This window comes from Streptomyces durhamensis (assembly GCF_000725475.1).
GTDB lineage: Bacteria > Actinomycetota > Actinomycetes > Streptomycetales > Streptomycetaceae > Streptomyces > Streptomyces filipinensis.
The window spans coordinates 1-230686 of record NZ_JNXR01000001.1 but is presented as its reverse complement, the minus strand read 5'-3'; the positions used below and the strand labels follow the sequence as shown (position 1 = coordinate 230686).

Here is a 230686-nt window from a genome sequence, read left to right as displayed (position 1 = left end):
CTGGCGCCGCGTGCGGTGCGGCGGTGCGGCGGGCGGGCGGTGACGCTGGCCGCGGTGGTGCACATCGCGGGGCTGGTGACGGTGACGGCGACCGTGCTGCTGGGCCCCTGGCCGCGGCTGAGCCCCCTGGCCCTCTCCCCCGGCCTGGTGCTGTGCGGGCTGGGTCAGGGTCTGCAGCTGCCCCTGTACTACCGGATCCTGCTGGCGGCGATCCCGGCCCGGCTGGCGGGTGCGGGCAGCGGGCTCGCGGCGACGCTCCAGCAGTCGTGCCTGGCGGTCGGGGTGGCGACGCTCGGTTCACTGTTCCTGTCCCTCGTGCCCGGTGTCGGCATACGGGAGGCGCTGGCGGTGGTGCTGGCGGTGCAGGCCGTGGGGCTGCTGGGGCTGGGGCGGCTTGGCCTGCGGCTGCCCCGGGTACTGGGATAGCCGTCGGGCCGGCCGGCCCATGATCATGCACAGTACATCAATTAGGCACACTATTAGTTAGACGCACTATCGAAATGGGCGTACGATCCGAACCATGCCCGAGTCGAGTCACCGCCGCCGTCTGCTCGTGCTCGCGATCTGCTGTATGAGCCTGCTGATCGTGAGCCTGGACAACACCGCGCTGAACGTGGCGCTGCCGTCCATGCAGCGCGATCTGCACACCACCACCTCCGGTCTGCAGTGGACGATCGACGCCTACACGCTGGTGCTCGCCTCGCTGCTGATGCTCGCGGGCTCGACGGCCGACCGCATCGGCCGCAAGAAGGTCTTCATGACCGGCCTGACGGTGTTCACCCTCGGCTCCGTGCTCTGCTCCGTGGCCCCGAACCTGGCCCTGCTGGTGGTGTTCCGCATGGTGCAGGCGATCGGCGGTTCGATGCTCAACCCCGTCGCCATGTCGATCATCACCAACACCTTCACCGACGCCCGGGAGCGGGCCCGGGCGATCGGCGTGTGGGGCGCGGTGGTCGGTATCTCCATGGCGGCGGGCCCGCTGGTCGGCGGTCTGCTCGTGCAGTCGGTGAGCTGGCGCGCGATCTTCTGGGTCAACCTCCCGGTCGGCCTCGCGGCCCTCCTGCTCACCCTCCGTTTCGTCCCCGAGTCCCGCGCGCCCAAGGCCCGCCGCCCCGACCCGGTCGGCCAGCTCCTGGTCATCGCCCTGTTCGGTTCGCTGACATACGCGATCATCGAGGCGCCGGCCTCGGGCCCGGCCGCCGTGGCCCCCTACTTCGCGATCGCCTTCGCGGCCCTCGCCGGCCTGCTGTGGTACGAGCCCCGCCGCGCCGAACCCCTCATCGACCTGCGCTTCTTCCACTCGGCGCCGTTCAGCGGGGCCACGGTGATAGCGATCAGCGCGTTTGCGGCGCTCGGCGGCTTCCTGTTCCTGTCGACGCTCTATCTGCAGAACGTCCGCGGTCTCGACGCCCTGCACGCGGGCCTGTGGATGCTGCCGATGGCCGCGCCGACGTTCCTGTGCGCGCCGCTGTCCGGCCGCCTGGTGGGCAGCCGCGGCCCGCGCCTGCCCCTGCTGGTGGCCGGTACGGCGATGACGGCGAGCGGCGTCCTCTTCGCGGCCTTCGAGGCGGAGACCGCCAACGCCACCCTCCTCATCGGCTACGTCCTCTTCGGCGTCGGCTTCGGCTTCGTGAACGCGCCGATCACCAACACGGCCGTCTCCGGAATGCCGCGCGCCCAGGCCGGCGTCGCCGCCGCGGTCGCCTCGACGAGCAGGCAGCTGGGGCAGACGCTCGGCGTCGCGGTGGTCGGCGCGGTCCTGGCCTCCGGCATCGGCACGTCCCCGTACCGGTCCGTGTTCGTCTCGGCGGCCCGCCCCGGCTGGTGGATCCTCACCGCCTGCGGCCTGGCGGTCCTCCTGCTCGGCCTGCTCACCAGCGGCCGCTGGGCCCACCGCACCGCGGAACGCACGGCCGGGAAACTGGAGTCGGCCCAGATCCCCCGGCCGGTGGAAGCGGCTCAGGACGCCTGACCGCCGCCGGACCCGTCCAGACGGAACGGGGAACCCTCGGTCGTCGGGGACCAGCCCGCGCCCAGGGCCCGCCGGACGGCCCGGGCCACCTCGGACGGGAGGACCGGGACGGCGTCGTGCCCCAGCAGGTTGCCGGGGTGGGGACGGCCGGTCGTGACGATCAGCGTCGCGCCGGGAGTGTCCGCGTGCTCGACCGCGAAGGTGCCCGCGGTCCAGCCCATGGCCTGGGCGTAGGTCGGCCTGCGGCGCACGCGCCAGCGGTAGGCCGTGCCGTCGACGACGATACGGCGGGCTCCCCCGCGAGGCAGCGCCATCGGCCGCTCAGACCCCGGCCCCGGTGGCGCGGGCGAGGTCGTACAGCCTCTCCAGCCGCTCGCGGGACTCCTCGTCGGCCGGGGTGTACGTCACCATGCGGGCGCCCAGTTCGGGGCCCAGCCACAGGTCCGTGTGCTCCAGCTTGAGGTGCCCGACGTGGGCGTTGAGGAACTCCTTGGTCTTGGAGCGGACGCCCACCACCTCGTAACGCTGCCAGTTCTCGCGGAACTTCGGGGACTCCTCCAGGCGCTTGAGCAGCATCTTCCAGGCCGGCTCGCCGAGGTGGCCGGCCAGGGACGCGCGCAGCCGGGCCGCCATCAGGCGCTGGGTCTCCTCCAGGTGCACGACCGACGCCTGCCACTCCTTGTTCGTGTACACGAGGAGCATGCAGTTGCGGTCCTGCGCCGGCAGCGCGTCCAGGTCGCACAGGAGGCGCCCGTAGGTGCGGTTGTGGGCGAGGATGTCGTACCGGCTGTTCTGGACGCAGGCCGGGATCGGCTCCAGCTGGCGCAGCATCGCGCGCAGCGCCGGGGTGACGCTCGGGCAGTTCGCGGCGGGGGTCGGATCGGTGGCGCCGGCCAGCTGGAAGAGGTGGGCGCGTTCGCTGGCGTCCAGCATCAGGGTGCGGGCCAGGGCGTCCAGGACCTGGACGGAGACCTGGATGTCCCGGCCCTGTTCGAGCCAGGTGTACCAGGTGACTCCGACCGCGGACAGCTGCGCGACCTCCTCCCGGCGCAGGCCGGGGGTGCGGCGGCGGGCGCCGCGCGGCAGGCCCACCTGCTCGGGGGCGATGCGCTCGCGGCGGCTGCGCAGGAACGCGGCCAGCTCGTGCCGCCGGATCTCCGAGCCCCTGGGCCGCGGTGCGGCGGTCTCCCGGTTCGTGGCCGTCGTCGTCATGGGTCCAGGGTGCCCGCATCCTGATCCTGTTGCCAGGTAGTTCTTCTACCAGGATCAGGACACTCTGGTACCCGTCTGGGCGGTGGCGCAGGCTCGGGGCCATGAGTCAAACCGTCACCACCCGGGCCGTTCCCGCGACGGCCGCGCCGCCCGCACTCGGCGGGCTCGGGCTGTTCACCGTTCTGCTGGCCGCGGCCCTGCCGCTGGTCGACTTCTTCATCGTCAACGTCGCCCTGCCGGCCATCGGCGCCGACCTCGCCGCGGGCGAGGCCGTGCTGGAACTGGTCGTGGCCGGGTACGGGGTCGCCTACGCCGTGCTGCTGGTGCTCGGCGGGCGGCTCGGGGACCTGTTCGGGCGGCGCCGGCTGTTCCTCGGCGGCATGGCCGCGTTCGGGCTGACCTCGCTGGCCTGCGGGCTGGCGCCCGGCGCCTGGAGCCTGGTCGCGGCGCGGGTCGCGCAGGGCGCCTCGGCCGCCGCGATGCTGCCGCAGGTGCTCGCCACCATCCAGGCCACCACGCACGGCCCGCGCCGCGCGAAGGCCATGAGCCTGTACGGCGCCACGGCCGGGCTGTCCATGGTCGCGGGGCAGATACTCGGCGGGGTGCTCGTCGCCGCCGATGTCGCCGGGACCGGCTGGCGGTCGGTGTTCCTCGTCAACGTGCCCGTGGTCGTGGTCGGTCTCGTCCTCGCCGTGCGCGTCGTGCCGGAGACGCGCTCGCCGCGCCCGGAGCCCGTCGACGGTCCCGGCACCGTTCTGCTCGCCGTGTCCCTGCTGACACTGCTCGCCCCGCTCACCGAGGGCCGGGCGGCGGGCTGGCCGCTGTGGACGTGGCTGTCGCTGGCGGCGTTCCCGTTCGCCGCCGGCGCGTTCTGGGCCGTGGAGCGGCGGGCCGACCGGGCGGGCCGGACCCCGCTGGTGCCGCCGAGCCTGCTGGCGCTGGCCTCGCTGCGGCGGGGCCTGGTGCTGATGGTGCCGTTCTCCGTCGGCTTCAGCGGGTTCATGTTCGTGATCGCGCTGGCGCTGCAGCAGGGCGCCCGGCTCGGGCCGGTGGCGGCCGGGCTGGCCCTCGCGCCGATGGCCGTGGTGTTCCTGTTCGTCTCCCTCGCCGGACCCCGGCTGATCGCCCGCTACGGCAGCCGGGCCGTCACCGCGGGATCCGTCGTGCAGGGCGTGGGCGTGCTGCTGATCGTGCTGGCCGCCTGGCGGGACTGGCCGCGTCTGGACGTCGGCTCGCTGCTGCCGGGCGCGGCCGTGGCCGGTGCCGGGCAGGCGCTCCAACTGCCCAACGTGCTGCGGATCGTGATGTCCGAGGTGCCGCCGGACCGGGCCGGCGTGGGCGGGGGTGTGATGGTCACCACCCAGCAGTCCGCGCTCGCCCTCGGCGTGGCCACGCTCGGCACCCTGTTCCTCACCCTCGTACCGCACCTCGGCATGCGGGACGCCCTGGTCACCACGCTGCTGGTACAGCTGGCCGGGATCGTGGTGACCGGCCTGCTCAGCCTGCGCCTGCCCCGCGAGGTCGGCTGAACCCGGCCGCTCGGCCGCGCCGACCCACGCGGAGGACAGCCCTGCACACGAGACCGACCGACCCGAACGGCGCGGCCGGTGCGGCCGGTACGCCGGTCGGGGGGGGCCAGCCCGCCGGGCGGCGGGTGCGGCCAGTGCGGCCGGTCCCGCCGATACGGCCTGTGCAGCCGGTGCCGCCAGTACGCCGGCACGGCCGGTGCGGCCGGTGCGGCCGGTGCGGCCGGTAGGCCGGTGCCGCTGATGCTGCCGGCACGGCCGGTGCGCCGGTAACGGCCAGTGCCGCCGGCGTGCCCGCTGCCGCCGATATGGCCAGTACTGCAGGTTGACCGGGGTGGCCGGTGCCGCCAGTACCACCGGTGTCGCTGGTGCCGGCCAGGGCCGCCAGTACAGCCGGTGCCACCGGCGTGGCCGGTACCGCCAGCGCCGCCGCTACCACCGGCATGGTCGGCGCCACCGGTGGGGCCCGTGCGGCGACACAGCCGGTACGGCCGGTGCCGCAGTACAGTCGGTGCAGCCAGCGCCGCTGGTGCGCGCGGGGCCGCCGATACGGCCAGCCCTACAGGCTCCACCGGCGTGGCCGGTACCACCAGCGCCGCCGCCACCACCGGCATGGTCGGCGCCACCGGTGGGGCCCGTGCCGCCGACACAGCCGGTACGGCCGGTGCCGCAGTACAGTCGGTGCGGCCAGTGCCGCTGGTGCGCGCGAGGCCGCCGATACGGCCAGTCCTGCAGGTTTCGCCGGGGTGGCCGGTACCACCAGCGCCGCCGCCACCACCGGCATGGTCGGCGCCACCGGTGGGGCCCGTGCCGCCGACACAGCCGGAACGGCCGGTGCGGCCAGTGCCGCCGATACAGCCGAAGCCGCCGGTGTGGCCGGTGCCGCCGATACAACCGGAACGGCCGGAACGGCCGGTGCGGCCAGTGCCGCCGATACAGCCGAAGCCGCCAGTACCGCCGGTGTGGCCGGTGCCGCCGGTACCACCGGTACCACCGATGCTGCCAGTACCACCGGTGCTGCCGAAGCACGTCGCCCCCTGGCTGGCGCCGGGCCCGCCGCCGGCCTGAGCGGTCCCACAGGGAGCCGTCCCACCGGGAGCCGTCCCACCGAGAGCGTCCCTCTGAGAGCGGGGTCCCTCCGAGAGCCGAGAGCCCTCCCGCCGGGAGCCGCCGCACCAAAAGCGCCCCTTCGAGAGCTCTCCCGCCGGGAGCCGGGGACCCTCCAGCGGGAGCCGTCCCACCGGGAGCCCTCCCGCCGCGTGGCCCGCCCGTCCTCGGAAGCGGAGTCAGGGGGCTTTCGGGCGGCCCCGGTTGGCCGAGTCCGGCGGCCCCGGTTGGAGGAGTTCGAGTGGCCCGCACCTCCGCGGGCCTTCGATACTCCTGGCAGGAGACCTTGCAATGCCTCCGACCCGCCTCTTCCTCCCGCGGGCTCACCACGCCGGGGCGCGGCAAGGGGCGTCCCCCTGTGTCTCGGCAGATCGCGGATCCCCGCCCGGGCATCGTGCGGTCGCTGCACCCTCATGGCAGGAAGGCACCAGAATGTCACTTCTGACGCATGCGGCGCGTCGTGTCCGCCCAGTCACAGCCGCCCTCACCACCGCGACAGCCCTCCTCATCGCCTGCGTCGTCCAGACGTCACCGGCGACCGCGGCGACGGCGGCGGCGACGACGACGGCATCCCGGCCGACGGGCTCGCAGGCGGACGCCCGGGCCGACGGGGGTGCGCCGTCGGGCATCTCCACCCTCTCCGACAAGTGGAACCGGCCCTGGGCCATCACCTTCCTGCCGAACGGGATGTTCGCGCTGGTGACCGAGCGCTTCACGTCCACCGTGCATCTCCTGGGACGGGACGGCTCCAAGAAGATGGTGGGCACGGTACCCAACACGGTGGTCCCCGACGTCGATCCCACGAAGGGCTCGGGCGGACTGCTCGGGGTCGCCCCGTCGCCGACCTGGAACGGCACCACGGACAAGGACGTGTTCTTCGTCCACACGGCCGCCGAAGGCACCCGGATCGTGAGGATGAAGTTCGACGGCAAGACGCTCACCGGCTACACCGTCCTGGTCGGCGGCATCAAGAGGGGCGCGGACCACAACGGCGGCAAGATCGCCTTCGGTCCCGACGGATACCTGTACGTGGCCACCGGCGACGCCCAGACCGGGAGCCTCGCGCAGAACAAGAACTCGCTCAACGGCAAGATCCTGCGCATCACCAAGACCGGCGCGGCGGCGCCCGGCAACCCGTTCGGCAACCGCGTGTACAGCCTCGGGCACCGCAACCCCCAGGGCTTCGCCTGGGACACCCGGGGCAGGCTGTGGGCGTCCGAGATCGGCGAGGCCAAGTGGGACGAACTCAATCTGATCAAGGCGGGAGCGAACTACGGCTGGCCCCTGTGTGAAGGCACCTGCGCCACGGCGGGAATGACGAATCCCAAGTTCGTCTGGAAGCCTGAGGACGGCGGCGTACCCGCCCAGGTCGCGATCGTGAACAACGTCGTCTACGTGACGACGCTGCGCGGAGAGCGACTGTGGCGGCTCCCGATCGACGGCACCGGCCAGGGGATCGGAGCAGCGAAGTCGTACTACGTCAACGCCTACGCGCGGCTGCGGGCCCTCACCAAGGTGCCCGACACCAACCAGCTGTTGATGGGCACGAGCGACCGCGGCACCGACAGGGACTTCGTCCTCAAAGTGACGATCAAGTAGCCCCCTCGCCGCCGCGAAGGGGTGGACCCCCCTCCCCGAAAGGAAGGTACCCACCATGAACGAAGTCATCGAGCAGCCGGAACAGCCGGTCAGGGCCACCGAGGCACCGGGCGACGCCGTCGTGTGGCAGACCCCGGACTACACGGTCGTCGACACCGCGCTGGAGGTCACGGCCTACTCCCTGACGGCGCGTTAGCCTGCCACCGACGGCGGCATCCCCAGTGGAACCGCGCGTGCCCCGGACGGCTCGGGGCACGCGCCCGTCCCCGAAGAGATGGTGATCGAGCAGTGTCCACGGCAGTCACCCCGGCCGCCGAGCCCTGGAGCCCCGCGGAGTTCGAGTCCCGCCTGCGCGCGGTGGGCCAGGAGCGGTACCACGACCGCCACCCCTTCAACGTGCGCATGCACACGGGCGCCCTGAGCCCCGCGGAGCTGCGCTGCTGGATCGCCAACCGTTTCCACTACCAGCGCCACATCCCCGTCAAGGACGCGCTGATCACCGCCAAGCTGGACACCCCGCTGCTGCGGCGGATGTGGCTGCGCCGGATCGAGGACCACGACGGGCGCCGGGAGGGCGAGGGCGGCATCGAGCGGTGGCTGCGGCTCGGGGAGGCGGCCGGCCTGGACCGGGAGACCCTCCTGTCCGGCCGGGCCGTCCTGCCGGGGGTGCGGCTGGCGGTGGAGGGCTATGTGAACTTCTGCCGCCTGCACGGGCCGCTGGAGGCGGTGGCCGCCTCGCTCACCGAGTTGTCCGCACCCGATCTGATGCGCCTGCGCATCGAGGCCTTCGAACGCCACTACCCGTGGATCGAGGCGGACGGACTGGCGTACTTCCGCACCCGCGTCGAGCAGGGCCGGCGCGACAGCGGCGAGGCGCTCGCACTCGTCCTGGACTGGGCGCGCACCCGCAGGGACCAGCAACGGGCGGTGGACGCGCTCTCCTTCAAGTGCGATGTGCTGTGGGCCCTGCTCGACGCCGTGCAGCAGGCCGGGCGGTCCCGGCCCGCCGACGACGGGGAACGGGACGGCCTGCGGGACCGGGTGCGATGACGGCGCCCCGGCGTGAGTGGTGCCCCGCCCTCCCCCCGGCCCTGACGCTGCGGCACGACACCGTACGCGGCACGGACCTGCTGGTCCTGCCGGAACGCGTCGTCGTCCTCAAGGGACACGCCGGCACGGTCCTCGGCCTGTGCGACGGCACCCGCACCGTACGCGGCATCGTCGACGCGCTGGCCGAACGCTTCCCCGGCGCGCCGGTGGCCGCCGACGTCCCCCTCTTCCTCGACCGCCTGCACCAGGAGGGCTGGCTCCGGTGACCGGCCCCTCGCGCCCCGAAAGCCCCGCCCCTCCCTGGGCCCTGCTCGCCGAACTCACCCACGCCTGCCCGCTGCACTGTCCGTACTGCTCCAACCCGCTGGAACTCGCGCGCCGTTCGAGCGAGCTGAGCACCGGGGAGTGGGCGGACGTGCTGCGCCAGGCAGGCGAGCTGGGCGTCGTCCACACGCATCTGTCCGGCGGTGAGCCCCTGTTGCGCCCCGACCTGGCGGACATCGTCGCCGCCGCCGAGGCCGCCGGGATCTACACCCAGCTCGTCACCAGCGGCACCGGCCTGGACGAAGCCAGGCTGGCCGCCCTCACCGCGGCCGGGCTGCGCAGCGTCCAGCTCTCCGTCCAGCACGCCGACACGCGCGCCAACGACCGCATCGCCGGGCGCCCGTCCTCCTTCGCCGCCAAGGAGGAGGCCGCGGCCCTCGTCCGCCGGGCCGGGCTCCCGCTGGGCCTCAACATCGTCCTGCACCGCGACAACCTGGACGCCGTCGGTGCCCTCATCGAGCTCGGCGTGGCCTGGGGCGTGGACCGGATCGAGCTGGCCAACACCCAGTTCTACGGCTGGGGTCTGCTCAACCGGGCGGCGTTGCTGCCCACCCGCGACCAGGTCACCCGCGCCCATGAGGTCGTCGAGGACTGGCGGGCGCGGCTCGCCGGCCAAGTCGAGCTGATCTGGGTCGTCCCCGACTACTTCGACGGCGTCGCCAAACCGTGCATGGGCGGCTGGGGGGCGGTCTCGCTCACCGTCGCCCCCGACGGGACGGTCCTGCCCTGTCCGGCCGCTGCCGCTCTGCCGGACCTCGCCGCGCCCAACGTCCGCGACCGTTCCCTGGCGTGGATCTGGGAACGGTCCCCGGCCTTCAACCGCTTCCGCGGCACCGACTGGATGACCGGCCCCTGCCGTGGCTGCCCCCGCCGGGAGGAGGACTTCGGCGGATGCCGCTGCCAGGCCTACGCCCTCACCGGCGACCCCGCACGCACCGATCCGGCCTGCGCGTTCTCCCCGGACCACGACCTCGTCCGCCGGCTGTCCGAAGCCGGCCCGGCCGAGCCCCCGCCGCCGTACACCTACCGCCGGCCCGGCGCGGCACCCGTGGCGCCGGCCTGAACCGGCCAAGGGGTGGCCGCGCGGGCCGTCCGGGCCGAGGCCACGGGTTGGACAACTCCGTGTGAAGCTCCCCCTGTTGATGTTCGTCCTGCTGCACACTCCTGTTCCGGCCGGGTGCCGGATCCGAGGAGGCGGGAGGCGTCATGCCGCAGGGCAACAGCACGAGCAAGGTCAGCCGCTGGGACCACCACGGCCGGGAGCACGTCGTCCGGGTCCTGCGCACGGGGGTGCAGCGCACCATCAGATGTGACACGTGCGGCTGGCGCCGAGGCGCCCAGTTCCTGCCGTGGCTGAAGGCGGAGGAGCATCTGGCCGAGGTCCACCAGGCGACGGTCGATCCGGCCACGGCCCGGCATTCGCCAAGGTAAGAACCTGGGCCGCCTGCACCCTGCTTGACCTGCGCTCTTACCCGACCGAGGGGCGCGCTCCGGCCCGTCTCGAGTGGCCGCTTTCCCAGAGCCGGGTCAGCCTGGGAAAGGTTCATCGAGCGACAGGAGACGAACATGACCTCGGTACTCCGCCACCACCGCTACGGCCGTACGCTGGGCGCTTGTGCCCTGTCCGTGGCGTTGCTCTCCGGCGGGACGGCCGGAGCCTTCGCCGCCACCAAGCCCAGCCCCACCGGCAGTCCCATGGGCAGTCCCACCAGCGCCATGGCATCGATCACCATCACGGCCGACAAGACCTCCGTCAAGGCCGGTGACACGGTGAAGTTCACGGGCCGCACCAAGGGCCTGAAAGTCGGTTCCCCGCTGGTGCTCCAGCATGAGAAGAACGGCAAGTGGGTCCCGCTGAAGGCGACTGCCAAGGTCAAGACCGGCAGCTCGTACGCCCTCACGGCCAAGCTCAACACGACGGGCACGGAGAAGCTGCGCGTCGCCAGCGCGACGATGCACGGAAAGGTCCACTCGCCCACCGTCACCGTGAAGGTGAGCTGAGCCCCCGTATCAGCAGGTCCACGACGGCCGTGAACTCCTCGTCGACGCCGGGAGCGGTCCATTCCCGGGCGTGACAGGGGTCGTGGAAACGGCCGGTGGCCTGGAAGACGGCTCGTGCCGCGGCGGCCGGGTCGGGCACCGGGAAGGTGCCCGACCCGGCCCCTGCCGTGATGATCCGGGTCAGCTGCGCGGTCAGGTCGGCGATGTGCTCCCCGACCACCGTGCCGTTCTCGTCGGTCAGCACCGTGTACGTGGCGAAGAGTTCGGGGTCGTCCCCGGCCTTGTGCCGCTTGGCCTCGAACAGGGCCCCGAGCCAGGCGCGCAGCCGCTTCTCGGGGCTTTCGTCCTGGTCGACGATGACCGCGAGTTTCTCCGACGTCCGGTCCAGCCAGCGCTTGGTGACCGCTTCGCGCAGGGCCGCCTTGGTGCGGAAGTGCCGGTAGACACTGCCGTGGCTGACGCCGAGCGCGCGGGCCACGTCGACCACGGTGGCCTTGGCCGGGCCGTGCCGGCGCAGCACCTCCTCGGTCGCTTCGAGGATGCGCTCGGCGGTCAGGGTCTCGCTGGTCGGTGCCATGCCCTAGACCGTACCCGCCTTCCCGGTCAGCGCTCGCTGTCGAGGTGGGCCAGCTGTGCGCTCGGGTAACGGTCGCCGGCCGCCGCGTCCGCCGGTACGGCCTCCTCGACGGCCGTCAGGTCGGCGGCGTCCAGGGTCACGTCCAGGGCGCCCAGCGACTCGCCGAGCCGCTCGCGGGTGCGGGCCCCGACGAGGGGGACGATGTCCTCGCCGCGCGAGAGCACCCAGGCGATCGCGATCTGCGCGACCGTCACGCCCTTCTGCTCGGCGATCTTGCGCAGGGCCTCGACCAGGTCCAGGTTGTGCCGGAGGTTCTCGCCCTGGAAGCGGGGCGAGTGGGCGCGGAAGTCGTTCGCGGCCAGCTGCCGGTCACGGGCGAAGTGGCCCGAGATCAGCCCGCGCGAGAGGACGCCGTAGGCGGTGACGCCGATGCCCAGCTCACGGGTGGTGGGCAGGATGTCCCGCTCGATGCCGCGGGAGATCAGGGAGTACTCGATCTGCAGGTCGGCGACCGGGGCGGTGGCGGCGGCCCGCCGGATGGTCTCGGCGCCGACCTCGCTCAGGCCGACGTGCCGGACGTATCCCTTCTCGATCAGTTCGGCGATCGCGCCGACGGTCTCCTCGATCGGCACGTCCGGGTCGAGGCGGGCGATCCGGTAGACGTCGATGTGGTCGACGCCGAGGCGCTGCAGGGAGTAGGCGGCGAAGTTCCGCACGGCGGCCGGGCGGCCGTCGTAGCCGCTCCAGTTGCCGTCCGGGTCGCGCAGGGCGCCGAACTTCACGCTGACCAGTGCCTGCTCGCGGCGGGCGGCCGGGGCGGTGCGCAGGGCCTCGCCGATCAGCATCTCGTTGTGTCCCATGGCGTAGAAGTCGCCGGTGTCCAGCAGGGTGACCCCCGCCTCCAGGGCGGCGTGGACGGTCGCGATGGACTCCGCGCGGTCGGCCTCGCCGTAGAGCGCGGACATGCCCATGCAGCCGAGGCCGAGGGCGGAGACCTGGGGGCCGGTGGTTCCGAGGGTTCGGGTTCGCATCGTCATGCCTTCACCTTGCCATGACAGCTGACAGATTTCAATATCTGTCATTCCACCTTTGTAACTCACCTGGGCGGGGCCGGGCCGGAAAAAAGCCCACCCACCCCGCCGACGAGTCGGATGGGTGGGTGGGCGAAAGACGGCTGAAGCGTTACCTCAGGCCTCAGCAGCCGAGCAGGCGCTGGGCCAGGTACCCCTCGATCTGGTCGAGCGACACGCGCTCCTGCTTCATGGAGTCCCGCTCGCGCACCGTGACGGCGTTGTCCTCCAGCGTGTCGAAGTCGACGGTCACGCAGTACGGCGTACCGATCTCGTCCTGGCGGCGGTAACGGCGGCCGATGGCGCCGGCGTCGTCGAACTCGATGTTCCAGTTCTGCCGCAGCGCCTGGGCGAGGCCCTTGGCCTTGGGCGACAGCTCGGGGTTGCGGGACAGCGGGAGGACGGCCACCTTCACCGGGGCGAGGCGGTGGTCGAGCCGCAGCACGGTCCGCTTCTCCATCTTGCCCTTGGCGTTCGGCGCCTCGTCCTCGACGTAGGCGTCGAGCAGGAAGGCCAGCATGGTGCGGCCGACACCCGCCGCCGGCTCGATGACGTACGGCGTCCAGCGCTCGCCGGCCTCCTGGTCGAAGTAGGAGAGGTCCTGGCCGGAGGCCTTGGAGTGGGCGCCGAGGTCGTAGTCGGTGCGGTTGGCGACACCCTCCAGCTCACCCCACTCGCTGCCGCCGAACCGGAAGCGGTACTCGATGTCGGCGGTGCGCTTGGAGTAGTGGGAGAGCTTCTCCTTCGGGTGCTCGTACCAGCGCATGTTCTCCTCGCGCAGGCCCAGGCCGGTGTACCAGTTCCAGCGCTGCTGCATCCAGTACTCCTGCCACTTCTCGTCCTCGCCCGGCTTGACGAAGAACTCCATCTCCATCTGCTCGAACTCGCGGGTGCGGAAGATGAAGTTGCCGGGCGTGATCTCGTTGCGGAAGGACTTGCCCATCTGCGCGATGCCGAACGGCGGCTTGCGGCGCGAGGTGGTCTGCACCTGGGCGAAGTTGGTGAAGATGCCCTGGGCGGTCTCCGGGCGCAGGTAGGCGACCGAACCGCTGTCCTGCGTCGGACCGAGGTGCGTCGACAGCAGGCCCGAGAACTGCTTGGGCTCGGTGAACTGGCCCTTGTTGCCGCAGTTGGGGCAGTTGATGTCGGCCAGGCCGTTCGCCGGGGCGTGACCCTTCTTCTCCTCGTACGCCTCTTCCAGGTGGTCGGCGCGGAACCGCTTGTGGCACGCGGTGCACTCGGTCAGCGGGTCCGTGAAGGTGGCGACGTGGCCGGAAGCGACCCAGACCTCGGGGGCCAGGATGACGGACGAGTCGATGCCGACCACGTCCTCGCGCGACGTCACCATGTAGCGCCACCACTGACGCTTGATGTTCTCCTTGAGCTCGACACCCAGCGGCCCGTAGTCCCAGGCGGCACGCTGTCCGCCGTAGATCTCACTGCACGGGAAAACCAAGCCACGGCGCTTGCTCAGGCTGACGATGGTGTCGATCTTGTCGGCGGCCACGGTGCTCTCTTCATTACGACGACGGGCGTTGAAGCGAGATGCTTCCAGCGAATGATTCAGGTTACCGGCGCGGGCTCCCCGACGACCAAATCGTCCCCCGCTCCCGCACCACCCCGGACCGTTGTTGACAACGGTTTCCATTTTTGTTGAAAATGACTGTCATGAACGTACGACGACGCCTCATATCCGCCGTCGCGGCCACCGCCGTGACCGCCCTCGGCCTCGGCACCCTCACCGGCTGCTCCGGGGGCACGGCCGCGGCCAACACGGACAGGTTCGACGTCGTCGCGTCGTTCTACCCGATGGCCTTCCTCGCCGAGCGCATCGGCGGGGACCACGTCCACGTCACCAGTCTGACCACCCCCGGCCAGGAACCGCACGACCTGGAGATCAGCCCCCGGCAGATCGCGATGCTCCAGGACTCCGACGCGGTGCTGTACCTGAAGAACCTCCAGCCCTCCGTCGACGACGCGGTGGCCCAGTCCCCGGTGCGGACGAAGATCGACGCGGCCTCGCTGACCACGCTGGAGGAGCACGGCAACGAGGTCGGCGGGCACGCGGCCGCGCACGACACCCACCAGGGCGAGGGGGCCGGCGGCAAGGACCCGCACATCTGGCTCGACCCGGTGCGCTACGCCCAGGTCGCCCAGGGGGTCGGCAAGGCCTTCGCGAAAGCCGACCCGAAGCACGCCGCCGACTACAGGAAGAACACCGCCGCCCTGGTCGCGCGGCTGAACGGCCTGGACCGGCAGTTCCGGGACGGCCTGGCGCACACGAAGACCAAGGTCTTCATCACCACCCACGCCGCCTTCGGCTATCTCGCCGAGCGCTACGGCCTGACCGAGGAGGCCATCAACGGCCTCGACCCCGAGTCCGAGCCCAGCGCCGCGCGCGTGAAGGACCTGGAGCGGACGGCGAAGGCCGACGGCGTCTCCACCGTCTTCTACGAGACGCTCGTCAGCGACAAGACCGCCAAGACCCTCGCCGACGACTCCGGGCTGAGGACGGACGTCCTGGACCCGCTCGAGGGCATCACCGCCAAGTCCCGCGGCAAGGACTACTTCACCGTCCAGCAGGCCAACCTCAAGGCGCTCCAGCAGGCGCTGGGCGCCAAATGAGCAGCACGGGAGACGAGATGACCAGTGAGCCCAGCGAACCCGTCATAGCCCTGCGCGGGGTCACCGCCGAACTCGGCGCGCGCCCCGTACTGCGCGGCATCGACCTCACCGTCGGCCGCGGCGAGGTCGTCGCGCTGCTCGGCGCCAACGGCTCCGGCAAGTCCACGGCGATCCGCACGATCATCGGCCAGGTACCGGTCAGCGGCGGCACCATCGAGCTGTTCGGCACGCCGCGCCGCGCCTTCCGCGCCTGGGCGCGCGTGGGCTACGTACCGCAGCGCACGACGGCCGCGGGCGGCGTCCCCGCGACGGTCACCGAGATCGTGTCGTCCGGGCGCCTCTCGCGCACCCGCTTCGGCATCTTCCGCAGGGCCGACCGGGACGCCGTACACCGGGCCCTGGAACTGGTCGGCATGGCCGACCGCGCCAAGGACTCGGTGAACGCCCTCTCGGGCGGCCAGCACCAGCGGGTGCTGATCGCCCGCGCCCTCGTCGCCGAGCCCGAACTGCTGATCATGGACGAGCCGATGGCGGGCGTGGACCTGGCCAGCCAGGAGGTGCTCGCCCGGACCCTGCGGGAGCAGGTGGCCGCCGGTACGACGGTCCTGCTGGTCCTGCACGAACTCGGGCCCCTGGAGCCCCTGATCGACCGGGCGGTCGTGCTGCGCGACGGCTGCGTCCTGCACGACGGGCCGCCGCCGCACGCGGTCGGCCAGCACGCCCTGCCCGGCCACGACCACGTACACCCGCACGCCCCCGTGGACACCGAACCGGTCCGCACCGGACTGCTGAGCTGATGGGCCTGTGAGCTGATGGACCTCCTGAACTACGCCTTCATGCAGCGGGCGCTCATCGCGGCCGTCCTGGTCGGCATCACCGCGCCCGCGATCGGCATCTACCTCGTCCAGCGCCGCCAGCCCCTGATGGGCGACGGCATCGGACACGTGGCGATGACCGGCGTCGGCCTCGGCTTCCTGCTGCACGCCTCGCCGGTGTGGATGGCCACTGCCGTCTCCGCGCTCGGCTCGGTGCTGATGGAGCTGATCCGCTGGTACGGCAGGACCCGCGGCGACATCGCCCTCGCGATGCTCTTCTACGGCGGCATGGCCGGCGGCGTGATGTTCGTCAACCTCGCGCCCGGAGGTTCCAACGCGAACCTGACGTCGTACCTGTTCGGCTCCCTGTCGACGGTCTCCCCGTCGGACATCACGGCGATCACGGTGCTCGCGGCGTTCGTCGTCGTGGTCACCCTCGGGCTGCGCCGCCAGCTGTTCGCGGTCAGCCAGGACGAGGAGTTCGCGCGGGTCACCGGGCTGCCGGTGCGCGCCCTGAACCTGCTCATCGCGGTCACCGCGGCCGTCACGGTCACCGTCGCCATGCGGGTGGTCGGCCTGATCCTGGTCTCCGCGCTCATGGTGGTGCCGGTCGCCGCCGCACAGCAGCTCAGCCGCAGCTTCGCGGTGACCTTCGCGATCGCCGTCGCCATCGGCGTCGGCGTGGCGATCGGCGGCACGATCACCTCGTACTACCAGGACGTCCCGCCCGGCGCGACGATCGTCCTGCTGACCATCGCCGCGTTCGTGGCGTTCACGGCCCTGGCCACCCCGCTGGCCCGCCGACGCGCCCGCGCGGCGGCCGCCGCACACCCGGCCGGGGATCCGGCCGAGTGCACGATTCCGGCCATGCGAGGGACCGGGGAGGAGATCGGCGTCTGACCGCTGACGGTCCGGACTGGCACAATGGCCGCCCGGGCAGAAGCGAGACGTGAGGAGACAACGGTGACGACCGCTGGACCGCCCGTGAAGGGCCGCGCGACCCGCCAACGGGCAGCCGTGGCGGCGGCCCTGGACGAGGTCGAGGAGTTCCGCAGCGCGCAGGAACTGCACGACATGCTCAAGCACAAGGGCGACTCGGTCGGGCTCACCACCGTCTACCGCACGCTGCAGTCCCTCGCCGAGGCCGGCGAGGTCGACGTCCTGCGCACCTCCGACGGCGAGTCCGTCTACCGCCGCTGCTCCTCCGGCGAACACCACCACCACCTGGTCTGCCGCACCTGCGGCAAGGCGGTGGAGGTGGAGGGCCCGGCCGTGGAGAAGTGGGCCGAGGCGATCGCGGCGGAGCACGGGTACGTCAACGTGGCGCACACGGTGGAGATCTTCGGCACATGCGCCGACTGTGCCGGGGGCTGATCCTCCGGCCCGGCGTCAGCCGCGCCCGAAGCACCGCTCCAGTTCGTCGAGGTCGTAGAAGGCGCTGCCTTCGGCGATCGGGCGGCATCCTGTCCTGAAGGCCGTCTCCTGCTCGTTGTAGAGCATGCGGACCAGGTACCGGTCGTCCTTCCTGAACACGTCCCACTGGATGTTCGCCCCCAGGGGAGCCACCGCCGCGCCCCGCCAGGGATTGCCGCCGTACGTGTACGGCTCCCCCGGCGTGGCTGGTTCCGTGCTGCCCGGCAGGCCCATCAGCGCGGCCAGCGGGATGATCTCCTCGGCGTGGGTGAAGCGCAGTTCGGCCCCGAGATCACTGGTCCCGGCCCGCTTGGCCTCGGCCTGCCGGAAGAAGTCGTCCAGCAGGACGTCCGCCATCCGGTAGGTGATGTCGCTGTCGGAGAACCCGGGACCCTTCTCGTAGAAGTCCTCGGCGTCGGAGAGGTAGCCGAACCAGGCCGCGTCCGAGCGGGAGACGTAGCGGTCCATGCCCCAGCCCCTGCCGTCCGGGTCGGGGCTCTCCTCGATCATCGCGGGCGCGATGGCGTACAGGTCGTAGACGGCCTGGGCGACGCCGACCTGGCCGGTGATCCGGTCGACGAAGGCGTCCTTGAAGATCCGCCGCAGCACACTGCGCGCGGCCTCGTGCGTCCGGGGCTGGTCGGTGATCGCGTTCAGGGTGTCCTTGAGGCGCTGGTCGTGGGCGATGTAGTCGCGGTACGCCGCACCACCCGCCGCCTTGTGGAAGTACAGCAGGTCCTTGTCGGTGCGGGTCGCCCCGATCAGCGGCTTCAGGGCGGGGTCGGCGGCGGCGAGGGCGCCGGTGTACTCGCTCGCGCTGTCCACGGCCCGCCCCTGCCCGGAGCTGACCACATCGATCTTCTCGCCCTGGCCGGCGATGTCCTCGAACAGCGTGGGCAGGCGCTGCTCCATGCGCGTCGCGGTGTCCCGCATCTCCTGCCGGCCGCGCCCGCTGAGGTTGCCGTACCCGACCTTCTCCATGGCTGCCGTCAGCGCCCGCACCGTCGGCCCGAACTCCTCACCCCTGCCGGTGAGTTGGCCCTCCTCCCGGGCCTGGTCCCACAGCCCGAGGACCAGGTCGCCGTCCGCGCTGTCGGTCGCCGCACGGGAGCCGTGCCGCGAGACGTTCTCGGTGAAGACGGGCTCGAAGCCGGCCGGGGGCCGCTGGTACGTGTGCCCGCTCTGCTCGGGCTCGTACGGGGCCTTGGTGCCGTAGCTCTCGCGGTGCGCGGGGCCGTCGGCGGCGTGCGCGGGCAGCGCGGCGAGCAGCAGGGCGCCGAGGGCGAGGACAGGGGTGAGACGTCTCATGAGTCCCGCATCCTCGGCTGCCCGGATGAACCCCCGGTGGCTACGAGGTGGAGTCGCCCCTCATCGCGGCTTCCATCGCGAGGAGTTCCTCGTTCGGGACGGCACCGCCGAACCGCCGGTCCCGGGAGGCGAACTCGACGCAGGCCCGCCACAGGTCACGGCGGTCGAAGTCGGGCCACAGCACGTCCTGGAAGACCATCTCGGCGTACGCGCTCTGCCAGAGCAGGTAGTTGGAGGTGCGCTGCTCCCCGCTGGGGCGCAGGAACAGGTCCACGTCCGGCATGTCCGGGTAGTACAGGTACTTCTGGATGGTCTTCTCGTTGACCTTCGCCGGGTCCAGCCGTCCCGCCTTCACGTCCTCGGCCAGTGCCTTCGCGGCGTCGGCGAGCTCGGCCCGGCCGCCGTAGTTCATGCAGAAGTACAGCGTGAGCAGGTTGTTGTCCTTGGTCTGCTCCTGGGCGATCTGCAGCTCCTTGGCGACCGACTTCCACAGCCTGGGCATGCGCCCCACCCAGCGCACCCGGATGCCGAGCCCGTCGAGCTGGTCGCGGGTCTTGCGGATGAAGTCCCGGTTGAAGTTCATCAGGAAGCGGACCTCGTCGGGCGACCGCTTCCAGTTCTCGGTGGAGAAGGCGTACAGGGAGATGTTGCGCACACCGATCTCGATGGAGCCCTGGAGGACGTCGAGCACCCGCTCGGCGCCCACCTTGTGCCCTTCCGTGCGCGGCAGGCCCCGCTCCTTGGCCCATCGCCCGTTGCCGTCCATGACGATCGCCACGTGGTTGGGGACGAGTTCACCCGGCAGCTTCGGCGCACGCGCACCGGACGGGTGCGGCTCCGGCGCCTTGTACTCGCGCCGCTGGCGACCCAGGATCCCGCGTACGACCATGTGCTTCTCGTCTCCCTCTTACTTCTCGACGTACCTGAGCGAACGCAGTCCGCGCTCCAGATGCCAGTGCAGGTAGGCGGACACCAGCCCGCTGCCCTCGCGGACGTACCGGGCCTCGCAGGCGTCCGCCGTCTCCCAGTCTCCCGTAAGCAGCGCCCCGAGCAGTACCAGGGTCTGCGGCGACGGTACGACACTCCCGGGCACCCGGCAGTCGACGCAGACGGACCCGCCCGAGGCCACGGAGAAGAACCGGTTGGGTCCGGGCATCCCGCACTTCGCGCAGTCGCCGAAACTCGGGGCGTACCCGTTGACGGCGAGGGAGCGCAGCAGAAAGGCGTCGAGCACGAGATGGGGGGCGTGTTCCCCGCGGGCGAGCGTCCGCAGCGCCCCGACGAGCAGCAGGTACTGCTGCACGGCCGGCTCGCCCTCGTGGTCGGTGAACCGTTCGGCCGTCTCCAGCATGGCCGTCCCGGCGGTGTACCGGGCGTAGTCGGTCACGATCCCGCCACCGTACGGCGCGATGGTCTCGCTCTGCGTGCACAGCGGGAGTCCGCGCCCGACCAGCTCACTCCCCCGCGCGAAGAACTGCACGTCGACGTGGGAGAAGGGTTCCAGCCGGGCCCCGAACTTCGACTTGGTACGCCGCACCCCGCGCGCCACTGCCCGTACCCGGCCGTGACCCCGCGTGAGCAGCGTGATGATCCGGTCCGCCTCACCCAGCTTCTGGGTGCGCAGCACGATGCCGTCGTCGCGGAACAGACTCATGGATCCATTCTGAACCACTCCGGGTGGCGCCCGCGCAGATCCGCCATCGCGGGCAGGAACGCGCGCAGTGCCCGCCGCACCGGCGTCGGAGAATCCTCCCGGAATTCCAGGCTGCGGTGTCCGTGGATGACGTGGGTGATGAAGGCGACGTTGTTGTCCGGCCATTGCCCCTCAGGGCCGGGCACACCGCTGGCGTAACTCCTCTGCGAGGTGGTCAGGGCCACGCTCTGCAGCTCGGAGTAGGGGATGCTCATCCGGGCGGCGGAGGACTTCAGACACAGGTCTGTCTTCGTGAAGGTCACCGCTCCCTTCTTGGCATAGCGTGAGGGGAGCTGTCCGATCAAGGGACCGCCGTCGGGCAGGACGGTGACGCCCTGCCGCGCCAGGAGCAGGCGCAGGGCGTCGACGAACTCCGTGGGCTCGGCGCGCCTCTCCTCAATGTGGGCGTCGACCTCCGCCCTGTCCCATCCCCAGAACCACCTGCCTGGCACGGTACGGAAGTGGGGTGACACGGCCTGCCAGCCGAGACGGGGGTCTTCGACCTTCGCGATGACGCCCTCCATCTGCCCCTTGACCGCCCCGATCCGGTATCCCCCGCCCTTGACGGTGGTGAACTTGAGTTCGTCGGAGCGGGCGTCCGGAGAAGGCGCCGGGTCCGGCTCGGCGGGGAGAACACGCCGAGGTGGCACGGCGGGCCGGGCGTCGACGGCGCGGTTGCGGACCCAGGGCTCTTCCGCCTGGGTGTTGAGCGCCTTGTACTGGGGCGTGGAGCCGATGCGCTGCTTCAGGACGTGCCGCCAGACGCCGTGGACGCTCAGCGTCGGGCCCGCCCCGGGGATGCCCTTCTGCAGGGCTTCGATCAGTGCACCGGTGAACAGCGGATAACTCCCGGCCGGCGTGTACGACTTTTCCGTGCCCGACGCCGACGTCATCACGTAGCCGCCGAAGTCCGTGTCGTCGCCCTCACCCGGATCACCTTCGCCCGCCCCCTGCTCGACCAGCAGGTTCGCCAGGTCGTAGCGCTCCAGGACGGCGGCGGAACCGCCGCCCATGGACGTGGCCAGGCCGCTGTAGCAGCAGTCGAGGAACATCATGCGACGGCGTGCTGGAAACTCCTCGTGCCTGACCATGTCGCGCAACGCCGCATACCGCAGCGTCCCGATCGTCAGGTGGTCCTTGTCGGCATCGGCCAGTGCCAGGTACAGCTCTTTGCTTCTGCACTCCCGCAGGCCGTGGCCCCCGAAGTAGACGAGCAGCGTCTCGGTCGCCGCCTCCCCCGCGTTCCGGACCTCCTTGAGGATGCGGCCTGCGGAGACCTCACCGCGAAGGACGGTGACGTTGTCCCGGGGCAGGCCCCAGACCGTGGGGTCGCGCAGCAGATCGGCCAGTCTGTCGACACCGAGTGCCACACCGGGCAGCGGGGTGAGGTGCTCGTAGTCGTCCACTCCGACGAGGACGGCGCGGCTTCGTCGCGGGTCAGGAAGGAGCACGGCCGGGCACCTCTCCGTCCTGCACCGGCACGAGACCCAGCTCCCGTGCCACCCGGATCGCGTCCTCCTGCGTCTCCTCGTTGATGAAGTAGCGGTTCCCGCCATGCTCCACCACGAGTCGTGCGGTCTCCCGTTCCCGCCGGGGCAGCGCGGGGCGGAACGCGACCCACAGTCCGATCACCCCGGTCAGGAAGGAACCGGAGGCCTCGGCAAAGCTGATCCAGTACATCGGGTCCGAGGACATGGCGCCGTCGGCGGGCGCGACGCGCACCCGCCGCATGACGGCCGACCGGCCGAGCCGGCGGTCCTCGGCGACCCAGTCGGCGAACGACTCCGTCCACCCCTCGGTGTCACTCCGCTCGTCGGTCACGCCGTCACCGGACGGACGGACGCGCGCGACCCTGACTCGTATCTCCATGCGTGAGCCCCCTCCACATACCCCCGGCCGCTCCCCCGAGCGGCTCGGCTCAATGTAGGGCGTGCCCGCCACACATGTCTTGATATCTGGGGAGATGGTTAGAGCAGCTCGCCGCGGCTTCGGGCGTTGGCGTGCGCGGTCGCCGCGCTCAGCCGCTCGGCGGGGGTGGCGGTGCGCAGCGCGCCCGGCTCCGCGTCCCACTCCCGCCCACCGCCGTACGGTCTCAACTGCACGTACGGCCCCTCGTGCCCCATGACGATGCCGACCCTGTCGGTACGGGTGTCCATCACGTGGCTGCCTACGGGCGGCTTCACCGCGCCATCCCCGTCAGGACGGCCGCGAGCCGCCGTGCGGTGTCCACGGAACACCGGCCCAGTTCGACCAGCGGACAGGGCGCCTCCCGCGCGAGACTCACCGGGTCCAGCCCGAGTGACGGCAGCACGATCCCGGCCTCCCCGAAAGCCGACCGCAATTCCTCCAAGGTGTCCTCCGCCTCTTCGACACACAATGCCGAGTGTGTGGTCCGTCGCGCCTTCACCGTGCTCCCCTTCCTTTCGGAGTTTCACGCTTCGCACACCCAGAGTGACTCTCCGCCACTACACTCGCCAGGAGTCTGCGCCCTACAAGCACCAGGCAGACCAAGGGGGTTGGCCATGGCCAGCGGTTCGCGGCAGGCGGTGTGGGAGTTCTTCGGCACGGAGCTGAAGAGGCGCCGGGAAGACGCCGGATTCACCCAGGTGGAGCTGGCGGCACGCGTCTTCGTCTCCGGCGCTTACATCGGACAGTTCGAGCAGGCCATTCGAAAACCTCAGCTGGATATCGCCCAGCGGATCGACGAGGTCCTGCAAACCGACGGTATTTTCGAGCGGCTGTGCAGAAAGCTGATCGACGACCGGCGGTACGCGGAGTACTTCGCGGAGGTCGTGGAGCTGGAGCGGGTGGCTACGCGGATCTGTGAGTTCGCGCCCGCGCTGGTGCCGGGCCTGTTACAGACAGCGGGGTACGCGCGAGCGGTCACTCTGGCGATGAACCCGTTTGCGTCGGACGAGTACATCGAGGACAAGGTGCAGGGCCGACTGGAGCGCCAGCACATCCTCAAGGACGCAACACGCCCCGTGTTCTGGGTGGTTCTGCACGAGAACGTGCTGCGTATTCCGGTCGGCGGCCCTGCCGTCATGGCGGAGCAACTGGAACACGTCTCGGCGCTCGCGCGGGGACGGGCGGCGCTGGTGCAGGTGCTGCCGTACGCGGCCGGGCCCTACTCGCTCATGAACGGGATGCTGAAGCTCATGGAGTTCGAGGAGGCTCCGCCAACGGCCTATACAGAAGCCGTGTATTCGGGAACCCTGCTGGACAATCCGGCTGTGGTGAAGCGTGCGTGCGCGTCATACGATCTGCTCAGGGCCGCCGCGCTGTCGCCGGAGGCGTCCCGAGCCCTGATCGAGTCGGCGGCGGAGGACTTCAGACGATGCGCGAGTACGACCTGAGCAACGCGCACTGGCGCAAGAGCAGCCACAGCGACGGCAACGGCGGCGACTGCGTCGAGGTCGCGTACGACTTCCCCGGTGCCGCCCGCTGGCGCAAGAGCACGTACAGCAACGGCGAGGGGGGCAGCTGCGTCGAGGTCGCCGACGGAGTCCCCGGTGTCGTGCCCGTCCGGGACAGCAAGGTGTCCGGTGGTGCGGTGCTCGTGATCGGGGCCTCCGCGTGGACGGAGTTCATCGGCGCCCTGGAATCCTGAGGCACACCGCGTACTTGGCCGGGCGGGCCGCCGCGGCGGGGGCGCTGGATCCCGGACGGTCTCCCGGGCATCGCTCGTGGAAGATCTGGTCACGGCCGGCCTGGTAGACGCGGGCGTTTCCGGTCGGGCCGGCGGACCGCCTCCCCTGGCCGCCATTGGTGCGACCTGTGGTGGCTACGCCATTCGTGTGCGTGCTCTTGACCACCCCTTGGGGCCCTCCTATGGTCGCTGACCAACCGGACATAGGACGTCGTACCTCCTCTCCTCCCCCTTCCCCGACCTCGCTGGAGGACCCGTGCGTGACGACGTGACCCGCGACATGCCGGCCCCGTATCGGCGGACCTTTCTGAAGGGCGTCGGCGCGCTCGGCCTGACCGCCGCCCTGCCGCCCGCGCTGGCCGCCTGCTCCGCGGGTCCGCAGTCCACGAACGACACCGGAAGCGGCGGCAGCGGCAAGGACCGGACGCTGACCGCCGTGATCGGCTACGGCAACGACGGCAGCTGGGACCCGACGCAGACGGCGTCGGCGTTCGCGATGGCCGCCAACAACCACATCTACGAGGGGCTGCTGGACACCGACCCGATCACCCGGCTGCCGTATCCGGCGCTCGCCACCGCGGCCCCGAAGGACGCGAACGCCACCAGCTGGCGGTTCACGCTCCGCTCCGGCGCGACCTTCCACGACGGCAGGCCCGTCACCGCCGACGACGTCGTGTTCGTCTTCGACCGGATCCTGGACCCGAAGACCCAGACCCTCGCCAAGGGGTTCTTCGTCAGCTGGCTGAAGGACGTCAGGAAGGTCGACGCGCGCACGGTCGAGCTCGTCCTCAGGTTCCCCTTCCCCGACGGGCTCTCCCGGCTCACCCTCGCCAAGATCATGCCGAAGCACGTCTTCTCCAGGCCCGGTGCCTGGGACGACGCCGTCAAGGGGCTGGCCGTGGGCTCGGGGCCGTACCGGCAGACCGCGCACCACCCGAAGTCCAACACCACCTTCGAGGCGTTCGCCGGCTACAACGGCCCCCGCAGGCCGGCCTTCAAGCGCATGAACTGGCTGACCATCGTGGACGCCGCGCCCCGCGTCGCGAAGATCTCCGGGACCGGCGCCGGCGCGCAGATCGCGGACAACATCCCGTACGCCAACATCTCCCGGCTGGAGCAGGGCGGGCTGAAGGTCGCGGGCGGCGCCGGGATGAACAACCTGTTCCTGATGTTCAACACGAAGCACAAGCCCTTCGACGACGTGCGGGTGCGGCAGGCGCTGCACTACGCCATCGACACCGAGAAGATGGTGAAGGTGGCGCTGAAGGGGCACGGCAGGCCGGCGTCCTCCTTCCTCGACGAGGGCAACCCGAGCTACCGGCGGGCCAGGACGGTCTACGACCACGACCCGGCCAGGGCCAAGGCGTTGCTCAAGGCCGCCGGGGTCACCGGCCTCAAGGTCGAGATCCTCGCGGTCAACGTCAGCTGGATCGTGGACTGTCTGCCGACCCTCAAGTCCTCCTGGGACGCGGTCGGAGTGGAGACCACCCTCGCGCCGCAGGAGACCACGGCCGTGTTCACCAAGATGGACCAGAAGCAGGACTACCAGGTGGTGGCCGCGGCCTCCAATCCGAACCAGTTCGGGCTCGACGCCGATCTGATCATGCATTACAACTACGGGCCGCAGAACCTGTGGATGGGGTACACCCGGTGGGCCGGCGACCCCGTCGCCAGGCGGCTCTTCACGGACATGGACCGGGCGACCAGGGAACCGGACCCGGCGAAAAAGAAGGCGATGGTCCAGGACTACATCGACGTCGTCGCCGAGCAGGCCGTGCTCTACCCGGTGGTCCACAACGAGCTGATGACGGCCTGGGACCCGCGCAAGCTCGGCGGGATAAGGGCGCAGCCGTACCCGGGCATCAACCTGCTGCAGGCCAGGTGGGTCTGACGGCATGACGGCCGTCGTACGGATCCTGCTGCGACGTCTCGCCCTGCTCGTGCCGCTCATGCTCGGGATCGTGCTGTTCGTGTTCCTGGTGATGCGGTTCTCGGACGTCGACCCGGCGTCCGCGTTCTTCCAGGGCGCCAACCCGACCCCGCGGCAACTGCACGACTTCCGGGCGCGCAACGGGCTGCTCGACCCGCTGCCGGTGCGGTACGTCCACTTCGTCGGCGCGCTGCTGCACGGCGACCTCGGCACCAGCGCCCTGACCCGTGCCCCGGTGGCCGACCAGGTCTCCACCGCGCTGCCGCTCACCCTCCAGCTGACCTTCCTGGGCCTGGCCGTGGCGGTGGTGCTGGCGCTGGCGGGCGGGGTCACGGCGGCCGTGTACCGGGACCGGTTCCCGGACCAGGTCGTCCGGGTGGTCTCCCTGGTGGGGGTGGCCGCGCCCGGGTTCTGGCTGGCGCTGCTGATGATCCAGTACCTGGCGGTGGACCGGGGCTGGTTCCCGACCGGCGGCTACATCAACCCGGCCGACTCCGTCACCGGCTGGCTGAGGACCATGGCGCTGCCCGCCTTCGCGCTCTCGCTGCCGGTGGCCGCGCAGCTCACCCGGATCGTGCGGACCTCGGTGGTGGAGGAGCTGGACAAGGACTATGTGCGGACCGCGATCGGGAGCGGGCTGCCGCCGTGGGTGGTCGTCGGCCGGAACGTCCTGCGCAACGCGCTGGTCAATCCGCTGACCGTGCTCGGGCTGCGGGTCGGCTACCTGCTCGGCGGAGCCGTCGTCATCGAGACGATCTTCTCGCTGCCCGGCATGGGCAAGCTGATGATCGACGCCGTGCAGAACGGCGATCCGGCCGTCGTCCAGGGGGTCGTCCTCACCACGGCCACCGGGTTCGTCGTCGTGAACCTCGTCATCGACATCCTGTATCTGCTGGTCAACCCACGTCTGAGGGCGGCCTGATGAGCACACGCGCGCGCCTCGCCGAGCGGCTGGCCCGGCCCGGCGTCCGGTTGCGCGGCCGGCGCCGGCTGCCCCTGCTGTCGAAGGCCGCCGTCTGCTTTCTGGCCCTCGTCGTCCTCGTCGCCGTGCTGGCTCCGCTCCTCGCCCCGAACGACCCGCTGGACCAGCAGGACCCGGTCGGTGGCAGCGGGCATCCGTCCGCAGCGCACTGGCTCGGGCAGGACAGCCTCGGCCGGGACATCCTGAGCCGGCTGATGTACGGCGCCCGCTGGTCGCTGGCGATCGGGCTGGGCGCCACCGGGCTCGCCCTGGTCGTCGGCGCGCTGCTCGGCGCCCTCGCGGCCACCTCGCGCAAGGCGGTCGACGAGACGCTGATGCGCTGTCTGGACGTGGTGATGGCGTTCCCGGGGATCGCGCTCGCGGCCGTGCTGGTCGCCGTGTTCGGCGGCGGGATCGGCGTACTGATCTGCGCGATCGCCTTCCTCTTCACGCCGCCCGTCGCCCGGGTCGTACGGGCGAACGTCCTCGATCAGTACGGCGAGGACTACGTCACCGCCGAGCGGGTCATCGGCGCCCGTACCGCGCACATCGTGCTGCGGCACGTGGCCGTCAACTGCGCCGCCCCCGTGCTCGTCTTCTGCACGGTCCAGGTCGCCGAGGCGATCGTGTTCGAGGCGTCGCTGTCGTTCATCGGCGCCGGGGTGCGGCCCCCCGACCCGTCGTGGGGCAGTGTCATCGCCGACGGCAAGAACATGGTGCTGACCGGGGGCTGGTGGGCGACCGTCTTTCCCGGGCTGCTGATCCTGCTGACCGTGCTGTCGCTGAACATCCTCTCCGAGGGGGTCTCCGACGCGTGGGCGGCACCGGCCGGGCGGGAGGTCGAGGCGCCGCGGGACCGGCTGGAGGCGCCGGAGCCCGGCAGTGGCGAGGTGCTGGAGCTGCCCGGGCTGGCCCAGGCCGCACGGCGGCTGCGGGCCCGGGCCCGGCCGCTGCCCGACCGCAGCGGGCAGCCGGTGCTCGCCGTGGAGAACCTCACCATCGGCTTCCCCGACCGGCACCGGGGCGTGGACATCGTGGCCGGGGTCGGCTTCGAGGTGTACGCCGGTGAAGTCCTCGGCCTGGTGGGCGAGTCGGGCTGCGGGAAGACGCTGACCGCGCTCACGGTCATGGGGCTGCAGCCGCGGGGCGCGCGCATCGGCGGCCAGGTGCGGTTCCGCCAGCGGGACCTGCTCACGGAACCGGTGCGGGTCCGGCGCCGGCTGCTCGGCCACGAGATGGCGATGGTCTACCAGGACGCCCTGTCCTCGCTGAACCCGGCGATGACCATCCGCGCCCAGCTGAGGCAGCTCGTCCGGCGCGGCGGCGGGCGCGGTCCGCGCGAGCTCATGGAGCTGGTCGGCCTGGACCCCGACCGCACCCTGCGCAGCTATCCGCACGAACTGTCCGGCGGGCAGCGCCAGCGCGTGCTCATCGCCATGGCGCTCTCCCGCGAACCGCGGCTGATCGTCGCCGACGAGCCGACGACCGCGCTGGACGTCACGGTGCAGGCCCAGGTGATGGAGCTGCTGTTGCGGCTGCGCGCGGAGCTGGGCTTCGCGCTGGTCCTGGTCTCGCACGATCTGGCGCTGGTAGCCGACGTCACCGACCGGGTGGTGGTGATGTACGGCGGGCAGATCGTGGAGAGCGGGGTGACCGCCGACGTGGTGGCGGCACCGGCCCACCACTACACGCGCGGTCTGCTCGGCAGCGTACTGTCGCTGGAGTCGGCCGAGGAGCGGATGACGCAGGTCAAGGGGGTCGTACCGGCTCCGGCCGACTTCCCGGCGGGCTGCCGCTTCGCCGACCGCTGCCCGCTGGCGACCGGGGTGTGCCACGAGAGCGCACCGGTTCTCGCCGGTACGGCCGCCCACACGGCCGCCTGCCATCACCCCGCGGTACCCGTGGAGAACGAGGTGGTGCAGTGAACGCCGTCGTCGAGGTCCGGGACGCCCATGTGGTGCACAGGGCCCGCAGTGGCGGGCTGTTGCGGCGTGACCGGGTGTACGCCCTGACCGGTGCCGCTCTCACCGTGGCCGCCGGGGAGACGGTCGGCGTGGTCGGCGAGTCGGGGTGCGGGAAGTCGACGCTGGCCAGGGTGCTGGTGGGCATCCAGCGGCCGGTGGCGGGGTCGGTGGCGTTCCAGGGCCGGGACCTGTGGGCGATGCCGCCGGCCGAGCGCCGGGCCACCGTCGGCGCGGGCGTCGGGATGGTCTTCCAGGACCCGTCGACCGCGCTGAACCGGCGGCTGACGGTACGGCGGATCCTGCGCGACCCGCTGGACGTCCACGGGCGTGGCAGCAGGGACGAACGGGAGGACCGGGTCAAGGAGTTGATGTCTCTGGTCGGTCTGCCCCGGGCGCTGGCCGACGCGTTGCCCGGACAGCTCTCCGGCGGCCAGCGGCAGCGTGTCGCCATCGCCCGCGCGCTGGCCCTGGACCCGGCGCTGGTCGTCGCCGACGAGCCGACCAGCGCGCTGGACGTGTCGGTCCGCGCGCAGATCCTGAACCTCCTGCTGGACCTGAGGGAACGCCTCGGCCTGGCCCTGGTGTTTGTCTCGCACGACATCCAGACGGTACGGCGGATGAGCGACCGGGTGATCACCATGTACCTGGGCCGGATCGTGGAGGAGGCCCCGGCCGACCGGGTCACCGACGCGGCCCGGCACCCGTACACACGGGCCCTGTTCTCGGCCACCCCCGGTCTGCTGGACCCCGTCGACCCGATCCCGCTGACCGGGCCGGTGCCCTCGGCGACCCGGCCGCCGAGCGGCTGCCCGTTCCGCACCCGCTGCTGGCGGGCGGACGGGTTGTGCGCCGAGGCGATGCCGGACTTCTCGGCCGCGTCACGGCCCGGACACCGCTACCGCTGTCACCATCCTGTGGAGGAGGACCAGCCGACCCGCGACCTAGCACGCCAGGAGCCCTGAATGACGTTCCCCGTCCCGCTCACCGGTGTCGTCCCGCCCGTGTGCACGCCGCTGACACCGCGGCGCGAGGTGGACGTCCCCTCGCTGCTCAGGCTGGTCGACCATCTGGTGGACGCAGGGGTGCACGGGCTGTTCCTGCTCGGGTCCACGTCCGAGGCCGCGTTCCTCACCGACCACCAGCGCAGGCAGGTCGTGGAGGCGGTCGTCGGCCATGTGGGAGGCCGGCTGCCCGTCCTCGCCGGGGCGATCGACATGACCACGCCGCGTGTCCTGGACCACGTCCGGGCCGTGACGGCGGCCGGCGCGCAGGCCGTCGTGGTGACCGCCCCGTTCTACGCCCGCACCCACCGCTCGGAGATCGTCCACCACTACCGCAGGATCGCCGCCGCGTCCGCGGTGCCGGTCATCGCCTACGACATCCCCGCCGCGGTGCACACCAAGCTTCCCGCCGACCTGGTGCTGGGGCTGGCGGGCGACGGGGTGCTGGCCGGGCTCAAGGACTCCAGCGGGGACCTGGGCGCCTTCCGCGAGGTCGTCACCGGGGCCCGGGCGCACACCGGGTTCAGCGTGCTGACCGGCTCGGAGCTGGTCGTGGACTCCGCGCTGGCGCTGGGCGCCGACGGGGCCGTGCCGGGGCTGGCCAACGTCGACCCGCACGGGTACGTCCGGCTGTACCGGATGAGCCGGGCCGGCGACCGGGAGGGGGCGCGGGCCGAGCAGGAGCGGCTGTGCGCGCTGTTCGGGATGGTCGCGGCCGGGGATCCGGCGCGGATGGGCGGCAGCTCTTCGGCGCTGGGCGCGTTCAAGGCCGCGCTGCATCTGCGGGGGGTGATCGACTGTGCGGTCACGGCCGAGCCGCAGGTGCCGTTGTCCGGGGAGGAGGTCGAGAAGGTGGGGAAGTTCCTGGCTGCGGCGGGGTTGCTCTGAGGTTTCGGGGCGCTTCAGGGCAGGGTCACCCGGCGGAACTCCACGGTGTCGTAGGGGTGGGCGGTGCCCGTCTCGTACAGGACGCCGACCGTGTCGTGGCCGAGCTGGACGAGGTCGGAGTAGGCGGCCGGGCGGTCCGAGAGGGTGAGCAGCCGGGTGAAGGTGCGGCCGGCGTCCGTGCTCCCCCACAGGGCCAGGGCGCGGCGGGCGGTCGGCACGGAGGGCGCGGAGAACACCAGCGGGGCTCCTGGGCGGAGTTGGAGCACGCTGCCCTGGACCACGGGGACGTCGCCCAGCGTGGGCTGGACGGTGTAGGGGCGGTCGAGGGTGGTGCCGCCGTCCGAGGAGTAGCTGTCGAGGCGGTTGCCGGGGGCGCTGCCGTTCTGGTCGCGGGCGGCGAAGTAGAGGCGGCCGTCGGGGAGTTGGGTGGCGCTCGTCTCGTTGGTGTTGGTCAGGCCGTCGTAGGTGGCGTCCACGAATCCGAGGTGCCAGGTGCGGCCGCCGTCGTCGCTGTAGAGGGCGTGGCCGCCGTAGTACCGGGGTTCCTGGCCGGTGTCCGGGGAGCCGGGGGGCGGGGCGGCGGAGTGGTTGGCCGGGACCAGCAGGCGGCCGGCGTGCGGGCCCCGGGTGAGGACCTCCGCGTGGCCGGGGCCGGTGGCGTACCAGCGCCAGCCGGGCCGCCGCACCTGCGCGGTGATGTCCACCGGGGCCGTGAAGTGGCGGCCGTCGTCCATGCTGCGCTGTACGAAGACCCGGCGGCCCCGTTCGTCCGGGACCTCGCCGCGCATGATCTGCGCCTCCGTCACCGAGCCGCTGTTGCCGCAGGTCACGAGGATGACGGCGCCGGTGCGCGGGTCCACGACGGGTGCCGGGTTGCCCCGGGTGTCCCCGTGGCCCGCGGCCACCACCGTCAGTGGGCCCCAGGTGCAGCCGCCGTCGGTGGAGCGGCGCAGCACGACGTCGATGTCCCCGGTGTCGCCCGCGCCGGCGTGCCGCCCCTCGGCGAAGGCCAGGACCGCGCCGTCCCCGGTCCTGACCGTGGCCGGGATGCGGTACGTGTGGTAGCCGCCCTGCCCCGCCGCGTACGGCTGTGAGGACTCGCAGCCGGAGGCGGCGTGGGCGGGTGGGCGGGCGGTGAGCGAGGTGAGGAGCGCGAGGGCGGTGAGCAGGGTGCGGCTCTTCGGTGTCACCCACCCATGGTCCCCGGAACCATCGGTCCAGATTCGCCCCGGGGAATACTCATATGGGCGATACCGGAGCGCGGGTGCCGGGCCCGGCGGCGGAAACCCCCGGTACGGCAGGTCCTCGGGCCCGCCCGGCACGCTCCCCGCCGCCGCGCGGGAACCGCTCGTTCAGGCGATCCCCGCGGTCCGGACGGGCGGGTCAGGACGGTGTGCGGGCGGCGGCCAGCAGCCGGGTGACGTCGTCGGCGCAGATGGTCAGGGCCGCGCCCACGGTGGTGAGGGCGTCGCGTTCGGCGGGGGTGTAGGGGCCGTCGGCGAGGGCGATGCGGGCGGCCTGGAGGAGCAGGGACTCGCGGCCCGCGCGGGCGAGGTGCGGGGCGAGCGGGTCCAGGGCCTCGTGCAGCTCTATGGTCAGGCTCGTGCCGCACTCGCCGCCGAGGACCCGGCCGGTGTCGGCGGCGAGGGCGTCGACGAGGGCGGCGAGCTGGTCCTCGGTGCAGCCGTCGAAGCCGGCCGCGCGCACGGCCGTCGCGGCCGTCTCCAGGGCCGTGCGGGAGGAGGTCCCGCCCGCGGCGAGCACGGCGAGGGCGACGGTGTGCACGGCGTCGCGGAGCATCGCGGAGAAGCGGCGGGTGGTGGGGTGGTCGAGCACGTCGGTGCCGTAGTGGTGGCGGCAGGCGGCGCACTCCACGACCGGTCCGGCCGTACCGCGCGGCAGCAGGGGCACCCCGAGCAGGGTGAGCCGGCGGCGCCCGGTGAGCCGCTGGTAGTTGCGGTCGCCTCCGCAGCCGGGGCAGAAGAACTCGCCGTCCCCGATCGGTGTCCACGCGGTGCGCGTGCCCAGGAAGCGCAGGGCCTGGCCGTCTCGTCCCCGTACTGGCAGCACGTCGCACCTCCGTAACCGCACGGCAACATCGCCGCGCTGGCGTGATGTTAGCCACATCACGGAGGCTGAGTCAGTACCCCGTAAGAGACCTTTCCGTGACCTCGGGGGCGCGATGGCCGATAAACGACGGTGCCCTGACCGCCGTACACAGCGGTCAGGGCACCGAAAGGGCCGGTCAGAGCCGGTCAGCGGCCCGCGCGGTTCACCGCCGAGACGACCGCCTTCAGCGACGCACGCGTCGTGTTCGCATCGATGCCGATACCCCAGAGAACCTTGCCGTCGATCGCGCATTCGATGTAGGAGGCGGCCTGCGCGGAGGCGCCCTCGCTCATCGTGTGCTCCTGGTAGTCCAGCAGGCGTACGTCGATGCCGATGGACTGCAGGGCGTCGAAGAAGGCCGAGATCGGACCGTTGCCGGAGCCGGTCAGGACGGTGTCCTCGCCATCGACGGTCGCCTCGACGGTCAGAGTGTCCACGCCGTCGGTGTCGGTGGTCGACTGGCCCGTCCTGACCTGGATGCGGCCCCAGGGGTTGTCCGGGTTGGGCAGGTACTCGTCCTGGAAGACCGCCCAGATGTCCTTCGGCGTGATCTCGCCGCCCTCGGCGTCGGTCTTCGCCTGGATGAGCTTCGAGAACTCGATCTGCATCCGGCGCGGCAGGTCCAGCTTGTGGTCGTTCTTCAGGACGTAGGAGATGCCGCCCTTGCCGGACTGCGAGTTGACGCGGATGACGGCCTCGTAGGAGCGGCCGACGTCCTTGGGGTCGATCGGCAGGTACGGCACCGCCCACTCGATGTCGTCGACGGTGACGCCCTTGGCCTGCGCGTCGGCCTCCATGGCGTCGAAGCCCTTCTTGATGGCGTCCTGGTGGGAGCCGGAGAAGGACGTGTAGACCAGGTCGCCCACGTACGGGTGGCGCGGGTGGACCTCCATCTGGTTGCAGTACTCCCACGTACGACGGATCTCGTCGATGTCGGAGAAGTCGATCTGCGGGTCGACGCCCTGGGAGAACAGATTCATGCCCAGCGTGACCAGGTCGACGTTGCCGGTGCGCTCGCCCTGCCCGAACAGACAGCCCTCGACGCGGTCGGCGCCGGCCATCAGGGCCAGCTCGGCCGCCGCCACGGCCGTACCGCGGTCGTTGTGCGGGTGGATCGACAGCACCACGTGCTCGCGGCGGGTCAGGTTGCGGTGCATCCACTCGAAGCGGTCCGCGTGCGTGGAGGGGGTCGAACGCTCCACGGTGGCGGGCAGGTTGAGGATGATCTCGCGGCCCGGCCCCGGCTGGTAGACGTCCATGACCGCCTCGCAGACCTCCAGCGCGAAGTCCAGCTCGGTGTCGGTGAAGATCTCCGGCGAGTACTGGTAGCCGAACTCGGTCTCGGGGCCCAGCAGCTTCTCGGCGTACTCCATCACCAGGCGGGTGCCGTCGACGGCGATCTGCTTGATGTCGTCCTTGGAGCCGCGGAAGACCACGCGGCGGAAGACCGGCGCGGTGGCGTTGTACAGGTGGACGGTGGCCCGCTTGGCGCCCTTCAGGGACTCCACGGTCCGCTCGATCAGGTCCTCGCGGGCCTGGGTCAGGACGGAGATCGTGACGTCGTCCGGGATCGCGCCCTCTTCCTCGATGATCGAGCGCACGAAGTCGAAGTCGGTCTGGCCGGAGGCCGGGAAGCCGACCTCGATCTCCTTGTAGCCCATCTTCACCAGCTGGTCGAACATCCGGCGCTTGCGCTCGGGCGACATCGGGTCGATCAGGGCCTGGTTGCCGTCGCGCAGGTCGGTGGAGAGCCAGCGGGGGGCTACGGTGATCCGCTGGTTCGGCCAGGTGCGGTCCGGGATGTCCACCTGCTCGTAGCGGCCGTACTTGTGGATCGGCATGGAACTGGGCTGCTGGCGGTTGGCCATGGTGCGTGGGCTCCTTGAGGGGTGTCCGGATGTCCGAGTGGACGGCCGACGACGCAACGCCAAGCTCCGCGGGGAGGGGGTCGGCCTCGACTACAGGCCCTCGCCGCGGCAGCTAAGAAGAAGCAGCCCGAAACGCATGATGCTCCGCAGCCTAGCCGAGCCGCCCCGGACTCGGGGGACGCGTATCAGTATGCGGGACCGTGACCCCAAAAGGGACAAAAAGTGCGCTGCACCACATCCCCCTATCACATCATCACGGAGCGTGGCGCTCCCTGTCCCGGTATTTCACCAATCATGGTGGCAGCTAGTGACATCGGTATCACTGAGTGCGATGGTGCGGGGCATGACGACCCACGGGGGCTTCGAGCCCGTCTTCTGCACGATCGTGCCACCGCACGTCCTCGACCAGCTCGCCCGAGCCGAGGACCCCGCGCTCTCCGGCCCGGCCCGCCGGTCCCTGGAGCACGACGCCTACCAGCGCACCAAGCGCCGCCTGACCACGGTGATCGGCGCGCCCTCCGTCGCCGCGCCCGCGGGGGCCGCGGCCGACCAGCCGCACCGCACGATCTACGACGCCCACCACACCCAGGACCTGCCCGGCGACCAGGTCCGCGCGGAAGGCTCCGACCCGGGCTCCGACGCCACCGTCAACCGCGCCTACGCCGGCCTCGGCGCCACCTTCGAGCTGTACCTGAAGGCGTACGGCCGGCACTCCATCGACGGCGACGGGCTGCCGCTGGACGCCACGGTCCACTTCGGCGAGAACTACGACAACGCCTTCTGGAACGGCGAGCAGATGGTGTTCGGCGACGGCGACAACGAGGTCTTCCTCGACTTCACCATCCCGGTCGACGTCATCGGCCACGAGCTGACCCACGGCGTCACCCAGCACACCGCCAACCTCACCTACTTCGGTCAGTCCGGGGCGCTCAACGAGTCCCTCTCGGACGTCTTCGGCTCGCTGATCAAGCAGTACACGCTCGGCCAGACCGCCGCCGAGGCCGACTGGCTGGTCGGCGCCGGCCTGCTCGCCCCGCGCGTCCACGGCACGGCGCTGCGCTCCATGAAGGCCCCGGGCACGGCGTACGACGACCCGAACCTGGGCAAGGACCCGCAGCCGGCGACGATGGACCACTACGTCCGCACCGGCAGCGACAACGGCGGCGTGCACATCAACTCCGGCATCCCCAACCACGCCTTCTACCTGGTCGCCACGGCCATCGGCGGGCGCGCCTGGGAGAAGGCGGGGCAGATCTGGTACGACGTGCTCACCGGCGGCGAGCTGGAACAGGAGGCGAGGTTCGCCGACTTCGCCACGCTGACGGTGCAGGCGGCCCGGCAGCGGTACGGCGCCGGCGACGAACTCCAGGCCGTGCAGAAGGCGTGGGAACAGGTAGGGGTGCGGACGCTGTAGTTCCGTACTAGACAGTTCCCCATGCGTATTCAAGTACGGCGCACGGGCGGTTTCGCGGGCATCGAGCGCCGGGCCGAGGTGGACATCTCGGGCCGGCCCGACTCCCCGGAGTGGCAGTCCCTGGCCGAGCGCGTCCTCGCGACCGGCCAGGGCTCCCCGCCGGCCGGTGTCCCGGACGGTTTCCGGTACGAGATCACCGTGGACGGCCGCACGGTGTACGCGGCCGACCCCCGACTGACCGAGGAGCAGCGGGAGTTGATTTCCCGGGTGCTGAAAGAGGGCGCCTGAGCACTGGTCCGTGCGGGGGCGTTGACTTCTGTTACCGGCGGTAAGGATGATCCGCCCATGGCGACTGACACAGGCGATCCGATACCCCGCTTCCCGGACGGCTTCCTGTGGGGAGTCTCGACCTCGGCCCATCAGATCGAGGGGGCGGCCGAGCAGCGCGAGCCATCGGTGTGGGACGTGTTCACGGCCGAACCGGGCCGGGTGAAGGACGGTTCGACGGCGGCGGTGGCCTGCGACCACTACCACCGCTACCGCGAGGACGTGGCCCTCCTCGCCGGCCTCGGCGTGGACGCGTACCGCTTCTCGGTCTCCTGGCCCCGGGTGAACTCCCCCGGCGGGCTGGACTTCTACGACCGCCTGGTGGACGAGCTGTGCGCGGCGGGCGTACGGCCCGTGCCCACCCTCTTCCACTGGGACCTGCCCGCCACGCTGGACTGGCTGGAACGGGACACGGCGGCCCGGTTCGCCGAGTACGTCTCCGTGGTGGCCGAGCGCCTCGGCGACCGCGTGAGCAAGTGGATCACCCTCAACGAACCCGCCGAGCACACCCTCCTGGGCCACGCCCTCGGCGCCCACGCCCCCGGCGCACAGCTCCTGTTCGACGCGCTCCCGGTCGCCCACCACCAGCTCCTCGCCCACGGTCTCGCGGTACAGGCCCTGCGCGCGGCCGGGGCGACGGACGTCGGCATCGCCAACTCCCACGGCCCCACCTGGCCCGCCTCCGCCGACCCGGCGGACGTCGAGGCGGCCGGCTTCTACGACGTCCTCCTCAACCGACTGTTCGCCGAGCCGGTCATCCTGGGCGCCTACCCCGAGGGGATGGGCGAGCTGATGCCCGGTGACGTACAGCAGGACCTGAAGGTCATCGCCGAACCCGTCGACTGGTACGGCGTCAACTACTATGCCCCCACACGCGTGGGCGCCCCGCAGGGCACCGCCACCGAGTACGGCGGCCTGCGCATGCCCGCCGAACTGCCCTTCTCCGTCCGGGAGATCGCGGGCCGCCCGGTGACCGACTTCGGCTGGCCGATCGTCCCGGAGGGCCTCACCGAGCTGCTGTGCGGCTTCCGCGAGCGGTACGGCGACCGGCTCCCCCCGATCGTCATCACCGAGAACGGCTGCTCCTACGACGGCGTCGACGACCAGGACCGCATCGCCTACCTGGACGCCCACCTCCGCGCCCTGCACAGCGCGCTGGAGGCCGGCGTGGACGTGCGCGGCTACTTCGTGTGGTCCCTGCTGGACAACTTCGAGTGGGCCGAGGGCTACGCCCGCCGCTTCGGCCTGGTGCACGTGGACTACGCGTCGCAGAAGCGCACCCCGAAGGCCTCCTACCACTGGTTCCGGGACCTGCTGCGGACCCGGGGATGACCACGGCCGGCGGGCCGGCCGCCGCCCTGGCCGAACCCGTCGAACCCGTCGGCCGGGGCTGGACGGCGGCCCTCTCGCTGGCCAACGCGGCGATCTGGGTCGGCTGGTTCGGCCCGCTGCAGATCCTGCTCGCCTCCCAGGCCAGGGACTTCGCCCCCGGCACCGGGATGCCCAAGGAGACGCTGCTGGCCTGGGTGACCGGCGCCGGCGCGGTGGTCTCCCTGCTCGCCAACCCGCTCTTCGGCGCCCTGTCCGACCGTACGACGGCCCGCCGGGGCCGCCGTACACCGTGGATCGTGGCCGGGTCGGCGGGCGGCGCGGTGTCCCTGCTGCTGCTCGCGCGGGCGGGCGGGGTGTGGTCCATGGCGGCGGGCTGGTGCCTGGTGCAGCTCACGCTGAACGCGGCGTTCGCGGCGGTGACGGCGGCCGTGCCGGACCGGGTGCCCCGGCTCCAGCGGGGCGCGGTGGGCGGCTGGCTGGGGGCGGCGCAGATCCTCGGCGTGGTCGGCGGCACGGGCCTCGCGACGGTGGCGGGCGGGGTCCGCGCCGGGTACGCGGCCTGCGCGGTGTGCACGGCGGCGGGCGTGCTGCCATACGTCCTGCGCCACGAGGATCTGCGGCTCGCGCGGCAGGACCGGCCGCGCTGGTCCTGGCGTGGGTTTCTGGCGGGGTTCTGGCTGAGCCCGCGCCGCCACCCCGATCTCGGCTGGGCCTGGCTGACCCGCTTCCTGATCAACCTCAGCAACTCCCTGGTGCTGCTGTACCTCCTCTACTACCTCCGCGACCGGCTGCACCGCCCCGATCCCGGCCAGGGGGTGCTGGTCCTGACCGCCGTCAACGGCCTCACGCTGGTGGCGACCGTGGTCGCGGGCGGCGTCTGGTCGGACCGGGCCGGCCGGCGCAAGCCGTTCGTCGTCTGGTCCGGCGCGCTGATGGCGGTGGCGACGGCGGCGCTGGCCGGCTGGCAGACCTGGCCCGGCGCGATCGTGGCGGCGGCCGTTCTCGGCGTCGGCTTCGGCGTGTTCACCTCCGTCGACTTCGCACTGATGACGGACGTCCTGCCGAAGGCGCTGGACCGGGGCAAGGACCTCGGCGTGATCAACGTGGCCAACGCCCTGCCCCAGGTCGCGGCCCCCGCCCTGGCCGCGCCGATCGTGACCTACCTCGGCGGGTACCGGGTGCTGTACCTGCTCGCGGCGGCGATCGGGCTGGCCGGGGCGGCCCTGGTGGGCCGGATCAGGGGCGTCGACTAGGGGGCCGGGCCACTCAGAGGGCTCCGGCGTCGCGGGCGGCCCAGACGGTGGGGTGGACGGGCCGGAATCCGAGGTCCCGGCGGATCCGCTCGGTGGACATGATCCCCAGCCACGGGTCCGGGTCGGTCCGCGTGTGCATGCCGGCGGGCGGCTCGACGCCGTTGAGCCGGTGCAGCTCGACCGCCGTGACGGGGGCGTCGTCGGCGATGTTGTAGACCGGGCCGCTCACCGCCGGTGCGTACAGCAGGCGCAGCAGCCCCTGGGCGACATCGGCGTGGTGGCCCATGTGCAGCCGCTGGGTGGACGCCCAGTGCGTGGCCCAGCGCAGGGACTGGGCGAGGTGCGGATCGCCGTCGCCGTAGACGAAGGGCAGCCGGCCCACACGCACCTCCATGCCCTGGAGCCCGAGCAGCTCCCGTTCGGCCGCCGCCTTGGACTCGGGGTAGGCGCCCCACATCGCGCCGCCGGGCCGGGTCTCGTCGTCCTCGGCCAGTGGGCGGCCCCGTCCGACGCCGTACACGAGACCTGTGCTGACCTGCACGAAGCGCCGCACGCCGGAGGCCTGCGCGGCCCGGCCCAGGGCCACGGCGGCGTCCCGGTTGACGGCCCACGCCTCCTCGTCCGGCACACCGCGGAAGGACGCGGCGACGTTCACGACCGCGTCCGCCCCGGCCACCGCCTTGCCGAGCGTGTCCTCGTCCCGCAGATCGCCGACGGCGACCTGGGCGCCCAGCTCCGCGAAGGCCTCGCCGCGTGCCGCGTCCCGCACCAGGACCCGTACCTGCTCCCCCGGCCGCCGCTGCGCCAGCAGCCTCGGCACGAATCGCCGGCCGACCTGTCCCGTGGTGCCCGTCACCAGTGTCAGCATGTTCCGCTCCTCTCGACCCGGTGCCACCACTGTCGGGCGGTGCCGGGCCGGCCGGGAGAGACCTCCCGATCAGGGGACCGGCACTCCCTGGATAAGCCCCGCGCGCTGCCCCACCCTGAAGGGGTGAACCGAGCCGAACTCGCCGACTTCCTGCGCCGCTCCCGTGCCCGCCTGGACCCGTCCGACGTGGGCCTCACGCCCGGCGCCCGCCGCCGTACCCCCGGCCTGCGGCGGGAGGAGGTGGCCTCGCTGGCCGGTATGTCGGTCGACTACTACACCCGGCTGGAACAGTGCCGCGGCCCGCACCCGTCCCGCCAGATGCTCACCGCCCTGGCCCGGGCGCTGCGGCTGACCGACGACGAACGCGACCACCTCTTCCATCTGACCGGCGAGGAACCGCCCCGCCGGGAGGCGGTCTTCGGGCATGTCCGGCCCGGACTGCTGCTGGTCCTGGACCGGCTGCACGACGCGCCGGCGATGGTGGTGACGGACTGCGGCGAGGTGCTGGCGCAGAACGCCATGTCGCGGGCGCTGTCGGGGGACGCGCTGGCCCGGCCGTCCCGGGAGCGCAATCTGGTCCGCCGCTTCTTCCTGGACCCGGCGGCACGCGAGCTGTTCCCGCCCGAGGACGTGCCGCACCACGCGCGCCGGCACGTGGCGAACCTGCGCGCCGTCGCCGCCGCCCGGCCCGACGATCCGCGGCCGGCCGCTCTGGTGGCCGAACTGCGCGCGGCGAGCGAGGAGTTCGCGCGCCTGTGGGACGCCCACGAGGTGGCGGTCCGGCGCGGCTCCACGAAGCGTTTCCGGCATCCGGTGGTGGGCCTGCTGGAGCTGGACTGCGAGGTCCTGCTGACCGACGACCACCACTGCCTCGTCCTCCACACGGCCCGCCCGGGCACGGAGTCCCACGAACGTCTCCAACTGCTGAGGGTGGTGGGGGTGCAGGACATGACCCCGGCCGGCACCCACCTGGAGGAGACCCGGGGCACCGCCCCGTGAAGGAGAGGAGGCGCGGGGCTAGAAGCCCAGCTTCCGCAGCTGCTTCGGGTCGCGCTGCCAGTCCTTGGCCACCTTCACATGCAGGTCCAGGAACACCGGCGTACCGAGCAGCGCCTCGATCTGCTTGCGGGACTTGATGCCGACCTCCTTGAGCCGCTTGCCCTTGGGGCCGATGATGATGCCCTTCTGGCTGGGCCGCTCGATGTAGACGTTGGCGTGGATGTCCAGCAGCGGACGGTCCGCGGGGCGGTCCTCGCGCGGGAGCATCTCCTCCACGACCACGGCGATGGAGTGCGGCAGCTCGTCGCGGACGCCCTCCAGCGCGGCCTCACGGATGAGTTCCGCGATCATGACCTGCTCGGGCTCGTCCGTCAGATCGCCCTCGGGGTAGAGCGCGGGGCCCTCGGGGAGCAGCGGGATCAGGAGGTCGGCCAGCAGGTCGACCTGCTGGGAGCCGACCGCCGAGACCGGCACGATCTCCGCCCACTCGATGCCCAGGTCCCTGCCCAGCTGGTCGATGGCGATCAGCTGCTCGGCCAGGGTCTTCGAGTCGACCAGGTCGGTCTTGGTGACGATGGCGACCTTCGGGGTCTTCCTGATCCCGGCCAGCTCCTTGGCGATGAAGCGGTCACCGGGACCGATCTTCTCGTTCGCGGGCAGGCAGAAGCCGATCACGTCGACCTCGGCCCACGTCGTGCGCACGACGTCGTTGAGCCGCTCACCGAGCAGGGTGCGCGGCTTGTGCAGCCCCGGGGTGTCCACCAGGATCAGCTGGGCGTCGGGCCGGTGCACGATGCCGCGTACCGTGTGCCGCGTCGTCTGCGGCTGGTTCGCGGTGATCGCCACCTTCTGCCCGACCAGAGCGTTCGTGAGGGTGGACTTGCCCGCGTTGGGGCGGCCCACGAAGCAGGCGAAGCCGGCGCGGTGGACGGTCTCGGCCGGCTGCTCGGATGACTGGGTGCGAACGCTCATGCCGTTCATTCTCCCTGATCCACGAGGCCCCGCCGTACCGTGAGGTTTCGGTAACCCTCACGCAACGAAACGTCACGGAAACACACTCGTGCACGACCGGAAACGCGTACCGGTGACCCTCTGACGAGCCCCCACACCGTTGGAGACGCCCGTGACCCTCGCCGCCGCGCACGTGAACACCGGCGACACCGCCTGGCTGCTCGCCGCGACCGCCCTCGTCCTGCTGATGACCCCGGGCCTGGCCCTGTTCTACGGCGGCATGGTCCGCACGAAGAGCGTCCTCAACATGCTGATGATGAGCTTCGTGTCGATCGCTCTGGTCACGGTGGTGTGGCTGGCGGCCGGCTACTCCCTCGCCTTCGGCGACGACACCGGCGGCGGGCTGATCGGAAACCTCCACCACGCCGGCATGGCGCACCTCACCCCCGGCAGCGTGCACGGCACCGTGCCCACCCTGCTCTTCGCCACCTTCCAGCTCACCTTCGCGATCATCACGGCCGCCCTGATCAGCGGGGCGGTCGCCGACCGCATGAAATTCTCGGCATGGCTGGTCTTCGTCCCCGTGTGGACGCTCCTCGTATACGTTCCGATCGCCCACTGGGTGTGGGGCCCCGGCGGCTGGATCCTCGACGGGCTCGGTGCGCTCGACTTCGCGGGCGGTCTGCCCGTCGAGATCACCTCCGGCGCCTCCGGACTCGCGCTGTGCCTGGTCCTGGGCCCGCGACTGGGCTTCAAGAAGGACGCCATGCGCCCGCACAACCTGCCCATGGTGATCCTCGGCGCCGGCCTGCTCTGGTTCGGCTGGTTCGGCTTCAACGCGGGATCCGCGCTCGGCGCGAACGGCCTGGCCGCGGCCGCGTTCCTCAACACCCTCGCCGCCGGCTGCACCGGCCTGCTCGGCTGGCTCTTCGTCGAACAGCAAAGGGACGGGCACCCCACCACCCTCGGTGCCGCCTCCGGCGCGGTGGCCGGTCTCGTCGCGATCACCCCCTCGTGCGGCACGGTCTCGCTGCTCGGCGCGCTGGTCGTCGGCCTCGCCGCGGGCGTGGTCTGCTCCTACGCCGTGAGCTGGAAGTTCAAGCTCGGCTTCGACGACTCCCTGGACGTCGTCGGCGTCCACCTGGTCGGCGGCGTCATCGGCACCCTGCTGATCGGCCTGTTCGCCGAGAAGGCGATGACCGGCTCCGCGGAGGGGCTCTTCTACGGCGGCGGACTCGCCCCGCTCGGCCGGCAGACGCTCGCCGTGGTCGTCGTGGCCGGGTACGCCTTCGCGGTGACGTACGGCCTCGGCAAGCTGCTCGACCGGGTGCTGGGCCTGCGCGCGAGCGAGGAGCAGGAGCACACCGGCCTGGACCTTACGGTGCACGCCGAGACGGCATACGATCACGGCGTCCTGGGCCACGGCGCCCCGGTCTCCTCGTCCGTCCTCGCCTCCGCCCACAAGGCCCCCTCCCAGAAGGTCGACTCCCAGGCATGAAGCTCATCACCGCGATCGTCAAGCCGTACCGGCTGGACGGGGTCAAGACCGCCCTGCAGGAGCTGGGCGTGCACGGTCTGACCGTGACCGAGGCGAGCGGCTACGGCCGGCAGCGCGGCCACACCGAGGTGTACCGGGGCGCGGAGTACCGGGTCGACCTGGTGCCGAAGGTGCGCATCGAGGTCGTGGTGGACGACGCGGACGCCGATGCCGTGATCGACGCGATCGTCAGGGCCGCGCAGACGGGGAAGATCGGGGACGGGAAGGTGTGGTCCGTACCCGTGGAGACGGTCGTCCGCGTGCGGACCGGCGAACGCGGCCCCGACGCGCTCTGACCAGCAGCACCCCGACGGCCAGGCCCGCGACGAACACCAGCGCCACGGCGAGCCACGGCAGCGCGAGGAAGGAGGCGCTCGCCGACTGGCGGGTGCCGGGCGCGCTCGCGGTCAGCGTCACGTCGCCCCGGTCGAGTTGGGGCGCCCCGTGCCAGGTCTCGGTGAGCCGGACCCGCTGTCCCGGCAGCAGCTCGGAGGGCACCCGGGTCAGCTCGCGGTCGAGCAGCGTACGGCCGAACAGGCCGCGCGCCTTCAGCTCCACCTTCGGGTCGAGGGTGACGTTCCCGGTGTTGCGCAGGGTGTAGGAGATGGTCGCCGTGCTGGCGCCGAGGCCGGGGACGAGCGGCTGGTGATGGCTGAGGTGCACCTGTCCGACGGAGAGCGCGGGCAGGGTGGGCCCGCCGACCCGGAGGTAGACCCGCGCGCCGACGGCCCGCTGCACCCCGAGGGCGAGCCTGCCGCTGCCGGGGTCGACGCGCTCGTCGAGGGCGACGACGGCACCGGGGTGATCGCCGGGGGCGGCTCCCTCGGGGACCCGCAGCGTGAACGGCACGGTGACGGTCCGGTGCCCGGGCACGGTGATCCGGGACTTCGCGGGCTTCGCCCAGGCGCCCACCCCGAGCATGTGTTCCCCGGCGGTCCGCACGGCGAACCCGCCGTCCCGGGCGGTGTTGTAGGCGTCGGCCGCGTAGAGCCGGAAGGTCAGCGGCCCGCCGGTCTTGTTCTGGACGGCGACCTTGTCGGTGAGGGTCTGGCTGGGGGCGGCGGAGAGGTAGAAGTAGGGTCGCGCGGCGACTTTCGAGGCGACCGGGTACACGGACCAGCTGCCGTTGTCGGCGGCGTGGGCCGGTGCGGCCTGCCAGCCCAGCAGCAGGCCCAGGAGGAGGACGTACAGCTTGCGCATGGGTGCGGACCCCCACGGACGGGCGCGGACGGGAGACAGGGGGACGGGCGGGTGCGGACGCCCGCGCGCTCAGGTGAGCGTCAGCGTGAGCACGCCGGAGTACCCGCCCGGAGGCGTGAACGCCGGTACGTCCAGGGAGAGTCCGGCGTCGACGGTGAACTCACCGCCGGTGAGCGTGCCGTCGGAGGTCGACGCGAGGGTCGCTCCCGATCCGCCCACCGTGCCCGCCGACCCCGCCTTGCAGGTGCTGGGGCTGCCCGGCTTGGTCGCGCAGGCCGGGGTCCAGCTCAGCTTCCCGGCGTCGATCTTGCCGCCGGGACCGGTGAAGTCGGTGACCTTGCCGGTCAGGGACCAGCCCGCGGGCCCGCCCCGGAAGTCCTGCACGGTCACGGTCTGCAGTTTGCCCTTGGAGGCCCCGCCCTTGCCGAAGTCGACCGCCGACAGTGCGACGGAGTCCCCGGCCTGGGTCATGGACAGCGTGCCCGCCTTGACGGTGGTGGTCAGCTTCTGGCTGCCGGGCGGGACGGGCGTGTTGTCGTTGACGACGTAGGCCGCGGGGCCCGCGCCCTTGTCCGCGCTCCAGGAGCCACCCTCGTAGGCCACGATCCCGGTCGTCGTCTTGTCCTTGACGACGAGGGAGCCGCTGAAGGAGCCCTGGGCGTTCGCGGTCACGGTCGCGGTGTCGGCGGTCTGGGTGCCGCCGGACCGCCCGGCCAGGGTGACGGTGGCGCCCGGGGTGAAGTTGCTGCCGGTGACGGTGACGGCGGCGCCCGGGTCACCGGAGGCGGAACCCAGCGAGATGGCGCGGGTGTTGGCCGGGGTTCCGTCGGTCGCCGTCACGGTCTGGGACACCGGGGCGGGCGGGTTGGTGACCGTGCAGGGGGTGTCCAGCTCCAGGATGTAGCTGGTGTGGATGTTGTAGTCGCCGGGCGAGAGGGTGATCCGGCCGGCCTTGGTGACGGTGAACGTGCCGGTCATGGAGAAGGACGGGAAGGCGGCCTTCCCCGGCACCGGCGGGTTCTTCTTCGGTCCGGCGACGGTGACGTCACCGGTCTGGGCGCCGCCCAGGGCGACCTTGCCGGTCGGGGTCATGATGTCGGCCGGCAGGGCCAGGTCGGTGGGATTGCTCGCGGCGGCCGTGACCACCGTGTAGGTCACGGTGACGGTGTCGCCGACCTTCGGGCTGGTGTTGTCCGCCGTGACGCTGGCGGTCGTGGTGCCGTCGATCGGCGGGATGCCCGCGACGGCGGGCGGGATGCAGTGCGTGGCGAAGTCCACGTTCGTGCCGGCGGCGCCGGCCGGACAGGCCAGCGCGCCGCCCGCGGTGACCGCGAGCGCGGTCGCCCCGAACAGTGACGCCCAGCGCCACCGTCGGGATCTTCGGGGTGTGAAGCCCATGGGCCCCCTCCTGAGGGTTGTGGGCGCAGCGGCTCATCTGCGCCGACAGGGGGCATTGATGTGGAGCGGGGGTGAGAAGTCAATGGAGATGCCGCAGAAACCTGACGGATCATCAGTTTCTGCGGCATCCGGAACAGATCGCTCAGTCGAACACGAACGGGCCGGGAGCCTGCGGACCCCTCGCGGTGCAGGTCACGGTGACCCCGAAGATCACCATCTTCAGCGAGCCGCCATAGGCGTCCAGGCGGTCACCGGAGGCGACGGTGCCGGGGAGCGGACCGACGCTGACCGGGGCACCGGCGTTCATGGCGGGGTTCTTCTTGCCGCTGAACACGACGGAGCCACCACCGGCCTTGGCCAGGGTGAGGGTGGAGGTGATGGAGTCCTGGGCCACCGCGACCGGCGCGGTGACGGCGGAGGAGGTGAGGGTGATGGTGGCCGAGGTGCCGCTCTGGGTGGCGGTGAGCGTGGCCGTACCGCCGCCGAAGATGCCGCAGCTCGCGGTGATGGTCGCCGACTGTGGGGTGACGGCGGCCGCGGTGGGCGCGAGGGCGAGTCCGGTGACCGCGAGGGCCCCGGCGACCAGCGCCGCACCCGTTGCCGTGCGCATGCCTCTCATGGGGATCCGCTTCCCTTCCCTGTGGGGAGACGTGGGGGACGCCGACGGGCGGGAGGCCTGGGCAGGCGGGTGCGGACACACTGCGTTCGGCGGTGCGGATCTGACGACCCGTCGGGACGTACGGCTTCATTGACGCGCAGGGCCGGGAGGCCAACAAGGTTGAATTCCAGCCGACCTTTCGTTCGGCCGCTGCCGGCTCCGCTCAGCGACCGGCGGAGACGGTGACCCGCACCACGCCGTCGACCCCGGCCAGCAGCACCGGCGTCCCCGCACTCCCCAGGTCGGCCACCGCGGCCAGGTCCTCGGCCGGTACCGACTCCGCCTCGCTCACCACCGCCGCCGCCTCCAGCGACGTGGCGCCCGAAGCCACCGCCATGGCCACCGCCGTGCGCAGCGCGCTCAGCTTCAGCGAGGGCAGCGAAACCGACCCGGCCACATACGTACGCCCGGTCTCGTCCCGTACGGCCGCCCCCTCCGGCACACCGTTACGGGCCCGCGCGGAACGGGCCAGGGTGACGATCTTGCGGTCCTCGGGATCCAGTGCGTTGCTCTCGGTCATGCCCAGAGCATACGAAGCCCGGGCCCGTTCACCCCGCCACGGGGTACATCGTGCCCCGCCTGCCCTCCGGAGAGGCCAGCCACTCCAGCTTCTCGGCGGTGTTCGCCTCCTCCAGCGGGGTGTGCAGCACGATGTACAGATCGGGCCGCGCCGGGACCTTCAGCACGGTGGACTCCACCACCAGCAACCCGGCCACCGGATGGTTCAGCTCCTTGCGGACCTGCCCCTGGTCCTCGATGTCCTGCTCGGCCCACAGCGCGGCGAACTCCGCGCTCACGGCCGTCACCTCGGCGAGCACCTCCCGGAACCCCTCGTCGTCGGGGCTGGCGGCGCAGGCGGCCCGGAACTGCGCCACGACCGTGCGCGCGTTCCGCTCCCAGCTCCTGCTCCGCGACCGGTACATCGGGTCGGTGAAGAAGTCCACGAGGCAGTTCTGCCGGATGTCCGCCCGCATGCCGAGCACCACCGCGGCGGCCTCGTTGTGCATCACGTAGTTGTAGTACCGGTCCATGATGTGCGCCGGATACGGCATCCACGTGTCGATCAGCCGCCGCAGCCCGTCGCACATGTCCCGCTTCTCGGGAGCCACTTCGGGCGCGGGCGGGTTCAGCCCGGCCAGCACGTACAGATGGCGCCGCTCGGCGTTGCTCAGCCGCAGCACCCGGGCGACGGCATCGAGGACCTGCGGGGAGACGGAGATCTCCCGCCCCTGCTCCAGCCACTGGTACCAGGAGGCGCCCACACCGGCGAGCACCGCGACCTCCTCCCGGCGCAGGCCGGGCGTACGGCGCCGGCCCCCGCCGACGGGCAGCCCGGCCTCCTCGGGGCTGACCCGGGCCCGCCTGCTCATCAGGAACTCGCGCAGCTCGTTGCGCCGTTCACTCCTCGTCGCCCCCGCAGCAGGCACGTACCGCTCCTCCCCCGTCGTGTCTGGTGGTGCCACCACCACCATAAGTGGCGACTCCCCACCGGTATTCCGCACACCCGAAGCTCGTGCCATGGCGATCGACACCACCACCCAGCCCACCACCCCCACGGGCACACCGCTCGACACTCCCCGGCCGCCCCGGTTGTCGACGCGTGACAAGCTCGTCCTGTTCGTCCTGTGCGCGGCCCAGTTCATGGTCGCGCTGGACTTCTCCGTCCTGAACGTGGCCCTGCCCGTCCTGGGCACCGACCTCGGTATGAGCCGCTCGGCCCTGCAGTGGGCGGTCACCGCGTTCGCGCTGCCCTCCGGCGGCTTCCTGCTCCTCTTCGGCCGCATCGGCGACCTGTACGGCCGCCGGAAGCTGTTCCTGACCGGCCTGGCCCTGTTCGGCGCGGCCTCGCTGCTGGCGACCCTGGCCTGGAACCCGGCCGCGTTCCTGGCCGGGCGTGCGCTGCAGGGCCTCGGCGCGGCGGCGATCGTCCCGACGGGCATGTCCCTGCTGACCACCACCTTTCCGGAGGGCCCGGCCCGTGACCGCGCCCTCGGCATCTCCGGCACGCTGATGTCGCTGGGCTTCACCGTCGGCATGATCGCGGGCGGCGTGCTGACGGACGCCCTCGGCTGGCGTTCCACGATGGCCCTGCTGACGGTGTTCGCGCTGATCGTACTGCCGCTGGCCCCGGGCCTGCTGCCGGAGTCGCGCACCCCGGACCGCCCGCGCCTGGACGTGCCCGGCGCGGTCACCGTCACCACCGGTCTGCTGTCGCTGATCTACGCCCTGTCCACGGCCGCCGACCACGGCTTCGGCCGCGCGGACGTCATCGCGGCGCTGATGGCCGGCGTGCTCCTGCTGGCCGCGTTCACCGCCGTGGAGTCCCGTACGGCCGCCCCGCTCGTCTCGCTGCCCATGCTGCGCCGCCGCACGGTGGCCTGGGGCAACATCGGCGGGCTGGTCACCTTCTCGATGATGTCGACGGTGATCTTCGTCCTGACCCTGTACCTCCAGGACGTCCTGCACCTGTCGGCCTTCGAGACGGGCCTGGTCTTCGGCGTCCAGGGCGTCCTGTCGGCCGTCGCCGGCTCGCTCGCCCCGAAGGTGATCGGCCGCTTCGGCGCCCGCCGCACCCTGGTCGGCTCGCTGACCGGGCAGGGCGCGCTGATCGCGGCGCTGGTCCTGCTGAACTCCCATGTCTGGTCGGTCTGGCTCGCCACGGCGGCGGTGTCCCTGGCCAGCATGTTCCACCTGGGCGCGATCGTCTCGTACGGGCTGACCGCCACCTCCGGTGTCCCGGACGAGGAGCAGGGCCTGGCCACCGGTCTGGTGACCTCCACCCAGCAGGTCGGCCTCACGGTCGGCATCCCCCTGCTGGGCGTGCTGGCCACCACCTCCGGCGACCTGCTGACCGGGGTCCGCACGACCCTCGCGCTGGACGCGGCGATCGTCCTCGCCGCCGCGGTCCTGGTCGGGCTGGGCCTGCGCCGGGGCCGGTCCGGGGTCTGAACGCTCCCGCCGCGCGCGGCCGTGTGCACCACGCGGCCGCGCGCGCCGTCGCCCGGCAAAAGGCGGGCGACGGGACTACGGCCGGTCCAGCTTCAGCCGCTCCGCCCTCGGCAGCCCGGCGACGACCAGGTCGTAGGAGTCCTCGACCAGCTCTCTCACCAGTCGCTCCGGCAGCCCGCCGTCCACCGTCACGGTGTTCCAGTGCCGTTTGTTCATGTGCCAGCCGGGGACGATCAGGCCCTCGTGGTCGGTGCGCAGCCGCACCGCGTCCTCCGGGTCGCACTTGAGATTGACCGTCAGGGGCCGCGCACCCAGGTTCGTCAGAGCGAACATCTTGCCCAGCACCTTGAAGACCGACGTCTCCGGATTGAACGGGAAGTCCTCCACCACCGCGTTGAAGCCCAGACAGAGCGCACGCAGCTCGCCGGGGGTCACTCGGGGTCCTCCTCGTCCTTCTCGGCCGGTTCGACCAGCACCGTCACGATCTTGTTCCGGCGGCCGGCCGCGGCCTCCGCGGTCAGCTTCAGCCGGCGCTCGTCGGGCAGTTCGACCTCGGCGGACGCGCCCGCGATGGGGACGCGGCCAAGGGCCTTGGCGAGCAGTCCGCCGACGGTCTCCACGTCCTCGTCGTCGTACTCCTCCAGGCCGTACAGCTCGCCGAGGTCGGTGATGTCCAGGCGGGCGGTGACCCGGAAGCGGTCGTCGCCGAGGTCCTCGACGGGCGGGAGTTCCCGGTCGTACTCGTCGGTGATCTCACCGACGATCTCCTCCAGGATGTCCTCGATGGTGACGATGCCGGCGGTGCCGCCGTACTCGTCGATGACGACGGCGACGTGGTTGCGCTCCTTCTGCATCTCGCGCAGCAGGTCACCGGCGTTCTTGGTGTCGGGCACGAAGACGGCGGGCCGCATGGCGGTCGAGGCCAGGTCGCTCTCCGCGTCCCGGCTGATGTGCGTCTTGCGGACCAGGTCCTTCAGATACACGATCCCGACGACGTCGTCCTCGCTCTCGCCGGTGACCGGGATCCGGGAGAACCCGGAGCGCAGGGCGAGGGTGAGGGCCTGCCGGATGGTCTTGAACCGCTCGATGGTGACCAGGTCGGTGCGCGGGACCATGACCTCGCGCACCAGGGTGTCGCCCAGCTCGAAGACCGAGTGCACCATGCGGCGCTCCTCGTCCTCGATCAGCGACTCCTGCTCGGCGAGGTCGACCAGCGCGCGCAGCTCCGCCTCGGAGGCGAAGGGGCCGCGCCGGAAGCCCTTGCCCGGCGTCAGGGCGTTGCCGATGAGGATCAGCAGGGACGGGATCGGACCCATGATCCGGGCGAGCGGCAGCAGCACGTACGCCGCCACGGTCGCGGTGTTCAGCGGATGCTGACGGCCGATGGTGCGCGGGGACACCCCCACGGCGACGTACGACACCAGGACCATGACCCCGATGGCGACCAGCAGGGCCTGCCAGGTGGCGGCGAACTCCTGCAGGCAGGCGTACGTCACCAGGGCCGCGGCCGCCATCTCGCAGGCGACGCGGACCAGCAGGGCCACGTTCAGATAGCGGGTGGGGTCGGCGGCGATCTGGGCGAGCCTGGCGCTGCCGCGCCGCCCGGACTTGACGGCCTCCTCGGCGCGGAAGCTGGAGACCCGGGCGAGGCCCGCCTCCGCGCAGGCGGCGAGCCAGGCGACGACGACCAGGGCGATCGCCCCGACGACGATCTGCGGACTCATAGGAGAACCGGCCCGCCTACGAGACGGTCGGCGCCGGGGACGGCCCGGTCAGCCCGTGCTCGGCCCGCCACCCGTCCACGATGGCCGCCTGGAGCCCGAACATCTCGGCCTTCTCGTCGGGCTCCTCGTGGTCGTACCCGAGCAGGTGCAGCACGCCATGGACGGTGAGCAGCTGAAGCTCCTCGTCCATGGAGTGCTGCGTCGGGGCGTCCGCCCCCTGCTTGGCGGCGACCTCCGGGCACAGCACGATGTCGCCGAGCAGCCCCTGCGGCGGCTCGTCGTCGTCCTTCGACGGCGGCCTGAGCTCGTCCATCGGGAACGACATGACATCCGTCGGGCCGGGCAGGTCCATCCACTGGATGTGCAGCTGCTCCATGGCGTCGGCGTCCACGACGATCACCGAGAGCTCGGAGAGCGGGTGGATGCGCATCCGTGCGAGCGCGTAGCGGGCGATGTCGAGGATCGCCTGCTCGTCGACCTCGGTGCCGGACTCGTTGTTGACGTCGATCGACATGGTCGTGCTGGTCTACTTCCCCTTGTGCCCGGCCTTGCCCCGGCCCTGCGTCTTGTGCGCGCCGTTCTGGGTGCCGTGCTTGCTGTCGTACTTCTCGTACGCGTCGACGATACGGCCCACCAGCTTGTGCCGTACGACATCGTGGGACGAGAGCCGGGAGAAGTGGACGTCCTCGACGCCTTCGAGGATCTCCTGCACCTGCCGCAGACCGCTCTTCGTGCCGTTCGGCAGGTCGACCTGCGTCACGTCACCGGTGATCACGATCTTCGAGTCGAAGCCGAGGCGGGTGAGGAACATCTTCATCTGTTCGGGGCTGGTGTTCTGGGCCTCATCCAGGATGATGAAGGCGTCGTTGAGCGTGCGGCCGCGCATGTACGCGAGCGGCGCGACCTCGATGGTCCCGGCGGCCATGAGCCGCGGGATGGAGTCCGGGTCGAGCATGTCGTGCAGCGCGTCGTACAGCGGGCGCAGGTAGGGGTCGATCTTCTCGTAGAGCGTGCCGGGCAGGAACCCGAGCCGCTCCCCCGCCTCCACCGCCGGCCGGGTCAGGATGATCCGGTTGACCTGCTTGGACTGCAGGGCCTGTACGGCCTTGGCCATGGCCAGGTAGGTCTTGCCGGTACCGGCCGGGCCGATTCCGAACACGATGGTGTGCTTGTCGATCGCGTCGACGTACCGCTTCTGGTTGAGGGTCTTCGGCCGGATGGTCCGGCCTCGCGAGGACAGGATGTTCTGCGTCAGTACCTGCGCCGGGGTCTCGGGCCCGTCGCTCGTCCCGTTCTCGCTCGCCTGGAGCATGGCGATCGAGCGTTCCACTGCGTCCTCCGTCATCGGCTGTCCGGTGCGGAGCACCAGCATCATCTCGTCGAACACGCGCGAAATGAGGGCGACGTCGGTGGGGTCACCGACCGCGCTGATCTCATTGCCCCGGACATGGATGTCGGCCGCCGGGAAGGCCCTCTCGATCACGCGCAGGAGGGAGTCGCCAGAACCCAGCACGGTCACCATGGGGTGCTGGGCGGGGACGGTGAGCTGCGCTCTCGCCTGCTCCTGCGCAGGGGTGTGAGCTGTGGGTGTCTGTGTCATGGGCCGGCGCTGAAGGCCTGCGCTTCCTCCTTCTCACGGCCGCGTAGCTGAGGGCGGCCTCGCGATTCCAGAGTACGACGGTGCAATGACAAGCCCGTAGGACTTTTCCACGGCGGCCGCTCGGCCCCGGGCCTCCCCGCGCGGCCGCTCAGCCGGACCGGCGGAACCCGATGGTCGGCACGGCCCGCCGCAGCGGCCACGGCCGGTCCAGTTCCTCCGGCACCAGCGACTCGAGAAACGCGTACCGTTCCAGCGCCGCCGGATCCTGCCCCGGCACCGACTGGACCCGCCGCCACCACGCCCCGATCTCCGACCAGCCCGGCGCGGACAAGGACCCCCCGAACTCCTGCACGGACAGAGCGGCGGTCAGCCCGGCGAAGGCCAGCCGGTCCGCCAGCGGCCACCCCGCCAGCGACCCCGTCACGAACCCGGCGACGAAGACGTCCCCCGCCCCCGTGGGATCCAGCGCCTGCACGGCGATCGCCGGCACCTCCGCCGCCTCCCCCGTCCGCCGGTCCACCGCGTACGCCCCCTCCGACCCCAGCGTCACCACGGCCACCGGTACGTACTCGGTCAGGGCATGCGCGGCGAGACGCGGACAGTCGGCCCCCGTGTACCGCTTCGCCTCCTCCGCGTTCGGCAGGAACGCCTCGCAGTGCTCCAGATCGGCGAGCCCCGCGAGATCCCAGGCCCCGGTCTCGTCCCAGCCGACGTCGGCGAAGATCCGGGCGCCCGCCCGCGCGGCCTGCGCGATCCAGGGCGCGCGCGTACCGGGCGTCAGCGAGGCCACGGCCGCACGCGCGCGGGACGCCCGGTCCGGGGCACCGTCCTGGACGAACACGGCCTGCGGCGGCGGCTCGTGTCCGTGGGAGACCATCGTCCGCTCACCCTCGTACGCCATGGACACCGTCACCGGCGAGTGCCAGCCGGGTACGGTCCGCGACGCGGACAGATCGATGCCCTCGCCCTGTTCCAGCGCGTCCCAGCAGTACTCGCCGTAGTGGTCGTCCCCGAAGGCCGCCGCGAGGGAGGTCCGCAGTCCGAGCCGGGCCAGGGCCGTGGCCATGTTGGCGACCCCGCCGGGGCTGGAACCCATGCCCCGGGCCCAGGACTCGGTGCCGCGCACGGGTGCCGAGTCCAGGCCGGTGAAGATGATGTCGAGGAAGACCGTGCCCGTCAGATAGACGTCCCACGGTGGGTCGCCGGGCACGCGCAGCGCGGCGAGCGGGTCGATCTGGGACCGACAGCGCGCTGCCTGGGTGAGGTGTTCCGGTTCCTCTCCGGTGAGGGTGTGCGACGGGGTCACGGGCGCTCCCTGGCGTGGTGCGGATCTGGCCAGTGTGCACCACTTGCCGGGCCGCGCAGGGAGTTACCAGCGGGGCATCACCGGTTGCCGCCACCCCGGTTCGGCCACCCGCATCGCCGCCGCGTCGTCGCGGTCCCGCAGCGCGCCGTCGTCGTCGGCCCACCGCCGGTGCAGCCGGGCCAGTTCGTCGCGGTCCAGCTCGACGCCGAGTCCCGGCGCGTCGAGGACCCCGACCCTCCCGTCGCAAAAGCGCAGCCGCTCGGTGAGGACGTCCTCGGACTGCCAGGGGTAGTGGGAGTCGCAGGCGTGGTGGAGACCCGGGACGGTGGCCGCGACCTGGGTCATCGCGGCGAGGCTGATCCCCAGGTGCGTGTTGGAGTGCATGGAGACCCCGACCCCGAAGGCGGCGCAGATCGCGGCGAGCTGCCGGGTGTTGCGCAGGCCGCCCCAGTAGTGGTGGTCGCAGAGCACGACCTGCACGGCGTCGCGTGTGAACGCCTCCTTGATCTCCCCGAAGGTGGTCACACACATGTTGGTGGCGAGCGGGACCGCCGTTCCCGCCGACACCTCGGCCATCGCGGCCGTGCCCAGGGCCGGGTCCTCCAGGTACTCCAGGACGTCCCCGAGTTCCTTCGCGACCTTCAGCGAGGTCTCGACCGACCAGGCACCGTTGGGGTCGAGGCGCAGCGGATGCCCGGGGAAGGCCTCGGCGAGGGCCCGTACGGCCGCGATCTCCTCGTCGGGCGGGAAGACACCGCCCTTGAGCTTGAACGACGTGAAGCCGTGCCGCTCCTTGAGCAGCCGCGCCTGCCGCACGACCCCGGCCGGGTCGAGGGCGGCCCCCGAGTCGTCCTGCTCGCAGGCCACGCCCGCCGGGTGGCGGGCCCACTTGTAGAACAGATAGGCGCTGTACTCCACGCTGTCCCGGACCTTGCCGCCGAGCAGGGCGTGCACCGGCAGCCCGAGGGCCTTGCCCTGGGCGTCCAGGCAAGCGACCTCGAAGGCGGACAGCACAGACAGCCGCAGCTTGTCGGCGCTCTGCACCCCGCGCAGCCCCCCGGCGTCGACCTGTCCCTCGACCCGCGACGCGTCCACGCCGAGGTCGATCCCGAACAGGCCGTTCACATCCATGACCGACCGTCCGGTGAGCCGTTCGGCCAGCGGGCGGGCCAGTTCCAGGTACTTGGTGTCGCCGTAGGTCTCACCGAGCCCGGTGATCCCGTCGGCGGTGACGAGCTCCACGATCAGCCGGGGGGTGTACGGCTGGTGCACGCCCTGGGTGTTGAGCAGCGGCGGGTCGGCGACCAGGATCGGCGTCAGCCGCACCTCGGCGATGGTCAGGTCTCGGGTCACAGGGCGGCTCCTACGAGGTCGAGTCCGGCGGTGAGCAGGGCCTTGAGGTCGGCGAGGTCGGCGGGCGCGGGGTCGGTGAGCGGGGCGCGCACGGGTCCGACGCGCTGTCCGCGCAGCCGGGCCGCCGCCTTCACCAGGGACACGGCGTATCCGGGGGCGCGGTCGCGGAGTTCGACGAACGGGACGTAGAACTCCCGCAGCAGCCTGTCGGCGCTCGCGTGGTCCGCGCCCTGGAGCGCGGCGAAGAAGGCGCCGGCGATCTCGGGGGCGAAGGCGTGCACGGCGGAGGAGTAGGCGGGGACGCCGACGGCGGCGTAGGCCCGGGCCTGGATCTCGGCGGTGGCGGCGCCGTTGAAGAAGAGGAAGCCGTCGGGGGCGGCGAGGGTGAGGCGCTGGAGGCGGTCGAGGTCGCTGTGGCCGTCCTTGAGGCCGATGACGTTCGGGACGCGCGCGATGCGCCGCAACGTGTCCACCGTGTAGGCGACTTGGCCGCGCTGGTAGACGATCAGCGGCAGCCGGGTGCGGCCGGCGAGCCGCTCCAGCTGGGCGGCGAGGCCCTGCTGCGGGGCGTCGACCAGGTAGTGCGGCAGCACGAGCAGCGCGTCGGCGCCGGCCTCCTCGGCGATCCGCGCGAACCGCGTGGCCTGCGCCCAGCCGTATCCGGTCCCGGCGACGACCGGTACCCTCCCCGCCGTCTCCTCGACGGTGATCCGGACGACGGTCCGGTACTCCTCCTCGTCCAGCGAGAAGAACTCCCCGGTGCCGCAGGCCGGGAAGAGCGCGCCGGGCCCGGCGGCGAGCCGGCCGGCGACATGGGCGCGCTGGCCGTCGGGATCGACAAGGCCGTCGTCGCGGAACGCGGTGAGCGGGAAGGACAGCACACCGCGCGCCATCCCCTCGCGCAACCGCCGCGCCACCGCCCCGGGATGGGGATCGCCGCCCACCTGACCATCTCCTCTTATGAATGACGTCTACATATGAGAACGAACCGTAGCGCCTCTTACCCGGGCCCACGGAAGGCAAACCGAAAAGTGATCCAGATCGCACCCCCCGTACTTCTGCCGGTACCGCGTGCTTGATACAACTTGCTCGCGCGTTCCTGTCCGTCGACGGTCGTCGCCTCCTCCCCTCCCCCGCACCCGTCCTTTCGCCTGCCCTGGGAACGCCCGTGTCCGCCCCCCGCCCCCGCCCCTGGCCCCTCGTCGCCCTTTTCACGGCCGGGTACCTCGCGCCGTATCTGCTGCCGACCACCGTCGGCCGGCTCGATTCCGGGCTTCCGCTCACCGCCACGCAGGCCGGAGCCATCGGCAGTGCGCTGCTGCTGGCCTCGGCGGCGGCCGGCTTCCTGCTGGCCTCACGGGTCGACCGGACCGGACCCCGCGCACTCGCCCGCCTCGGGCTCGCGCTCGCCCTCCTCGGCTACGGCGGTGCCGCCCTGACCACGCTCGTCCCGGCCGTCGTCGCGGGCGCGGTCATCGGCGGATTCGGGTCCGGTACGGTCACGGCGGTCTCCGCGAGCGGTATCGCGGCCCACCACGATCCGCACCGGGTCACCACGCTGGGGCTCCTCGGGGTGTCCGCGCTCGCGGGCGCGGTCTGTCTGGCGGTGCCGCATCTGGGGCCGGGCCACGCTCAGCCGCTGGCGGCGCTCGCGTTCACCGCGCTCGCCGCCTGGCCGCTCACCGGCCGTCTGCCCGCCCGCCGGGCCGGTGCCGGGCCGGCCCCCCGCACGGCCGCCGCCCCGGCCACCCGCCGGCGGCCCGCCGCCCGCCTTCCCCACCTCGGCTCCGGCCTGGTCCTGGCCGTCACCATGCCGTGCTGGTCCCTCGCCCAGAACGCCCTGTGGGGGATGAGCGGCCGCATCGGCCTGGCCCAGGCCGGGCTGACGGAGTCCACGGTGGGCGCGGTGTTCGCCGTCGCACTGGGGGCGGGACTGCTGGGAGTGACGGGGGCGGGGGCGATCGGCCCGCGGTTCGGCCGGGCGCTGCCCATCGGCGCCGGTACGGCCCTGATCGCCGGCTGCGTCGCGGTGAGCGCGTGCGCCACCCGTCTGACGTCCTTCGCCACGGGTGAGATCGCCTGGAACCTGCTCTACCCGATCGTGCTGTCGTACCTCATCGGCCTCGCCGCCTCGCTGGACACGCAGGGCCGTTGGGCGGTGCTCGTGGGCTCCGCCTCGTCGCTGGGCACGGCGGCGGGACCGCTGACCGGCAGCCTGCTGGCCGCACAGGCGGGCTTTCCGGTCATGGGCGCGGTCCTCGCGGCCGGGCTCCTGGTGATCGCGGCACCGATGACCGCGGTCGCGCTGCGGGCCGGGCGCAGGGCGCCGGCGGTGGTGGAGATCCCGGTGGACAGCCCGGCCGTGCCCGCCCGGCGCGCCTACGACACAGCGGCCGCCACACCCTAGAGGACTCGGCGGCCACGCGCGCTAGAACTCGTACGCCGCCACCTCGGCGAGGTAACGGGCCCGGCGCTCCTCGTCGTCCTCCAGGAAGGAGGCGAGGAAGGAGTTGCGGGCCAGCTCGCGCAGCCGGTCCCGGGAGAGCCCCAGGGTCGTGTGCACGGCCTCGAAGTTGTCGCCCGCGTAGCCGCCGAAGTAGGCGGGGTCGTCGGAGTTGACCGTGCACAGCAGCCCCGCGTCGAGCATGGCGGGCAGGGGGTGGGCGGCGAGGGTGTCGACGGTCCGCAGGCGGACGTTGGACAGCGGGCACAGGGTGAGCGGGATCCGCTCCCGCACCAGCCGCTCGACCAGCTCCGGGTCCTCCATGCAGCGCAGCCCGTGGTCGACGCGCTCCACGCCGAGCACGTCCAGGGCCTCGCGGATGTACTCCGGCGGCCCTTCCTCACCGGCGTGCGCGACGCGGCGCAGCCCGAGCGCGGCGGCGGCCTCGTACACCTCCCGGAACTTCACCGGCGGATGTCCGACCTCGGCCGAGTCCAGGCCGACGCCGGTGATCCGGTCCAGGTACGGCCTGGCGGCCTCCAGTGTCTCCATGGCCGACTCGGCGGACTCGTCCCGCAGGAAGGACAGGATGAGCCTGGTGGAGACGCCGTGGTTCTCCTCGCTGCTGCCCAGCGCCCGCCACAGCCCCTCCACGACCGTGCCCAGGGACACCCCCCGGGCGAGGTGGGCCTGCGGGTCGAAGAAGATCTCCGCGTGCCGGACACCCTGCGCGGCGGCGCGGGCCAGGTAGGCGTTCGCGAGGTCCGCGAAGTCCCGCTCGGTGCGCAGGACGGCCATCAGCTCGTAGTACAGGTTCAGGAAGGACTGGAGATCCTCGAACCGGTAGGCCTCGCGGAGCGCGTCCGTGTCGGCGTACGGCAGCCGGACGCCGTTACGGGCGGCCAGCTCGAACGCCAGCTCCGGCTCCAGAGTGCCTTCGATGTGGAGGTGCAGTTCTGCTTTCGGGAGGGGCATCAAAGCATCGTACGGGTGTTTTACCGCCGTTTCGGAACCGGCACCCGCTGCAGATCGTGCGCCACGGTCAGCTCTCCCTCGAAGCCGGCGGCCCGCGCCTGCCGTTCGAACTCCTCCGGCTCGGTGTAGCGCTGGCTGAAGTGGGTGAGGACGAGGTGCCGCACCCCGGCGTCCCGGGCCACCGTCGCCGCCTGCCCCGCCGTCAGATGGCCGTGCTCGACGGCGAGTTCCACGTCGTCGTCCAGGAACGTCGACTCGATGACGAGCAGGTCGCAGCCCTCGGCGAGCGCGTGCACGCCGTCGCAGAGCCGGGTGTCCATGACGAACGCGAACCGCTGCCCGCGCCGCACCTCGCTGACGTCCTCCAGCGCGACCTCCCCGATCCCGCCCTCGCGCTGCAGCCGGCCCACGTCCGGTCCCTTGATCCCGTGCGCGGCGAGCCGGTCGGGCAGCATGCGGCGGCCGTCGGGTTCGATCAGCCGGTAGCCGTAGGACTCCACCGTGTGCGACAGCCTGCGGGCCTCCAGCGTGTACGACGAGGTCACCGCGAGGATGCCGTCGGCGGCGACCGGTTCCTCGGTGAGCCGGACCGTCTCCCGGTAGGCCGTCGCGTAGCGCAGCCGGTCGAAGAAGCGCTGCCCGGAGCGCGGGTAGTGCGCGGTCACCTCGTGCGGCACCTGGTCGAGGTTGATCCGCTGGATGACGCCGGCGAGGCCGAGGGAGTGGTCGCCGTGGAAGTGCGTGACGCAGATCCGGTTCAGGTCGTGGGCGGCGACCCCGGCGCGCAGCATCTGCCGCTGTGTGCCCTCGCCGGGGTCGAACAGGATGCCCTGGCCGTCCCACCTCAGCAGGTAGCCGTTGTGGTTGCGGTGCCGGGTCGGGACCTGGCTGGCGGTGCCGAGGACGACCAACTCACGTACGGACACGGCTGGTCACCCGGGGGGCCACTGCATGCCGCGGCCGCCGAGGACGTGCGCGTGGGCGTGCCAGACGGTCTGGCCGGCGCCACCGCCCGTGTTGAAGACGGTGCGGTAGCTGTCGAGCTTCTCCTCGTCCGCCACGGCCTGGGTCGCCGCCAGGACGTCGGCGGCGAGTTGCGGTGCCCCCGAGGCGAGTGCGGCCGCGTTCTCGTAGTGGGCCTTGGGGATCACCAGGATGTGGACGGGGGCCTGGGGATTTATGTCCCGGAAGGCGACGGTGGTCTCCGTCTCGCGGACGATCGTCGCCGGGATCTGCCCTGCGACGATCTTGCAGAACAGGCAGTCGTCCTGCGGTTCGCCTGCCATGCGTGTGCCTCCTCACGCCGATGATCAGTACCGGGGCATCGTAGTCGTATCAGGCCGGCATTCCCGGCGGAGTTTTCGCGGGCCGCTCCTCCAGCGCCTCCAGCGCGAGCCTGACCGCCTCGTCCAGTTGGGCATCGCGGCCCTGCGCCCAGTCCTGCGGGCGCTGGACGACCTCCACGTCCGGATCCACCCCGTGGTTCTCCACGTCCCACCCCACCCCCTCCAGCCATATCGCGTACTTCGGCTGGGTGACCAGGGTGCCGTCGATCAGGTGGTAGCGGCTGTCGATGCCGATGACGCCGCCCCAGGTGCGGGTGCCGACGACCGGGCCGATACCGAGGGCCTTGATCGCGGCGTTGACGATGTCGCCGTCGGAGCCGGAGAACTCGTTGGCGACGGCGACGACCGGGCCGCGCGGGGCGTCCAGGGGGTAGCTGGTGGGGCGCATGCCGCGCGGGAGGTCCCAGCCGATGATGCGGCGCGCCAGCTTCTCGACGACCAGCTGCGAGGTGTGGCCGCCGCGGTTCTCGCGGACGTCGACCACCAGGCCCTCGCGGGCCACCTCCACCCGCAGGTCGCGGTGGATCTGCGCCCAGCCGGGAGCCTGCATGTCGGGGACGTGGAGGTAGCCGAGACGGCCGTCGGAGGCCGCGTGGACGTGCGCGCGGCGGTCGGCGACCCAGGCGTGGTAGCGCAGGGGTTCCTCGTCGGCGACCGGGACGACGACGGTGTGGCGGGGTTCGCCGCCGCCCGCCGGGGAGACGGTCAGCTCCACCGGGTGGCCCGCCGTGCCGACGAGCAGCGGACCCGGTCCCGTCACCGGGTCGACCTGGTGGCCGGCGACGGCGATGATCGCGTCGCCGGGGCGGACGGCGACTCCGGGGGCGGCGAGCGGGGAACGGGCGTCCGGGTCGGAGGTCTCCGAGGGCAGGATGCGGTCGATACGCCAACTGCCGTCCGGATGGCGGGAGACGTCCGCGCCGAGCAGACCGTGCCGGGGACCGCCGGCGCCGCCGGAGGGGATGACGTAGGCGTGCGAGGTACCGAGTTCGCCGTGCACCTCCCACAGCAGGTCGGTCAGGTCACTGTGGGTGGCGAGGCGGGCCAGGAGGGGGCGGTAGCGGTCGAGGACACCGGTCCAGTCGGCACCGCCGAGGTCGGGACGCCAGAAGTGGTCGCGCATGAGGCGGCCGGTCTCTTCGTACATCTGCCGCCACTCGGCGGCCGGGTCGAGGGTCTGCCGGACGCGGGCGAGGTCGACGGAGACGCTGGTGTCGCCGTCGTCGTCGCCGGTACGGCGGTCGCTGGGGACGATCCGGAGCCGGCCGTCGGTCCACAGCAGCACGCGTTTGCCGTCACCGCTGACCTCGAAGTGGCCGGCGTCGGAGGCCAGGTGCTCCAGGCGCCGCTGGGCGAGGTCGTAGCGCTCCAGCTCGGTGTGCGGGTCGGGGTCCTCGGGGTGGGCGCGGGCGGCGCCGAGGACGCCCTGCACGGGGTGGCGCAGCCAGAGCACGCCGTCCTTGGCGGCGCGGAGAGTGGAGTACCGGCCGGCCTCCACCGGGAACGGGACGATGCGGTCGGCGAGGCCCTCCAGGTCGATGCGGGTGGCCGGGGTGCCCTCGCCGTCGGGGGTCTCGTCCTTCTCGGGGGCCTCGAAGGGGCGGCCGTGGCGCTGCGGGCCGAACGGCGAGGGCGTGGTGGCGGCCAGGGTGATCAGGTGCGGGCGGGCGCCGACCACGAACGCGAGGTCGAAGACGTGCTCGTCGTAGACGGGGTCGAAGGCGCGGTTGGAGAGGAACGCGAGGTGTTTGCCGTCGAGGGTGAAGGCGGGGGCGTAGTCCTGGAAACGGAGCGGGGTCGCCTCGGTGACCGAGAGGTCGGTGGTGTGGGCGATGCGCAGCTGGGAGAGCGGGCGGGGGCCGGGGTGGGCCCAGGCGAGCCAGGCGGAGTCGGGGGAGAAGGCCAGTCCGGAGACCTCGCCGTCGTCGCTGCGGTCGACCTCGCGGACCTCGCCGGTCTCCCGTTCGACGAGCAGCAGCCGGCCGTCGTGCGCGGCGACGGCGGCCCGGCCGCCGTCGGGGGCCACGGCCAGTTCCAGCACCCGGCCGAGCTGTCCGGCGGCGAGCCGGCGCGGGGTGGCGCCGGGCACGGTGCCGGTGGCCGGGGCGAACTCCAGGGCGTCGTCGCCCTCCGCGTCCGTCACCCACACCACCCACTCCTCGCCCTCCGCGCGGAAGGCGCGCGGCATGCGGGCGCGGACGCCGGGGGTGGCGGCCAGCGCGCGGGCGGGGCCGGAGCGGTGGGTGACCCAGTGGATCCCGCCGCGTACGCAGACGGCGCTGCCGCGCGCGGTGTGGTCCGGGGACGCCTCGCCGAACCAGCGGGAGGCGTCCACCGGCCGGGGGCGCAGGTCGATCCGGGGGCCGCCCAGGCGCACGTCCAGCCGGCGCGGCTCGGCACTCTCCAGGTCGTCCAGCAGCCAGAGTTCACCGGCCGAGGCGTAGACGATCCGGCTGCCGTCACCGGCCGCCTGCCGGGCGTAGAAGCCTCCCCCGCGCTCGGCTTCGGCCGAGCCGGAGGCGCCTCCGAGCGGGGTGTGGCGGCGCAGGTCGGAGCCGTCGGCGAGGGAGGAGTACAGGGCGCCGGTGCCCTCGTGGTCGGACAGGAAGGCGATCCGCTCCCCCGCCCACACCGGGCACTCGATGTTCCCGTCGACGTCCTCGTGCAGCCGGACGAACTCCCCGCTCCCGTCCCGGTCGATCCACAGCTTGCCCGCCGTGCCGCCCCGGTAGCGCTTCCAGTGGGCGGCCTCGCGGCCCATCGGCGCGGACAGCAGCACGGTGGCCGGGCCGAAGGCCACATCGCCGACCGGGCCGTACGGCAGGGTCTCGGCGGGTCCGCCGTCCAGGGGAACGGCGTGCGCCCATGTGTGCCGGGAGCTGGGGCGTCCCTGTGCACCGAGCGCGAGCACCCGCCCGTCGGCGGTCCAGCCCCTGACCTCCGTACGGCGGTTGCCCCAGTACGTCAGCCGGTCGGCGGGGCCGCCGTCGACGGGGGCGACATGCACCTCGGGCGCGCCGTCCCGGGTGGAGGTCCAGGCGAGGAACCGTCCGTCCGGGGACATCCGGGGCGTGGTCACCGGCATGTTGTCGGCGCTGACCCGCCAGGCCCGGCCGCCGTCGAGCGGCGCGAGCCACACGTCGTCCTCGGCGACGAAGGTCACCAAGTCACCGTGCAGGTGGGGGAATCGGAGATAGGCGGCACCCTGAGTCACCCCGTCACTGTACGCAGTGAACGGTGTGCCCCGCTCGCGGTTCCGATCACTTGCCCTGCACGGGCCAGCAGGTGGGGTCGCCCTTGCACCAGAGGGTCCGGGTGACGGTGACGGTCACCGTCGGCCGACCGCCGCCGGGCTGGTAGGTGGGCGGCCGGTACGTCGGCGCCGGCTTGGCGTCGCAGTCGCCGAGCCCGTCGACGTGGAAGACCTGCCTCCCGCCGACGCTGGCCGTCAGATCACCGCGCACACACGCCCCGTCGACGGCCTTGGTCACCTTCCCGGTGAGGGTGATCTTCCGCCCGTCCCTGGTCTGGCCCCGGCAGTGGACGGAGATGACGGTGCTCTCACTGGGCGAGGGTGTTCTGGCCGGCTCGGCGCGGCCGTAGTCCCCGGTGCAGGTGAGCCAGTCGACGTCGATGCGCTGCTGCTTGAGCCTGGCGGTCGCGGTGGTGTCGGTGGTGTAGGCGGCGGAGGCGGAACTGAGGCCGGTCGGCTGACAGGCCACCACGGCCCCACCGGCCCCCGCGACCAGCCCGGCGACGGCCAGGACCCGCACTCCGCGTCGATTCCCTCTCAAAACCCCCATGCAGGGCAGCGTGCCACCGGCCAGGGCACCGGGGAAGACCGCATACGGCCACTCACCCGTTCGGGGCGCGGCGCTGTGTCCGGGTCCCCGCCGGCCGAACTCCTAGCCGCGCAGCAGCAGCCACTGCTGGAGTTCGACCAGGTTGCCCTCCGGGTCCTTGAGGTGGGCCACCCGCATGCGGTCGGTCATGGGGGCCGGGCCGTGCAGCAGGGAGGCGCCGCGGGAGGTGATCTCCGCGCAGTAGGCGTCCAGGTCGTCGACGCGCAGCACGACCAGGGAACGGTGACCGGTGACGGTCTCGCCCAGCTCACCCAGGACCTCGGCCATCATCGCCCGGTCCTGCAGCGCGATCCCCGCGGAGCCGGCGTGCGGGCTGAACTTCTCGTACGGGCCCTCGGTCGCCCCGGACTGCGGCTTGAGGCCGAGGACGTCGGCGTAGAAGCCGTAGCAGGCAGCGAAGTCGCTGACCAGGAGCCGGACTTGGGCGAGTTCCACGATGTCCCCCGGGTGTGTCAGGACCAGCGGCCGGTGCGGCCCAGCAGCAGGGCCACGGCGGCGGTGCCGGCGGTGGATGTACGCAACACACTAGGACCGAGCACGCACGCCTTGGCTCCCGCCTCCTCGAAGAGCGCCAACTCGTCCCGGGCGACGCCGCCTTCGGGGCCGACGACCAGCACGATCTCGCCCTCGGCGGGGAGTTGCGCGGTGGCCAGCGGCTCGCTGACGTGCTCGAAGTCGGAGTGCAGCACCGCGGCGAAGTCGGCCTTGGCGAGAAGTGCGGCGACCTGCTTGGTGCTTGCCGCGTCCGTGACCTCCGGGAAGCGCAGCCGACGGGACTGCTTGCCGGCCTCGCGCGCGGTGGCCCGCCACTTGGCGAGTGCCTTCAGGCCCCGCTCGCCCTTCCACTGGGTGATGCAGCGGGCGGCCTGCCAGGGCACGATCGCGTCGACACCGGTCTCCGTCATGGTCTCCACGGCCAGCTCGCCGCGGTCGCCCTTGGGCAGGGCCTGGACGACGGTGATCCGGGGGCTCGGCTCGGGTTCCACGGGGAACTCGAACGGCTCGACGACCAGGTGGTCCTTGCCCGACACACTGACGACGACCCCGGCCGCGCCCCGGCCCCTGCCGTCCGTCAGCACCACGTCCTCGCCGGGCTGCAACCGCCGTACGGAGACCGCGTGCCGCCCCTCCGGGCCCTCGACGTCGACGACCGAGCCCGGGCCCACGCCCTCCAGCGAGTCGACGACGAACACCGGCGCGGTCATCACAGGCCTCCCTTGGCCGACAACGCTGTCCTGGCGGCGTCGAGTTCCTCGGCCAGGACCTCCACCAGCCGCCCGGCCGGCAGCTCGCGGGCCATCCGGTGGCCCTGGCCCGCCCACAGCGCCATGCCCTGCGCGTCCCCGGCCTTGGCGGCGGCCTTGCGCAGCGGCGAGGTGAGGTGGTGGATCTCGGGGTAGGCGGCGGGGGCGTACGGGCCGTGCTCGCGCACGAAGCGGTTGACCAGTCCGCGGGCCGGTCTGCCGGAGAAGGCACGGGTCAGCTCGGTGCGCACGAACAGCGGGTTGGTCAGCGCCTGTTTGTACACGGCCGCGGCGCCGGACTCGGGCGTGGCGAGGAAGGCGGTGCCCAGCTGGGCCGCGCTGGCTCCGGCCGCGAGGACGGCGGCGATCTGGCCGCCGCGCATGATGCCGCCGGCGGCGACGATCGGGATGCGCACGGCCTCCCGGATCTGCGCGACCAGCGAGAGCAGTCCGATGCCGGAGCCGTCGTTCTCGGCGAGGTCCCGGTGGGTTCCCTGGTGCCCGCCGGCCTCCACGCCCTGCGCGATCACCGCGTCCGCGCCGGCCCGCTCGACCGCCCGGGCCTCCTCCGCGGTGGTGGCGGTGACCAGCGTGAAGGTGCCGGCCCGGCGCAGTTTGTCGAACACCTCGCGGCCGGGCACACCGAAGTGGAAGGAGACCACCGGCACCGGGTTGTCGAGGAGCACGGCGAGCTTGGCGTCGTAGCCGTCGTCCCGGCCGCTGTCCGGGTCGCCAAGCTCGGTCTCGTACCAGGCGGCCTCGCCGGCCAACTGGTGGGCGTAGACCTCGACCGCACCGGAAGGGGGCACGGCGGCTGCCGCTCCGGTGGGGCCGGTGGCCGCGCCGGGGTACTCGGGCTGCGGCATGAACACGTTGACGCCGAAGGGGCGGCTCGTGAGCCCCCGCAGCTGCTTGATCTCCTGGTACATGCCGTCGGCGGTCTTGTATCCGGCGGCGAGGAACCCGAGGCCACCGGCCTCGGAGACGGCGGCGACGAGCTGCGGGACGGAGACTCCGCCCGCCATGGGGGCCTGCACGATCGGGTGGGGGAAGAGACCGGTCAGCGCGGAGGACATGACCGCATGTTGTCACGTCCTTCGAACAAGTCCGAATCGGGGCTTCCCGCGGCATAGGACAACGGCATACGGGGTGCCGCGGCACCCCGTACCGCACGTCCGAGCGCCCGTGGAACGCCGTCCGCCAGCCGCCGTCAGCGACCGTTGAACGCGTCCTTCAACCGCGAGAACAACCCCTGCTGCCCGGGCTGGAACTGCCCCTGGGGCCGCTCCTCGCCGCGCAGCTTGGCCAGCTCGCGCAGCAGGCGCTCCTGCTCCGGGTCCAGCTTGGTCGGGGTCTGCACCTCGACGTGCACGATCAGGTCGCCCCGGCCGCCGCCGCGCAGGTGCGTGACACCCCGGTTGTGCAGCGGGATCGACTGGCCGGACTGGGTGCCGGGCCGGATGTCGACCTCCTCCATGCCGTCCAGGGTCTCCAGCGGCACCTTGGTGCCGAGCGCCGCCGCTGTCATCGGGATCGTCACCGTGCAGTGCAGGTCGTCGCCGCGCCGCTGGAACATCGCGTGCGGGAGCTCGTGGATCTCGACGTAGAGGTCACCGGCGGGACCGCCGCCGGGGCCCACCTCGCCCTCGCCGGCGAGCTGGATCCGCGTGCCGTTGTCGACACCGGCCGGGATCTTGACGGTCAGCGTCCGGCGCGAGCGGACGCGGCCGTCGCCGGCGCACTCCGGGCACGGCGTCGGCACGACGGTGCCGAAGCCCTGGCACTGGGGGCAGGGCCGCGAGGTCATGACCTGGCCCAGGAAGGACCGGGTGACCTGGGAGACCTCACCGCGGCCGCGGCACATGTCACACGTCTGGGCGGAGGTGCCCGGCGCCGCGCCCTCGCCGTTGCAGGTGTTGCAGACGATCGCGGTGTCGACCTGGATGTCCTTGGTGGTCCCGAAGGCCGCCTCGTCCAGCTCGACCTCGATGCGGATCATCGCGTCCTGGCCGCGCCGGGTGCGCGAGCGCGGGCCGCGCTGCGACGCCGTACCGAAGAACGCGTCCATGATGTCGGAGAAGTTGCCGAAGCCACCCGCCCCGAATCCGCCCGCGCCGGCCCCGCCCGCCTGCGAGAGGGGGTCGCCGCCGAGGTCGTAGACCTGCTTCTTCTGCGGGTCCGACAGCACCTCGTAAGCGGCGTTGATCTCCTTGAACCGCTCCTGGGTCTTCGGATCCGGGTTGACGTCCGGGTGCAGCTCGCGCGCGAGCCGACGGAACGCCTTCTTGATCTCATCCTGCGACGCGTCGCGGCGCACGCCGAGAACGGCGTAGTAGTCCGTGGCCACTTACGACTCCGCCAGGATCTGTCCGACGTACCGTGCCACTGCGCGTACCGCTCCCATCGTTCCCGGGTAGTCCATGCGGGTCGGTCCGACCACGCCGAGCTTGGCAACCGCCTCGCCGCCCGAACCGTAGCCCACCGACACCACCGAGGTGGAGTTGAGTCCCTCATGGGCGTTCTCGTGCCCGATGCGCACCGTCACGCCCGGATCCTTCGCCTCGCCGAGGAGCTTGAGGAGCACGACCTGCTCCTCCAGGGCCTCCAGGACGGGCCGGATCGTGAGGGGAAAGTCATGCCCGAAGCGGGTGAGATTGGCGGTACCGCCGATCATCAGCCGCTCCTCGTTCTCCTCGACGAGTGTCTCCAGGAGAGTGGAGAGCACCGTCGAGACCGTACCGCGGTCCTCGGCCTCGAAGGCCTCCGGCAGGTCCTCGACCAGCTTCGGCACGTCCGTGAACCGGCGGCCCGCGACCCGGCTGTTCAGCCGCGCGCGCAGATCGGCGAGCGAGCTCTCGCCGAACGGCGCCGGGCAGTCGACCATCCGCTGCTCGACCCGTCCGGTGTCCGTGATCAGCACGAGCATCACGCGCGCGGGAGCGAGCGAGAGCAGCTCCACGTGCCGGACGGTGGACCGGGTCAGGGACGGGTACTGCACGACGGCGACCTGCCGGGTGAGCTGCGCGAGCAGCCGCACCGTCCGCGCCACGACGTCGTCGAGGTCGACGGCGCCCTCCAGGAAGTTCTGGATGGCCCGCCGCTCGGGCGCCGTCATCGGCTTGACGCCCGCGAGCTTGTCCACGAACAGCCGGTAGCCCCGGTCGGTGGGGATGCGCCCCGCGCTGGTGTGCGGCTGCGCGATGTACCCCTCGTCCTCCAGGGCCGCCATGTCGTTGCGGACCGTCGCCGGGGAGACCCCGAGGTTGTGCCGCTCGGTCAGGGCCTTCGACCCGACCGGCTCCTCGGTGCCGACGTAGTCCTGGACGATGGCGCGCAGTACCTGAAGCCTGCGTTCACTCAGCATTCGCGCGCACCTCCAGCACGTCGTCCCCTCTGTCCCGCGATTCCGTCCGCCTGGCACTCTTCGTATGTGAGTGCCAGCGTTCCAGCGCCCAGTGTACGGCTGTCGGGTACACCCAGGGCAAGGTCGGTACGGTCACGGGGGCTCGTGCAGCTAGCGTCGCGGTATGACGGTGACTTGGGAAGAGCTGGGGTGGGAGCGGCTGGCCGCCGGGATCGGGCGGTGCCGCCTGCCCGGCTGGGACTGCACGGCCGGACTGGTCCTCGGGGAGGGCGCGGCACTGATGGTGGACGCCGGCTCCAGCCTGGCCGAGGGGGCGCGGCTGCGGGCCCAGGCCGAGGCACTGACCGGCGGCCGTGTGACCCATCTCGCGCTGACCCACCCCCACTTCGACCATGTCCTCGGGGCGGCGGCGATGGCGGGCGCGGAGGTGTACGGGGCGGTGGGCCTGGACGCGGTCCTCACGCACGAGCGGGAGGACCTGCGCCGGGACGCGATCACAAACGGCCTGCCGGCCGCGGCGGCCGACGAGGCGGTGGACGCGCTGGCCCCGCCCCGGCACCTGGTCTCGGGCGAGTGGACGCTGGACCTCGGGGGCGGCCGCCAGGCGCTGTTGGCGAACGTGGGCCCGGGGCACACGGCCCACGATCTCGTGGTGCTCGTGCCGGGGGATCCGGAGGTGGTCTTCTGCGGCGACCTGGTCGAGGAGTCCGGCGAGCCCCAGGCGGGTCCGGACGCGGTCCCGGCCCGCTGGCCGGACGCGCTCGACCGGCTGCTGGCCCTGGGCGGCGAGGACGCGGTGTACGTGCCCGGTCACGGAGCGGTGGTGGACGCGGCGTTCGTGCGCCGGCAACGTGACGAGCTGGCCCGCCGCTTCGGCGTGTCGTGACACCTGGGTGCCGGCTTCTCCTATCGTCATCCGAATGCGCCCACCCGTCTCCCGCCACCACCCCTCCGACGGGGGCCCTTCGGGCCCGCGCCCTCGTTCGTACTCCGCCGACCTGACCCCGCCGTGGAAGAAGCAGAAGCCCGCGCCGGAGGTGGCGGCGGAGCCGGGCCTGGTGGTGGAGGAGCCCGGCACCGGGTTCTGCGGGGCGGTGATCCGCTGCGAGGCGGGCACGGTGACCCTGGAGGACCGCTTCGGCAAGCACCGGGTGTTCCCGCTGGAGCCGCGGGGCTTCCTGCTGGAGGGGCGGGTGGTGACGCTGGTCCGCCCGTCGTCCCCGGGTCCGGTACGTCCCACCCGTACCGCCTCCGGTTCCGTCGCCGTCCCCGGCGCCCGCGCCCGCGTGGCCCGGGCCGGCCGTATCTACGTCGAGGGCCGGCACGACGCCGAGCTGGTGGAGAAGGTGTGGGGCGACGACCTGCGCATCGAGGGCGTGGTGGTGGAGTACCTGGAGGGGGTGGACGACCTGCCGTCGATCGTGTCGTCCTTCGCACCGGGTCCGGACGCGCGCCTGGGCGTCCTCGTGGACCACCTGGTCCCCGGCACCAAGGAGTGGCGGATCGCGGAGTCGGTCACCAGCGAGCACGCGCTGGTGGTCGGTCACCCGTACATCGACATCTGGGAGGCCGTGAAGCCGGTCGCCCTGGGGATCGAGGCCTGGCCGAAGGTGCCGCGCGGGCAGGACTGGAAGACGGGCGTGTGCCAGGCGCTGGGGTGGCCGTCGGAGAACACCGGGGCGGTGTGGCAGGCGATCCTGAAGCGGGTGGGATCCTACAGGGATCTGGAGCCGGCGTTGCTGGGGCGGGTGGAGGAACTGATCGACTTCGTCACGGGTAGCGGTGGGGCCTGACGTCGGGGAACGTTCCGAACTCGGTGGTGTCCAGTTCGAGCTCCAGATCCTCCAGCGGCAGCGGTGCCCCGAACTTGGTGATCTGCTGCCTCTGGTAGTCGGCGTTCTCCCCCTTCCCGACGGGCCGCGTCAGCACGACACACTGCGCCATGATCGGGTCCACGATGAGGTAGACGGGGATCCCGCCTGCCGCGTAGATGGAGCGCTTGACGGAGTAATCCCGCTCGACGCTGGTCTTCGACACCACCTCAACGACCATCGTGATGAGGCCGGCCGGGAGAAGCCGTCCCGAAGCGGGCAGGATTTCGGGAGCAACGACCACGAGATCCGGGACGGGCTCACTGGCTTCGTCGACGATGTCGACGTCCTGTGTTTGAAGGCTGTACCAGTGCTCAAGAGGGATCTGCCTGCCGAGCAGCATCACGATCAGGTTATGGACCAGGTCCGGGCTGGCCATCATCACGACTTCCCCCCGCAGGAGCTCCACCTTGAGTCCGTCGGGCGGCTCGAACCCCGCGAAGAACTCTGCGACTCCACGTTCGTCCACAGCGGTCATCTCCGTGGCCTCCACATTCGCCGCGTACTGTCAGCGGCAGCCTACGAACCAGGTTAGGGACCGAACCGGCGTTCCGGGGGGATTCACCCGCCGGAGTGATCAGTCCACCAGATCCCGAACCACCGCGTCCGCCAGCAGCCGCCCCCGCAGCGTCAGCACAGCCCGCCCCTCGCCGTACGGCCCGTCCTGAAGGAGCCCCTCCCCCAGCGCGCGCCGGGACGCCGCAAGTCCTTCCTCCTTCAGCAGGGCCAGCGGCACCCCCTCCGTCAGCCGCAGCTCCAGCAGGATCCGCTCCACCCGCCGGTCCTCGTCGGACAGCAGCTCACGCCCGGCCCCCGGCGACTTCCCCGATGCCAGCGCCGCCGCATACGCCCCCGGGTGCTTGACGTTCCACCAGCGCACCCCGCCCACGTGCGAGTGCGCCCCGGGGCCCGCGCCCCACCAGTCGGCGCCGCGCCAGTACAGCTCGTTGTGCAGGCAGCGGCCCGCCTCGGAGGTGGCCCAGTTGGAGACCTCGTACCAGTCGAAGCCCGCCGCCGACAGGGCCTCCTCGGCGATCAGATAGCGGTCGGCGTGCACGTCGTCGTCGGTCATCGGGACCTCGCCCCGGCGGATCCGGCGGGCCAGCTGGGTGCCCTCCTCGACGATGAGCGCGTACGCGCTGACGTGGTCGGGCCCCGCCCCGATCGCCGCCTCCAGCGAGGCCCGCCAGTCGTCGTCGCTCTCGCCCGGGGTGCCGTAGATCAGGTCGAGGTTGACGTGCTCGAAGCCCGCCGCCCGTGCCTCGGCGACGCACGCCTCGGGGCGGCCGGGGGTGTGGGTGCGGTCGAGGATCCTCAGCACGTGCTGCCGCGCGCTCTGCATGCCGAAGGAGATCCGGTTGAAGCCGCCCTCCCGGAGCGTGGCGAGGTACGCGGGGTCGACGGACTCCGGGTTCGCCTCGGTCGTGATCTCGGCGTCCGGCGCCAGTCCGAACTCGTCGCGGATCGCTCCCAGCATCCGTACGAGATCGTCCGCGGCCAGCAGCGTAGGCGTACCGCCGCCGACGAAGACCGTACGGACCTCGCGCGGGTCGTCGCCGAGCACCTTGCGCGCGAGCCGGATCTCGTCCGTCAGCGTGTCCGCGTAGTTGTCACGGGAGGCCAGTACGCCGCCCGTGCCGCGCAGCTCGGTCGCGGTGTAGGTGTTGAAGTCGCAGTAGCCGCAGCGGGTCGCGCAGTACGGGACGTGCAGATAGAAACCGAGCGGGCGGTGGGCGGCCCCGGCGAGCGCGGATGCGGGCAGCGCGCCGTCGGCGGGGACGGGCTCGCCGTCGGGCAGGGCGGAAGGCATGTCCTCCATTGTCCAGCACCGGCGCGGTTACTCCGCCTGCAGCACCAGCAGGGCGAGGTCGTCCTCGGGCAGGCCCCCGCCGAAGTCGTGCACCATGCGGCGGATCCTTTCGGCGATCAGCTCGGCGCTGAGCCCGGCGCAGCCGGACAGGGCGCGGGCGAGGCCGTCGCCGTCGTCGAACTGGCGCGGGCCGGAACGCCGCTCGGTCACCCCGTCGGTGACGCACAGCAGGCTGTCGCCGGGCCGCAGGTCGAGCGTCTCGCTGGTGTAGGTCTCGTCCTCGACGACGCCGAGCAGGGTCTGCGGGCGGGCGGCGGTGCGTACGGTGCCGTCGGGGCCGAGGACGAGCGGCAGCGGGTGGCCGGCGGAGGCGAGCGTGCAGCGGACCCCGCCGCCCTCGTAGGGGGTCAGCTCGCCGTAGAGCAGGGACAGGAAACGGGTCTGCGGGCCGTCTCCGGGGGCCACGGGGCGGCCGCCCGCGGTGACCAGGGCGCGGGCGGCGGCGTCGGCGGCCTCGATGGCGTCGTCCAGGAGGAGCTGGTTGAGGCGGTCGAGGACGTCGGCGACGCGGTAGCCCTCGCGGGCGAGGAGGCGGAGCCAGGGGCGGGCGAGGCCGATCACGACCGCCGCCTCGGGGCCCTTGCCCTGGACGTCGCCGACGGCGAAGCACCAGCGGCCGTCGCCGGCCGGGAACAGGTCGTAGAAATCGCCGCTGGGGCCGCCCTTGTCGCAGGGTTCGTACACGAGCGCGCTGCTCACGCCCGGGATCTCGGCGACCGCGCCGGGCAGCAGGCCGCGCTGCAGGACGGCGCTGATGGTGGCCTGGCGGGCATACTGGCGGGCCGCGCCGATGGCGAGGGCGACCCGGCGGCTGAGGTCTTCCACGAGCCCGGTGACCTCGTCGGGGAAGCCGAGCGGCCCGCACCGGCCGATCACCAGCGTGCCGACCGGCCGGCCTCCCGCGATCAGCCGGAACGCCAGCGCCGTGCCGTCGCTGCCCTGCGGGCCGAGCGCGTGCCCGGGCCAGGGGTACGGCTCGGGACCGGAGCGCAGCCCGTCGCGTGGGCAGGGCGGCTCCTTGTCCAGAGCGCAGCGCAGTTCCTCGACGCCGCTCTCGCTGGCGTGCCAGACCCGGTCGGGGCCGCCCGCACCGCCCCGCACGGTCGCCTCGTCCTCCAGCCAGACGGCGCACCAGTCGGCGAGCCGGGGGACGATGAGCTGCCCGGTGAGGGCGGTGACCAGGTTCTCGTCCAGCTGCCCGGCGAGCAGGTCGGAGGCCTCGGCGAGGAAGGACAGCGCGGCCCGGCCGAGCCACTCCCGGTCGCCGTCGACGCGGGGCGGTTGCGGGGCGAGGTCCTCGGCGACCTCCAGGGCCGCGTCCGGCACCGGGGTGTCCGGGTCCTCGACACCGCCGGGGGGCAGCCGCGCCCAGACCGTCTTGGCGCCGGCGCGATAGGTGACGCCCCAGGACTCGGCGAGCGTGGTGACCAGCCGCAGGCCGCGCCCGTACTCGGGGGTGTCGTACGGCCCCTCGGTGCCCAGGGCGTCGCGCGGGGCGCGGGAGGGATGGCGGTCGCCCACCTCCACGACGAACGCGCCGGTCTCCTCCAGCCGCCAGTCGATCTCCACGTCCGTACCGGCGTGCACGACGGCATTGGTGACCAGCTCGCTGACGACGGCCATCGCGTCGTCGACGAGCCGGGCCGAGACCCCGGGCGCCTCGGCCAGCGCGGCCCGCACCAGCGCACGGGCGGACCCGGGTGCCAGGGGGCTTCCGGGCAGCGTCGTCCGCCCCCTGGTCTCCCTGGCCCGGGGCTCACTCTCCCGCTGCGTCGGTATGGCCGCCATGTCCATGCGGCCCAGGGTGACAGACCGGGGGCACGCATAAGCGGTGGGTTACCGAAATGGACAGAAGAGGGCGACTTTTGAGCGCAGGCGAGCACAATCACCCACGGGCCGCGGGGCCGTGCCGGCATACGGCCCCGCCGCGGGGGCGCGACCAGCCACGAACGGCCCGCGGCCCCCGCTCACCGCACCGTCCCCTACTTCTCCCGCGCCCCGGCGTACATCTCGTCGATGAGGTGCTTGTACTCCCGCTCCACCACGGGCCGCTTCAGCTTCAGGCTCGGCGTGATCTCCCCGTGCTCCACATCGAGGTCGCGCGGCAGCAGCCGGAACTTCTTGATGGTCTGCCACTTCTGCAGCCCCGCGTTGAGCTGCCGCACATACCCGTCGACCATCTCCACCGTCTGGGGCGCGGCGACGATCTCGGCGTACGCCCTGCCCTCCAGGCCGTTCTCCTTCGCCCAGTCCAGCAGCGCGGGCTCGTCCAGGGCGATGAGGGCGGTGCAGTAGTTCCGGTCGGCGCCGTGCACCAGGATGTTGGAGACGTACGGGCACACGCCCTTGAACTGGCCCTCGACCTCGGCCGGGGCGACGTACTTGCCGCCGGAGGTCTTGATCAGGTCCTTCTTGCGGTCGGTGATGCGGAGGTAGCCGTCGGGGGACAGCTCGCCGATGTCACCGGTGTGGAACCAGCCGTCGGACTCCAGCACCTCGGCGGTCTTCTCGGGCAGCCCGTGGTAGCCCTCCATGATGCCGGGGCCGCGCAGCAGGATCTCGCCGTCGTCGGCGATCCGCACCTCCGTGCCGGGCAGCGGCTTGCCGACCGTGCCGGTGCGGTAGGCCTCGCCGGGGTTGACGAAGGAGGCGGCGGAGGACTCGGTGAGTCCGTAGCCCTCCAGGATGTGGATGCCGGCGCCGGCGAAGAAGTAGCCGATCTCGGGCGCGAGCGCGGAGGCGCCGGAGACACAGGCACGCAGCCGGCCGCCGAAGGCCTCGCGGAGCTTGGAGTAGACGAGCGTGTCGGCGACCTTGTGCTTGGCGGCCAGCCCGAAGGGCGCCGAGTGGCTGCCGGTGCGGCGGAAGTTGTCCTGGGTGACCTTGGCGTACTCGCGGGCGACCTCGGCGGCCCACTGGAAGATCTTGTACTTGGCCGGGCCGCCCTCGCGGGCCTTGGCGGCGACGCCGTTGTAGACCTTCTCGAAGATGCGCGGCACGGCCGCCATGTACGTCGGCTGCACCACCGGAAGGTTCTCGATGATCTTGTCGACGCGGCCGTCGACGGCGGTGACGTGGCCGACCTCGATCTGGCCGGAGGTGAGCACCTTGCCGAAGACGTGCGCCAGCGGCAGCCACAGGTACTGCACGTCGTCCATGGTGACCAGGCCGGTCGAGGCGATCGCCCGCGCCATGTACGCCCAGTTGTCGTGCGGCAGGCGCACGCCCTTGGGGCGGCCGGTGGTACCGGAGGTGTAGATGAGGGTGGCGAGCTGGTCCCTGGTGATCGCGCCGACCCGCTCCTTGATCAGCTGCGGGTGCTGCTCCAGGTAGGCGGCGCCGCGCCGCTCCAGCTCGGCGAGGGTGATCACCCAGTCGCTCGTCTCGGCGCCGGCCGCGTCGATGACGACGACCTTGGTGAGGTCGGGCAGCTCGGCGCGCTTCTCCAGGGCCTTGGCGGCCTGGGCCGCGTCCTCGGCGATCAGCACCCGGCTCTCGGAGTCGGAGAGGATGAACGCCGACTCGTCCGCGTTGGTCTGCGGGTAGATGGTGGTCGTCGCGCCGCCCGCGCACATGATGCCGAGGTCGGCGAGGAGCCACTCGACGCGGGTGGAGGAGGCGAGGGCCACCCGCTGCTCGGGCTGCACGCCCAGTTCGACGAGACCGGCCGCGATCGCGTACACCCGCTCGGCCGCCTGCGCCCAGCTGAGCGACTTCCATTCGTCGGGGCCCTGGCCGGAGGCGGGCGGCACCGGGTAGCGGTAGGCCTCGGCGTCCGGTGTGGCCGCCACGCGCTCCAGGAAGAGGGCCGCCACGGACGGCGGACGGTTCTCGATCAGGGTCTGTGTGTCGCTCACGACATCCTCCGGGGGCCCGCGACGGTGCGGCTGACTCGGTGCGGCTGGGTTAACTCACGGTGGGGGTTCGAGCTGTTGTTTAACTCGCGAGTAACTATCGAGCAGGGATCAGAGTAAGCCGCGACCGGCCGCTGCGTAAGGGGCATCGGCCTGTCACTTTCCACGCAGAGCGACCCTACGCACGCGTAGGGGCCCGCCGCACTTTCGTACGACAGGCCCCCACGCGCCCGTTTTGCGGACACCAGCGGTTGTTACCGATGGTTACTTCTTGCCCTTGGCCGACCCCGCGCTGTCATCGCTGGACAGGACGGCGATGAAGGCTTCCTGCGGAACCTCCACGGAACCCACCATCTTCATCCGCTTCTTGCCTTCCTTCTGCTTCTCCAGCAGCTTCCGCTTACGGGAGATGTCACCGCCGTAGCACTTGGCGAGGACGTCCTTGCGGATGGCGCGGATGGTCTCGCGGGCGATCACCCGCGAGCCGATGGCGGCCTGCACCGGCACCTCGAAGGCCTGCCGCGGGATCAGCTCCTTGAGCTTGGCGACGAGCCGCACGCCGTACGCGTACGCCTGGTCCTTGTGGGTGATCGCCGAGAAGGCGTCGACCTTGTCGCCGTGCAGCAGGATGTCGACCTTGACCAGGGAGCTGGTCTGCTCGCCGGTGGGCTCGTAGTCCAGCGAGGCGTAGCCGCGGGTCTTGGACTTCAGCTGGTCGAAGAAGTCGAAGACGATCTCCGCGAGGGGCAGCGTGTAGCGGATCTCGACGCGGTCCTCCGAGAGGTAGTCCATGCCGAGCAGGGTGCCGCGCCGGGTCTGGCACAGTTCCATGATCGAGCCGATGAACTCGGTGGGCGCGAGGATGGTGGCCCGCACGACCGGCTCGAAGACGTCGTTGATCTTGCCCTCGGGGAACTCGCTCGGGTTGGTGACCGTGTGCTCGCTGCCGTCCTCCATGACCACGCGGTAGACCACGTTGGGGGCGGTGGCGATCAGGTCGAGGCCGAACTCGCGCTCCAGGCGCTCCCGGATCACGTCCAGGTGCAGCAGGCCGAGGAAGCCCACGCGGAAGCCGAAGCCGAGGGCCGCGGAGGTCTCCGGCTCGTAGACGAGGGCGGCGTCGTTGAGCTGGAGCTTGTCCAGGGCCTCGCGCAGTTCCGGATAGTCGGAACCGTCGAGCGGATACAGCCCGGAGAAGACCATCGGCTTGGGGTCCTTGTACCCGCCGAGGGCCTCCGTGGCGCCCTTGCTCTGGCTGGTGACGGTGTCACCGACCTTGGACTGCCGGACGTCCTTCACACCGGTGATGAGGTAACCCACCTCACCGACGCCGAGGCCGTCGGCGGGGAGCATCTCGGGCGAGCTGACGCCGATCTCCAGCAGCTCGTGCGTGGCGCCGGTGGACATCATCCTGATGCGCTCGCGCTTGTTGAGCTGACCGTCGATGACACGGACGTACGTCACGACACCGCGGTAGGAGTCGTAGACCGAGTCGAAGATCATCGCGCGGGCGGGGGCGTCCGCGACGCCAACCGGCGGCGGGATCTCCTTGACGACCTTGTTCAGCAGCGCGTCCACGCCGAGACCGGTCTTCGCGGAGACCTTGAGGACGTCGTCCGGGTCGCAGCCGACCAGGTTCGCCAGCTCCTCGGCGAACTTCTCCGGCTGGGCGGCCGGCAGGTCGATCTTGTTCAGCACGGGGATGATCGTGAGGTCGTTCTCCATCGCCAGGTAGAGGTTGGCGAGGGTCTGCGCCTCGATGCCCTGGGCGGCGTCGACGAGGAGGATGGTCCCCTCACAGGCGGCGAGCGACCGCGAGACCTCGTAGGTGAAGTCGACGTGCCCCGGAGTGTCGATCATGTTGAGGATGTGGGCCGTGCCCTGGTCGGGGCCCTCGGTGGGGGCCCAGGGCAGACGCACCGCCTGGGACTTGATCGTGATGCCGCGCTCGCGCTCGATGTCCATCCGGTCGAGGTACTGAGCACGCATCTGCCGCTGCTCGACCACACCGGTCAGCTGGAGCATCCGGTCGGCGAGCGTGGACTTGCCGTGGTCGATGTGCGCGATGATGCAGAAATTGCGGATCAGAGCCGGGTCGGTACGGCTCGGCTCGGGCACATGGTTAGGGGTCGCGGGCACGCAGGGTCCTGTCTCTTGAGGCGCCTTATGCCTCGGGTCGGATCGATACGTAGTCTCCATGGTCCCACGCGGAGGGACCGGACACCGTTTTGGGCCGCTCGCAGGGCCACTGGTACTGTAGATGGCTGTGCCTCATGCCCTCTCAGCGCGAGGCACGTCCGAGAAATTTTGGATCACCGGTACGGGACCCGCGCGGCCCCGCACCAGAACCTGAAAAGGCTCCTTCGTGGCGAACATCAAGTCCCAGATCAAGCGGATCAAGACCAACGAGAAGGCTCGGCTGCGCAACAAGGCCGTCAAGTCCTCCCTGAAGACCGCGATCCGCAAGGCCCGTGAGGCCGCTGCCGCGGGTGACGTCGAGAAGGCCACCGAGCTGCAGCGCGCTGCCGCGCGTGCGCTCGACAAGGCCGTCTCGAAGGGCGTCATCCACAAGAACCAGGCCGCCAACAAGAAGTCGGCGCTTGCTTCCAAGGTCACGACCCTCAAGGGCTGAACTCCCTTTCTGATCTGACCGCCGGAAGGACCCAGAGCGGGCCCTCTCTCATCCGCTCCCGCCCGGCACCCCGGACTCGCACGCGGCCTGCGTTCGCCACGCGGGTGCGAGTCCAACCAGCTTGAGCCGAAGGCCCCGGTGCTCCCCCTTCCCCAGGGTGGGCACCGGGGCCTTCGGCATGGGGTGAGATGGCGACGGGGGCTGGGGGTTGGGGCCGGGACCGCTAAACCGGGGGGCCGGGACCGCTGGCCGGGGGGCCGGGATCCGCTGGCCGCTGTGCAGCGAACGGTTTCCGGGGTGGGCGGGCTGGGCCTGATGGTGAATGGGGTGGGCTGGGCTCAGTGGTGGGTGAGCTGGGCCTGGTGGTGGGTGAGCTGGGCCTGGTGGTGGGTGAGCTGGGCCCGGTGGCGGATGGGCTGAGCCCGGGAATGGCTGGGCTGAGCCCGGGAATGGCTGGGCTGGGTGAGCCGGGCGGGGGCCGGGGGCCGGGTCCCTGGCCGGAGCGCCGGCGGGGTCCTGGGGCGGAGCCCCGGCGCGCCTAACCGCGCCCGCGCGACCGGGCAGCCCTAGCGATCACCACGACGACCTTCTCCAGCGCGTACTCGGGATCGTCGCCGCCACCCTTCACGCCCGCGTCGGCCTCGGCAACGGCCCGCATCGCCACCGCCACCCCGTCCGGCGTCCACCCCCGCATCTGCTGCCGCACCCGGTCGATCTTCCACGGCGGCATGCCCAGCTCGCGCGCCAGATCGGCCGGCCGCCCCCCGCGCGCGGAGGACAGCTTCCCGATCGCCCGCACACCCTGGGCCAGCGCGCTGGTGATCATCACCGGCGCCACGCCCGTCGCCAGCGACCACCGCAGCGCCTCCAGCGCCTCCGCCGTACGCCCCTCCACGGCCCGGTCGGCGACCGTGAAGCTGGAGGCCTCGGCCCGGCCGGTGTAGTACCGGCCGACGACCGCCTCGTCGATCGTCCCCTCCGCGTCGGCGACCAGCTGGGACACCGCCGCCGCCAGCTCCCGCAGATCACTGCCGATGGCGTCGCACAGGGTCTGGCACGCCTCGGGCGTCGCCGACCGCCCCGCCGCCCGGAACTCACCGCGCACGAACGCCAGCCGGTCCGCGGGCTTGGTCATCTTCGGGCAGGCCACCTCGCGGGCCCCCGCCTTGCGCGCGGCGTCCAGCAGTCCCTTGCCCTTGGCCCCGCCCGCGTGCAGCAGCACGAGCGTGATCTCCTCGGCCGGCGCCCCGAGGTACGCCTTCACGTCCTTGACCGTGTCGGCGGACAGGTCCTGCGCATTGCGTACGACCACGACCTTCCGCTCGGCGAAGAGCGAAGGACTGGTGAGCTCGGCGAGCGTGCCGGGCTGCAACTGGTCGGGGGCGAGGTCGCGTACGTCCGTGTCGGCGTCGGCGGCCTTTGCGGCGGCCACCACCTCCCGCACGGCGCGGTCGAGCAGGAGGTCCTCCTGGCCCACGGCGAGCGTCACCGGGGCGAGAGGGTCGTCATTCGCAGTCTTCCTGGCCATCGCTCACAGCATCCCACGCGCCACTGACAACGGCCCCACACCCACGGACGTCCTCACACCCTGCGGCTGCGGCCGACTCCCGGCTGCGGGCAGCGCGGGCCGGGCGCCGGGCGGCCCCGACGCGCCCCACCCCGGCCGGCCCGAACCCCGGCCACCGGCCACCGGCCACCGGCAGGACTACGGCTCCTCCCGCCACCCCTCCCACTCCCCCGCGAACGCGTCCAGCTCCACCGGATCCAGCCGCCGCTCCGCGTCCCGCAGGACCACCAGCCACTGCGCGTCCTCGGCATCGTCCTCGCCGGCCAGCGCATCCCGGACGAGCTGCGGCTCCTCGGCCAGCCCGAACCGCTCCCCGAGCGCCTCGGCCGCCTCCTCGGCGGCATCCCGGTCGGGCAGCACCAGCACGTGTCTCACATCGCTCACGGGCCCATTCTCCGACACCGCACGACAACCGAACCGCCAGGTCAGCCTCGGGCACCGTCAGAGGCTCGACTCCCGTCCCGCACCGTCGGCACGCAGTCCAGCTCGATCCCGAACCGCTCCCGGTACACCGTCAGCACCTCCTCGTCCGTCTCCAACTCCCGTGTCTCGCGCTTCCCGTCACCGGCCGTCGTCTTCAGCACACGCCCGCTGAGCGTGATCCTCCCTCCGTCCTCGGTGACCCTTGAGCAGACCAGCGACCGGGTGAAGTGCGACAGCGGCGAGGTCCTGTGCCACCAGGCCCCGGCCACGAAGTCCCCGAGCACCCGGGGCCGGGTCTCCAACCGGTACTGCGGGCTGCCGTCCCGTACGACGTCCAGGTCCCCGGCCCCCGCCGAGCCGCCACCGCGCGCCCCGGCCTCGTCCCGACCGGCCTCCACCACCCGGAACACACCACCCGGGTCGGCCTGCTCCGCGCGTTCCGCGTACCTCAGCGGGTAGTGGCTGTGGGCCCCGAACCCGACGTCCGCGAGCCACGTGTCCCCCTCCACGGTCCGCACCCGCAGGGCGAGATGGTCGTACGGGATGCCGAGCCGCCCCTCGTCGCCGTACACGCGGGCCGCGAGCAGTTCGACCTCGTAGCCGAGAGCGGCGAGCAACGCGCCGAACAGGCCGTTCAGTTCGTAGCAGAAGCCACCCCGCCCGCGTCCCGCCACCTTGTCCAGCAGCCGCTCCTCCTCCAGCGGGACCTCCTCGCCGAGGTGGATGGACAGGTTCTCGAAGGGAACGGTCCGCAGATGACACAGATGCAGCTCGCGCAGCGCCTCGCCGGTGGGCCGGTGCGGGCGCTCGGCACCGATCCGGCGGAGATAGTCGTCGACCTCGTGTGAGTCCATGGCCCCAGTCTGGGCGCGGCCGGTCAGTCTCTGGCCACCCGCACCTCCCCACCCGTCCCTCCCGTTCCGCCGACCGCGAGCTCTCCGTCCCGGTCGGTGCGCAGCACCAGCGCGCCGCCCGCCCGCAGCGCGGCCACGGTCGCCGGAGCCGGATGGCCGTACGGGTTGTCCGCGCCGCAGCTGATGAGCGCCACCCGGGGAGCCGCCAGCCGTATCAGCTCGGGGTCCTGATAGGCCGAGCCGTGATGGGCCACCTTCAGTACGTCCACACCGGCCAGCTCGGCCGCCACCGGTGACCGCGACAACGCCTGCTGGGCCGGCGGTTCGAGATCACCCAGCAGCAGGAGTCTCAGTCCGCCTGCACGGACCAGCATCGCGACGCTCGCGTCGTTCGGACCGTCCGGTGCGGGCACCGGGCCCGGCCATGCCGGGTATCCCGGGTCCGACGGCGGCCGTGTGCTCGGCGGGGGCCACAGGATCCGCCAGGAGAGCGGTCCGGTACGCCCTTCCTCGCCCGCGACGGCCCGCGTGAGCGGGATGTGCCGCGCCGCGGCCACCCTGGTGACGAACTCCGCCTGCTCAGGGGGCTCCTCGAAGCCGGTGGTCTCGATCGCGGCCACCGAACGGCCCCGCAGGACACCGGACAGTCCAGCCACATGGTCGGCATGGAAATGGGTCAGGACGAGCAGCGGGACGCGCGTGATGCCCAGCCGGCGCAGACAGTGGTCGACCAGCTCGGGATCGGGTCCGGCGTCCACGACCACCCCGGTCCCCTCGCCCGCCGCCAGTACGGTCGCGTCTCCCTGCCCTACATCGCACATCGCGAACCTCCAGCCCGGCGGCGGCCAACCGGTGATCACCCGGGTGAGGGGTGCCGGCCGCACCACCACCAGCACCAGCAGCACCGCGAGCAAGGCGGTCCACCACGGATGTCGCGGCAGCCGCCGGACGGCCAGGACGAAAGCAACGGTGACCGCCGCGAGCGCCAGCGCTCCGCGCCAGCTTCCCGGCCAGCCCACTCCCGCGCCGGGCAGCGCCGCCCCCGTCCGGGCCACCCCGGCGATCCACCCGGCCGGCCAACCCGCGCACCAGGCCAGCGCCTTGGCCGGCCCCATCGCCAGCGGCGCCCAGACGAGCGCCGCGAACCCCAGCACCGTGGCCGGCGCCACCGCCACCTCGGCCAGCAGGTTGCACGGCACCGCCACCAGGCTCACGCGCGCCGACAGCACCGCCGTGACCGGGGCGCACACCGCCTGTGCCGCGGCGGCCGCCGCCAGCGCCTCCGCGAGCCTCGGCGGCACCCGGCGCCGCCGCAAGGCCTCGCTCCAGCCCGGTGCCAGCACCAGCAGCGCGCCGGTGGCCAGCACGGAGAGCAGGAAGCCGTAGCTGCGGGCCAGCCAGGGGTCGTAGAGCACCAGCAGCAGGACGGCTGTGGCCAGTGCGGGGAGCAGTGATCTACGGCGCCCGGTGGCCAGGGCGAGCAGGGCCACCGCGCCGCAGACGGCGGCCCGCAGCACACTGGGGTCGGGCCGGCTCACGACCACGAACCCGAGCGTGAGCGCTCCGGCGAGCAGCGCGGTCCCCCGCAGCGAGAGCCCCAGGCGCGGGGCCAGACCCCGGCGCTCGGCCCGCTGGGCCAGGCCGGGCGGCCCGATCAGCAGCGCGAGCAGGATGGTGAGGTTGCTGCCGGAGACGGCGAGCGTGTGCGTCAGGTCCGTGTCCTTGAACGCCTCGTCCAGGACGGGCGTGATCCGTGAGGTGTCGCCGACGACCAGCCCCGGAAGGAGCGCCCGCGCGTCCTCCGGCAGATCGTCGGTCGCCTCCCGCAGCCCGGCCCTGAGCCGTCCCGCGAGCCGTTGCGGCCCGCTGGGGCCCGCCACGATCCGCGGCCCGGGCCGGCCGCGCACCCGCAGCACGGCCGCGGTCGGATCTGCGCCGGTCAGCGCCGGCGCCAGCCGACCGCCCACGCGCAACCGCGTGGAGGGCAACAAGCCGAGCCAGGCATCACGCGCACGCCGCGCGTCGCGGACCCCGGCTCCCGCCGTACCCCCCGCTGCCGCACCGCCGTTCCGAGCGGCACTGCCGTACGGCGCGGGGATGTCCGCGTCGACGACCAGCAGCACCGGGGTCCGCGTCCGCACGTTCGTCCCGTCGGTCCGCGCCACGCGCCGCACCTCCGCCCGGGCCAGTACCGCCACCGGCGCCGCGTGATCGCCGCGCACCCGCGGCCGGCTCAGCCAGGGATCGCCGCTCACCTCCACCTCGGCGGTCACGGTCGCGTACCGCCGGGCCAGTTCGGGCACAGGACCGCGGCGTACGTCTGCCCCGTGCAGCCCGGCAGCGGCGGCCGCCGCGGCGACGCAGAGCAGCACGGCGGCGATCGGGGCGCGGGCCCACCCGGACCGCTGGAGCGTCCGTGCTCCCTGCGCCATGCGTCCGGCCCGCCGGGTCGGCGAGGCCTCCGCGGGCCGTCCGGCCCGGCCGGAGCCGCACGCCGACAGCAGAACGATCCCGCCTGTCAGGCAGGCGATCGCGAGGACGGCTGTCCAGACCGCCGGTACGTCCAGCGTCACGGCCGCCGTGGCCCAGGCGGCGAGCGCGGGCGGCACCAGGCGCAGGTCCAGCGGCCCGGCCCGGTCGCCGTGCGCCGTCCCGTCCTCCTCACGGTCACGTACCCCGGCGTCCGCGGCCCCCCGGTCCTGCGGCCGCCGGCCTCCTCGCCCGGCATCCGCGAGCCCGCCGGGCCTTCCCCGTCCCGGCGGCCCGCCGTCGACCACTTGGCTCATGGCCGTACCAGATTCCGCAGATCGCCGAACCGGCGGTCGCCGATGCCGTTGACCTCGCGCAGCTCGTCCACCGAGCGGAAACCGCCGTGCTGGGTGCGGTATTCGATGATGTGCTGCGCGAGCACCGGACCGACTCCGGGCAAGCTGTCGAGCTGGTCCGCCGTGGCGGTGTTGAGGGAGACGGGCTGCGCAGGGCCCGCGCCCGCCGGTCCGCCGGCCGTCCCGGACGCCGGTCCGGGGCCCGGTCCGGGCGGTGCCGCCGCCCCGGTGGGCGCGCCGACGACGACCTGTTCGCCGTCGGCCAGGAACCGGGCCCGGTTGAGCCCCTCGGTGCTCACGCCCGGACGGACCCCGCCGGCCGCCCGCAGCGCGTCGGCCACCCGGGAACCGGCCGGCAACCGCCGGACCCCCGGCCTGCGGACCTTGCCGCTGACGTCCACGACGATCTGTCCGGCCGGCGTCTGCGACGCGTCCGCTCGCGCAGCGGGCTTCGCGGCATCTTCCCTGGTGGCGTAGGGAGTGTGCGCGCGCACCACTTGGGGGGCGCTCACGGACTCCGTCCGCCCGGCCCAGAAGTGCTGCACGGCGAACACCGCGGCGGCCACGAGGATCACGGAGAGCGCCACGACTCCGCGGCGCTCCACGGCGAACTGTGTCTGCAACCGCACCGGCAGCCGCTCCCGCAACGCCAGCCGGGCCCGCTCCCGCCGACCGGGACCGACACGCTCCGAGGGCGCCGACGGGCTCAAGGCGTCGGCGGGTTCGGCTTCCGGCGACGTACGTGGCGCCGGTGGCGCCGTCTGGTCCGCCGGCACAGCGTTCGGTGGCGTGACCGGGCGAGGTGCGGCCGTGGTCGGTGTCCTCGCCGGACTCGGGGCGGTGCCTGCCCTCGCCGGACCCGGAGCAGCCGCTGTCCTCGCCGGCTCCGGACCGTGCACCGGGTCCGCCGCCACCGTCTCGGCCGCCAAGGGCGCGGGATCTTCTCCGTCCGGGGGCCCGTTCCCCGACTCCCGCCACCGTACGGCCCGTTCGCCGAAGAGGAGCTCCGCGCGGCGGCGCAGTTCGTCGGCCGGTGCCGGCGCGCGACGGGAGCGGCGATGGTCGTGGCCACGGTGGTGGCGGACACGGCCGTCGGAGGTGGGCCCACGGCCGGGGCCGCTGGTCGGAGTGGCTGTGCGTGAACGTGATCGAAGTGCCATGCGAGGAGGATGGAACATCCCGCAGACTCGCGATGATCTTGGTCAATTCCCGGGGACGACGGCCCCGTTGTGGATAACTCCGCCACCCGTACGAGTGAAGGATCAGCCCGCGGGTGAGTGAAGGATCAGCCCGCGGGTGATGGATCAGCGGGGTGAGACCACCGCTCCCAGCAGCCCGGGGCCGGTGTGTGCCCCGATGACCGCCCCGACCTCGCTGACATGCAGGTCGGCCAGGCCCGGCACCCGTTCCCGCAGCCTGTCGGCGAGCGCGGCGGCACGGTCGGGGGCGGCGAGATGGTGGACGGCGATGTCGACCTCGGCGCTGCCCGCCCGGTCGGCGGCGATCTCCTCCAGCCGTGCGATGGCTTTGGACGCCGTACGGACCTTCTCGAGCATTTCGATGCGGCCGCCGTCGAGCTGGAGCAGCGGTTTGACGGCGAGCGCGGATCCGAGCAGAGCCTGTGCGGCTCCGATGCGACCGCCGCGGCGCAGATAGTCGAGGGTGTCGACGTAGAAGTATGCGGACGTGCCCGCGGCCCGCTTCTCGGCGGCCGTGACGGCCTCGTCCGCGGTGCCGCCGGCCTCCGCCGTCTCGGCCGCGGCGAGCGCGCAGAAGCCGAGGGCCATCGCGATCATCCCGGTGTCCACCACCCGTACCGGCACGGGTGCTTCGCGCGCCGCGAGGACCGCCGCGTCGTAGGTGCCGGACAGCTCGGCGGACAGGTGCAGGGAGACGATGGCACGCGCGCCGGACTCGGCGACCCTGCGGTAGGTCTCCGCGAACACCTGCGGGCTCGGCCGGGAGGTCGTGACCGGGCGGCGCTTCTGCAGCGCCTGGGCGAGCGAGCGTGTCGAGATCTCGGTGCCCTCTTCGAGCGCCCGGTCGCCGAGGACCACGGTCAGCGGCACCGCCGTGATGCCGTGACGCTCCATCGTCCGCGGCGGCAGGTAGGCCGTTGAATCGGTGACGATCGCGACATGGCGGGACATGAGCTGGAGGTTACCTGCCGTAGTGCTCGCGCGGCAGCCCGGCCCCTGCGAGGCGGGCCGGGACGGCCGCTCAGGTGGTGCTCTCGGGCCGGGGGCGCTTCTGCCAGGGGTACGCGGGGCGGGGCGATGGCGGGGGGATCGCCTGCGGCGCCTGCTCCTCGGCGGTGCGGGAGGTGCGCGAGCCGGCGTGCCTCCGCGCCGGGTCCTCCGCGGCGGACGGAGCCGTGGACGAAGCGGACGCGTCGGGCCGTTGACCGTGCGCGGGTGCGGGGCCGGCCGGGGTCCAGTGACGCAAGGCGTCGGCCTCGATGTCTATCTGGTCGCTGAGCGCTCCCAGATCGTCCTCGACGAAGCGGCGCGCCCGGTCGCGGACGGCCCAGCGCAGGGAGTCCGCGGACTTGGTGATGCGCTCGGTGCGGGCGCGCAGCTCGGGCAGCCGTGCGCTGAGCTCGGCCCGGTCCGGCTCCGACTCCAGGCGCCTGAGGTCGGCGTCCAGTTCGTGCCCGTGGGCGCTGAGCCGCTCGAAGAGGCCGAGGGACTCTTTCAACGACTCGTCCTCCGCCGCGCCCACGCGCAGCGCGTCCTGGGTGGCGCGCATGGAGGTGCGCAGCGCGAGCCGCAGTTGGGCGATCTCGGCGGCCGGGCCGGCCTGGACGAAGGACTTGGCACGCAGCGTGTGGTCCTCGACCGTGCGCCGGGCCTGCTCGATCGTCCGGTCCACGCCGCGTCTGGCGGCGCCGACCGCTTTGACCGTGGCGTAGGCGCCCAGGCCGACGAGGAGCAGGAAGAGCAGGGTGAACACGACGATCACTGCTTCCACGACGCTCCTCCTCCGGCCGGCGCGGCACTCGCCGCTGCGCTTTCCACGGTAAACGCATTGGGCAGGTTCGGAGTTCCAGAAAAACCCCGAACCTGCCCGTAGGGGACTACCCCGATACCGGTCTCACCGGCGTCCGGTCACCGGTTTCCCAGCCGTCCGGACCGGTGTCCGTCACGCCGGAACGATGTTCACCAGCTTGGGCGCCCGGACGATCACCTTGCGGATGCCCGCGCCGTCCAGCGCCGCGACGACCTTCTCGTCGGACAGGGCCACCTTCTCCAGCTCCTCCTCGGAGATGGCGGGCGGCACCTCCAGGCGGGCCTTGACCTTGCCCTTGATCTGCACGACGCAGGTCACGGTCTCGTCCACGACGTAGTCCGGGTCGGCGACCGGGAAGTCCTGGTGGACGACCGAGCCGGTGTGGCCCAGCCTGCGCCACAGTTCCTCGGCGACGTGCGGGGCCAGCGGGGCGACCAGCAGCACCAGCGGCTCGGCCACGGACCGCGGCACGGCGGTGCCGGCCTTGGTCAGGTGGTTGTTCAGCTCGGTGACCTTGGCGATGGCGGTGTTGAAGCGCAGGCCCTCCAGGTCCTGGCGGACGCCGTCGATCGCCTTGTGCAGGGCGCGCAGGGTGTCCTCGTCGGGCTCCGCGGCGGTGACGGTGACCTCGCCGGTCGTCTCGTCGACGATGTTGCGCCACAGCCGCTGCAGCAGCCGGAACTGGCCGACCACCGCGCGCGTGTCCCACGGGCGGGAGACGTCCAGCGGGCCCATGGCCATCTCGTACAGACGCAGGGTGTCGGCGCCGTACTCGGCGCAGATCTCGTCCGGGGTCACCGCGTTCTTCAGCGACTTGCCCATCTTGCCCAGCAGGCGGCTGACCTTCTCGCCCTGGTGGTAGTACGCGCCGTCGCGCTCCTCCACCTCGGCGGCCGGCACCGCGATGCCGCGGCTGTCCCGGTAGACGTAGGCCTGGATCATGCCCTGGTTGAACAGCTTGTGGAACGGCTCGGGCGACGAGACGTGGCCCAGGTCGAACAGGACCTTGGACCAGAAGCGCGCGTACAGCAGGTGCAGCACGGCGTGCTCGGCGCCGCCGACGTACAGGTCGACGCCGCCGTGCGGCTGGCCCTCGCGCGGCCCCATCCAGTACTGCTCGATCTCGGGGTCGACCAGCTGCCGGTCGTTGTGCGGGTCCAGGTAGCGGAACTCGTACCAGCAGGATCCCGCCCAGTTGGGCATCGTGTTGGTCTCGCGGCGGTACTTCTTCGGCCCGTCGCCCAGGTCCAGGGTGACGTTGACCCATTCCTCGTTGCGCGACAGCGGCGTCTCGGGCTGGGTGTCCGCGTCGTCGGGGTCGAAGGTGCGCGGGCTGTAGTCCTCGACCTCGGGCAGCTCCAGCGGCAGCATCGACTCGGGCAGCGCGTGGGCGATGCCGTCCTCGTCGTAGACGATCGGGAAGGGCTCGCCCCAGTAACGCTGGCGGCTGAACAGCCAGTCGCGCAGGCGGAAGTTGACGGTGCCCTCGCCGATCCCCTTCTCCTGCAGCCATGCGGTGATGCGGGCCTTGGCCTCGGCGACGCCCAGGCCGTTCAGCGAGATCTCGTCGTTGGCCGAGTCGATGATCTTCGCGTCGTACGACCCGAAGGCGTTCTCCCACGTCGAGGTGTCGGTGCCCCGGCCGTCGGTCGGCTCCACGATGCAGCGGATCGGCAGCTCGAAGGCGCGCGCGAACTCGAAGTCGCGCTGGTCGCCCGCAGGGACGGCCATGATCGCGCCGGTGCCGTAGCCCATCAGGACGTAGTCGGCGATGAAGACGGGGACCTGGTCGCCGTTGACCGGGTTGGTCGCGTACGCGCCGATGAAGACGCCGGTCTTGTCCTTGGCCTCGGCCTGCCGCTCGACGTCGGACTTGGAGGCGGCCTGCGCGCGGTAGGCGGCGACGGCCTCGGCCGGGGTGGCGTGTCCGCCGGTCCACACCGCGTGCGTGCCCTCGGGCCAGGCCTCGGGGGTGAACTTCTCGACCAGCGGGTGCTCGGGCGCCAGCACCATGTAGGTCGCGCCGAACAGGGTGTCCGGGCGGGTGGTGAAGACCGTGATGCGCTCGCCGTCGATCGGGAAGTCGACGCGGGCGCCCTCGCTGCGGCCGATCCAGTTGCGCTGCTGCAGCTTGATCGCCTCGGGCCAGTCCAGCTCCTCCAGGTCCTCCAGCAGCCGGTCGGCGTAGGCGGTGATGCGCATGTTCCACTGGCGCAGCTTGGCCTTGAAGACCGGGTAGTTGCCGCGCTCGGAGCGGCCGTCGGCGGTGACCTCCTCGTTGGCCAGCACCGTGCCCAGGCCCGGGCACCAGTTGACCGGCGCGTCGGAGGCGTAGGCCAGGCGGTACTCGCCCAGGACGTCGGCGCGCTCGCGGGCGCTCAGCTCGCTCCACGCGCGCGTGGTGCCCGGGATCGCGCGCTCACCGGACTCGAACCGGGCGATCAGCTCCGAGATCGGGCGGGCCTTGCGCGCCTCGTCGTCGTACCAGGAGTTGAAGATCTGCAGGAAGATCCACTGGGTCCACTTGTAGTAGTCCGGGTCGATCGTGGCGAAGGACCGGCGCTTGTCGTGGCCCAGGCCCAGGCGGCGCAGCTGGGCCTTCATGTTCTCGATGTTGGCCTCGGTGGACACGCGCGGGTGCGTGCCGGTCTGCACGGCGTACTGCTCGGCGGGCAGGCCGAAGGCGTCGAAGCCCAGGGTGTGCAGGACGTTGTGGCCGGTCATGCGCTGGAACCGGGCGAAGACGTCGGTGGCGATGTAGCCCAGCGGGTGGCCGACGTGCAGGCCCGCACCGGAAGGGTACGGGAACATGTCCATGATGAACTTCTTGGGCTTGGCGACCAGCTGCGGGTCGCCGGCCAGGTCACCCTTGGGGTTCGGCGCCGCGTAGGTGCCGTCGGCGTCCCAGAAGTCCTGCCAGCGTGCCTCGATCTCGGCTGCCATGGCGGCCGTGTAGCGGTGCGGCGCGGCCACCTCGGCGGCAGCGGGGTTCGTCTCGCTCATGATCCTCAAAGCTCCATCGATCGTCTCTGCCAGCGGCTGTGACTTCCAAAGAAACGAAAAAACCCCTCGCACAGGAGGGGAAGCCGCGCCGATGCCGACCTCGCGGTTCGACCGGGGTCGGTACTGATCAGCGCGGCCCGCTAAGCAGAAGGCGTACGGCACGCATGGCGCTAGGGTACCGCAGGCCCTGAGCAAGCCGCGACGGCCTTGAGCAAGCCGCGACGCGCTTCCGTATCCCTAGTGGACATGCCAGGAAGCCCCACCGGAACTGAACCAAGGTCAAGGAATACTTCGCGTACCGTCCGCTACGGGACACCGTCCCAGTCACATCGTCCGTTGATAACAACGCAATAACTCAAACCCCGTACTGATCGGTATGGCGCCACTTAGAGTTCGGCAGCGGGACCGCTTTCCCGAAACTGCTCGGAGTTGCCCCCATGAACCCTCGTCGTAGTACCCGCTCCCTCCCCAAGCCGGGCCGCTCGGCCTATGGGGTGGCATCGGCTGTCGTCCTGCTGCTCATACCCGTGGTCGTGCTGGTCGGAGGCAACCAGTTCCGCGACTTCCTGAACTTCGGCGCGGGCGTGCTCTCCCTCGTCTCGCTGAGCTGCTCGGTGATCTGGGGCCTGTTCGCCCAGGACCGGATCTTCCTCAACACACGGCAGCGGATCGTCGGCCAGGCGGTGCACCGGACGACGGCGGTCGCCTCGATCGCGTTCCTGCTGCTGCACATCACCACGAAGGTCGCGCTCGGCCACACCCAGCTGATCGCCGCGATCATCCCGTTCTCGCTCGGCGTCACGGGGATCGGCGGCCTGATCGGGCTGGGCTCGCTGGCCGGCCTGCTGATGATCTTCGTGGGTGTCACCGGCGCCCTGCGCAGCAACTTCGCCACCCCGGCCCCGGTCGCCGCCCGCTGGCGCGCCATGCACATGCTGGCCTACCCGGCCTGGTGCGCGGCGCTGGTCCACGGCCTCTACGCGGGTCGCTCGGCCAAGCCGGTCTTCGTGATCCTCTACAGCCTGTCCCTGCTGGGCGTGATGGGCGCCCTCGCGCTGCGCGCCGCCCCGCGCCCCGTCAAGCGCAGGGTCGCCGACCGGATGGTGGCACTGTTCGGCAGCTCCGAACGGCCAGGCCTGGAGGAGCTGGACGCCAGCCGTTCCCGGGCGGCCGAGCCGGCGCCCGCGGGCTTCGAGGGCCGACGCGAGCCCAGGGCCGCAGCCGCCCCTTCCTCGCCGCTCTACCAGTCCCCCGTCGCTCCCGCCGCGGAACCCGCGTCGGGCTTCGCCGCCGCCTATCGCGCCGTCTCCGCGCCGGGGCGCACCCGACAGTCGTACGCGGCCGGCCAGGGCGCCCGCATGGACCTGCCGATGGACCTGCAGCCCACCGAGGCCGTCCCGCGCGTGGACGGCCCCTCCAGCACATCGGGCAGCTGGCCGGTCCCGTCCCCGCCGCCGGTCGGCGAGGCCCCGCGGTCCGTGTACGACCCGCTCCAGGACACCGGGCAGACCATCCCGGTCTACGGCAATGCGGACGCCGCCGGTTACGGCGGAAGTGACATGTACGACACCCGTGAGACAAACGGCTTCTACGGCGCGTACAACCCGAGTGACACGTACAACAGCGGTCCCGCTACCGAAACGCTGCCCGGTGCGTCGTACGACGCACCGGGTTCGGGCGAACCTTGGAACATGCCGTCCGGAGGCTTTAAGTGAACGAGGCCCTGCCCGACGTCCCCGAAGTCCGCGTGGTCGGCCTTCCCCAGCTCACGTCGGGCTTCGACCTTGTGGAACGACTCGACCTGCCCATGCACCTGAAGGTGCACGGGCCGCTCGACCCGCTCGGCGGCGAGCAGCTCGCGCAGCTCGCCGAACGCATCAACCTCAAGGGCCGCGGTGGCGCGGGCTTCCCCTTCCACAAGAAGCTGCGCTCGGTCGCCGAGTCGGCGATCAAGCGCGGCGTGCGCCCGGTCGTGGTGGTCAACGGCAGCGAGGACGAACCGGCCTGCCGCAAGGACACGGTGCTGATCAACCGCGCCCCGCACCTGATCCTGGACGGCGCGCTGCTGTGCGCCGAGGCGCTCGGCGCACGGACGCTCGTGATCGGCGTCACGCGCGAGTCCACGCAGCGCTCCATGGAGGCCGCGCTCGCCGAACGCGGGCTGAGCAACAGCCGTAGATCGGCGCTACGCGCGTGGGTGCAGCGCAATCCCGTGAGGATGGTCACCGGGGCCGCCGCCTCGCTGATCCGCTCGATCGACGGCGGTCCGGCGATCCCCCCCGGCCGCAAGATCAGCGCCTCGCAGACCGGCGTGGGCGGCGCGCCCACACTGCTGTCGAACGCGGAGACGTTCGCCCAGCTGGCCATCGCGGCCCGCATCGGTCCCGAGCGCTACGGCAACACCGGCCTGTACGACGAACCCGGCACCGTCATGCTCACGGTCTCCGGTGCGGTCGCGCGCCCGATGGTGCTCGAGGTCCCCACGGGCGTGCCGCTGCGCTACGTGCTGCAGCTGGCGGGCGCCCCGCCGGTACCGCAGGGCGTGCTGACCGGTGGCTACCACGGCAAGTGGATCGACGCGGCGACCGTCAACGAGGCGATCGTCTCCCGCAACTCGCTGGACGCGGTGGGCGGTTCGCTCGGCGCGGGCGCGATCCTGCCGATCAGCCAGGAGACCTGTCCGCTGGGCGAGTCGCTGCGGGTGGCGCAGTGGCTGGCCGAGGAGAGCGCCGGCCAGTGCGGCCCCTGCTATCTCGGACTGCCCGCCGCCGCGCGCGGGATGGAGGACATCCTGAACGGCGGCGGTCCGGCCGCCCTGGAGGCGCTGAAGCAGGTCGCGAAGAACGTCAAGCGACGCGGCGCCTGTTCGCATCCGGACGGCTCGGCGATGTTCCTGGAGTCGACCATCAAGGCGTTCACCGACGACCTGGCCGCCCATGTGCTCGGAAACGGCTGCGGACGGCCCGTGGAGGGCGTTCTGCCGCTCTTCGAGGGCGGCAGGGCCCCTGCGGGCATCCCGGGCGGCGGAGAGCCCGAGGAGACCGGTTCCAGCCGCCAGAAGATCTATGTCGACTGGACGCTGTGCCGGGGCCACGGACTGTGCGCCGACATCCTCCCCGAGGTGTTCGAACTCGGCGCCGACGGTTTCCCGACCGTCGCCCAGGCGCAGGTGCCCCGGTACGCGGAGGCGAAGGCGCTGCGCGCGGTGCGCCGCTGTCCGGCACTCGCCCTGCGCATCGAGGAGGACACGCGCGGGCAGGCGCCCTCCCGGAACCTGCCGGTCGTCTCCCAGGGCCGCGGCCGGCGCGCGCTCGGCCGCTGAGCGCGCGAAAGGGGCGGGTCACCCGAGCCGGGTGCCCCCCCCTTTCGCGCGACCGGCCGTCCTTCGACGCGCGCCGCCTTTGCGCAACACGCCGAAGGCGGACCATCCATCGGATGATCCGCCTTCGATTTCTGTGGAGCTAAGGAGAATTGAACTCCTGACCTCCTGCATGCCATGCAGGCGCTCTACCAACTGAGCTATAGCCCCTTGTTTTGTTTTGTTTCGCCCGGTTCCCCCGGCGACGTCGTAAACATTACAGGCCCGGGGACGCAGCGCCAAATCGGTTTCAGGCCTGCGCCGATACGACCGCTAATGTCTGCTTTCGTGACCGTGATCGCGCCGTCAGCAGCCCACCGCCGTACGCCGGTCGCGCTGGGGGTGTGCCTGGCGTCCTTCACGGCGTTCTGCGCCGCTCAGCGGGCCGCGCACGTGTCGATGATCGACCTGATGGTGTACCGGGCCGAGGGCGCCACCGTGCGCGCCGGCGGCGACCTGTACGCGCTTCGCGCGACGGCCGCGCACCTGCCCACCACCTACCCGCCGTTCGCGGCACTGCTCTTCACCCCGCTGACCCTGCTCGACACCGCGCCCCTGCGGCTCCTGGCGACCGCCGGGAACCTCGCGCTCCTGGTGGTCTTCGTACGGCTGTCGCTGCGACTCGTCGGCCACGCGCGCGTGGACACCGTCTGGTGGGTCGCGGCACCGGCCGTGTGGTGCGAGCCGGTGTGGACGACCCTGCGCTACGGCCAGGTCAACCTGTTGCTGGCCGTCCTGGTGCTGTGGGACCTGTCCCGCCGCCGCGCCGGCCGGCACGACCGCCTGGCGGGAGCGGGGCTGGGGATGGCCGCGGCGGTCAAGTTGACGCCCGCATTGTTCCCGGTGTTCCTGCTCGTGACAGGTGTCGTGGCACGCCTGCGGGGCAGGGACGCCGGGCCGTGGCTGGGGCACGCGCGCGGGGCGGGCGTCGCGTTCGCCGGGGCGACGCTGCTGGCGGCGGCCGTCCTGCCGTACGACTCGTGGCGGTTCTGGACGGACGTAATGTTCCGCGTGGGCCGGGTGGGGCATGCCGAGGACACCGCCGACCAGGCCCTGCGCGGCGTCCTGGCCCGCGTTCTGCACACGCCCGACCCGGGAGCGCCCTGGGTGGCCGCGGCGGCCGTCGCGGCCGTCCTGGGCCTCGCGGCCGCCGTGGCGGCGGAGTTGCGGGGGCGGCGGGACTGGGCGGTGTGCGCGTGCGCCGTCACCGCTCTGCTGATCAGCCCGGTGTCATGGACGCACCACTGGGTGTGGTGCGTACCCCTCGTGCTGCTGCTGTGGTCGCACGGGCCCAGGCCCGCGGCCCTGGGCACGCTGCTGGTCTTCTGCTCGTACGCCCCCTGGTGGGTGCCACACGGCACCCGGCGCCCGGAACTGCACCAGAACATCCCGGAGTTGACGCTTTCGGCCCTCTACGCGGGAGCCGGCGTGCTCTTCCTCGTGCTGACGCGGACATCGTTGCCGCGGCGCGGCAGCGGTGCGGGCGGCGTCAAGCCGTCACAAAGGAATAGAACCGCTTGAGTGTGCAGTGCTCCTCAAGGAGGCGGCCGTAGATCGGCTCACCCTCCAGTTCCCGGTACGTCTCGATCGGGTCGCCTTTTATGATCAGCGCCCGCGCGCATTCCTCGCACCAGTACTGGTAGTCGGGATTGACCGGTTCCATGTCTCGGACGATCGGGGTACCGCTCCCGCACCAGTCGCACTTTCGCCTGTGTGCACCCATCGATCAGCTCCAGCTGTGGCCGCAGGCCGTGCACACGTAGGAGATCCCGCCGTTGTCGCCGAGAACCTGGGCGACATGCGCGGAACCACAGGAAGGGCAGCTCAGCAGCGTTGTCGTGTTCCGTATCAACGCCGCACCGAGGAGGTGGCCGACCTCCTCAAGGATGCTCGCAGGCATCGCTACTCCCTCCCGTCGGGCCGCGCCCCCTTCCGGCCGTTTGATTCTGCCACGGCCGGAGCAATACGGTCAGCGACGCCTCAGTACCAGTCCGGACACAGCCCCCGCCGCGGCCGTCGCGGCCAGCGCCCAGGCACACACCGAGAACGCCTCCGCAGAGCTATACGAGCGCACGGCGCCGAGTGACTCAAGGCGGTTCAGGAACAGTGTGCCGAAGGAGGCCACGCCGATCAGCTGGCCGAGCTGGGCGACCGTCGCCAGCAGGCCGCTGGCGTCCGCCGCGTCCTCGGGCCGCACGGTGGCGAGCGCGCCGGTGAGCGTCGGACTGAAGGCGAGCGCGAGCCCGGCGCCCACGCCGGCGTATCCGGCGTACAGGACCGCTCCCCCGTCGCCGCCCGTGTGGAAGGCCACCCCCACGACGGCCACGGACACCGCGGTCAGCGCGAACCCGGCGGGGGTCAGCACGCGCCGCAGGCCCGCGGGCCACCTTCGCCAGGTCACGCTGACGGCCCCGAAGACGGCGGCGGTCGGGGCGAAGCCCAGGCCGGCCCGCAGCGCGCTGTAGCCGAGGCCGCCCTGGACATGCAGGGTCAGGGCGAACAGGAAGCCGGCGTTGACCGACATCACGGCGAGGATGCGGAAGACGGCCAGGCCCATCCCGGGATGGCGCAGCACCCGGGGTGCGATCAGCGGGGCGCCACCGCGCCGGGCCAGCCGCGACTCGTATCCGCAGAACAGCCCGAACAGCAGCGCGGCTCCGGCCAGCGACAGCCAGGACCACACCGGCCAGTCCTCCTGCTGCCCGAGCACCAGCGGCACCGTCAGCATCGACACGGACGCGCCCAGCAGCACCAGTCCGGGCAGGTCGAGCGCGCGGGACCGCCCCTTTCCGCTCGCGCCGCCCAGCGGCAGCACGCGGCGTCCCAGTACCAGCAGCAGGACGCCCACCGGCACGTTGACCAGGAACACCGGCCGCCAGCCCGTGCCGAAGAGATCGGCGCTGACCAGCACGCCGCCCGCGATCTGCCCGGCGGCCGCGCCGACGGCGAGGACCGCCGAATAGGCGCCGAGCGCCCGGGCCCGCGCCTCGCCGGTGAACGTGCGCTGGATCAGGCTGAGCACCTGCGGGATGGCCGACGCCGCACCGGCCCCCTGCACCAGACGGAAGACGATCAGTTGGGTCGCCCCCTGCGCCAGGCCGCAGGCGAGCGAGGCCGCGGTGAACAGGGCGACGCCGGCGAGATGCACCCGGCCGTGGCCGAGGCGGTCGCCGAGCCGGGCACCGGTGATCATCAGAACGGAGTAGGAGATGGTGTAACCGGCGATGACCAGCTGCAGATCGGCGCCTGTCGCATGGAGTTCGGCACCGATGGTGGGGGCGGCGACGTTCACGATGAAGACGTCGAGGGCCGCCATGAACAGGGCGGTGAGCAGGACCGCGAGGAGCAGCCGGGGCCGGTTGTCAGTGCCGGGTGCTTCACTGTCGGTGACGGATGATTCCGCGCTGTCCGCGGTGGCGAGGTCACTGTCAGTGGCGGATGGTTCACTGATCTCAGGGTGGGGAGCGGGCCCGGTGCCCGGTCCGGACCGGGATGTCGTCGTCATGGCGTCGAGCCTGACGACGAGCCGGTACCGGTGCCGAGTGCCCGGTGATGCTGGTACTGCCAGCACCTGGCAGTACCGGGCCCGGCTGCCGACGATGGAAGACGGGGACGACGGGGGGGCTTGACGATGGCGATGGAGCCGACGGACACGACGAGGGTGGCGCGGGCGCCGAGCACGCAGCGGCGCAGGCCGGAGCTGGCCGTCTTTCTGCGGAGCAGGCGGGCGCGGGTGACACCGGCGGACGTGGGGATGCCGCCGGGCCTGCGCCGGCGCACGCCCGGGCTGCGCCGGGAGGAGGTCGCCCAGCTCTCCGGCGTGGGCGTGACCTGGTACACGTGGCTGGAGCAGGGCCGGCCGATCAACGCCTCGCCGCAGGTGCTGGACGCGGTCGCGCGCACGCTGCGGCTGGACGCGCCGGAGCGGGAGCATCTGTACCGCCTGGCGGAAGTGCCGTTCGAGGCGGCGGCGCAGGGTCTGCCCCGCCGGGTCGCCCCGCAGGTGCAGGACGTCATCGACGCCCTCGACCCGCTGCTGGCCGTGGTCTACAACGCGCGTTACGACGTCCTGGCCGCGAACCCGGCCTACCGCGACCTGTTCACGGTGCCGGAGGCCGGCGCGATCGGCGCGCCGAACGTGTTGTGGACGCTGTTCACGCTGCCGGAGGAGACGTGCCCGGTGGTGCACCGGGAGCATGAGCTGCCGGTGATGGTGGCGACGCTGCGGTCGGCGTACGGCCGGCACGTGGGCGAGCGGGCCTGGGAGGACTACATACGCGCGCTGTCGGCGGCGAGCCCCTGGTTCGCGAGACTCTGGGCGAGCGGTGAGGTGACACCGCCGGGCCCTCGGGTGAAGACGTTCCGTCACGCGGCGGTGGGTGACATGCGGCTGTCCTCGCAGTCGCTGTCCATCGACGGGATGCCCGAGTGCCGGATCGTGGTCTACACACCGGAGGACGAGAGGTCACGCGCGAAGGTCGCGGCGCTGCGGGAGCGAAGAGAGCGGCTGTGGCCCCCGACCCTGACAACAGAAAATCCCGCCCCCTGAGGGGACGGGATCCTCATCACCGATCTTTGACAACTCAACAGAGTGTCGATCTGTGGAGCTAAGGAGAATTGAACTCCTGACCTCCTGCATGCCATGCAGGCGCTCTACCAACTGAGCTATAGCCCCTTGTCTTCCCGCTCGGCGGGCCGAACAAGAAGAACTTTAGCCTGTGACCTGCCAGAAAGTGAAATCCGGGGTCCGCGAGCCTGCGACGGCTCAGTCGTCGTCGCCGAGGACGGGCTCCGGGAGGGTGCCCGCGTTGTGCTCCAGCAGGCGCCAGCCGCGGGCGCCCTCACCGAGCACGGACCAACAGCAGTTGGAGAGGCCGCCGAGGCTCTCCCAGTGCCCGGCCTCCAGACCGAGGAGCCGGCCGATGGTGGTGCGGATGGTGCCACCGTGACTGACGACGACCAGGGTGCCGTCCTCGGGGAGCTTCTCGGCGTGCCCCAGCACGACGGGTGCGGCACGGTCGGCGACCTCGGTCTCCAGTTCGCCGCCGCCGCGGCGGACCGCCTCACCGCGCTTCCAGGCGGCGTACTCCTCGCCGTAGCGGGCGATGATCTCCTCGTGCGTCAGTCCCTGCCAGACGCCCGCGTAGGTCTCGCGGAGGGCTTCCTCGCGGGTGATGTCGAGGCCGGTGAGGGTGGCCAGCTCGACGGCCGTGTTCGCCGCCCGCTGCAGGTCCGAGGAGATGATCGCGTCGGGGCCCAGGGAGGCCAGCAGCCGGGCGGCGCGACGGGCCTGGCCGATGCCGGTCTCGGTCAGCGCGACGTCGGTGCTGCCCTGGAAGCGGCGCTCGACGTTCCAGGCGGTCTGACCGTGCCGCCACAGGATGATGCGGCGGCCGCGGCTCCTGCGGTCGGACACCTCTCCGGTGGCGTTCATCACCACTCCCCGCCGGGTTCCTGCTCGCCCTCGGCAGCCTGCAGCTTGGCGTGCTCCTCGGCCTTGCCGCGGGTGGCCTTGGCGTCGGCGGGCAGCTCCAGTTCGGGGCAGTCCTTCCACAGCCGCTCCAGAGCGTAGAAGACCCGCTCCTCGCTGTGCTGGACGTGGACGACGATGTCGACGTAGTCGAGCAGGATCCAGCGGGAGTCGCGGTCGCCCTCGCGGCGCACCGGCTTGGCGCCGAGTTCCTTCTGCAGGCGCTCCTCGATCTCGTCGACGATGGCCTTGACCTGGCGGTCGTTCGGCGCGGAAGCCAGCAGGAAGGCGTCCGTGATCGACAGCACATCGCTGACGTCGTAGGCGATGACGTCGTGGGCGAGCTTGTCGGCCGCTGCCTGGGCGGCGGTGTGGATGAGCTCAAGGGAACGGTCGGTGGCGGTCACTACGAAGCTTTCGGTCGGCGGTCGCTGGACCTCAAGGGTCTCACGGACCGCCCGGCGCACCCCACGCGATTACGGTGGCACGTGGGGTGCGGGGGGCCGGGTCAGGACGCGGCGGGCCGGTAGTCCTGGCCGAGGACGACCGAGACGTCGGCGCCCGAGGAGACGGTTCCCTTGGTCACGGAGCCGGCGGACAGGCCGAGGGTCTTGGCGACCTGTGCGGCGTCCGCCTGGTGGGAGGCGTCCGAGTAGACCACCTTCGAGGCGGTCTGGGCGCCGGAGGCCGCGCCGCCCTCCAGGAAGGTGAAGCCGCCGTTGAGGAGGACCACGCGGGCCTTCTCGGTGTCGTCCTTCACACCGGTGGCATTCTGCACCGAGACCCGGACCGCGGAGCCGGCGTCGGGGCTCTTGGCGGTGCCGCCGAGGATGTTCTTCACCACGCTGTCGCTGGTCTGCGCGGTCAGGGTGCCGTCGGCCTGCACGGGCAGCAGGGCGGTCTTGTAGTCGCCGCTCTTGGCGAGGTCGGCGAGCCTGGCGAGGAAGGTGCCGAGGTCCTTGTCGGTAAGCGGCGGATCGAGGATCTGCGCGAGCGTCTGCACGGTGGTGGTGGCCGCCGACGGGTCGGAGGACAGCTTGCGCAGTACGCCCTGCATGACCTGGCCGAACCGCTCCAGCTGGACGTTCTGGGACTCGCCGGCGGCGCGGTAGGTGGCGTAGGCGACGGCCATCTTGCCGCTGAGGGTCTGGGCGCTGCCCTTGTGGACGAGCGGCTCGGCGCCCTTCTTCTTGGCGTCCGGGTCGGGCACGTCCGTGTTGGTGTCGAGGTCGATGTTGCCGACCAGGTCGACGAGGTTCTGCAGGTAGGGGGTGTCGAGGCGCCAGGTGCCCTGGATGTTGGTGCCGAGGACGGTGTCGAGCTGGTCGCGGGTGCCGGAGGCGCCATCGCCGTCGACCGACTTCGCGAGGGTCGTGGTGGAGCCGTCGTCGTCGCTCAGGGCCAGGGAGTTGGGCAGCAGTACGGTGCTGCCCTGCTGGGTGGTGGTGTTGTCCACCAGCAGCGCCGTGGAGGTGCCGCCCTTGCCGGTGTTGTGCAGGTGGACGACGATCACGTCGCGTTTCTGGGCACTGACGGGCGTGGCCGCGCCGGGCTTGGAGCCGGAGGAGGACAGGCCGGGCAGCTTTCCGGCGTACCAGAGGTAGCCGACGCCGCCGACGGCGACGAGGGCGAGGACCACGAGGAGGGCGATGATGCGGCTGCGGGCGCGGCGGCGGGCCTCCTCGCGGCGCTCGGTGCGGTTCTCGGTGAACTTCAGCCAGTCGATGACGTCCTCGGAGTCACCGTCCGGCTCCTCGACGAACGCGAACTGCTCGGTGTGGTAGTCCGGTTCCTCCTCGTCCCGCGGCTCCTCGGGCTGTGCCGGGGCGTGCGGGTGCTCCGCCGGGCCGGCCTGCTGCGGGATGTAGGCGGTCTGCTCGGTGCCCCGGGGCTGCTGTCCGCTGCCCGCGGGCTGCCCGTAGGGGTCGTAGCCGCCGCCGTGCTGGGTGCCGGCGCCGTAGGGGGCCTGGGAGCCGTACGGGTCGTACGCCGGCGCGGGCCGGCCGGAGTCGTACGAGGGCACCGGCGGCTGCTGGCCGGTGGCGTACGGGTCGTATCCGTAGCCCTGCTGCTGGGTGTACGGGTCGTAGGTCGCCTGCTGGGCCTGCTGTGCCGGGACCTGCCGGTACACGGGCTGGCCGTACTCGTCGTAGCCCACGAGTTCGTACGGGCCGGCGCCGTAGCCACCGTCACCCGCGTCGTATCGGTCGTTCACCGGTGCCCCTCTCGGCTCACTCGCCGCGGTACAGCTGGCGCTTGGCGATGTAGCGCACGACTCCGTCCGGCACCATGTACCAGATGGGGTCTGCCTTGGCGACTCTCGAACGGCAGTCCGTGGAGGAGATGGCCATGGCCGGAACCTCGACGAGGGAGACACCGCCCTCCGGCAGACCCGGATTGGTCAGGTGGTGGCCGGGCCGGGTGACGCCGATGAAGTGGGCGAGGGAGAACAGCTCCTCGCTGTCCCGCCAGGTCAGCAGCTGGGCGAGGGCGTCGGCGCCGGTGATGAAGAACAGGTCGGTGTCGGGGTTGAGGGCGCGCAGGTCACGCAGCGTGTCCACGGTGTAGGTGGGACCACCGCGGTCGATGTCGATGCGGCTGACGGAGAACTGGGGGTTCTCGGCGGTCGCGATGACCGTCATCAGATAGCGGTCCTCGGCCGGGGAGACCTTCCGGTGGGACTTCTGCCACGGCTGGCCGGTGGGCACGAACACCACCTCGTCCAGCTGGAACTGCGCGGCGACCTCGCTGGCCGCCACGAGGTGCCCGTGGTGGATCGGGTCGAAGGTTCCGCCCATGACGCCCAGGCGTCGCTTGCCCGTGTGGACGGGGCCGTTGCCCGGGCCGTACTGCGGGTGCTTCACCGTGTCGTCGGCGCTCTCGTACGCCGGACCGGTAGGCATGTCCTGCTCTCCCATGCGTGCAGACCCTACCGGCCCGGCCTGTGGCGTCCGGCCGGGGACGGGGTCCCTGCTCAGCGGTCGCGGTTGAAGCGGGTGGTGATCCACAGCAGGAGCAGCAGGATGACCAGGGCGCTGCCGCCGGTGATGGCAGGGTTGAGGCTGTCGTGGTTTCCGCCGTGCGGCTCGCCCTCGGCGGCAAGGGTGACCAACTGGGCTGCGGCGCTGTGGAAGCTCATCTTCGGCAGGACCTATCGCGTGTGGGCGGGATAAAGATGTCGGCTCATCGTAAGCGGGCGGCCGCGCGGCGATCACGCCGACTCCTCCGTCGGGGACGGCCGCCGGAACTTCTGCCGGCCGTCAGTCGTCTTTCTGCTTGTAGCCGCGCAGCAGGAACCAGGCCGTCAGTACACAGCCCAGGATCATCACGATCAGGACGATGCGGAGCATATTCCCGGACCCGTGCTGCTGGACGGCGCTCGTGGCGGCCTCGGTCAGCCGGGCGGCTGCGGGGTGGTGATCCATGCGTGGACTCCTTCGGCTGTACTGCCCGTCCACGGTATCTCCGCCTAGGCTGGGCCCCGCCTCGGGGGCACAGTGGCACTCACACGCACATGGGGGAAGACATGCCCGATGACGGCCAGCAGCAGACGGGGCACGAGCGCGTGCCGAGCAGGCAGCGCAGGCGCTTCCCGGGGATCTCCTCGCGTGCCTACGAGCATCCGGCCGACCGCTCCGCCCTGGTCGCGCTGCGCAAGCTGAGCGGGTTCGACACCGTCTTCAAGGCGCTCAGCGGGCTGCTGCCCGAGCGGAGCCTGAGACTGCTGTTCCTGTCCGACTCGGTGCGGGTGTCCGAGCGGCAGTTCCAGCATCTGCACGCCATGCTGCTGGACGCGTGTTACATCCTGGACCTGGAGAAGGTCCCGCCGATGTACGTGACGCAGGACCCGCAGCCGAACGCGATGTGCATCGGCCTGGACGAGCCGATCATCGTCGTCACCACGGGGCTCGTGGAGCTCCTCGACGAGGAGGAGATGCGGGCGGTCGTCGGGCACGAGGTGGGACACGCGCTGTCCGGGCACTCGGTGTACCGCACGATCCTGCTGTTCCTGACCAGCCTGGCCCTGAAGGTGGCCTGGATCCCGCTGGGCAACCTCGCGATCATGGCGATCATCACGGCGCTGCGGGAGTGGTTCCGCAAGTCGGAGCTCTCCGCGGACCGGGCGGGGCTGCTGGTGGGGCAGGACCTGCGGGCCTCGATGCGCGGCCTGATGAAGATCGCGGGCGGCAACCATCTGCACGAGATGAACGTGGACGCGTTCCTGGAGCAGGCCGAGGAGTACGACTCCGGGGGCGATCTGCGCGACTCGGTGCTGAAGATCCTGAACGTGATGCCCCGCTCGCATCCGTTCACCACCGTGCGGGCCGCCGAGCTGAAGAAGTGGGCCGAGTCCCGCGACTTCCAGCGGCTCATGGACGGCCACTACCCGCGGCGCGACGAGGACAAGGACACCTCGGTCAGCGACTCCTTCCGCGAGTCGGCGGCCAGCTACGCGAGCGATGTGAAGACCTCCAAGGACCCGCTGATGAAGCTGGTCACGGATCTCGCGGGCGGCGCGGGGGACCTGGGCGGCCGGGTCCGCCGAGGCTTCGAGGGCTTCAAGACCCCGCCCCCGCCGAAGGACGGCCCGGCGGACGCCGCGGAATAGAGCCGGCCCGTCACACCGTCGGCTGAGCCCTGGTGGCCAGCGTCCCGCACAGGGCCGCGGGGCTGTCCGTCTCGTAGGGGTCGGTGCCCGCGGGGGCGCCGGTGCGGGCCGTCTGGCCGGCCAGGAGCGGGCGGAGGTAGGCGGCGGAGTCCTCGGCGCAGGCGAGAGGGCCCGCCTGCACATGGGACGTGACCAGCTGGACCTGGTGGGTGCGCAGGTCGTCGCGGGTGAGGCGGAAGGTCAGCTCGCGGCGGACGGTGAACAGGGACGCGGGTGCGCTCGCCGCGGCGCCGGTGGGGCGCAGGGCGTAGACGAAGGTGTGATCGGCGGTGACCTCCAGCGCGCCCGCGTCGGCCTCGGTGGCCTGCAGGTCGCCCTGGACGCGGACGCGGTCGTCGGCGAGCTGGACGCGGGAGGGGTCGAGACGGACCAGCCAGCCGGTGGCGGCGTGCCGGCCGTCCGCCGCCGGGTGGCGGATGCTCTGATCGAACTGGTCGAGCTGGTCGGCGTCGAGGAGGGCCCGCGCGGGGTGCACCTGGCGGCCGATCAGCACCTCGGGGTAGAGCGAGGAGCGGACGATGTAGTCCTTGGCGGTGGTGAGGGCGGTCACCACCTGGCTGTCGGAGAAGTGGGCGGTGCTGCGGGAGGCCGGCAGGGGTATGCCTTCCGCGCCGATCTCGAACTGGGCGGCGGGGCTGTGCGCGTACAGGCTCTCGGCGTCGGAGGCGCCCGGCACCCTTCCCGTCGGGGCGAGCGGGATCACCGTCGTCCGCAGGGGTTCCACGGTGCGCCGGGCCTGCGGCGTGCTGTAGGGGTGGCGGACGCCCATGTAGACCGCGGTGCCGAAGGCGACGGCGATCAGCAGGACGAGGATCAGGGCCTGCCGGGTGAGTCCGCGGTGCAGGTGCGGGCGACGGCGTACGGCGGGCGCGTGGTCGGTCATCCGTTCCTCGGCGGAGTACTCCTGGAGGCGGGCAGCACGGACGAAGGACTCGTCGAACACGACGGATCGGTACTCGTCCTCTCCACCGGCGGGGCCGCCCTCGGGTGTGCCCTCCGGTGGGTCTCCAGGCCCGCCCATACTTTCAGGGTAGGTCTCGGGGGCCTCAGGTAAACGCCCTGCTACACGACAAGTTCTGACAGGTGCTCACCAAAAGCGGGGCGGGAGTTCAAGGGGAGCGCGGGATGGCCGAGGCCGCCGGCTGGGAGGTCTCGGCGGAGGCGGAGGGGGCGGCGGCGCTGCCCTGCTCCAGACCGGTCGAGGCGGGGGCGGGTATCCCGTCACGGGTGTCGGCGGAGCCGCCTCGGTAGACGGCGGCGAAGGCCAGGGCGACCATGCCGATGCCCATCACGACGGCCAGCACCCAGGCCACGGGCCGGTGCCAGCGAACCTGTCTGCCGTAGGAGCCGAAGGGGCCGTGGCGGTCGCCGAGGACATAGGTGTCCTCCAGCTCGTCGTCCGGATCTTGACCGAAATCGGTCCCCTCGGGGCCGTAGGCGTCGTCGTAGCGCTCGCCTCGGGCGTGGGCGCGGCGGGCCTCTGCCTCGGAGGCCTCGGCTCTGGCCTGGGCAGCGGCCAGGAGGCGTTCGACGGCGGTCGGCTCGTGGAACGTCGCCGCCTGTACGAAGGCCTCGTCGAAGACCACGGAGGCGAACTCTTCGTCCGACACCCCGCGGTCGTGGTCGTCGTCGGGCTCCCAGCCGTCACGGAACGGCGTGCCCCCCACGTCCTCCGGCACGGATCCAGAGTAGACCTGGGGGGTCAATTTGGGCAGACGGTATGGAAATTCATCCGCCTGATGAGACACCTTTCGGACGTGCCGCCGCACCCGGGGGCCGCACGTCGGCTGCCCCCGGGACGTACGGCCGAACGGGTGAGTCTCAGGGGCGCACGTGGCCGTCGCCGGTGACGATGTACTTGGTGCTGGTCAGCTCGGGCAGGCCCATCGGACCGCGCGCGTGCAGCTTCTGCGTGGAGATGCCGATCTCCGCGCCGAAGCCGAACTGGCCGCCGTCGGTGAAGCGGGTGGAGGCGTTGACGGCGACGGTGGTGGAGTCGACCAGCTGGGTGAAGCGGCGGGCGGCCTGCTGGGAAGTGGTGACGATCGCCTCGGTGTGGCCGGAGGTCCACAGCCGGATGTGCTCGACGGCCTTGTCGAGGGAGTCGACGACGGCGGCGGCGATGTCGTACGAGAGGTACTCGGTCTCCCAGTCCTCGGCCACGGCCTCCACGACCGTCGCCTGGGAGTCCTTGGCGTAGGCCATCACGCGCTCGTCGGCGTGCACGGTGACGCCGGCCTCGGCGAGGGCGTCGAGGGCGCGCGGCAGGAACTCGGGCGCGATGTCCTGGTGGACCAGGAGGGTCTCGGCGGCGTTGCAGACGCTGACCCGCTGGGCCTTGGAGTTGATCAGGATGTCGATCGCCATGTCGATGTCGGCGGCCGCGTCGACGTAGACGTGGCAGTTGCCGGTGCCGGTCTCGATGACGGGGACGGTGGACTCGCTGACCACGGTCTGGATGAGGGAGGCGCCGCCGCGCGGGATGAGGACGTCGACCAGGCCGCGGGCGCGCATCAGCTCGCGGACGGAGTCGCGGCTCTCGCCGGGCACCAGCTGGACGGCGTCAGCGGGCAGCCCGGCGCCGCCGACGGCGTCGCGGATGACGCGGACGAGGGCGGTGTTGGACTCGTAGGCGGAGGCGGAGCCGCGCAGCAGGACGGCGTTGCCGGCCTTCAGGCAGAGGGCGGCGGCGTCGACGGTGACGTTCGGGCGGGCCTCGTAGATGATGCCGACGACGCCGAGCGGCACCCGGACCTGGCGCAGGTCGATGCCGTTGGGGAGGGTGGAGCCACGTACGACCTCACCGACCGGGTCGGGCAGCTTCGCCACGTCCCGGACGTCGGAGGCGATGGCGCGGACCCGCTCGGGGGTGAGGGTGAGCCGGTCGACGATGGCCTCGCTGGTGCCGTTCTCCCGGGCCTTGGCGATGTCCTTGGCGTTGGCCTCGACGATCTCGCTGGTCCGGACCTCCAGGGCGTCGGCGATGGCGAGCAGCGCGTCGTCCTTCTCGGCGCGCGGGAGCGGCGCGAGGTCGGCGGCGGCGGCCTTGGCCCGGTAGGCGGCCTGGGTGACCGGGGACATCGAGTCGTACGGCGAGAGCGTGGTCATGGGGGAAGGGTAGTGCGCGGCGCGGCGCCGTTCAGCCGTCGTCCCACACCCCGAGACGCCCTAAAAGGGGCGAACGACGCCCCCCGGGCCCGGGCAGCCCTGAGCCGGCGCCCGGGCGCCGGAAAACCGCCGCTCGCTCCGGCCCCCGCCCGCTCGGAGCCGCCGTCCGGCCCGCGTGCGGCTCACGGCCTCCCGGTCAGAACGGATGCACTCCCACCGGCGTGGCCGGCGCCGGGCCGTAGCCCTCGGCGATGCGGAGGTGGTAGGTCTCGCGGTCGATGACCTCCAGGCCGACGATCTCCCAGGCGGGCAGCCCGGCGCTCTGCCGGTGCTCGCCCCACAGGCGCAGTGCCACGGCGGCGGCGTCGTGCAGGTCGCGGGCCTCTTCCCAGTACCGGATCTCGGCGTGGTCGGTGGCGTATCTGCTGGTCAGCAGGAAGGGGTGGTCATGCGCCAGTTGTTCCAGGGACCGGCGCAGGTCGGACAGGGGGACGTGCTCCCCGGAGACGCTGAGGGTGACGTGCCACAGCCGGGGCAGGTCCTTGGGCTCCTCGTAGGCGTCCCCGGCCGCGACGCTCGTCAGAGCACCGCGCGACGTCGCCCCAGGGCGCGCTCGTCTCACGACGGCCTCCTTCACGCATGGCTCGCATGGCCCCTTGATGGAACGTGTTCCTGCAACACGTCCCAGACACAAAGTTGAGCAGGCCGCAGGGCTCCGCGTGGTGGTTTTACGGAACGTCCCCCACCGGGGTCGGTCCCTACGCCCCGTTTTACGCGTGGCTTCGCGACTGTCACGCGTGCAGGAGCACCAGGTCGTCCCTGTGTACGACCTCGCGTTCGTACGCCGGGCCCAGCTCGCGGGCCAGCTCGCGGGTCGAACGCCCGATCAGCCGGGGGATCTCCTTGGCGTCGAAGTTGACGAGCCCCCGGGCCACCGCGCGGCCCGCCGTGTCGCGCAGCTCGACGGGGTCGCCGGCGCTGAACTCGCCCTCCACGGCGGCGATTCCGGCGGGCAGCAGGGAGGTGCGGCGCTTCACGACGGCGTCCACCGCGCCGTCGTCCAGGATCAGCGCGCCCTGCGGGGTGGAGGCGTGCTGCAGCCACAGCAGCCGGTCGGCGGAGCGCTTGCCGGTGGGGTGGAAGTAGGTGCCGGTGTCGCCGCCGCTCAGCGCGTCCGCCGCGTGCACGGCGCTGGTCAGCACCACGGGGATGCCGGCGGCGGCCGCGATCCGGGCGGCCTCGACCTTGGTGACCATCCCGCCGGTGCCTACCCCGGCCTTGCCCGCGCTGCCGATCTCGACCTCGGCCAGGTCCTCCGGCCCGCGCACCTGAGCTATCCGGGACGTGCCGGGCCTGCTGGGGTCGCCGTCGTAGACGCCGTCGATGTCGGAGAGGAGGACGAGGAGGTCGGCGTGGACGAGGTGGGCGACGAGGGCGGCGAGGCGGTCGTTGTCGCCGAAGCGGATCTCGTCGGTGGCCACCGTGTCGTTCTCGTTGACGATCGGGAAGGCGCCCATCGCGAGGAGCTTGTCGAGGGTGCGGGAGGCATTGCGGTGGTGGGCGCGGCGGCTCATGTCGTCGCTGGTGAGCAGGACCTGGCCGACGCGGACGCCGTAGCGGGCGAAGGAGGCGGTGTAGCGGGCGACGAGCAGGCCCTGGCCGACGCTGGCGGCGGCCTGCTGGCGGGCGAGGTCCTTGGGGCGGCGGCGCAGCCCCAGCGGCGCGAGGCCGGCGGCGATGGCGCCGGAGGAGACGAGCACGACCTCCCGCTCTCCCCCGCTGCGGCTCTTGGCCAGCACGTCGACCAGCGCGTCCACGCGGTCGGCGTCCAGTCCGCCGGCCGCGGTGGTCAGCGACGAGGAGCCCACCTTGACGACGATCCTGCGGGCCTCGCCCACGGCCTGCCTTGCCCTTGCCACCTTGTCCTCTGTTCCTTCTGCCGCTGCGCGCGGTTCCGGCTGCCCATACGGCAATCTACGCGAAGTGGATCGTCCGGCGCCCACCGGTCCAGCCTCCGGACAGGCGGTGCGTAGCGCTTCGCTCACAGTTTGTGTACGGCAAAAAGGGTTGCACTGGTCGCTTATAGAAATCTCGGCAAGCTGAGGATCCCCGTCGTGGTGCTGGGCGTCGGCGCGCAGACCGGGGTGGGCTACAGCCCGGACCGGCTCAGGCCGATGGAACAGTCGGTGCGCGCGTTCTGCGCGGCGCCGCCGAGTCGCGGATCGCGGTCAACGGTTCGCACAGCGCGGTGCAGAAGCAGGGCCTGGGCCCCCTCATCGACCGCGCCCACGCGCACTATCCCCACCTGCGGTTCATCGGCCAGAACCGCAGTGACGCACGGCAGTTGCACTGACGGGACCTCACCGACCCGAACGCCCGGGTGACCGCCATGCCGACGCACCCGGACCACCCGATGTACCGGTCAGGCCGCCGCCTTGAACTCCCTCGCCTGCATCATGCGCCGCACCTTGCGCAGCGCCCGGCGCAGGAAGGAGTTGGCGGCGGCCTCGCGGTAGCCGTGGAAGGCGCGCGCCTCGCGGGGCTCGGCGAGGTAGATGTCGTCGGGAACACCGGCCGCCTTGGACCGGAAGTGCGGGTAGACGAGGTAGACGCGGGTGCCGCGCTTCTCCAGGATCGCTGCGGCCTGCTTCTTGGCCTTGACGAACTTGACGACATCGAGCAGCAGCTCGGACCGCTGCTGGGCGACCAGGTGCAGCCGCAGCCGCTCGTGGACCTTCAGGCGGCGGGCCACGCCGGGCGTCCAGTAGGCGTCCATCAGCGGCTTGGCCAGCTCGAACTTGTGCCGGCGCACCTCTTCGCTGTCGGTGAGGAACTTCGGCCCGAACTGCGGGAGCAAGGTGATGAGGAAGGGCCGGAGCATCAGCAGGTCGCGCTTGTCGCCGGCCGGGACCATGTCCGCGATCAGCTTCATCAGGGCGCGCGCGGAGTCGAAGCGCAGGGTGTAGCTGCCGGTCTTGGTGACGTGCTTGCCGTCGTCGCGGCCGACCAGGTAGTAGCAGGGGTAGTCGGCGAGGACGGAGACGCCGTCCGCGCGCAGGTACGCCTCAAGGGTGAACAGGGCGTCCTCGCCGGTGAACAGCGATTCGTCGAACCGCATGCCGTGCTTTTCCAGCAGTTCACGGCGGAACAGCTTCTGCGCGCTCAGCGTGAACTTGATGTTGGAGGAGAAGACGTCGGTCCGGCCGAGGGTCTTGCCCCACATGGACTTCGGAGCGATGCGGTTGATGCCCTCGACCTTGCCGAGGACCACGTCCGTGCCGTTCTCGTCGCCCATGGCGACCATGCGTTCCAGCGCCTCGGGGCCGAGCCGGTCGTCGGCGTCGAGGAAGAAGACGTAGCGCCCGGCCGCCTTGCCGAGGCCGACGTTGCGGGGACCGCTGGGGCCGCCGGAGTTCTCCTGGTGGATGACGGTGACCGGCATGGGGGCGCGGGCCGCGAACTCGTCCAGACACTGCGCGGTGCCGTCCGTGGAACCGTCGTCGACCGCGATGACCTCCAGGCGCGCCGGGTCGATGGTCTGCGCCTCGACGGACGCCAGACACTCGACCAGGTACGGCATCGCTTCGTACGCCCCGATGATCACGCTCACATCAGGCTGCGGCACGACGGTCACTCTTCCCCCTTGTCAACGGAACTTTCCCGGGACATTCCCGGAATATTCCCCGCGTTTCACCTTATTGGCACCCTGTTAGACGGACGACCCGTGCAAGCGGTTGCCCTGCACGAGGCAATCAGTGGTGTACGTCACACAGGATTCGGAAAGCTGGGATCCGCTTACCGCTCCCGCCCTACAGTACGTAGGGTCGGTAAGAGACCCTCATCCCAGGTAAGAGACGCGAAAAAGGGCCGGCCCCGGGATCGCTCCCGGGGCCGGCCCTCGTGACGGCGGGCTCAGCCCGCGTTCACACCGTCCGGATCGCCGGCGGACGCGGTCCGCTGCCCGGGCACCGCGTTGGTCAGCTCGGCGGTCTCTGCGGGGTCCGCGTTCGCGGCGCCCAGCCGGGACTCCTGGCCCACGTTGCGGGCCTCGGACTTCAGGGCCAGGCCGGCCACCGCGGCGTTGAACTGGTCGATGGACCTCGGCTCGTCCGGGCCCAGCAGGTACCGCTTCAGCTCCGTGCGGGCGTCCATCAGCGGGTCGGCGGACGGGTCGCGCACGGCGTCCAGCAGGCCGCCCAGCTCGGCCGCGTCGTTGGACAGGACCACCGCGGCGCGCACGGCCGTGTTCTGCCGCCTGAACTCCTCGTGGCCGAGCTCGCCGGAGTCGGTGACCGCGTACGGCTTGCCGCTCGCGATGAAGTCGGAGACCACCGAGGAGATGTCCGAGACCATCGCGTCGGAGACGTTGAAGCAGTCGTACAGGCGCGGTTCGGCGCCCGTGATCACGCGGTGCTCGTAGGCGGGGAAGGAGCGCCAGTAGGCGGTGTTCCACTCGGTGCGCAGCCGGGCGATCTCCTCATGCCTGGCCACGTCGACGACGCCTTCGCGGGTGGCCTCGGCCTCGTCGCCCCTGTCGCCGCGGGCCGCGGCCAGCTCGGCGAGCCGCGCCTCGATCCGGGCCAGCTCGGCCTTGGCCCCGGCGATGGCGGCGCCGTCGCAGGCGAAGCGGGAGTCGGCGCCACGCTCGGCGGCGGCCTTTTCGACCAGCGCGGTGATCCGCTTGTGCGCGGCGCCGGCCTCCTTGCTGACGGTGCCGGTGAACGGGTGCGGCTTGTACAGGACGCGCACCGGCGGGTCGGCCGCGACGAGCTTGCGCACGATGTTCTCGCCGGCGAGCACGACGGAGGTGTTGCCGGGGTTGCCGTCCCAGCCCTCCCAGGTCGGTGCGTAGAGAACCGTCGGGATGCGGTCCTCGGGCACGCCCTGCCAGCTCTGGATCGGCGCGAGCTGCGGGCGGCCGACCTCCACGATGTCGTCGTCACGGACGCCGACGTCGGCGATGGCGTAGCGGTCCCGGCCGGCCCGGCCGGCGGTCCACACCTCGTCGTAGACCTTGCTGTACGGGTTGACGCTGGCGAGCTTGTCGCTGTCGCCGTGGCCGATGAAGACGTGCTTCATGGTGGGCACGCGCAGCATGTGGATGTTCTTGCCGACGTTGGCCGCGTACAGGGCGACGCGCACGGTCGACAGGTCCATGTTCATCAGGTGCACCCCTCCGGGCACGCAGATGACGGGGACCGTGGTCGGCGCGAGGTTGTTCAGGATGGCCCGCTCGCGCAGGATGATCAGCGGCCGGGTGTCCAGCTGCTCCATCGTCTCCAGCCACATGTTCACCTGGTACGCGGAGTCCTTGGAGCCGGAGAAGTAAAGGGCCGTCTCGGGCTTGTAGGAGGCCAGCCAGTCGTCGACCGCGGCGAGGACCACATCGCCCCTCGGCGGGATCTTCCGGCCGCGCACGAACGGCACGAGCACCAGGACGTACAGCACACCCAGGGCGACGGTGAGGCCGATGCCGACGAAGCCGGCGGCCGACGAGTCCAGCTCGGCGGAGATCACGATTCCGATCATCGCGAACAGGTCGAGGTGGAGCATCTTCTCCGCGCTGCGGTGCAGCAGCTTGCGCGGCGGGGCGTCCGGGATGCGGATGCGGGACTTCAGGTCGATGTTGCGGGTGGCGACCGGCATCCGGCGGCGGTTGCGGATGAGGGTGACCAGCGCGCCGTGCGGGGCCTGGAGGCCGTAGAAGGCGATGAAGCAGGCGACGGCGCCGTAGAAGATCAGGTCGTCCGCGTGCGACAGCCGGGCCAGCAGCAGGATCAGCAGCAGCTGCCGGATCAGGAAGCGGATCGACAGGCCCGCCCGGATCTTGCTGAGGCGGTTGATCAGGTAGCTGCCCTTGCGGTGCAGATAGTGGTCCGCCAGGTACGTCACGGCGGCAAGGGCCGCGAAGGCGGGCACGCTCGGGACGAGCGCGGCCAGCATGAGCGCCGGGAAGCCCAGGATCATGAGGGCCGCCGCGGTCAGCTCGGCCGCACTGCCCACCCGGGCGACGCGAATAGCGGTGGATATCACGGAGAAACCTGCTCTGGGAGGGGGAGTGCCGGTTCGCGAAAGATGTAAGAGATGTGCGCGATGTACGGATTCAGGCCTCTGCTAAACGCCCGGTGAATGAGCGGCGGCAGAGGCCTGAATTCCGAAAAGGTATTGACGAATTATTACACGCCGTCCTGGCGGTCCAGGACCGTGGCCAGGGCCTGTTCGAAACCGGAGGCCTTCGCGGCACCCGCCGTCGGGTCCTGCTGGCGGACGTCGATGACATGGCCGGTCAGTTCGGACAGCAGCACGTCCAGGGACGTACCCGCCACGGCTTCGGAGGAGAGCAGCGAACCCGCGGGCTCCTGGCCGAAGGCCTTGGTGCGCATCGGGGTGGCGGTGCGCTCGGGGTTGATGCAGTTGACGCGGATGCCGTCGCCGGCCCACTCGTCGGACAGCGCCTGGGTGAGGTTCACCATGGCGGCCTTGGTGGAGGAGTACAGGGAGTACTCGGCGCGGCCGCGGGTGTAGCTGCTGGAGGTGTACAGCAGCAGCTGGCCGTTGGTCTCGGCGAGGTACTTGTAGCTGGAACGGGCGATCTGCACCGGGGCCAGGTAGTTGACCTTCAGCGCCTCCTCGATGGTGGCGTTGTCGGTCTCGGCGAGCTTGCCGATGCGCAGCACGCCCGCGGTGTTGACGACGTAGTCGATCCGGCCGGTCTCCGCGTACGCCTTGGACAGCGCGTCGTCGACCTCCTCCGGGTTCTCCACGTGGGTGCCGGTGGTGGAGCGGCCCAGGGCGTAGACGTTCGCGCCGTAGGACCCGGCGAGTTCGGCGATGTCCTTGCCGATGCCGTAGGAACCGCCGAAGATCACGATGGTCTTGCCGGTGAGGAGCTCGCGGTAGGCCTCCTCGCCGTTCTGCTCGGGCGCGGCGGTGGAGGCGAGCTGGAACAGCTTGTCGGCGATGAAGACGTCGACCGGCTGGGTCACCTTCATGTTGTACTCGTCACCCGCGACGACGTGGATCGGCACGTCCGGCAGGTACTTGAGCACGACGGAACAGTCGTCCGTGGCCTGGAAGTTGGGGTCGCCGGCGGCGACCTCGTAGGCGCGGCGGATCGTGGACAGCTTGAACGCCTGCGGGGTCTGGCCGCGGCGCAGCCGGGAGCGGTCCGGGATCTCGGTGATGAACTCGCCGTCCTCGCCGTGGGTGCGGGTCACGATGATCGTGTCCGCGGACGGGATGGCGACGTCCACGGCCTGGTAACGCTCCAGCGCCACCACGCAGTCGTCGATGACCCGCTGCGAGAGCAGGGGGCGCACGGCGTCGTGGAAGAGGACGTTGCGGTCCTCGCCCTCGGCCAGCCCCTCACCGAGGGCGGTGATCGCACGCTCGGTGGTCTCGTTCCGCGTCGAGCCGCCCTCGATGATCTTCTTCACCTTGGTGAAGCCGGCCTTGGCGACGATCTTCTCGATGTCCGGCACATAGCCCGGTGCCATCAGCACGATGATGTCGTCGATCGAGTCGGCCCTCTCGAAGGTGGTCAGGGTGTGCTCGATGACTGCCTTGCCGGCGATCTTCAGCAGCTGCTTGGGGATCGACAGACCCACCCGCTGACCGGTGCCACCGGCCAGGATCACTGCGGTGGTACGGGGCTTGGCTATGTGCTGGGACACAGGTGACCTACCTTGGGGCGACAGGGAACCGTGAAATGGTCCCACTTTCGGTAAGCGCAGTGCAAGGTGAGCGACATCCCATGCATATGCGGGCGCAACCTGTCATTCACCTGGCACGCATGGTGATTGCGCGCGGGCCCCGCGAACACCCGTGAATTTGCTGTGAGTAAGTCCACAGGCCCCTCCCGGGGCCCTGCCCACGGCCCGTTCGGCACCGCCACAACCGCTTCGGACAGCGGCGTCCGGGCACCCGCACGCCCGGCGCGGGGTCACGATCTTCACGTCTGGGGCGTGGGGGAACACGCGTTCTTCATAGCGGGCACGGCGCCGCCCCGGACAAGGCGGTAATGCGGTTCGGCCGGCACTCCATTGCCACGGAATTCCACATCAAGATTGCGCAGCTTTTCGGTCTCGCCGGGAACAAGGGACCGCTGCGCGGTGCGGCGCGTACGAGAGCACCGCGGGACCGACGTGGGTCCCGCGGTGCTGCTGTCACCCCTGCCGTCAGACGACCTGGACGCCGGGCTCGTCCGTCTCCACCCGCAGCCGGGCCAGCGTGCTCGCCATGGCCTGCGGCCTGACGACGGTGTCGACGACGCGGACCGCCGCGTCGATGCCGTCGCAGCGGATGTCGAAGAGGTGGTAGCCGCGGTGCGCGTCGATCACCTTCCAGTGCGGGTTGTCCGCCTTCAGCGGGTCCCACTGGGCATGGAAGGCATCCTGGTCCTGGTCGCCGTTGCTGGAGATGGACGTACCGACGAACTCGGCGCCGACGACGTCGGAGTCCGGGTCGGCGAAGTCCTCCTTGAGGTCGCTGATCATCGTGAGGTGCCGGTCGCCGCTGAGGACGACCGGGTTGCGGATGCCGGCGAACTCCTCCAGCAGGGCGTTGCGTTCGGTCTGGTAGCCGTCCCAGGCGTCGTAGTACCAGAGTTTGCCGTCACCCGGCAGCAGATCGGTCTCGGCCATCATGATCTGCGAGGCGATCAGGTTCCAGCGGGCCGGGGAGTCGTGCAGCCCGTCGAGCAGCCACTGCTTCTGCTCGGCGCCCAGCATGGTCGTCGAGGGCGACTCGGCGCCCTCCTGCGTGCTCGCCTGGTCGCTGCGGAACTGCCGGGTGTCCAGCACGTTGAGCCGGGCCAGGCGGCCGAACTCCAGGCGGCGGTACATCTGGATGTGCGGGCCGTCGGGGATCGCGGAGGGCCGCACCGGCATGTGCTCGTAGTACGCCTGGAAGGCCGCCGTCAGCCGGGCCACGAACGCGTCGTGCGACTGCTTGTCCGGGTCCTGCGGGATCTCGCCGGCCCAGTCGTTGTCGACCTCGTGGTCGTCGAAGGTGACCACCCAGGGCGCGTTCGCGTGCATCGCGGCCAGGTCGGGGTCGGTGCGGTACTGGGCGTACCGGTTGCGGTACTGCTCCAGGGTGTACGGCTCCCCCTTGCCCTCGTGCCGCCGCACGGCCGTCGAGGAGGGCGCGGACTCGTAGATGTAGTCGCCGACGAAGAGGACGAAGTCGGGGTCCTGCCCGAGCATGTCGGCGTACGGCGTGAAATAGCCGTGCTGCCAGTTCTGGCAGGAGGCGAGGGCGACACGCAGAGAACCGCCCCGCTGGTGCGGGTGGGGCGCGGTGCGGGTGCGGCCGGCGGGCGAGAGCTGGCCGCCGGCCCGGAAGCGGTACCAGTACGGGCGGTCCGGGCGCAGCCCGCGGACGTCCACGTGGACGCTGTGGCCGAATTCGGGCCGGGCCTGGGCGGTGCCCCGGCAGACGCTCCGGTGGAACCGCTCGTCCTCGGCGAGCTCCCACTCCACGGGGAAGACCTCGTCGGGCATGCCGCCGCCGTCGAGCGGGTCGGGCGCGAGTCTGGTCCACAGCACGATGCCGTCGGGCAGCGGGTCGCCGGAGGAGACGCCGAGGGTGAAGACCCCGTCGGGGAGCGGGGTGCCCGCGGCGCGGGCCGTGCCCGGCAACCACAACTGGGCGGAGGCCGCGGCACCGAGGACGGCGGCCCCGGCGGTCAGAAAGCGGCGGCGATCGGGCGATGCTGCGGTCATGCTCTGACTCCCTTGCCACGGTGGCCTCTTCGGACACGGGGAAACTCCCACGGCCGGACGGTCCGCCTGCTGAACGAACTCAATCGCGAGCATGACAAATGAGGAGACAGCAGGAGATCCGTTGCGGCACGGGAACACCCTCGCTCCACAACGGATCTGACGACAGATCGGAAACGCGCCGGAGAATCAGCAACCGAAGCGGTGACCCGGCTGCGCGCCCGTGGCCACCGTGCCGAGGGTGCCGCTCGCGAAACCGGACGAGCCGGTCGGGGTGAGCCCGGCGGCGGTGCCGCGCACCACCCACACGGCCCCGGCCTTCGTGTTCTCCCCCGGCGCGCCCACGGCCAGGTCGGCGTAGCCGTCCCCGTCGAAGTCGTCGTGCAGGTGCCTGCCGCTGGGCACCGACGCGGTGGCCGCGTGGGCGGGGACCGCGAGAGCGCCGACGGCGAGGGCCACGCCGGTGGCGATCGTGAGGGCGCACCGGCGGAGACTGAGGTGGGACACGGAAGCTACGGGAGTCGTGCAGACAGGAGTGCGGCGCCGAGAGAGCTCGGCGCCGCACGGTTCGACTCACCGGGGCGGGGTGCGGTTGCCCTGGAGTGTGCCGCGGGTTCTCGCTGTGTTCCTACGACGGCGGGTCCGGGGCCTGCGGACGAGGCCGTTCCGGCCGCCGCGCCGAGCCGGGAGCGGCAGCCCCGGACGGCGACGGCAGCCGACCGCGTCCTACTCGAACGGGTCGAAGTCGTCGTACTCGCTCTGCACCTCGTCCCGCTCGGCCTGCTTGTCCCGGCGGCGCTGGGCCGCGGGCCTCGGCGCCTCGAAGCGGTGGTCCTCGCCGCGGCGGCCCAGCATCTCCGCGCCGGCCATGACCGTCGGCTCCCAGTCGAAGACGACGGCGTTCTCCTCGGGACCGATGGCGACACCGTCGCCGGACCGGGCGCCCGCCTTCATCAGCTGCTCTTCCACACCGAGGCGGTTGAGCCGGTCGGCGAGATAGCCGACGGCCTCGTCGTTGTTGAAGTCGGTCTGGCGCACCCAGCGTTCGGGCTTCTCGCCGCGCACCCGGAACAGCGCCTCGCCGCCGGCCTCCTCACGGGTGACGGTGAAGCCCGCGTCGTCCACGGCCTTGGGCCGGATGACGATCCGCGTCGCCTCCTCCTTCGGCTTCGCGGCACGCGCCCCGGCGACCAGCTCGCCGAGCGCGAACGACAGCTCCCGCAGCCCGATGTGGGCGACGGCCGAGACCTCGAAGACGCGGTAGCCGCGGGCCTCCAGGTCGGGACGGACCATCTCGGCGAGGTCCTTGCCGTCGGGCACGTCGACCTTGTTCAGGACGACGATCCGGGGCCGGTTGTCGAGACCGCCGTACTGCCGCAGCTCCTCCTCGATGATGTCGAGGTCGGAGAGCGGGTCGCGGTCGGACTCCAGGGTCGCGGTGTCCAGCACGTGCACCAGCACGCTGCAGCGCTCCACGTGCCGCAGGAACTCCAGGCCCAGGCCCTTGCCCTGGCTGGCGCCCGGGATCAGACCCGGCACGTCGGCGATGGTGTAGACGGTCGACCCCGCGGTCACCACGCCCAGGTTGGGCACGAGGGTCGTGAAGGGGTAGTCGGCGATCTTCGGCTTGGCCGCGCTGAGCACGGAGATCAGCGAGGACTTGCCGGCGCTCGGGTAGCCGACGAGGGCCACGTCGGCGACGGTCTTCAGCTCCAGGACGATGTCCTGCAGGTCCCCGGGCACGCCGAGCAGGGCGAAGCCGGGCGCCTTGCGGCGGGCGGAGGCCAGCGCCGCGTTGCCGAGGCCGCCCCGGCCGCCCTGCGCGGCGATGTACGACGTGCCGTGCCCGACCAGGTCGGCGAGCACGTTGCCCGCCTTGTCCAGCACGACCGTTCCGTCCGGCACCGGCAGGACCAGGTCCTCGCCGTCCTTGCCGGAGCGGTTGCCGCCCTCGCCGGGCTTGCCGTTGGTGGCCTTGCGGTGCGGCGAGTGGTGGTAGTCGAGCAGCGTCGTAATGGACTGGTCGACGGTGAGGATGACGTCACCGCCGCGGCCGCCGTTGCCGCCGTCCGGGCCGCCGAGCGGCTTGAACTTCTCCCGGTGTACGGAGGCACAGCCGTGGCCTCCGTTACCCGCGGCGACGTGCAGCTCGACGCGGTCCACGAAGGTGGTCATGGTTCAGTGCCTCCAGAAAAGTACGGGTATGTCCAGTTGTTAACACAGGGGTTCACGCGAACACACTGGTCAACACGCGAAAGGCGGACCCGCTTCCCGACCGGGAAGTGAGGTCCGCCTCGCGAAAGCGTTCGGTGCTGAATCAGGCGATTCAGGCGACCGGAACGATGTTCACGACCTTGCGGCCACGGTGGGTACCGAACTCCACCGCACCGGCCTGCAGCGCGAACAGCGTGTCGTCGCCACCGCGGCCGACACCGGCGCCGGGGTGGAAGTGGGTGCCGCGCTGGCGGACCAGGATCTCACCCGCGTTCACGACCTGACCGCCGAAGCGCTTCACGCCGAGCCGCTGGGCATTGGAGTCGCGACCGTTCCGGGTGGACGATGCGCCCTTCTTGTGTGCCATGTCTCCTCAGTCCCTTACTTCGCAGCCGTGGGGATCGACGTGACCTTGATCGCCGTGTACTGCTGGCGGTGGCCCTGCCGACGGCGGTAGCCGGTCTTGTTCTTGTAGCGCAGAATGTCGATCTTCTGGCCCTTGTGGTGGTCCACGACCTCGGCCTGGACCTTGATGCCGGCCAGCACCCACGGGTCGCTGGTCACGGCGTCGCCGTCGACAACGAGCAGGGTCGAGAGCTCGACCGTGTCGCCAACCTTGGCAGTGGAAATCTTGTCAACCTCAACGATGTCGCCGACAGCAACCTTGTGCTGGCGACCACCGCTGCGCACGATGGCGTACACGCGGATCTCTCTTTCGCTCGTCAGAACCGGCACCCCCGCAGGCCAGCCGCCCATGACACATGGGCGACCTCTCCCGGCCCGCCTTGCGTCCGGGAGGAAGAGGTTTACGGGGATGTGGCGCGCTCAGTGACACGCCGACGGTCAAGGTTACGGGGCACGGCCGAGGGGGTCAAACCGGGCCCCGGGGTGTGCGGCCGGTCACACGGACCAGGCCGCGACACGGCCGCACGGGTGTGCGGCCGGTCACCGGACCGGCCGCACACGGTGGGCATCAGCCCTCGTCGGCGGGGGCGGAGACCGTGGTGGTCTTCTTCGCCGTCGACTTCGCGGCGGCCGTCTTGGCGGTCTTCGCCGCCTTCTTGGCCGTCGTCTTCTTCGCGGCCGTCTTCTTGGCCACCGTCTTCTTGGCCACCGTCTTCTTGGCGGCAGCCTTCTTCGCCGTGGCCTTCTTGGCGGTCTTGCGGGCCGCCTTCTTGGCCGGAGCGGCCTCCTCCGCCGCCTCCACGGCGACCGGGGCCTCCTCCGCCGCGCCCGACGGGACGACCACGACGGCCGTTTCCTCGGCGGCGGTCGGCGCGCTGGCCACACGCACGGCACGGCGCCGCGTGCGGGCCGGGGCGGCGCTCTCGGCGGGCGCCTCGTCGGCCTGGGCCGGCGCGACGGCCCCGGGCTGTGCCACCGGTGCCTCGACCGCGGGCGCGGTCTCGGACACCGTCACCACGGCCGCCTCGGCCCCCGCGGGGGAACCCGCCGGCGCCGACACCTTGCGGGTCGCACGACGACGCGTACGGCCCTTGGGCGCGGCCTCCTCGACAGCCTCGCCCTGCGGCGCCGGAACCACCTGGTCCTCGACGGCCGCGGGCTCGGCCAGCGCCTCGACGGCCGGCTCCGGACGCACCGGGCGCGCCGCCGCCTCCTGGGCGGTGACGTCCTGCGCGGTCGGCGCGACGGCGGCCTCGGTCCTCGGGGCCTCTTCCTGAGCGGCCTCCGCCTGCGGAGCCCGGCCACGGAAGGCCTCGGCCTTCGGGGCCCGCTCCGCCTTCGGCGCGCCCGCCGGAGCGGAGGCCCGGCGGCTCGCCCGGCGCCGCGTACGGCCACGGGTGGCCGCCGCCTCCGCCTCGGCGACGCTGCTGTACAGCTCCTCGTCCGGCGTGAACTCGGGGGCCGGCAGGGCGACCGGCTCGGCGACCTCGGCGGCCACCTCGACGGCGGTCTCCACCTCGGGCTCGACGGCCTCACCGGCCTCCACGGCCACGGCGGCGGTCTCGTGCACGTGCTCGTGCGCGTCACCGCCCCTGCCGCGCTTCTTGCGCTTGCCGCCACCGCCGCCGACGGCCGTCGGCTGCTCCATGTGCACGATGACACCGCGGCCGTTGCAGTGCACGCAGTTCTCGGAGAAGGACTCCAGCAGGCCCTGGCCGACCCGCTTGCGGGTCATCTGCACCAGCCCCAGCGAGGTCACCTCGGCCACCTGGTGCTTCGTGCGGTCGCGGCCCAGGCACTCCAGCAGACGGCGCAGCACCAGGTCGCGGTTGGACTCCAGGACCATGTCGATGAAGTCGATCACGATGATGCCGCCGAGGTCGCGCAGCCTGAGCTGGCGCACGATCTCCTCGGCCGCCTCCAGGTTGTTCCTGGTGACCGTCTCCTCCAGGTTGCCGCCCTGGCCGGTGAACTTGCCGGTGTTGACGTCGACGACGACCATCGCCTCGGTCCGGTCGATCACCAGCGAACCGCCGCTGGGCAGCCAGACCTTGCGGTCCAGCGCCTTGGCGAGCTGCTCGTCGATCCGGTAGGTGGCGAAGACGTCGACCTCGGAGGTCCACTTCGACAGCCGTTCGGCGAGGTCGGGGGCGACGTGCGAGACGTACCCGTACACGGTGTCCCAGGCCTCGTCACCGCTGACGATGACCTTGGAGAAGTCCTCGTTGAAGATGTCGCGCACGACCCGGACGGTCATGTCCGGCTCGCCGTACAGCAGCGTCGGGGCGTTGCCGTTCTTCGACTTCTTCTGGATGTCCTCCCACTGCGCCTGCAGCCGCTCGACGTCGCGGCGCAGCTCGTCCTCGCTCGCGCCCTCGGCGGCGGTGCGCACGATCACGCCCGCGTCCTCGGGGACGATCTTCTTGAGGATGGTCTTCAGCCGGGCCCGCTCGGTGTCGGGCAGCTTGCGGCTGATGCCGGTCATGGAGCCCTCGGGGACGTACACGAGGTAGCGGCCCGGCAGGGAGACCTGGCTGGTCAGTCGCGCGCCCTTGTGCCCGATCGGGTCCTTGGTGACCTGCACGAGGACCGACTGCCCGGACTTCAGGGCGGACTCGATGCGGCGCGGGCCGTTGGCCATGCCCAGCGCCTCGAAGTTGACCTCACCGGCGTACAGGACGGCGTTGCGGCCCTTGCCGATGTCGATGAAGGCGGCCTCCATCGACGGCAGCACGTTCTGGACCTTGCCCAGGTAGACGTTGCCGACGTACGAGGTCGACTGCTCCTTGTTGACGTAGTGCTCGACGAGCACGCCGTCCTCCAGGACGCCGATCTGCGTGCGCTCGCCGTGCTGGCGCACGACCATCACGCGCTCGACGGCCTCGCGGCGGGCCAGGAACTCGGCCTCGGTGATGATCGGGACGCGGCGGCGGCCCTGCTCCCGGCCTTCCCGGCGGCGCTGCTTCTTGGCCTCCAGACGGGTCGAGCCCTTGATGGACTGCACCTCGTCGGACGGCTCGGCCTTCGGGCGGGGCTCACGGACCTTGACGACCGTGCGCTCCGGGTCGCCCTCGCCGGGCTCGGTGTCGACGCCGGTGTCACCGGCGCGGCGACGGCGACGACGGCGACGGCGGCTGCTGGAGCTGGAGGACCCGGCCTCGTCGTGGGCCTCCTCGGCGTCCTCTTCCTCCTGCTCGGCGGTGTCCTCGGCGTCCTGCGCGGCCTGCTCGGCGGCCAGTTCCTCGGCCTCGGCGTCCGCGCCCTCGCCGTCGCCGGCCTCGCCGCGACGGCGACGACGGCCGCCCCGACGGCGACGGCGACGCGAGCCGGACTCCTCGAAGCCCTCGGCGCCCTCCGACTCCTCGCCGTCCTCGGCCTCCTCGCCCTCGGCGAGGTCCTCGACGGGCTCCTGGGCCTCCTCCGACTCGGCGGCCTCCCCGGCCTCCTCCGGCTCTTCGGCCTGGCCGGCGCGGGTCTCCTCGGCGACGGCGGCGCCCTTGCGACGACGGCGGCGGCGCGAGCCGGACTCGGCGCGCTCCTCCGCGTACTCCTCGGACTCCGCCGGCTCGACGGCCTCCGCGGCCGCCTCGGCGGCGGCGCGCTCCGGGGTCTGGAACCTCGGCTCGGCGAACACCGGCGCCTGGAAGACGGCGACGGCGGGGCGGGCGGGCCTGCGCGGGGACCCGGCCTCGGCGCCCTCGGTCTCGGCCTCGGCGGCCGGCGCGGACTTCGCGGGCTCGGAGAACCCGAACACGGGGCGCACCGCCCGGCGCCGGGCCCGTCGCGGCGCGGCTTCCTCGGCGGGCGCCTGTGCCGCGGGAGCCTGCGGGGCCTGGGCGGCGGAGGCGGGCTCGGTGGTGTGCGTGGTGACGGGGACCTCCGGGGTGTGCGCGCCGGCGTCGGCGGACGCGGCCTCGACGGTGGTCTTCTCGGTCTCGGCGGGCGCGGACACGCGGCGCGTGGCGCGGCGGCGGGTACGGCGCGGGGCTGCCTCCTCGGCGGCACCGCTCACCTCGGCGGCCACGGGGACCTCGGCGGTGACCGCGGCGGGGGCCTCCTCAGAGGCGGCGTTCGGCGCCCCGGCGGGCGCGGACGCGCGGCGGGTGGCACGGCGGCGGGTACGGCCGGCGGGCGCCTCCTCCTCGGCAGGGGCCGGCGCCTCGGCGGCGGCAGGCTCCGGCAGGGCCCCGGCCGCCACGGACGCGGCCGGCACGACGGTCTCGGTGGCCTCCTCGGACGCGGACGCGGGCGCCCCGGCGGGGGCGGACGCGCGGCGCGTGGCACGACGGCGGGTACGGCCGGCGGGCGCCTCCTCCTCGGCAGGGGCCGGCGCCTCGGCGGCAGGCTCCGGCAGGGCCCCGGCCGCCACGGACGCGGCCGGCACGACGGTCTCGGTGGCCTCCTCGGCCGCGGACGCGGGCGCCCCGGCGGGGGCGGACGCGCGGCGGGTGGCACGGCGGCGCGTACGGCCGGCGGGAGCGGCCTCGGTGGAGGCGGCGGCCTCGACGGGGGCTTCGGCCTCCGCGGCCTCCTCGGTCACAGCGCCCCCGGCGGTCGCGGGCGCCTCCGCTGCTGCGGCGGCGCCGGTCGGCGTGGACGTGCTGCGGGTGGCGCGGCGGCGGACGCGGCGGGGCGCTGCCTCCTCGCCGACGACGACCTCGCCGCCCTCGGCGACGGCGGCGGGCTTGTCGGTCTCGGCGACGGCGGGGGCCGCCACGACGGCCTCGGCGGCCGACGGCGCCCCGGCGGGGGCGGACGCGCGGCGCGTGGCGCGACGGCGCGTACGGCCGGCGGGCGGGGCCTCTTCCACGGCCTGTGCGGTCTCCGCACTCACATCGGCCTCGGGGGCCTCTTCCGCCTCGATCGCCTCAAGGGCCTCTCCGGCCTCAGTGGCGGCCACGGCCCCTTCGGTGTCCTCGGCGATCTCGTCGGAGTCCGCGGCCGGTATGGCCGGCATCGTGACCTCGGCGGACGCCTCGGTGCCGGCCGGCGGGCCGGCGGGGCGCGAGGAGGCCCGGCGACGCCTGCGCGGCGGCAGGGTGTCGCTCGGAGTGTTCAGTTCGGAGCCCGTTGAGGACTCGGTGGGTTCGGTCGGCTCGAGCATGCGGGCGTTTCTCCCGTCAGGCTCCCGGGCGCCGCGCCTGGTCCGACGCCGGTCTCTAGGGACCGGCCGCCGTTGACGTCCGCGGCCCGCGCGATGCGCGATGGCCGCCGTCCGGGGCGCGGGCGCCGCACGGGAGCACTCTGTGTCCTGTCTCGCCGGTTCCGTACGCCTTGTCGGTACGGCCTGGCGAAAGTCTTCTGGTCGGTGCGCTGCCCGACCCAGGTGGCTCCCGAGTACAAGGGCGGCGCTACGACGTCCGTCCCTACGCGGGACCTTCCGGCGTCGGCGCCGTCGCGGCGGCGGCCGGCTGGGCCGTCAGGGCCTCGGCTGCCTCGCGGTCGGGCGCGAGCGGGTCGGTCACCGTGCCGGTCTCTTCATCGAACAGCCCCTGCGCCAGCCTGGTCACCGCTGCGGGGACCGGCGGCGCCAGGTCGGCCACGGCGCGGAGACCGGACAGGACGTCGTCGGGTCGTACGGCAGGCGTCACGTGCCGAACAACCAGCCGCAGTATCGCACAGGGCTGGTCGGTCGGCCTATCAGCCGGTGAACCGTGCGTTTCCAGGCTCACCACCGCGGGGCGGGCGTCGAAGGTGCGGACGCCGTTCTTGGTCATCCGCTGCACCTCGACGGTCTCGGCCTTCTGGAAGGCCAGGGCCGCGCGCTCGGCGTCGGCCGGGTCGACGCCGTCCAGCCGCAGCTCCCAGACGGAGGCTGTGAGCCGGTCGGCGAGGCCGGAGGTCCGCGCCTCGACCGCGTCGACGATGTCGAGCCCGGCGGGCAGCGACTCGTCGAGGAGGACGCGCAGCGTCTTTGGGTCACGCGCCGCGGTGAGCGCGATCTCCAGATACTCCGCCTCACTGCCCGTGCCGGTGGGTGCGGCATTGGCGTACGACACCTTCGGGTGCGGCGTGAACCCGGCCGAGTACGCCATGGGCACCTCGGCACGGCGCAACGCCCGCTCGAAGGCGCGCTGGAAGTCTCGGTGGCTGGTGAACCTCAGGCGGCCGCGCTTGGTGTAGCGCAGTCGGATGCGCTGCACCGCGGGTGCGGGCGGCGGGCCTTCGGGCTGTCGCTTGCCCAGTGTCCTAGTCCTTCGTGAGTGCGGTCCTACTACCACCAAGAGTACGTGTCGCGGGCCCCTGAGGTTCCCGCCGGTCCACGGGGGCCGGCCGGCGGGGTTCGCCGAACAGCATCCGCCGGAAGTCCGCGCGGGCCTGCCGTACCGTCTCGCGGGCGCCGGCCAGCGCCTCGCGCACGGCCCGGCCCACCACGCGCGCGCCCTCGGCGACGGGCCGCAGGACGGCGTCCCGGACGACATGGCCGACCGGGGTGAGGACGGTCCGGTACACCCAGCGCACCGGCTCCACGAAGATCCACCGGAAGAGGGTCCCGAGCGCCCGGCCGACGGCCCGGGAGATCCGTCCGGCGATCCGCCAGGCGTGCCCGAGGGCGTCCCCGACCTCCCGTGCCACGACGGCGAGGAACCGGCCGACGGGCGCGAGGATCCAGCGCCACAGCGCGAGGGCGGGCAGCACGAAGAGGACGCGGAGGATCCAGTACAGGGCGACTCCGATGCCGGTGGCGATCACGCCCAGCAGCCGTCCCAGCCCTCGTACGCCCCAGGCGACGGCACGTCCGACGGGCGCGAGGACCCAGTCGTACAGCCATCGCGCGGGCACGACCAGCAGGTACCGCACCAGCCAGGCGACCGCCGTGTACACGCCGATGCCCACGGCGGCCAGCACGGCGCCGATGCCCCTCAGCAGCCAGGCGACCGCGCGCCCGACCGGGAGCAGCACGCGCGCGTACACCCAGCCGAGCCCGGCGCCCACGCCGCGCGCCAGCCACGCGACGGCGTGCCCGACGGGCGTGAGGACGTGCCGGTGGAACCACACGGCCGGTACGACGACGAGCACGGTGCAGAGCCAGGCCAGCGCCTTGCCGACGGGGACCAGGACATAGCGCCACAGGCCCACGAACGGCCAGACGAACAGGGCCTTTCCGGCCCAGAGCAGCGCCCGGCCGAGCGGCCGGAACACGGTGTCCCGCAGAAACCTTCCGGCGACGACGAGCGCGTCCCACGCCATCCGCACCGGCACCACCAGCACCAGGACGACGATGCGCAGGGGGATGCGGATCGCGACGGTGAGACAGCCTTCGGGCTGCGGGGACCGGGGAGGCGGCGGCTGCAGTTCCATACAGGGATAGACGCCCCGGGCCCGCTTTCGGATCCGGCTAGGTCACCCGCGTCTTGTACGACTCCGGATAGCGCTCGGTGAACTTCACGGCCACGACCAGCAGGGCGATCGGGATGACCCAGTTGAACCAGTCGTCCTGGGAGGGGAGGAGGATCGCCAGCCAGGTGGAGATCGCCATCAGGGCGAAGGCGGTGCCCCACACGGCCGTCAGCACACGGTTGATGTGCGTGAAGACCGGCGAGTGCCACAGCTCCCGGGGAGTGGTCTCCCGGGCGTACTGCGCGGTGAAGGGGTCGGCGAACAGCGATCCGAGAGCGACGACGGCCACCAGTCCGTTCGAGATGACCTGGGCGTACGTCTCCACCCAGAGGAGCTGCCCGCGGTTCAGGGCCAGCCCGAGGACCGAGAGCACGGCGAAGAACACGATGCCGGTCATGTCGAGGATGCGGAGTCTGCCGTGCAGCATGTCCTGTCCCGACAGCACGACCGAGGCGACCAGTGCGGCGAGGGCCGCGTACTCCCAGGTACTGGGACCGGCGACCACTCCGAAGATGATCCACGGAGCGAACGAGAAGAAGACGCCGCCCCTGCTGACGGGCTTCCGGGCCGGGGCCTTCGTCGCCGTCGGCTGCACCATGGGAGTTCCTCCCGTCAGGTCTCGCGGCCGTTCCCTGCCCTCCTATCGTGCCGCCGCAGGCCCGGCCGCCGCCCGTCGGGGACCGGCCCCCGGTCTAGGGACGGCCGTCCGGTGGTGGCAGGTCCTGTTCGGTCCAGATCGTCTTGCCGCTCGGGGTGTAGCGCGTGCCCCAGTGATGGGTCATCTGGGCGATGATGAACAGGCCCCGGCCTCCCTCGTCGTCGCTGGCCGCGTGCCGCAGATTGGGCGAGGTGTGGCCGGTGTCGGAGACCTCGCAGGTCAGCGCCCGGTCGCGGATCACGCGTACCTGGATCGGACCGCCGACGTAGCGGATGGCGTTGGTGACCAGCTCGCTGACGATGAGTTCGGTGGTGAACGCCAGGTCGTCCAGGCCCCAGTCGCCGAGCTGCTTGCTGACGGCGGTACGGATGGTGCCCACCGCCGCCGGGTCCGGAAGCAGCGCCCACTCGGCGAACTGGTTCCGGTCGAGCCGTCGGGTGCGCACCACGAGCAGCGTCGCGTCCACGTCCACCGCGCCGGGCAGCAGGGTGGTCACCGCCCTGTCGCACAGCGACTCCAGTGACTCCGACGCACCGGCGAGGACCCCGGACAGCTGGGCGAGCCCGGCGTCAGGGCCGTCGGCCGCCTGGAGGAGGCCGCCCGTGAAAAGGGCGAGGAGACTGCCCGGCGCCAGCTCCACGTCCGTGCTCTGGTAGGGCACGCCACCGAGGCCCAGCGGCGGTCCGGGCGGCAGCTCCATATGTTCGACGACGCCCGGGTGCGGTTGGACGACCGCCAGCACCGACTCCCCGGCCCGCGCCATGCTGCAGCTGCCCGAGACCGGGTCGTACACCGCGTACAGGCAGCTCACGCCCAGGGCGGCGTCGGCGTGCTGCCTCCGGTGGCCCGGGTGGTGGCCGCTCCCGCTCTCGTCCGCGGTCTGGTCGACCAGGTCGTCCAGGCGGAACAGCAGTTCGTCCGGGGCCAGGTCCAGCCGGGCCAGCACGCGGACTCCCGTGCGCAGGCGTCCCATGGTGGCGGCGGCGCGCAGACCGTGACCGAGCACGTCCCCGACGACCAGGCCGACCCGGCTTCCGGACAGGGGGATGACGTCGTACCAGTCGCCGCCCACCCCGGAGCCGCTGTCGGCGGGCAGATAGCGGCTGGACGAGTCCACGGCCGCGTGCGCCGGCAGGCGGCGCGGAAGCAGGCCCCGCTGGAGCTTGAGGGCCACGCCGTGTCCCCGGGTGACCACCGGCATCAGCAGCAGACCGATCAGCAGGGCGCCCAGTCCCAGGACCGTGACCCCGCCCGTTCTGCCGATCAGCGGCAGGTCGACGCTGGTCGTGCCGTACCGGGGGTCGGCGTAGACCACGAAGGTGGCGTAGAGGAACAGCAGTGCCATGAACAGCCCGCCGAGCCCGGGCAGCACGCCTTTGAAGACCAGGTCCTTGGCGCTGCGGGTGAGGACCCTGCGGTGGTACCAGACGCAGGCGAAGCCGGTCAGTCCGTACTGGAACGCGATCGCGAGACCGACGGACTCGACCGAGTCGGCCAGGATGTTCTGGCTGAACGACGCGAGCAGGACGAACAGGGCGATCGAGGCCGCTCCCATGCCGACGGTCCCCCAGGTCGGGGTGAGGAACCTGCGGTGGACCCGGGCGAACCGGGAGGGGACCGCCTTGTGGACCGCCATCGAGAAGACGGTCCTGGCCAGGGGCAGGATGGTGGTCTCGGCGGAGGCCAGCGCGGAGGTCAGCACCATCAGGATCAGCAGTCTCGACAGCAGCAGCCCCGTGCCCTGGGCCCCGAACACGGCCGCGCCCAGTCCGGAGAGCACATCGTCCGCGTTGTGCGGGTTGCCCAGGCCGATGCCCGAGGTGCCGACGCCCGCGAAGGCCTGCGCCGAGGTGGACACCAGCCCGTACATGACCAGGAGCAGCACGGTGGACAGGACGGCGGCGCGGCCGGGGATCCGCCTGCTGTCGACGGTTTCCTCGTTGACCGAGAAGGCGGTGTCCCAGCCCCAGTAGATGAAGACGCCCGCGAGGACGCCCGAGGTCAGCGCCGTCGTCGAAGGCACCTGGAAGGGGTTGAACCAGGAGGCGGACACATGGATCGCCGTCGGCGGGGGGTCGGCGTAGACCCGGACCAGCGCGGCGACGGCGAAGAGGACCAGCATCCCCACCTCCAGGCACAGCAGCCAGCGCTGGACGGCCGCCGAGAACTCGATGCCGACGTAGCAGATCACGGTCAGCGCGGCGATCCAGCCGACGCCCGCCGCGGTGGTCCACAGCCGGCTCTCCGCCAGGCCGTCCAGGCCGACCAGCCGGAAGCCGTAGGCGGCGGCGATCGCGGCCAGGTTCGCCATGACGATGATGTTGGCGACGATGAGGCCCCAGCCGCCCATCCAGCCGGTGCGCGGCCCGAAGGCGCGAGTGGCCCAGGTGAAGGTGGTCCCGCAGTCGGCGTTGCTCGCGTTGAGCTCCCGGAAGGCGTACGCGACGAACAGCATGGGGATGAACGCCAGCATCGTGACGATCGGTGCCTGCAGTCCGACTCCGGCCACGATGATGCCCAGCGTGGCGGCCAGGCTGTACGCCGGGCCGGTGGAGGCCAGACCCATCGCCACGGAGGAGAACATGCCCAGGGCGTCGTTCTTGAGCCCTTTCCGGCCGGCCGCCGTCCCCGGAGCGGGGCGGTCGACGGACTCGGCGCCGCCAAAGTGCCTCACACTTGATTGCAACGCCGGGGCGCTTGCCTCCGCAACAGCGCGGGCGCGGCGGGGAACACCACTGAGCCCCCTCCGCACCAGGGAGGGGGCTCAGAAAGTCGCTTGTCGTCGGTCGGCCGAACTGGGTGCGGGTCCCGCACCGTCCGCCTTCGGCGCTGTCGGCGGAGGCGTCAGTAGTTGCTGGGGATGACGCAGAAGTCGATGTGGCTGAGGTCCGCGAACTTGCCGCTCGGGTTGATCGGGGCGTGCAGCGATCCGTCCATCGTGATGCCGTTGGGGAAGCCCGTCGTGCTGTCGTACGTGTAGACGTTGGCGCCGCCGGTCCCGCCCTTGGCGACCACCTTGATGGCGGAGCGGTGATCGGCCGTGGGGATGTCGAAGCTGAACACCTGTCCCGCGGTGGTGTCGGTGACGGTGATCGTGAAGTTTCCGTCACCGGGGATGTTGACGCTTCCGGTGGTGGGATCCTCCACTCGGAACCCGGTCGCGCCCGTGGGACAGGACACGGGCGGGTTGTCGTCCACTTCGATGGGCTGCACGCCTGCGTCGCTCGGCGGACCCGCCTGGGCCAACGCGGGGCTGGCGGCGATGCCGAGTGCCACGGTCGCGGTCAGACCGGCGGCGACGAGCCTCGCCCCCCATCTCGCCCGTCCCGACCGCGTCCTTGCTGGCGCTGCTACTCGCATGGGGAGAATCCCTCCTTGTTCCTCGGGTACCGGACCTCGGATACCTGATCTCGCCCACGCGGACTCTCGCTCCCTTTCCCCGGGCAGTTCGAGCTTTGAACATCAGTCCGCCGCCAGGCGCCCCAACATTCGCATGGTCGGACTGTAATTCCGGTTTACGACTCCTCCTCTTAGGCCATTCGGGCGGACCGATTCCGTGACCGCCGCGAATTCATTACCGCGAGGCCGTTTCCGGGGAATTCGCAGGACCGTTCCGAGACAGAGGGGCGCGGCCCCCGTCACCGCATATCCGGTGGCGCGATCCCGTACATCGGACAACGACTTCTCGCCAGCCGAGCAGGACAAGCGGGCACGCGGGGACGCAGGCACGCAGGCACGCAGGCACGCAGGCACGCAGGCACGCAGGCACGCAGGCACGCAGGCACGCAGGCACGCAGGCAAGACGATCACGACTCAGGCGGAAGAAGCCGCTTCCTGCCCGTCGTCTTCGTCCCGGCCGTCGTCGAAGACGAAGAGCCCGGCGGACTCGGCGGGCGCTCCGGACGAAAACGGCGCGCGGGGTCCGTGCGGCCTCCTGAGGTCCGTGCTAAGGACCGCTCGCCGCAGCGCACCGCTCTCGCGGTGCGTTCGTCATCTCACGCTACGCCGGGACCCGGAAAGATTTCCGGCGGCGGACGAGGAGGCGAAGCGACGACTGCGGCCGGCGCGGCCGCCACCTCCTCCTCGCTCACCCCGCCGGCGCCGGCGGTCTCACCCGGCCGACGGTGAACGGGGCTGGACGAAACGGGAACCGAGACGGCCGCACTCCTCACCGCGGCACCGAAGACGACCGCGGCCGGTCGCCGCAGCCACCGTCATGCGTGGAGCTAAGCTGCCTTCGGCCGCGCCGCACGTGTGCCCGGGGCGGGCTGCTGCGCGTCCTCGAACGGCAACGTCTCTTCCTCCCCGAAGGCAGGGGCCTGGAAGGGGTTTGTCGTCGGAGGCGGCGATGCTGCGGTGGAGCAGCGGGGTTGCCCGTCCGGGGCGGAGAACAGCGGCATCAGATCGATGAGAGGTCTCTCTTTCGTGACAGGCCCCTGAGGGAGCCTGGTGTGCGGCGACCGGGCACAGCGGTCCTACAGCTTGGTCATCTTGGCGTACGGGCTCAGGATCCGCATTTGCGACGAGCCGAAATCCACGAGCGCCGCGATGCCGTCCTCGATGCCGATCACCCGGCCGAGGCCGTACACGTCATGGGTCACCTGGTCGCCCACGGCGAAGTGCTTGGGAGCCGGGGAGACCGGGGCCTTGAAGGGGCTGGTAGGCAGATGACGCTTCGGTGCAGCAGGCTTTGTCATGGCTCAGTATGAGCCTACGCGGATACCCGCTCGCTGTGGCCGGCGGCACAGATCCACACGGGACCGTCCGCGCCACGCCGCTGACCTGGGCTTTCGAGATAACGGGGAGGCGAAAAATCAACCCTCCCTTCCCGTACCTGGGTCCGGCCCGCGGGCCTGCGGCGTAGTGGGAAGAGTGACCTGTGTCCGCTACCGTCGACCTACGCGGCTGGGAAGCTCCGCGCAGCAGGGGGTGGCTGAGAACCATGGTCTGGTGGCAAGCGTGCCTGTGGGGCTTAGGTGGAGCTGCGCTCGTCGAAATACGTCAGATGTGGCATCTCTGGCATCAAACTCACAGCTGGCCATGGGTGGATGAGCAAGAGCAGACCAAGGTCGCGGGATACGCGATCGCCGTCACTCTGCGCCTGATCATGGCCGTGGGCGTGAACGCCGTATACGTGGCGTCTCACCAGATCGCCGGCCCTTTCGCAGCATTCACCATCGGTGTCAGCGCACCTGTGATCCTGCAGCAGATCATGGTCCAGGCTCCCAACGAGCCCGTGTCGTCTTCACCTTCGGCGAGCCCTGTGCCGCCTCCCTCGCCGGACGGTCGACGAACGGCTCCACAGGACACAGCGCAGCCGGGGGACGTCGATGTCCGTTGACAGGCATTCGTTGCTGAGTGATGTCCGTTCCCGCCTCACCGGTCCTCGTCTCCAGGTTCTGCCTCCGGGGCAGAGTCTGTGGTCATGGGTTCGAGCTGCGCTCGCCTGGCAGCCGATCGCGCCTCACAGGCTTGGGCGGACTCAGGCAGCCTCTTCTTCGGAGGGCCGACGCGGAAGAGCGGCAAAAGAGGCGGACGGCCTTCCCGCCCGCCAGGAATCCTCCCCGCACGACTCGAACTCTGAGCTCCGCACGGATGCGGCGATTTCACTGTGCGCCGAATCGATCAAGGCGCTGAGGGGTGATCGGCGCCTGCGGAACAGGCATCTCATCCAGCCCGTGGCCGCCATGCTGAAGACGGTCGGCCAGACGTTCGCAAGTGCCACTGAAGCCGACGACGCCAGGGACGGATCCCTGGGTCAGGCCCTGGTGACGAGTTCCGATCTTGTCCGCACCATGTTCGAAGCCCACGTCCTTGGCAGTGCCGCGGTGGAAGCGGAGGTGCTCGCCGGTGCGCTTTCCGAGGCCGAACCTCTCGTCGAGGCTCTCATCGAGGCCAGAGATCACCTACGTGACCGCGCCCGCGAGCTCAAGGCCGCGATCGAGCCTGTCGAGGCGTATGTCTACAGGCCGCCCACCAGCCTCCAGCTCGACATGCCCGATTTTCATCCTCGCGACGCCCGCAACCTTCGCGTCTTCAACCGAGCGCACGAGCGCTTGCGCGCCGTGGTGGACGCGTTGATCAGCGACGTCGACGCGGCTGGTGAGCGGCTGGAAGGCGCAGCGGACGACTTCCGAGGCGCCGACCTTTCCGCGGAAGAGCTGGAGGGCGTGGATCTCGCGGGTGTGGTCTGGGACGCCACCACCCGGTGGCCGGTCGAGTGGGCGGAGCGGATCGCCCGGACCTCGGGCGAAGTACGGCCTGGGGTGCTGGTGGTCCTGCCGAGGCTGTCCGGCGACTTCACCGCTTTGGACGGGGTCGGCGTCTGACTGGCCCAGGTGTCACGGCGGCGGCGTTTTCGAGTGTCTGGTCAGGGTGCACCAGTTCATCTCGTCGGGGTCCCCTACGGTCAGACCCACCGACAAGCGCCCCTTGTCCCGGTAGAGGTCGAACGGGGTTTCCTCGTCCCCTATGGTCACATCGAGTTCCTGCTCGGCACCGGACGTGTAGATCGCCCAGGTGCCGTCCCCGCTGAGCCTTCGCGTGATCTTGCCGTTGAGGTCCGTCTCGGTGGGGATGCCGGCGGCGGAGGCCGACCGGTCCGGCCGCAAGGTCAGCGTGGTGTCGCAGTCCCGGGCGCGCCAGGTGCCGATGAGCTCAGAGTCGTGGACGTTCTTCGCCTGCGGATAGCCGCCCCATCCCATGCACGCGGAGACCGACAGCGCCATCGGGGCCGAGATCAGCGCCCACTTCCATGAGCGGCTGTTCATCGCCCGCCCCCTTCTCGTACCGGTGGCCTGATCCTAGGCCTCCGGCGGACAGGCCGGTTCGGCGGCCTGGGCGGTGCAGCAGCCGTCGGCGGTGGCGTGGGGGGCGGCTGACGAGGGCTATTCGCCGCCCGGGAAGCGTTCCGTCCACCAGGCCCGCCAGCGGGAGTCGAGGTCGGCCAGGTGGGTGTCGTCGAGGTGATAGGTGCTCAGGATCGCCATGGCCGCGCCCTTCGGCTTGTCGGGTGTCGGGGCCATGCTGGACACGATGAGCAGACCGTTGCCCCAGGCGTCGACGGTGATGCCGAGTTGGTGGTCGGAGCGGTACCACATCTCGCCTTTGACGTCCTCGCCGACCAGATTCACCTGGAACGGCGTGCCCGCGGCGATGTGGGCGAGATCGAGTGCGTCGATGAGGTGCACCGCGTCGTCGTTGCCGCCCACGAAACTGAGTGTGCGGCGGACGGCGCCGGGGCGGCGCTCGACGGCGAACCGCAGCTGGTGCATGAAGGTGATCCAGCCTTCGGTGACGTCCTCGTAGTAGGCGTCCAAGGCCGGGTTGTCACCGCGCAGGACGCGGGTGAGTGTGACCCGGGTGCCCTCGCCGTGCGGTTCGAGACTGATCGCGTCACCGCCGTGCAGCCTCAACGTGCGGGTGGAGGCGTCCTCCACGGTCTCGGTGAAGAAGATCAGGTCGATCTCGCCGTCCAGGCCGTCGTAGTCCCAGCCGAACCAGTGGCGGATCTTCTCCCTGTCCCGCAACGCGTCCCACACCACGTCCACGGGCGCCGCGATCGTGACCTCGATCCGCGGCCGCGTGTCGTCACTCATCCGATTCTCCTTGTGTCACCGCGGGAGACGGGTGTCCGAGGGCGACCATCCGGTACGGACGACCGCCGGCGCAAGTCGTGGCGCTCGGCCACCTGCCACACCGCGGCCACCGGCTCTTCGGTGAGCCTCCTTCCCGGCAGGGAAGGGGGACTCAGCCAGCCACAGAGTCACATGCGAGCCGGCAGCAGCCCTGGACCCACTCCACCTCGAAGACGCCCCCCGAGGTCTTCCCCGGACCCGGCGGCGGCGTCCGGGAAGACGCCAAAAGCTGTCGCCGGCATCGGTCGTCCGCCTTCACATGCCGCTCACGCCGCCATCGGTGAGACCCGGGGCCAACGCCGGGACCCAGAACACGGCGACGGCCAGAGCGATCGAGGCGACACCCACGGCACGGGCCACCAGGCGGCCCGCCGGAGCGAGCTTCTCAGCGGTGATCACCATGGCCAGCGCCACCATGGCCCACACGTTCATCAGACCGAACGCCGCCAACAGCAGCATGAGCGACCAGCAGCAGCCCAGGCAGAAGGCACCATGATGGGCTCCGGCACGCAGATCGCGAAAGCGCCCTGGGTACGAGGCGTAGCGAAGCATCAGCCCGATCGGCGAGCGACACCTCGCCAGACAGCGATCTTTGAGAGGCATGAGCTGGTAGACGCCACCGACCGCGAACACGGCCGCGGCCACCGCGGTCCCTGCCGCGGCGGGCAGGGTCGCCGCCCGGCCCAGACCCACGGCCAGCGCGTACGCCGGCAGCCCGGCAGTGGCCCAGACGAGCAGGTAGGCAACGGTGAAAGCGACCATACGCCTCGCCCGGTGCGCGGTGATGGTGCGTGCATACAGCGCGGCGACGGGCGCCGTGGCGGGAAGCATCATCGCGGCCATCATCAGCGTCCACACGACCAGGAAAGCCGGCAGTCCCAGGCCCATGGTGCCGGTCGTCGCCTGCATACCGCCCCAGCGCGTCACCACCCAGCTCCAGGCGAAGGCCGCAGCGACCAGCAGGAGCCCCGCGGGGCGCGCCCTGCGGCAGCCGGTGACCGGCCCATCGGTCATACGGACCACGTGAAGGGTGCCGAGTGTCCGTTGCCTCCGGTGAAGTCCCAGGACCTGCCGTATACGCCATGGCCCGTCGCCCGCGTGGACCGGGCGATCGTCAGCGAGCTGTTCACAGGGTGAAACATGCCGGTCAGGCCCATCACCGGACCGCCCTCGCCGAACTGCGGGGCGACCTGGTCCTCGATCTCGATGTCGATGGCGTCGCCCACCCTCGCGGCGTGACGGCGGCCGTCGTCGCGGTAGTCGATGGGCACACGCTCCACGCCGAGGACCTCGCCGATGAGCGGAGTGAGCGCCGCCATCGGCCCACCGGCCCGGCCGGAGAAGACCTTGCCCAGCGCCTCCGCCTGACTGTCGTCGGCCGAACCATCGACGTAGAGCGCGACCTGCCAGTCGCCCTCGGCCATCACTCGGGGTGCGTCGATGAAGACGGCGACGCTGCGGTCGGAGACGTCCACGCCGTCCACGGTCCCGCTGTCCACGTGGAACGCGAAGGTCACCTGGCAGCGCTCATGGTCGGCCGGTGCGGTGAGGCCCGAGGTGGTGCAGGGGCACACCACGTCGCAGTTGCAGCTCTCCAGGTACGTGCCACTCGGATTCCAGGGCATTCTTCCTCCCTGTTTCGCGCCCCCTCGACGACTACCTCAGGAGTGCCCGCCCCACCCCGAAGTGCCTTTTCCAGGCTATTACCGACAGCCCCGTCGCGCAGATCCACTGCCGGTGCAAATCACCAGGAGCCCCTTCCCATCACGAGAGGCAGTTCGGGGTCATACAGGCGCGCAGAGGCCTGGAACCGCCCTCAGACCCACTCCAGCCTCAGGGACGATATGCGGAGCACTTCCAGGGCCCGGCAGTGACCTCCGAGAGGGCACCGGCGGCGCCGACGGACGAGGACGCGAGACCCCGGCCGCAGCCACCTCCTCCTCGTCGCCCACACCCGCCAACGCCTCAACCACCCGATCGAGCGCCTCCCCCACGTCAGTGCGTGTGACCACTCGAAGCCGGCGTCGGACCTGCGTTCTTGACCGTCAACGGCAGCAACTTCTTGCCGGTCGGGCCGATTTGTATGACCGTGCCCATCTGCGGTCAAACGCGGCCGTCGATCAGGAAGGGCTGTTCGAGGCCGTCAACGAGTCGGGACGCTGGGAACCCCTCTGCAGCCAGCCACTTGGCAACAGCGACTTCAACGCGAGCCTACGGCAACCACGGTTCTCCCCGGCCACTCGGACGATCACCGGCGCCGTGGCCAATCGAGCAGCGTCAACCGCCATGCCCGTACCAGCTCCCCTGGTCGCGCGCGATCAACCGCTGCGAGCCTCGGGTGACCAGACCAACGCGCACCGGACACACGGGCACGACGGTACCCAGGACGAGGCAGTCTCAGCGAGCGATCATTTGCCGTGGGCTCGCGCGCTGACCAGGGCGAACGGTATTACGGTGGGGGCATTGGGCGCGGCTGCTTTCCCCGTGATTCCCCGCTTTTCCCCGCTCGATCTGGTGCGGTCTGTGGTGCGCTTTGCGAGAGTCAGCGGTGACCCATGGGGAACCCGGATCCCAGGGATCCTAGGCGATTCTTCGGGTGACGGGAGGCGGCGATGAGGGGCCCGGATGGTCCGCTGGAAGCGGTTGCGGCAGCCCTCGACGCCCTCGGTACAGGTGCTTACCTGACGGACGAGCAAGGCTTCATCGTCGCTGTCAACGCGCGTGGCGAGGAACTCCTGGCCCGCCCCGCCTCGGATCTGGTCGGCCAGGACGCCCATGACCTGCTGCACCGCACCAGCTGCGGGGAGCCCGTGCCGAGGGCCCAGTGCCGGATGCGGGAGAGCGTCCTCGGCGGGCGAACGGAGCAGGGTGAGGAGGAGTGGCTCGAGCGCGGAGACGGCACATTGTTGCCGGTGGCATGGCTGGCCACACCCTGTGACATCGGGATCCGTCCGTCGGCCACGCTCTTCCTCTTTCACTCCGCCGGCCGCTCCGGGCGTCCCGCCCAGCGGCCACCGGCCGGCGGACGGCTCTCCGAACTGGAACGGCTCGCTCTGCTCGCCGAGACGACGACCCTGCTCACCTCCACCCTGGACATCTACGAGGCGCTGCGCCGCCTGATCAACCTCGTAGTGCCTCGCATCGCCGACTGGGCCGTCATCGACCTGATCAGCGAGCGGGACGAAGTGTCGCGCTTTGCCGTCGCCCACGCCGAAGGCGGCACCGTGGTGTTCCGGGAGGACCTCCAGGGGCCCATGCCGCCCGTGCCCCAGGAGTCCACGATGCCCCTGTCCCGGGCCCTGCGCGGTGTCACGTCCTCCTTCGCCGGCCCCGAGACCTACCAGGGACCGCCCGACTCCGGCATCGCGGTGGAGCAGCGGCGCCTGTTCGAGGCGACCGGCATGCACTCGGCGATCGTGGTCCCCCTCCGCAGCCTGCACGACGTACTGGGCGCCCTCACCCTCGGCCGCGCAGACCAGCCCGAGCGGTTCACCGCGAGAGAAGCCACCCTGCTGGAAGACATCGCCCGACGCGCCAGCCTCGGCCTGGAGAACGCCCGCCTCTACCAGCGCCAGCGCAAGGTCGCCGAAACCATGCAGCGCCATCTGCTGCCGAAGCTCCCGCGGATGCCCGGCCGCAGCATGACCGCGCGCTACCTGCCCGCGCCGGACGCCTCAGAGGTCGGCGGCGACTGGTACGACGCGTTCACCCTGACGGACGGCGCCACTGCCCTCGCCATCGGCGACGTCGTCGGCCACGACCTGGACGCCGCGGCCGGCATGGCCCAGCTGCGCAACATGCTCCGCGCGTACGCGGTGTCCCAGGAGAAGCCACCGAGCAAGATCGTGGAATGGCTCGACCGGGCGACCCTGGACATCGCGGAGGTCTCCATGGCCACGCTGGTCTTCGCCCGCATGAGTGAGAACGACGCCGGCCAGTGCGAGCTGTCCTGGACCAACGCGGGCCATCCACCGCCGCTGCTGGTCACCCATGACGGCATGGCCCGCTATCTGACCGACGGCCACGGGATCCTGCTGGGCGTCACACCCGAACAGGTCCGCCCCGACGCGACAGCGGAACTGCCCCCCGGCGCAACCCTGGTGCTCTACACCGACGGCCTGATCGAGTCCCCGAACCACAGCCTGGACGAGGGCCTCAACCGTCTGCGCCGCCACGCCGCGTCCTTGGCCCACCGCCCCCTGGAATCCTTCACCAACGAGCTGTTGGCACGGGCACGCCCACCAGACAACGACGACGACGTGGCCCTGCTGGCTGTCCGACACGGGCCGGACTCGTCGTTTTGAAGCTCTCGAAGCCCGTAGACTTCGGGCCGTTTCTGGTCGGGCACGGTCTTCACGGGTGGAGGGCTCGTGACAGTCCTGCCATCGCGTCTGCTCGAACACCTGTAGGACCAGTTCGCGGCGCCATCTTTCGATCCCCACCGCCCGGCGCTCAGCAACCGGGTGTGCAGGCAGGGGCAAGAGATCACAATGTCTTGACCTGGCCGCCATCGATGGTGAACTCGGCTCCTGTGATGTTGCCGGCGAGCGGGGAGGCGAGGAAGAGAGCCAGATCGGCGACTTCGTGAGCTTCGGTGACTCGTCCTGTGGAGATGCCCATGCTCTGCGGCACGACTGCATCGATGGCTTCCAGCGCGGTGGTGCCGGCCTGGGCTGCCGTGGCATCGGCGAAGCCGCCCGGCGCGGTCCAGAAGGGAGTGCGAACCGGCCCCGGGGCGATCGCGTTGACCCGGACGCCTCGCGGTGCGAACTCCTCGGACAGCGACTTGGTCAGGCTGCTCAGCCCGGCCTTGGCCGCGGAGTAGTCCACGACCATGGGGAAGGGCAGACGCGCGTTGATGGAGCTGATGTTGATGATGGAACCCCCGTCCACGACCAGCAGGTGAGGAAGCGCAGCGCGGCTGGCCCGGACCGCGCTGAACAGTGTCATGTCGAAGATCCGTTGCCACTCGGCGTCGTCGATGTCCAGGAAGCTCGGACGGGGCGTCGCGGTACCCAAACTGTTGACCAGGACGTCGAGCCTGCCGTACTCGTCCACCGCGTGTCGGACGAGTGCGCCCGGTCCGTCTGCGGTGGACAAGTCGACCGGGACTGCGGTGACGCCGTACTTCTCATGGAGCCCTTTGAGCTCGGGAGTAATGCTCCGGCTGCCGACGGTGACGTGTGCGCTTTCACGGGCGAACGCATCGGCGATGGCGAGGCCGATGCCCTTGCTCGCTCCGGTGACGACGGCGACCCTGTCCTTGAGCTGGAGGTCCATGGCGGTCCTTTTCCGGGTTGGTCACCCCCTCCATCGAGGGTAGGCAGAACCGGCGCCGCCGGCTCAGGCGGGCAGCTGGTCCCAGCCTCGTGTCAAGCTGCGGAGATCAGTCACCGGCTCGCGAAGCACGAGGTCGGAAGATCGCGTATGCGGGTGCGGGCTGAGCTGGGGGAACCCTGACCTGCGCGAGTGCGGTGCGCTGCCCGATGTTCCCCGTGCTTTCCCCTGACATGCCTCTCGAACGGGCACGCAGGGGACAGGGTTCTTCGCGCACACAGGGCACCCACTAGTCCGTTACTCGCACGGCTGTGGACGCGGGGATGGCAGGACTCATCGGGGCCTTGGGTGGCGGCTTCATCGGAGCTTTGGGAGCGTGGGGAGCCGGTCTGATCGCGTTCAGGGGGCGCGTTACCAAGCCGACCGTCAGTGCAATGCCGCCCACGGGCAGTGGCTGCGCCAACATCGACGCGATGCCTATCCAGCGCGGACAACACGGTGGTCCTGCCCGCCCCGACGGTTGAACCCTCACCAGTAACCCGGCACCACCGCGAGGGGCACCGCGGAGCTATCCCACCCGGAGCCCGTGGTGCCCCTCGCGCATGCGTACGGCTCCCGTGCGGGGCGGCCCGCGACCGCCCGCACGTTCTGGCACGCTCCTGGCACGGTCGTCTGCAATCTGGCCGCCTGGACAGGCGCTTAGAAGATGCGGGCACATGGTGGTGCCGGCGGCCTACCAACACGCCGCCGGCACCGTGCCAGGCTGTTGAGTGCCGCTGGCGTCTGCCGTCGTTGCCGTCGCTGTCGACGGAGGCGCCGGGTGGAGTGAGCCCTGCTTTAGGAGTTGTGACCTGCGGAAACGTCGCCAGTGGGGTCTCGGGCCTGGGAAAACGTCTCTCGGTGGTTCTCACGTGTTCACGGGGATTCCCGGCCTTATGATGTTGGATCCGTTCTGCCTGGGGCTGGTGGGGAGAGGGCGTTTCTGGAGACGTCGGGGCTAGGAGTAGCGTGGCAGATGCGAGGCGGCTCCCGTTTTCGCACCAACTCCCGAAGACGGGTGGTCCTCATGACCAGCTCGGATACACCCCCTGTTCCCCGGCACCTGCCCAGTGGCGTCCATGAGGCCGTGCGGCCGGGGTGTGCGCTGCTCCGGCTGGAAACGACGGAGTCACGCGAAGGAGTCCTCGACGGTGCGTGGTGGCCGCGGTCGCACGACATCGGTGCCGAGCTGCCCGCACTGTTGAGCGCCCTCATCGGACACCTCGGGCCCGTGACGCGCGTCGGGCTGGACACCGCGGCCTGGGCAGGGCTCCCGACGCGGATCGTCGTCGACGACCGGGTGGTGCACATCGACTCCTTCCCGGTGGGTGACGACACCGTCCTGATCACCCGGGGCGACAAGGACCTCTTCTCGCTGCTGGTGGTCCCGCCGAACGCGACACCCGAGGCCGCCCGAGCCGCGATGGCCCAGGCCGTTCGGGCAGACAACATCAGCCAGGCGGAACAGATCCTCATCGATACCGGAAGCGGCCAGGATCCCTCGGACTGACGGGCCGGCCCTCGGCCGAGGTCGGCGGAACGGCATCGGACGACGGTGGCGAGGTCAGCCGCGCCACTCCACCATGAGCAGCGTCGCGTCATCCGTGGTGTGTCCGCCCCGAGCCCGCTTGAGCGTGTGGGACAGGGAGCGCGTCACCGCCCGGACCCCGCGGCCGGTTCGCTCCAGATGGTTCACGCAGTCGATCAGCTGGTCCTCCCCGAACTCCTCCCCGCCGGTCTTGTGCTCCTCGACCAGTCCGTCGGTGAAGCAGAGGACGCGGTCCCCGCGCTCCAGCCCCAGCTCGCTGATCCGTGGCTCCGAACCACCCAGGCCGACAGGGAGTGTCGTCGGGGCGACCAGGCGCTGCGCGACGCGGTGGCCACGGACGAGGATCGGCGGTGGGTGTCCGGCATTGACCCACTGCACCCGTCCCGTCGTCGTGTCCAGCTGCATCATCTGCGCGGTGACGAAGTGCTCGGGACCGAACTGCCCCGCAACGGCGCGGTCCATGAAGTCGTAGATCTCCGACAGCCCGATACCGAGGCGGCGGGCGTGGCGGTAGGCGCCGATGGCCACGGTGGCCATCGTGGCTGCGTCCAGTCCGTGTCCCATCGCGTCGATCATCACCACGTGGAGGACGTCGCCGTTTAGGGCGTAGTCGAAGCTGTCGCCGGCCACGTCGTAGGCAGGTTCCAGGATCCCGGCCACGGCGACCCGAGGCATGATCATCGCCAGCGGCGGCAGCAGGGACCACTGGATCTCCGCGGCAACGCTCATCGCCTCACCGCGTCGGACACGGAAGAACAGGTCGGAATAGCCGTGCTTGGTCACCAATAGGTCGGCCACCAGGCCGGAGATCCTGAGCAGCAGGCGACGGTCGTCGTCATCGACGCTGTCCAGCGTCACTGCCATGACCCCCACCTGATCGCCGCCGTCCAGCAACGGCAGATGGACCCGGACGCCGTCCTCCTCGGGCAGCTCGACGGGGACCGCGTCGAGAAAGCAGCGGCCCGCCTCGGAGGCGTCGATCGCCTGCGGCTCCCCGTCCGTGAGGCCCTCGCCGGGCAGGGGTATGAGCAGCAGCTGGCCGTAGTCCTGCAGCAGCACCTGCGGACGGCGGCCCCCCAAGCGCTCCACCACGTTGGCGACCAGCGGCCCGATCAGGTGGGGCGGTAGCTCGTGCGCGCGATCGAGAACCGCGCCCAGCAGCGCTTCCCCGAAGCTCTCGGAGCGGTCCGCACGCCGTCCGTGCATCACCATCTCCCCCGCCATGATCCGCACGTAGCGGTTGCGGCGGGGTGGGACGACGAAGAGATCGCTCGTGCCATCGCTCCACCGAGGGATGTCGGCGACCGGAGCGGCCGGCCGGTCACATGGGCCCGACGGCGTCGAGCCCTCACCTGAGTCCGGGGCCTCCTTCCGACTCCCATGTGGCTTCTCCGTCGAGGCCGTTCTCGGCGAGTGCCAGGATGCGCGGCGCCGACAGCGGGTTCTCGGGGTCGGCGGCGGCGGTCAGCAGCCAGCTGGCCGCTCCGGCCGGCTCGTCGGGCGGGATCACCAGCAGCTCCCAGCGCCCCACCGTGCCGCAGTCCAGAGTGATGGCATGCGCCTCGGCGGCGAGATCCGTCCGGACCACCTCGATCACATAACCCGGCGCCGTCACCGTCTGCGGGGCATCGGGCCAGGACGCGGTGTCCACGGTGACGCGGATGACGCTGCCGACACCCGGGTCCAATGAGCCGACCAGCGCGGGCAACTCCAGTTCCAGCGTCTCGCAGCGCGGCCACCACGCTCCGTCCAGCGGGCCGTGGCTGACGTCCGGTGTGAGGCTCAGCCGGGGCAAAGGCATCCGGTAGGTCTGTGCGTCACCTGGTGACGTACCTTCGGCGGGCCTTGTGATGGCATCCATCATGCGCTTCCGTCCCGGGCGGCTTGCGGCAGCCCGCATCTCTCACGCGCCGGGAACGGCGCCGCTGTGAGCGTGCGCCTGAAAAGCTCTCGGTAAAGTCAGCGTACTCCCGGCAATGGAGGGCGGTGCGAGGTGCCGAGCCAGGCGGCTGTACCGGCCGGGACGGCGCAGCCGCTGTCGCCTGACACGACGGATGTCCGCGGGAGACGCTCGACATCACCGGCCTGCTGGGGACGGCCCTTCCAGAGGAAGGATCAGCAGACAGGGGGCGACCGGACCGGGCAGCCCGACGATCTCTCCCATGTTCTGCCAGTCCCAGGACTCGAAGGCGACTTGTCCGGCCTGGTCGGCCGGATGGAGCAGCGCGACTCCCAGAGCGGCGCGCCGGTCGGCGAGCAGACGCTGTTGCAGCCGGCGGGCGATGTCGCGGCGCTGAGCGTGCGGATGGGCCACGACCTGAGTGAGTACAACGAATCGTGCGCAGGCGGTGAGCCGTTGGATACTCTCCTGCAGCGTTCGGTCGAACCCTCTGCGGCCGGGGCCGTCAGGGCCCAACGGAAATCCGAAGGCGCAACCGACCAGCACCGTCGTCTCGGCGACCAACAGTGCGAAGCCGGGACGGTGGGCACTGACCGCCAGGCGGCGCACGAAGTCTCCGCGGTCGTGGAACGCCTCGCCGGGGGTGCCCGCGACGGACGCCATGGCCAGGTCCGCGATGTCCTCCCTCATCCCCTCGGTCTGCCAACGGGTCAGCCGGCGCAGGCGGATCCCGTCCTTGGGGACCGGCCCACGAGCGGGGTGCGCAAACGTCCGCCTCTCCTCGACCGACGGCCCCGAGGAGGCCGTTTCCAGGGGGTCAGGGGGCAGGGCGGGTGGCACGGGATCCGTGGGGCCGGCGAGGAGCAGGGGGGTGGATCCGGTCACTGAGAGGAGCCGGGTGATCTGTGTGCACGGGTGGTGCAGCTGCAGGGAGGCGTGCACCCGGCCGGCGCGCCGTGACGCCGACAGCAAGACGTCCAGGCCCCTGGCATCGCAGGAGCCGACCGTGGTCAGGTCGATGTCGATGACAGTGACGCCGTCGCGCAGACACTGCTCCAGTGCGGCCCGCAGCAGCGGCGCGGTGGCCGGTCCGATCTCACCGGCGAGCGTGACGAGTGCCCCCTCCCCTCGGTTCCGCCGGTGGATGTCCAGCCGGGAAAGGACCATCACGCCTCCCCCCGGCAGGGGCGCAGGCCGGTACGGGTACGCGGTACGCGCGCAGCCATGACGAGCTTGCGTAGAGTCGCTTCGACCGCGGTGGACATGATGCCGACCCGTCTCCGCGCCGACCGCTGGGGCGGCCCGGGATTCGTCTCTCGCCAAGGACGACCCGGCGCGGCGGCCGGAATACGCGATGCCCTCGGTACCTCCACCGTACGTCGCGGGCAGCCCGAATTGGCGACGAGGGCTGTCAAGCCCTGGACACTGGACGAGACGCTCGACTTCCTCGCCGTCGTCAGGAAGGACCTGCTCTACGCGGCCTTCGTGCTGGCCATCGCCATGGGGCTACGCGGGCGAGAGATCGTCGGTCTCCTCTGGTCGGCCCTCGACCTCGACAACCGCGTCCTGTACGCGCGTCAGCAGACGCAGCGCCGCCGTGGCGTCCTGTACGACGACGACCCGCCCTGGATCGTGACCACGGCGGCCATGGGGACCATGGGGACCGTGACCGCGACCACCGCCGCGACCGGGACCACAGTGATCACGGTTACTGATTTTCGCAACTACCAGTGAGTTGGACCGGAGCCCAAGGGAGCCAGGCTGCCCGCCACTGCCCGCGCGAGGTGTTCCAGGCGGGCTCTGACAACCGCTCCTTCGCTCCAGCAGGTACACGAGCGGTCGGCGTAGCGACTTTGGCCGGGAGCTGCTTTGGCGTGAGTGATCATGGCCCCTTACGCTGGCCTGCGGATCGGGCAGGCTTGTGGACCTGCCCGTTAGTGCCCGATGTGGGGCCATGATCTTGGAGGCTCGCGCCAAAGTGGCTGGCTAAAGTCGTGGAGCCGACCGCCCCAGCCACGACGGGTTCTGACCTCATGCACTGTGTGCCCGCCCGGAGGAGCGAAGCGACGACGGGTGCTTGATGATGTACAGAAAGTCGTAACTCAACACCGTGAGGCAGTCCACAGCCGCAAAGCCCATGGGCTCACATGCCGCCGAACGCCAACGAGCCCCCTTCCCAGTCAGGAAAGGGGGCTCGCGGAGTCATACAGGCACGCACAGGCAATTCGGGCCTCAGACCCACTCCACCTCGGAGACGATGTGCGATGAACTTCCAGGGCCCGGCAGTGGCGTCCGGGAGAACGCCGACCGTGCCGACGGGCGAGGAGGCGAAGCGACGACCGCCGACACCGCAGCGGTAACCTCGTCCTCGCTCATCCCCGCCAGCGCCTCCATCACCCGATCGATTGCCTCCCCCACGTCAGTGCGTGTGACCACTCGCAGCCGGCGTCGGACCCGCGTTCTTGACCGTCAGAGGCAGCAGCTTCCTGCCCGTCGGGCCGATCTGGATGTGGGTGTCCATCTGCGGGCAGACACCAACTCCGTTAAATCTGCGCTACGTTGGCTGGCATGGGGAGACGAACCAGAACACAAACCGCAGCGGAGCAGAAGCAGTACGCCGTTGAGGCCGAGTGGACGCCGGCGGACCTGGCCCTCTTAGAGGAGCTCAAGAAGGCAGAGGCCCGGTTACCAGACGACGCCCCGCGGGCCCTGCTGTCTGTCCGCTTGTCAGTCCTCACCGAGGACACGACGTCGCCAGTCCGGCAAGAACTCGATCTGCGCATGCTGGCCAGGGAACGCGGCTACCGCGTCGTCGGCGTCGCCAGCGACCTGAACGTGTCTGCGACCAAGGTCCCGCCGTGGAAGCGCAAGGAGCTCGGCGACTGGCTCAACAACCGGGCGCCGGAGTTTGACGTACTGCTCTTCTGGAAGCTGGACCGCTTCGTACGACGCCTCACCGACCTCAGCACCATGATCGATTGGTGCCTGAAGTACGGGAAGAATCTGGTCTCCAAGAACGACTCGATCGACCTGACCACCACGGCAGGGAAGATCATGGTCACGATCATCGGCGGTATCGCCGAGATTGAGGCAGCCAACACGAGCACGCGCGTGGCGAGCCTCTGGGACTACACCAAGACCCAGAGTGACTGGCTCGTAGGCAAACCCACGTACGGTTATGAGACGGCACAGAACGAGAATGGGAAGGCCGTCCTTGTCATCGACCAGGAGGCGTACAGGGCACTTCATTGGTGCCGCAACGCCGCCGTGAGAGCGAAGCCCGCATCCGTCCGGCGCATGGTCAAGGTTCTCGTACGTGCCGGCCTCTGCGGGCCGGGCCTGACCACGTCGACTCTGATCCGTCGGCTCAGGAATCCGGCTCTCATGGGATACCGGGTAGAAGAGGACAAGAACGGAGGAGTACGCCGCTCGAAGATCGTGCTGGGCAGCGATGCGAAGCCCATTCGCGTAGCGGACCCGATCTTCACCGAGGATGAGTTCAACAGTCTTCAGAGGGCATTGGATCAACGCCGGCGGGACCAGCCTCCGCGCAAGCCCGATGGGGCCACGAAGTTCCTCCGAGTCCTCATCTGCGATGACTGCGGCACCAACATGAGGGTGCACAAGACCGGCTACAACGGCAGGTCGTACGCCTACCTGCGGTGCTACGAATGCAAGAGCGGCGGACAGGGCGCACCTCACCCGGAGGACATCTACAGGAAGCTCGTGGACGACGTCCTGAAGGTTCTCGGAGACGAGCCGGTGATGACACGCGAGTACCGGCAGGGAGCCGAGGCCCGTAAGGAACAGCAGCGTCTCGAACAGTCCATCAGCTACTACATGACTGGCCTTGAGCCAGGAGGACGATTCACGAAGACACGGTTCACCAAGGAGCAGGCTGAGAAGACGCTGGACGACCTCATCAAGCAGTTGGAGGCCATCGACCCTGAGACCACTCAGAACCGATGGGTAGCCGTGCACAACGGCAAGTCGTTCCGGGAACGGTGGGAGGAAGGCGGCATGGAAGCCATGGCTGCCGACCTCCTCCGGGTAGGCGTTAAGTGCAAGATCAAGCGGTCCAAGGTGAAGGGGGTACGCGCACCGCACATCCATATGAAGCTCATGATCCCCAAGGACGTACGAGACCGCCTGATACTCAAAGAAGACGACTTCGCTGAAGTCTTCTGACTGAGCCCAGGCAGATGAGCGCAGCCGCCTCCCCAATGCATACCGGGAGGCGGCTTCTCGTTTCACGAGAACCACGACGCGGGGTCGAACGGCTCTTCTGCGCCGTCTTCGTCAACGATCACGATCTCGCTCTCGATCAGAGTCACGGGTCTGCCGTCGTCGGTCCTAGCCAGCGGCGAGCACCGAGGCGGACGATGTTCACGTTCGGTCGGAGCAGCTATCGGCACCACTCCCCCTCATGCCGCCCCTCCAGGCCGAGCCGTCGAGACTCGGCAAGGTCTTCGGCGATGCCGGCGGCGATGAGTGCAGCGCCGGGTGTGTGGCCTGAGCCGACGTAGCGCCAGTGCCGTTCAGTGAGCGCGTCGGGTAGGTCGGTGTGACCCTGGTACTGGGCGCGTTCAGCGCGGAGTGCTGCGTACGTGGTGGAGTAGGCGCGGGATTTGGTGAGGATGTGGCCCCGGTAGCCGAGGGTGTGGACCCAGGCGCGTAGGCGGAGAGGCGCGTACTCGGGAAGGCCGCCCAGGCGCCAGCAAGTCCGCATGAGTGCACGGGCGTGTTCGCTCACGGGCGCCGACTCGACGTCGCCCCAGGTCGAGAGCGGGTAGTCAGTGCCGGCGCCTGTGTCGCTCGCGCCCTTGGTGACGTACTTGGCGATGTACGCGGCGACCGCGTCATCGTCAGGGCCGTCACCATCGGTCCGGAGGGGCCGGGCGTCGGTCTGGGCGCCCCAGCGTAGGTTCAACTCGCCCACGGCGAGGCTGTAAGGCGTGCGGACCAGGACCCGCCGGGCGGAGGCGCGTACGACGTCGATGAGGAGTTCGGCTGTGCCCCAGGCCGGGGGTTCGTCTCCGGGGCCGGTCGGGCCGTCGAGGCGGACGACAGCATGCACGTGGACGGCAGCCCGCTTTTGGTACTCGGCGACGCGGGCGAAGGACAGCCGGGCGTGCCGGGCGAAGTGGGACTGCACCAGGCCGACTGACGATGCGAGGCGCCGCCGGACGTCAATGACGAAGCGGTCCCACAGCTTGGAGGCGTGTGCGTGCCACAGGACATGGGCGGTGTAGTCGTAGCAGTCGGGGCAGAGCGGTTGGCCGACACTCGGTGCGTTAGGCGTGTGGACGAGGCCGCAACCAAGGGGACGGCCGTGTTCGCAGGTGCCGCCATCACGACGGGGACGGCACAGCTCCGATGATCGGTGCACGGGGCCGAACGACGGAGCGGTGAGGGTGACAAACAGCCGGGGGCGATGGCGGACGGCATCGGGGACGTTCTTGCCGCCGAGGAGGCCGGCGCGGACGAGGTGGTAGGTATCTCCGGCGTGGAGGCGGGAGCAGGCCGGGCAGATGGTTGCGCGGCGGTTGCGACAGCGGACGAGGAGGCGTTCGCCGGGCTCATTCCGGGTGTCGTAGTGGTAGAGGATCTCGCCGTTTGCGCCGTCCACTGTGGTGGTGGAGCCGGAGAGGTGGACGGGGTGGGAGCAGCCGCCGGTAGTGGTGATCTGCTGCAGCAGGCGAGGGAACTTCGGGTCTTGTGCAAGGCGGATTGCGTCGCGGTCTACTTCGGGGAGCTGACACAGACGCGCCGCGCGGTCGAGGGCGGCGCGCCGGTCAGCCGGAGTGAAGTCCGGGGTGATGGTGGTGACCTTCCGGGGTGGGCCGCCGAGGCGGCAGGGGCATGGACGGCTGGTGGTGCCGCGTGGGTCATGGGGATCACCTCCGTGTCGGGGGCGGGTTGGTGGTCAGCGAATGGTTCCGGTGCCCCGGCAGACGCGGCACCGGCGCGAGCGCCCGGTCCAGGTCCTGCGGGCTCCGTCGCCCTTGCAGTGGGGGCACCTCACGCGAGGCATGGGCATGGCTGTGTGTCCCTTCGGGTCAGTGGTGGGCGAAGCCGCTGATGAGCCAGGTCACGAGACCGTGGATGGTGAAGACCACCGGGGTCTGACCGAGGTAGAGGCCGAAGAGGCCGACACAGACCGCTTCCCAGGCTTTGACATCGCGGGAGCGGACGAGGAGGACGGTGATGATCCCGAAGATCACCGAGAACGTGAACGCGGTACCGTCGCTGATCACTTGTCGTCTCCTTCCAGACCCTCAAGGGAGCGGTTCAGGGCGGGCAGATCGGGGGCCGTCGCGGCGTACTTCCGGGCCGTGGAGACGGCTTCCTCGGTCGGGGTGAGGTGGGAGCGGGCGCGGCTCCAGCCGCCGTCGGGGCCGGTGCAGACGGCCACGCCGCGTTCTTCTGCCGTGATCGACTGGGCGACCGCTACTGCGTCTTTGTTCAGGTCGCCCAGGGTCATTTCGGCTGTGCCGGGGTCGTTGACGCGGTGGCAGATCCGGCCGCCGAGCTGAGCTCGCAGCGCGGTGACGCCGGCGCCGAGGTCGGAGCCGACGCGTTGGCCGGCGACGACCAGGTGCAGGCCGAGCGCGGCCCCGAGCTGCCCGATGCGGAGCAGGAGGGTGGAGCACTGTTCGGCTTCCGCCTTGCTCTCACGGGTGCCGTCCGACAGGTACAGTTCGGCGATCTCGTCCACGATCACCACGACCGGCACCGGCCGGAACTTGTCCGGCAGTTCCCAGATGGAGCGGACCCCGGCCGACCGGCAGGCGCTCATCCTGTCCTGCAGGTCGACCACCAGCGCGGAGAGCACGGCGACCGCTTCGCGTCGGCAGGTGGCCAGCGCGCTGAGCCGGTCGGCGAACAGGCCCAGTTCCATGCCGCCCTTGCAGTCGATGCCGATCAGGGCGACCGGCTGAGGGGCGAGCTGGGTGATCAGCCGGGCCAGCAGCGTGGACTTACCCGAGCGGGTGGCACCGACGATGAGCCAGTGGGGCACGAGCCGCAGGTTCATCACCCAGGCGCCGCCACTCTCTAGGACCCCGATGAGCGCCGACAGCAACTCCGTCGGAGCAGAGGCTAAGCCGGGCCGCTGAAGCGGATCCGTGGCCGTCGCCGTCAGCAGGACGAGCCCGCGTTCGGGCGAGGTGACCCGGACGGCGTGAACCTTCCACGCGTGCACGAACGCGTCAGCAGCCTTCAGGAAGGTCGCCGGGGTCTGTCCGGCATGGAGCCGAACCAGCACCGTCAGGCCCATGCGAGTGGCGCGCGGGAAGGCGATCCGCGGGGCCACCGGCCGCAGCGGGTCACCCTTGACGACTAGGTCACCGAGCAGCCCGCGCGGCGGACGCTTGGACACGGCGAGATCATTGAGCACCGCGACCTTGCGCCAGGTGAACACGACCCGGCAGGCGGTGGCCGGGTAGCCGATCAGGTACCAGTGCCAGACGGGGCGACGCCGGCGGACCAGGTCACCGACGACGAGCACCCACGCCAACACAGCCAAGCCGAGGGCGAGCAGGAGCGGTCCCATCAGGCGTCACCGCCCTTGGCATGCGCCGGACCGGTCACAGGCGTGATCGCGTCGGCACGGAAGCTGACGCCGTGCCGGTCCCCCATCGACCACATGAACGCCGTCAGGCCGGTGACCTTGAGAATCTGCCCTTCCTCTATGCCCTTGGGCTGACCACTCACGGCGATCTCGATGACGGAGATTCGCCGGCCGTCCTGCCGCACAGTGACGGCCACGGTCCAGACCGGGTTGCCGTCCCGGTCCCTCTTCACCTCCTGTGTTTCGTGGTTGCTGATCTTCGCTTCCGGCGCGATGGCGCACCGCAGTACGCCCAGTCGCGTTGTGTCCACGGGAATGGACTGCATTTCGTTGGCCTCCTTGGCCAGTCGGGACGCCAGTGACATCCTGACGTCACTTGTCCTTACGAGCGATGACTATGGAGCTCTGTACGGCGAGTGTGCAACTACTTATGCTGACGAGTGATGTCGCGCGTGCGACGTGCCTATGACTTCACCCGGAGATGACCGAATGTCGGAGATCCAGCGCCCCGGAGCCCTCTACCAGCAGGTAGCCGCCGCGATCCGTGAGGCGATCTTGTCCGGCGAGTTCGCGCCCGACTCCCTGTTGCCGTCCGAGGCCCAGCTCATGGTCCGCTACGGGGTGTCCCGGCCGACCGTCCGCAACGCCATTGCAGCACTGCGGGCTGAAGGGCTCATCGACGTCCGCCACGGCAAGGGCAGCTTTGTCCGCTCCAGCGGTCAGCCCGTCCTCACCGTGGAACGAGGCGTCAGCCGCACCAGCGACGGCAAGTTCGTGATGCCCAGCGGCGACATCTGGCAGGAGGCCGAGGAGCCGAGCACCTACCGCACCCGCACAACGAACGACACTGGTCGGCTCCTCCAACTCGAAGCCGAGGAAGCCCTGTTCGGCTGTGATCGACTGCTCACCGACCCCAGCACCGGGACGCGCGCCATGCATCGCACCTTGATCCCGTTCGAGGTTGCCGAGGCCGTTCCCCTGCTCGGCCAGGAGCCGTGCAAGCCATCGGCCGCCCTCTATTGGGTGCTCACCCAGGCCGGGCACAAGCTCACCTGGGCCGAGACCGTACGAGCACGCATGCCCCTGCCCGACGAGCGCACCACGCTCCAGCTCCCGGACGCCACACCGATCCTGCACGTCTACCGCGTCGCGCACGGCACCGACGACCGCCCGCTGATCCTCGAAGAACTGCGTTTCGGCGCCGACCGGGCCGAACTCGCCTACCGGATCACCGCCGACAAGCAGCCCGCACGACACCCCCGCGCCTGAGCGCAGACAACGATCGGTCGAAACCGCCTTCACTTCCTCAAGGGCGCGCCTGCGGCGCGCCGGGGCGCCCTGCCGCCCCGGCCGGGCGTGCGGCGTGGACGCCGGTCCCGTCCGGTCGGCCGACGCCCCCGCCCGCAGCACGCCAAAGGAGTCGAGGCGTCGACCAACCAACGGTGCCGGGTCTCGGGCGGTACCGGCCCCGACGATCAAGAACACGGAAGCGTGGTTGCTGCCGGTGGATGGCTGAGCGAGACACACGCGTGCCAGCTCGTTCGCCGCACGGCATCGTCGTGGCTGACTGTCTGTGGCTGAGGCATCGAGCAGGGGAGTCGCCGACCTCCCGCAGACTTCACCAGCGAAAGCACCCCTCATGCTGCACCGCCATCGCTGTCCGCGCGTGCCTCCAGGAGCTCAGCGAGCCGGTCCACGACGGCCGGCCAGCCCGTCAGCCGCACCACCCCGCGCCCGTCCTCGTTCGTGGACGCGACAGCCCGCACGGAGGACAGCTCCAAGCCCGCGCCCAGGAGTGCGCGGTTCAGCCGGTCGGCAGCCTCACGCGCCTCACGCCAACGGGAGACGTAGTCCACCCCGGACACCCAGAGACCGGAGTCCGCCCCCGGCAGATCGAGACCGTCGTTCAGCCAGCCCTCACCCGAGCCAGTCACCTTGCCACCTCTGCCCTGATCTAGGTAACGGATCATCAACTTCCTTGCACCAGGGCTAAAACGCAGCACGGCGGCCCCGGTACCATCAGGCACCGGGAACCGCCGTGTTCCCAGCCGGGCCACCCTTCGCTTTCCAGGGCTGACGGGGTGGCCCGGCCTATATGGGGATGTGAAGCGCGGACCCTCGCTCGGGAGGGGAGCCCCCGGGCCGTCCGAGAGACCGCGCCCCTTCGGCCAGAGTGGTCAGGCTCCGGCCAGTGACCGGGCCGCCACCCCGCCCCCGATCGCGAGGGAGCAGAGCAGGGGTGGCGACCCGGCGTCTATCAGGTCGACGACTCGAACCAGTCGGCCCAAACGCGCTCAAGGTCAAACCGGCACCACACTGACTTGCCGACGCCCTTGAGCCCTGGCGACCACCACACCGCATCGGCCAGGCGCTGAACGATCATCAGACCGCGTCCCCGATCCGGTACGAGTGCTTCGACGAAGTCGCCCGCCAGATCCGGCGAGAGAAACTCACCCGCCGGGAGGTCAGGAGGATTCGAGTCCTCGTCGAAGACACCGATCCCCAGCAGCCCCGTCCAGTTGATCAGCCACACGTCGATGCGCCTCTTCGCACCGGGCATCGACAGACGTTCATCCGGTACGGCGTGGTGGACGACGTTGCCGACCAGTTCCGATACGACGAGCTTCGCGTCATCGACCACGTACCCCAGGCTCCAGGTCCTGAGGTAGGAATCGACCATGTCCCGCGCAGCCTTCACGCAGTCCGGGTCCTCTGCGTAGACCGTCAGCGCCCGGAGGCCGCTAGAGGGGTCGTGCCACGAGCGGTGCGGAGCACCCACCGTCGGGGCGTTCGCTGTGTGTTTGCTCTGCCGCGCTTCCACCGCGTTCCCTCCCGTGCACTGGCGAGCCCCTTGGCTCGCCGAACTGTGGTGACCAGTGAACGGCGGGGCAGGCTTGGCCGGAAGCGTTCATCGGGGGGTTCACGTGAACACCGGCAAATGCCAAGGGGGTTCACCAATGAACCCCCAGTGCGACACTGCTGTGACACGATGAACACTCGCCGTAATTCTCGGGTTGGCAGGGGAGCATGAGCCGAGAACCGAACACTCAGTTGATCGCGGTCATGGACGAAGCGAAGGTCTCCAACAAGGGGCTGGCCAAGCGGATGAAGGACGCTGCCGCCCAGCGAGGCATCAGACTCGGAACGACACACATCGCTGTGCAGCGCTGGCGAGACGGTGTCGGCATCAAGCCGGAGACGGCAGCGATCATGGCCGACGTTCTCAGTGCCAAGCTTGGCCGGCGCGTCGCACCGGGCGATCTCGGTTTCTTCGACCACACTCGGCCGACTGCCCACGAGCCGATCGGCTACCCGCGTACGGTCCCCGACGTTCTGGCGGCGCTCGATGGCCTTGCCCAGGAGCACGCTGACACGCCGGCCTCAGACCGACTGATCATTGCGGAAGCCGACCTGAGCTCAGCCGTCCTGTCATGGATGATCGACCGGCCCGACGGCATCCAGGCCGACAGGCCCGCACATCAACGAGTCGGCATGCGCGACGTACGCGCGATCCGGGACGCCGCTTCCATGTTCATGCAGCTCGACTTCAAGTACGGCGGAGGCCACGGCCACAAGGCATTACGCCACTACTTCCGTCACGAGGTCCTCCCCCTGCTGAGCGCCAGCTACAGCGAGAAGGTAGGCACAGCGCTCTACGGAGCCGCCGCCGAGGTCTCCCAGTTACTCGCGTGGACCGCATACGACGTCGGTAGCCACCGGCTTGCCCACCGCTACCTCACGTCCACACTAAGGCTGTCCAAGGTCATCGATGACCGGATGTTCGGGGCGCGCGTCCTGGGCAACCTCAGTCACCAGGCCAACTACTTGGGCGAGCCCACACAAGCCATCCAGCTTGCCCGCGCAGCCATTGAGGGCGCCAAAGGCCGAGCCACCCCACGAGCTATGGCCAACTACTGGGCGATGGAGGCCCGCGCGCTCTCCAACGCCGGCGACCGGGCCGGAGCGGCCGAGGCGATGAACCAAGCGGAACGGCACTTCGTGCGAGCCGACAGCGCCGACGACCCGGCATGGCTGAGCTACTTCGATGACGCGGAACTCTTGGGCGAGCTCTGCCACTGCTTCCGGGACCTGAAGATGTGTCGGGAAGCCGTCGAGCACGCACAGCGCGCCGTCGACAGCACCGATCCGCAGTACGTCCGTACATTGGGCTTCTGCCGCATGGTGCTCGCCCAGAGCCAGCTACTGAACGGCGAACTGGAAGCCGCCGTCAGCACCGCGAGCCTTGCCGTGAACGGCGGCGATACCCTCCAGTCCGCACGCTTCCAGCGCTACGTCACCGACTTCCAGGCCGAGGTCAGCGCACACGCCGCGCACCCGGCCGTCGTCGCCTTCAACGAGCAGGTGAGCGAAGCACTCGCCCGCCTGGACGACGAGGACGAGTAGCAGCTACCAGGGACGCCAATCCCGCGGCGCATCGTCGTTGCGCAAGCCAGCGATGCGCCGGCGGTACTCGGCCGCTGTCTCCTGGTCCTCCTGCACGTTCTGCATGAGCCACGTCGTCATACCGAATTCTTGCAGCCGCCGGAGCGTGTCATATCCGTGCCAGTCGTACAGGTCCCGCCCGTACGCCCGCACAAAGTCCGCGTACTGCTCATCGGTCTGCCACCCAAGGCTGTGATGCTCGACCGCCGTGACCATCAGGTCCCACTCCGGGTGGTCGAAACAGAAGGCCTCGAAGTCGATCAGGATCACCTCGTCCCGATCGTTCACCATGAGGTTCTGCACGTGGGCATCACCGTGCACCGGCCCCCTCGGAGTCTCGAACCTCAACTCCTCGAACTGACCGCGCAGCTCCTGCCATCGCTTGCGGAGGAAGACCCGGTCATCGTCTGGGATCGGCGCCTTACTGATCCGCAGCTCTTGCTTGTCGAAGGGGTCAAACGCAGGCAACTCAAGGCCCGCGGGCACAGGCATGGAGTGCAGGTCCCTTAGGATGCCGCCGAGTTCGCCGTACGTAGCCTTACGGTCGCCCTCCACGATGAGACGCCAGAAGGTCACCGGGTGGCCGTCGATCAGGAAGGGCTGTTCGAGGCCGTCAACGAGTCGAGACGCCGGAAACCCCTCTGCAGCCAGCCACCTGGCAACAGCAACCTCGACACGAGCCTTCGGCAACCACGGTTCGCCCCGAGCCACTCGAACGATCACCGGCGCCGTGGCCAGACGGAACAGCGCGTTCTCTCCCAGCCGGATCAGCTCAGCGCCTCTGTCATCGAGCCCCGCAGCCCGGCACGCGGCACTCATCACCCGCGTAGCCCTGGCTGACGTGAACCTCTCTTCCGATCGAGCAGCGTCAACCGCCATGCCCGTACCAGCTCCCCTAGTCGCGCGCGATCAACCAGTGCGAGCTTCGGGTGACCAACCCAACGCGCACCGGACACACAAGCACGACGGTACCCAGCAGCAGGCGGCCTCAGCGAGGGCGGGAGCTCTCAGCCTGGGCAGCTCTTGGGGGCTCCGAGGCTAGTGGCGCTCCTGACCTGCGACGGAGTGGCCTTGGGGCATTGTCTGCCTCTGCCTTGGTCCCCGGTGTTCCCCGCCCGCGCTCATGTCTTCGTTCCACGCGGACGGCCCCGCCACCCCGTCCGCAGCCAAACGGCGGCATCGTCGCCTGTCGTGGGCCAAGCCGCAGCCAGGGAATGTCTCACCGCTCGGCGAACGCTCCCAGTTTCACAGCTGACCGAGGCCGTTTATTCCACAACGGGCGGGGAACTTTGCCAGATCCAAGTGTTCTGGGCATGACGTCCAGGGTGAAGGGTCTGGAACCGCTGACGCAAAAGTGCCACCGGTTCCTCAGCGACAACAATTGCTTCAGCAGGACACACAACCATGCACTGACTTTCACCGAAGAAGCCATAACATTCTGTGCATCGTTCAGTGTGCACAGTGGGGCGAGGATCTCCCGGCGCGATCGCACTGTTTGGGCACTCCCAAATGCAGGCGCCGCAGGAGATGCAAGCCTTGTTGATCGACACAGACATGATCATCACCTCGTTGCCACTGAATTTCCATCCTCACCCCGATGCAGAAGTCCCGCATCGACGAGGGAGGTGATACATGCCTTACCGTCCGCCAGGAGGCGTCCAGGACTAACCTCTGGGAAAGCATGCTGGAGTGCAGAGTAAATTGCGTCAAAGCCCTGTCCGCACGAACGCCACACGATTGCGCCAGCATGATTCAACTCAAAGAACTCTGCAGTGTCAAGACGACAGAGAACCATTCGACCGTCGACTTCGTCCCAAACCACATGCGGATGATGTTCAATTTTCATCAGCTATCCTTCATGTGAGGCCGTAACTGCAGCAAGTGGGACGAACGCATTCTCCGGAATGCCAGGATCAGAACCGGCCAGACCTGGAGGCGGAACACTCCCATCTCCGCTGGCCCTCCATGCAGCTACCTCAAATTGCCTTCGCAGGAGCGCGCAAAATAGCGGATGCGCGTTATTGTAGTCACGAGTAAAGGAAAAGTGGATTCCACGACATCCGCCGCCGCAGCTATCCCGAATAATGCAAGTCTTGCACGGATGAAGCGACTTAGCTACCTTATCCCTAATTCCGCTTAGCTTGGGATGGCTTGCGTAAATCTCGCGTAGGCGAGCCTGGCGAATATTTTGTGTCCGGAATTCTGGATACTGTAGCAGCTTGCATGGGTAGACCCAGCCCTCAGGATCGACCGACACCTCGGTCAGCCCAGCTCCACAATGGGACCGCAACCGCCCTTTGCTGCTGTAGTCGCCCTCGGCGTGGACTGAGTTATTCCCTTGAGCGGATGCCTTTGTGTGTGCGATATGTAGGCGATCCGGGAGTTCAACGATCTCCTGAGAGGTCAGCTCTTCCCCTCGGGCAGTGGCACCTCGACCCATGGGGAATTGCGGCACTACCCTGTGTTGTCCGATTTTCTTCGACCCGACGAATCTAAAAAGTTCTTCCAAGTCACCTAGGCCAAATCGAGACAATACCGAGTTGACGTCGACGCTAACGCCCGCCTTGAGTAGCAACTCAATGGCGGATACAGCCCGACGCCAAGAGCCCTCTCCACGGTTCCGATCATGGTGATGCGGCTTTCCGTGATCCAGACTAATTGTCACTAGATCAAAAATCTCTGCCACCGAATCCACATTCTTTGGCGTGACATAGTGCCCATTGGTGATCACATTGGTGCGCAGTCCGCGCTCCTTTGAGTGTCGCGCCACAGTGAGCAAATCACGCCGCGAAAATGGCTCACCTCCAGTGAAAATAAATGTCCGAGCTTCAGCCTCCACGACTTGCTCGACGAGATTAAGGGCCTCCTCGGTTGTCAGCTCCTGCGGTCGAGCCAACATCGCCTCCTGATAGCAGTACGTGCACCGAAGATTGCACGCCTGCGTGCAAATCCAATAGACGGCCCCCAACGGTTTGGCAGGAAATCTGAGATCTGGCGCGGCTGGTTCCTTGTCCAGATACAGGAGATGCCTCAACACGCACCACTCAAGAGTGGCTCCGAGGATGCTCGAAGCTCTCATCTCGTCAAGCTCAAATCTACGCTGCAGGTGAGAAAGCAAAAGATTTCGCTCTCGCCCGGATCGTAGCCAACGGAGAACCTCAGAGCATTCATCGTTGAGTCGATGCCAGGTGTTGAGAGTCGGGTTATACCCTAGACATTCTCCTGACCGGTAGATGAGTGACAATCTGGATGGCACTACTACGCGATTCAGCAGATCCATATGCGCCTCTCCTGCCCAATCAGATTAAGGCCCGCCTTGTGAAGGCGTCCCAAACCTCGCTTTTGTCACGCGAGGCAAAGACTCTTCACGTCAAAACATCGTCGTTACTCATGGTCACCCTCTACCGCTGCCGCTGCCGGCGTTGCTCCCACAGTCACAGGCGCAAAGCGGCGCTCGCGGTGCCTCAATGCTTGACTTTTCGACTTTCGGTGGAGTGTATCCCTCTCGTTTGATGTAGACGTTGACAACGAGAGGCAGCTGCTGTCCCGACTCGGATTCGCTGGTAGTCATGCGGAACTCCAATCGTGGATACTGCGTATGTGACTTGGGTAGCTATATCGTCCCTGTTCAGTCCGCTTGCCTGGAGATAAGCGCCTAGCCCGCGCCCGCGCCCGCACCCTCGGCACTGTTGCATTGGCACCAGCAGTCGGGCATCTTGGCGGGCTTCTCACCTTGACCAGTGTCCTGCGTACGCGACACTTGAGGAGGTGCATACTCTCCGCTCGCAACGTTTACGTTTACGATGATTGATTGCTGGCCCAAGCGCTCTTGGTTTTTGGTCATTACGACTCCTTTCGCCTCCGCCCAATCTCAGACTAAAGCACCCGTCTAGATAATGGGCCGCTTTTAACCCTAAAGGGCGATTCTGATGCGCTGTATGGAGCAACGTCTGCTTGAGTAGGCGTAGCCGTCACCTGGAGCGTGCTCCAACCTTTAATGCGCATCGGTGTCGCACAGCTAGATGGCTAAGGGAACGAGTCGGCTTGGTCGTTATTGCTGTGTCCAGGGCGGGAATTAAACGTTCAATCCGGTGGGTGGTCTCGGAAGCTGACGCCCTCGCAGGTTCCGCACCCAGCCCCGGAGGACAGGGGGCGAGTGAGGATGAAGTGGTTGCTTGCGCTGGCTGCGTCGGCGCTTCGAGTCCTCGCTCGTCGGCGCCGCTGAGGTTCTGTCGGACGGCGCTGCCGGGCCTTGGGAACGCCCACATCGTTGTCGATACGCGTGACTGCGTGACACCCAAGTACGGGCTTGGCGCTGCGGAGCCCCCACGCGGCTGATTACAACTTGCTTTGCCTCACTAAGGCGGCTCGCTCTGCTCACCACGAGGTCCGGCGCTTGGCCGGCCAGCGCTCTTGTCTCCGCCCCACTCCCGTCCGGCCCGCGCCCCGTGCCGTGCGCACAGCATGCAGCCACCGATGCCAGGGAAGGTAACGTCGCGACTGAGGCAGAGCTCGCCAACCCTACGGGTTTCCGCCCAGGGGTGGCCGTACAGCAAGATGGGTGTCTCTTGCCAGTCAGAACATCTCGATCTGATCCGAGCTGACTTCCTGGCGCATGCGTCGGGAAGACTCATACTCGTCGAGGGGGCCCAACGTGCGAATCACTGTCGCGTCGTAGAGCCAGCTGAGATTTCCCTCCTTTTCCAGGCGCCCACTCACTTGAATCGCGAGGTCCTCCTCATGGGCCCTGATGGCCTCGTGATAGTCCTCGTCGTCTGCGAGCCTTACTCGCACTTTTCTTGGGCCTGCTGATTGAAGGGAATCGAGACCGAACACGCCGGCGCCGCCAGCTTGCTTCTTAGCCAGCAGATGCACTCTCCCGGTAACCGAGATCTGCATCGTTTCCTGATCTTCCGCAAGCCTAATTGCAGCCTGGGTGAGCGTAGGAACATCCGTAGCGCGGAATTCGAAGTGGCTTTCTACGGCAGTAGGTGGCGCGGATGCCTTATCCCACTCGATCGTGATATCCGCTTCATCGGCGTTTGCCGCGATACCGAGAATGGCGTTAGTCATCTCGTATGAGATGCCGTCGACTACACCGCTCTCAAATCCTGCCAAAGAGCCACTTGAGCGATAGTGATCGAGCGCCTCAACGGTTGCTCCTACGGCATGTGCGACCGCTTCGTTGACTGTGCGGAGTCGAATGGCTCCCGGGTCCCAGGATGAGGTGAGAGAATCAGCCGAAGGTTTTAGGCTGACTTGGTCATCGGGTGGCGCCAAAGCCGTAACGATATAGCTTCCAGGCGCCGACTGTCCCATCATTACATGGTCCAAATACCTGCTAGCAAACCGTCCATGGCGATTCACGAAGTGACGCTCCGGCCCCAAGTAGTACTTCGCTCCAGCCAAAAGAGTCCTTCGAGCCGACTCAATGAGCCGCTCCCCGTTCCGCCACGAGATTAGACCGCTCGGAGCGCTTGACTCTTTCCTGAAGCGGAATTCATCCGAAGCCGATAGAGCTAGACGGGGGTAGAGTGAGCGCGCCCAAAAATCCCTGCGATGGGCCAACTGAAGCAACGCCGAGTGCATGAGGCTCGGATAGTCGACGGCTCTTTGATCGAGAGGGATTAGAACGCTGGATGCACCTTGGGTTGAGTCCGCATTTTGCGGCGGAGCGTATCGCGCGTAGATACCTTCCCGACCTCCCACTTTCTGCCAGCCGAGGTCTTTGAGGACTACCCGCAGTCTGTTTGGATCGACATTCTCAGGGATTGTGGCCTCGGCTTCATTCATCAAGCGACTCACCCCTGTCCTGCCTTTCCATGATAGCTATTAGGGCATTTGCATCAAAAATATTGTCGGTTGGGACATCGATCACCGGTTTCACCAATTTTGAGGTCTGTCCCTCTAGGTGTGTCCAGTAGCATTCGCGCTTAACGAGTAGACCGCCGTTTACCACCTCTGTCCACCCCATCTGCTCGTATGGCACGGTCATAACGATGAGGATCTTCTTGGGGTACGAACGGGTGGCGGAGAGGCCTTCGAAATACTCGCGCTTGGAGAACCGGTACTGAAATGACTTGGTGTCGCGGTCTGGGACAACCTGCGTCGTGCACTTCAGTTGAGCAAAGAGCAGCCCTTCCTGCTCCAAGTGTGTAGCAGCAGGGCGGATAAACTGGACATCAACGCCAAACGTGTCTTTGCCGATGACTTCTGCTGAACAGCCAGCGCTTGCTGCCACGCTGGAGACGTAGCCCTCTTGGAGCTGCTCCATCATCTTCGTAACGGTTCGCGGATGTACCGCCTTGATGTTCTGAGCCCGGGACTTGGTTCCGCTGCCCACTCTCGACAAGCCCCCCACGCGACGCACCCCCTACTCCGCCTGCCAGCAGGGTAGATCAAGTGTTTTGTCGCCGGGAGTGGTTGAGCAACCATCATGCATCGGACGTTAGCTCGCCCCACTGACAGTGGCCCCGGCCCTCCCAGGCCGCGCCCCTGGCTTACTGAGAGGCAGTGGCGCCCGCGTGAGCCTCTGACGGCACTGGAGGTGCAGTTTCCGGGGAGGCACGAGGTACGTACTTGCGCAGCGTTGCCTCCTGCTGGTGGTCAGTTGATCTCAGCTTCAGGCTGGACCGTGCCAGTTTGGGCCGGCTTCGCCACCTCGCGATGCTGCAGCAGGGACGTGGGACCCTCTGTCCAGCGTCTTACCGCGTCACTAGAAGGGCAGAGTCGGCTGGGGGCCTGGCTGGAGCGGAGCAAGCAGCCTTGCGTTGGGGGGCTCCGCAGTTGCACAGGACGGACTCACACGCCACCGCCCACCAACGGGCCCTCGCATCAGTAGAGGGGATTCGGGATGCCACACGGTCACCCGCAAGTCTGGAGCGGCCTCAGACCCACTCCACCTCGGAGACGATATGCGGGGCGCTTCGAGGAACGGGCAGCGGTGTCCGTGTGCACGCCGACGGCGCCGACGGGCGAGGGACCGAAACGCCGACCGCAGCCAACGCAGCGGCCATCTCTTCGTCGCTCACCCCCGCCAGCGCCTTAATCACCCGATCGAGTGCCTCGCTCACGTCAGTGTGCGTGACCACTCGAAGTGGGCGCCTGGCCTGCGTTCTTGACCGTCAAGGGCAGCAACTTCTTGCCGGTCGGGCCGATTTGTATCCGAGTGTCCATCTGGGGGCAGACCCCGCAGTCGAAGCAAGGGGTCCAACGGCAGTCCTCGACCTCTGTCTCGTCGAGGGCGTCCTGCCAGTCCTCCCAGAGCCAGTCCTTGTCCAGGCCGGAGTCGAGGTGGTCCCAGGGCAGGACCTCCTCGTAGGTGCGCTCGCGGGTGGTGTACCAGTCGACGTCCACGCCGAACGGCTCCAGGGCCTTGTCGGCGCAGGCCATCCAGCGGTCGTAGGAGAAGTGCTCGCGCCAGCCGTCGAAGCGGCCGCCGTCGTCGTAGACCGCGCGGATGACGGCGCCGATACGGCGGTCACCGCGGGACAGGAGGCCTTCCACGATGCCCGGCTTGCCGTCGTGGTAGCGGAAGCCGATCGAGCGGCCGTACTTCTTGTCGCCGCGGATCTTGTCGCGGAGCTTGGCCAGGCGGGCGTCCGTCTCCTCGGCGGAGAGCTGGGGCGCCCACTGGAAGGGGGTGTGGGGCTTGGGGACGAAGCCGCCGATCGAGACCGTGCAGCGGATGTCGTTCGAGCCGGAGACCTCGCGGCCCTTCTGGATCACGTGCGTCGCCATGTCGGCGATCTGGAGGACGTCGTCGTCGGTCTCCGTGGGCAGGCCGCACATGAAGTACAGCTTCACCTGACGCCAGCCGTTGCCGTAGGCCGTGGCGACCGTACGGATCAGGTCCTCCTCCGAGACCATCTTGTTGATGACCTTGCGCATGCGCTCCGAGCCGCCCTCGGGGGCGAAGGTCAGGCCGGAGCGGCGGCCGTTGCGGGTCAGCTCGTTGGCCAGGTCGACGTTGAAGGCGTCGACGCGCGTGGAGGGCAGGGAGAGGCCGATCTTGTCGTCCTCGTAGCGGTCCGCGAGGCCCTTGGCGATGTCACCGATCTCGGAGTGGTCCGCCGAGGACAGCGAGAGGAGGCCCACCTCCTCGAAGCCCGTCGCCTTCAGGCCCTTCTCGACCATGTCGCCGATACCCGTGATCGAACGCTCGCGCACCGGGCGGGTGATCATGCCGGCCTGGCAGAAGCGGCAGCCGCGCGTGCAGCCGCGGAAGATCTCCACCGACATGCGCTCGTGGACCGTTTCGGCCAGCGGGACCAGGGGCTGCTTGGGGTACGGCCACTCGTCCAGGTCCATCACGGTGTGCTTGGACACGCGCCACGGGACGCCGGAGCGGTTCGGCACGACGCGGGCGATACGGCCGTCGGGGAGGTACTCGACGTCGTAGAACGCCGGGATGTACACCCCGCCCGTCTTCGCCAGGCGGAAGAGGACCTCCTCGCGGCCGCCGGGGCGGCCCTCGGCCTTCCACTCGCGGATGATCCGGGTCATGTCGAGCACGGCCTGCTCGCCGTCGCCGATGATCGCCGCGTCGATGAAGTCGGCGATCGGCTCCGGGTTGAAGGCCGCGTGGCCGCCGGCCAGGACGATCGGGTCGTCGATCGTGCGGTCCTTGGACTCCAGGGGGATTCCGGCGAGGTCCAGGGCGGTGAGCATGTTCGTGTAGCCGAGCTCCGTGGAGAAGCTCAGCCCGAACACGTCGAAGGCGCGGACCGGCCTGTGGGTGTCCACCGTGAACTGCGGGACGCCGTGCTCACGCATCAGCGCCTCCAGGTCCGGCCACACGCTGTAGGTGCGCTCGGCGAGGACGCCCTCCTGCTCGTTGAGGACCTCGTAGAGGATCATGACGCCCTGGTTGGGCAGACCGACCTCGTACGCGTCCGGGTACATGAGCGCCCAGCGGACGTCGCACTCGTCCCACGGCTTGACCGTGGAATTGAGCTCTCCGCCGACGTACTGGATGGGCTTCTGCACATGCGGGAGCAGTGCTTCGAGCTCCGGGAACACCGACTCGGCGGCTTCGGCAGGCATCTCGCGAACCTTCGTGAGCTGACAGGGGTGACCATCAAGCGTAACCCGCCCGGCGGGCTCCCCCGTACGCTCAGCCGGACGCCGTGCGCCTGATCTCCTTCCACAGGCCGGGCAGCTCCGCCTCGGCCTGCGCCGCCCGTGCCTCCTCGCGGCCGTACAGGACCCCGTACGCGAATGTGCTCTCCCCCGCCGCGTGCGCCACCGCGGACAGCTCCCGCAGGGTCAGCCGGGTCATGACACTGTCCTGGTGCTCGCCGAGCAGGGTGGTGAGGGACTTCATGCCCTGGGTCAGGGAGCGGGCCGGTGTACCGAGGGCCGGGGTGGCCGCCTCGGCCGCGTACCGGGTGCGTTTGGCCTTCTTGCGGGCCTCGTGCACGGCGATGTCGCGTTCCTCACCGGGCGGCGCGCCGATCGCCTGCTCGACCAGCGCGGCGAGGGCCGCCAGGTCCTTGTCGACGGCCTTGGCGAGCACCTTCTGCGGCTGTTTCCCTGCGGCCTTTCGCACCGGGGGGTCGGCGAGCAGGGTGTCCAGGGTGTCCAGCAGGGTCAGATAGCGGCGGGAGTCCAGGACGGCGGTGATATGGGCGTGCGCTCCGCCGTGCCGGGCGTCGGCCCAGGCGGCGAGGCGCTCGCGGACGGGGCCGGTGACCAGGTGGGGCGGGAGCGCGTCCAGGGCGGCGGTCAGGCGTTCGGCCATGACCTCCTGGTCGCGGTCGAGGCCCAGCTCGCCCGCGAGCCACTTCAGCTCGGCGCCCACGGGGTCGGTGACGGCGTGGTCGAGGACGGAGCGGAAGCTGCGCAGGGTGCTGCGGGCCCGGCGGGTGGCGACCCGCATGCGGTGCCCGGAGTCGGGCACGTCCCGGCGGACCGCGGGGTCCAGCTCGACCAGTACGTCCCGCTGGGCGCGGAGATAGGCGAGGACGTGGTCGCCGGCCGTCCTCGGTGCTGCGTGTTTGTTCTTCCCGGGGCGGTGGCCTCCCGTCTCCTTCAGGGCCCGGGCGAGTTTCGACGGCGCCGCCGAGGGGCGTACGCCCGCCTTGCGCAGTCGTTTCTCCACCAGGTCGAGGAAGGCGGGGTCGCCGTCGTCGGCCAGTTCCACCTCGATCTCGGTCCACTGGGCGGCCCCGCTCCCGCCGGCGAGCCGCTCGGCGGTCACGGCGTCGACACTCGCCTCGGCCAGCAGGGTGCCGTCGGCGTCGACCAGGTGGCGCACATCGCGGGCGGAGCGGAGCCGGACCAGCGGGACCAGCTCGGCGTCCCGGACCCGGGAGCGGACGAGGGCGGCGATCTCCTCGGGGACGGTGTCGGAGAGCGGGGCTCGGATCTCGTCCCGCACGCCGGGGGCGACCGGGAACTTCAGGTGCCAGCCCGCGTCCGAGCCTCCGGTGCGGCGGCGCAGGGTGAGGGAGGCCGCGGCCAGACGTTGGTCGGCGGTGTCGTAGTAGGTGGCGTCGAGTTCCGCCAGGCCCTTGTCCAGGACGGCCGCCACCCCGCCGACGCCGGTCAGGTCGGGCAGCCCACTGTCGTCGGACTCGTACTTGCGCTCGATCTCGCGTTTCGCATCCGCCATGAATTGAATCTAGTGGGCCGCGAGGCGGCGCGGCAGGGCCCGTCCCGGGTGAATGGCCGGAAGACTCCCGTCATCCACCCGGTGCACCACCTCTCGGAGCCCCCGCCTCGGGGCTACGCCGACATGGGTCTCTGGACCTTGATCGACTGCAGCAGTCCCACGGCCACCCAGACCGCGAACATCGACGAGCCGCCGTAGGACACGAACGGCAGGGGCAGACCGGTGACCGGCATGATGCCGAGGGTCATACCGATGTTCTCGAAGGCCTGGAAGGCGAACCAGGCGACGATCCCGGCGGCGACGATCGTCCCGTACAGCTCGGTGGAGTCGCGGGCGATGCGACAGGCGCGCCACAGCACCACGCCCAGCAGGAAGATGATGAGGCCGGCGCCGACGAAGCCCAGCTCCTCCCCCGCGACCGTGAAGACGAAGTCCGTCTGCTGCTCGGGTACGAACTGGCCGGTGGTCTGCGAGCCGTGGAAGAGGCCGGCGCCGGTCAGGCCGCCGGAGCCGATGGCGATGCGGGCCTGGTTGGTGTTGTAGCCGACGCCCGCGGGGTCCAGGTCGGGGTTGGCGAAGGCCGCGAAGCGGTTGATCTGGTACTCGTCCAGGATGTGCAGCTGCCAGATGGCGACACAGCCGAGCACGCCGGCGGTGAGCAGGCCGAAGATCCAGCGGTTGGAGGCGCCGGAGGCGAGCAGCACGCCCAGGATGATGGACACCATGGCCAGAACCGTGCCGAGGTCGGGCATGAGCAGCACGATCAGGATCGGTACGGCGGCCAGCCCGAGCGACTGCAGGACCGTGCGGTGGTCGGGGTACGGCTTGTCCCCGGCGTCGACCCGGGCCGCCAGTATCATCGCCATGCCCAGGATGATCGTGATCTTCACGAACTCGGCGGGCTGGAGCGAGAAGCCGCCGCCGAACACGATCCAGTTGCGGCTGCCGTTGATGGTGGCGCCGAGCGGGGTGAGCACCAGCAGCACCCCGAACAGCGAGACGCCGTAGAGGATCGGCACGGCGTTGCGCAGGGCGCGGTGGCCGAGCCAGATCGTGCCGATCATCAGGGCCAGCCCGATGCCGAGGTTCATCAGGTGCCGGATCAGGAAGTAGTACGGGTCGCCCTGGTTGATCTCGGTGCGGTTGCGGGTCGCGGAGTACACCAGCAGCGAGCCCAGCAGGGACAGCGCGACGGCCGCGCACAGGATGGGCCAGTCGAGCCGGCGGGTGAGCGAGTCGCGCGCGAAGATCCTGGTCCAGCGGGCCCGCTCGGGGCCGTACCGGGAGACGGAGAAGCTGTTCGCGCCGGTCATGAGGGCATCCTCCGGCTTCCCCTTCCGCGGCGCGGCCGCCTGCGGGTGTTGCGGTTGCCCGTGCCGGGCGAGGCCGTGGTGGCGGGCTGCTGGTCGTCCCCGTTGCTGGGGTTGTCCTCCTGGGCCTTCTCGGCGTCCTTCGCGGGGTCGCCGCTGACCTTGGGGTTGATGATCGTGCCGTCCTTACGGACCTTCGGCAGTCCCGTCTGCGGCTTGGGCAGCAGCGCCTTCTTCTTGTCGATGGAGCCGTCGCCCCGGACGCCGTACAGCGCGCTGTAGATGTTGCGCACGGCCTCACCGGCGGAACCGGAACCGGTACCGGCCTGGGAGATCGTCATGATCACCGAGTAGTCCTTGGAGTACGTGGCCAGCCAGCCCGTGGTCTGCTTGCCGTAGACCTCCGCCGTACCGGTCTTGCCGTGCAGCGGGATCTTGTTCTGCGGCCAGCCGCCGAACTTCCAGGCGGCCGTACCGCGGGTGATGACGCCCGCGAAGGCGTCGTCCATGCCCTTGAGGGTGGCCTGGGTGACGGGCAGCTTGCGCTGCACCCTGGGCTTGATCTCCTGGACGGTCCTGCCGTCGGCGCTGATGATCGCCTTGCCGATGGTCGGGTAGTACTCGGTGCCGCCGTTGGCGACGGCGCCGTAGATCATCGCCTCCTGGATCGGCGTGACGAGGGTGTCGCCCTGGCCGATGGAGTAGTTGATCTCGTCACCCTCGCGCATCTTGTTGCCTTCGAGGCAGTTCTCGTAGGCGATCTTCTCGACGTAGGAGCCGTCCTTCTTGCCGCTCTTGCACCAGGCGTCCTTGTTGGCCTTCCAGTAGTTCAGCTTCCACTGGCGGTCGGGGACGCGGCCGGTGACCTCGTTGGGCAGGTCGACGCCGGTCTCCTTGCCGAGGCCGAACTGGTGGGCGGTCTTGAAGAAGTAGTCCTTCGGCTCGCCCTTCTTGGGGTTGATGCCGCCGTCCTTCTTCCACTCCCTGTCGGCGAGGCCGTAGAAGACCGTGTCGCAGGAGACCTCCAGGGCGCGGCCGAGGGAGATCGGGCCGAAGTTCTCGCCCTCGAAGTTCTTGAAGACCTGGCCGCCCACCGAGTACGAGCTGGTGCACGGGTAGCCGCCGTCCCAGACGTAGCCGGCGTTGACCGCGGCGGCCGTGGAGACCACCTTGAACGTGGAGCCGGGTGCGGCCTGACCCTGGATGGCCCGGTTGAGCAGTGGGTAGTCGGAGTCCTTGCCGGTGAGGGCCTTGTAGTCCTTGGCGGAGATGCCGCCCACCCATACGTTCGGGTCGTAGGTGGGCGCCGAGGCCATCGCGACGATCCGGCCGGTCTTGGCCTCCATGACGATGACGGCGCCGGAGTCGGCCTTGTAGTTCTCGCCGGTGATCTTGTCGTACTGCGTGCGGGCGGCCTTCATCGCCTTGTCCAGCTCGTACTCGGCGACGCGCTGCACCCGGGAGTCGATGCTGGTGACCAGGTTGGAGCCGGACTCGGCCGCATCCGACTTGGCCTTGCCGATGACCCGGCCGAGGTTGTCCACCTCGTAGCGGGTGACGCCGGCCTTGCCGCGCAGTTCCTTGTCGTACTGCCGCTCCAGCCCGGAGCGGCCGACCATGTCGGAGCGCAGATAGGGCGAGTCGGTGTCCTTGGCCTTCTGGATCTCGGCGTCGGTGACGGGCGAGAGATAGCCGAGCACCTGCGCGGTGTTGGACTTGCCCGGCCCCGCGTAGCGGCGCACGGCCTCGGGCTCGGCGGTGATGCCGGGGAAGTCCTCGGAGCGCTCGCGGATCTGCAGGGCCTGTTTGGGGGTGGCCTCGTCGGTGATCGGGATCGGCTGGTACGGCGAGCCGTTCCAGCACGGCTGGGGGGTCTTGGCGTCGCACAGCCGGACCTTCTGGATGACGTCCTCGGGCTTCAGGGCGAGGACGCCGGCCAGCTTGGTGAGGACCGCCTTGCCGTCGTCCTTCTGCTTGAGCAGGTCGGTGCGGGAGGCGGAGACCACCAGGCGGGTCTCGTTGTCGGCGAGGGGCACGCCGCGGGCGTCCAGGATGTCGCCGCGCACGGCGGGGTCGACGACCTGCTGGACGTGGTTGCCGGACGCCTCCTTCTGGTACTGGGCGCCCTCGCGGATCTGGAGGTACCACAGCCGGCCGCCGAGCGTGCCGAGGAGGGAGAGGACGAGGATCTGGATCACGACGAGCCGGATCTGGACCCGTGGGGTCCGCCCGGTCTCGGGGATGTTGGTCACTGCGGCTGTCCCCCTCTCAGTGCGGCGATGCGAGTACGCGTACGAATGATGAACGACCAGCCTGTGAGCCCGCGTTCCGCGCCGGCTGACCCGTTCGGGTGAACTCCGGGCCACTCACAGCCGCTTGACCCCCTTGATCCGGCCGACCCGCGCGGAGCGGGTGCGGGCCTTGGCCTTCAGCGCGCCGAGGCCGCCGCGCTGGCTGCCGATACGCAGGCCGGTGCCGGAGGAGAGCCAGCCGCTGGAGATGTCGCCGGCCTTGGCGGCGGGGCCGCTCTCGGCGAGCGGGTCGTTGTCGGCGCGGCGGGCCAGCCACATGATCCCGGGGACCACGAACGGGGCGAGCAGCAGGTCGTACAGGGCCGCCGAGAACAGCAGCCCGGGCAGGCCGACATGACGGGCGGCGGTGTCCCCGACCAGTGCGCCGACGCCCGCGTACAGCAGCGTGGAACCGATCGCGGCGGCGACCACGACGGCCATCGGGCCGGTCGCCGACTTCAGACGGCCGTTCTCCGGCCTGATGAGTCCGGCGAAGTAGCCGGTGACGCACAGCACGAGGGCGTAGCGGCCGGCCGCGTGGTCGGCGGGCGGGGCGAGGTCGGCGAGCAGGCCGGCGCCGAAGCCGACGAGGGCGCCGCCGACATGGCCGTACACCATGGCGAGGCCGAGGACGGTGAGCAGCAGCAGATCGGGGACGGCGCCCGGCAGATGCAGGCGGGCGAGGACGCTCACCTGGATCACCAGGGCCACGACGACCAGCGCGCTGGAGAGCAGGATCCGGTTGAGGCGCATGGAAGAGTCAGCTCCTACTGCTGCTCGTCGGTCGTGTCGTTCGTCGTACCGTTCGCGTCGGCCGAGGGCGTCACGGTGACGGTGACCGTCGGCGTCGGGACCGGTTTGGGCTTGGTCGGCAGGACCTCGTCGCGCGGGTCCTTCTTCGGGGCCTGGACGACCACGCCGACGATGTCGAGCTTGGTGAAGCCGACGTAGGGGGTGACGTAGATCGTGCGGGTGAGGCCGCCGTTGGAGGGCTCGACCCGGGAGACCACACCGACCGGCACGCCCGGCACGAACGGCCGGTCGGCCTCCGAGCCGAAGGTGACGAGCCGGTCGCCCTTCTTCACCTCCGCCTTGCCGTTGAGCAGTTCGACGCGCAGCGGGCGGTCGCCCTGCCCGGAGGCGAAGCCGAGTTCGTCGCCGCCCTCCATGCGGGTGCCGACGGTGAAGTCGGGGTCGTTGGCGAGCAGCACGGTGGAGGTGTCGGGGCCGACCGTGGTGACCCGGCCGACGAGCCCGTCGCCGTTGAGGACGGTCATGTCGCGCTTGATGCCGTCGTTGGCGCCCGCGTCGATGGTGATGGTCCAGGAGAAGCCCTGCGCCGCTCCTATGGCGACGACCTGGGCGCCCTTGATGCCGTACTGGCCCTCGCCGGCGATCTTCAGCATCCTGTCGAGCTGGTTCAGGCGGCTGCGGTTGCGGTCGTCGCTGCCGAGTTTCGCCTTGAGGGCCGCGTTCTCCTTCTCGAGCGTGGCGAGGCGGTCGTGCCGGCTGCCGGAGTCCCGGATCGCCGAGACGGCGTTGCCGACCGGGTCGACCGCCGAGGCCAGCCCGTTCTCGACCGGGCCGAACACCGCGGCCGCGGCCTGCCGGGCACCGTCGACCGGGGAGTTCCTGCCCCCGCGGATGTCCACCGTGATCAGCGCGAATGCGATGGCAACCAGCAGGACCAGGAGCAGCCGGCTCTCTTTCGTGTCCCTCACGTGCGGCGGCCGTGCCCTTCCTCAATAGGAATTCGGGGGCTCCTTTGCGGGCGCGATATGCGAAACGCAAGCCCTGGGGGCCCATTTGGGGAGCTTATGCCTCTCATCAACGATCCGCCGCACGAGAGGAGAAGGTCTCGCACGGCGGAATCGAAGTGTTATGTCATCTGCGCGGCTGGGCGTCCAGGACCTGCTGCAGCGCCTCGAACTCCTCGACGCACTTGCCGGAACCGAGCGCGACGCTGTCCAGCGGGTCCTCGGCGATGTGGATCGGCATGCCCGTCTCCCGCCGCAGCCGCTCGTCGAGTCCGCGCAGCAGGGCTCCGCCGCCGGTCAGAACGATTCCTCGGTCCATGATGTCGCCGGACAGCTCCGGCGGGCACTTGTCGAGGGTCGTCTTGACCGCGTCCACGATCGCGTTGACGGGCTCCTCGATCGCCTTGCGGACCTCGGCGGCCGAGATCACGACGGTCTTGGGCAGCCCGGAGACCAGGTCCCGGCCGCGGACCTCGGTGTGCTCGTCGGCGTCGAGGTCGTACGCGGAACCGATCGTGATCTTGATCTGCTCGGCCGTGCGCTCGCCCAGCAGAAGGCTGTACTCCTTCTTGATGTACTGGATGATCGCGTTGTCCAGTTCGTCGCCCGCGACCCGGATGGACTGCGCGGTGACGATGCCGCCGAGCGAGATGACCGCGACCTCCGTGGTGCCGCCGCCGATGTCCACCACCATGTTGCCGGTGGCCTCGTGGACCGGCAGACCGGAGCCGATGGCGGCGGCCATGGGCTCCTCGATGATGTGCACCTGACGGGCACCGGCCTGGGAGGACGCCTCGATCACGGCACGGCGCTCGACACCCGTGATGCCGGAGGGCACACAGACGACCACCCGCGGCCTGGCCAGATACCGCCGCTTGTGGATCTTCAGGATGAAGTAGCGGAGCATCCGCTCGGTGATCTCGAAGTCGGCGATCACACCGTCCTTCAGCGGGCGGACCGCCACGATGTTGCCCGGCGTCCGGCCGATCATCTTCTTCGCTTCGGCACCGACCGCGAGGATCCCACCCGTGTTGGTGTTGATCGCGACGACGGACGGCTCGTTGAGAACGATTCCGCGACCCCTGACGTACACCAGCGTGTTGGCGGTCCCGAGGTCGACAGCCATGTCACGGCCGATGAACGACATTGAGTTCCCCATCCGGATTCATCTGGCCTTCCCGAGCTTTTGAGGGCATGTCAGGACGGCGAGGCGGGTGCTGTGACGTGAAGGCTTCCATCGTAAACGCGCCTGCACGGACACTGCGCGAGGGTCTCCGCCATTGTCACCAGATGGCGGGCCGCCCCGCTTGTGGAGACGGTCCAACGGAGGCACGCGTTCCCCCGATCGGCAAGGCATATGCCAAGGGACGGCCGGAAATGTACGGCCGTCCCTGGTCAGGCGCCACCCGGCGAAACTGACGCCCCCTCAGAAAAATTACCGAAAACTCAAACGCCGCGACTCACACCCGGCCCGGGAAGAAGATCTTCACCTCGCGCTCGGCGGACTCCTCGGAGTCGGAGGCGTGGATCAGGTTCTCGCGGACGATCACGCCGTAGTCACCGCGGATCGAGCCGGGTGCGGCGGCGATCGGGTCGGTCGGACCGGCGAGCGCGCGCACCCCCTCGATGACCCGCTCGCCCTCGACGATCAGCGCGACGACCGGACCGGAGGACATGAACTCGACCAGCGGCTCGTAGAACGGCTTGCCCACGTGCTCGCCGTAGTGCTGCTCCAGCGTCGCGCGCTCCAGGGTACGCAGTTCCAGCGCGGTGATCTGCCAGCCGGCCTTGCGCTCGATCCGGCTGATGATCTCGCCGGTCAGGCCGCGACGGACAGCGTCGGGCTTGAGCAGGACGAGGGTGCGCTGGCTCACGGGAGGACTCCTTCTGACGTCTGCGGTGGTGGGACGAGGTTACAGGGCGTGTCGGGGCGTCCGTTACGCAGCGTCAGGTGCAGAGGCACCGGACTCCGCCTGAGCGGCGAATCTGGCCTTCGCCTCGTCCACCTTTCTGCCGAAGTGCACGGACGCCCACCACAGCGCCGCGAACACCGCACCCATGAAGTACATCGTCGGCACGAAGACGCCGGAGGCGATCAGCGCGAGCTGCAGGGCCCAGCCGAGCGCCACCCCGCCGGGGCGGGTCACCATGCCGCACAGCAGCACGCACAGCAGCATGGCGATGCCGCTGACCAGCCACACCGTGGAGACCGACAGACCCGGGTCCTTCATGGCGACCAGCCCGGCGAACCCGATGATGAAGAACTCGCCGATCAGGGTGGATGCACAGAGCGTACGCATCGTGGAATCTCAGCCCTTCCCCAGCAGCAGCCGGGCCTCGCCGACGGTGATGACGGAACCGGTGACCAGTACGCCGCCGCCGGCGAACTCGCCCTCCTCCTCGGCCAGCGTGATCGCGGCCTCCAGGGCGTCCGGCAGCCGCGGCTCGACCTGCACCCGCTCCTCGCCGAACACCTCGACGGCGATCGCGGCCAGCTCGTCCGCGTCCATCGCGCGGTGGCTGGAGTTCTGCGTGACGACGATCTCGGCGAAGATCGGCTCGAAGGCCTCCAGCAGCCCCCGCACGTTCTTGTCGCCGCTCGCGCCGACGACACCGATCAGCCGGCTGAAGTCGAACGCCTCCTGCACGGCCTCGGCGGTGGCCCGGGCGCCCGCCGGGTTGTGCGCGGCGTCCAGCACGATCGTCGGGGAGCGCCGCACGACCTCCAGGCGGCCCGGCGAGGACACGGCCGCGAAGGCCTTGCGGACGGTGTCGATGTCCAGCGGCTCCGCGCGCTGCGCGCCGACGCCGAAGAACGCCTCGACGGCGGCGAGGGCGACGGCCGCGTTGTGCGCCTGGTGGGCGCCGTACAGCGGGAGATACACCTCGGGGTACTCGCCGCCGAGGCCGCGCAGCGTGAGCAGCTGCCCGCCGACGGCGACCTGCCGGGCCACGACCCCGAACTCCAGCCCCTCACGGGCGACCGTGGCGTCCACCTCGACGGCCTTCTTCAGCAGTACCTGCGCCGCGTCCACCGGCTGCTGCGCCAGGATGACGGTCGCGTCCTGCTTGATGATCCCGCTCTTCTCGCCGGCGATCTCCCCGGTCGTCTCGCCCAGGCGGTCGGTGTGGTCCAGATCGATGGGGGTGATCACGGCGACGTCACCGTCGATGACGTTCGTGGCGTCCCAGGAGCCGCCCATGCCGACCTCGACGACGGCCACGTCGACGGGGGCGTCCGCGAAGGCGGCGTAGGCCATGCCGGTGAGGACCTCGAAGAAGGACAGCCGGTACTCCTGCTGACCGTCGACCATCTCGACGTACGGCTTGATGTCCTGGTACGTCTCGATGAACCGCTCGGCGGAGATCGGGGCGCCGTCCAGGCTGACGCGCTCGGTGATCGACTGCACGTGCGGGCTGGTGTAGCGGCCGGTGCGCAGCTCGAAGGAGCCGAGCAGGGCCTCGATCATGCGGGCGGTGGAGGTCTTGCCGTTGGTGCCCGTGATGTGGATCGAGGGGTACGACCGCTGGGGCTCGCCGAGCACGTCCATCAGCGCGGCGATCCTGCTGACCGAGGGCTCCAGCTTGGTCTCGCCCCAGCGGGTGGCCAGCTCCGCCTCGACCTCGCGCAGGGCCTTGTCGACCTCCGGGTCCTCGGGCCGCGCGGGGACGTCGGCGTACGGCTGCCCGCCCTGGGTGCGCAGGGTGCGGCTGCCGGCCTCGATCACGGCGAGGTCGGGGTCGCGGGTGGTCTCGGCCTCGATGATGTCGTCGAAGCTGTCGAGGGGGTCGGGCTGGTCGGTGCCGTTCGGGTCGCTCACGGGGCCCAGTCTACGGAGCGGGAGTGACAATGGGCCGGTTCGGGGGTGGTTGCTCTCTGTTGCCGGGTGCGGGTCCGTTGTGGCTGGTCGCGCCCACGCGGCGGAGCCGCACACCGGTACTGCCCCGCGCCCCTTGGGCGGGCGAGGACCCCGGCGCCTCGGATGCGCCGGGGCCCTCGGCCACGCGGAACGAACTAGGCCGGCGGCAGCTTCTCCAGCTGGGCCGTGATGCGGGCGATGTCCTCGTCGGCCTTGGAAAGACGCGTGCGGATCTTGTCCACCACGTTGTCCGGGGCCTTGGCGAGGAACGCCTCGTTGCCGAGCTTGGCCGTGGCCTGGGCCTTCTCCTTCTCGGCGGCGGCCAGGTCCTTCGCGAGGCGCTTGCGCTCGGCCGCCACGTCGATCGTGCCGGACAGGTCGAGCGCGACCTCGGCGCCGGCGACCGGCAGGGTGGCCGTGACCGTGAAGGAGTCGCCCTCCGGCTGGAGGCGCAGCAGCTGGCGGATGGCGGCCTCGTGGGGGGCCAGGGCCGTACCGCCCAGGGAGAGGCGGGCCGGGACGCGCTGGCCCGGCTGCAGGCCCTGGTCGGCGCGGAAGCGGCGGACCTCGGTGATGACCGACTGGAGGGTCTCGATCTCCTGCTCGGCCGCCTGGTCGCGGAAGCCGCTGTCCTTGGGCCACTCGGCGACGACGACCGACTCGCCGCCCGTCAGGGTCGTCCACAGGGTCTCCGTGACGAACGGGACGACCGGGTGCAGCAGCCTGAGGGTGACGTCCAGGACCTCGCCCAGGACCCGCTTGCTGACCTCGGCCGGCTCGCCGCCCGCCTGGAAGACGGTCTTGGAGAGCTCGACGTACCAGTCGAAGACCTCGTCCCACGCGAAGTGGAAGAGGGCGTCCGACAGCTTGGCGAACTGGAAGTCGTCGTAGTAGGCGTCGACTTCGGCGACGACCGAGTTCAGCCGGGAGAGGATCCAGCGGTCCGTCGCCGACATCTTCGACGGCTCCGGCAGCTCGCCCTCCACCGTCGCGCCGTTCATCAGCGCGAAGCGGGTGGCGTTCCAGATCTTGTTGGCGAAGTTGCGGGAGCCCTGGACCCAGTCCTCGCCGATCGGGACGTCGACACCGGGGTTCGCGCCACGGGCCAGGGTGAACCTGAGCGCGTCGCTGCCGTACTTGTCCATCCAGTCCAGCGGGTTGACCGCGTTGCCGAAGGACTTCGACATCTTCTTGCCGAACTGGTCGCGGACCATGCCGTGCAGGGCGATGGTGTGGAACGGCGGGGTTCCGTCCATCGCGTACAGGCCGAACATCATCATCCGGGCGACCCAGAAGAAGAGGATGTCGTAGCCGGTGACCAGAACGGAGTTCGGGTAGAACTTCGCGAGCGACTCGGTCTGTTCGGGCCAGCCGAGGGTGGAGAACGGCCACAGGCCGGAGGAGAACCACGTGTCGAGGACGTCCGTGTCCTGGTGCCAGCCCTCTCCGCTCGGCGGCTCCTCGTCCGGCCCGACGCAGACGACTTCGCCCTGCGGTCCGTACCAGACGGGAATCCGGTGCCCCCACCACAACTGCCGCGAGATGCACCAGTCGTGGAGGTTGTCGACCCAGTCGAAGTACCGCTTCTCCATCTCCTGCGGATGGATCTTGACCTTGCCCTCGCGGACGGCGTCACCGGCGGCCTTGGCCAGCGGGCCGACCTTGACCCACCACTGCATGGACAGGCGCGGCTCGATGGTGGTCTTGCAGCGCGAGCAGTGGCCGACGGAGTGGACGTACGGCCGCTTCTCGGCGACGATCCGGCCCTCGGCGCGCAGCGCGGCGACGATGGCGGAGCGGGCCTCCAGCCGGTCCAGGCCCTGGAAGGGGCCGTGGGCCGTGATGACAGCGTGCTCGTCCATGATCGTGATGGACGGCAGGTCGTGCCGCTGGCCGATCTCGAAGTCGTTCGGGTCGTGGGCCGGGGTGACCTTGACGGCGCCGGTGCCGAACTCGGGGTCGACGTGGGTGTCCGCGACGACCGGGATGGAACGGTCGGTCAGCGGGAGCCTGATGAGCTTGCCGATGAGGTGCTGGTAGCGCTCGTCGTCGGGGTGGACGGCGACGGCGGTGTCGCCGAGCATCGTCTCGGCGCGGGTGGTGGCGACGACGATGGTGTCGTCCCCCTCGCCGTACTTCATGGAGACGAGCTCGCCGTCGTCGTCCTGGTACTCGACCTCGATGTCCGAGATCGCCGTCAGACAGCGCGGGCACCAGTTGATGATGCGCTCGGCGCGGTAGATCAGCTCGTCGTCGTAGAGGCGCTTGAAGATGGTCTGGACGGCCTGGGACAGGCCCTCGTCCATGGTGAACCGCTCACGCGACCAGGCGACGCCGTCACCGAGGCGCCGCATCTGCCCGGAGATCTGCCCCCCGGACTCGCCCTTCCACTGCCAGACGCGCTCGACGAAGTCCTCGCGGCCGAGGTCGTGCCGGGACTTTCCTTCCTTGCCCAGCTCGCGCTCGACGACGTTCTGCGTGGCGATACCGGCGTGGTCCATGCCGGGCTGCCACAGCGTCTCGTAGCCCTGCATGCGCTTGCGGCGGGTCAGGGCGTCGATGAGGGTGTGCTCGAAGGCGTGCCCGAGGTGGAGCGAGCCCGTGACGTTCGGCGGCGGGATGACGATCGTGTACGGCGGCTTGTCGCTCTTGGCGTCCGCCTCGAAGTAACCGCGCTCTACCCAGCGCTCGTACAGCGGCCCCTCTACGTCGGCCGGCGCGTACTGGGTCGGCAGTTCGGAGTCGGGCGCGGGTGGCTGCTGCTGAGCGTTCTCGGTCACGGGGGTCAGTTTAGAGGTGTCACGGGGTGGTCCCGAAACGCGTTTGTTCTGTAACGGTGCGGCCCCCGGTGCCGTGCGGTTCCCGGGCCTGGTCCAGGATGTCAGGAACACATAAGCGTCCTAGGGGGAACCCAGAAATGAGCAACAACCAGCCGGGCCCGTACGGCCAGCCGCCCCAGCAGCCGGGTCCGTACGGCCAGCCGGGGCAGCCTGGACCGTACGGCCAGCCGGGGCCCTACGGCCAGCCGGCCCAGCCGGGCCAGCCGGGCCCGTACGGCCAGCCGCCGCAGGCTCCGCAGCCCGGCTACGGCTACCCCCAGCAGGCCCCGCCGGCTCCCCCGCAGCCGGGTTACGGCTACCCGCAGCAGGGTGTGCCGCCGCAGCCGAACCCGTACGGCCAGCAGCCCCCTTACGGCCAGCAGCAGCCGTACGGCATGCCGCAGCCGCCGCAGGCGGGCGGGGGCAAGAAGAAGACGGGCCTGATCATCGGTGGAGTCGCCGTGGTGGCGGCCCTCGCGGTGGGGGCCTACTTCGCGTTCAGCGGAAGCTCCACGAACATCGCGGACGACGGGCCGCACAAGCTGACGACGCCTGAGGCGGTCATCAGCGGCACGTACACGAAGCAGGGGGACTCCGATTCCACGGATCCCAGCGACGCCAACAAATCGGACTACGAGAAGTGGGGGGTGAAGAACCCCACCGAGGTGAGCGCCAAGTACCAGAGTGGCAAGGGCCTGACCATGAAGGGTCTCGGCTTCAGCGGAGTGTACGGGACCGTCGACGACCCGGAGGCCGTCGTCGACGCCTTGTTCGCCAAGGCCAAGACGGAGTCCGAGAAGGACCAGAGCGGTTCCGACACCAAGGGCAAGCTGATCGGCAGCCCCGAGGCCGTCCACCCGGCAGGCTTCTCCAACGGCGTCATGAAGTGCCAGATGGCTCAGATCGACACCAGCGGCTCGTCCTCCACGGAGTCCGGAGTGCCGAAGACCATGCAGTTGCCGATCTGCGTCTGGGGCGACCACAGCACGGTGGCCGTCGTCACGTCGTTCAGCGTCGCCTCCATCGCCTCCGGCCAGGGCGGCTCTATCGACGACGCCGCGGAACTCACGGCCAAGCTGCGCAACGACGTCCGCGTCAAGGCTTGACGACGCCTACAGCTCGACGATGAAAGGGCCCAGGTCGAGCGACCGGGGCCCTTTCTCGCATCTTGGGTACGCCGCCGTAGACATCACCAGGAAGTCGCCAGGAGCGCTCATCCCACGATGATCTCGCACTGGCGAAGATCTCAGCCATTTTGGCGCCTCCCGCGGCAAGCGCTCGCCATTCCTTCCGGCAGGCAGCCCACCATGGCGCTCGGGGCGACAGAGCCGGCTAGTCGGGGCTCCAATGCGCTGCCTCACCCATCAGCACGCCTCAGGCAACCGCAACATTCACGCCGACCGCCACACCAGTCCACTCGCACACATGATCGATGCCGTGATTGGCTTGTACGCGTCACCCCTTCCCTGTGAACGCGAGGATCATGATGAGAATTGGCCAGGCACTTGCAGCGGCGGGCATCACGGCGGCCGCCGTACTCACCCCGGTCGCTACCGCCACACCGGCGGCAGCGTACGACTACGCCAGCCCCTGCTGGAACTACGTCGGAAACCACGGCTACCGCGTGGGCCCCAAGGTAGAGGCTGCCTGTGAGTACGAGGCGCTGCGCCTACCGGTGTGGACCCCCAACCCGAACTGCATGCGGGGACTTACCCAGATCGGAGTCGCCCTGGATGTCGCTCAGGAAGCCTGCAGGCGCGCTCACCTCTGAGGGTGACTGACGGCACATACACTGCCGCCGCTTCTCAGGAGGTGGCGGCCTTGCCACATCAGACGGCGACGGCCCGGGACCTTGGCGCGCTCCGTCGAGGACGAGCAGCAGACAGGCGCCCGACAGAGATACGTCGGGCGCCCTGTTTTGCAGAGCTTCTTATGCCGACTTCTGCTCGCCAGACCCCCGCCCCCGCGCATCCCGAGGGATCAGCGTCGGGTTGACGTTGGAGAGGACCACGTCGGCCGTGATGACCACGCGGGCCACGTCCTTGCGGGACGGGACCTCGTACATCACGCCCTGGAGGACTTCCTCCATGATGGCGCGCAGGCCCCGGGCGCCGGTCTGGCGGAGGATGGCCTGGTCGGCGATGGCCTCCAGCGCCTCGCGCTCGAAGTCCAGCTCCACGCCGTCGAGTTCGAACAGGCGCTGGTACTGCTTGACCAGGGCGTTGCGGGGCTCGACCAGGATCTTGAGGAGTGCCTCGCGGTCGAGGTTGTGGACCGAGGTGATCACCGGGAGGCGGCCGATGAACTCGGGGATCATGCCGAACTTGACCAGGTCCTCCGGCATGACGTCCTCGAAGACGTCCTTGGCGTCCAGCTCGCGCTTGGAGAGGATCGTGGCGCCGAAGCCGATGCCCTTCGCCCCGGCGCGCGCCTCGATGATCTTCTCCAGGCCGGCGAAGGCACCGCCCACGATGAACAGGACGTTCGTCGTGTCGATCTGGATGAACTCCTGGTGGGGGTGCTTGCGGCCGCCCTGGGGCGGGACCGAGGCCGTGGTGCCTTCCAGGATCTTGAGGAGGGCCTGCTGGACGCCCTCGCCCGACACGTCACGGGTGATCGACGGGTTCTCGCTCTTGCGCGCGACCTTGTCGATCTCGTCGATGTAGATGATCCCGGTCTCGGCCTTCTTGACGTCGTAGTCCGCCGCCTGGATCAGCTTCAGGAGGATGTTCTCGACGTCCTCGCCCACGTAGCCCGCCTCCGTGAGCGCCGTCGCGTCGGCGATCGCGAAGGGCACGTTCAGCATGCGTGCCAGGGTCTGCGCGAGGAGCGTCTTGCCGGAGCCCGTGGGCCCCAGCAGCAGGATATTGGACTTCGCCAGCTCGATGGCGTCGTCACGGCCGCCGGCGCCGCCGTTCTCGCCCGCCTGGACCCGCTTGTAGTGGTTGTACACCGCGACGGAGAGGGCCTTCTTGGCCGCCTCCTGGCCGACTACATAGCCTTCGAGGAACTCGTAGATCTCGCGGGGCTTGGGCAGCTCCTCCCAGCGCACCTCGCTGGTCTCCGCGAGCTCTTCCTCGATGATCTCGTTACAGAGATCGATGCACTCGTCGCAGATGTACACACCGGGCCCTGCGATGAGCTTCTTGACCTGCTTCTGGCTCTTGCCGCAGAACGAGCACTTGAGCAGATCGCCGCCGTCACCGATGCGTGCCACGGTGTGCTTCCCCTTCGCCTGGGAGACGCCTGGACGCGAGATCCAGCGGCTCCTGGTGCTGCCTTATGTCCGACGGTACCTTGCCGGGCCCGGTGTTCGGGCCCCCCTTGGCAGGGTTCACTGTGACGTGCACGGTGCCAAGAGGGGCGGAATGCGAGGCGTTCCGCCTCAGCGGACCGAGCTGTTGTTCAGCTTGCGGGTGGAGATGATCTGGTCGACGAGGCCGTACTCCAGCGCCTCCTCGGCCGTGAGGATCTTGTCGCGCTCGATGTCCTCGCGGATCTTCTCGATGGGCTGGTTCGAATGCTTGGCCAGCATGTTCTCCAGCTGGTCACGCATCCGGGTGAACTCCTTGGCGATGATCTCCAGATCGGAGAGCTGGCCGCGGCCGGTGGAACCCGCCGGCTGGTGGATCAGCACGCGGGAGTTCGGCAGGGCCATGCGCTTGCCGGGCGTACCAGCGGCCAGCAGGATCGCCGCGGCGGAGGCCGCCTGGCCCATGCACACCGTCTGGATGTCGGGCTTCACGAACTGCATGGTGTCGTAGATCGCCGTGAGGGCGGTCATGTCGCCACCGGGGCTGTTGATGTAGATCGAGATGTCCCGGTCCGGGTCCATCGACTCCAGGCACAGCAGCTGCGCCATGACGTCGTTGGCGGAGGCGTCGTCGATCTGGACGCCCAGGAAGATCACGCGCTCCTCGAAGAGCTTCGCGTACGGGTCGTACTCGCGGATGCCCTGGGAGGTGCGCTCGACGAAGCGCGGGATGACGTAGCGGCTGTCGGGGCGGGGCCCTTCGTACATGCCGCTGGCGGCGCCGGGGAAGTTGCTCATGGGGTGTTCACCGTCCTGGTGGCGTTCTGGGGGCTTCGGTCTCGGCGGTGCGTGGCGTGGCCTGGCCGGTCAGGCACCGGTGCCGCCGCCTCCCGGAACACCCGAGGCGTGCGTGATGATCTCGTCAATGAGACCGTACTCCTTGGCCTCTTCCGGGGTGAACCAGCGGTCGCGGTCGCCGTCGCGGATGATCGCCTCGACGGTCTGGCCGGAGTGCTGCGCGGTCAGCTCGGACATGCGCCTCTTGGTGCGCAGCAGGTACTCGGCCTGGATCTTGATGTCCGAGACCGTGCCGCCGAGGCCCGCGGAACCCTGGTGCATCATGATGTCGGCGTGGGGCAGCGCGAAGCGCTTGCCGGCGGCGCCACCGGTCAGCAGGAACTGGCCCATCGAGGCGGCCATGCCCATGGCGATGGTGACCACGTCGTTCGGGATGTACTGCATGGTGTCGTAGATCGCCATGCCGGCCGTCACCGAGCCGCCCGGGCTGTTGATGTAGAGGTAGATGTCCTTGTCCGGATCGGCGGCAAGGAGCAGCAGCTGTGCGGTGATCTTGTTGGCGATGTCGTCGTCAACCTGCTGCCCGAGGAAGATGATCCGCTCGTTGAGCAGCCGGTTGTAGACCTGGTCGCCGAGGCCACCACCGATGGAAGGCTCGCCGGCGGCTGAGGGCATCAGATTCGTCACGTATCCACCTGCTCGTCTTACGACGGCGCCGGGCCGTCTCATTGTTCTGCCTTTCATGGACCCTAACGCGGCGGTCCCTTCGGGGAATCCCGGAGAGGTGAGTGTTCGCCGGGGGCGTAGCGCTCCGCTGAGGTCTCGGTGCGGTCCGTGGGCGGCGTGCCGCGGGGACGACACAGGCCCCCGGGAACGCTCCCAGGGGCCTGCGTACGCGCTTCGGAGGCGCTGGGGGCCGGATCAGCCCTCGGCGTTCTCCTCGGAGGTCTCCGACGCCTCGGCGGCCTCGGTCTCCTCCTCGTCGTCCAGGTCGACGATCTCGCCGTTGGTGTCCTTCACCGTGGCGGCCTCGACCACGACGGCCAGGGCCTTGCCGCGGGCGACCTCGCCGACCAGCAGCGGCACCTGGCCGCCCTCGACGACGGCCTGGGCGAACTGGTCGGGGGACATGCCGGAGGAGGCCGCACGCCGCATGAGGTGCTCGGTGAGCTCCTCCTGGTTGACGTTGAGGTTCTCCTTCTTGACCAGCTCGTCGAGGACGAACTGGGTCTTGATGCCCTTGACCGCGGCGTCGCGGGTCTCGGTGTCGAACTCCTCGGCGGTCTTGCCCTGGATCTCCAGGTACTTGTCGAGGGTGAGGCCCATCTGGCCGAGCTGGTGGTGCTCCAGGTTGTGCTTGCGGGTGTTGATCTCGTCCTCGAGGAGCTTCTCGGGGACCGGGACCTCGACCAGCTCCAGGAGCTTCTCCAGGACACGCTCCTGCGCCTGGGTGGCCTGGTCGAACTGCTTCATGTTCGCGAGGCGCTTGCGGCTGTCGGCCTTGAGCTCGTCCAGGGTGTCGAACTCGGAGGCGAGCTGCGCGAACTCGTCGTCCAGCGCGGGCAGTTCACGGGCGGCGACCTGGGAGACCTTGACGGTCACCTCGGCCTCCTTGCCCGCGGCGGAGCCGCCCTTCAGCTCGGAGGTGAAGGTGGCCTCGCCACCGGCCTCCAGGCCCTTCACGGCGTCGTCGATGCCGTCGAGCAGCTCACCGGAGCCGATGGTGTAGGAGACGCCGTTGGCGATGCCGTCCTCCAGCACCTCGCCGTCGACCTTGGCCTCCAGGTCGATGGTGACGACGTCGCCGTCCTGGGCGGCGCGCTCGACCGGGGAGGTGGAGGCGAAGCGCTCGCGCAGCTGCTCGACCGACTTCTCGATGTCCTCGTCGGTCACCTCGACGGCGTCGACCTCGACCTCGATGCCGGAGTAGTCCGGGATCTCCAGGGCCGGGCGGACGTCGACCTCGGCGGTGAAGTTCAGCGTCTCGCCGTCCTTCAGCTCGGTGATGTCGACCTCGGGCTGGCCGAGCGGGTTCAGCTCCGCCTCGTTGACCGCTTCGGTGTAGAACTTGGGCAGCGCGTCGTTGACGGCCTCTTCCAGGACCGCACCGCGGCCGAACCGCTGGTCGATGACACGGGCCGGGATCTTGCCCTTACGGAAGCCCTTCACCGTGACCTGCTGGTTGATCTTCTTGTACGCCGCGTCGAGGCTGTCCTTGAGCTCCTCGAAGGGCACCTCGACAGTGAGCCGAACCCGGGTCGGGTTCAGGGTCTCCACGGCGCTCTTCACGGTTCGGTCTCCTTGTGGCTGACTTCTTGGTTTCTGCCGGAGCCAGACTGGTCCGGCGGATTTCGCCGCCCGGAGGAGTTCGTAGGCCGAGTGGGCCGGGACACACGGGCGCGCAGCTTGCATAGTAACCGCAGCCGGTCAGCGCCCCAAAAGGCGATCATCGCGACGTCGCGAGCCGTTGGTCGGGGTGGCGGGATTTGAACCCACGGCCTTCCGCTCCCAAAGCGGACGCGCTACCAAGCTGCGCCACACCCCGTCTGGTGCGACACGTAGGGTACATGCCCCGGGGGATCACGTCGGCCGTATTCCGGCGAGGGCGGCGCGCGGGACGGCCCGGCGGTCGACTCGTTGGCCTCGACGGCGGGCGACCCGCTACGATGCCTCCAGTGCCGCGGTCACCGACCTGCGGCGCACTGTCGCGGGCGTAGCTCAATGGTAGAGCCCTAGTCTTCCAAACTAGCTACGCGGGTTCGATTCCCGTCGCCCGCTCCATACGGCTCAGGGCCCGGGCCGGAGGATCAGTCCTCCGGCCTGGCCCTGAGTGTCACAGGCCCCGGGCGCGCTCCGCTCCGCCGGGCGCCGCTTCCCGCGACCTAGATCGCCGGGTGATCGAGCACGTTGCCGTGCGAGCAGCTGTTGGCGTGGATGGGCACGTAGTTGCTCAGAATGGGCAGCGCCGACACCTCCGCCCCTTCCAGCCCGCAGACGGATGCCGGCGCGAAGGTCCAGGTGGTGATAGGGGTCGCCTTGTTGTCCGCGTGGGCGGGAGCTGCCCCGGCGATGGCGGCTACGGCCAGCGCGGCGGTCATGATGATCTTTCGCATGCTCGCTCCAACGATCATCCCGATCAGCGGACACGGCTCGCCCTGGGCATGTCCCCCGCGTGCCCCGTGGTGTGTTCAGAGGGTCTTCACGTCCACGCTGTAGAGCGAGCGCCGGCCGTAGAGGACGTAGAGGGCGTCGCCGGACAGGACGGGGGCTCCGGGGATGTCGGAGGAGCCGTCGATGGCGCTGTCGTCACGGCCGGGGAGTGTGCCGGTCACCCGGCCGGTGCGCACGTCCAGGGCGGCCAGGCGGCCGTTGGGCGAGGCCAGGTAGAGCCGGGTGGCGGAGGCGGCGGGCGGGCCGGGCTGCTCCACGGTGGAGTTGCTCTGCCACAGCTCGCGTCCGGTGGCCGGGTCGACGGCCCGGACACTGCCGCTGGTCAGGGTGAGGTACAGGGTCCCGCGCAGCAGCCAGGCGGCCGAGGCGGGGCGCGGCGGGGACAGCCGTACCGTCGTCAGGATCCGTGAGGAGAGGTCGATCAGGGTCAGGCCGCTCAGCTTCTGTGTGGCCGGGTCGGCGCCGAGCACCAGGTGCCGGCGGGCCTCGCCCAGCAGGGAGAGGCCGCCCTTGGCCGTCCGTGTCCAGCGCGCTCTGCCGGTGGCGGGGTCGAGCTGGGCGATCGTGGTGCGGTCCGGGTCGCCGTGGGCGTCGGGGGCGTGGCAGACCAGGTAGACCTGTCCCGCGGCGCCGGACAGCCGGCAGTCCCCGTCGTCCGTGACGCCGTAGGGCATCCGGTGGTGCCAGCGGACGGTGCCATGGGCGGCGTCGAGGAGGGCGTAGGAGTCGGAGGCCTTGCCGTAGGTGGTGAAGACGCCGGCCGGGGTGGCGACGGCACCGCCGGTGTCCGGGCCCATGCTGTCCGTGTTGTCGGCGACGACGGTCTTCCAGACGGCCCTGCCGGTGACCGTGTCGAGGGACTGCACGGTGTAGCGGGTGCGGATCTGCGGCTCCTGCGCCGACCCGACGGCGTGTTCCTCGCTGCCGATGACGTACGCGCCGCCGGGACGGGTGCCGATGACCGTGCCCCCGCCCGGGCTCAGGGACACGGGCGTGGCGTCCACGGGCAGGGTCCAGGAGTTGCGGCCGTCGGCCAGCGCGAACCGGGCGGCCATGATGCTGTCGCCGGCGCACACCAGCGAGGTCCCTGAGGTGACGCACCCGCTGAACGGTCCGTTGGGGGCCGCGGTGTTCCGGCTGCCGCCCGCGGGTGTCCCGGCCTGCCGGTGCCAGGCGTGCCAGCCGGCCGGCAGGGCGTGCGGGGTGCCGCCGCCGTCGCGGGCGAGGAAGGCGATTGCGGTGGCGGCCACGGTGGCCAGTGCGGCGGCGGCCGCGACGAGCGCCGTCCGGCGGCGCCGACGCCGTGGGCGTGCGGGGTCCGGCCCCGGTTCCCGTGTCGCGGGCCGCTCCGGCCGCTCGGGCAGCCGTCCGTCGCGGAGCAGGTGCAGGAGTTCGTCGGGGGTCGGGCGGCCCTTGGGGTGCTTCTCCAGGCAGAGCCGGACGAAGGGGAGCAGATCGGCGGGGACGCCGGCGAGGTCGGGCTCGCGCTCCACGACTCTCGTCGCCGTCTCCCAGGGGCTGACGCTGTCGAAGGGACCGTGCCGGGTGGCGGCGTATGCGACGACCGCGCCGAGGGAGAAGACGTCGGTGGCGGGGCCGACCTCGTGCGGGGAGGTGAACTGCTCGGGGGACATGAAGGGCGGGGTGCCCATCACCGGCCCCGTCTGGGTGAGGGCGTCGGCGGTGGTGGACTCGGCGGCGCGGGAGACGCCGAAGTCGATGACGCGCGGGCCGTCCTCGGCGAGCATGACGTTGGCCGGTTTCAGGTCGCGGTGGACGACTCCGGCGCGGTGGATGTCGCGCAGTGCCTCGGCGAGCCCGGTGGCGAGTTCGCGCAGCCGGCCGGGCGGGAGCGGGCCGTGGCGGCGGACGTGGGTGCCGAGGTCCTCGCCAGGGATGTAGAGCGTGGCCATCCAGGGGCGCGGGGCGTCGGCGTCCGCGTCCACCACGGGGGCCGTGAAGGCGCCGCTGACCTGGCGCGCGGCGGCCACCTCGCGGCTGAAGCGGGTGCGGAACTCGTCGTCGTCGGCGTACTGGCCGTGGACGACCTTGACCGCGAGCCGCCGGCCGGAGGCGGACCGGGCGAGATACACGACGCCCATGCCGCCGCTACCCAGGCGGTCCTCGATCCGGTAGCCGCCGATCTCCGCGGGGTCCGTGTCGCGCAGCGCCATACCCGTGGATCCCCCCGTTGCTTCAGTTGTTCAGCACGTTCCGCTCCGGTCGCCCCGCGCCGGTCAGAACTTGATGGAGCTGATGGAGTCCGCTATCGAGTTCAGGAAGCGGTCGATGGACGGGGCCATGCCGGTGGAGGCGAGGAAGAAGCCGAAGAGGATCGCGACGATCGCGGGTCCGGCCTTGATGTTCCCCCCTCGTATCAGCACTACAAGGATGATCGCCAACAGCAGCACCACAGACAGTGAAATGGCCACAACTGATCACACCCTCGGTCGGTCCGCTCTCCCGGCCCGGGGGCACGGCCCGCGCGCCCCCGCCAGAACCATCGTGCCACCAACCCGGCCCTGCCATGCGGCCCGTGACGCAACGTCGGACGGCCGACCGGCGCGGGGGATGCGCCGCACAGCAATTCGACAGGCGTCCGCGCCTGACTTCCCGGCGAATTACGCGACTTCGTTTCCACCTCCACACATCCTGTGCGCAGGTAATTCGAATTGATGACACAGAGACGCCGTATGCACCATTTAGTCGGGATGAATCGGGACATCGAGGGTGAACTGACGACCCTGTGTGCGCATCATCACGTAGACGAAGATGCCAAGTTCTGTAAATCAGCGGGTACTCGGAGGCGATAACCAGGAATGACTGCGGGGGTTTTACGAAATCCCACGGACGACGCTAGGGTGCCTGAGATGTTTGACGCCGCCTCGTCCCCCGGCCAGAACCGCAGGCCACTCCCCCCGGCACAGTCGCCGGTGGACGGAGTGCCCGGTCCGCGTACCCCGATGAGTGCGCAGAAGGGACAGGCGAAGGCGGACAGACCCGGCAAACAACGCGACGCGTTCTTCGACAACGCCAAGTACCTGGCGATCGTGCTCGTCGCGATGGGGCACTCGTGGGAGCCGCTGAAGGGTGACAGCCGGATCCTGGAGGGTGTGTACACCGTCGTGTACTGCTTCCACATGCCGGCGTTCATCATCGTCTCCGGGTTCTTCTCGCGCGGTTTCGACATGCGCCCGGACCGGCTGAAGCGGCTGATCACCGGCGTGGTGGTGCCCTACGTCCTGTTCGAGACCGCGTACCCGCTGTTCAAGAACCTGATCACGGGTTCGCACGAGGAGATCAGCCTCCTCGATCCCTGGTACCTGACCTGGTTCCTGGTCGCGCTGTTCGTCTGGCGGCTGACGACACCGATCTGGAAGCTGGTGCGCTCGCCGTTCGCGGTCGCCCTGGGCATCGCCATGCTCGCGTCGGTCACCCCGAACATCGGTGACGACCTCGATCTGCAGCGCGTCCTGCAGTTCCTGCCGTATTTCGTGCTCGGCCTGTGCATGAAGCCCGAGCACTTCCGGCTGGTGCGCCGCCGCTCGGTGCGGATCGCCGCGGTGCCGGTGTTCGCCGCCGCGCTGGCCGTCGGCTGGTGGGCGGTGCCGCGCATGAACACCGCCTGGTTCTACCACCGTGACTCCGCGCAGGAGCTGGGCGCGCCCTGGTGGTGCGGCCCGGTGATGACGCTGGCGATGATGGGCTGCTCGCTGGTACTGACGGCCTGCTTCTTCTCCTGGGTGCCGGGCCGCAGGATGTGGTTCACGGCGCTCGGCGCGGGCACCCTGTACGGCTATCTGCTGCACGGCTTCCTGGTGAAGTTCGCCGACTACCGCGGCCTGTTCGACCACGCCTGGCTGCACCACCCGCTCGGCGAGATCCTGGTGACCGTCCTCGCGGGCGCCGCCGTCACCCTGCTGTGCACCAGGCCCGTGCAGCGCGTCTTCCGCTTCGCGATGGAGCCGAGGATGGAGTGGGCGTTCCGGCAGGACGCGACCGAACTCGCCCGCGAGCGGCAGCAGCGGGAGCGCGAGCGGGTCAGCGCCTAGGACCCCGGCCCGGCCAGACCGAGAAGTGCGCGCATCCGCGCGTACTTCTCGGTCAGTCGTTTCCGGGTCGGCTCGTCCAGGACCGCGAGCCGCTCCGGGTCGGCGTTGTGCGCCAGGTCGGCCTCCTTCACCAGCCGTGCGCCCTCCGTGGCGAGGATCCGCCGCGCGTACTCCTCCGGCTGCTCCCTGGGCCGCTTGGTGAGGGCGTCCACGATGGCCTTGGTCCGCGCGGTCAGCGCCGCCCGTTCCAGCCACTGGCGGGACAGCGCGTCATCCTCGACGGAGTCGTGCAGCCAGGCGGCCGCGATCTGTTCCGGGTCCCCGCCGCGGGCGCGCACGCCCGCGGCGACGGCGGCGAGATGCTCGGCGTACGGCCGGCCCGCCTTGTCCTTCTGACCTTCGTGCACGGCCCGGGCGAGGGCCTCCACTTCGGTGAGCGTGAGCTGCGTCATCGCGCCAGTGTCTCGCGAAGCCGGCTGCGCCATGCCATCCTGTAATAGATGCTCTTCGAGAGCACCTATTACATACTCATGGGGGGATCATGCCTTTCGGGAGTACCGCGGAAGCCGTGCGCGCCTGGGTCGAGGGCTGGGCCGTGTCGCGCGGGGCGGCCGAACCGACGTGCGAGCCCTGGGGTTTCACGGTCCAGGTCGGCCTGCCCAAGGAGGTGGCCCGGCATGTGCTGACCGCCGCCGACGAGGCGACCGTCCGGAAGCTGGCCGAGAGCAGTCCCGCCGGGGTCGCGCTGAAGGCGTTCGTCGCGGCGGGGACCCTCGCGGCGTGGCTGCCGCCGGGCTGGAGGCTGCTGGACGGTCACGCCGTCCTCATGGCCGCCGCCCTGGCCGAGGCCGAGGCGGCGCCCGGCCTGCCCGACGGCTACCTGCTGAGCAGCTGGAGCCGGGGCGGGGTCACCCGGGTCGCGGTACGGGCCGCCGACGGGGCCTTCGCCGCGCGCGGGCAGATGGCCGTCACCGGTGCGACCGCCGCCGTCGACCAGGTGGAGACCGCCCCGGCCCATCGGCGTCGGGGGCTGGGGCGCGTGGTGCTGGGCACGCTCGCCGAGGCCGGCACCCGCCAGGGGGCGAGGGCGGCCGTACTGGGCGCGACCGAGGAGGGCCGGGCCCTGTACGAGGCCCTGGGCTGGCGGGTCCAGGCCCCGCTGAGCGCGGCCATGCGCACCGCGGAGACGGGGCCGGGGGCGGCGTAGGCCGGCGTCCGGAGCCGGGTGGGGGCGGCGGTCAGGAGGGCGGTCGGGGCGGGGAGGACTGGCGGCAGATCAGCAGCAGGGCCCGGTCGTCGTTGACGTCCTTGGCGACCGCCTCGATGAGGTGCCAGGCGGCGCCGTGGAAGCCGCCGGCGACATAGCGGTCGGCCTCGCCGGTGAGGCGGTCGATGCCCTCGACGATGTCGCGGTCGGAGGTCTCCACCAGGCCGTCCGTGAAGAGCATCAGGACGTCGCCGGGGCGCAGGGAGCCCTTCATGGGATCGAACTGGGCCCCGTCGTACACGCCGAGCAGCGGGCCCTCGGCGGCCTTCTCCTCCCAGCGTCCGCTGCCCGCGCTCAGCTGCAGACCCGGGGGATGGCCGGCGGAGTACAGCTCGTAGTCACCGGAGTCGAGGTCCAGGACGAGATGGATGGAGGTGGCGAAGCCCTCGTCCCAGTCCTGGCGCAGGAGGTAGCCGTTCGCGGCGGGCAGGAAGGCGTGCGGCGGCAGCGAGCCGAGCAGGCCGCCGAAGGCGCCGGACAGCAGCAGGGCGCGCGACCCCGCGTCCATGCCCTTGCCGGACACGTCCGTGAGCACGACCTCCAGCGTGCGGCCGCCGTTGGTGCGGGCCGCGACGACGAAGTCGCCGGAGAAGGACTGGCCGCCGGCCGGCCTGAGCGCCATCTCGTGATGCCAGCCCTGCGGCAGCTTCGGCAGCTTGCTCTGCACCCGGATCCGCTCGCGCAGGTCGAACAGCATGGTGCCGCCGCGTCGCCAGGGCACACCGACCCGGCTGCGGAACTGGGCCGTGAGCAGACCGAAGAAACCGCACGCCGCCACGACCAGGACGACGCCCGGGGTGACCCGGGAGGGCCCCTCGGTGTACGGGCCGAGCCGTACCGACTCCACGATCAGCGCGCTGGCCCCCGCCGCGTACAGGCCGAGCAGGCTCGCCGGGCGCAGCAGCAGGCCGCCCGCGATGATCGGCAGCACCAGCGTGGCCGGGGAGCACCACACCGAGTCGACCAGGGTCATGGCCATGAGGAGGGGGATGGCGAGCAGCAGGCCGACGAACGCGATCCAGTCGGAGCCGTCGCCGCGGAAGTAGTCCACGGCGCTTCTGCGCAGGCCGACGCGGGCCCGGTGCCACTGCATCTTCCACCGGGCCGTGAACCTCTCGGCCTTCGCGCGCCGCTGTCGTCCTGCTGCCATCAGTTCGGGACCCTATCCATCGGACCGGCTGCTTGGCACGGGAGGTCCCACTTGTCCCCCGTGCGAGGCCCCACTTCGTGATGCGTCTCGTGGTGCGTCCTCACAGTGAACGGCACGCGGGGCCATCGCGCCGCCGACCGGGAGAAATTCACTGGCTCGTCCTGCAATGCCCTGATAGGCATGGCTCATGGGGACTGACGGCGGGACCGAGTTGAGGATGCTGCGCCCGGAGGAGTTCGACCGGTGGTGGGACCACCTGGTCCGTGCGTTCGGGGGCGGACCGGCCTCGTCCGAGGAGCGCGAACTGGACAGATCCGTCACCGAGTTCGATCGTTCCCTGGCCGTCTGGGACGCGGACGCGATCGTCGGTACGTCCGGGGCCTTCAGCTTCCGGATGACCGTGCCGGGCGGGGCGGTGGTGCCCACCGCCGGTGTGACCATGGTCAGCGTGGCCGCGACGCACCGGCGGCGCGGGATCCTGACGGCGATGATGCGGCGGCTGCTGGCCGACGCGCACGCCAAGGGCGAGCCGCTGGCGGCGCTGTTCGCCTCCGAGCCCGCGATCTACGGCCGCTTCGGGTTCGGTACGGCGAGCTTCCAGATCGGCGCCGACATCGACACCGGCCGGGTCGCGCTGGCGCTGCCCGCGGGCACCGACGAGGTGCGCGTGCGCTACGCACCGCCCGCCGACGTCCTGAAGGAGTGCGAGGCGGTGTACGCGGCCCTGGTGCCCCGCCGCCCCGGCATGCTGGCCCGGCAGCCCGGCTGGGAGCAGGCCGGCCTGCTCGACCCGGAGAGCGAGCGGAACGGGGCGTCGGCCCTGCAGTGCGTGGTAGCCGAACGGGACGGGCAGGTCACCGGGTACGCCCGGTTCCGCACCAAGATGGAATGGGGGCCGAGCGGACACGACGGTTCGGTGACCCTGGAGGACCTCGCCGCGCTCGATCCGGCGGCGGAGGCCGCGCTGTGGCGTTTCCTGTTCGGCATCGACCTGATGACGACGCTGACGGTACGGGGACGGCCGGTCGACGACGCCTGGCAGCACCTGGTCTCCGACATACGCCGCTGCCGGCTGCGGCTGCGGGACGCCGGGCACGTGCGCCTGGTGGACGTGGGTACGGCCCTGTCGGCGCGTACATATCCGGCGCCCGTGGACGTGGTGCTGGACGTGGAGGACGCCTTCTGCCCCTGGAACACGGGCCGCTGGCGGCTGACGGGCGATGCCGAGGGCGCGTCCTGCGAGCGGACGAGCGACGCACCCGGTCTCGCCCTCACGGTGCGGGACCTGGGCGCGGCCTACCTCGGCGGTGTGACCCTGCTGTCACTGGCGGGGGCCGGCCGGGTGCGGGAACTGCGGCCGGGCACGCTGGCACAGGCATCGGTGGCGTTCACCTCAGCGGTGACCCCCTGGCTGCCCCACGGCTTCTGACACCCGGCCGCCCCGGCGCCACGGCGGTCCCGCAGCCCCGTGTCCCGGTGTCCCGGTGTCCCGTTCACGGCTTCTGGCAGGTGGGGCACCAGAAGAGGTTGCGGGCGGCGAGGGCGGCGGTGCGGATCTCGTCGCCGCAGATGTGGCAGGGCTGGGGCGCGCGGCGGTAGACGTAGACCTCGCCGCCGTGGTCGTCCACGCGGGGCGGGCGGCCCATGGCCTCCGGGGTGTGCTCGGGGCGGACGGTGTCGATCCGGTTGTTCCTGACCCCCTCCCGCATCAGCGCGCCGAGATCGGCCCAGAGGGCGTCCCACGTGCGCGGGGTGATCTCCCTGCCGGTCCGGTAGGGGTCGACGCCGTGCCGGAAGAGCACCTCGGCGCGGTAGACGTTGCCGACGCCGGCGACGATCTTCTGGTCCATGAGCAGCGCGGCGATCGTCGTACGGCTGCGGGAGATCCTGCGGTACGCCGCGGCGGACTCGGCGTCCTCGCGGAGCGGGTCGGGGCCGAGGCGGGCGTGTATCGCGCGCTTCTCCTCTTCCGTGATCAGCGCGCAGGTGGTGGGGCCGCGGAGGTCGACGTAGGCGGTGTCGTTGGCGAGCCGCAGCCGGACGGTATCGGTCGGCGGGGGCGCGGGGGCGTCACCGAAGCCGACCTTGCCGAACAGGCCGAGGTGGATGTGGACCCAGTCGGCGTCCCGGAAGCGGAGGAAGAGGTGCTTGCCGTGGGCTTCGGTGCCGGTGAGGACGGCGCCGTCCAGCAGGTCGGCGGCGTCGGAGAACTTGCCCTGCGGGCTGCTGACGCGGGCGGGCCTTCCCGAGAACCGCTCGGCGTAGTCCTGGGCCAGCCGGTGGATGGTGTGGCCTTCTGGCAAGGCTGAGCTTTCCTTTCCGATCCGTCCGACCAGGACCGCGGAAGTGCCGCCGCGGCCCACCGGATCGAAACCGGTGGGCCGGACGGAGGGAGGGGAGGCGGGGCCCCCGAGGGGTCCTACTGCTGCGGGTGGTGGGGCGGGATCGGGGGCAGATCGCCCGTCGTCTCGTAGCCGGCCAGCATGTCGATCCGGCGGATGTGCCGCTCGTCACCGGAGAAGGGGGTGTTCAGGAACACCTCGACGAACTTCGTCGCCTCCTCCGTGCTGTGCATGCGCGCCCCCACGGCCACCACGTTGGCGTTGTTGTGCTGCCGCCCGAGCGCCGCCGTCTCCTCGCTCCAGGCCAGCGCCGCGCGCACGCCCTTCACCTTGTTCGCGGCGATCTGCTCACCGTTGCCGGAGCCGCCGATCACGATGCCGAGGGCGTCGGGGTCCGCGGCCGTACGCTCCGCGGCGCGCAGGCAGAAGGGCGGGTAGTCGTCCTGGGCGTCGTAGATGTGCGGCCCGCAGTCGACGGGCTCGTGCCCCGCCGCCTTCAGCCAGTCGACGAGGTGGTTCTTGAGTTCGTAGCCCGCATGGTCGGAGCCGAGATACACGCGCATGCAATGAGTGTGACACGCCTGTATCAGGGCAGCAGCCTCGGGTGGCGGCGCCCCTGGGAGTCCCAAAAATGTGAGCCTGGCCATAGAACCTCAAGGGAACCTCAAGTAACGATACGGATTCAGAGGTTCCCGAATTCGTTCGCCTCGGATTCACTGGACCGACTCGTACACCGCTCATACGAGCTGCCCCCCTGGCGCAAAGGAAATCCGTCCATGACCCCTGGTTCGGGCCTCCAAGCAGGACTCAAGAACCGCCATCTGTCGATGATCGCGATCGGTGGTGTGATCGGTGCCGGCCTCTTCGTCGGTTCCAGCTCCGGCATCGCCACCGCGGGACCCGGCATCCTCCTGTCGTACGCCCTCGTCGGCACCCTCGTCGTCCTCGTGATGCGCATGCTCGGCGAGATGTCCGCGGCCAACCCCGCCTCCGGCTCCTTCTCCGAGCACGCCGACCGTGCCCTCGGCCGCTGGGCCGGGTTCTCCATCGGCTGGCTCTACTGGTTCTTCTGGGTCGTCGTGCTGGCCGTCGAGGCCACCGCCGGCGCCGGGATCCTCGCGGGCTGGGTGCCCGCCGTGCCGCAATGGGCCTGGGCGCTCATCGTGATGACCGTGCTCACCGCGACCAACCTCGTCTCCGTCGGCTCCTACGGCGAGTTCGAGTTCTGGTTCGCCGGCATCAAGGTCGTGGCGATCGGCGCGTTCATCGTCGTCGGCCTGCTGGCCGTGTTCGGCGTCCTGCCGGGCGCGCACGCCGACAAGGCGTCCTTCGGCAACCTCACCGACCACGGCGGCTTCCTGCCGCACGGCCCCGGCACCATCCTCACCGGTGTGCTGCTGGTCGTCTTCTCCTTCATGGGCAGCGAGATCGCGACCCTGGCGGCCGGCGAGTCGGAGGACCCGCAGCGCGCGGTCACCAAGTCCACCAACAGCATCATCTGGCGGATCGGCGTCTTCTACCTGGGTTCGATCCTGGTCGTCGTCTCGCTGCTGCCGTGGAACGACCCGTCCATCAAGAAGGACGGCTCCTACGTGGCCGCCCTGAACTCCCTGGGCATCGCGCACGCCGGCGAGATCATGAACGTCATCGTGCTGACCTCGGTGCTGTCCTGCCTCAACTCCGGCCTGTACACCGCCTCCCGGATGGCGTTCTCGCTGGGCCAGCGCGGTGACGCCCCGAAGGCGTTCGCCCGCACCACCTCCCGCGGTGTGCCGTTGACGGCCATCCTGGCGTCGGTCGTCTTCGGATTCGTGGCGGTGTTCTTCAACTACGCCTACCCGAAGACCGTCTTCCTCTTCCTGGTCAACTCCTCCGGCGCGGTCGCCCTGTTCGTGTGGCTGGTCATCTGCTTCTCGCAGCTGCGGATGCGGAAGATCATCCAGCGGGAGGCGCCGGAGAAGCTCGTCGTGAAGATGTGGCTGTACCCGTACCTGACCTGGGTGACGGCCGCCTTCATCGTCTTCGTCCTCGGCTACATGCTGACCGACACCGAGGGTGAGAGCAGCGGCCGTACGACCGTGCTGCTGTCGGTGGGCGTGGCGGCGATCGTGGTGCTGGTCGCCCTGGTGAAGCAGAAGCTCGGGGCGAACCGCCCGGCCCCCGCGGTCGAGGCCCCGGCCGACAAGGTGTCCGTCGGCTGATCCGCCCCTCCGGCTGAACATGGCCGCATGACCTGACGGCTCCCGTCGGGTCATGCGGCCATGTTGCGTGCCGTGACCTCCGTGGACGAGCACCTGGACCCGGCCTTCCTCCGCCCGCACGGGCCGGCGCCGCCGAACGGCTCCGCGCCGGGCGTCGGCGCGGTGTCGTACACCCTGGGGGACGCGCCCTGTACGACCCCGGAACGCGCAAGAGGCTCGCCCGGGTCGAGGAGACGTACGACCTGGGCGAGCCTCTTCTGCGCGATGACGGCGTCTAGCGCTTGTTCGCGAACTTCCAGGCGGTGGGCAGCGCGCCCATCGCCAGGGCGGCCTTGAGGGCGTCGCCGATCAGGAACGGGGTGAGGCCGAGGGCGACGGCCTGGGAGAGGGAGAGGTGGGCCGCGACGGCCAGGTAGGGCACGCCGACGGCGTAGATGATCGCCTCGCCGAGGATCATCGTGCCCGCCATCCGCAGCGGCGAGCGGTCGGCGCCGCGCCGGGCCAGGGCGCCGACGGCCGCCGAGGCCAGGAGCATGCCGAGGATGTAGCCGAAGGAGACCGAGGCCGCGCCGGAGGTGCCGTGCGCGAACCACGGCACGCCCGCGACACCGGCGAGCGCGTACAGGGCGAGCGAGAGGACGCCGCGGCGGGCGCCGAGCGCGGTGCCGACGAGCAGCGCGGCGAAGGTCTGGCCGGTCACCGGCACCGGGGAGTGGGGCACCGGGACGGCCACCTGGGCCGCGAGGCCGGTGAGCGCGGCGCCGCCGATGACGAGGGCCGCGTCGCGGACGCGGGACGCGGGCAGCAGGTCGGCGAGGACTGCGCCGGGGCGGGCGGTGGCGGTGGCGGTGCTCATGGGGACTCCGCGGGTGACGGGGACATGCTGGGACAACGGTGACGCTATCCCAGCCGCCTCCGGCCGATCACCGTCAGCGATCGACAAAGGGGAGATCGGGGGCTTGGTGGGCTCCGGACAAAGACTGTGGGATACACCGACCTTGGGGTGACCCTGGTCACTGAGGCGGGGACGGGTGGCTCACTCGGCGGAGCACCGAGCGGACTGTGGGATCTCACCAAATGAATCCTGGTCGTCTGGCCGGATTCACCCTTCCTGGCCTACCCTTCCAGCCATGGTGGCCCAGTCCCGGTACTTCACGTCGCGTCGCTATGTCGACCTGCGACGCCAGGGCACGGCCACCTGTCGCCGCCCGGGGTAGGGCGGGCCGGTGCGGCACGCCTCGCCTTTCCGAGACGTGTCGGCCCCGTTCCTGAGGACGGTCCTCCATGCCCCGTACCGCGGCATCCACCCTCGCCTCGCCCGTTCCGCGTGCCGCTGACAGCGACCGGCGGCGCACCAGCGCCAGTGTCGTCCTGCGGTCCGTGCTGGAGCACGGGCCGGTGGCGCGCAGCACCATCGCCCGGCTGACCGGGCTGTCGCCCGCGTCGGTGACCGAACACTGTGCCCGGCTCGCCGGACTCGGCCTGGTCCGGGAGTCCGCCGTACCGCGCCGCTCGAACGGGGTGGGCCGCCCGCATGTCCCGGTCGACCTGGACGACGCCCGTTTCCTGGTCGGCGGGGTGCATGTGGCCGTGCCGTACACGACGGTGGCGCTGCTGGATCTGCGCGGCCGGGTGGTGGCCCGGCGCGAGCTGAAGCACGAACGGACCGACGCGGGCTGGGTGCTGGCCCGGGCGGCCGAGGGGCTCACCGGGCTGCTCGCCGGGATGCCGGGCCGCCGGCCGCTGGGCGTCGGGGTGGCGGTCGGCGGCTGGGTGGACCGGGATAGGGGCAGCGTGGTCGAGCACGAGCTGCTGGGCTGGCGCGAGGTGCCGGTGCGGGAGCTGCTCGGCGCCCGCACGGGTCTGCCGGTCCATGTGGACGGCCACGCGCGGGCGTTGGTGAACGGGGAGCGGCTGTTCGGGCGGGCCCGGGGCAGCCGGAGCGTGCTGCACCTGTTCGTGGGCAACGTGGTCGACGCGGCCTTCGCGACCAACGACGAGGTGCACCACGGCCCGCGTTCGGCGGCCGGGGCGATCGCGCATCTGCCGGTGCCCGGCGGCACCGAGCCGTGCGCGTGCGGCCGTACCGGCTGCCTGCAGGCCGAGCTGGGCGAGCGGACGCTGTGCCGGCGGGCCCGGGCGGCCGGGGTGACCGGCTCGGCCAACCCGATGCACGTGGTGGCCGCGGCGGCGGGCGGGGACGCGACGGCCCGGCGGCTGCTGGTGGAGCGGGCGCGGGCGACCGGGCGGGCGGCCGGGCTGCTGCTCGATGTGCTCAACCCGGAGACCGTCGTCGTGACCGAGGTGGGCGTCATCCACTTCGAGGACTGCCTCGCCGCCCTGCGGGAGGCGGCCGGCCCGGCCCGTGCGGCGGATGTCCTCCCGACGAGTTTCCCGGATTCCGTACTGGCGGTGGCGGGCGGTTCGGTGGTACTGGACGCGTTGTTCCGAGACCCGTTGATCGCCTCACCTGAGGCTATTTAATTCAGAAACTCCGAATGTTGACAGCGGGCGCTCATGGCCAGGAACATGCTGGTCATGAGCCTCCTCATCAGCTGTCGCACCGTCTGTTGCTGACACATTGCCGCGCATGAAGCGCGTGTTTCCCGCTGTGTGAGTTCTCTTTCCTCCGGCTCTTCTTCCCGGAATTCTTCCTGCCTTTCCCTCTTTTTGTCCCGGGAGTCCTCCCATGCACCGTCGTGTCTTTCTCACCTCCCTGCTGGGCGCGTCCGCCGCCGTGGGCCTCAGCGGCTGCGCCAAGGGTGACGCCTCCGCCGACACCAGCGGCGCGGCGACCAAGCCGCTCGCCGACAAGGTCCCGGCCGGCACCAGCCTGAAGATCGCCTCCTACCTGGGTCAGCAGCAGCTGCAGTTCAAGCTGGCGAAGCTGCCCGCACTGCCGTTCACGGTGTCGAACTGGCTGAACATCGGCGCCGGTCCGGACGTCATCAACGCCTTCCGCGCCAAGTCCCTGGACCTCGCAAACAACGCGGGCATCCCGCCGATCCAGGCGCACTACCAGGGCTTCGGCGCCAAGATCGTGGCGATCGACATCACCCGCAAGCCCAACTACCTCTTCGCCACCAAGCCCGGCAGCGACATCCGCACGGTCGGCGACTTCAAGGGCAAGCGGCTCGCCTTCTCGCAGGGGCAGGCGCAGGGGGTCGTCCTGCTGCGGGCCCTGAAGCAGGCGGGCCTGAAGTACGACGAGGTGAAGCTGGTCCCGCTGACCAGCAACCAGTTCTTCACCGCCCTGCAGTCCGGCCAGGTGGACGTGGCCCCGCTCGCCAACAGCCAGGCGCCCGCGTACCTGAAGCAGTACGAGGCGAAGGGGGCGCGCAGCATCCCCACCGACGTCGTCGACCTGCTCAACCTGCTGTGGGCCCCGCAGTCGGTGCTGAACGACCCCGCGAAGGCCGCCGCCGTCGCCGCGTACATCCCGCAGTGGGCCAAGGGCCAGGTGTGGCAGTACGAGCACCCGGACGTGTGGAACGAGGAGTTCTACGTCAAGACGCAGAACCTGACCCTGCAGCAGGCGCAGGGCATCACCAGGCTGGCCAACAAGCCGCTGTTCCCGCCCCGTTGGGACGAGGCGATCAAGTGGGAGCAGGAGACGGCGGATCTGCTCGCCGAGGGCGGGTTCGTGAAGAAGTTCGACGTCTCCTCGCTCTTCGACCACCGCTTCGAGTCGATCGCCGCCAAGGCCGTACCCGAGGAGTACCGGAAATGACCGCCGTGACCACCTCGACCGCCGTGCCGGCGACGGCGGCCGGGGAGCCGCCCCAGGTCCGCCGGCGCCGCCGCCTCTCGCCCGGCCGCCGGCTGCCCGCCACCCGGCTGATCGGCCCCCTGGCGTTCCTCGCCCTGTGGGCCGCCGCCTCCGCCGCCGGGTCCCTCGACCCGGCCGCCATCCCCGCGCCCTGGACGGTGCTGCGGACCGGCGGTCACCTGTGGACCGCCGGCACGCTGTCCACGGACGTCCTGACCTCCCTTCAGCGGGCCGGGTACGGCTTTGCGATCGGCCTGACCGCGGGGGTGCTGCTGGCGCTCGTCTCGGGGCTCAGCCGCACCGGTGAGGCACTGATCGACGGGACCGTGCAGCTCAACCGGGCGGTACCGACCCTCGGTCTGATCCCGCTGTTCATCCTCTGGCTGGGCATCGGGGAGACCTTCAAGGTCGCCATCATCGCGATCGTCGTCTACATCCCGATCTACCTGAACACACATGCCGCGCTGTCCGGTATCGACAGCCGGTACGTCGAACTCGCCGAAGTGCAGGGCCTGTCCCGGCTCGGCTTCGTCCGCCAGGTGGTGATCCCCGGCGCGCTGCCCGGATTCTTCGTGGGACTCCGGCTCGGTGTGACCGGCTCCTGGCTGGGCCTGGTGGTGCTGGAGCAGATCAACGCCACCAGCGGCCTCGGTTACATGATGTTCCAGGCGCAGAACTACGGCCAGAGCGACGTGATCCTGGTCGGCCTGCTGATCTACGGCGTCTTCGGCCTGGTCTCCGACAGCGTGGTCCGTCTGATCGAACGGAGGGTGCTGTCGTGGCGCCGCACACTGAGCAGCTGACCCGGCCGGCCGTACAGCTGCGCGGCCTGACCCGGTCGTTCGACGGCCGTACGGTCCTCGACGGCATCGACCTCGACCTGCCCGCCGGCCAGTTCACGGCCCTGCTCGGGCACAGCGGCTCGGGCAAGTCCACCCTGCTGCGGGCCGTCGCGGGCCTGGACCACGGAGTGGCCGGCACCGGCCGGCTCACCGCGCCGGAGCGGGTCTCGGTGGTCTTCCAGGACTCCCGGCTGCTGCCCTGGCGCCGGGTGCTGGACAACGTCCTGCTCGGCCTGGACGGCAAGGATGCCGCAGAACGCGGCCGGGCCGCCCTCGCGGAGGTCGGCCTGAAGGGCCGCGAGCGGGCCTGGCCCGGCGAGCTGTCCGGCGGCGAGGCCCAGCGGGCCGCGCTGGCCCGCTCCCTGGTCCGCGAACCGGAACTGCTGCTGGCGGACGAGCCGTTCGGCGCCCTGGACGCGCTCACCCGGATCAAGATGCACAACCTGCTGCGCGACCTCTGGAAGCGCCACCGGCCGTCCGTGCTGCTGGTCACCCACGACGTGGACGAGGCGATCGTGCTCGCCGACCGGGTCCTCGTCCTGGACCAGGGCCGCATCGGCCTCGACCTGACCATCGACCGCCCCCACCCGCGCTCCTACCGCGAGCCGGTGCTGGGCGAGTACCGCGAGCGGCTGCTGGCCGCGCTGGGCGTCACGGAGGACCACCAGTGACACGGAGAGAGACACGGCGAAGGCTCCATCTGAACGCCTTCCTGATGAACACCGGGCACCACGAGGCGTCGTGGCGGCTTCCGGAGAGCGACCCGTACGCGCACGTCGATCTGCAGCACTACGTGCGGCTCGCGCGGATCGCCGAGCGCGGCACCTTCGACTCGCTCTTCCTCGCCGACGGACCGCAGCTGTGGAGCAACCTCGCGCAGCGTCCGGCGGGTGCCCTGGAACCGCTCACCCTGCTGACCGCGCTGGCGACGGCCACCGAGCACATCGGCCTGATCGCCACCGCGTCCACCTCCTACAACTCCCCCTACAACCTGGCCCGCAAGCTGGCCTCGCTGGACATCATCAGCGGCGGCCGGGCCGGCTGGAACATCGTCACCACCGCCGGCGCCGAGGCGGCCCGCAACTTCGGGCTCGCCGAGGAGCCCGCGCACGCCGAGCGGTACGCCCGTGCCGCCGAGTTCCTCGACGTGGCGCGCAAGCTGTGGGACAGCTGGGAGGACGACACGATCGTCGCCGACAAGGCGGCCGGGGTCTGGGGCGACGACAGCAGGATCCACCCGGCCCGGCACCAAGGCACGTACTTCAGTGTCGCCGGCGCCCTCAACGTCCCGCGCACGCCGCAGGGCTACCCGCTGCTGGTGCAGGCGGGGTCGAGCGAGGACGGCAAGGCCTTCGCGGCCCGGTACGCCGAGGCGGTCTTCACCGCCCAGCAGACCCTCGCCGACGCCCAGGCCTTCTACGCCGACCTCAAGTCGCGCACCGGGCGGGCCGGACGCGACCCCGGGCACATCAAGGTGCTGCCCGGGATCGTGCCCGTCCTCGGATCGACGGAGGCGCAGGCGCGGGCGGCGGAGCAGCTGCTGGAGGACCACATCGTGTACGAGCACGGGGTGGCCCGGCTGGAGAACCTGCTGACGCTTCCCGCGGGCACGTTGAAGCTGGATGAGCGGCTCCCCTCCGAGCTGCCGCCGGAGTCCGCCATCGAGGGCGCCAAGAGCCGCTACACGCTCGTCGTGGAGCTGGCCCGGCGCGAGCGGCTCACCGTCCGGCAGCTGATCGCGCGGCTCGGCGGCGGGCGCGGCCACCTGACCTTCACCGGGACGCCCGAGCAGGTCGCCGGCCAGATCGAGACCTGGTTCACGCAGGGCGCCGCCGACGGCTTCAACATCATGCCGGCCGTGCTGCCCTCCGGCCTGGACGCCTTCGTCGAGCACGTCGTACCGCTGCTGCGCGCCCGCGGCCTGTTCCGCACGGAGTACGACGGCCCCCGCCAGACCCTCCGGGAGCGCTACGGCCTCCCCCGCCCCGCCCACCCGTACCTCACCCCCGCTCCCGCCCTCGCCTGAAAGGACCGGTTCATGTCCCTGGAGATCACCAAGGTCACCGCACGCATCGGCGCCCGCGTCACCGGCGTCGACATCACCCGCCCGCTCGCCCCGGAGGAGGTCACCGCGATCCGCGAGGCGCTGAACGTCCACAAGGCGCTCGTCTTCGACACGGGCGCCGCCGGGGGACTCGACGACGCCGGACAGCAGGCCTTCGCCCGCCACTTCGGCGACCTGACCACCGCCCACCCGACGGTCGGCGCGGTCGACGGCGCCCCGAACGTGCTGCCGGTGGACAGCGAGCGGGGCCGGGCCAACCACTGGCACACCGACGTCACCTTCGTCCTCAACCCGCCGCAGGCCAGCACCCTGCGCTCGATCACCGTCCCGCCGTACGGCGGCGAGACCCTGATCGCGAACGCGGCCGCCGCCTACCGGGACCTGCCCGAGCCGCTGCGCCGCTTCGCCGACACCCTGTGGGCGGAGCACACCAACGACTACGACTACGCCGTACCGGAGGAGGAGATCGACGAGGAGAAGGCCGCGCAGCGCGCCCAGTTCACGTCCATCACGTACCGCACCGCCCACCCGGTGGTCCGCGTGCACCCGCTGACCGGCGAGCGCGGGCTGTTCGTCGGCGGGTTCGCGCAGCGGATCGTGGGCCTGTCGGCCGGCGAGTCCCGCAAGATCCTCGACCTGCTGCAGGCGTACGTCACCCGCCCGGAGAACATCCTGCGCCACCGCTGGGCGGTCGACGAGCTGGTGCTCTTCGACAACCGGATCACCCAGCACTACGCCATCGACAACTACGACGGACAGCCGCGCCGGCTGCACCGGGTGACCGTCGCCGGTGACGTCCCGGTCGGCATCGAGGGCAAGGAGAGCTACTCGATCGAGGGCGACGCCTCGCACTACACCCCGGTGTCCGCGGCCGCGTAACCGCCGGTTCACCCTGCGTAGGGCAGGTGTCCGGATACTGGGCGGCCCCTTCGCCTGAGCGGACGGGCCGCCCAGACTGGCGGGGTTTTTGCCCGCCCATTGCACGGGGAGAGCCGCGCCCACATGCCCAGCAGCAGCACGACCACCGATTCGCCGCCACAGCAACAGGACGGCGCCTCCCTCTCCCACGGCCTCAAGCAGCGCCATCTGTCGATGATCGCCCTCGGCGGTGTCATCGGCGCCGGCCTGTTCGTCGGTTCCGGCGCGGGCATCGCCGCCGCCGGTCCCTCGATCGTGATCGCCTACACGGTCTCCGGCCTGCTGGTGATGCTGGTGATGCGGATGCTCGGCGAGATGTCCGCCGCGTACCCGTCGTCCGGTTCCTTCTCGGCGCATGCCGAGCGGGCGATCGGCCCCTGGGCGGGCTTCGCGGCGGGCTGGTCCTTCTGGGTGCTGCTGTGCACGGCCGTCGGACTGGAGGGCATCGGCGCCGCGAAGATCGTCCAGGGCTGGGTGCCGGGCACCCCGCAGTGGATGTGGGTCGCGCTGTTCATGGTGGTGTTCTGCGGCGCGAACCTGGCCGCGGTGAAGAACTTCGGTGAGTTCGAGTTCTGGTTCGCCGCGCTGAAGGTCGGCGCGATCAGCCTGTTCCTGATCCTCGGTGTGCTGGCCATCGCGGGCGTGCTGCCCGGCACCGACTCCCCCGGCGCCTCGCACCTCACCCACTTCCTCCCGCACGGCAGCGACGGCCTGATCATCGGCCTGCTCGCGTCCGTCTTCTCCTACGGCGGCATGGAGACGGTCACCATCGCCGCGGCCGAGTCGGAGAACCCGGTCAAGGGCGTGGCCTCCGCGGTGCGTACGGCGATGTGGCGCATCGCCCTGTTCTACATCGGCTCCATGGCGGTCGTCGTCACCCTGGTCCCGTGGGACTCCAAGGAGGTCGTCGAGAAGGGCCCGTACGTCGCCACGCTCGACCACCTCGGCATCCCCGGCGCCGGTCAGCTGATGAACGTGGTCGTCCTGGTCGCCCTGCTCTCCGCGATGAACGCCAACATCTACGGCTCCTCGCGCATCGCCTTCTCGCTGGTCGAGCGCGGCCTGGGCCCGAAGGCGCTGGCGAAGCTGTCCGGCGGGGTCCCGCGGATCGCGGTCCTCGTCTCCTGTGTCCTCGGGTTCGTCTGCGTCCTGCTCAGCTACTGGAGCCCGAACGGCGCCTTCAAGTGGCTGCTGAACATGATCGGCGCGGTCATCCTGGTCGTCTGGATCTTCATCGCGGTCTCGCAGCTGCTGCTGCGCCGCCGCATCGAGCGCGAGGCCCCCGAGAAGCTGGTCGTGCGGATGTGGGCCTTCCCGTGGCTGACCTGGGTCGCGCTGGCCGGCATGGCCGCGATCTTCGTCCTGATGGCCCGTGAGCAGGACACCCGGCTCCAGCTCTGCTCCACCGGCGCCATGACGCTGCTGCTCGCGGCCGTCGGCTATGTGTGGCAGCGGGCCCGCGCCCGGCGCTGAGCCCCGCACCGGACAAGGCCCCCACGTGCGACACGTGGGGGCCTTTGTGTTGCCCGGCCACTCTTGTTGCTAGCGTGTAGTTGCAAGTAACTTGCAATAAGGTTCCGGAGGGGATCACCCATGCCCGTCTACACGCTGCCCGACCTGCCCTACGACTACTCCGCGCTGGCCCCCGTGATCAGCCCGGAGATCATCGAGCTGCACCACGACAAGCACCACGCGGCCTATGTGAAGGGCGCCAACGACACGCTGGAACAGCTCGCCGAGGCGCGCGAGGCCGAGTCGTGGGGCGCGATCAACGGCCTGGAGAAGAACCTGGCCTTCCACCTCTCCGGCCACATCCTGCACAGCATCTACTGGCAGAACATGACCGGCCCGAAGGACGGCGGCGGCGAACCGCTCGCGGCCGACGGCGTGGGCGGGCTGGCGGACGCGATCACCGAGTCCTTCGGCTCCTTCGCCGCCTTCAAGACCCAGCTGTCCAAGGCCGCGGCCACCACCCAGGGCTCCGGCTGGGGCGTGCTGGCGTACGAGCCGCTCAGCGGCCGGCTGATCGTGGAGCAGGTCTACGACCACCAGGGCAACGTCGGCCAGGGCGCCACGCCCATCCTGGTCTTCGACGCCTGGGAGCACGCCTTCTACCTCCAGTACCGCAACCAGAAGGTCGACTTCATCGAGGCCATGTGGCAGGTCGTCGACTGGCAGGACGTGGCCCGCCGGTACGAGGCCGCCAGGTCCCGCGCCAACGCGCTGCTGCTGGCCCCCTGACCGGCCCGACTCCCCCCGGACGTCCCGCCTCGTGATCGTCTTCTCACCTTTCACGTCGGCGGGCGGATGAACGGAAGACCCCTGCGAGGACGTGACTCGCAGGGGTCTTCCCGTGCCGCGGGTGCAGGCGGCGGCCGGTGGGGCGTGGACCTACAGGTTGCTGAAGTCGGGGCCCTGGGTGCGGGTGCGCTTGATCTCGTAGAAGCCCGGCACCGAGGCCACGGCGAGGGTGCCGTCCCACAGGCGGGCCGCCTCCTCGCCCTTCGGGGCGGGGGTGACGACGGGGCCGAAGAAGGCGATCTGCTCGCCGTCGGGGCCCGGGACCGCGATGACCGGGGTGCCGACGTCCTGGCCGACCTTCTCGATGCCCTCCTTGTGGGAGGCGCGCAGCTCGGCGTCGAACTCGAAGTCCGTCTGCTCGGCGTACTCGATCAGCTCGGCGGGCAGGCCGACGTCGGCGAGGGCGCCGGCGACGGCCTCCAGGGTCGGGCCCTCGCCGTTGTTGTGGATGCGGGTGCCGAGCGCGGTGTAGAGCGGGCCGAGGACGTCGGCGCCGTGCTTCTGCCAGGCGGCGGTGACCACGCGCACCGGCTGCCAGGCCTTGGTGGCGAGCATCTCCCGGTACTCCTCCGGCAGCTCGTCCAGACGGTTCTCGTTGAGGACGGCGAGGCTCATGATGTGCCAGCGGACCTCGATGTCGCGGACCTTCTCCACCTCCAGCACCCAGCGGGAGGTCATCCAGGCCCACGGGCACAGCGGATCGAACCAGAAGTCGACGGGGGTCTTCTGAGACATGTCTCTCCTCAAGGGGAACTCTTTCCCCGGGAAACGCCCTTGGCCGCCCGGCCATTCCCTGCTGACCCCTGTCAGGAGCACATGGCAGGATCGGTCCTGTTCAGCCGTCATCCATGCGACCACGAGGGAGCGCCGCCCGTGCCCGGTGAGAATCTGTCCCGCGACGAGGCCCGGGAGCGGGCCGCCCTGCTGTCCGTCGACGGGTACGACGTGTCCCTGGACCTCAGGTCCGCCGTCGGCGACGGGGACGGCGAGCCGCGCACGTTCCGCTCGGTGACCACGATCCGCTTCCGCTGCAACGAGCCGGGCGCGTCCAGCTTCGCCGATCTGATCGCGCCGGGCGTCACCTCGGTCTCGCTCAACGGCCGCGACCTGGACCCGGGCCAGGTCTTCGACGGCTCGCGGATCCTGCTGGAGGACCTGGCCGGGGAGAACGAACTGGTGGTGGACGCCCGGTGCGCCTACTCGCGCACCGGCGAGGGCATGCACCGCTTCGTGGACCCCGAGGACGGCGAGGTCTACCTGTACACGCAGTACGAACCGGCCGACTCCCGCCGGGTCTTCGCGAACTTCGAGCAGCCCGACCTGAAGGCGCCGTACCGCTTCGAGGTGCGGGCGCCGGAGGGCTGGACGGTGTGGAGCAACGGGGCGGGGGAACTGGCCGACGGGGTCTGGCGGTTCGCGGAGACCAAGCCGATCTCGACGTACATCACGTGTGTGGTGGCGGGCCCGTACCACCACGTCACCGACTCCTACACCCGCACCTTCGAGGACGGCACGAAGCTGGAGATCCCGCTCGGCGCGATGTGCCGCAAGGGACTGGCCCCGCACTTCGACGCCGACGACGTCTTCCTGGTCACCAAGCAGGGCCTGGACTTCTTCCACGACCACTTCGACTACCCGTACCCGTTCGGGAAGTACGACCAGGCGTTCGTGCCCGAGTACAACCTGGGCGCGATGGAGAACCCGGGCCTCGTGACCTTCCGGGAGGAGTACATCTTCCGCGGGAAGGTGACGCAGGCGTCGTACGAGGCGCGGGCCAACGTCGTCCTGCACGAGATGGCGCACATGTGGTTCGGCGACCTGGTCACCATGGAGTGGTGGGACGACCTGTGGCTGAAGGAGTCCTTCGCGGACTTCATGGGCACGTTCGCGAACGTCGGCGCGACCCGCTTCAAGGACGCGTGGATCACCTTCGCCAACCGCCGCAAGGCCTGGGCGTACCGCGCGGACCAGCTGCCGTCGACGCATCCGGTCACGGCGGACATCCGTGACCTGGAGGACGCCAAGCTGAACTTCGACGGCATCACCTACGCCAAGGGCGCCTCGGTGCTCAAGCAGCTGGTGGCGTACGTGGGCCAGGACGCGTTCCTGGAGGGCGCCCGCCGCTACTTCAAGCGCCACGCGTACGGCAACACGCGCCTCGGCGACCTGCTGTCGGTGCTGGGCGAGACCAGCGGGCGGGACATGAGCACGTGGGCCCGGTCCTGGCTGCAGACGGCCGGGGTGAACGCCCTGACGCCGCAGGTGCTGCTGGACACCGAGGGCGGTCGGATCGCCGAGCTGGCGGTGGTGCAGGAGGCTCCGGAGTCGCACCCCGAGGAGCGCCCGCACCGCGTCGCGGTGGGCCTGTACCGGCGTACGCCCGAGGGCGCGCTGGAGCGGTACGCGCGCGTGGAGACGGATGTGGAGGGCCCGCGCACGGTCGTCGCGGAGCTGGCGGGCGCCGAGGCCCCGGAGCTGGTCCTGGTCAACGACGACGACCTGACCTACTGCAAGATCCGCTTCGACGGCACCTCGCTGGCCACGCTCACGGAGCACCTGGGCGCGCTGACCGACCCGCTGGCCCGTGCCCTGTGCTGGTCGGCGCTGTGGAACCTGACCCGGGACGCGCTGCTGCCGACCCGGGACTTCGTCGCTCTGGTGCTGCGGTTCGCGGGCCGCGAGTCGGACATCGGCGTGCTGCAGATGCTGCACACATGGGCGAACTCGGCGCTGGTGCACTACGCGGCCCCCGAGTGGCGGAAGACGGGCGGCGAGCTGCTGGCCGAGGGTGCGCTGCGGGAGCTGCGGGAGGCCGAGCCGGGCAGCGAGCACCAGCTGGCCTGGGCCCGGTTCTTCGCGGCCGTGGCCTCCGGTGAGCCGGACCTGGCGCTGCTGCGGGACCTGCTGGACGGCACGTCGGCGATCGACGGCCTGGAGGTGGACCAGGAGCTGCGCTGGGCGTTCCTGGAGCCGCTGGCCGCGCACGGGGTGGCGGACGAGCCGGTGCTGGCGGCCGAACTGGCCCGGGACGACACGGCGTCCGGCAAGCGGCACCAGGTCCGCTGCCTGGCGGCCCGGCCGTCGGCGGCGGTCAAGGCGCAGGCGTGGGCGCAGGTGGTGGAGTCCGACGCCCTCTCCAACGCCCTGGTGGAGGCGACGATCGCGGGCTTCGACCAGCCCTCGCAGCGGGAGCTGACCGCGCCGTACGCGCGGAAGTACTTCGCGGCGATCGAGCGGGTGTGGCGGGAGCGGTCGATCCAGATCGGGATGGACGTCGTACGGGGTCTGTTCCCGGCGCTCCAGGACCGGCCGGAGACCCTGGAGGCGACGGACGCGTGGCTGGACGCGCACCGGGACGCGGCGCCGGCGCTGCGCCGGCTGGTGCTGGAGGCGCGGGACGACCTGGCACGGGCGCTGCGCGCACAGGAGTGCGACGCGACGGGCGCCGGCCACTGAGCCTTGGCCTGAGCTTTCCCTGCCGGTGACCGTTACGAAATTCGGGCAAGAGTAACCGTAACCCCTGGTCCGCACCCGATCGGACCAGGGGTTTTCGTCCCCTACTCGACACCCGAACACCTGACCTTTAGTCCCGGCTTGTCCGCATTTCTCGACGGGCGTGTAACAGCGGTTAAAGGAGGGACCGGAGGCGGGAATCCCGTCGCCATGACGCACAACACCCCGGTCTCCCCCCGCCCCCTCCGCCACCTCTCGGAGGTCCACCGCCGCGTCCTGACGACGGCTCAGCTCCGCGCCCACGGCGTGACGACGGCCGAGCTGAACGAGCAGTGCCGCCCCGGCGGCCCCTGGCAGCTGCTGCTGCCGAACGTGGTCCTGCTGCACCCCGGACCGCCGACGAGCGAGGAGCGTCTGCACGGGGCCCTGATGTACGCGGCCCGCGAGTCCACCCCGGGCGTCCCGGCCCAGCCGACGGCGGAGGAGCCGCACCGCCCGGTCTACGCGGAGGCGATGATCACGGGCCTGGCCGCCCTCACCCTGTACGGCTTCTCCGCCACCCCGCCGCTGCTCTCCCTGGACCACGTCGACGTGCTGGTCCCGCGGCTGCGCCGGCTGCGCTCCTCGGGCTTCGTCCGCGTCCTGCGCACGCCCTCCCTGCCCACGCCCCGGGCGGTGACGGGCCTGCCGGTGGCGCCGGTGCCGCGGGCGCTGGCGGACGCGGTGGCGGAGCTGACGGACGCGGCGGCGGTACGGCGGCTGCTGACCGAGGCGGTGCGCGGCGGCCACTGCGAACCGGCGTCGGTGGTCCGCGAGTTGACCCACGCCAAGCTGCTGAACCGCCCGCACGTGGTGGACGCGGTCGACGCGCTCGTGGCGGAGGGCCGCTCCATCGCCGAGGACCGGCTGTACCGGATGGTCGCCGAGTACGGGCTGCCCGACCCGGTCTGGAACGTCGACCTGCGCCTGCCCGGCGGCCCGCACCTCGGCGGCCTGGACGCGTACTGGCCGGACCAGGCGGTGGCGGTGGAGCTGGACACCCGCGCGACCCGGCAAGGCCCTCGGCAGGACGAGGACGCGCTGTGGTCGGAGTACGCCCGCAAACGCGAACACCTGGAACGCCTGGGGATCACGGTCGTGTACATCACCCCGAGGAAGCTCCGGGACGGGATGGAACAGCAGGCGGCGGTGGTCCGCACCGCCCTGATGGCGTCGGCCGACCGCGACCCGGCCGCCTACGTCGTGGTGCTTCCCCGGTAGTGACGGCCGGGGAGGGCATCAGGAGGGGAGAGGAGGGGCCACCGGACCGCATCCGGTGGCCCCTCCTCGTGCGTGCCGGCGCCCGTCCACTTCTGCTGCGCCGGCCGGGTGGCGGTTCACCGGAACGGACGAGCACCGCGGGCGGGCCGGGCGGGCCCGCGATAGGAGGATTGCCATGAGACAGTCCCGAACAGCGGCGGGTGCGTGCTCCCTCCTCCTGGCGGCCGCCTGTGCCTTCGCCGACCCCGCGACGGCCCAGGTGGCGCCCGCGGCCACCGGCTATGTGGCCCTCGGTGACTCCTACTCCGCCGGTGTCGGCGCCGGCGACTACCTGTCCTCCGGCAAGGAGTGCAAGCGCAGCGCCCGGGCGTACCCGGTGCTGTGGGCCGAGGCCCACGGCCCGTCGTCGTTCACCTTCGCCGCCTGCAACGGCGCCCGGACGACCGACGTCCTGGCCGAGCAGCTCGGCCACCTCGGCCCGCGCACGGGCCTGGTCACCCTCACCGCCGGCGGCAGTGACTCGGGCTTCGGATCCGTCATGACGACGTGCGCGCTCGGCGGCGACAGCCGGTGCCTGTCCGCCCTCTCCGGTGCCCGCACCGCCATGGACGGGACGCTCGCGCACAACCTCGACCGCCTCTACACGGCGATCAGGGAACGGGCGCCCGCCGCCCGCGTGGTGGTGCTGGGCTACCCGCACCTGTACCACCTGAGGGGCACCTGCCGGCTGGGCCTCGCGGACCGGGACCGGGCCGCCGTGAACGACACCGTGGACCACCTCAACGCGGTGATCGCCATGAGCGCCGCCGGTCATGGCTTCACGTTCGCCGACGTCACCGCCGCCTTCGCCGGCCACGAGATCTGCTCGGCCAGCCCCTGGCTGCGCGGCGTCGACGTGCTGGCGATCACCGAGTCGTACCACCCCACGGCGCCGGGGCAGTCCCTCGGCTACCTGCCGGCCCTCACCCGGGCCTCCTGACCGCTACAGCGGCCCGGGCAGCGTCGGCAGCCGCGAGGCGCCGGTGTGGACGCCGTCCAGCAGCGCGGCGTACGCCGCGATCATGCGCGTACGGCTGAAGCGCTCGCGGCTCGCGGCCAGGGCCGGGGCGAGGCCGGCGCGGCCGGCGACCGCCGCCGTCCAGGCCAGGGCGATGGCCTCCGGGTCCTGCGGGGTCACGAAACCGTGGCCCCGGACGATCTCCGCGCTGTCGCCCACGTCCGTCGTCACGGGGACGGCGCCGCACATCATGCCCTCGATCAGGCACAGCGGCGCCGCCTCCCCGGAGGCGGAGGTCAGGGCGACGACGTCGGCGCCGGCGTAGACGGTCTCCATGTCGCGGCGCACGCCGAGAAGACGGACCCGCTCCGCGAGCCGCCGGTCCGCGCCGAACGCGACCTCGATGTCGGCCCACAGGGCCGGGTTCGCGTCGTTCATTCCCGCGCCGCACATCAGGACGCGGCCCTCGGGCTCGCGGGCGAGCCAGGCGCGGGCCGCGCGCAGCAGGAGCGGGACGTTCTTCATCGTGGCGTAGCGGGCCGCGAAGACGACCACCGGTGCGGTGGCCGGGATGCCCAGGGACGCGCGGAACGCCCGCCGGGCCGCGGGGTCCGGGCGGAACCGGAGCAGGTCGACGCCGTTGGGTATGACGTGCAGCAGCCGGGACGGGATTCCGGCGGCCTCGTAGGCGGCCCGTGTGGACTCGGCGCAGCACACGCAGGCGGCCACCGTGCCGTCGGCGATGGCGGCCTTCAGCTCCTGAAGCGCCGGACCCTGGTTCTCCGGGTCCGAGCGGTGCAGGCAGACCACGACCGGGCGGCGGGGCAGGCCGGCCTGGTTCAGCAGGGCCAGCGGCTGCTCCTTCAGGGAGAGGATCACCTCCGCCGCGGCCATCGCCCGGGCCGTCTCGGCCATCTCGGGGCCGCTGAAAACGTTCGCCGCGAGAGCCCCGTCCACCAGGCCGGCGCTGCGGCCGAGCGAGGTGACACCGATACCGGCCGCGGTCAGCGCCCGGTAGCAGGCGTCGTCCTCCATGCGCTGCCGGGTGGCCTCGCGCCGGACCTCGTCGTGGATGCTGAGTACCTGGTGGGACTGGCCGCCCTCGGCCAGTCCCCGTACGACGTCGCTGTGCACGATCCGGGCTCCTCCGGAGAAGAAACCCTCGTAGACCGACAGCACACGCAGTCCGTGCCTCTGCCGCACGCGACCACCCGCCTTGCATAAATGATCGAGAAGATCGAGCCATCCCCGTCCGTAGCGGGATAGCCGATATGAGGCGGTACGGACATTGCGTGCGGGTTAACGGGGAATGTCGTGCATGAAACGGTGGCTAACAGAATTCCGCTTCGACCGCGGCTGCCGTGTCCCCGGTCCAGTCCCCGTTGAAATTGACGGCCAGGGCGTGCCGGCCGTCCGCCGTCACGTCCGCCTCGCTGGTGGAGCCGAAGATGCCACCGCCGTGCCCCCAGACATGAACACCGCAGCCCAGCCTGGTGTCCATGAGGCCGAGGCCGTACCGGACGTGGGGCGAGATCGCGGTGCGCACGGTGGTCTTCATCTCCTTCAGCTGGTGCGCCGGAAGGAGCTTTCCGCCGAGCAGGGCGCTGTAGAAGCGGTCGAGATCGGCGGAATTCGAGATCATTTCGCCCGCCGAGGAGGCCAGGGAGGGGTTGAAGGCCGTGACGTCGTCGGTGGGGCCTTTCGGGCCCGTGAATTTCGAGTAGGCGCGGCTGCTCGGCTGCGGGACGGTGATCTTCGTGCCGGGCAGGGACGTGGCTTTCAGGTGCAGCGGGGCGATGATGCGGCGGGTGATCTCGGTGGCGTACGTGCGTCCCGTCACCTTCTCGATCACCATGCCGGCGACGACGTAGTTGGTGTTGGAGTAGTTCCAGGACGCGCCGGGCGTGAAGTCCGGCTTGTGCCTCATCGCGATCGCCACCAGCCGGCGCGGGGTGAGCGTGTCGTAGCGGTGCCGGTGGAAGCCGTCCCTGCTGGAGTAGGTGCGGTCGAAGTCCTTGTCCGCGGTGTAGTTGTAGATGCCACTGGTGTGGTTGAGGAGCTGCCGGACGGTGATGCGGCGGCCGTCGTGACCGTGCCCGCGGATCACCCCCGGCAGCCACCTGTCCACCGTGTCGTCCAGCGACAGCCGGCCCTCCGCCTCCAGTTGGAGCAGGACGGTGGCGACGAAGGACTTGGTGATGCTGCCGACGCGATAGCGGTCGGCGGTGGAACGCGGCTCGCCCGTGCGCAGGTCGCCCACTCCGGCGGTGGCGGACCAGGTGCCGTGGGCGTCCTTCGCGGTGGCGGTCACGCCGGGCACGCCGGCCGCGACCGCCGCTTCGAGGGCCTTGCGGGTGCCGGCGTGGCCGCCGTGGTGGGTGCCGGTGGCGGCCACGGCCGGAGCGGCCAGGGCCGCCGTGAGGAACAGGGCGGTGGCGCCCACCAGGGTCGTGCGTACGCGCATGTCTTCCCCCAACCTGGGATTCTCGGTCCGGTCGGGGGTAAGAACCTGCGCCGGATGCGCGAAGGTTGCCGCGGCTTACACCGGTTGAGTGACTTTCAGCCCTTCTTCAGCACCAGCTCCGTGTTCCGGTCGGCCGCGCCGCCCGCGAGGGTCTTGTTGGCGCCGGGGGCGTTGTACGCCAGCTCGCGGTAGAGGGCGGCGAGGCCGGTCTGGGAGAGGTCGGCGAAGTCCGTGCGGTGCGGGGCGGCGGACTCGATGAGGGTGGTGAACACGGAGATCGTGCCGTCCTTGTTGTCGACCAGCTCGACGATGCGCGCCAGGTGCGGGTAGTCGATGTGCGAGGCGGTGGAGATCTCCCAGAAGGAGCGGCCGCCGGGGGCCTGGTGAGGGGTGACGACGTTCTTGTGGATGTGCCCGTTCACCCAGGCCAGGACGTTGGCGTGGGAGGACAGGACGGAGATCACCTCGGCGCCGTTGTGGCGGCGCTCCCCCGGGCGGGCCGGGTCGGGGCGGGTGTTGGTCATGGACGTGCTGGTGTGGTGGCTGAAGACGACGGCGTAGGAGTCCTTGTTGTCCTTCAGCGTCTTGTCCAGCCACTTCAGCTGGGCGGTGCCGAGGGAGCCCTCGTAGTGGCCGCCGGCGTCGGTGGTGTCGAGGCTGATGCCGATGACGTCGTCGGAGATGCGGAAGGCGTAGTACTGGGTGCCCGCGTCGAGGTTCGCCGAGGAGTAGCCGTGGCCGACCGGGCCGTGTCCCTGGTACGCCGGGTCGAGGTGGGCCTTGAGGTAGTCGGCCTGGGTGTACGGGGCGCGCTTCTCGTCCGCCGTGACCGAGCGCATGGAGCGGGCGTGGGCCTTGAGGAAGTCGCGGTAGCCGGCACCCTTGGGGTCGGTGGCGTTCTTGATGGCGTCCTGGAGCTTCTTGGCGTCGGCGTCGGGGACGCTGAACAGCTTCTTGCCGGCGATGGCCGCCTCGGCGAGGTAGGGGTCGCCGTGGGAGCCGTAGCAGCCGAGCGGGAGGGCGTCGTGGTTGCCGACGGTGGAGTACCAGGGCAGCTTCAGCCCGGGGCTGTTCAGCTCGCGGATCGCGGCGGCCAGGAAGCCCCCGAGATGCGGGAAGCCGAGCGCCTTGTCGTTGTCCCGGGTGGTGGAGTCCGGCTGCCAGTACAGCTTCAGACCGCTGTTCTGCACGCCCTCGTAGTGCCGTGGGTCACCGGAGTTGGGGGTGATACGGCCACCGCTCATCACCTTCATGAACCACTCCAGCTCGGAGTGGGCGTTGTTGTCGGTGTTGTCACCGGTGGTCATGACGAAGTGCAGCGGGGCGCCGGTGACGGGGGCGCCGTGCAGCGCGTTGACGCGCTCGACGAGCGAGATGGCGCCGGGCACGGTGAGCGCCTCCTGCGGACGCCAGGCGTGCACGTCGTGCGAGCGCAGGTACTCCAGCCGCAGCGGGTGCTGGACGTCCTGCAGATGCAGGTCGGTGAACTGCACGAACGCGGCGAGCGTGGTACGGCGGCCCGCCCGGCCGGACTTGGGCGCGGCCAGCTCGCCGCGCACCACGCGCGGCCAGCCGGAGCCGTCGCCGAGCCGACGGTAGCCGGAGCTGTTGCGCGGTGCGGCGACCGTGGCGAGGGTGGTGCCCTTGGTGTAGGGGGCGAGGGCCGCGCCGGCGGCCTGCCGGGAGTGGGCGACGGGCGCCTCGGCGCCGGCGCCCGTCTCCGGCGCGCCGGTGGCGGCCTGGCTGTCGGTGGGCCGGAGGGCGTAGCCGACGCCCGCGGAGAGCGAGACCGCTCCGGCGGCGGCGAGGACGGTACGGCGGTTGACCCCCAGAGCGGAGGTGGCGACAGAGCGTATGCGCGACATGGCGCGATCTCCCCGGGTGCGAACGCGTCGGCAGTGGTCGCGGGCCGTCGCAGGCGCGAACGCCCCGCTCGCTCTGGATGTTTGGCACCGGGGATGACCTGTGCGTGAACGCGGCGGCAACGCGCAGCGCCCATCACCGTACGTGGATCTGCGGGGAGGGGACGCGGTCATGGAGTGGATCGCGGACGGCCCAGGGCCGGCTACTCCTCGTTCATCTCCTGGGGTAGGGGACGGGCTCCGGCGGCGAGATGGCCGTGCGCGGGGCGCTCCTGCCACAGCCGCAGCGCGACGTCGACCAGCCGCACCCGGGTGAGGCCGGCCACGGCCGAAAGGTCCTGCCATGCGGCGAAGTCGGTGGATCCGTCGACCTCGTGGCGGAGTTCACCGCCGGTGACCTCGCCTTCGTAGAGGAGGCGCAGGGCGTGGTGGCGGGTGGGGCGCCGCAGACCGCGGCGGGGGAAGAGATGCCGCCGGGAGTCCACGCCGAGGAGACCGGTCACCTCGATGCGGTAACCGGTCTCCTCGGTGACCTCCCGGCGGACGGTGTCGTACGGGTCCTCGCCGTGCTCCATGCCGCCACCGGGCAGCACCCACTCGGGAGGACCCCCGTCGAGGCCGGGGGACCGGGCGAGCAGGATCCGTCCGTCGCGGACGCATACGGCGTAGGCCGCCACCCTCAAGTTCTGTCGCATTCCCGGACGTTAGCCCGGCACGTCCGGATTGGCCGGTGAATATTCCGGCGGGGACCAGCGCAGGGGCAGGGCGGCCGGGGCCCACCGGGCCTCGGTGAGGGTGAAGCGGACGGTCCGTGCGCCGTCGGCGGTGAACTCGGTGTGCGCCTCGCCGGTCAGCTGCAGGGTGGTGCCGGTGGTCCAGTCGAGGAAGAGCAGGCCCGCGCGGGGGTCGGTGCGCAGATTGCCGAGGGTGAGGAACATGGCGTTGCCGGGGTAGTCCGGCCAGGTCAGTTCGCGCGGTGACGCGATCCGCACGAAACCGGGGTTGCCGCCGCGGTGGCTGACGTCGGCTCCGCCGGGGTGCGTGGTGGCCAGGAAGAAGGTGTCGGCCGCGCGGACGAACTCCGTCTGCGGCGGGGTGAGTCCGGTCATGCGGTGGGGAGTTCCCGGGGTGCGGTCGGTGAGGATCTCGTACGACTGTCTGCGCTGGATGTACTTAGGGCAGTTGGAGAAGACCTGGTCCGCCTCGACCGCGAAGCCTCCGGGTGTCGGCCTCAGCCGGCCGTTGAGGCGCATGCGGCGCCGGGTGCGGGGGTCGAGCGCGATGGTGCCGATGGGCGTGCGGGGGGTGGTCAGCGCGTCCGCCAGGGGGTCCTTCAGGACGTCGCGCGCGTGCGCGTCGCCGGTGGTGGCTCGCGCGGTTCCCCGCGCCCCCGCGGGCACGCTCTCCTGCCCGGTACGGGTGAGGACCGACATCCGCCTCGGGCCCGTGGCCCGGACGAACCCGGGGCGGCCCGTGAGCGCGGAGGCCCACACCCGGCCCGTCTCCGGGGCCGCCGCGCCCACGACCAGCAGGGGCTGGAGTTCCAGGAAGGCCGCCGCGACCGGCTTGATGTCCTGGCCGAGGGAGCGGCCCACGTGGTCGGCGCGGTCGCGTACGCCCATCAGCTCCTGCACGGCGAGCGAACCCGCGTGGTAGGTGCCCATGGCTAGAAGAAACCGCAGGTCGGTGCGGAGGCGTGGGGGGCCGGGGCACCGTCGGGGCCGAGCGGGGCGGAGATCTCCAGGCGGATGCCGTCCGGGTCGTGGAAGAAGATCCCGCCCGAGGTCCCGCCCTCGCGGTGGGCGACCACGCCCTCGTACGCGAAGTCCACTCCGGCGGCCCGCAGCGCGGTCTCGTACGCCTGGACGCGGTCGACGGAGTCGACCGTGAAGGCGAGGTGGTGCAGTCCGGGCCGGTCGCGGTCGTACGCCCCCCGCGCCTGCTGCCAGAGGGTGACGAGCGGCTGACCGTCGTCCTCCCCGAGGAACGCGTAGCGCCGGTCGTCCTCCTTGCCCTCGGCGAGCAGGGCGAAGCCCAGGACGTCCCGGTAGAAGGCGAGCGAGCGGTCGAGGTCGGTGACGTTCAGGCCGGTGTGCGCGAGGCGCGGGCTCATGGCTGTTCCCTTCGGTGCGATGTATCTAACCGTTGTACTTCACGATAGAGGGTTAGCATCGATCGGGTCAACCGGTGACGTACGCTTTACTGGTTAGCCGAGAAGGAGTGCCCGATGTCCGCCGTCCGCGATCCCCGCCCGCTCACCGGCGAGCCCCTCGCCCTCGACCTGCTCAACACCCGGTGGAACCGGGAGGGCGTCACCCAGGACCTGCTCGACGGCACCGGGGGGCTGGCGGTGTGGCTCGCGAGCAACGGGCTGGCCGGCACCCACCCGGCCGACGCGGAGGTGCTGCGCCATCTGCGCGAGGCCCGCGAGGCGATCGCGGCCGCGGTGCACGGACCGCCGCGGGAGGCGGCGCCGCTCGTGGACGCCGTACTGGCGCACGGGCGCATCCGGGCCCGGCTGACCGAGGACGGGCCCGCCGAGGAGCCGGAGTTCGCCGACCCGTCCTGGGGCCCGGCCTGGCTCGCCGCCCGCGACTATCTGGACCTGCTCGGCAGGGCGCCGGAGCGGATCCGCTCGTGCTCCGGCGGCGGCTGCATCCTGCACTTCTTCGACACGTCCCGCAACGGCACCCGCCGCTGGTGCTCGATGGCCGTGTGCGGCAACCGCGCGAAGGCGTCCCGGCACTACGCGCGCTCCAAGGAGAACTGAGCCGATTCCGGTCCATTCAGGTCGGTTCCCCGCATAACCCATCGCGGGTTTTCCCCATACATCCATATCGTTTCGGTCAACGGACGCCAAAGTCCGGCGCCTTGGGCAAGGCTGAGCGCTCTCGTCCGCTCGTTCCTTGACCCGAGGGATGCCGATGACCCACACGCAAGAGCGTGATCCCATACCCGGCCACAGACGCCTGGCCCGCATGGCCGTGGCCGTGGGCGTGGTGGCGGCCCTGTCCGCCGCCGGGCCGATACCCCTGGCCCTCGCCGCCGGTACGCCGTCCGCACCGGCCACCGGACCCGCCGTCAAGTCCGCCCACGACAAACTGGGTTCGGACGACGCCTCACTGCTCGCCGACGCCAAGGCCGACGGCGACAAGAACGTCACGATGATGATCGCGACGGCCCCCGGGCAGACCGGGCAGGTCGCCAAGGAGCTGGACGCGGTCAAGGGCGGCTCGGTGGGCCGTACCTACGACAGGGTCGGCTACGTCCGTGCCACCGTGCCGACGGCCCGCGCGGACGCCGCCATCGCCGCCGCCGCGAGGCTCTCCTCGGTGCACGCCATCGACCTCAGGCAGGAGATACCGCTCGACGACCCGGCGCCGGACGGCACGAAGTCCGGCTCCCCCGCCGCCGCCCGCCCCGGCCCCGACCGGAACACCCCCACCGCGAACCCGTACAACCCGTCCTTCGAGACCGGTGCCGTCGACTTCGTCAGGGAGCACCCGAAGGCCGACGGCCGCGGCATCACCATCGGCATCCTCGACTCCGGCGTCGACCTCGGCCACCCGGCGCTGCAGAAGACCACCACCGGCGAGCGGAAGATCGTCGACTGGGTGACCTCGACCGACCCGATCGCGGACGGCGACGCGACCTGGCGGCCGATGGTCACCACGGTCTCCGGGCCCAGCTTCTCCTACGGCGGCGCGACCTGGACGGCGCCCTCCGGCTCCTACGGGATCAGCACCTTCAAGGAGTCCGCCACCACGGGCGGCGACGAGAAGGGCGACCTCGACCGGGACGGCGACACCACCGACAGCTGGGGCGTGCTGTACGACGCGGCGGCCGGCACGGTCACCGTCGACCTGAACGGCAACCACGACTTCACCGACGACACGCCGATGAAGCCGTACAAGGACGGCTACCAGGTCGGATACTTCGGCACCGACGACCCGAAGACCGACGTGGCCGAGCGGGTGCCGTTCGTCGTGCAGATCCGCAAGGACGTGCCGATGGACCCGTACGGCGGCGACTGGGTCGGCAAGAAGGCCGACTTCGTCAACATCGGTGTCATCGAGTCCGAGCACGGCACGCACGTCGCGGGCATCACCGCCGCCAACGGCCTGTTCGGCGGGAAGATGAACGGCGCGGCCCCCGGCGCGAAGCTCGTCTCCTCGCGCGCCTGCACCTGGACCGGCGGCTGCACCAACGTGGCCCTCACCGAGGGCATGATCGACCTGGTCGCGAACCGGGGCGTCGACATCGTCAACATGTCGATCGGCGGACTGCCGGCCCTGAACGACGGCAACAACGCGCGCGCCGAGCTGTACACCCGGCTCATCGACACCTACGGCGTACAGCTGGTGATCTCGGCCGGCAACTCCGGACCGGGCGCCAACACCATCGGCGACCCCGGCCTCGCCGACAAGGTGATCTCGGTCGGCGCCGCCATCTCCCGGCAGACCTGGGCCGCGGACTACGGCTCGGTGGTGGAGAAGAAGTACCAGATGATGCCGTTCTCCTCGCGCGGTCCGCGTGAGGACGGCGGCTTCACGCCGACCCTGGTCGCGCCGGGTGCCGCGATCAACTCCACCCAGACCTGGCTGCCCGGCGCCCCGGTCCCCGAGGCGGGCTACTCGCTGCCGGCCGGCTACTCCATGCTCCAGGGCACCTCGATGGCCTCCCCGCAGGCGACGGGAGCCTCCGCGCTGCTGCTGAGCGCCGCCAGGCAGAAGGGCATCGCGCTGCCGCCCGCCACGCTGCGCACGGCGCTGACCTCGACGGCCCACCACATCAAGGGGGCGCAGGCGTACGAGGAGGGCGCGGGCCTCATCGACGTCGTGGACGCCTGGAACGCCGTCAAGGACGACGCCCAGGCCCACGACTACACGGTCAAGGCCCCGGTCGACACCGCGCTCGACCAGGCCCTGAAGACCCCCGGCTTCGGCACCGGCCTGTACGACCGCGAGGGCGGCCTGAAGGCGGGCGAGAAGAAGACCTACGACGTCACCGTCACCCGCACCTCCGGCCCCGACAAGGCGGTCCGGCACGAGCTGCGCTTCGCGAACAACGCCGGACACACCTTCCGGATCGCCGGCGCCGACGAGGTGCGGCTGCCGCTGAACCGGCCGGTGACGGTCAAGGTCCAGGCGGCCCCGGCGTCCGCGGGCGTCAAGAGCGCGATCCTGCAGGTCGACGACCCGGGGACCGAGGGCGTCGACAAGCAGATCCTCACCACGGTGGTCGTCTCCACCCCGGCGAAGTACACCTACTCGGCGACGGATTCGGTCCAGCGCAACAGCACACGGTCGTACTTCCTGACCGTGCCCGAGGGCGCGAAGTCCCTCGAGGTCGCGATCGGCGGGCTGAAGGACGGGAGCCAGACCCGGTTCATCGCCATCCACCCGTACGGCACCCCGGTCGACAACACCGGCACCCCGTACTGCTACCCCAACTACCTCGACGGCAACGGCTGCAAGCCCGACGTGCGCTCCTACGCCGACCCGCAGCCCGGCGTCTGGGAGGTGGAGGTCGAGTCCCGGCGCACGTCCCCGCTGCTGGACAACCCGTACACGCTGGACGTCAGCGTGCTGGGCGCGGTCTTCGACCCGGCGACGGTGACCGTGCCCGAGGCGAAGGCCGGCGTGCCGGCCGGCGCCACCTGGAAGGTCACCAACGCGTACGCGGCCCTGGACGGCAAGCTGACCGGCGGCCCGCTCGGCTCCGCCCGGACGACCCGCCCGTCCCTCGGGCAGGGTGAGAAGCAGACCACCACGGTGGACGTGCCGGCCGGCGCCAAGTCCCTGGACGTCGCGATCGGCAACGTCTCCGACGCGGCCGCCGACCTCGACCTGACCGTGTACGACGCGAGCGGCAAGCAGGTCGCCCAGTCCGCCGACGGCGACTCGGAGGAGGCGGTCTCCGTGCCCTCCCCGGCCGCCGGCACGTACACCATCGAGGTCGTCGGCTACTCGGTCCCGTCGGGTACCACCGCCTACGACTACCGGGACGTGTTCTTCTCCCCCACGCTCGGTACGGTCACGGTGGACGACACCACGCCCGTCAAGCTCGGCACGGGCGACTCGGCCACGGTGACCGGGCAGGTCACGGCCGCCGCCCAGGCATCGGCCGGCCGTGAGTTCTTCGGCCAGGTCCAGCTGGTGAACGCGCACGGCACGGTCGCGGGCACCGGCAGCGTGAAGATCGGGAAGGTCACGCCGTAACCCGCAGCGGCCCTGGTGAGGGGCGGGCGTCCGTTCGGGCGCCCGCCCCTCGTGGCGTACCGGCCGGCAGGTGGCGCCGGCGACGCGGAGGCGTACGTCACACCGCCGTGTGGCCGCGACCCGGACGGGCAGGGACGGGACAGCACAGCTTGCGGGCCGGGCGCCCCGCGGAGGGAACATCTCCAGCTCAGCGGGGTTACCGGCGGACGTACGGAACCGTCCGCGGGGTGATCGTGTCCCACTCTTCGGGCACGGCTCGCAAAGAATTGGACAGGTGGACCGGGGTGGGCCGCATGATGGAAAAGCCCCGGTCATGCACGAGACACACAGAGGGAGACACCGTGAGGGTCGGAATCGTCGGAGCCACCGGTCAGGTCGGCACGGTCATGCGCAGGATCCTCACGGAGCGCAACTTCCCGGTGACGCAGCTGCGCCTGTTCGCCTCGGCGCGCTCGGCCGGCACCGTGCTGGACGGTGTGACGGTGGAGGACGCGGCGACCGCCGACTACACCGGCCTGGACATCGTGCTCTTCTCCGCGGGCGGCGCGACCTCCAAGGCGCTGGCCGAGAAGGTCGCCGCCCAGGGCGCCGTCGTGATCGACAACTCCTCGGCCTGGCGCAAGGACCCCGAGGTCCCGCTGGTGGTCTCCGAGGTGAACCCGCACGCGGTCGCCGACCGCCCCAAGGGCATCATCGCCAACCCGAACTGCACGACGATGGCCGCGATGCCGGTCCTGAAGCCGCTGCACGAGGAGGCGGGCCTGGAGGCGCTGGTCGTCGCCACCTACCAGGCGGTTTCCGGTTCGGGTCTCGCCGGCGTGGCCGAGCTGCACGGCCAGGTGCAGAAGGTCGCCGCGGAGGCCGACAAGCTCACCCACGACGGCGCGGCGGTCGACTTCCCCGAGCCGCAGGTCTACAAGCGCTCCATCGCCTTCAACGTGCTGCCGCTGGCGGGCTCGATCGTCGACGACGGTCTGAACGAGACCGACGAGGAGCAGAAGCTGCGCAACGAGTCCCGCAAGATCCTGGAGATCCCCGGGCTGAAGGTCTCCGGCACCTGCGTGCGCGTCCCGGTCTTCTCCGGCCACTCCCTCCAGGTCAACGCCCGCTTCGCCCGTCCGATCAGCCCGGAGCGCGCGACCGAGCTGCTCGCGAAGGCGCCCGGCGTCGCCCTCTCCGAGATCCCGACCCCGCTGCAGGCGGCCGGCCAGGACCCGTCGTACGTCGGCCGCATCCGCCGCGACGAGACCTCCGACAACGGCCTCGCCCTGTTCATCTCCAACGACAACCTCCGCAAGGGCGCCGCACTGAACGCGGTCCAGATCGCGGAGCTGGTGGCGGCGGAGTTGTCGGCGAAGGAATAGTTCACCGGCACATGAAGGGGCGCCTGGTGCCTTGCGGCACCAGGCGCCCCTTCACCGTGTGAAGGACTACTCGCCCGCCGCCGCGTCCGCCGCCTGCGCCTTCAGGGCGCGTTCGACGCCCGCGCGGGACTCCGAGACGAGGCGGCGCAGCGCCGCGTTCGGCTCGGCCGCGGCCAGCCAGGTGTCGGTCTTGGCCAGGGTCTCCTCGGAGACCTGGACCGACGGGTACAGGCCGATGGCGATCTGCTGGGCGATCTCGTGCGAACGGGAGTCCCAGACGCCCTTGACGACCTCGAAGTACGTGTCCGTGAACGACGCGAGCAGCTCGCGCTGGTCGGTCTGGACGAAGCCGCCGATCACGGCCTCCTGCACCGCGTTCGGCAGCTTGTCGGACTCGACCACCGAGGCCCAGGCCTCCGCCTTGGCCTCGGCCGTCGGGCGGGCCGCGCGGGCGGTGGCCGCGTGCCGCTCACCGGCCGCGGTCTTGTCCCGCTCGTACTCGGCCGCGATCTCGGCCTCGTCGAACCGGCCGACCGCCGCCAGCCGCTCCACGAACGCCCAGCGCAGCTCGGTGTCCACGGCCAGGCCCTCGACGGTGTGGGTGCCGTCCAGCAGGGCCTCCAGGAGATCCAGCTGCTCGGGGGTGCGGGCGGTGGCCGCGAAGGCACGGGCCCAGGCCAGCTGGTGGTCGCCGCCCGGCTGGGCCGCGCGCAGGTGGGCCAGCGTGGCGTCGGTCCAGCGGGTCAGCAGGGACTCGCGGGCGGCCGGGTCGGCGTACAGGTCGATGGCGAGCTTGACCTGGCGGTGCAGCGACTGCACGACGCCGATGTCGGACTCCTTGCCGATGCCGGACAGGACGAGCGCGAGGTAGTCGCGGGCGGCCAGCTCGGCGTCCCGCGTCATGTCCCAGGCGGAGGCCCAGCACAGGGCGCGCGGCAGGGACTCGGTGAAGTCGCCGAGGTGCTCGGTGACGACCGCGAGGGACTGCTCGTCCAGGCGGACCTTGGCGTACGACAGGTCGTCGTCGTTGAGCAGGACGACCGCGGGGCGGCGCTTGCCGGTCAGCTGGGGTACGGCCGTCAGCTCGCCGTCGACGTCCAGTTCGAGGCGGTCGGTGCGGACCAGCTTGCCGGAGCCGGCGTCGAGGTCGTACAGGCCGATGGCGATGCGGTGCGGGCGCAGGGTGGGCTCGCCCTTGGCCCCGGCGGGCAGCGCCGGGGCCTCCTGGCGGACGGCGAAGGAGGTGATCACCCCGTCGGCGTCCGTGGCGACCTCGGGCCGCAGGATGTTGATGCCGGCCGTCTCCAGCCATTTCCTCGACCAGGTCTTCAGGTCCCGGCCGGAGGTCTCCTCCAGGGCGCCCAGCAGGTCGGACAGGCGCGTGTTGCCGAACGCGTGCCGCTTGAAGTAGGCCTGCACGCCCTTGAAGAACTCGTCCTCGCCGACGTACGCGACCAGTTGCTTGAGGACGGAGGCGCCCTTGGCGTACGTGATGCCGTCGAAGTTGACGAGGACGTCGTCCAGGTCACGGATGTCCGCCATGATCGGGTGCGTGGACGGCAGCTGGTCCTGCCGGTACGCCCAGGTCTTCATCGAGTTGGCGAACGTGGTCCACGAGTGCGGCCAGCGCGAGCCGGGCGCGGCGGCCTGGCAGGCGATGGAGGTGTAGGTGGCGAACGACTCGTTCAGCCACAGGTCGTTCCACCACTCCATCGTGACGAGGTCGCCGAACCACATGTGGGCCAGCTCGTGCAGGATCGTCTCGGCCCGGACCTCGTACGCCGCGTCGGTCACCTTGGACCGGAAGACATACTGGTCACGGATGGTGACGGCACCGGCGTTCTCCATCGCGCCCGCGTTGAACTCGGGCACGAACAGCTGGTCGTACTTCTCGAAGGGGTAGGCGTAGTCGAACTTCTCCTGGAACCAGTCGAAGCCCTGCCGGGTCACCTCGAAGATCGCGTCCGAGTCGAGGAACTCGGCGAGCGAGGGCCGGCAGTAGATGCCGAGCGGCACCGACTGGCCGTCCTTCTCGTACACGCTGTGCACGGAGTGGTACGGGCCGACGATCAGCGCGGTGATGTACGACGAGATGCGCGGGGTCGGCTCGAAGGCCCAGACGTTGTCCTTGGGCTCGGGCGTCGGCGAGTTGGAAATGACGGTCCAGCCCTCGGGCGCCTTCACGGTGAACTGGAAGCTGGCCTTCAGGTCCGGCTGCTCGAACGAGGCGAAGACGCGGCGGGCGTCCGGGACCTCGAACTGGGTGTAGAGGTAGGCCTGTTCGTCGACGGGGTCGACGAACCGGTGCAGGCCCTCGCCGGTGTTGGTGTAGGCGCAGTCCGCGACGACCCGCAGGATGTTGCGCCCCTCCAGCAGCTCCGGCAGGGCGATCCGCGAGTCCTTGAAGACCTCGGCGGCATCCAGCTGGTCGCCGTTCAGGACCACCTCGTGGACGGTCGGCGCCACCAGGTCGATGAAGGACTCGGCACCGCCGCGGGCCACGTCGAAGCGCACCGTGGTCACGGACCGGTAGGTACCGCCTTCCTGCGCGCCGGAGAGGTCGAGATCGATCTCGTACGAGTCAACGGTGAGCAGCTCGGCCCGCTGCTGCGCCTCTTCGCGAGTCAGGTTTGTGCCAGGCACGCGGTCATCTCCTCGTTATGTGTGGGTTGCGCCATCCTTCCATGGGATCCACGGGGAGCGCGATGTCCGGATCCCGCCGGTCAGCGGGGCGTCGCGGCACGACGCTGGACGCATGACGACGACACACACGCCACGGCCCGTCCCGGCCCGGGTTCTCGGAGAGCTGCGGACCGCCGATGACGCGGGGCGCCCCCTGGCCCCCTTCGCCGACGAGGAGGGCGGCGCCCCGCTGCGCTGCTGTCTGCGCCGCAGCGCGCCGGGCGAGGAGATCGCCCTGGTCTCGTACGCGCCGCTGCGCCGCTGGGCCGCTGAGACGGGCGCCGATCCGGGCGCGTACGACGAGCAGGGCCCGGTCTTCATCCACGCCGGGGACTGCCCGGGCCCGTCCGGCACGGCCCTGCCCTTCGCCGACGCCCACCGCACCCTCCGCCGCTACTCGGCCGACGGCCGCATCCTGGGCGGCCGTCTGGTGACGCCCGCCAGGACTCCGGAGAGCGCGGGAGACCAGGAGGGTTTCACGACGGCCCTCACCGAGGCCTTCGCCGATCCGCGGGTGGCGCTGGTGCATGTGCGGGCGGTGGAGTACGGGTGTTTCCTGTACGAGGTGCGGCGCGCCTAGGACCGGGGGGCGGGATGTCCGCCCGGGTGACCGGGGGCGGCCGCCGCCTCCCGCAGGGCCTCCAGCACACGCGTCACCGCCCGCCCCGTCTCCCCGCCCCTGCGCACCGCCGCGGTCACATGGCGGACCGGGCCGGCCGGGCCGAGGTCGCGCATGACGACGCCGGTGCGGGGGGCCGCGGCCATGCGGGGGATCAGGGCCACGCCCATGCCCGCCTCCACCATGGCGAGGATCGCGGTCCAGCCGGAGGCCGAGTGGCCCTGGTGGGGGCTGAAGCCGGCGGTCTCGCAGGCGCGGCGGGTGATGTCCGACCAGGGGCCGCTGCCGCCGAAGATCCAGGGTTCCGCGGCCAGGTCGGTGAGGGTCGGGGCGGGGGCCGTGGCCAGGGGGTGGTCGGGAGGCAGGGCGAGGTCGAGGGGGTCGGTGAGCAGGGGTACGCGGGTGAAGCGGGGGTCGGCCGCGCTGGGGGCCTCGGCGGCGAGGGACAGGGCGAGGTCGACGTCACCGGCGGCCAGCAGGTCGTAGGCCGCGGCGGCCTCCGCCTCCCGTATGCGGACGGTCACCCCGGGGTGCGCCTCGCGCAGGGCCCGTACGGCCGGTACGACGAGGGCGGGCACCGCCGTGGAGAAGGCGCCGACCCGGACCTCGCCCGCCTCGCCGCGCGCGTAGGCCGCCAGGGCCGCGTCGGCGCGCTCCAGCTGCTCGAACACCGCCTCGGCGTGGGTCAGTACGAGCCGGGCGGCGTCGGTGAGCCGGACCCGCCGTCCGTGCGCCTCCAGCAGGGGCACGCCGAGCCGGTCGGCGAGATTGGCGAGTTGCTGGGACACCGCGGACGGGGTCATGTGCAGGGCCTCGGCCGTCGCGGTCACGGTCCCCCGCTCGCGCAGGGTGCGCAGGATCTGCAGCTTGCGGATGTCCCACTCGGCCATGCGCGCACGCTACACGCCGGTCTCCCGGGCGAGGGTCCTGCTGGGGCACGCGGACCCCGTGGCCGTCACCGCCGGGAGCCCGCGCCCAGAATGACCCCGCCCAGGATCAGCGCCATCGACAGCAGCTGCGGCAGGCCCGTCGTCTCGCCGAGCACGGCCCAGGACAGCAGGGCCACGCAGACCGGCTGGAGGTAGTAGACGATGCCGGCGCGGGTCGCGCCGATCAGGCCGACGGCCTGGTTCCAGGCGAAGAAGGCGAGCGCCGAGGAGGCCACACCGACGTAGAGGAGGGGCAGGACCGTGCCGGGGGCCGGGTGGAAGGAGCCCTGCACGGTCACGCTCACCGCCTGCGCGGGCAGCAGCAGGACCGTGCCGGTCAGGAACGTGCTGAACAGGAAGGCGGTGCCGCCGAGTTCGGCGGGCTTGCGGCGCAGCAGCGCGCTGTAGCCGGCGAAGCAGCACGCGGCGGCGATCATCCACAGGCCGCCGGGCGAGAAGCGGGCACCGCCGCCGACCAGCAGGGCCACGCCCGTGCAGGCGATGAGCAGACCGGTGGTGCGCCGGGCGCCGAGCCGGGCGCCGCCCAGCCGTTCGAACACCGCCATGAGCACCGGCGAGGCGGCCATGATCATGCCCATGGTGGCGGCGGGGGTGGTCAGTCCGGCCTGGTTGACGAGGGTGTTGTAGACGGCGACGCCGAGCAGGGAGACGAGGAGCACGTAGCGGGCGTGCCGGCGCAGCAGGGCCCGCTGGCGCCAGGCCTGCCGCGCGCCGAAGGGTGCCACGGCGAGGAGGGCGATCACCCAGCGCCAGAAGGCGTGCTGGACGGGCGGGACGCTGTCGTGCAGGCCGCGGGAGGTGACGAAGCTGCCCGACCAGACGACGGTGGCGAGCGCGGCGCAGGCGAGGCCGAGCAGGGGGGCGGCGGCCTGGCGCGGACGGCGGGCGGGTGCCGGGGTCGCGCTGCTGCTGGTCCGGTGCAGGACGGCGGTCACAGGGGTCCTTTCGGTGGGGAGGGGTGCGTGCTCCTACCGTCGCAGCGGAGAATCCGTCAGGTCCATCGAAAGTTTTCGACTGTTCTTTTCAGATGAACTGAACGGTCGGGGGCGGCCCCCGTACTGGCCCGCCAGGGTGGCGCCGAACGCCAGCGCCATCCCCGCGAGCTGCACCGGTGCGAGCGTCTGACCGAGGGCCGCCCAGCCGACGACGGCCGCGGTCAGCGGGGAGAGCGGGCCGAGGAAGGCGACCTGGGGGGCGCTGAGCCGGCCGATGCCGCGGAACCACAGCCAGTACGCCACCGCCGTGTTGGCCAGCGCCAGATAGACGCAGCCGCCGACGGCACGGCCGTCCAGGGCGGGCGGGGCCCCCTCGGCCAGGAAGGCGACCGGCGCGATGAGCAGGCCGCCCGCGGTGAGCTGCCAGGCGGTGAGCGCCAGCGGACCGACCCCGTCCGGACGACCCCACCGCTTGGTCAGGACCGTACCGGCGGCCATCGAGGCGGTGGCGGCGACGGCCGCGAGCACCCCGACGGCGTCGAGCGTTCCGGTGCCCTCCAGCACGACGAGGCTGACGCCGAGCGCGGCGACGACACCGGTGACGAGCGTGCGCGGAACCGGTCGCTGTCCGAGCAGCAGCGCCGAGAGGCCGAGGACGAACAGCGGCTGGACCGAGCCGACCACGGCGGCCATGCCACCGGGCAGCCGGTACGCCGACACGAACAGCAGCGGGAAGAAGACCCCGATGTTCAGCGCGCCGAGCGCCGCCGCCCGCCACCACCAGCCGCCGCGCGGCAGCTTCCGGGTCAGCGCCAGCAGGACCAGGCCGGCGGGCAGGGCCCGCAGCAGCGCTGTGAACAGGGGCCGGCCCGGCGGCAGGAACTCGGTGGTGACGGCGTAGGTGGTGCCCCAGGAGACGGGGGCGAGGGCGGTGAGCAGAACGGTGACGGACCGTCTCATGACCGGGTCCTTTCCGGCTCGACGAGGACGGGGGCGGAGGCGGCGGCCAGGACGGGGGCCGCGGCCGGGGCTGGGACGGGGGCCGGGGCGGGGGCTGGGAC

The 230686-nt window shown here is 70.8% G+C and carries 200 protein-coding genes, 4 tRNA genes and 1 pseudogene (1 of these 205 cut by a window edge); 67 read left to right on the top strand and 138 right to left on the bottom strand.

Features of this window, described 5'->3' with window-relative positions:
- Both IO33_RS0101030 and IO33_RS0101025 read left to right on the top strand, forming a co-directional pair.
- A protein-coding gene (locus tag IO33_RS0101030; RefSeq protein WP_037684691.1) for an MFS transporter crosses the window boundary here: on the top strand, positions 1 to 426 show its final stretch. The gene continues 996 nt to the left of window position 1, outside the view; 426 of the gene's 1422 nt are visible here — the last part of the coding sequence; its start codon lies beyond the left edge, outside the window; its stop codon occupies positions 424 to 426.
- 94 nt (positions 427 to 520) lie between these two features.
- Positions 521 to 1972, top strand: coding sequence for an MFS transporter (locus tag IO33_RS0101025; protein ID WP_031158942.1), 1452 nt, complete (start codon positions 521 to 523; stop codon positions 1970 to 1972).
- Here the strand turns inward: IO33_RS0101025 and IO33_RS0101020 are convergent.
- Together IO33_RS0101020 and IO33_RS0101015 are read right to left on the bottom strand one after the other, a co-directional pair.
- The gene (locus tag IO33_RS0101020) at positions 1960 to 2286 is read right to left on the bottom strand and encodes a hypothetical protein (RefSeq protein ID WP_031158939.1); all 327 of its coding nucleotides are present in this window, start codon (positions 2284 to 2286) and stop codon (positions 1960 to 1962) included. The two genes, IO33_RS0101025 and IO33_RS0101020, sit on opposite strands and share 13 nt — an antisense overlap.
- A 7-nt stretch (positions 2287 to 2293) precedes the next feature.
- A complete protein-coding gene (locus tag IO33_RS0101015) occupies positions 2294 to 3184 on the bottom strand; it encodes a helix-turn-helix transcriptional regulator (protein ID WP_031158937.1) in 891 nt (296 codons plus the stop codon).
- A 101-nt stretch (positions 3185 to 3285) separates the two neighbouring features.
- Between IO33_RS0101015 and IO33_RS0101010 the strand changes: the two genes are divergently transcribed.
- From IO33_RS0101010 to IO33_RS0100975, 8 genes are all read left to right on the top strand, one after another.
- Complete coding sequence (locus IO33_RS0101010) at positions 3286 to 4713, top strand: MFS transporter (RefSeq protein WP_031158935.1); 1428 nt, start codon at positions 3286 to 3288, stop codon at positions 4711 to 4713.
- 1536 nt (positions 4714 to 6249) lie between these two features.
- The gene (locus IO33_RS0101005) at positions 6250 to 7416 is read left to right on the top strand and encodes a PQQ-dependent sugar dehydrogenase (RefSeq protein ID WP_078963235.1); all 1167 of its coding nucleotides are present in this window, start codon (positions 6250 to 6252) and stop codon (positions 7414 to 7416) included.
- 55 nt (positions 7417 to 7471) lie between these two features.
- On the top strand, positions 7472 to 7612 hold the full coding sequence (gene pqqA / locus IO33_RS0101000; RefSeq protein ID WP_031158930.1) for a pyrroloquinoline quinone precursor peptide PqqA: 141 nt from the start codon (positions 7472 to 7474) through the stop codon (positions 7610 to 7612).
- Between the two features lie 92 nt (positions 7613 to 7704).
- Complete coding sequence (pqqC, locus tag IO33_RS0100995) at positions 7705 to 8466, top strand: pyrroloquinoline-quinone synthase PqqC (RefSeq protein WP_051926346.1); 762 nt, start codon at positions 7705 to 7707, stop codon at positions 8464 to 8466.
- Positions 8463 to 8732, top strand: coding sequence for a pyrroloquinoline quinone biosynthesis peptide chaperone PqqD (pqqD, locus tag IO33_RS0100990; protein ID WP_031158925.1), 270 nt, complete (start codon positions 8463 to 8465; stop codon positions 8730 to 8732). Before pqqC ends, pqqD begins: the two co-directional genes overlap by 4 nt.
- Entirely contained in the window at positions 8729 to 9853 is a 1125-nt protein-coding gene (pqqE, locus tag IO33_RS0100985) for a pyrroloquinoline quinone biosynthesis protein PqqE (RefSeq protein ID WP_031158923.1), read from the top strand. The genes pqqD and pqqE overlap by 4 nt, the downstream gene beginning before the upstream one ends.
- Positions 9854 to 9996: 143 nt before the next feature.
- On the top strand, positions 9997 to 10221 hold the full coding sequence (locus IO33_RS0100980; protein ID WP_031158921.1) for a hypothetical protein: 225 nt from the start codon (positions 9997 to 9999) through the stop codon (positions 10219 to 10221).
- 135 nt (positions 10222 to 10356) lie between these two features.
- Positions 10357 to 10791 carry a hypothetical protein gene (locus IO33_RS0100975; protein WP_031158919.1) on the top strand — a complete coding sequence of 145 codons (435 nt, stop codon included), beginning with the start codon at positions 10357 to 10359 and terminating at the stop codon, positions 10789 to 10791.
- On the opposite strand, the gene IO33_RS0100970 is transcribed toward IO33_RS0100975, so the two are convergent.
- The 3 genes from IO33_RS0100970 to IO33_RS0100960 all read right to left on the bottom strand — a co-directional run bounded on the left by IO33_RS0100970 (position 10772) and on the right by IO33_RS0100960 (position 13945).
- A complete protein-coding gene (locus IO33_RS0100970) occupies positions 10772 to 11368 on the bottom strand; it encodes a TetR family transcriptional regulator (protein WP_031158917.1) in 597 nt (198 codons plus the stop codon). The genes IO33_RS0100975 and IO33_RS0100970 overlap by 20 nt on opposite strands.
- Positions 11369 to 11394: 26 nt before the next feature.
- Positions 11395 to 12405, bottom strand: coding sequence for an aldo/keto reductase (locus IO33_RS0100965; RefSeq protein ID WP_031158915.1), 1011 nt, complete (start codon positions 12403 to 12405; stop codon positions 11395 to 11397).
- Positions 12406 to 12562: 157 nt separating this feature from the next.
- Positions 12563 to 13945, bottom strand: a complete 1383-nt coding sequence (locus IO33_RS0100960; protein WP_031158912.1) for a glycine--tRNA ligase — start codon at positions 13943 to 13945, stop codon at positions 12563 to 12565.
- 161 nt (positions 13946 to 14106) lie between these two features.
- Here IO33_RS0100960 and IO33_RS0100955 point away from each other — a divergent pair, with 161 nt between their 5' ends.
- From IO33_RS0100955 to IO33_RS0100940, 4 genes are all read left to right on the top strand, one after another.
- Complete coding sequence (locus IO33_RS0100955; protein WP_031158910.1) at positions 14107 to 15063, top strand: metal ABC transporter substrate-binding protein; 957 nt, start codon at positions 14107 to 14109, stop codon at positions 15061 to 15063.
- 17 nt (positions 15064 to 15080) lie between these two features.
- Positions 15081 to 15860, top strand: a complete 780-nt coding sequence (locus IO33_RS0100950) for a metal ABC transporter ATP-binding protein (protein WP_031158908.1) — start codon at positions 15081 to 15083, stop codon at positions 15858 to 15860.
- Positions 15861 to 15875: 15 nt separating this feature from the next.
- Complete coding sequence (locus IO33_RS0100945) at positions 15876 to 16778, top strand: metal ABC transporter permease (protein WP_031158906.1); 903 nt, start codon at positions 15876 to 15878, stop codon at positions 16776 to 16778.
- Between the two features lie 63 nt (positions 16779 to 16841).
- Positions 16842 to 17252: a Fur family transcriptional regulator gene (locus tag IO33_RS0100940; protein WP_031158904.1), complete on the top strand. Its 411-nt coding sequence runs from the start codon at positions 16842 to 16844 to the stop codon at positions 17250 to 17252.
- A gap of 15 nt (positions 17253 to 17267) precedes the next feature.
- Here IO33_RS0100940 and IO33_RS0100935 read toward each other — a convergent pair whose 3' ends face one another.
- The 7 genes from IO33_RS0100935 to IO33_RS53985 form a co-directional block, all read right to left on the bottom strand.
- Positions 17268 to 18599: a histidine-type phosphatase gene (locus IO33_RS0100935; RefSeq protein WP_031158901.1), complete on the bottom strand. Its 1332-nt coding sequence runs from the start codon at positions 18597 to 18599 to the stop codon at positions 17268 to 17270.
- Between the two features lie 40 nt (positions 18600 to 18639).
- Positions 18640 to 19488: an isoprenyl transferase gene (locus tag IO33_RS0100930; RefSeq protein ID WP_031158899.1), complete on the bottom strand. Its 849-nt coding sequence runs from the start codon at positions 19486 to 19488 to the stop codon at positions 18640 to 18642.
- Between the two features lie 18 nt (positions 19489 to 19506).
- Positions 19507 to 20253 carry a DNA repair protein RecO gene (recO, locus tag IO33_RS0100925; RefSeq protein ID WP_014672589.1) on the bottom strand — a complete coding sequence of 249 codons (747 nt, stop codon included), beginning with the start codon at positions 20251 to 20253 and terminating at the stop codon, positions 19507 to 19509.
- A complete protein-coding gene (locus tag IO33_RS0100920) occupies positions 20250 to 21743 on the bottom strand; it encodes a caspase family protein (RefSeq protein ID WP_157857780.1) in 1494 nt (497 codons plus the stop codon). Before IO33_RS0100920 ends, recO begins: the two co-directional genes overlap by 4 nt.
- A complete protein-coding gene (locus IO33_RS50225) occupies positions 21730 to 22161 on the bottom strand; it encodes a hypothetical protein (protein WP_031158893.1) in 432 nt (143 codons plus the stop codon). Before IO33_RS50225 ends, IO33_RS0100920 begins: the two co-directional genes overlap by 14 nt.
- A 98-nt stretch (positions 22162 to 22259) precedes the next feature.
- A complete protein-coding gene (locus IO33_RS0100910; RefSeq protein WP_031158891.1) occupies positions 22260 to 22475 on the bottom strand; it encodes a hypothetical protein in 216 nt (71 codons plus the stop codon).
- Complete coding sequence (locus IO33_RS53985) at positions 22472 to 22603, bottom strand: hypothetical protein (RefSeq protein WP_425347946.1); 132 nt, start codon at positions 22601 to 22603, stop codon at positions 22472 to 22474. Before IO33_RS53985 ends, IO33_RS0100910 begins: the two co-directional genes overlap by 4 nt.
- 211 nt (positions 22604 to 22814) lie before the next feature.
- Between IO33_RS53985 and IO33_RS0100900 the strand changes: the two genes are divergently transcribed.
- The 7 genes from IO33_RS0100900 (at position 22815) to IO33_RS0100870 (ending at position 30685) form a co-directional block, all read left to right on the top strand.
- Positions 22815 to 23648, top strand: coding sequence for a helix-turn-helix domain-containing protein (locus tag IO33_RS0100900; RefSeq protein ID WP_031158884.1), 834 nt, complete (start codon positions 22815 to 22817; stop codon positions 23646 to 23648).
- Positions 23630 to 23902, top strand: coding sequence for a DUF397 domain-containing protein (locus IO33_RS0100895; protein WP_031158882.1), 273 nt, complete (start codon positions 23630 to 23632; stop codon positions 23900 to 23902). Before IO33_RS0100900 ends, IO33_RS0100895 begins: the two co-directional genes overlap by 19 nt.
- A gap of 319 nt (positions 23903 to 24221) precedes the next feature.
- Positions 24222 to 25832 (top strand): ABC transporter substrate-binding protein, encoded by a 1611-nt coding sequence (locus IO33_RS0100890; RefSeq protein WP_031158880.1) that lies wholly within the window; start codon positions 24222 to 24224, stop codon positions 25830 to 25832.
- A 4-nt stretch (positions 25833 to 25836) separates the two neighbouring features.
- Positions 25837 to 26793 (top strand): ABC transporter permease, encoded by a 957-nt coding sequence (locus IO33_RS0100885; protein WP_031158877.1) that lies wholly within the window; start codon positions 25837 to 25839, stop codon positions 26791 to 26793.
- Positions 26793 to 28757, top strand: a complete 1965-nt coding sequence (locus IO33_RS0100880) for a dipeptide/oligopeptide/nickel ABC transporter permease/ATP-binding protein (RefSeq protein WP_031158875.1) — start codon at positions 26793 to 26795, stop codon at positions 28755 to 28757. The genes IO33_RS0100885 and IO33_RS0100880 overlap by 1 nt, the downstream gene beginning before the upstream one ends.
- The gene (locus tag IO33_RS0100875) at positions 28754 to 29758 is read left to right on the top strand and encodes an oligopeptide/dipeptide ABC transporter ATP-binding protein (protein ID WP_031158874.1); all 1005 of its coding nucleotides are present in this window, start codon (positions 28754 to 28756) and stop codon (positions 29756 to 29758) included. Before IO33_RS0100880 ends, IO33_RS0100875 begins: the two co-directional genes overlap by 4 nt.
- Positions 29759 to 30685, top strand: a complete 927-nt coding sequence (locus tag IO33_RS0100870) for a dihydrodipicolinate synthase family protein (protein WP_031158873.1) — start codon at positions 29759 to 29761, stop codon at positions 30683 to 30685.
- 14 nt (positions 30686 to 30699) lie between these two features.
- Here IO33_RS0100870 and IO33_RS0100865 read toward each other — a convergent pair whose 3' ends face one another.
- The 3 genes from IO33_RS0100865 to leuA all read right to left on the bottom strand — a co-directional run bounded on the left by IO33_RS0100865 (position 30700) and on the right by leuA (position 34662).
- Positions 30700 to 31875 carry a sialidase family protein gene (locus IO33_RS0100865; RefSeq protein ID WP_031158872.1) on the bottom strand — a complete coding sequence of 392 codons (1176 nt, stop codon included), beginning with the start codon at positions 31873 to 31875 and terminating at the stop codon, positions 30700 to 30702.
- Between the two features lie 193 nt (positions 31876 to 32068).
- On the bottom strand, positions 32069 to 32755 hold the full coding sequence (locus tag IO33_RS0100860) for a TerB family tellurite resistance protein (RefSeq protein WP_031158870.1): 687 nt from the start codon (positions 32753 to 32755) through the stop codon (positions 32069 to 32071).
- A gap of 185 nt (positions 32756 to 32940) precedes the next feature.
- On the bottom strand, positions 32941 to 34662 hold the full coding sequence (leuA, locus tag IO33_RS0100855; protein ID WP_031158868.1) for a 2-isopropylmalate synthase: 1722 nt from the start codon (positions 34660 to 34662) through the stop codon (positions 32941 to 32943).
- 343 nt (positions 34663 to 35005) lie between these two features.
- Between leuA and IO33_RS0100850 the strand changes: the two genes are divergently transcribed.
- From IO33_RS0100850 to IO33_RS0100835, 4 genes are read left to right on the top strand one after another with little or no spacing between them, the layout of a single operon-like run.
- Positions 35006 to 36076 carry a M4 family metallopeptidase gene (locus IO33_RS0100850; RefSeq protein WP_031158866.1) on the top strand — a complete coding sequence of 357 codons (1071 nt, stop codon included), beginning with the start codon at positions 35006 to 35008 and terminating at the stop codon, positions 36074 to 36076.
- A gap of 21 nt (positions 36077 to 36097) precedes the next feature.
- Entirely contained in the window at positions 36098 to 36364 is a 267-nt protein-coding gene (locus IO33_RS0100845) for a protealysin inhibitor emfourin (protein WP_031158864.1), read from the top strand.
- Positions 36365 to 36421: 57 nt separating this feature from the next.
- The gene (locus IO33_RS0100840; RefSeq protein ID WP_031158862.1) at positions 36422 to 37735 is read left to right on the top strand and encodes a GH1 family beta-glucosidase; all 1314 of its coding nucleotides are present in this window, start codon (positions 36422 to 36424) and stop codon (positions 37733 to 37735) included.
- Entirely contained in the window at positions 37732 to 38988 is a 1257-nt protein-coding gene (locus tag IO33_RS0100835) for an MFS transporter (RefSeq protein WP_031158859.1), read from the top strand. Before IO33_RS0100840 ends, IO33_RS0100835 begins: the two co-directional genes overlap by 4 nt.
- Positions 38989 to 39001: 13 nt before the next feature.
- Here the strand turns inward: IO33_RS0100835 and IO33_RS0100830 are convergent, their stop codons facing one another.
- The gene (locus IO33_RS0100830; RefSeq protein WP_031158858.1) at positions 39002 to 39856 is read right to left on the bottom strand and encodes an NAD-dependent epimerase/dehydratase family protein; all 855 of its coding nucleotides are present in this window, start codon (positions 39854 to 39856) and stop codon (positions 39002 to 39004) included.
- A gap of 123 nt (positions 39857 to 39979) precedes the next feature.
- Between IO33_RS0100830 and IO33_RS0100825 the strand changes: the two genes are divergently transcribed.
- Positions 39980 to 40855 carry a helix-turn-helix transcriptional regulator gene (locus IO33_RS0100825; protein WP_051926345.1) on the top strand — a complete coding sequence of 292 codons (876 nt, stop codon included), beginning with the start codon at positions 39980 to 39982 and terminating at the stop codon, positions 40853 to 40855.
- An 18-nt stretch (positions 40856 to 40873) separates the two neighbouring features.
- Here IO33_RS0100825 and era read toward each other — a convergent pair whose 3' ends face one another.
- Positions 40874 to 41827 carry a GTPase Era gene (gene era / locus IO33_RS0100820; RefSeq protein WP_031158854.1) on the bottom strand — a complete coding sequence of 318 codons (954 nt, stop codon included), beginning with the start codon at positions 41825 to 41827 and terminating at the stop codon, positions 40874 to 40876.
- Between the two features lie 151 nt (positions 41828 to 41978).
- Between era and IO33_RS0100815 the strand changes: the two genes are divergently transcribed.
- On the top strand, positions 41979 to 43304 hold the full coding sequence (locus IO33_RS0100815; protein WP_031158851.1) for an ammonium transporter: 1326 nt from the start codon (positions 41979 to 41981) through the stop codon (positions 43302 to 43304).
- Entirely contained in the window at positions 43301 to 43639 is a 339-nt protein-coding gene (locus IO33_RS0100810; protein WP_031158848.1) for a P-II family nitrogen regulator, read from the top strand. The genes IO33_RS0100815 and IO33_RS0100810 overlap by 4 nt, the downstream gene beginning before the upstream one ends.
- On the opposite strand, the gene IO33_RS0100805 is transcribed toward IO33_RS0100810, so the two are convergent.
- The 5 genes from IO33_RS0100805 to IO33_RS0100785 form a co-directional block, all read right to left on the bottom strand.
- Positions 43533 to 44543 carry a WxL protein peptidoglycan domain-containing protein gene (locus IO33_RS0100805; RefSeq protein ID WP_037684686.1) on the bottom strand — a complete coding sequence of 337 codons (1011 nt, stop codon included), beginning with the start codon at positions 44541 to 44543 and terminating at the stop codon, positions 43533 to 43535. The genes IO33_RS0100810 and IO33_RS0100805 overlap by 107 nt on opposite strands.
- Before the next feature lie 69 nt (positions 44544 to 44612).
- Entirely contained in the window at positions 44613 to 45941 is a 1329-nt protein-coding gene (locus IO33_RS0100800) for a WxL domain-containing protein (protein WP_031158844.1), read from the bottom strand.
- A 142-nt stretch (positions 45942 to 46083) separates the two neighbouring features.
- Positions 46084 to 46560 carry a hypothetical protein gene (locus IO33_RS0100795; RefSeq protein ID WP_031158842.1) on the bottom strand — a complete coding sequence of 159 codons (477 nt, stop codon included), beginning with the start codon at positions 46558 to 46560 and terminating at the stop codon, positions 46084 to 46086.
- Positions 46561 to 46762: 202 nt separating this feature from the next.
- Complete coding sequence (locus IO33_RS0100790) at positions 46763 to 47119, bottom strand: cytidine/deoxycytidylate deaminase family protein (RefSeq protein WP_031158840.1); 357 nt, start codon at positions 47117 to 47119, stop codon at positions 46763 to 46765.
- 28 nt (positions 47120 to 47147) lie between these two features.
- The gene (locus IO33_RS0100785) at positions 47148 to 47969 is read right to left on the bottom strand and encodes a helix-turn-helix transcriptional regulator (protein ID WP_245235653.1); all 822 of its coding nucleotides are present in this window, start codon (positions 47967 to 47969) and stop codon (positions 47148 to 47150) included.
- Positions 47970 to 48117: 148 nt separating this feature from the next.
- On the opposite strand from IO33_RS0100785, the gene IO33_RS0100780 reads away from it, so the two are divergent.
- Positions 48118 to 49548: an MFS transporter gene (locus IO33_RS0100780; protein WP_031158835.1), complete on the top strand. Its 1431-nt coding sequence runs from the start codon at positions 48118 to 48120 to the stop codon at positions 49546 to 49548.
- Positions 49549 to 49623: 75 nt separating this feature from the next.
- Here IO33_RS0100780 and IO33_RS0100775 read toward each other — a convergent pair whose 3' ends face one another.
- From IO33_RS0100775 to IO33_RS0100745, 7 genes are all read right to left on the bottom strand, one after another.
- Positions 49624 to 49983 (bottom strand): MmcQ/YjbR family DNA-binding protein, encoded by a 360-nt coding sequence (locus IO33_RS0100775; RefSeq protein ID WP_031158832.1) that lies wholly within the window; start codon positions 49981 to 49983, stop codon positions 49624 to 49626.
- A complete protein-coding gene (locus IO33_RS0100770; RefSeq protein WP_031158830.1) occupies positions 49980 to 51272 on the bottom strand; it encodes a hemolysin family protein in 1293 nt (430 codons plus the stop codon). The genes IO33_RS0100775 and IO33_RS0100770 overlap by 4 nt, the downstream gene beginning before the upstream one ends.
- Positions 51273 to 51288: 16 nt before the next feature.
- Positions 51289 to 51786, bottom strand: coding sequence for an rRNA maturation RNase YbeY (ybeY, locus tag IO33_RS0100765; RefSeq protein ID WP_031158828.1), 498 nt, complete (start codon positions 51784 to 51786; stop codon positions 51289 to 51291).
- Positions 51787 to 51798: 12 nt separating this feature from the next.
- Positions 51799 to 52872: a PhoH family protein gene (locus IO33_RS0100760; RefSeq protein WP_078963233.1), complete on the bottom strand. Its 1074-nt coding sequence runs from the start codon at positions 52870 to 52872 to the stop codon at positions 51799 to 51801.
- Between the two features lie 148 nt (positions 52873 to 53020).
- Positions 53021 to 54178 carry a carbohydrate kinase family protein gene (locus IO33_RS0100755; RefSeq protein ID WP_031158824.1) on the bottom strand — a complete coding sequence of 386 codons (1158 nt, stop codon included), beginning with the start codon at positions 54176 to 54178 and terminating at the stop codon, positions 53021 to 53023.
- Between the two features lie 63 nt (positions 54179 to 54241).
- Entirely contained in the window at positions 54242 to 55531 is a 1290-nt protein-coding gene (locus IO33_RS0100750) for a glucarate dehydratase family protein (RefSeq protein ID WP_031158823.1), read from the bottom strand.
- Positions 55528 to 56424 carry a 5-dehydro-4-deoxyglucarate dehydratase gene (locus IO33_RS0100745; RefSeq protein ID WP_078963244.1) on the bottom strand — a complete coding sequence of 299 codons (897 nt, stop codon included), beginning with the start codon at positions 56422 to 56424 and terminating at the stop codon, positions 55528 to 55530. The genes IO33_RS0100750 and IO33_RS0100745 overlap by 4 nt, the downstream gene beginning before the upstream one ends.
- 275 nt (positions 56425 to 56699) lie before the next feature.
- On the opposite strand from IO33_RS0100745, the gene IO33_RS43595 reads away from it, so the two are divergent.
- Positions 56700 to 57938, top strand: coding sequence for an MFS transporter (locus IO33_RS43595; protein ID WP_037684682.1), 1239 nt, complete (start codon positions 56700 to 56702; stop codon positions 57936 to 57938).
- 21 nt (positions 57939 to 57959) lie between these two features.
- Here IO33_RS43595 and IO33_RS0100735 read toward each other — a convergent pair whose 3' ends face one another.
- The 10 genes from IO33_RS0100735 to hrcA form a co-directional block, all read right to left on the bottom strand.
- Entirely contained in the window at positions 57960 to 58949 is a 990-nt protein-coding gene (locus IO33_RS0100735) for an adenosine deaminase (RefSeq protein ID WP_031158819.1), read from the bottom strand.
- Between the two features lie 20 nt (positions 58950 to 58969).
- On the bottom strand, positions 58970 to 59875 hold the full coding sequence (locus tag IO33_RS0100730) for a ribonuclease Z (protein WP_031158817.1): 906 nt from the start codon (positions 59873 to 59875) through the stop codon (positions 58970 to 58972).
- 6 nt (positions 59876 to 59881) lie between these two features.
- Complete coding sequence (locus IO33_RS0100725) at positions 59882 to 60235, bottom strand: histidine triad nucleotide-binding protein (RefSeq protein ID WP_031158815.1); 354 nt, start codon at positions 60233 to 60235, stop codon at positions 59882 to 59884.
- Between the two features lie 49 nt (positions 60236 to 60284).
- Positions 60285 to 63509, bottom strand: a complete 3225-nt coding sequence (locus tag IO33_RS0100720; protein ID WP_031158814.1) for a S41 family peptidase — start codon at positions 63507 to 63509, stop codon at positions 60285 to 60287.
- Between the two features lie 46 nt (positions 63510 to 63555).
- The gene (locus IO33_RS0100715; RefSeq protein WP_051926342.1) at positions 63556 to 64098 is read right to left on the bottom strand and encodes a hypothetical protein; all 543 of its coding nucleotides are present in this window, start codon (positions 64096 to 64098) and stop codon (positions 63556 to 63558) included.
- A gap of 102 nt (positions 64099 to 64200) precedes the next feature.
- A complete protein-coding gene (locus IO33_RS0100710) occupies positions 64201 to 64593 on the bottom strand; it encodes a VOC family protein (protein ID WP_031158810.1) in 393 nt (130 codons plus the stop codon).
- Positions 64594 to 64610: 17 nt separating this feature from the next.
- On the bottom strand, positions 64611 to 65363 hold the full coding sequence (locus IO33_RS0100705) for a 16S rRNA (uracil(1498)-N(3))-methyltransferase (RefSeq protein ID WP_031158808.1): 753 nt from the start codon (positions 65361 to 65363) through the stop codon (positions 64611 to 64613).
- On the bottom strand, positions 65363 to 66478 hold the full coding sequence (locus IO33_RS0100700; protein WP_031158806.1) for a nitronate monooxygenase: 1116 nt from the start codon (positions 66476 to 66478) through the stop codon (positions 65363 to 65365). Before IO33_RS0100700 ends, IO33_RS0100705 begins: the two co-directional genes overlap by 1 nt.
- A gap of 134 nt (positions 66479 to 66612) precedes the next feature.
- Positions 66613 to 67749: a molecular chaperone DnaJ gene (gene dnaJ / locus IO33_RS0100695; protein WP_031158804.1), complete on the bottom strand. Its 1137-nt coding sequence runs from the start codon at positions 67747 to 67749 to the stop codon at positions 66613 to 66615.
- Positions 67750 to 68766, bottom strand: coding sequence for a heat-inducible transcriptional repressor HrcA (gene hrcA, locus IO33_RS0100690; RefSeq protein WP_031158801.1), 1017 nt, complete (start codon positions 68764 to 68766; stop codon positions 67750 to 67752).
- Between the two features lie 163 nt (positions 68767 to 68929).
- Here hrcA and IO33_RS0100685 point away from each other — a divergent pair, with 163 nt between their 5' ends.
- Together IO33_RS0100685 and IO33_RS0100680 are read left to right on the top strand one after the other, a co-directional pair.
- The gene (locus IO33_RS0100685) at positions 68930 to 69652 is read left to right on the top strand and encodes an MBL fold metallo-hydrolase (protein ID WP_031158799.1); all 723 of its coding nucleotides are present in this window, start codon (positions 68930 to 68932) and stop codon (positions 69650 to 69652) included.
- Positions 69653 to 69686: 34 nt separating this feature from the next.
- Positions 69687 to 70559 (top strand): DUF3097 domain-containing protein, encoded by an 873-nt coding sequence (locus IO33_RS0100680; protein WP_051926341.1) that lies wholly within the window; start codon positions 69687 to 69689, stop codon positions 70557 to 70559.
- Here IO33_RS0100680 and IO33_RS0100675 read toward each other — a convergent pair.
- From IO33_RS0100675 to lepA, 5 genes are all read right to left on the bottom strand, one after another.
- Complete coding sequence (locus IO33_RS0100675) at positions 70537 to 71115, bottom strand: Uma2 family endonuclease (protein ID WP_031158795.1); 579 nt, start codon at positions 71113 to 71115, stop codon at positions 70537 to 70539. The two genes, IO33_RS0100680 and IO33_RS0100675, sit on opposite strands and share 23 nt — an antisense overlap.
- A gap of 99 nt (positions 71116 to 71214) precedes the next feature.
- Positions 71215 to 72447, bottom strand: a complete 1233-nt coding sequence (hemW, locus tag IO33_RS0100670; RefSeq protein WP_031158793.1) for a radical SAM family heme chaperone HemW — start codon at positions 72445 to 72447, stop codon at positions 71215 to 71217.
- A gap of 27 nt (positions 72448 to 72474) precedes the next feature.
- Positions 72475 to 74295 carry a SpoIIE family protein phosphatase gene (locus tag IO33_RS0100665; protein WP_031158791.1) on the bottom strand — a complete coding sequence of 607 codons (1821 nt, stop codon included), beginning with the start codon at positions 74293 to 74295 and terminating at the stop codon, positions 72475 to 72477.
- A gap of 194 nt (positions 74296 to 74489) precedes the next feature.
- Positions 74490 to 76364, bottom strand: a complete 1875-nt coding sequence (locus tag IO33_RS0100660) for an AMP-dependent synthetase/ligase (RefSeq protein WP_031158788.1) — start codon at positions 76362 to 76364, stop codon at positions 74490 to 74492.
- 261 nt (positions 76365 to 76625) lie between these two features.
- Entirely contained in the window at positions 76626 to 78500 is a 1875-nt protein-coding gene (lepA, locus tag IO33_RS0100655; protein WP_031158786.1) for a translation elongation factor 4, read from the bottom strand.
- A 226-nt stretch (positions 78501 to 78726) separates the two neighbouring features.
- Here lepA and rpsT point away from each other — a divergent pair, with 226 nt between their 5' ends.
- The gene (gene rpsT / locus IO33_RS0100650) at positions 78727 to 78993 is read left to right on the top strand and encodes a 30S ribosomal protein S20 (protein WP_031158784.1); all 267 of its coding nucleotides are present in this window, start codon (positions 78727 to 78729) and stop codon (positions 78991 to 78993) included.
- A 538-nt stretch (positions 78994 to 79531) separates the two neighbouring features.
- On the opposite strand, the gene holA is transcribed toward rpsT, so the two are convergent.
- From holA to leuS, 8 genes are all read right to left on the bottom strand, one after another.
- Positions 79532 to 80521 carry a DNA polymerase III subunit delta gene (holA, locus tag IO33_RS0100645; RefSeq protein WP_031158781.1) on the bottom strand — a complete coding sequence of 330 codons (990 nt, stop codon included), beginning with the start codon at positions 80519 to 80521 and terminating at the stop codon, positions 79532 to 79534.
- A 177-nt stretch (positions 80522 to 80698) separates the two neighbouring features.
- Positions 80699 to 80944, bottom strand: coding sequence for a hypothetical protein (locus IO33_RS0100640; protein ID WP_078963231.1), 246 nt, complete (start codon positions 80942 to 80944; stop codon positions 80699 to 80701).
- A 41-nt stretch (positions 80945 to 80985) separates the two neighbouring features.
- Positions 80986 to 81837, bottom strand: a complete 852-nt coding sequence (locus tag IO33_RS0100635; RefSeq protein ID WP_031158777.1) for an arylamine N-acetyltransferase family protein — start codon at positions 81835 to 81837, stop codon at positions 80986 to 80988.
- 23 nt (positions 81838 to 81860) lie between these two features.
- Positions 81861 to 84623 carry a ComEC/Rec2 family competence protein gene (locus IO33_RS0100630; protein WP_078963230.1) on the bottom strand — a complete coding sequence of 921 codons (2763 nt, stop codon included), beginning with the start codon at positions 84621 to 84623 and terminating at the stop codon, positions 81861 to 81863.
- Complete coding sequence (locus tag IO33_RS53980; RefSeq protein WP_390982296.1) at positions 84620 to 85291, bottom strand: ComEA family DNA-binding protein; 672 nt, start codon at positions 85289 to 85291, stop codon at positions 84620 to 84622. The genes IO33_RS0100630 and IO33_RS53980 overlap by 4 nt, the downstream gene beginning before the upstream one ends.
- Before the next feature lie 675 nt (positions 85292 to 85966).
- Positions 85967 to 86812, bottom strand: coding sequence for a DegV family protein (locus IO33_RS0100620; RefSeq protein ID WP_031158770.1), 846 nt, complete (start codon positions 86810 to 86812; stop codon positions 85967 to 85969).
- Between the two features lie 70 nt (positions 86813 to 86882).
- Positions 86883 to 87632 (bottom strand): hypothetical protein, encoded by a 750-nt coding sequence (locus IO33_RS0100615; RefSeq protein ID WP_031158767.1) that lies wholly within the window; start codon positions 87630 to 87632, stop codon positions 86883 to 86885.
- A 171-nt stretch (positions 87633 to 87803) separates the two neighbouring features.
- Positions 87804 to 90674 carry a leucine--tRNA ligase gene (gene leuS, locus IO33_RS0100610; protein WP_031158765.1) on the bottom strand — a complete coding sequence of 957 codons (2871 nt, stop codon included), beginning with the start codon at positions 90672 to 90674 and terminating at the stop codon, positions 87804 to 87806.
- Positions 90675 to 91111: 437 nt separating this feature from the next.
- Between leuS and IO33_RS0100605 the strand changes: the two genes are divergently transcribed.
- On the top strand, positions 91112 to 92389 hold the full coding sequence (locus IO33_RS0100605) for a cytochrome b/b6 domain-containing protein (protein ID WP_209438787.1): 1278 nt from the start codon (positions 91112 to 91114) through the stop codon (positions 92387 to 92389).
- The gene (locus tag IO33_RS0100600) at positions 92386 to 93996 is read left to right on the top strand and encodes an NADH-quinone oxidoreductase subunit NuoF family protein (protein ID WP_031158761.1); all 1611 of its coding nucleotides are present in this window, start codon (positions 92386 to 92388) and stop codon (positions 93994 to 93996) included. The genes IO33_RS0100605 and IO33_RS0100600 overlap by 4 nt, the downstream gene beginning before the upstream one ends.
- 134 nt (positions 93997 to 94130) lie before the next feature.
- On the opposite strand, the gene IO33_RS0100595 is transcribed toward IO33_RS0100600, so the two are convergent.
- Positions 94131 to 94203 (bottom strand) — tRNA-Ala (locus IO33_RS0100595).
- Positions 94204 to 94320: 117 nt separating this feature from the next.
- Between IO33_RS0100595 and IO33_RS0100590 the strand changes: the two genes are divergently transcribed.
- A complete protein-coding gene (locus IO33_RS0100590) occupies positions 94321 to 95553 on the top strand; it encodes a glycosyltransferase 87 family protein (protein ID WP_031158759.1) in 1233 nt (410 codons plus the stop codon).
- Here the strand turns inward: IO33_RS0100590 and IO33_RS46800 are convergent.
- The 3 genes from IO33_RS46800 to IO33_RS0100580 all read right to left on the bottom strand — a co-directional run bounded on the left by IO33_RS46800 (position 95522) and on the right by IO33_RS0100580 (position 97348).
- Positions 95522 to 95755, bottom strand: a complete 234-nt coding sequence (locus IO33_RS46800; RefSeq protein ID WP_003976229.1) for a hypothetical protein — start codon at positions 95753 to 95755, stop codon at positions 95522 to 95524. The genes IO33_RS0100590 and IO33_RS46800 overlap by 32 nt on opposite strands.
- A gap of 3 nt (positions 95756 to 95758) precedes the next feature.
- Positions 95759 to 95932: a hypothetical protein gene (locus tag IO33_RS49100; protein ID WP_107069194.1), complete on the bottom strand. Its 174-nt coding sequence runs from the start codon at positions 95930 to 95932 to the stop codon at positions 95759 to 95761.
- 69 nt (positions 95933 to 96001) lie between these two features.
- A complete protein-coding gene (locus IO33_RS0100580; protein ID WP_037684727.1) occupies positions 96002 to 97348 on the bottom strand; it encodes an MFS transporter in 1347 nt (448 codons plus the stop codon).
- A 321-nt stretch (positions 97349 to 97669) separates the two neighbouring features.
- Between IO33_RS0100580 and IO33_RS0100575 the strand changes: the two genes are divergently transcribed.
- On the top strand, positions 97670 to 98581 hold the full coding sequence (locus tag IO33_RS0100575) for a helix-turn-helix transcriptional regulator (protein WP_051926356.1): 912 nt from the start codon (positions 97670 to 97672) through the stop codon (positions 98579 to 98581).
- A gap of 53 nt (positions 98582 to 98634) precedes the next feature.
- Here IO33_RS0100575 and IO33_RS0100570 read toward each other — a convergent pair.
- From IO33_RS0100570 to IO33_RS49095, 7 genes are all read right to left on the bottom strand, one after another.
- A tRNA-Ala gene (locus IO33_RS0100570) sits at positions 98635 to 98707 on the bottom strand.
- A 90-nt stretch (positions 98708 to 98797) separates the two neighbouring features.
- A complete protein-coding gene (locus IO33_RS0100565) occupies positions 98798 to 99466 on the bottom strand; it encodes a histidine phosphatase family protein (RefSeq protein WP_031158754.1) in 669 nt (222 codons plus the stop codon).
- A complete protein-coding gene (gene rsfS, locus IO33_RS0100560; protein ID WP_031158752.1) occupies positions 99466 to 99909 on the bottom strand; it encodes a ribosome silencing factor in 444 nt (147 codons plus the stop codon). The genes IO33_RS0100565 and rsfS overlap by 1 nt, the downstream gene beginning before the upstream one ends.
- A gap of 101 nt (positions 99910 to 100010) precedes the next feature.
- Positions 100011 to 101717, bottom strand: a complete 1707-nt coding sequence (locus IO33_RS0100555; RefSeq protein ID WP_031158749.1) for an LCP family protein — start codon at positions 101715 to 101717, stop codon at positions 100011 to 100013.
- A 16-nt stretch (positions 101718 to 101733) separates the two neighbouring features.
- Complete coding sequence (nadD, locus tag IO33_RS0100550) at positions 101734 to 102420, bottom strand: nicotinate-nucleotide adenylyltransferase (RefSeq protein ID WP_031158748.1); 687 nt, start codon at positions 102418 to 102420, stop codon at positions 101734 to 101736.
- Between the two features lie 56 nt (positions 102421 to 102476).
- Positions 102477 to 102641 carry a hypothetical protein gene (locus IO33_RS51030; RefSeq protein WP_031158747.1) on the bottom strand — a complete coding sequence of 55 codons (165 nt, stop codon included), beginning with the start codon at positions 102639 to 102641 and terminating at the stop codon, positions 102477 to 102479.
- A gap of 121 nt (positions 102642 to 102762) precedes the next feature.
- Positions 102763 to 102927, bottom strand: coding sequence for a hypothetical protein (locus tag IO33_RS49095; RefSeq protein WP_031158746.1), 165 nt, complete (start codon positions 102925 to 102927; stop codon positions 102763 to 102765).
- A 101-nt stretch (positions 102928 to 103028) separates the two neighbouring features.
- Between IO33_RS49095 and IO33_RS0100535 the strand changes: the two genes are divergently transcribed.
- Positions 103029 to 104111 (top strand): M48 family metallopeptidase, encoded by a 1083-nt coding sequence (locus IO33_RS0100535; RefSeq protein ID WP_031158745.1) that lies wholly within the window; start codon positions 103029 to 103031, stop codon positions 104109 to 104111.
- Between the two features lie 10 nt (positions 104112 to 104121).
- Here IO33_RS0100535 and IO33_RS0100530 read toward each other — a convergent pair whose 3' ends face one another.
- The 20 genes from IO33_RS0100530 to IO33_RS0100425 all read right to left on the bottom strand — a co-directional run bounded on the left by IO33_RS0100530 (position 104122) and on the right by IO33_RS0100425 (position 132316).
- Positions 104122 to 105192: an SCO2583 family membrane protein gene (locus IO33_RS0100530; RefSeq protein WP_031158744.1), complete on the bottom strand. Its 1071-nt coding sequence runs from the start codon at positions 105190 to 105192 to the stop codon at positions 104122 to 104124.
- 88 nt (positions 105193 to 105280) lie between these two features.
- Positions 105281 to 105850, bottom strand: coding sequence for an SCO2584 family spore wall biosynthesis protein (locus tag IO33_RS0100525; protein ID WP_031158743.1), 570 nt, complete (start codon positions 105848 to 105850; stop codon positions 105281 to 105283).
- 142 nt (positions 105851 to 105992) lie between these two features.
- Complete coding sequence (locus tag IO33_RS0100520) at positions 105993 to 107279, bottom strand: glutamate-5-semialdehyde dehydrogenase (protein WP_031158742.1); 1287 nt, start codon at positions 107277 to 107279, stop codon at positions 105993 to 105995.
- Positions 107280 to 107475: 196 nt separating this feature from the next.
- Positions 107476 to 107901, bottom strand: coding sequence for a hypothetical protein (locus IO33_RS0100515; protein WP_031158739.1), 426 nt, complete (start codon positions 107899 to 107901; stop codon positions 107476 to 107478).
- A gap of 169 nt (positions 107902 to 108070) precedes the next feature.
- Positions 108071 to 109177 carry a glutamate 5-kinase gene (gene proB / locus IO33_RS0100510; RefSeq protein WP_031158737.1) on the bottom strand — a complete coding sequence of 369 codons (1107 nt, stop codon included), beginning with the start codon at positions 109175 to 109177 and terminating at the stop codon, positions 108071 to 108073.
- A 524-nt stretch (positions 109178 to 109701) separates the two neighbouring features.
- Entirely contained in the window at positions 109702 to 110904 is a 1203-nt protein-coding gene (locus tag IO33_RS0100500; protein WP_425347945.1) for a glycosyltransferase family 2 protein, read from the bottom strand.
- 287 nt (positions 110905 to 111191) lie between these two features.
- The gene (locus IO33_RS0100495) at positions 111192 to 113312 is read right to left on the bottom strand and encodes a CDP-glycerol glycerophosphotransferase family protein (RefSeq protein ID WP_245235645.1); all 2121 of its coding nucleotides are present in this window, start codon (positions 113310 to 113312) and stop codon (positions 111192 to 111194) included.
- Between the two features lie 143 nt (positions 113313 to 113455).
- On the bottom strand, positions 113456 to 114952 hold the full coding sequence (locus IO33_RS0100490; RefSeq protein WP_031158731.1) for a bifunctional cytidylyltransferase/SDR family oxidoreductase: 1497 nt from the start codon (positions 114950 to 114952) through the stop codon (positions 113456 to 113458).
- A 504-nt stretch (positions 114953 to 115456) separates the two neighbouring features.
- A complete protein-coding gene (locus tag IO33_RS0100485) occupies positions 115457 to 117004 on the bottom strand; it encodes an alkaline phosphatase D family protein (RefSeq protein WP_031158729.1) in 1548 nt (515 codons plus the stop codon).
- Positions 117005 to 117190: 186 nt separating this feature from the next.
- A complete protein-coding gene (locus IO33_RS0100480; protein WP_031158727.1) occupies positions 117191 to 117508 on the bottom strand; it encodes an integrin alpha in 318 nt (105 codons plus the stop codon).
- Between the two features lie 219 nt (positions 117509 to 117727).
- Positions 117728 to 119176 carry a GTPase ObgE gene (gene obgE, locus IO33_RS0100475; RefSeq protein WP_031158724.1) on the bottom strand — a complete coding sequence of 483 codons (1449 nt, stop codon included), beginning with the start codon at positions 119174 to 119176 and terminating at the stop codon, positions 117728 to 117730.
- Between the two features lie 151 nt (positions 119177 to 119327).
- Positions 119328 to 119582, bottom strand: coding sequence for a 50S ribosomal protein L27 (gene rpmA / locus IO33_RS0100470; protein WP_023550764.1), 255 nt, complete (start codon positions 119580 to 119582; stop codon positions 119328 to 119330).
- A gap of 14 nt (positions 119583 to 119596) precedes the next feature.
- Positions 119597 to 119917, bottom strand: a complete 321-nt coding sequence (gene rplU, locus IO33_RS0100465) for a 50S ribosomal protein L21 (protein ID WP_009188585.1) — start codon at positions 119915 to 119917, stop codon at positions 119597 to 119599.
- Positions 119918 to 120188: 271 nt separating this feature from the next.
- A complete protein-coding gene (locus tag IO33_RS0100460) occupies positions 120189 to 124724 on the bottom strand; it encodes an Rne/Rng family ribonuclease (protein WP_031158715.1) in 4536 nt (1511 codons plus the stop codon).
- 262 nt (positions 124725 to 124986) lie between these two features.
- The gene (locus tag IO33_RS0100455; protein ID WP_031158712.1) at positions 124987 to 125763 is read right to left on the bottom strand and encodes a TIGR03936 family radical SAM-associated protein; all 777 of its coding nucleotides are present in this window, start codon (positions 125761 to 125763) and stop codon (positions 124987 to 124989) included.
- Positions 125764 to 125809: 46 nt separating this feature from the next.
- Positions 125810 to 126922 carry a phage tail tape measure protein gene (locus IO33_RS0100450; protein ID WP_031158709.1) on the bottom strand — a complete coding sequence of 371 codons (1113 nt, stop codon included), beginning with the start codon at positions 126920 to 126922 and terminating at the stop codon, positions 125810 to 125812.
- 37 nt (positions 126923 to 126959) lie between these two features.
- A complete protein-coding gene (locus tag IO33_RS0100445) occupies positions 126960 to 127559 on the bottom strand; it encodes a hypothetical protein (protein WP_031158707.1) in 600 nt (199 codons plus the stop codon).
- Positions 127560 to 127653: 94 nt separating this feature from the next.
- Positions 127654 to 130293 (bottom strand): amino acid permease, encoded by a 2640-nt coding sequence (locus IO33_RS45685; protein ID WP_051926339.1) that lies wholly within the window; start codon positions 130291 to 130293, stop codon positions 127654 to 127656.
- Between the two features lie 170 nt (positions 130294 to 130463).
- Positions 130464 to 130979 (bottom strand): hypothetical protein, encoded by a 516-nt coding sequence (locus IO33_RS0100430; protein WP_167349427.1) that lies wholly within the window; start codon positions 130977 to 130979, stop codon positions 130464 to 130466.
- 1115 nt (positions 130980 to 132094) lie between these two features.
- Complete coding sequence (locus IO33_RS0100425) at positions 132095 to 132316, bottom strand: hypothetical protein (RefSeq protein WP_031158703.1); 222 nt, start codon at positions 132314 to 132316, stop codon at positions 132095 to 132097.
- Positions 132317 to 132663: 347 nt separating this feature from the next.
- Between IO33_RS0100425 and IO33_RS50220 the strand changes: the two genes are divergently transcribed.
- Together IO33_RS50220 and IO33_RS0100420 are read left to right on the top strand one after the other, a co-directional pair.
- The gene (locus tag IO33_RS50220; protein ID WP_157857779.1) at positions 132664 to 132960 is read left to right on the top strand and encodes a hypothetical protein; all 297 of its coding nucleotides are present in this window, start codon (positions 132664 to 132666) and stop codon (positions 132958 to 132960) included.
- Between the two features lie 337 nt (positions 132961 to 133297).
- Positions 133298 to 133948, top strand: a complete 651-nt coding sequence (locus IO33_RS0100420; protein ID WP_031158700.1) for a hypothetical protein — start codon at positions 133298 to 133300, stop codon at positions 133946 to 133948.
- Positions 133949 to 133960: 12 nt separating this feature from the next.
- On the opposite strand, the gene IO33_RS0100415 is transcribed toward IO33_RS0100420, so the two are convergent.
- The 4 genes from IO33_RS0100415 to IO33_RS0100395 all read right to left on the bottom strand — a co-directional run bounded on the left by IO33_RS0100415 (position 133961) and on the right by IO33_RS0100395 (position 136881).
- Positions 133961 to 134389: a hypothetical protein gene (locus tag IO33_RS0100415; RefSeq protein ID WP_157857778.1), complete on the bottom strand. Its 429-nt coding sequence runs from the start codon at positions 134387 to 134389 to the stop codon at positions 133961 to 133963.
- A gap of 117 nt (positions 134390 to 134506) precedes the next feature.
- Positions 134507 to 135217, bottom strand: a complete 711-nt coding sequence (locus IO33_RS0100405; RefSeq protein WP_031158695.1) for an SRPBCC family protein — start codon at positions 135215 to 135217, stop codon at positions 134507 to 134509.
- 294 nt (positions 135218 to 135511) lie between these two features.
- The gene (locus tag IO33_RS0100400; protein WP_031158693.1) at positions 135512 to 136270 is read right to left on the bottom strand and encodes a DUF2182 domain-containing protein; all 759 of its coding nucleotides are present in this window, start codon (positions 136268 to 136270) and stop codon (positions 135512 to 135514) included.
- A complete protein-coding gene (locus tag IO33_RS0100395; protein ID WP_031158691.1) occupies positions 136267 to 136881 on the bottom strand; it encodes a DUF1326 domain-containing protein in 615 nt (204 codons plus the stop codon). Before IO33_RS0100395 ends, IO33_RS0100400 begins: the two co-directional genes overlap by 4 nt.
- A gap of 987 nt (positions 136882 to 137868) precedes the next feature.
- On the opposite strand from IO33_RS0100395, the gene IO33_RS0100390 reads away from it, so the two are divergent.
- Entirely contained in the window at positions 137869 to 139560 is a 1692-nt protein-coding gene (locus IO33_RS0100390; RefSeq protein WP_031158689.1) for a SpoIIE family protein phosphatase, read from the top strand.
- 181 nt (positions 139561 to 139741) lie between these two features.
- On the opposite strand, the gene IO33_RS0100385 is transcribed toward IO33_RS0100390, so the two are convergent.
- The gene (locus IO33_RS0100385) at positions 139742 to 140536 is read right to left on the bottom strand and encodes an SDR family NAD(P)-dependent oxidoreductase (protein ID WP_031158687.1); all 795 of its coding nucleotides are present in this window, start codon (positions 140534 to 140536) and stop codon (positions 139742 to 139744) included.
- A 1063-nt stretch (positions 140537 to 141599) separates the two neighbouring features.
- Here IO33_RS0100385 and IO33_RS0100380 point away from each other — a divergent pair.
- The gene (locus IO33_RS0100380) at positions 141600 to 142082 is read left to right on the top strand and encodes a DUF5994 family protein (RefSeq protein ID WP_031158684.1); all 483 of its coding nucleotides are present in this window, start codon (positions 141600 to 141602) and stop codon (positions 142080 to 142082) included.
- A gap of 54 nt (positions 142083 to 142136) precedes the next feature.
- Here the strand turns inward: IO33_RS0100380 and IO33_RS0100375 are convergent, their stop codons facing one another.
- The 3 genes from IO33_RS0100375 to IO33_RS46790 form a co-directional block, all read right to left on the bottom strand.
- On the bottom strand, positions 142137 to 143333 hold the full coding sequence (locus IO33_RS0100375) for a PP2C family protein-serine/threonine phosphatase (RefSeq protein WP_031158681.1): 1197 nt from the start codon (positions 143331 to 143333) through the stop codon (positions 142137 to 142139).
- 136 nt (positions 143334 to 143469) lie between these two features.
- Complete coding sequence (locus tag IO33_RS0100370; RefSeq protein ID WP_031158678.1) at positions 143470 to 143922, bottom strand: DUF5994 family protein; 453 nt, start codon at positions 143920 to 143922, stop codon at positions 143470 to 143472.
- Positions 143923 to 144198: 276 nt separating this feature from the next.
- On the bottom strand, positions 144199 to 145188 hold the full coding sequence (locus tag IO33_RS46790; protein ID WP_078963226.1) for an STAS domain-containing protein: 990 nt from the start codon (positions 145186 to 145188) through the stop codon (positions 144199 to 144201).
- Positions 145189 to 145425: 237 nt separating this feature from the next.
- On the opposite strand from IO33_RS46790, the pseudogene IO33_RS46785 reads away from it, so the two are divergent.
- Both IO33_RS46785 and IO33_RS0100350 read left to right on the top strand, forming a co-directional pair.
- Positions 145426 to 145644: pseudogene (locus tag IO33_RS46785) on the top strand (site-specific integrase); the annotation flags it as partial.
- A 945-nt stretch (positions 145645 to 146589) separates the two neighbouring features.
- Positions 146590 to 148209 (top strand): recombinase family protein, encoded by a 1620-nt coding sequence (locus IO33_RS0100350; RefSeq protein ID WP_051926338.1) that lies wholly within the window; start codon positions 146590 to 146592, stop codon positions 148207 to 148209.
- A 217-nt stretch (positions 148210 to 148426) separates the two neighbouring features.
- Here the strand turns inward: IO33_RS0100350 and IO33_RS0100340 are convergent, their stop codons facing one another.
- The 4 genes from IO33_RS0100340 to IO33_RS0100325 all read right to left on the bottom strand — a co-directional run bounded on the left by IO33_RS0100340 (position 148427) and on the right by IO33_RS0100325 (position 151920).
- Complete coding sequence (locus IO33_RS0100340) at positions 148427 to 149785, bottom strand: replication initiator (RefSeq protein WP_078963225.1); 1359 nt, start codon at positions 149783 to 149785, stop codon at positions 148427 to 148429.
- A 295-nt stretch (positions 149786 to 150080) separates the two neighbouring features.
- Positions 150081 to 150278: a hypothetical protein gene (locus IO33_RS0100335; RefSeq protein WP_031158667.1), complete on the bottom strand. Its 198-nt coding sequence runs from the start codon at positions 150276 to 150278 to the stop codon at positions 150081 to 150083.
- Complete coding sequence (locus tag IO33_RS0100330; RefSeq protein WP_031158664.1) at positions 150275 to 151576, bottom strand: FtsK/SpoIIIE domain-containing protein; 1302 nt, start codon at positions 151574 to 151576, stop codon at positions 150275 to 150277. The genes IO33_RS0100335 and IO33_RS0100330 overlap by 4 nt, the downstream gene beginning before the upstream one ends.
- A complete protein-coding gene (locus IO33_RS0100325) occupies positions 151576 to 151920 on the bottom strand; it encodes an SCO3933 family regulatory protein (RefSeq protein ID WP_031158662.1) in 345 nt (114 codons plus the stop codon). Before IO33_RS0100325 ends, IO33_RS0100330 begins: the two co-directional genes overlap by 1 nt.
- Before the next feature lie 163 nt (positions 151921 to 152083).
- On the opposite strand from IO33_RS0100325, the gene IO33_RS0100320 reads away from it, so the two are divergent.
- Positions 152084 to 152863 (top strand): GntR family transcriptional regulator, encoded by a 780-nt coding sequence (locus tag IO33_RS0100320; RefSeq protein ID WP_031158659.1) that lies wholly within the window; start codon positions 152084 to 152086, stop codon positions 152861 to 152863.
- A 368-nt stretch (positions 152864 to 153231) separates the two neighbouring features.
- Here IO33_RS0100320 and IO33_RS0100315 read toward each other — a convergent pair whose 3' ends face one another.
- The gene (locus IO33_RS0100315) at positions 153232 to 153528 is read right to left on the bottom strand and encodes a hypothetical protein (protein WP_031158657.1); all 297 of its coding nucleotides are present in this window, start codon (positions 153526 to 153528) and stop codon (positions 153232 to 153234) included.
- A 323-nt stretch (positions 153529 to 153851) separates the two neighbouring features.
- The gene (locus IO33_RS0100310; protein ID WP_280921728.1) at positions 153852 to 154373 is read right to left on the bottom strand and encodes an ATP-binding protein; all 522 of its coding nucleotides are present in this window, start codon (positions 154371 to 154373) and stop codon (positions 153852 to 153854) included.
- A 248-nt stretch (positions 154374 to 154621) separates the two neighbouring features.
- On the opposite strand from IO33_RS0100310, the gene IO33_RS0100305 reads away from it, so the two are divergent.
- Positions 154622 to 155998, top strand: coding sequence for an NsdA family TPR-like regulatory protein (locus IO33_RS0100305; RefSeq protein WP_031158653.1), 1377 nt, complete (start codon positions 154622 to 154624; stop codon positions 155996 to 155998).
- 3 nt (positions 155999 to 156001) lie between these two features.
- Here IO33_RS0100305 and IO33_RS0100300 read toward each other — a convergent pair whose 3' ends face one another.
- The 17 genes from IO33_RS0100300 to IO33_RS0100235 all read right to left on the bottom strand — a co-directional run bounded on the left by IO33_RS0100300 (position 156002) and on the right by IO33_RS0100235 (position 178650).
- On the bottom strand, positions 156002 to 156916 hold the full coding sequence (locus IO33_RS0100300; RefSeq protein WP_031158651.1) for an aminoglycoside phosphotransferase family protein: 915 nt from the start codon (positions 156914 to 156916) through the stop codon (positions 156002 to 156004).
- Positions 156917 to 157302: 386 nt separating this feature from the next.
- Positions 157303 to 157593: a 4Fe-4S binding protein gene (locus IO33_RS53975; protein ID WP_078963242.1), complete on the bottom strand. Its 291-nt coding sequence runs from the start codon at positions 157591 to 157593 to the stop codon at positions 157303 to 157305.
- A 5-nt stretch (positions 157594 to 157598) separates the two neighbouring features.
- Entirely contained in the window at positions 157599 to 157832 is a 234-nt protein-coding gene (locus IO33_RS53970) for a PqqD family protein (RefSeq protein ID WP_425347947.1), read from the bottom strand.
- A 54-nt stretch (positions 157833 to 157886) separates the two neighbouring features.
- Complete coding sequence (locus tag IO33_RS53965) at positions 157887 to 159116, bottom strand: radical SAM protein (RefSeq protein WP_425347944.1); 1230 nt, start codon at positions 159114 to 159116, stop codon at positions 157887 to 157889.
- Between the two features lie 1496 nt (positions 159117 to 160612).
- Positions 160613 to 161356, bottom strand: a complete 744-nt coding sequence (locus IO33_RS50215) for a hypothetical protein (RefSeq protein WP_157857777.1) — start codon at positions 161354 to 161356, stop codon at positions 160613 to 160615.
- A 466-nt stretch (positions 161357 to 161822) separates the two neighbouring features.
- Positions 161823 to 162314: a DUF4365 domain-containing protein gene (locus IO33_RS0100290; RefSeq protein ID WP_031158647.1), complete on the bottom strand. Its 492-nt coding sequence runs from the start codon at positions 162312 to 162314 to the stop codon at positions 161823 to 161825.
- Between the two features lie 797 nt (positions 162315 to 163111).
- Positions 163112 to 165082 carry a TIGR03960 family B12-binding radical SAM protein gene (locus IO33_RS0100285; protein ID WP_031158645.1) on the bottom strand — a complete coding sequence of 657 codons (1971 nt, stop codon included), beginning with the start codon at positions 165080 to 165082 and terminating at the stop codon, positions 163112 to 163114.
- A 70-nt stretch (positions 165083 to 165152) separates the two neighbouring features.
- Positions 165153 to 166652: a CYTH and CHAD domain-containing protein gene (locus IO33_RS0100280; protein WP_031158643.1), complete on the bottom strand. Its 1500-nt coding sequence runs from the start codon at positions 166650 to 166652 to the stop codon at positions 165153 to 165155.
- Between the two features lie 113 nt (positions 166653 to 166765).
- Positions 166766 to 167965, bottom strand: a complete 1200-nt coding sequence (gene rodA / locus IO33_RS0100275; protein ID WP_031158640.1) for a rod shape-determining protein RodA — start codon at positions 167963 to 167965, stop codon at positions 166766 to 166768.
- Positions 167962 to 170214 carry a penicillin-binding protein 2 gene (mrdA, locus tag IO33_RS0100270; protein ID WP_031158638.1) on the bottom strand — a complete coding sequence of 751 codons (2253 nt, stop codon included), beginning with the start codon at positions 170212 to 170214 and terminating at the stop codon, positions 167962 to 167964. Before mrdA ends, rodA begins: the two co-directional genes overlap by 4 nt.
- Before the next feature lie 114 nt (positions 170215 to 170328).
- Complete coding sequence (gene mreD, locus IO33_RS0100265; RefSeq protein WP_031158636.1) at positions 170329 to 171006, bottom strand: rod shape-determining protein MreD; 678 nt, start codon at positions 171004 to 171006, stop codon at positions 170329 to 170331.
- 14 nt (positions 171007 to 171020) lie between these two features.
- A complete protein-coding gene (gene mreC / locus IO33_RS0100260) occupies positions 171021 to 171974 on the bottom strand; it encodes a rod shape-determining protein MreC (RefSeq protein WP_031158634.1) in 954 nt (317 codons plus the stop codon).
- A 163-nt stretch (positions 171975 to 172137) separates the two neighbouring features.
- A complete protein-coding gene (locus IO33_RS0100255) occupies positions 172138 to 173157 on the bottom strand; it encodes a rod shape-determining protein (protein ID WP_031158632.1) in 1020 nt (339 codons plus the stop codon).
- Positions 173158 to 173470: 313 nt separating this feature from the next.
- A complete protein-coding gene (ndk, locus tag IO33_RS0100250) occupies positions 173471 to 173884 on the bottom strand; it encodes a nucleoside-diphosphate kinase (protein ID WP_031158630.1) in 414 nt (137 codons plus the stop codon).
- A gap of 63 nt (positions 173885 to 173947) precedes the next feature.
- Entirely contained in the window at positions 173948 to 174310 is a 363-nt protein-coding gene (locus IO33_RS0100245) for a DUF4233 domain-containing protein (RefSeq protein WP_031158628.1), read from the bottom strand.
- Positions 174311 to 174319: 9 nt separating this feature from the next.
- A complete protein-coding gene (folC, locus tag IO33_RS0100240) occupies positions 174320 to 175831 on the bottom strand; it encodes a bifunctional tetrahydrofolate synthase/dihydrofolate synthase (protein ID WP_031158626.1) in 1512 nt (503 codons plus the stop codon).
- Positions 175832 to 176025: 194 nt separating this feature from the next.
- Positions 176026 to 178650, bottom strand: a complete 2625-nt coding sequence (locus IO33_RS0100235) for a valine--tRNA ligase (protein ID WP_031158624.1) — start codon at positions 178648 to 178650, stop codon at positions 176026 to 176028.
- Positions 178651 to 178787: 137 nt separating this feature from the next.
- On the opposite strand from IO33_RS0100235, the gene IO33_RS0100230 reads away from it, so the two are divergent.
- The gene (locus IO33_RS0100230; RefSeq protein ID WP_031158623.1) at positions 178788 to 179795 is read left to right on the top strand and encodes a collagen-like protein; all 1008 of its coding nucleotides are present in this window, start codon (positions 178788 to 178790) and stop codon (positions 179793 to 179795) included.
- Positions 179796 to 180619: 824 nt separating this feature from the next.
- Here the strand turns inward: IO33_RS0100230 and clpX are convergent.
- The 5 genes from clpX to IO33_RS0100205 form a co-directional block, all read right to left on the bottom strand.
- Complete coding sequence (gene clpX, locus IO33_RS0100225; RefSeq protein ID WP_031158622.1) at positions 180620 to 181906, bottom strand: ATP-dependent Clp protease ATP-binding subunit ClpX; 1287 nt, start codon at positions 181904 to 181906, stop codon at positions 180620 to 180622.
- A gap of 168 nt (positions 181907 to 182074) precedes the next feature.
- Positions 182075 to 182740, bottom strand: coding sequence for an ATP-dependent Clp protease proteolytic subunit (locus tag IO33_RS0100220; RefSeq protein ID WP_031158621.1), 666 nt, complete (start codon positions 182738 to 182740; stop codon positions 182075 to 182077).
- Between the two features lie 69 nt (positions 182741 to 182809).
- Positions 182810 to 183415: an ATP-dependent Clp protease proteolytic subunit gene (locus IO33_RS0100215; RefSeq protein WP_031158619.1), complete on the bottom strand. Its 606-nt coding sequence runs from the start codon at positions 183413 to 183415 to the stop codon at positions 182810 to 182812.
- 246 nt (positions 183416 to 183661) lie between these two features.
- Entirely contained in the window at positions 183662 to 185029 is a 1368-nt protein-coding gene (tig, locus tag IO33_RS0100210) for a trigger factor (RefSeq protein ID WP_031158617.1), read from the bottom strand.
- A gap of 179 nt (positions 185030 to 185208) precedes the next feature.
- Positions 185209 to 185285, bottom strand: a tRNA-Pro gene (locus IO33_RS0100205).
- A gap of 162 nt (positions 185286 to 185447) precedes the next feature.
- On the opposite strand from IO33_RS0100205, the gene IO33_RS0100200 reads away from it, so the two are divergent.
- Positions 185448 to 185521: transfer RNA gene (locus tag IO33_RS0100200), tRNA-Gly, on the top strand.
- A gap of 101 nt (positions 185522 to 185622) precedes the next feature.
- Here the strand turns inward: IO33_RS0100200 and IO33_RS0100195 are convergent.
- The 3 genes from IO33_RS0100195 to IO33_RS0100185 all read right to left on the bottom strand — a co-directional run bounded on the left by IO33_RS0100195 (position 185623) and on the right by IO33_RS0100185 (position 188343).
- Positions 185623 to 185853, bottom strand: coding sequence for a hypothetical protein (locus IO33_RS0100195; protein WP_031158614.1), 231 nt, complete (start codon positions 185851 to 185853; stop codon positions 185623 to 185625).
- Positions 185854 to 185928: 75 nt separating this feature from the next.
- Entirely contained in the window at positions 185929 to 188085 is a 2157-nt protein-coding gene (locus IO33_RS0100190) for a protein kinase domain-containing protein (RefSeq protein WP_031158612.1), read from the bottom strand.
- 63 nt (positions 188086 to 188148) lie between these two features.
- Positions 188149 to 188343, bottom strand: coding sequence for a hypothetical protein (locus IO33_RS0100185; protein ID WP_037684666.1), 195 nt, complete (start codon positions 188341 to 188343; stop codon positions 188149 to 188151).
- A gap of 531 nt (positions 188344 to 188874) precedes the next feature.
- Here IO33_RS0100185 and IO33_RS0100180 point away from each other — a divergent pair.
- Entirely contained in the window at positions 188875 to 189963 is a 1089-nt protein-coding gene (locus IO33_RS0100180) for an acyltransferase family protein (RefSeq protein WP_245235643.1), read from the top strand.
- On the opposite strand, the gene IO33_RS0100175 is transcribed toward IO33_RS0100180, so the two are convergent.
- The gene (locus tag IO33_RS0100175; protein WP_031158604.1) at positions 189960 to 190415 is read right to left on the bottom strand and encodes an HD domain-containing protein; all 456 of its coding nucleotides are present in this window, start codon (positions 190413 to 190415) and stop codon (positions 189960 to 189962) included. The genes IO33_RS0100180 and IO33_RS0100175 overlap by 4 nt on opposite strands.
- Positions 190416 to 190504: 89 nt before the next feature.
- Between IO33_RS0100175 and IO33_RS0100170 the strand changes: the two genes are divergently transcribed.
- Positions 190505 to 191170, top strand: a complete 666-nt coding sequence (locus tag IO33_RS0100170; RefSeq protein ID WP_031158602.1) for a GNAT family N-acetyltransferase — start codon at positions 190505 to 190507, stop codon at positions 191168 to 191170.
- Positions 191171 to 191201: 31 nt separating this feature from the next.
- Here IO33_RS0100170 and IO33_RS0100165 read toward each other — a convergent pair whose 3' ends face one another.
- Positions 191202 to 192380: a PP2C family protein-serine/threonine phosphatase gene (locus IO33_RS0100165; protein ID WP_031158600.1), complete on the bottom strand. Its 1179-nt coding sequence runs from the start codon at positions 192378 to 192380 to the stop codon at positions 191202 to 191204.
- Positions 192381 to 192567: 187 nt separating this feature from the next.
- On the opposite strand from IO33_RS0100165, the gene IO33_RS0100160 reads away from it, so the two are divergent.
- On the top strand, positions 192568 to 193809 hold the full coding sequence (locus tag IO33_RS0100160; protein WP_031158598.1) for a GNAT family N-acetyltransferase: 1242 nt from the start codon (positions 192568 to 192570) through the stop codon (positions 193807 to 193809).
- Between the two features lie 64 nt (positions 193810 to 193873).
- Here IO33_RS0100160 and IO33_RS0100155 read toward each other — a convergent pair whose 3' ends face one another.
- Both IO33_RS0100155 and IO33_RS0100150 read right to left on the bottom strand, forming a co-directional pair.
- Positions 193874 to 194683 carry an Fpg/Nei family DNA glycosylase gene (locus IO33_RS0100155; protein ID WP_031158596.1) on the bottom strand — a complete coding sequence of 270 codons (810 nt, stop codon included), beginning with the start codon at positions 194681 to 194683 and terminating at the stop codon, positions 193874 to 193876.
- A 116-nt stretch (positions 194684 to 194799) separates the two neighbouring features.
- Positions 194800 to 195285, bottom strand: coding sequence for a ribose-5-phosphate isomerase (locus IO33_RS0100150; RefSeq protein WP_031158594.1), 486 nt, complete (start codon positions 195283 to 195285; stop codon positions 194800 to 194802).
- Positions 195286 to 195498: 213 nt separating this feature from the next.
- On the opposite strand from IO33_RS0100150, the gene IO33_RS0100145 reads away from it, so the two are divergent.
- Positions 195499 to 196923: an amino acid permease gene (locus tag IO33_RS0100145; RefSeq protein ID WP_031158592.1), complete on the top strand. Its 1425-nt coding sequence runs from the start codon at positions 195499 to 195501 to the stop codon at positions 196921 to 196923.
- A gap of 274 nt (positions 196924 to 197197) precedes the next feature.
- Here the strand turns inward: IO33_RS0100145 and IO33_RS0100140 are convergent, their stop codons facing one another.
- Complete coding sequence (locus IO33_RS0100140) at positions 197198 to 197779, bottom strand: biotin transporter BioY (RefSeq protein ID WP_031158590.1); 582 nt, start codon at positions 197777 to 197779, stop codon at positions 197198 to 197200.
- Between the two features lie 428 nt (positions 197780 to 198207).
- Between IO33_RS0100140 and IO33_RS0100135 the strand changes: the two genes are divergently transcribed.
- The 8 genes from IO33_RS0100135 (at position 198208) to IO33_RS0100095 (ending at position 206758) form a co-directional block, all read left to right on the top strand.
- Positions 198208 to 199407 carry an ROK family transcriptional regulator gene (locus IO33_RS0100135; protein WP_031158587.1) on the top strand — a complete coding sequence of 400 codons (1200 nt, stop codon included), beginning with the start codon at positions 198208 to 198210 and terminating at the stop codon, positions 199405 to 199407.
- 205 nt (positions 199408 to 199612) lie between these two features.
- Positions 199613 to 200653 carry an ABC transporter substrate-binding protein gene (locus tag IO33_RS0100125; protein ID WP_031158586.1) on the top strand — a complete coding sequence of 347 codons (1041 nt, stop codon included), beginning with the start codon at positions 199613 to 199615 and terminating at the stop codon, positions 200651 to 200653.
- A complete protein-coding gene (locus IO33_RS0100120) occupies positions 200650 to 201495 on the top strand; it encodes an ABC transporter permease (protein ID WP_031158585.1) in 846 nt (281 codons plus the stop codon). The genes IO33_RS0100125 and IO33_RS0100120 overlap by 4 nt, the downstream gene beginning before the upstream one ends.
- Entirely contained in the window at positions 201471 to 202205 is a 735-nt protein-coding gene (locus IO33_RS0100115; RefSeq protein WP_031158583.1) for an ABC transporter ATP-binding protein, read from the top strand. The genes IO33_RS0100120 and IO33_RS0100115 overlap by 25 nt, the downstream gene beginning before the upstream one ends.
- Entirely contained in the window at positions 202202 to 203560 is a 1359-nt protein-coding gene (locus tag IO33_RS0100110) for an LLM class flavin-dependent oxidoreductase (protein ID WP_037684661.1), read from the top strand. The genes IO33_RS0100115 and IO33_RS0100110 overlap by 4 nt, the downstream gene beginning before the upstream one ends.
- A 12-nt stretch (positions 203561 to 203572) precedes the next feature.
- Entirely contained in the window at positions 203573 to 204478 is a 906-nt protein-coding gene (locus tag IO33_RS0100105) for a TauD/TfdA dioxygenase family protein (protein ID WP_031158578.1), read from the top strand.
- Between the two features lie 123 nt (positions 204479 to 204601).
- The gene (locus IO33_RS0100100; protein WP_031158576.1) at positions 204602 to 205990 is read left to right on the top strand and encodes an amino acid permease; all 1389 of its coding nucleotides are present in this window, start codon (positions 204602 to 204604) and stop codon (positions 205988 to 205990) included.
- A gap of 120 nt (positions 205991 to 206110) precedes the next feature.
- Positions 206111 to 206758 (top strand): superoxide dismutase, encoded by a 648-nt coding sequence (locus tag IO33_RS0100095; RefSeq protein ID WP_031158573.1) that lies wholly within the window; start codon positions 206111 to 206113, stop codon positions 206756 to 206758.
- Positions 206759 to 206908: 150 nt separating this feature from the next.
- Here IO33_RS0100095 and IO33_RS0100090 read toward each other — a convergent pair whose 3' ends face one another.
- Positions 206909 to 207553 carry a mycothiol-dependent nitroreductase Rv2466c family protein gene (locus IO33_RS0100090; RefSeq protein WP_031158571.1) on the bottom strand — a complete coding sequence of 215 codons (645 nt, stop codon included), beginning with the start codon at positions 207551 to 207553 and terminating at the stop codon, positions 206909 to 206911.
- 138 nt (positions 207554 to 207691) lie between these two features.
- On the opposite strand from IO33_RS0100090, the gene pepN (IO33_RS0100085) reads away from it, so the two are divergent.
- The 3 genes from pepN (IO33_RS0100085) (at position 207692) to IO33_RS0100075 (ending at position 212510) form a co-directional block, all read left to right on the top strand.
- The gene (gene pepN / locus IO33_RS0100085; RefSeq protein ID WP_031158568.1) at positions 207692 to 210274 is read left to right on the top strand and encodes an aminopeptidase N; all 2583 of its coding nucleotides are present in this window, start codon (positions 207692 to 207694) and stop codon (positions 210272 to 210274) included.
- A 207-nt stretch (positions 210275 to 210481) separates the two neighbouring features.
- On the top strand, positions 210482 to 211531 hold the full coding sequence (locus tag IO33_RS0100080) for a hypothetical protein (RefSeq protein WP_031158566.1): 1050 nt from the start codon (positions 210482 to 210484) through the stop codon (positions 211529 to 211531).
- A gap of 175 nt (positions 211532 to 211706) precedes the next feature.
- The gene (locus IO33_RS0100075; protein WP_031158564.1) at positions 211707 to 212510 is read left to right on the top strand and encodes an SGNH/GDSL hydrolase family protein; all 804 of its coding nucleotides are present in this window, start codon (positions 211707 to 211709) and stop codon (positions 212508 to 212510) included.
- Between the two features lie 3 nt (positions 212511 to 212513).
- On the opposite strand, the gene IO33_RS0100070 is transcribed toward IO33_RS0100075, so the two are convergent.
- The 6 genes from IO33_RS0100070 to IO33_RS0100045 form a co-directional block, all read right to left on the bottom strand.
- A complete protein-coding gene (locus tag IO33_RS0100070) occupies positions 212514 to 213707 on the bottom strand; it encodes a glycosyltransferase (protein WP_031158561.1) in 1194 nt (397 codons plus the stop codon).
- Positions 213708 to 213858: 151 nt separating this feature from the next.
- Complete coding sequence (locus tag IO33_RS0100065; RefSeq protein WP_031158558.1) at positions 213859 to 214992, bottom strand: serine hydrolase domain-containing protein; 1134 nt, start codon at positions 214990 to 214992, stop codon at positions 213859 to 213861.
- A 95-nt stretch (positions 214993 to 215087) separates the two neighbouring features.
- Entirely contained in the window at positions 215088 to 216857 is a 1770-nt protein-coding gene (locus IO33_RS0100060; protein ID WP_031158555.1) for a TIGR03767 family metallophosphoesterase, read from the bottom strand.
- Between the two features lie 200 nt (positions 216858 to 217057).
- Positions 217058 to 217549 (bottom strand): NUDIX hydrolase, encoded by a 492-nt coding sequence (locus tag IO33_RS0100055; RefSeq protein WP_245235642.1) that lies wholly within the window; start codon positions 217547 to 217549, stop codon positions 217058 to 217060.
- 9 nt (positions 217550 to 217558) lie between these two features.
- The gene (locus IO33_RS0100050) at positions 217559 to 218518 is read right to left on the bottom strand and encodes a pyridoxamine 5'-phosphate oxidase family protein (protein WP_031158551.1); all 960 of its coding nucleotides are present in this window, start codon (positions 218516 to 218518) and stop codon (positions 217559 to 217561) included.
- 2 nt (positions 218519 to 218520) lie between these two features.
- A complete protein-coding gene (locus IO33_RS0100045) occupies positions 218521 to 218967 on the bottom strand; it encodes a VOC family protein (RefSeq protein ID WP_031158549.1) in 447 nt (148 codons plus the stop codon).
- Positions 218968 to 219081: 114 nt separating this feature from the next.
- On the opposite strand from IO33_RS0100045, the gene IO33_RS0100040 reads away from it, so the two are divergent.
- The 3 genes from IO33_RS0100040 (at position 219082) to IO33_RS0100030 (ending at position 224439) form a co-directional block, all read left to right on the top strand.
- Positions 219082 to 219624, top strand: a complete 543-nt coding sequence (locus IO33_RS0100040; RefSeq protein WP_031158546.1) for a CGNR zinc finger domain-containing protein — start codon at positions 219082 to 219084, stop codon at positions 219622 to 219624.
- A 154-nt stretch (positions 219625 to 219778) separates the two neighbouring features.
- Positions 219779 to 223075, top strand: coding sequence for a S8 family serine peptidase (locus IO33_RS0100035; RefSeq protein WP_031158544.1), 3297 nt, complete (start codon positions 219779 to 219781; stop codon positions 223073 to 223075).
- Between the two features lie 341 nt (positions 223076 to 223416).
- Complete coding sequence (locus tag IO33_RS0100030; RefSeq protein WP_031158541.1) at positions 223417 to 224439, top strand: aspartate-semialdehyde dehydrogenase; 1023 nt, start codon at positions 223417 to 223419, stop codon at positions 224437 to 224439.
- A gap of 66 nt (positions 224440 to 224505) precedes the next feature.
- Here IO33_RS0100030 and pepN (IO33_RS0100025) read toward each other — a convergent pair whose 3' ends face one another.
- Positions 224506 to 227082 carry an aminopeptidase N gene (gene pepN / locus IO33_RS0100025; RefSeq protein ID WP_031158539.1) on the bottom strand — a complete coding sequence of 859 codons (2577 nt, stop codon included), beginning with the start codon at positions 227080 to 227082 and terminating at the stop codon, positions 224506 to 224508.
- Between the two features lie 112 nt (positions 227083 to 227194).
- Between pepN (IO33_RS0100025) and IO33_RS0100020 the strand changes: the two genes are divergently transcribed.
- Positions 227195 to 227701, top strand: a complete 507-nt coding sequence (locus tag IO33_RS0100020) for a DUF1203 domain-containing protein (protein ID WP_031158536.1) — start codon at positions 227195 to 227197, stop codon at positions 227699 to 227701.
- On the opposite strand, the gene IO33_RS0100015 is transcribed toward IO33_RS0100020, so the two are convergent.
- The 3 genes from IO33_RS0100015 to IO33_RS0100005 all read right to left on the bottom strand — a co-directional run bounded on the left by IO33_RS0100015 (position 227698) and on the right by IO33_RS0100005 (position 230585).
- Positions 227698 to 228630, bottom strand: coding sequence for a LysR family transcriptional regulator (locus tag IO33_RS0100015; protein WP_037684659.1), 933 nt, complete (start codon positions 228628 to 228630; stop codon positions 227698 to 227700). The two genes, IO33_RS0100020 and IO33_RS0100015, sit on opposite strands and share 4 nt — an antisense overlap.
- A 65-nt stretch (positions 228631 to 228695) precedes the next feature.
- Positions 228696 to 229625, bottom strand: coding sequence for a DMT family transporter (locus IO33_RS0100010; RefSeq protein WP_031158531.1), 930 nt, complete (start codon positions 229623 to 229625; stop codon positions 228696 to 228698).
- A gap of 33 nt (positions 229626 to 229658) precedes the next feature.
- A complete protein-coding gene (locus IO33_RS0100005) occupies positions 229659 to 230585 on the bottom strand; it encodes an EamA family transporter (protein ID WP_031158529.1) in 927 nt (308 codons plus the stop codon).
- Positions 230586 to 230686 lie beyond the last annotated feature (101 nt).

Bases quoted from the DNA above. Each gene is read 5' to 3' on its own strand.
- IO33_RS0101025 (WP_031158942.1), top strand. From the start codon at position 521: ATGCCCGAGTCGAGTCACCGCCGCCGTCTGCTCGTGCTCGCGATCTGC.
- IO33_RS0101020 (WP_031158939.1), bottom strand. From the start codon at position 2,286: ATGGCGCTGCCTCGCGGGGGAGCCCGCCGTATCGTCGTCGACGGCACG.
- IO33_RS0101015 (WP_031158937.1), bottom strand. From the start codon at position 3,184: ATGACGACGACGGCCACGAACCGGGAGACCGCCGCACCGCGGCCCAGG.
- IO33_RS0101010 (WP_031158935.1), top strand. From the start codon at position 3,286: ATGAGTCAAACCGTCACCACCCGGGCCGTTCCCGCGACGGCCGCGCCG.
- IO33_RS0101005 (WP_078963235.1), top strand. From the start codon at position 6,250: ATGTCACTTCTGACGCATGCGGCGCGTCGTGTCCGCCCAGTCACAGCC.
- pqqA (WP_031158930.1), top strand. From the start codon at position 7,472: ATGAACGAAGTCATCGAGCAGCCGGAACAGCCGGTCAGGGCCACCGAG.
- pqqD (WP_031158925.1), top strand. From the start codon at position 8,463: ATGACGGCGCCCCGGCGTGAGTGGTGCCCCGCCCTCCCCCCGGCCCTG.
- IO33_RS0100980 (WP_031158921.1), top strand. From the start codon at position 9,997: ATGCCGCAGGGCAACAGCACGAGCAAGGTCAGCCGCTGGGACCACCAC.
- IO33_RS0100975 (WP_031158919.1), top strand. From the start codon at position 10,357: ATGACCTCGGTACTCCGCCACCACCGCTACGGCCGTACGCTGGGCGCT.
- IO33_RS0100970 (WP_031158917.1), bottom strand. From the start codon at position 11,368: ATGGCACCGACCAGCGAGACCCTGACCGCCGAGCGCATCCTCGAAGCG.
- IO33_RS0100965 (WP_031158915.1), bottom strand. From the start codon at position 12,405: ATGACGATGCGAACCCGAACCCTCGGAACCACCGGCCCCCAGGTCTCC.
- IO33_RS0100955 (WP_031158910.1), top strand. From the start codon at position 14,107: ATGAACGTACGACGACGCCTCATATCCGCCGTCGCGGCCACCGCCGTG.
- IO33_RS0100950 (WP_031158908.1), top strand. From the start codon at position 15,081: ATGACCAGTGAGCCCAGCGAACCCGTCATAGCCCTGCGCGGGGTCACC.
- IO33_RS0100945 (WP_031158906.1), top strand. From the start codon at position 15,876: ATGGACCTCCTGAACTACGCCTTCATGCAGCGGGCGCTCATCGCGGCC.
- IO33_RS0100935 (WP_031158901.1), bottom strand. From the start codon at position 18,599: ATGAGACGTCTCACCCCTGTCCTCGCCCTCGGCGCCCTGCTGCTCGCC.
- IO33_RS0100930 (WP_031158899.1), bottom strand. From the start codon at position 19,488: ATGGTCGTACGCGGGATCCTGGGTCGCCAGCGGCGCGAGTACAAGGCG.
- recO (WP_014672589.1), bottom strand. From the start codon at position 20,253: ATGAGTCTGTTCCGCGACGACGGCATCGTGCTGCGCACCCAGAAGCTG.
- IO33_RS50225 (WP_031158893.1), bottom strand. From the start codon at position 22,161: ATGGAGATACGAGTCAGGGTCGCGCGCGTCCGTCCGTCCGGTGACGGC.
- IO33_RS0100900 (WP_031158884.1), top strand. From the start codon at position 22,815: ATGGCCAGCGGTTCGCGGCAGGCGGTGTGGGAGTTCTTCGGCACGGAG.
- IO33_RS0100895 (WP_031158882.1), top strand. From the start codon at position 23,630: ATGCGCGAGTACGACCTGAGCAACGCGCACTGGCGCAAGAGCAGCCAC.
- IO33_RS0100890 (WP_031158880.1), top strand. From the start codon at position 24,222: ATGCCGGCCCCGTATCGGCGGACCTTTCTGAAGGGCGTCGGCGCGCTC.
- IO33_RS0100885 (WP_031158877.1), top strand. From the start codon at position 25,837: ATGACGGCCGTCGTACGGATCCTGCTGCGACGTCTCGCCCTGCTCGTG.
- IO33_RS0100880 (WP_031158875.1), top strand. From the start codon at position 26,793: ATGAGCACACGCGCGCGCCTCGCCGAGCGGCTGGCCCGGCCCGGCGTC.
- IO33_RS0100870 (WP_031158873.1), top strand. From the start codon at position 29,759: ATGACGTTCCCCGTCCCGCTCACCGGTGTCGTCCCGCCCGTGTGCACG.
- leuA (WP_031158868.1), bottom strand. From the start codon at position 34,662: ATGGCCAACCGCCAGCAGCCCAGTTCCATGCCGATCCACAAGTACGGC.
- IO33_RS0100850 (WP_031158866.1), top strand. From the start codon at position 35,006: ATGACGACCCACGGGGGCTTCGAGCCCGTCTTCTGCACGATCGTGCCA.
- IO33_RS0100845 (WP_031158864.1), top strand. From the start codon at position 36,098: ATGCGTATTCAAGTACGGCGCACGGGCGGTTTCGCGGGCATCGAGCGC.
- IO33_RS0100840 (WP_031158862.1), top strand. From the start codon at position 36,422: ATGGCGACTGACACAGGCGATCCGATACCCCGCTTCCCGGACGGCTTC.
- IO33_RS0100835 (WP_031158859.1), top strand. From the start codon at position 37,732: ATGACCACGGCCGGCGGGCCGGCCGCCGCCCTGGCCGAACCCGTCGAA.
- IO33_RS0100830 (WP_031158858.1), bottom strand. From the start codon at position 39,856: ATGCTGACACTGGTGACGGGCACCACGGGACAGGTCGGCCGGCGATTC.
- era (WP_031158854.1), bottom strand. From the start codon at position 41,827: ATGAGCGTTCGCACCCAGTCATCCGAGCAGCCGGCCGAGACCGTCCAC.
- IO33_RS0100810 (WP_031158848.1), top strand. From the start codon at position 43,301: ATGAAGCTCATCACCGCGATCGTCAAGCCGTACCGGCTGGACGGGGTC.
- IO33_RS0100805 (WP_037684686.1), bottom strand. From the start codon at position 44,543: ATGCGCAAGCTGTACGTCCTCCTCCTGGGCCTGCTGCTGGGCTGGCAG.
- IO33_RS0100800 (WP_031158844.1), bottom strand. From the start codon at position 45,941: ATGGGCTTCACACCCCGAAGATCCCGACGGTGGCGCTGGGCGTCACTG.
- IO33_RS0100795 (WP_031158842.1), bottom strand. From the start codon at position 46,560: ATGAGAGGCATGCGCACGGCAACGGGTGCGGCGCTGGTCGCCGGGGCC.
- IO33_RS0100790 (WP_031158840.1), bottom strand. From the start codon at position 47,119: ATGACCGAGAGCAACGCACTGGATCCCGAGGACCGCAAGATCGTCACC.
- IO33_RS0100785 (WP_245235653.1), bottom strand. From the start codon at position 47,969: ATGAGCAGGCGGGCCCGGGTCAGCCCCGAGGAGGCCGGGCTGCCCGTC.
- IO33_RS0100780 (WP_031158835.1), top strand. From the start codon at position 48,118: ATGGCGATCGACACCACCACCCAGCCCACCACCCCCACGGGCACACCG.
- IO33_RS0100770 (WP_031158830.1), bottom strand. From the start codon at position 51,272: ATGAGTCCGCAGATCGTCGTCGGGGCGATCGCCCTGGTCGTCGTCGCC.
- ybeY (WP_031158828.1), bottom strand. From the start codon at position 51,786: ATGTCGATCGACGTCAACAACGAGTCCGGCACCGAGGTCGACGAGCAG.
- IO33_RS0100760 (WP_078963233.1), bottom strand. From the start codon at position 52,872: ATGACACAGACACCCACAGCTCACACCCCTGCGCAGGAGCAGGCGAGA.
- IO33_RS0100745 (WP_078963244.1), bottom strand. From the start codon at position 56,424: ATGGCGCGCGGTGTGCTGTCCTTCCCGCTCACCGCGTTCCGCGACGAC.
- IO33_RS0100735 (WP_031158819.1), bottom strand. From the start codon at position 58,949: ATGCCCCTCCCGAAAGCAGAACTGCACCTCCACATCGAAGGCACTCTG.
- IO33_RS0100725 (WP_031158815.1), bottom strand. From the start codon at position 60,235: ATGGCAGGCGAACCGCAGGACGACTGCCTGTTCTGCAAGATCGTCGCA.
- IO33_RS0100715 (WP_051926342.1), bottom strand. From the start codon at position 64,098: ATGGGGGTTTTGAGAGGGAATCGACGCGGAGTGCGGGTCCTGGCCGTC.
- IO33_RS0100705 (WP_031158808.1), bottom strand. From the start codon at position 65,363: ATGACCGCGCCGGTGTTCGTCGTCGACTCGCTGGAGGGCGTGGGCCCG.
- IO33_RS0100700 (WP_031158806.1), bottom strand. From the start codon at position 66,478: ATGTCCTCCGCGCTGACCGGTCTCTTCCCCCACCCGATCGTGCAGGCC.
- hrcA (WP_031158801.1), bottom strand. From the start codon at position 68,766: ATGCTGAGTGAACGCAGGCTTCAGGTACTGCGCGCCATCGTCCAGGAC.
- IO33_RS0100685 (WP_031158799.1), top strand. From the start codon at position 68,930: ATGACGGTGACTTGGGAAGAGCTGGGGTGGGAGCGGCTGGCCGCCGGG.
- IO33_RS0100680 (WP_051926341.1), top strand. From the start codon at position 69,687: ATGCGCCCACCCGTCTCCCGCCACCACCCCTCCGACGGGGGCCCTTCG.
- IO33_RS0100675 (WP_031158795.1), bottom strand. From the start codon at position 71,115: ATGACCGCTGTGGACGAACGTGGAGTCGCAGAGTTCTTCGCGGGGTTC.
- hemW (WP_031158793.1), bottom strand. From the start codon at position 72,447: ATGCCTTCCGCCCTGCCCGACGGCGAGCCCGTCCCCGCCGACGGCGCG.
- IO33_RS0100665 (WP_031158791.1), bottom strand. From the start codon at position 74,295: ATGGCGGCCATACCGACGCAGCGGGAGAGTGAGCCCCGGGCCAGGGAG.
- holA (WP_031158781.1), bottom strand. From the start codon at position 80,521: ATGGCCAGGAAGACTGCGAATGACGACCCTCTCGCCCCGGTGACGCTC.
- IO33_RS0100635 (WP_031158777.1), bottom strand. From the start codon at position 81,837: ATGGACTCACACGAGGTCGACGACTATCTCCGCCGGATCGGTGCCGAG.
- IO33_RS0100630 (WP_078963230.1), bottom strand. From the start codon at position 84,623: ATGAGCCAAGTGGTCGACGGCGGGCCGCCGGGACGGGGAAGGCCCGGC.
- IO33_RS0100620 (WP_031158770.1), bottom strand. From the start codon at position 86,812: ATGTCCCGCCATGTCGCGATCGTCACCGATTCAACGGCCTACCTGCCG.
- leuS (WP_031158765.1), bottom strand. From the start codon at position 90,674: ATGAGCGAGACGAACCCCGCTGCCGCCGAGGTGGCCGCGCCGCACCGC.
- IO33_RS0100605 (WP_209438787.1), top strand. From the start codon at position 91,112: ATGAACCCTCGTCGTAGTACCCGCTCCCTCCCCAAGCCGGGCCGCTCG.
- IO33_RS46800 (WP_003976229.1), bottom strand. From the start codon at position 95,755: ATGGGTGCACACAGGCGAAAGTGCGACTGGTGCGGGAGCGGTACCCCG.
- IO33_RS49100 (WP_107069194.1), bottom strand. From the start codon at position 95,932: ATGCCTGCGAGCATCCTTGAGGAGGTCGGCCACCTCCTCGGTGCGGCG.
- IO33_RS0100580 (WP_037684727.1), bottom strand. From the start codon at position 97,348: ATGGCGGCCCTCGACGTCTTCATCGTGAACGTCGCCGCCCCCACCATC.
- IO33_RS0100575 (WP_051926356.1), top strand. From the start codon at position 97,670: ATGGAGCCGACGGACACGACGAGGGTGGCGCGGGCGCCGAGCACGCAG.
- IO33_RS0100565 (WP_031158754.1), bottom strand. From the start codon at position 99,466: ATGAACGCCACCGGAGAGGTGTCCGACCGCAGGAGCCGCGGCCGCCGC.
- nadD (WP_031158748.1), bottom strand. From the start codon at position 102,420: ATGGGAGAGCAGGACATGCCTACCGGTCCGGCGTACGAGAGCGCCGAC.
- IO33_RS51030 (WP_031158747.1), bottom strand. From the start codon at position 102,641: ATGAGCTTCCACAGCGCCGCAGCCCAGTTGGTCACCCTTGCCGCCGAG.
- IO33_RS49095 (WP_031158746.1), bottom strand. From the start codon at position 102,927: ATGGATCACCACCCCGCAGCCGCCCGGCTGACCGAGGCCGCCACGAGC.
- IO33_RS0100535 (WP_031158745.1), top strand. From the start codon at position 103,029: ATGCCCGATGACGGCCAGCAGCAGACGGGGCACGAGCGCGTGCCGAGC.
- IO33_RS0100530 (WP_031158744.1), bottom strand. From the start codon at position 105,192: ATGGGCGGGCCTGGAGACCCACCGGAGGGCACACCCGAGGGCGGCCCC.
- IO33_RS0100520 (WP_031158742.1), bottom strand. From the start codon at position 107,279: ATGACCACGCTCTCGCCGTACGACTCGATGTCCCCGGTCACCCAGGCC.
- IO33_RS0100485 (WP_031158729.1), bottom strand. From the start codon at position 117,004: ATGACCGCAGCATCGCCCGATCGCCGCCGCTTTCTGACCGCCGGGGCC.
- obgE (WP_031158724.1), bottom strand. From the start codon at position 119,176: ATGACCACCTTCGTGGACCGCGTCGAGCTGCACGTCGCCGCGGGTAAC.
- rpmA (WP_023550764.1), bottom strand. From the start codon at position 119,582: ATGGCACACAAGAAGGGCGCATCGTCCACCCGGAACGGTCGCGACTCC.
- IO33_RS0100460 (WP_031158715.1), bottom strand. From the start codon at position 124,724: ATGCTCGAGCCGACCGAACCCACCGAGTCCTCAACGGGCTCCGAACTG.
- IO33_RS0100450 (WP_031158709.1), bottom strand. From the start codon at position 126,922: ATGGAACTGCAGCCGCCGCCTCCCCGGTCCCCGCAGCCCGAAGGCTGT.
- IO33_RS0100445 (WP_031158707.1), bottom strand. From the start codon at position 127,559: ATGGTGCAGCCGACGGCGACGAAGGCCCCGGCCCGGAAGCCCGTCAGC.
- IO33_RS0100430 (WP_167349427.1), bottom strand. From the start codon at position 130,979: ATGCGAGTAGCAGCGCCAGCAAGGACGCGGTCGGGACGGGCGAGATGG.
- IO33_RS0100425 (WP_031158703.1), bottom strand. From the start codon at position 132,316: ATGACAAAGCCTGCTGCACCGAAGCGTCATCTGCCTACCAGCCCCTTC.
- IO33_RS0100415 (WP_157857778.1), bottom strand. From the start codon at position 134,389: ATGAACAGCCGCTCATGGAAGTGGGCGCTGATCTCGGCCCCGATGGCG.
- IO33_RS0100405 (WP_031158695.1), bottom strand. From the start codon at position 135,217: ATGAGTGACGACACGCGGCCGCGGATCGAGGTCACGATCGCGGCGCCC.
- IO33_RS0100400 (WP_031158693.1), bottom strand. From the start codon at position 136,270: ATGACCGATGGGCCGGTCACCGGCTGCCGCAGGGCGCGCCCCGCGGGG.
- IO33_RS0100395 (WP_031158691.1), bottom strand. From the start codon at position 136,881: ATGCCCTGGAATCCGAGTGGCACGTACCTGGAGAGCTGCAACTGCGAC.
- IO33_RS0100390 (WP_031158689.1), top strand. From the start codon at position 137,869: ATGAGGGGCCCGGATGGTCCGCTGGAAGCGGTTGCGGCAGCCCTCGAC.
- IO33_RS0100385 (WP_031158687.1), bottom strand. From the start codon at position 140,536: ATGGACCTCCAGCTCAAGGACAGGGTCGCCGTCGTCACCGGAGCGAGC.
- IO33_RS0100380 (WP_031158684.1), top strand. From the start codon at position 141,600: ATGACCAGCTCGGATACACCCCCTGTTCCCCGGCACCTGCCCAGTGGC.
- IO33_RS0100375 (WP_031158681.1), bottom strand. From the start codon at position 143,333: ATGGTGATGCACGGACGGCGTGCGGACCGCTCCGAGAGCTTCGGGGAA.
- IO33_RS0100370 (WP_031158678.1), bottom strand. From the start codon at position 143,922: ATGCCTTTGCCCCGGCTGAGCCTCACACCGGACGTCAGCCACGGCCCG.
- IO33_RS46790 (WP_078963226.1), bottom strand. From the start codon at position 145,188: ATGGTCCTTTCCCGGCTGGACATCCACCGGCGGAACCGAGGGGAGGGG.
- IO33_RS0100350 (WP_051926338.1), top strand. From the start codon at position 146,590: ATGGGGAGACGAACCAGAACACAAACCGCAGCGGAGCAGAAGCAGTAC.
- IO33_RS0100330 (WP_031158664.1), bottom strand. From the start codon at position 151,576: ATGGGACCGCTCCTGCTCGCCCTCGGCTTGGCTGTGTTGGCGTGGGTG.
- IO33_RS0100325 (WP_031158662.1), bottom strand. From the start codon at position 151,920: ATGCAGTCCATTCCCGTGGACACAACGCGACTGGGCGTACTGCGGTGC.
- IO33_RS0100320 (WP_031158659.1), top strand. From the start codon at position 152,084: ATGTCGGAGATCCAGCGCCCCGGAGCCCTCTACCAGCAGGTAGCCGCC.
- IO33_RS0100305 (WP_031158653.1), top strand. From the start codon at position 154,622: ATGAGCCGAGAACCGAACACTCAGTTGATCGCGGTCATGGACGAAGCG.
- IO33_RS0100300 (WP_031158651.1), bottom strand. From the start codon at position 156,916: ATGGCGGTTGACGCTGCTCGATCGGAAGAGAGGTTCACGTCAGCCAGG.
- IO33_RS53975 (WP_078963242.1), bottom strand. From the start codon at position 157,593: ATGTCTGTGTCGATCAACAAGGCTTGCATCTCCTGCGGCGCCTGCATT.
- IO33_RS53970 (WP_425347947.1), bottom strand. From the start codon at position 157,832: ATGGTTCTCTGTCGTCTTGACACTGCAGAGTTCTTTGAGTTGAATCAT.
- IO33_RS53965 (WP_425347944.1), bottom strand. From the start codon at position 159,116: ATGAGAGCTTCGAGCATCCTCGGAGCCACTCTTGAGTGGTGCGTGTTG.
- IO33_RS50215 (WP_157857777.1), bottom strand. From the start codon at position 161,356: ATGGGACAGTCGGCGCCTGGAAGCTATATCGTTACGGCTTTGGCGCCA.
- IO33_RS0100290 (WP_031158647.1), bottom strand. From the start codon at position 162,314: ATGATGGAGCAGCTCCAAGAGGGCTACGTCTCCAGCGTGGCAGCAAGC.
- IO33_RS0100285 (WP_031158645.1), bottom strand. From the start codon at position 165,082: ATGCCTGCCGAAGCCGCCGAGTCGGTGTTCCCGGAGCTCGAAGCACTG.
- IO33_RS0100280 (WP_031158643.1), bottom strand. From the start codon at position 166,652: ATGGCGGATGCGAAACGCGAGATCGAGCGCAAGTACGAGTCCGACGAC.
- rodA (WP_031158640.1), bottom strand. From the start codon at position 167,965: ATGACCGGCGCGAACAGCTTCTCCGTCTCCCGGTACGGCCCCGAGCGG.
- mreD (WP_031158636.1), bottom strand. From the start codon at position 171,006: ATGCGCCTCAACCGGATCCTGCTCTCCAGCGCGCTGGTCGTCGTGGCC.
- IO33_RS0100255 (WP_031158632.1), bottom strand. From the start codon at position 173,157: ATGTCGTTCATCGGCCGTGACATGGCTGTCGACCTCGGGACCGCCAAC.
- IO33_RS0100245 (WP_031158628.1), bottom strand. From the start codon at position 174,310: ATGCGTACGCTCTGTGCATCCACCCTGATCGGCGAGTTCTTCATCATC.
- IO33_RS0100230 (WP_031158623.1), top strand. From the start codon at position 178,788: ATGAGCAACAACCAGCCGGGCCCGTACGGCCAGCCGCCCCAGCAGCCG.
- IO33_RS0100220 (WP_031158621.1), bottom strand. From the start codon at position 182,740: ATGAGCAACTTCCCCGGCGCCGCCAGCGGCATGTACGAAGGGCCCCGC.
- IO33_RS0100215 (WP_031158619.1), bottom strand. From the start codon at position 183,415: ATGCCCTCAGCCGCCGGCGAGCCTTCCATCGGTGGTGGCCTCGGCGAC.
- IO33_RS0100195 (WP_031158614.1), bottom strand. From the start codon at position 185,853: ATGCGAAAGATCATCATGACCGCCGCGCTGGCCGTAGCCGCCATCGCC.
- IO33_RS0100190 (WP_031158612.1), bottom strand. From the start codon at position 188,085: ATGGCGCTGCGCGACACGGACCCCGCGGAGATCGGCGGCTACCGGATC.
- IO33_RS0100180 (WP_245235643.1), top strand. From the start codon at position 188,875: ATGAGTGCGCAGAAGGGACAGGCGAAGGCGGACAGACCCGGCAAACAA.
- IO33_RS0100175 (WP_031158604.1), bottom strand. From the start codon at position 190,415: ATGACGCAGCTCACGCTCACCGAAGTGGAGGCCCTCGCCCGGGCCGTG.
- IO33_RS0100170 (WP_031158602.1), top strand. From the start codon at position 190,505: ATGCCTTTCGGGAGTACCGCGGAAGCCGTGCGCGCCTGGGTCGAGGGC.
- IO33_RS0100165 (WP_031158600.1), bottom strand. From the start codon at position 192,380: ATGGCAGCAGGACGACAGCGGCGCGCGAAGGCCGAGAGGTTCACGGCC.
- IO33_RS0100160 (WP_031158598.1), top strand. From the start codon at position 192,568: ATGGGGACTGACGGCGGGACCGAGTTGAGGATGCTGCGCCCGGAGGAG.
- IO33_RS0100150 (WP_031158594.1), bottom strand. From the start codon at position 195,285: ATGCGCGTGTATCTCGGCTCCGACCATGCGGGCTACGAACTCAAGAAC.
- IO33_RS0100145 (WP_031158592.1), top strand. From the start codon at position 195,499: ATGACCCCTGGTTCGGGCCTCCAAGCAGGACTCAAGAACCGCCATCTG.
- IO33_RS0100140 (WP_031158590.1), bottom strand. From the start codon at position 197,779: ATGAGCACCGCCACCGCCACCGCCCGCCCCGGCGCAGTCCTCGCCGAC.
- IO33_RS0100135 (WP_031158587.1), top strand. From the start codon at position 198,208: ATGCCCCGTACCGCGGCATCCACCCTCGCCTCGCCCGTTCCGCGTGCC.
- IO33_RS0100125 (WP_031158586.1), top strand. From the start codon at position 199,613: ATGCACCGTCGTGTCTTTCTCACCTCCCTGCTGGGCGCGTCCGCCGCC.
- IO33_RS0100120 (WP_031158585.1), top strand. From the start codon at position 200,650: ATGACCGCCGTGACCACCTCGACCGCCGTGCCGGCGACGGCGGCCGGG.
- IO33_RS0100105 (WP_031158578.1), top strand. From the start codon at position 203,573: ATGTCCCTGGAGATCACCAAGGTCACCGCACGCATCGGCGCCCGCGTC.
- IO33_RS0100100 (WP_031158576.1), top strand. From the start codon at position 204,602: ATGCCCAGCAGCAGCACGACCACCGATTCGCCGCCACAGCAACAGGAC.
- IO33_RS0100095 (WP_031158573.1), top strand. From the start codon at position 206,111: ATGCCCGTCTACACGCTGCCCGACCTGCCCTACGACTACTCCGCGCTG.
- IO33_RS0100090 (WP_031158571.1), bottom strand. From the start codon at position 207,553: ATGTCTCAGAAGACCCCCGTCGACTTCTGGTTCGATCCGCTGTGCCCG.
- IO33_RS0100080 (WP_031158566.1), top strand. From the start codon at position 210,482: ATGACGCACAACACCCCGGTCTCCCCCCGCCCCCTCCGCCACCTCTCG.
- IO33_RS0100075 (WP_031158564.1), top strand. From the start codon at position 211,707: ATGAGACAGTCCCGAACAGCGGCGGGTGCGTGCTCCCTCCTCCTGGCG.
- IO33_RS0100065 (WP_031158558.1), bottom strand. From the start codon at position 214,992: ATGCGCGTACGCACGACCCTGGTGGGCGCCACCGCCCTGTTCCTCACG.
- IO33_RS0100060 (WP_031158555.1), bottom strand. From the start codon at position 216,857: ATGTCGCGCATACGCTCTGTCGCCACCTCCGCTCTGGGGGTCAACCGC.
- IO33_RS0100055 (WP_245235642.1), bottom strand. From the start codon at position 217,549: ATGCGACAGAACTTGAGGGTGGCGGCCTACGCCGTATGCGTCCGCGAC.
- IO33_RS0100050 (WP_031158551.1), bottom strand. From the start codon at position 218,518: ATGGGCACCTACCACGCGGGTTCGCTCGCCGTGCAGGAGCTGATGGGC.
- IO33_RS0100045 (WP_031158549.1), bottom strand. From the start codon at position 218,967: ATGAGCCCGCGCCTCGCGCACACCGGCCTGAACGTCACCGACCTCGAC.
- IO33_RS0100040 (WP_031158546.1), top strand. From the start codon at position 219,082: ATGTCCGCCGTCCGCGATCCCCGCCCGCTCACCGGCGAGCCCCTCGCC.
- IO33_RS0100035 (WP_031158544.1), top strand. From the start codon at position 219,779: ATGACCCACACGCAAGAGCGTGATCCCATACCCGGCCACAGACGCCTG.
- IO33_RS0100020 (WP_031158536.1), top strand. From the start codon at position 227,195: ATGACGACGACACACACGCCACGGCCCGTCCCGGCCCGGGTTCTCGGA.
- IO33_RS0100015 (WP_037684659.1), bottom strand. From the start codon at position 228,630: ATGGCCGAGTGGGACATCCGCAAGCTGCAGATCCTGCGCACCCTGCGC.
- IO33_RS0100005 (WP_031158529.1), bottom strand. From the start codon at position 230,585: ATGAGACGGTCCGTCACCGTTCTGCTCACCGCCCTCGCCCCCGTCTCC.